199 protein-coding genes, 3 tRNA genes and 1 riboswitch (1 of these 203 cut by a window edge) are annotated in these 225,715 nt (G+C 72.3%); of the genes, 81 read left to right on the forward strand and 121 right to left on the reverse strand.

Annotated features, from left to right (window positions below):
- From ACH34T_RS00005 to ACH34T_RS00025, 5 genes are all read right to left on the reverse strand, one after another.
- The coding region (locus tag ACH34T_RS00005) for a xanthine dehydrogenase family protein molybdopterin-binding subunit (RefSeq protein WP_395989783.1) at nt 1–1,424 on the reverse strand (1,424 nt) is incomplete at its 3' end.
- Nucleotides 1,421–2,407, reverse strand: a complete 987-nt coding sequence (locus ACH34T_RS00010) for an FAD binding domain-containing protein (protein ID WP_395989784.1) — start codon at nt 2,405–2,407, stop codon at nt 1,421–1,423. The genes ACH34T_RS00005 and ACH34T_RS00010, both read right to left, overlap by 4 nt.
- Nucleotides 2,404–2,910, reverse strand: coding sequence for a 2Fe-2S iron-sulfur cluster-binding protein (locus ACH34T_RS00015; protein ID WP_395989785.1), 507 nt, complete (start codon nt 2,908–2,910; stop codon nt 2,404–2,406). The genes ACH34T_RS00010 and ACH34T_RS00015 overlap by 4 nt, the downstream gene beginning before the upstream one ends.
- 20 nt (nt 2,911–2,930) lie before the next feature.
- Complete coding sequence (gene selB, locus ACH34T_RS00020; RefSeq protein ID WP_395989786.1) at nt 2,931–4,694, reverse strand: selenocysteine-specific translation elongation factor; 1,764 nt, start codon at nt 4,692–4,694, stop codon at nt 2,931–2,933.
- 28 nt (nt 4,695–4,722) lie between these two features.
- Nucleotides 4,723–5,517, reverse strand: coding sequence for an IclR family transcriptional regulator C-terminal domain-containing protein (locus ACH34T_RS00025; RefSeq protein ID WP_395990343.1), 795 nt, complete (start codon nt 5,515–5,517; stop codon nt 4,723–4,725).
- A gap of 241 nt (nt 5,518–5,758) precedes the next feature.
- On the opposite strand from ACH34T_RS00025, the gene ACH34T_RS00030 reads away from it, so the two are divergent.
- The 3 genes from ACH34T_RS00030 to ACH34T_RS00040 all read left to right on the forward strand — a co-directional run bounded on the left by ACH34T_RS00030 (nt 5,759) and on the right by ACH34T_RS00040 (nt 8,767).
- Complete coding sequence (locus ACH34T_RS00030; protein WP_395989787.1) at nt 5,759–6,049, forward strand: hypothetical protein; 291 nt, start codon at nt 5,759–5,761, stop codon at nt 6,047–6,049.
- A 99-nt stretch (nt 6,050–6,148) separates the two neighbouring features.
- Complete coding sequence (locus ACH34T_RS00035) at nt 6,149–7,429, forward strand: UGSC family (seleno)protein (protein WP_395989788.1); 1,281 nt, start codon at nt 6,149–6,151, stop codon at nt 7,427–7,429.
- A 51-nt stretch (nt 7,430–7,480) separates the two neighbouring features.
- On the forward strand, nt 7,481–8,767 hold the full coding sequence (locus ACH34T_RS00040; RefSeq protein WP_395989789.1) for an ABC transporter substrate-binding protein: 1,287 nt from the start codon (nt 7,481–7,483) through the stop codon (nt 8,765–8,767).
- Between the two features lie 63 nt (nt 8,768–8,830).
- Here ACH34T_RS00040 and ACH34T_RS00045 read toward each other — a convergent pair whose 3' ends face one another.
- The 10 genes from ACH34T_RS00045 to ACH34T_RS00090 all read right to left on the reverse strand — a co-directional run bounded on the left by ACH34T_RS00045 (nt 8,831) and on the right by ACH34T_RS00090 (nt 17,672).
- The gene (locus ACH34T_RS00045) at nt 8,831–10,117 is read right to left on the reverse strand and encodes a UGSC family (seleno)protein (RefSeq protein ID WP_395989790.1); all 1,287 of its coding nucleotides are present in this window, start codon (nt 10,115–10,117) and stop codon (nt 8,831–8,833) included.
- A 54-nt stretch (nt 10,118–10,171) separates the two neighbouring features.
- Nucleotides 10,172–10,456 carry a hypothetical protein gene (locus ACH34T_RS00050; RefSeq protein ID WP_395989791.1) on the reverse strand — a complete coding sequence of 95 codons (285 nt, stop codon included), beginning with the start codon at nt 10,454–10,456 and terminating at the stop codon, nt 10,172–10,174.
- Entirely contained in the window at nt 10,453–11,421 is a 969-nt protein-coding gene (locus tag ACH34T_RS00055) for an NAD(P)/FAD-dependent oxidoreductase (RefSeq protein ID WP_395989792.1), read from the reverse strand. Before ACH34T_RS00055 ends, ACH34T_RS00050 begins: the two co-directional genes overlap by 4 nt.
- Nucleotides 11,418–12,617 carry an ABC transporter ATP-binding protein gene (locus ACH34T_RS00060; RefSeq protein ID WP_395989793.1) on the reverse strand — a complete coding sequence of 400 codons (1,200 nt, stop codon included), beginning with the start codon at nt 12,615–12,617 and terminating at the stop codon, nt 11,418–11,420. Before ACH34T_RS00060 ends, ACH34T_RS00055 begins: the two co-directional genes overlap by 4 nt.
- Before the next feature lie 2 nt (nt 12,618–12,619).
- Nucleotides 12,620–13,465, reverse strand: coding sequence for a carbohydrate ABC transporter permease (locus ACH34T_RS00065; protein WP_395989794.1), 846 nt, complete (start codon nt 13,463–13,465; stop codon nt 12,620–12,622).
- Nucleotides 13,466–14,482, reverse strand: coding sequence for a carbohydrate ABC transporter permease (locus ACH34T_RS00070; protein WP_395989795.1), 1,017 nt, complete (start codon nt 14,480–14,482; stop codon nt 13,466–13,468).
- Nucleotides 14,479–15,759: an ABC transporter substrate-binding protein gene (locus tag ACH34T_RS00075; RefSeq protein WP_395989796.1), complete on the reverse strand. Its 1,281-nt coding sequence runs from the start codon at nt 15,757–15,759 to the stop codon at nt 14,479–14,481. The genes ACH34T_RS00070 and ACH34T_RS00075 overlap by 4 nt, the downstream gene beginning before the upstream one ends.
- Before the next feature lie 59 nt (nt 15,760–15,818).
- Nucleotides 15,819–17,129: a UGSC family (seleno)protein gene (locus tag ACH34T_RS00080; RefSeq protein WP_395989797.1), complete on the reverse strand. Its 1,311-nt coding sequence runs from the start codon at nt 17,127–17,129 to the stop codon at nt 15,819–15,821.
- A 66-nt stretch (nt 17,130–17,195) separates the two neighbouring features.
- Nucleotides 17,196–17,486, reverse strand: a complete 291-nt coding sequence (locus tag ACH34T_RS00085; RefSeq protein WP_395989798.1) for a hypothetical protein — start codon at nt 17,484–17,486, stop codon at nt 17,196–17,198.
- Nucleotides 17,487–17,576: 90 nt separating this feature from the next.
- Nucleotides 17,577–17,672, reverse strand: a tRNA-Sec gene (locus ACH34T_RS00090).
- 154 nt (nt 17,673–17,826) lie between these two features.
- On the opposite strand from ACH34T_RS00090, the gene ACH34T_RS00095 reads away from it, so the two are divergent.
- The gene (locus tag ACH34T_RS00095) at nt 17,827–19,323 is read left to right on the forward strand and encodes an MDR family MFS transporter (protein WP_395989799.1); all 1,497 of its coding nucleotides are present in this window, start codon (nt 17,827–17,829) and stop codon (nt 19,321–19,323) included.
- A gap of 22 nt (nt 19,324–19,345) precedes the next feature.
- Here ACH34T_RS00095 and ACH34T_RS00100 read toward each other — a convergent pair whose 3' ends face one another.
- The 7 genes from ACH34T_RS00100 to ACH34T_RS00130 form a co-directional block, all read right to left on the reverse strand.
- Complete coding sequence (locus tag ACH34T_RS00100; protein ID WP_395989800.1) at nt 19,346–20,422, reverse strand: permease; 1,077 nt, start codon at nt 20,420–20,422, stop codon at nt 19,346–19,348.
- A gap of 95 nt (nt 20,423–20,517) precedes the next feature.
- Nucleotides 20,518–21,528 carry a selenide, water dikinase SelD gene (gene selD, locus ACH34T_RS00105; RefSeq protein WP_395989801.1) on the reverse strand — a complete coding sequence of 337 codons (1,011 nt, stop codon included), beginning with the start codon at nt 21,526–21,528 and terminating at the stop codon, nt 20,518–20,520.
- Nucleotides 21,529–21,584: 56 nt separating this feature from the next.
- Entirely contained in the window at nt 21,585–22,400 is an 816-nt protein-coding gene (locus tag ACH34T_RS00110) for an SAM-dependent methyltransferase (RefSeq protein WP_395989802.1), read from the reverse strand.
- A gap of 134 nt (nt 22,401–22,534) precedes the next feature.
- Nucleotides 22,535–23,782, reverse strand: a complete 1,248-nt coding sequence (gene fmdA / locus ACH34T_RS00115; RefSeq protein WP_395989803.1) for a formamidase — start codon at nt 23,780–23,782, stop codon at nt 22,535–22,537.
- Between the two features lie 60 nt (nt 23,783–23,842).
- Nucleotides 23,843–24,472: an AmiS/UreI family transporter gene (locus ACH34T_RS00120; RefSeq protein ID WP_395989804.1), complete on the reverse strand. Its 630-nt coding sequence runs from the start codon at nt 24,470–24,472 to the stop codon at nt 23,843–23,845.
- A gap of 9 nt (nt 24,473–24,481) precedes the next feature.
- The gene (locus ACH34T_RS00125; RefSeq protein ID WP_395989805.1) at nt 24,482–24,763 is read right to left on the reverse strand and encodes a zinc ribbon domain-containing protein; all 282 of its coding nucleotides are present in this window, start codon (nt 24,761–24,763) and stop codon (nt 24,482–24,484) included.
- A 402-nt stretch (nt 24,764–25,165) separates the two neighbouring features.
- Nucleotides 25,166–27,016, reverse strand: coding sequence for a CocE/NonD family hydrolase (locus ACH34T_RS00130; RefSeq protein ID WP_395989806.1), 1,851 nt, complete (start codon nt 27,014–27,016; stop codon nt 25,166–25,168).
- A 704-nt stretch (nt 27,017–27,720) separates the two neighbouring features.
- Here ACH34T_RS00130 and ACH34T_RS00135 point away from each other — a divergent pair.
- Nucleotides 27,721–29,352: a carboxylesterase/lipase family protein gene (locus tag ACH34T_RS00135; protein ID WP_395989807.1), complete on the forward strand. Its 1,632-nt coding sequence runs from the start codon at nt 27,721–27,723 to the stop codon at nt 29,350–29,352.
- A gap of 91 nt (nt 29,353–29,443) precedes the next feature.
- Here ACH34T_RS00135 and ACH34T_RS00140 read toward each other — a convergent pair whose 3' ends face one another.
- Nucleotides 29,444–30,925, reverse strand: coding sequence for a benzaldehyde dehydrogenase (locus tag ACH34T_RS00140; RefSeq protein WP_395989808.1), 1,482 nt, complete (start codon nt 30,923–30,925; stop codon nt 29,444–29,446).
- A gap of 29 nt (nt 30,926–30,954) precedes the next feature.
- The gene (locus ACH34T_RS00145; RefSeq protein WP_395989809.1) at nt 30,955–31,713 is read right to left on the reverse strand and encodes an SDR family NAD(P)-dependent oxidoreductase; all 759 of its coding nucleotides are present in this window, start codon (nt 31,711–31,713) and stop codon (nt 30,955–30,957) included.
- 105 nt (nt 31,714–31,818) lie between these two features.
- Here ACH34T_RS00145 and ACH34T_RS00150 point away from each other — a divergent pair, with 105 nt between their 5' ends.
- Both ACH34T_RS00150 and ACH34T_RS00155 read left to right on the forward strand, forming a co-directional pair.
- Entirely contained in the window at nt 31,819–32,586 is a 768-nt protein-coding gene (locus tag ACH34T_RS00150) for an IclR family transcriptional regulator (protein ID WP_395989810.1), read from the forward strand.
- Between the two features lie 96 nt (nt 32,587–32,682).
- Entirely contained in the window at nt 32,683–34,272 is a 1,590-nt protein-coding gene (locus ACH34T_RS00155) for a thiamine pyrophosphate-dependent enzyme (protein ID WP_395989811.1), read from the forward strand.
- A gap of 19 nt (nt 34,273–34,291) precedes the next feature.
- On the opposite strand, the gene ACH34T_RS00160 is transcribed toward ACH34T_RS00155, so the two are convergent.
- Both ACH34T_RS00160 and ACH34T_RS00165 read right to left on the reverse strand, forming a co-directional pair.
- Entirely contained in the window at nt 34,292–35,134 is an 843-nt protein-coding gene (locus ACH34T_RS00160; RefSeq protein ID WP_395989812.1) for an SAM-dependent methyltransferase, read from the reverse strand.
- A gap of 122 nt (nt 35,135–35,256) precedes the next feature.
- Complete coding sequence (locus ACH34T_RS00165; RefSeq protein ID WP_395989813.1) at nt 35,257–36,486, reverse strand: DUF5753 domain-containing protein; 1,230 nt, start codon at nt 36,484–36,486, stop codon at nt 35,257–35,259.
- A gap of 200 nt (nt 36,487–36,686) precedes the next feature.
- Between ACH34T_RS00165 and ACH34T_RS00170 the strand changes: the two genes are divergently transcribed.
- A complete protein-coding gene (locus ACH34T_RS00170) occupies nt 36,687–37,472 on the forward strand; it encodes a hypothetical protein (protein ID WP_395989814.1) in 786 nt (261 codons plus the stop codon).
- A 10-nt stretch (nt 37,473–37,482) separates the two neighbouring features.
- Nucleotides 37,483–38,394, forward strand: coding sequence for an LLM class flavin-dependent oxidoreductase (locus ACH34T_RS00175; protein WP_395989815.1), 912 nt, complete (start codon nt 37,483–37,485; stop codon nt 38,392–38,394).
- Nucleotides 38,395–38,482: 88 nt separating this feature from the next.
- Here the strand turns inward: ACH34T_RS00175 and ACH34T_RS00180 are convergent, their stop codons facing one another.
- From ACH34T_RS00180 to ACH34T_RS00215, 8 genes are all read right to left on the reverse strand, one after another.
- The gene (locus ACH34T_RS00180) at nt 38,483–39,373 is read right to left on the reverse strand and encodes an alpha/beta fold hydrolase (protein WP_395989816.1); all 891 of its coding nucleotides are present in this window, start codon (nt 39,371–39,373) and stop codon (nt 38,483–38,485) included.
- Nucleotides 39,374–39,515: 142 nt separating this feature from the next.
- Nucleotides 39,516–40,556, reverse strand: a complete 1,041-nt coding sequence (locus ACH34T_RS00185) for an NAD(P)H-dependent flavin oxidoreductase (RefSeq protein WP_395989817.1) — start codon at nt 40,554–40,556, stop codon at nt 39,516–39,518.
- On the reverse strand, nt 40,553–42,223 hold the full coding sequence (locus tag ACH34T_RS00190; RefSeq protein WP_395989818.1) for an AMP-binding protein: 1,671 nt from the start codon (nt 42,221–42,223) through the stop codon (nt 40,553–40,555). Before ACH34T_RS00190 ends, ACH34T_RS00185 begins: the two co-directional genes overlap by 4 nt.
- Nucleotides 42,224–42,226: 3 nt before the next feature.
- Nucleotides 42,227–43,018 carry an enoyl-CoA hydratase/isomerase family protein gene (locus tag ACH34T_RS00195; RefSeq protein WP_395989819.1) on the reverse strand — a complete coding sequence of 264 codons (792 nt, stop codon included), beginning with the start codon at nt 43,016–43,018 and terminating at the stop codon, nt 42,227–42,229.
- A gap of 2 nt (nt 43,019–43,020) precedes the next feature.
- Nucleotides 43,021–44,208 carry a CaiB/BaiF CoA transferase family protein gene (locus tag ACH34T_RS00200; RefSeq protein WP_395989820.1) on the reverse strand — a complete coding sequence of 396 codons (1,188 nt, stop codon included), beginning with the start codon at nt 44,206–44,208 and terminating at the stop codon, nt 43,021–43,023.
- The gene (locus ACH34T_RS00205; RefSeq protein ID WP_395989821.1) at nt 44,205–44,945 is read right to left on the reverse strand and encodes an enoyl-CoA hydratase/isomerase family protein; all 741 of its coding nucleotides are present in this window, start codon (nt 44,943–44,945) and stop codon (nt 44,205–44,207) included. Before ACH34T_RS00205 ends, ACH34T_RS00200 begins: the two co-directional genes overlap by 4 nt.
- Nucleotides 44,938–45,957 (reverse strand): hydroxymethylglutaryl-CoA lyase, encoded by a 1,020-nt coding sequence (locus tag ACH34T_RS00210; protein WP_395989822.1) that lies wholly within the window; start codon nt 45,955–45,957, stop codon nt 44,938–44,940. Before ACH34T_RS00210 ends, ACH34T_RS00205 begins: the two co-directional genes overlap by 8 nt.
- A 127-nt stretch (nt 45,958–46,084) precedes the next feature.
- Nucleotides 46,085–46,576 (reverse strand): MarR family winged helix-turn-helix transcriptional regulator, encoded by a 492-nt coding sequence (locus tag ACH34T_RS00215; RefSeq protein WP_395989823.1) that lies wholly within the window; start codon nt 46,574–46,576, stop codon nt 46,085–46,087.
- Nucleotides 46,577–46,711: 135 nt separating this feature from the next.
- Here ACH34T_RS00215 and ACH34T_RS00220 point away from each other — a divergent pair, with 135 nt between their 5' ends.
- The 17 genes from ACH34T_RS00220 to ACH34T_RS00300 all read left to right on the forward strand — a co-directional run bounded on the left by ACH34T_RS00220 (nt 46,712) and on the right by ACH34T_RS00300 (nt 67,825).
- Nucleotides 46,712–48,160 carry an NAD-dependent succinate-semialdehyde dehydrogenase gene (locus ACH34T_RS00220; RefSeq protein WP_395989824.1) on the forward strand — a complete coding sequence of 483 codons (1,449 nt, stop codon included), beginning with the start codon at nt 46,712–46,714 and terminating at the stop codon, nt 48,158–48,160.
- Nucleotides 48,161–48,184: 24 nt separating this feature from the next.
- Entirely contained in the window at nt 48,185–49,516 is a 1,332-nt protein-coding gene (locus ACH34T_RS00225) for an aspartate aminotransferase family protein (RefSeq protein WP_395989825.1), read from the forward strand.
- A gap of 45 nt (nt 49,517–49,561) precedes the next feature.
- Nucleotides 49,562–50,629, forward strand: a complete 1,068-nt coding sequence (locus tag ACH34T_RS00230; RefSeq protein WP_395989826.1) for an ABC transporter substrate-binding protein — start codon at nt 49,562–49,564, stop codon at nt 50,627–50,629.
- A gap of 7 nt (nt 50,630–50,636) precedes the next feature.
- Nucleotides 50,637–51,539: an ABC transporter permease gene (locus ACH34T_RS00235; protein ID WP_395989827.1), complete on the forward strand. Its 903-nt coding sequence runs from the start codon at nt 50,637–50,639 to the stop codon at nt 51,537–51,539.
- Entirely contained in the window at nt 51,532–52,365 is an 834-nt protein-coding gene (locus ACH34T_RS00240) for an ABC transporter permease (RefSeq protein ID WP_395989828.1), read from the forward strand. The genes ACH34T_RS00235 and ACH34T_RS00240 overlap by 8 nt, the downstream gene beginning before the upstream one ends.
- Nucleotides 52,362–53,519 carry an ABC transporter ATP-binding protein gene (locus ACH34T_RS00245; RefSeq protein WP_395989829.1) on the forward strand — a complete coding sequence of 386 codons (1,158 nt, stop codon included), beginning with the start codon at nt 52,362–52,364 and terminating at the stop codon, nt 53,517–53,519. Before ACH34T_RS00240 ends, ACH34T_RS00245 begins: the two co-directional genes overlap by 4 nt.
- A gap of 47 nt (nt 53,520–53,566) precedes the next feature.
- Nucleotides 53,567–56,581 carry an aminotransferase class III-fold pyridoxal phosphate-dependent enzyme gene (locus ACH34T_RS00250; RefSeq protein ID WP_395989830.1) on the forward strand — a complete coding sequence of 1,005 codons (3,015 nt, stop codon included), beginning with the start codon at nt 53,567–53,569 and terminating at the stop codon, nt 56,579–56,581.
- A 1-nt stretch (nt 56,582) separates the two neighbouring features.
- Nucleotides 56,583–58,253 carry an amidohydrolase gene (locus ACH34T_RS00255; RefSeq protein WP_395989831.1) on the forward strand — a complete coding sequence of 557 codons (1,671 nt, stop codon included), beginning with the start codon at nt 56,583–56,585 and terminating at the stop codon, nt 58,251–58,253.
- 93 nt (nt 58,254–58,346) lie between these two features.
- Nucleotides 58,347–58,565: a hypothetical protein gene (locus ACH34T_RS00260; RefSeq protein WP_395989832.1), complete on the forward strand. Its 219-nt coding sequence runs from the start codon at nt 58,347–58,349 to the stop codon at nt 58,563–58,565.
- The gene (locus ACH34T_RS00265; protein WP_395989833.1) at nt 58,562–59,635 is read left to right on the forward strand and encodes an AAA family ATPase; all 1,074 of its coding nucleotides are present in this window, start codon (nt 58,562–58,564) and stop codon (nt 59,633–59,635) included. Before ACH34T_RS00260 ends, ACH34T_RS00265 begins: the two co-directional genes overlap by 4 nt.
- A complete protein-coding gene (locus ACH34T_RS00270) occupies nt 59,632–60,612 on the forward strand; it encodes a DUF58 domain-containing protein (RefSeq protein ID WP_395989834.1) in 981 nt (326 codons plus the stop codon). Before ACH34T_RS00265 ends, ACH34T_RS00270 begins: the two co-directional genes overlap by 4 nt.
- Nucleotides 60,609–61,556, forward strand: a complete 948-nt coding sequence (locus tag ACH34T_RS00275; RefSeq protein ID WP_395989835.1) for a VWA domain-containing protein — start codon at nt 60,609–60,611, stop codon at nt 61,554–61,556. The genes ACH34T_RS00270 and ACH34T_RS00275 overlap by 4 nt, the downstream gene beginning before the upstream one ends.
- 93 nt (nt 61,557–61,649) lie before the next feature.
- A complete protein-coding gene (locus ACH34T_RS00280; RefSeq protein WP_395989836.1) occupies nt 61,650–62,612 on the forward strand; it encodes a S1C family serine protease in 963 nt (320 codons plus the stop codon).
- 59 nt (nt 62,613–62,671) lie between these two features.
- A complete protein-coding gene (locus ACH34T_RS00285; RefSeq protein ID WP_395989837.1) occupies nt 62,672–63,397 on the forward strand; it encodes a response regulator transcription factor in 726 nt (241 codons plus the stop codon).
- Between the two features lie 7 nt (nt 63,398–63,404).
- Nucleotides 63,405–64,688, forward strand: coding sequence for a sensor histidine kinase (locus tag ACH34T_RS00290; RefSeq protein ID WP_395989838.1), 1,284 nt, complete (start codon nt 63,405–63,407; stop codon nt 64,686–64,688).
- A 2-nt stretch (nt 64,689–64,690) separates the two neighbouring features.
- Nucleotides 64,691–66,085 carry a cytochrome P450 gene (locus tag ACH34T_RS00295; RefSeq protein ID WP_395989839.1) on the forward strand — a complete coding sequence of 465 codons (1,395 nt, stop codon included), beginning with the start codon at nt 64,691–64,693 and terminating at the stop codon, nt 66,083–66,085.
- Between the two features lie 117 nt (nt 66,086–66,202).
- A complete protein-coding gene (locus ACH34T_RS00300) occupies nt 66,203–67,825 on the forward strand; it encodes a carboxylesterase/lipase family protein (RefSeq protein ID WP_395989840.1) in 1,623 nt (540 codons plus the stop codon).
- A gap of 69 nt (nt 67,826–67,894) precedes the next feature.
- On the opposite strand, the gene ACH34T_RS00305 is transcribed toward ACH34T_RS00300, so the two are convergent.
- Nucleotides 67,895–69,598, reverse strand: a complete 1,704-nt coding sequence (locus ACH34T_RS00305; protein ID WP_395989841.1) for a TerD family protein — start codon at nt 69,596–69,598, stop codon at nt 67,895–67,897.
- Between the two features lie 6 nt (nt 69,599–69,604).
- Complete coding sequence (locus ACH34T_RS00310; RefSeq protein WP_395989842.1) at nt 69,605–70,174, reverse strand: TerD family protein; 570 nt, start codon at nt 70,172–70,174, stop codon at nt 69,605–69,607.
- A 230-nt stretch (nt 70,175–70,404) separates the two neighbouring features.
- Here ACH34T_RS00310 and ACH34T_RS00315 point away from each other — a divergent pair, with 230 nt between their 5' ends.
- Nucleotides 70,405–71,604, forward strand: coding sequence for an ROK family protein (locus ACH34T_RS00315; RefSeq protein ID WP_395989843.1), 1,200 nt, complete (start codon nt 70,405–70,407; stop codon nt 71,602–71,604).
- 65 nt (nt 71,605–71,669) lie between these two features.
- Here the strand turns inward: ACH34T_RS00315 and ACH34T_RS00320 are convergent, their stop codons facing one another.
- Nucleotides 71,670–72,263, reverse strand: coding sequence for a lytic polysaccharide monooxygenase (locus ACH34T_RS00320; RefSeq protein ID WP_395989844.1), 594 nt, complete (start codon nt 72,261–72,263; stop codon nt 71,670–71,672).
- A 398-nt stretch (nt 72,264–72,661) separates the two neighbouring features.
- On the opposite strand from ACH34T_RS00320, the gene ACH34T_RS00325 reads away from it, so the two are divergent.
- Nucleotides 72,662–73,078 carry a cold-shock protein gene (locus tag ACH34T_RS00325; protein WP_395989845.1) on the forward strand — a complete coding sequence of 139 codons (417 nt, stop codon included), beginning with the start codon at nt 72,662–72,664 and terminating at the stop codon, nt 73,076–73,078.
- Nucleotides 73,079–73,334: 256 nt separating this feature from the next.
- Here ACH34T_RS00325 and ACH34T_RS00330 read toward each other — a convergent pair whose 3' ends face one another.
- Nucleotides 73,335–75,929: a BTAD domain-containing putative transcriptional regulator gene (locus tag ACH34T_RS00330; RefSeq protein WP_395989846.1), complete on the reverse strand. Its 2,595-nt coding sequence runs from the start codon at nt 75,927–75,929 to the stop codon at nt 73,335–73,337.
- 520 nt (nt 75,930–76,449) lie between these two features.
- Between ACH34T_RS00330 and ACH34T_RS00335 the strand changes: the two genes are divergently transcribed.
- The 10 genes from ACH34T_RS00335 (at nt 76,450) to ACH34T_RS00380 (ending at nt 87,385) form a co-directional block, all read left to right on the forward strand.
- Nucleotides 76,450–76,522 (forward strand) — tRNA-Leu (locus ACH34T_RS00335).
- Between the two features lie 609 nt (nt 76,523–77,131).
- Nucleotides 77,132–77,803: a LuxR C-terminal-related transcriptional regulator gene (locus tag ACH34T_RS00340; protein ID WP_395989847.1), complete on the forward strand. Its 672-nt coding sequence runs from the start codon at nt 77,132–77,134 to the stop codon at nt 77,801–77,803.
- Nucleotides 77,804–78,024: 221 nt separating this feature from the next.
- Complete coding sequence (locus ACH34T_RS00345; RefSeq protein ID WP_395989848.1) at nt 78,025–80,043, forward strand: hypothetical protein; 2,019 nt, start codon at nt 78,025–78,027, stop codon at nt 80,041–80,043.
- 2 nt (nt 80,044–80,045) lie between these two features.
- Nucleotides 80,046–81,533 (forward strand): GT4 family glycosyltransferase PelF, encoded by a 1,488-nt coding sequence (gene pelF / locus ACH34T_RS00350; protein ID WP_395989849.1) that lies wholly within the window; start codon nt 80,046–80,048, stop codon nt 81,531–81,533.
- Complete coding sequence (locus ACH34T_RS00355) at nt 81,530–83,080, forward strand: hypothetical protein (RefSeq protein ID WP_395989850.1); 1,551 nt, start codon at nt 81,530–81,532, stop codon at nt 83,078–83,080. The genes pelF and ACH34T_RS00355 overlap by 4 nt, the downstream gene beginning before the upstream one ends.
- 33 nt (nt 83,081–83,113) lie before the next feature.
- The gene (locus ACH34T_RS00360; RefSeq protein WP_395989851.1) at nt 83,114–84,109 is read left to right on the forward strand and encodes a GDP-mannose 4,6-dehydratase; all 996 of its coding nucleotides are present in this window, start codon (nt 83,114–83,116) and stop codon (nt 84,107–84,109) included.
- Nucleotides 84,110–84,160: 51 nt separating this feature from the next.
- Nucleotides 84,161–84,907, forward strand: a complete 747-nt coding sequence (locus ACH34T_RS00365; protein ID WP_395989852.1) for a sugar phosphate nucleotidyltransferase — start codon at nt 84,161–84,163, stop codon at nt 84,905–84,907.
- A complete protein-coding gene (locus ACH34T_RS00370) occupies nt 84,904–85,800 on the forward strand; it encodes an NAD-dependent epimerase/dehydratase family protein (RefSeq protein ID WP_395989853.1) in 897 nt (298 codons plus the stop codon). Before ACH34T_RS00365 ends, ACH34T_RS00370 begins: the two co-directional genes overlap by 4 nt.
- A gap of 45 nt (nt 85,801–85,845) precedes the next feature.
- Complete coding sequence (locus ACH34T_RS00375; RefSeq protein ID WP_395989854.1) at nt 85,846–86,547, forward strand: spherulation-specific family 4 protein; 702 nt, start codon at nt 85,846–85,848, stop codon at nt 86,545–86,547.
- A gap of 4 nt (nt 86,548–86,551) precedes the next feature.
- Entirely contained in the window at nt 86,552–87,385 is an 834-nt protein-coding gene (locus tag ACH34T_RS00380; protein ID WP_395989855.1) for an endo alpha-1,4 polygalactosaminidase, read from the forward strand.
- 67 nt (nt 87,386–87,452) lie between these two features.
- Here the strand turns inward: ACH34T_RS00380 and ACH34T_RS00385 are convergent, their stop codons facing one another.
- Nucleotides 87,453–88,127: a GntR family transcriptional regulator gene (locus tag ACH34T_RS00385; RefSeq protein WP_395989856.1), complete on the reverse strand. Its 675-nt coding sequence runs from the start codon at nt 88,125–88,127 to the stop codon at nt 87,453–87,455.
- A gap of 79 nt (nt 88,128–88,206) precedes the next feature.
- On the opposite strand from ACH34T_RS00385, the gene ACH34T_RS00390 reads away from it, so the two are divergent.
- Nucleotides 88,207–89,001 carry a DUF1932 domain-containing protein gene (locus tag ACH34T_RS00390; RefSeq protein ID WP_395989857.1) on the forward strand — a complete coding sequence of 265 codons (795 nt, stop codon included), beginning with the start codon at nt 88,207–88,209 and terminating at the stop codon, nt 88,999–89,001.
- An 88-nt stretch (nt 89,002–89,089) separates the two neighbouring features.
- Nucleotides 89,090–90,103 (forward strand): RNA polymerase subunit sigma-70, encoded by a 1,014-nt coding sequence (locus tag ACH34T_RS00395; RefSeq protein WP_395989858.1) that lies wholly within the window; start codon nt 89,090–89,092, stop codon nt 90,101–90,103.
- On the opposite strand, the gene ACH34T_RS00400 is transcribed toward ACH34T_RS00395, so the two are convergent.
- The 7 genes from ACH34T_RS00400 to ACH34T_RS00430 form a co-directional block, all read right to left on the reverse strand.
- A complete protein-coding gene (locus tag ACH34T_RS00400; RefSeq protein WP_395989859.1) occupies nt 90,063–90,671 on the reverse strand; it encodes a TIGR03086 family metal-binding protein in 609 nt (202 codons plus the stop codon). The two genes, ACH34T_RS00395 and ACH34T_RS00400, sit on opposite strands and share 41 nt — an antisense overlap.
- 38 nt (nt 90,672–90,709) lie before the next feature.
- Entirely contained in the window at nt 90,710–91,846 is a 1,137-nt protein-coding gene (gene pqqE / locus ACH34T_RS00405; RefSeq protein ID WP_395989860.1) for a pyrroloquinoline quinone biosynthesis protein PqqE, read from the reverse strand.
- Nucleotides 91,843–92,109, reverse strand: a complete 267-nt coding sequence (gene pqqD / locus ACH34T_RS00410) for a pyrroloquinoline quinone biosynthesis peptide chaperone PqqD (protein WP_395989861.1) — start codon at nt 92,107–92,109, stop codon at nt 91,843–91,845. Before pqqD ends, pqqE begins: the two co-directional genes overlap by 4 nt.
- On the reverse strand, nt 92,099–92,854 hold the full coding sequence (gene pqqC, locus ACH34T_RS00415; protein ID WP_395989862.1) for a pyrroloquinoline-quinone synthase PqqC: 756 nt from the start codon (nt 92,852–92,854) through the stop codon (nt 92,099–92,101). The genes pqqD and pqqC overlap by 11 nt, the downstream gene beginning before the upstream one ends.
- Complete coding sequence (gene pqqB / locus ACH34T_RS00420; protein ID WP_395989863.1) at nt 92,851–93,753, reverse strand: pyrroloquinoline quinone biosynthesis protein PqqB; 903 nt, start codon at nt 93,751–93,753, stop codon at nt 92,851–92,853. The genes pqqC and pqqB overlap by 4 nt, the downstream gene beginning before the upstream one ends.
- A 10-nt stretch (nt 93,754–93,763) precedes the next feature.
- Nucleotides 93,764–93,886, reverse strand: a complete 123-nt coding sequence (pqqA, locus tag ACH34T_RS00425) for a pyrroloquinoline quinone precursor peptide PqqA (protein ID WP_395989864.1) — start codon at nt 93,884–93,886, stop codon at nt 93,764–93,766.
- Between the two features lie 363 nt (nt 93,887–94,249).
- Nucleotides 94,250–94,321, reverse strand: a tRNA-Met gene (locus tag ACH34T_RS00430).
- 247 nt (nt 94,322–94,568) lie between these two features.
- Here ACH34T_RS00430 and ACH34T_RS00435 point away from each other — a divergent pair.
- The 3 genes from ACH34T_RS00435 to ACH34T_RS00445 all read left to right on the forward strand — a co-directional run bounded on the left by ACH34T_RS00435 (nt 94,569) and on the right by ACH34T_RS00445 (nt 99,042).
- Complete coding sequence (locus ACH34T_RS00435; protein ID WP_395989865.1) at nt 94,569–95,621, forward strand: glucose 1-dehydrogenase; 1,053 nt, start codon at nt 94,569–94,571, stop codon at nt 95,619–95,621.
- 129 nt (nt 95,622–95,750) lie between these two features.
- Nucleotides 95,751–96,707 (forward strand): DUF5954 family protein, encoded by a 957-nt coding sequence (locus tag ACH34T_RS00440; RefSeq protein WP_395989866.1) that lies wholly within the window; start codon nt 95,751–95,753, stop codon nt 96,705–96,707.
- 367 nt (nt 96,708–97,074) lie between these two features.
- Nucleotides 97,075–99,042: a tetratricopeptide repeat protein gene (locus ACH34T_RS00445; protein WP_395989867.1), complete on the forward strand. Its 1,968-nt coding sequence runs from the start codon at nt 97,075–97,077 to the stop codon at nt 99,040–99,042.
- Here ACH34T_RS00445 and ACH34T_RS00450 read toward each other — a convergent pair.
- The 3 genes from ACH34T_RS00450 to ACH34T_RS00460 are packed head-to-tail and all read right to left on the reverse strand — an operon-like array spanning nt 98,969 to nt 102,050.
- On the reverse strand, nt 98,969–99,640 hold the full coding sequence (locus ACH34T_RS00450; RefSeq protein ID WP_395989868.1) for a hypothetical protein: 672 nt from the start codon (nt 99,638–99,640) through the stop codon (nt 98,969–98,971). The two genes, ACH34T_RS00445 and ACH34T_RS00450, sit on opposite strands and share 74 nt — an antisense overlap.
- On the reverse strand, nt 99,640–100,884 hold the full coding sequence (locus tag ACH34T_RS00455; protein WP_395989869.1) for a hypothetical protein: 1,245 nt from the start codon (nt 100,882–100,884) through the stop codon (nt 99,640–99,642). The genes ACH34T_RS00450 and ACH34T_RS00455 overlap by 1 nt, the downstream gene beginning before the upstream one ends.
- Before the next feature lie 2 nt (nt 100,885–100,886).
- Nucleotides 100,887–102,050 carry a hypothetical protein gene (locus tag ACH34T_RS00460; RefSeq protein WP_395989870.1) on the reverse strand — a complete coding sequence of 388 codons (1,164 nt, stop codon included), beginning with the start codon at nt 102,048–102,050 and terminating at the stop codon, nt 100,887–100,889.
- Nucleotides 102,051–102,370: 320 nt separating this feature from the next.
- Here ACH34T_RS00460 and ACH34T_RS00465 point away from each other — a divergent pair, with 320 nt between their 5' ends.
- Nucleotides 102,371–105,529, forward strand: coding sequence for an AfsR/SARP family transcriptional regulator (locus ACH34T_RS00465; protein WP_395989871.1), 3,159 nt, complete (start codon nt 102,371–102,373; stop codon nt 105,527–105,529).
- A gap of 516 nt (nt 105,530–106,045) precedes the next feature.
- Nucleotides 106,046–107,464 carry a phosphodiester glycosidase family protein gene (locus ACH34T_RS00470; RefSeq protein WP_395989872.1) on the forward strand — a complete coding sequence of 473 codons (1,419 nt, stop codon included), beginning with the start codon at nt 106,046–106,048 and terminating at the stop codon, nt 107,462–107,464.
- 117 nt (nt 107,465–107,581) lie between these two features.
- Here the strand turns inward: ACH34T_RS00470 and ACH34T_RS00475 are convergent, their stop codons facing one another.
- The 3 genes from ACH34T_RS00475 to ACH34T_RS00485 form a co-directional block, all read right to left on the reverse strand.
- Complete coding sequence (locus ACH34T_RS00475; RefSeq protein ID WP_395989873.1) at nt 107,582–109,114, reverse strand: PQQ-binding-like beta-propeller repeat protein; 1,533 nt, start codon at nt 109,112–109,114, stop codon at nt 107,582–107,584.
- 93 nt (nt 109,115–109,207) lie between these two features.
- Entirely contained in the window at nt 109,208–109,672 is a 465-nt protein-coding gene (locus tag ACH34T_RS00480; protein ID WP_395989874.1) for a LytR/AlgR family response regulator transcription factor, read from the reverse strand.
- Between the two features lie 456 nt (nt 109,673–110,128).
- The gene (locus tag ACH34T_RS00485) at nt 110,129–111,754 is read right to left on the reverse strand and encodes a carboxylesterase/lipase family protein (protein ID WP_395989875.1); all 1,626 of its coding nucleotides are present in this window, start codon (nt 111,752–111,754) and stop codon (nt 110,129–110,131) included.
- A gap of 443 nt (nt 111,755–112,197) precedes the next feature.
- Here ACH34T_RS00485 and ACH34T_RS00490 point away from each other — a divergent pair, with 443 nt between their 5' ends.
- Nucleotides 112,198–113,370 carry an acyl-CoA dehydrogenase family protein gene (locus ACH34T_RS00490; protein ID WP_395989876.1) on the forward strand — a complete coding sequence of 391 codons (1,173 nt, stop codon included), beginning with the start codon at nt 112,198–112,200 and terminating at the stop codon, nt 113,368–113,370.
- The gene (locus tag ACH34T_RS00495; RefSeq protein WP_395989877.1) at nt 113,367–114,272 is read left to right on the forward strand and encodes an acyl-CoA dehydrogenase family protein; all 906 of its coding nucleotides are present in this window, start codon (nt 113,367–113,369) and stop codon (nt 114,270–114,272) included. Before ACH34T_RS00490 ends, ACH34T_RS00495 begins: the two co-directional genes overlap by 4 nt.
- A 14-nt stretch (nt 114,273–114,286) precedes the next feature.
- Here ACH34T_RS00495 and ACH34T_RS00500 read toward each other — a convergent pair whose 3' ends face one another.
- Entirely contained in the window at nt 114,287–115,870 is a 1,584-nt protein-coding gene (locus ACH34T_RS00500) for a FadD3 family acyl-CoA ligase (RefSeq protein WP_395989878.1), read from the reverse strand.
- Nucleotides 115,871–115,945: 75 nt separating this feature from the next.
- Nucleotides 115,946–116,425 (reverse strand): MarR family winged helix-turn-helix transcriptional regulator, encoded by a 480-nt coding sequence (locus tag ACH34T_RS00505; RefSeq protein WP_395989879.1) that lies wholly within the window; start codon nt 116,423–116,425, stop codon nt 115,946–115,948.
- 62 nt (nt 116,426–116,487) lie between these two features.
- Here ACH34T_RS00505 and ACH34T_RS00510 point away from each other — a divergent pair, with 62 nt between their 5' ends.
- Nucleotides 116,488–117,699 carry an FAD-dependent oxidoreductase gene (locus ACH34T_RS00510; RefSeq protein ID WP_395989880.1) on the forward strand — a complete coding sequence of 404 codons (1,212 nt, stop codon included), beginning with the start codon at nt 116,488–116,490 and terminating at the stop codon, nt 117,697–117,699.
- A gap of 63 nt (nt 117,700–117,762) precedes the next feature.
- Here the strand turns inward: ACH34T_RS00510 and ACH34T_RS00515 are convergent, their stop codons facing one another.
- From ACH34T_RS00515 to ACH34T_RS00575, 13 genes are all read right to left on the reverse strand, one after another.
- Complete coding sequence (locus ACH34T_RS00515) at nt 117,763–118,080, reverse strand: YciI family protein (RefSeq protein WP_395989881.1); 318 nt, start codon at nt 118,078–118,080, stop codon at nt 117,763–117,765.
- Nucleotides 118,077–118,607: an SRPBCC domain-containing protein gene (locus ACH34T_RS00520; RefSeq protein WP_395989882.1), complete on the reverse strand. Its 531-nt coding sequence runs from the start codon at nt 118,605–118,607 to the stop codon at nt 118,077–118,079. The genes ACH34T_RS00515 and ACH34T_RS00520 overlap by 4 nt, the downstream gene beginning before the upstream one ends.
- The gene (locus ACH34T_RS00525; protein WP_395989883.1) at nt 118,597–118,962 is read right to left on the reverse strand and encodes an ArsR/SmtB family transcription factor; all 366 of its coding nucleotides are present in this window, start codon (nt 118,960–118,962) and stop codon (nt 118,597–118,599) included. The genes ACH34T_RS00520 and ACH34T_RS00525 overlap by 11 nt, the downstream gene beginning before the upstream one ends.
- Nucleotides 118,959–119,315: a VOC family protein gene (locus ACH34T_RS00530; protein ID WP_395989884.1), complete on the reverse strand. Its 357-nt coding sequence runs from the start codon at nt 119,313–119,315 to the stop codon at nt 118,959–118,961. The genes ACH34T_RS00525 and ACH34T_RS00530 overlap by 4 nt, the downstream gene beginning before the upstream one ends.
- A gap of 111 nt (nt 119,316–119,426) precedes the next feature.
- Entirely contained in the window at nt 119,427–120,689 is a 1,263-nt protein-coding gene (locus ACH34T_RS00535; protein WP_395989885.1) for a DUF222 domain-containing protein, read from the reverse strand.
- 367 nt (nt 120,690–121,056) lie between these two features.
- Nucleotides 121,057–121,848 carry a MaoC/PaaZ C-terminal domain-containing protein gene (locus ACH34T_RS00540; protein ID WP_395989886.1) on the reverse strand — a complete coding sequence of 264 codons (792 nt, stop codon included), beginning with the start codon at nt 121,846–121,848 and terminating at the stop codon, nt 121,057–121,059.
- Nucleotides 121,845–123,020, reverse strand: a complete 1,176-nt coding sequence (locus ACH34T_RS00545) for a lipid-transfer protein (RefSeq protein ID WP_395989887.1) — start codon at nt 123,018–123,020, stop codon at nt 121,845–121,847. Before ACH34T_RS00545 ends, ACH34T_RS00540 begins: the two co-directional genes overlap by 4 nt.
- Nucleotides 123,017–123,496, reverse strand: a complete 480-nt coding sequence (locus ACH34T_RS00550) for a MaoC family dehydratase (protein WP_395989888.1) — start codon at nt 123,494–123,496, stop codon at nt 123,017–123,019. Before ACH34T_RS00550 ends, ACH34T_RS00545 begins: the two co-directional genes overlap by 4 nt.
- Nucleotides 123,493–124,680, reverse strand: coding sequence for an acyl-CoA dehydrogenase family protein (locus ACH34T_RS00555; RefSeq protein WP_395989889.1), 1,188 nt, complete (start codon nt 124,678–124,680; stop codon nt 123,493–123,495). The genes ACH34T_RS00550 and ACH34T_RS00555 overlap by 4 nt, the downstream gene beginning before the upstream one ends.
- Nucleotides 124,680–125,705: a bifunctional MaoC family dehydratase N-terminal/OB-fold nucleic acid binding domain-containing protein gene (locus ACH34T_RS00560; protein WP_395989890.1), complete on the reverse strand. Its 1,026-nt coding sequence runs from the start codon at nt 125,703–125,705 to the stop codon at nt 124,680–124,682. The genes ACH34T_RS00555 and ACH34T_RS00560 overlap by 1 nt, the downstream gene beginning before the upstream one ends.
- Nucleotides 125,702–126,865, reverse strand: coding sequence for an acyl-CoA dehydrogenase family protein (locus ACH34T_RS00565; protein ID WP_395989891.1), 1,164 nt, complete (start codon nt 126,863–126,865; stop codon nt 125,702–125,704). The genes ACH34T_RS00560 and ACH34T_RS00565 overlap by 4 nt, the downstream gene beginning before the upstream one ends.
- A gap of 30 nt (nt 126,866–126,895) precedes the next feature.
- On the reverse strand, nt 126,896–128,557 hold the full coding sequence (locus ACH34T_RS00570; protein ID WP_395989892.1) for an AMP-binding protein: 1,662 nt from the start codon (nt 128,555–128,557) through the stop codon (nt 126,896–126,898).
- Nucleotides 128,558–128,573: 16 nt separating this feature from the next.
- On the reverse strand, nt 128,574–129,800 hold the full coding sequence (locus ACH34T_RS00575) for an NADH:flavin oxidoreductase (RefSeq protein ID WP_395989893.1): 1,227 nt from the start codon (nt 129,798–129,800) through the stop codon (nt 128,574–128,576).
- A gap of 134 nt (nt 129,801–129,934) precedes the next feature.
- Between ACH34T_RS00575 and ACH34T_RS00580 the strand changes: the two genes are divergently transcribed.
- Entirely contained in the window at nt 129,935–131,623 is a 1,689-nt protein-coding gene (locus ACH34T_RS00580) for a PLP-dependent aminotransferase family protein (RefSeq protein WP_395989894.1), read from the forward strand.
- Here ACH34T_RS00580 and ACH34T_RS00585 read toward each other — a convergent pair.
- From ACH34T_RS00585 to ACH34T_RS00615, 7 genes are all read right to left on the reverse strand, one after another.
- On the reverse strand, nt 131,578–132,087 hold the full coding sequence (locus ACH34T_RS00585) for a cupin domain-containing protein (RefSeq protein ID WP_395989895.1): 510 nt from the start codon (nt 132,085–132,087) through the stop codon (nt 131,578–131,580). The genes ACH34T_RS00580 and ACH34T_RS00585 overlap by 46 nt on opposite strands.
- Before the next feature lie 199 nt (nt 132,088–132,286).
- Nucleotides 132,287–132,640 carry a hypothetical protein gene (locus ACH34T_RS00590; protein ID WP_395989896.1) on the reverse strand — a complete coding sequence of 118 codons (354 nt, stop codon included), beginning with the start codon at nt 132,638–132,640 and terminating at the stop codon, nt 132,287–132,289.
- Between the two features lie 7 nt (nt 132,641–132,647).
- A complete protein-coding gene (locus ACH34T_RS00595) occupies nt 132,648–133,349 on the reverse strand; it encodes an ABC transporter ATP-binding protein (protein WP_395989897.1) in 702 nt (233 codons plus the stop codon).
- Entirely contained in the window at nt 133,346–134,146 is an 801-nt protein-coding gene (locus ACH34T_RS00600) for an ABC transporter ATP-binding protein (RefSeq protein ID WP_395989898.1), read from the reverse strand. Before ACH34T_RS00600 ends, ACH34T_RS00595 begins: the two co-directional genes overlap by 4 nt.
- Nucleotides 134,133–136,400, reverse strand: a complete 2,268-nt coding sequence (locus ACH34T_RS00605) for an ABC transporter permease (RefSeq protein WP_395989899.1) — start codon at nt 136,398–136,400, stop codon at nt 134,133–134,135. The genes ACH34T_RS00600 and ACH34T_RS00605 overlap by 14 nt, the downstream gene beginning before the upstream one ends.
- Before the next feature lie 28 nt (nt 136,401–136,428).
- Entirely contained in the window at nt 136,429–137,862 is a 1,434-nt protein-coding gene (locus ACH34T_RS00610) for an ABC transporter substrate-binding protein (protein WP_395989900.1), read from the reverse strand.
- 159 nt (nt 137,863–138,021) lie between these two features.
- Complete coding sequence (locus tag ACH34T_RS00615; RefSeq protein WP_395989901.1) at nt 138,022–138,783, reverse strand: SDR family NAD(P)-dependent oxidoreductase; 762 nt, start codon at nt 138,781–138,783, stop codon at nt 138,022–138,024.
- Nucleotides 138,784–139,084: 301 nt separating this feature from the next.
- Here ACH34T_RS00615 and ACH34T_RS00620 point away from each other — a divergent pair, with 301 nt between their 5' ends.
- Nucleotides 139,085–140,752 (forward strand): class I adenylate-forming enzyme family protein, encoded by a 1,668-nt coding sequence (locus ACH34T_RS00620; protein ID WP_395989902.1) that lies wholly within the window; start codon nt 139,085–139,087, stop codon nt 140,750–140,752.
- A gap of 57 nt (nt 140,753–140,809) precedes the next feature.
- Here the strand turns inward: ACH34T_RS00620 and ACH34T_RS00625 are convergent, their stop codons facing one another.
- Nucleotides 140,810–141,631, reverse strand: a complete 822-nt coding sequence (locus ACH34T_RS00625) for a thioesterase family protein (RefSeq protein ID WP_395989903.1) — start codon at nt 141,629–141,631, stop codon at nt 140,810–140,812.
- Between the two features lie 304 nt (nt 141,632–141,935).
- Nucleotides 141,936–142,823: an alpha/beta fold hydrolase gene (locus tag ACH34T_RS00630; RefSeq protein WP_395989904.1), complete on the reverse strand. Its 888-nt coding sequence runs from the start codon at nt 142,821–142,823 to the stop codon at nt 141,936–141,938.
- 96 nt (nt 142,824–142,919) lie between these two features.
- Between ACH34T_RS00630 and ACH34T_RS00635 the strand changes: the two genes are divergently transcribed.
- Together ACH34T_RS00635 and ACH34T_RS00640 are read left to right on the forward strand one after the other, a co-directional pair.
- Nucleotides 142,920–143,711 (forward strand): SAM-dependent methyltransferase, encoded by a 792-nt coding sequence (locus ACH34T_RS00635; protein ID WP_395989905.1) that lies wholly within the window; start codon nt 142,920–142,922, stop codon nt 143,709–143,711.
- A gap of 115 nt (nt 143,712–143,826) precedes the next feature.
- Nucleotides 143,827–144,570: a hypothetical protein gene (locus ACH34T_RS00640; protein ID WP_395989906.1), complete on the forward strand. Its 744-nt coding sequence runs from the start codon at nt 143,827–143,829 to the stop codon at nt 144,568–144,570.
- Nucleotides 144,571–144,651: 81 nt separating this feature from the next.
- Here ACH34T_RS00640 and ACH34T_RS00645 read toward each other — a convergent pair whose 3' ends face one another.
- Nucleotides 144,652–145,818, reverse strand: coding sequence for a serine hydrolase domain-containing protein (locus tag ACH34T_RS00645; protein ID WP_395989907.1), 1,167 nt, complete (start codon nt 145,816–145,818; stop codon nt 144,652–144,654).
- A gap of 85 nt (nt 145,819–145,903) precedes the next feature.
- Between ACH34T_RS00645 and ACH34T_RS00650 the strand changes: the two genes are divergently transcribed.
- From ACH34T_RS00650 to ACH34T_RS00665, 4 genes are all read left to right on the forward strand, one after another.
- Nucleotides 145,904–146,410, forward strand: coding sequence for a GNAT family N-acetyltransferase (locus ACH34T_RS00650; protein WP_395989908.1), 507 nt, complete (start codon nt 145,904–145,906; stop codon nt 146,408–146,410).
- Between the two features lie 119 nt (nt 146,411–146,529).
- Complete coding sequence (locus tag ACH34T_RS00655) at nt 146,530–147,012, forward strand: hypothetical protein (RefSeq protein WP_395989909.1); 483 nt, start codon at nt 146,530–146,532, stop codon at nt 147,010–147,012.
- Nucleotides 147,013–147,245: 233 nt separating this feature from the next.
- Nucleotides 147,246–147,788, forward strand: a complete 543-nt coding sequence (locus tag ACH34T_RS00660; protein ID WP_395989910.1) for a hypothetical protein — start codon at nt 147,246–147,248, stop codon at nt 147,786–147,788.
- 78 nt (nt 147,789–147,866) lie between these two features.
- Nucleotides 147,867–148,388, forward strand: coding sequence for a hypothetical protein (locus ACH34T_RS00665; protein WP_395989911.1), 522 nt, complete (start codon nt 147,867–147,869; stop codon nt 148,386–148,388).
- A gap of 42 nt (nt 148,389–148,430) precedes the next feature.
- On the opposite strand, the gene ACH34T_RS00670 is transcribed toward ACH34T_RS00665, so the two are convergent.
- The 4 genes from ACH34T_RS00670 to ACH34T_RS00685 form a co-directional block, all read right to left on the reverse strand.
- Nucleotides 148,431–151,712 (reverse strand): AfsR/SARP family transcriptional regulator, encoded by a 3,282-nt coding sequence (locus ACH34T_RS00670; protein ID WP_395989912.1) that lies wholly within the window; start codon nt 151,710–151,712, stop codon nt 148,431–148,433.
- A 475-nt stretch (nt 151,713–152,187) separates the two neighbouring features.
- The gene (locus ACH34T_RS00675; protein WP_395989913.1) at nt 152,188–152,799 is read right to left on the reverse strand and encodes a PaaI family thioesterase; all 612 of its coding nucleotides are present in this window, start codon (nt 152,797–152,799) and stop codon (nt 152,188–152,190) included.
- Complete coding sequence (locus ACH34T_RS00680; RefSeq protein WP_395989914.1) at nt 152,796–155,087, reverse strand: acyl-CoA dehydrogenase; 2,292 nt, start codon at nt 155,085–155,087, stop codon at nt 152,796–152,798. Before ACH34T_RS00680 ends, ACH34T_RS00675 begins: the two co-directional genes overlap by 4 nt.
- A gap of 7 nt (nt 155,088–155,094) precedes the next feature.
- A complete protein-coding gene (locus ACH34T_RS00685) occupies nt 155,095–155,499 on the reverse strand; it encodes a hypothetical protein (protein WP_395989915.1) in 405 nt (134 codons plus the stop codon).
- A 277-nt stretch (nt 155,500–155,776) separates the two neighbouring features.
- Here ACH34T_RS00685 and ACH34T_RS00690 point away from each other — a divergent pair, with 277 nt between their 5' ends.
- Nucleotides 155,777–156,697, forward strand: a complete 921-nt coding sequence (locus ACH34T_RS00690) for a 3-oxoacyl-ACP reductase (RefSeq protein WP_395989916.1) — start codon at nt 155,777–155,779, stop codon at nt 156,695–156,697.
- A 50-nt stretch (nt 156,698–156,747) separates the two neighbouring features.
- Here the strand turns inward: ACH34T_RS00690 and ACH34T_RS00695 are convergent, their stop codons facing one another.
- On the reverse strand, nt 156,748–157,578 hold the full coding sequence (locus ACH34T_RS00695; RefSeq protein WP_395989917.1) for an SDR family oxidoreductase: 831 nt from the start codon (nt 157,576–157,578) through the stop codon (nt 156,748–156,750).
- Nucleotides 157,579–157,765: 187 nt separating this feature from the next.
- A complete protein-coding gene (locus tag ACH34T_RS00700) occupies nt 157,766–158,383 on the reverse strand; it encodes a TetR family transcriptional regulator (RefSeq protein WP_395989918.1) in 618 nt (205 codons plus the stop codon).
- Between the two features lie 168 nt (nt 158,384–158,551).
- Between ACH34T_RS00700 and ACH34T_RS00705 the strand changes: the two genes are divergently transcribed.
- Together ACH34T_RS00705 and ACH34T_RS00710 are read left to right on the forward strand one after the other, a co-directional pair.
- Nucleotides 158,552–160,066 carry an FAD-binding protein gene (locus ACH34T_RS00705; protein ID WP_395989919.1) on the forward strand — a complete coding sequence of 505 codons (1,515 nt, stop codon included), beginning with the start codon at nt 158,552–158,554 and terminating at the stop codon, nt 160,064–160,066.
- A complete protein-coding gene (locus ACH34T_RS00710) occupies nt 160,063–161,250 on the forward strand; it encodes an alpha/beta hydrolase family protein (protein ID WP_395989920.1) in 1,188 nt (395 codons plus the stop codon). Before ACH34T_RS00705 ends, ACH34T_RS00710 begins: the two co-directional genes overlap by 4 nt.
- A 63-nt stretch (nt 161,251–161,313) precedes the next feature.
- Here ACH34T_RS00710 and hsaA read toward each other — a convergent pair whose 3' ends face one another.
- Nucleotides 161,314–162,591 (reverse strand): 3-hydroxy-9,10-secoandrosta-1,3,5(10)-triene-9,17-dione monooxygenase oxygenase subunit, encoded by a 1,278-nt coding sequence (gene hsaA, locus ACH34T_RS00715; RefSeq protein WP_395989921.1) that lies wholly within the window; start codon nt 162,589–162,591, stop codon nt 161,314–161,316.
- Nucleotides 162,592–162,742: 151 nt separating this feature from the next.
- Here hsaA and ACH34T_RS00720 point away from each other — a divergent pair, with 151 nt between their 5' ends.
- The 5 genes from ACH34T_RS00720 (at nt 162,743) to ACH34T_RS00740 (ending at nt 166,762) form a co-directional block, all read left to right on the forward strand.
- Complete coding sequence (locus ACH34T_RS00720; RefSeq protein WP_395989922.1) at nt 162,743–163,894, forward strand: Rieske 2Fe-2S domain-containing protein; 1,152 nt, start codon at nt 162,743–162,745, stop codon at nt 163,892–163,894.
- On the forward strand, nt 163,891–164,169 hold the full coding sequence (locus tag ACH34T_RS00725; protein WP_395989923.1) for a ferredoxin: 279 nt from the start codon (nt 163,891–163,893) through the stop codon (nt 164,167–164,169). Before ACH34T_RS00720 ends, ACH34T_RS00725 begins: the two co-directional genes overlap by 4 nt.
- Nucleotides 164,166–164,984, forward strand: coding sequence for an SDR family NAD(P)-dependent oxidoreductase (locus ACH34T_RS00730; RefSeq protein ID WP_395989924.1), 819 nt, complete (start codon nt 164,166–164,168; stop codon nt 164,982–164,984). Before ACH34T_RS00725 ends, ACH34T_RS00730 begins: the two co-directional genes overlap by 4 nt.
- Nucleotides 164,981–165,775 carry an SDR family NAD(P)-dependent oxidoreductase gene (locus ACH34T_RS00735; RefSeq protein ID WP_395989925.1) on the forward strand — a complete coding sequence of 265 codons (795 nt, stop codon included), beginning with the start codon at nt 164,981–164,983 and terminating at the stop codon, nt 165,773–165,775. The genes ACH34T_RS00730 and ACH34T_RS00735 overlap by 4 nt, the downstream gene beginning before the upstream one ends.
- A 75-nt stretch (nt 165,776–165,850) precedes the next feature.
- Nucleotides 165,851–166,762 carry an NADP-dependent oxidoreductase gene (locus ACH34T_RS00740; protein WP_395989926.1) on the forward strand — a complete coding sequence of 304 codons (912 nt, stop codon included), beginning with the start codon at nt 165,851–165,853 and terminating at the stop codon, nt 166,760–166,762.
- Nucleotides 166,763–166,843: 81 nt separating this feature from the next.
- Here ACH34T_RS00740 and ACH34T_RS00745 read toward each other — a convergent pair whose 3' ends face one another.
- Genes ACH34T_RS00745 through ACH34T_RS00770 form a run of 6 tightly spaced genes read right to left on the reverse strand, consistent with a single transcriptional unit; the run spans nt 166,844 to nt 174,063 of the window.
- Entirely contained in the window at nt 166,844–168,325 is a 1,482-nt protein-coding gene (locus ACH34T_RS00745; RefSeq protein ID WP_395989927.1) for an FAD-dependent oxidoreductase, read from the reverse strand.
- A gap of 2 nt (nt 168,326–168,327) precedes the next feature.
- Nucleotides 168,328–169,236, reverse strand: coding sequence for a VOC family protein (locus ACH34T_RS00750; protein ID WP_395989928.1), 909 nt, complete (start codon nt 169,234–169,236; stop codon nt 168,328–168,330).
- Between the two features lie 36 nt (nt 169,237–169,272).
- Complete coding sequence (locus tag ACH34T_RS00755) at nt 169,273–170,457, reverse strand: acyl-CoA dehydrogenase family protein (RefSeq protein WP_395989929.1); 1,185 nt, start codon at nt 170,455–170,457, stop codon at nt 169,273–169,275.
- A 23-nt stretch (nt 170,458–170,480) separates the two neighbouring features.
- A complete protein-coding gene (locus tag ACH34T_RS00760; RefSeq protein ID WP_395989930.1) occupies nt 170,481–171,500 on the reverse strand; it encodes a 2Fe-2S iron-sulfur cluster-binding protein in 1,020 nt (339 codons plus the stop codon).
- Nucleotides 171,497–173,197 carry an FAD-binding protein gene (locus ACH34T_RS00765; RefSeq protein ID WP_395989931.1) on the reverse strand — a complete coding sequence of 567 codons (1,701 nt, stop codon included), beginning with the start codon at nt 173,195–173,197 and terminating at the stop codon, nt 171,497–171,499. The genes ACH34T_RS00760 and ACH34T_RS00765 overlap by 4 nt, the downstream gene beginning before the upstream one ends.
- Nucleotides 173,197–174,063, reverse strand: coding sequence for an alpha/beta fold hydrolase (locus ACH34T_RS00770; protein ID WP_395989932.1), 867 nt, complete (start codon nt 174,061–174,063; stop codon nt 173,197–173,199). The genes ACH34T_RS00765 and ACH34T_RS00770 overlap by 1 nt, the downstream gene beginning before the upstream one ends.
- Nucleotides 174,064–174,302: 239 nt before the next feature.
- Between ACH34T_RS00770 and ACH34T_RS00775 the strand changes: the two genes are divergently transcribed.
- Nucleotides 174,303–174,896: a flavin reductase family protein gene (locus ACH34T_RS00775; RefSeq protein WP_395989933.1), complete on the forward strand. Its 594-nt coding sequence runs from the start codon at nt 174,303–174,305 to the stop codon at nt 174,894–174,896.
- Nucleotides 174,897–174,958: 62 nt separating this feature from the next.
- Here ACH34T_RS00775 and ACH34T_RS00780 read toward each other — a convergent pair whose 3' ends face one another.
- Nucleotides 174,959–175,888 (reverse strand): IclR family transcriptional regulator, encoded by a 930-nt coding sequence (locus ACH34T_RS00780; RefSeq protein WP_395989934.1) that lies wholly within the window; start codon nt 175,886–175,888, stop codon nt 174,959–174,961.
- A 174-nt stretch (nt 175,889–176,062) separates the two neighbouring features.
- On the opposite strand from ACH34T_RS00780, the gene ACH34T_RS00785 reads away from it, so the two are divergent.
- On the forward strand, nt 176,063–176,956 hold the full coding sequence (locus ACH34T_RS00785) for a TIGR03619 family F420-dependent LLM class oxidoreductase (RefSeq protein ID WP_395989935.1): 894 nt from the start codon (nt 176,063–176,065) through the stop codon (nt 176,954–176,956).
- Complete coding sequence (locus ACH34T_RS00790; protein ID WP_395989936.1) at nt 176,953–177,516, forward strand: nuclear transport factor 2 family protein; 564 nt, start codon at nt 176,953–176,955, stop codon at nt 177,514–177,516. Before ACH34T_RS00785 ends, ACH34T_RS00790 begins: the two co-directional genes overlap by 4 nt.
- 13 nt (nt 177,517–177,529) lie before the next feature.
- Here the strand turns inward: ACH34T_RS00790 and ACH34T_RS00795 are convergent, their stop codons facing one another.
- From ACH34T_RS00795 to ACH34T_RS00810, 4 genes are all read right to left on the reverse strand, one after another.
- Nucleotides 177,530–178,327, reverse strand: coding sequence for a maleylpyruvate isomerase family mycothiol-dependent enzyme (locus ACH34T_RS00795; protein WP_395989937.1), 798 nt, complete (start codon nt 178,325–178,327; stop codon nt 177,530–177,532).
- An 18-nt stretch (nt 178,328–178,345) separates the two neighbouring features.
- Nucleotides 178,346–178,531, reverse strand: coding sequence for a hypothetical protein (locus ACH34T_RS00800; RefSeq protein ID WP_395989938.1), 186 nt, complete (start codon nt 178,529–178,531; stop codon nt 178,346–178,348).
- 126 nt (nt 178,532–178,657) lie between these two features.
- Nucleotides 178,658–179,452, reverse strand: a complete 795-nt coding sequence (locus ACH34T_RS00805; RefSeq protein ID WP_395989939.1) for an acetate uptake transporter family protein — start codon at nt 179,450–179,452, stop codon at nt 178,658–178,660.
- Nucleotides 179,453–179,678: 226 nt separating this feature from the next.
- The gene (locus ACH34T_RS00810) at nt 179,679–180,104 is read right to left on the reverse strand and encodes an STAS domain-containing protein (RefSeq protein ID WP_395989940.1); all 426 of its coding nucleotides are present in this window, start codon (nt 180,102–180,104) and stop codon (nt 179,679–179,681) included.
- Nucleotides 180,105–180,226: 122 nt separating this feature from the next.
- Between ACH34T_RS00810 and ACH34T_RS00815 the strand changes: the two genes are divergently transcribed.
- Nucleotides 180,227–180,472, forward strand: a complete 246-nt coding sequence (locus ACH34T_RS00815) for a DUF2630 family protein (protein WP_395989941.1) — start codon at nt 180,227–180,229, stop codon at nt 180,470–180,472.
- A 10-nt stretch (nt 180,473–180,482) separates the two neighbouring features.
- On the opposite strand, the gene ACH34T_RS00820 is transcribed toward ACH34T_RS00815, so the two are convergent.
- From ACH34T_RS00820 to ACH34T_RS00845, 6 genes are all read right to left on the reverse strand, one after another.
- On the reverse strand, nt 180,483–182,195 hold the full coding sequence (locus ACH34T_RS00820; protein ID WP_395989942.1) for an L-lactate permease: 1,713 nt from the start codon (nt 182,193–182,195) through the stop codon (nt 180,483–180,485).
- Nucleotides 182,196–182,305: 110 nt separating this feature from the next.
- On the reverse strand, nt 182,306–184,363 hold the full coding sequence (locus ACH34T_RS00825) for a xanthine dehydrogenase family protein molybdopterin-binding subunit (protein ID WP_395989943.1): 2,058 nt from the start codon (nt 184,361–184,363) through the stop codon (nt 182,306–182,308).
- On the reverse strand, nt 184,360–185,388 hold the full coding sequence (locus ACH34T_RS00830) for an FAD binding domain-containing protein (protein WP_395989944.1): 1,029 nt from the start codon (nt 185,386–185,388) through the stop codon (nt 184,360–184,362). The genes ACH34T_RS00825 and ACH34T_RS00830 overlap by 4 nt, the downstream gene beginning before the upstream one ends.
- Nucleotides 185,385–185,930, reverse strand: a complete 546-nt coding sequence (locus ACH34T_RS00835) for a (2Fe-2S)-binding protein (protein WP_395989945.1) — start codon at nt 185,928–185,930, stop codon at nt 185,385–185,387. The genes ACH34T_RS00830 and ACH34T_RS00835 overlap by 4 nt, the downstream gene beginning before the upstream one ends.
- A 31-nt stretch (nt 185,931–185,961) precedes the next feature.
- Entirely contained in the window at nt 185,962–186,888 is a 927-nt protein-coding gene (locus ACH34T_RS00840; RefSeq protein WP_395989946.1) for a deoxyribose-phosphate aldolase, read from the reverse strand.
- 10 nt (nt 186,889–186,898) lie between these two features.
- Nucleotides 186,899–187,297: a phage holin family protein gene (locus ACH34T_RS00845; protein ID WP_395989947.1), complete on the reverse strand. Its 399-nt coding sequence runs from the start codon at nt 187,295–187,297 to the stop codon at nt 186,899–186,901.
- Between the two features lie 136 nt (nt 187,298–187,433).
- Between ACH34T_RS00845 and ACH34T_RS00850 the strand changes: the two genes are divergently transcribed.
- Nucleotides 187,434–189,581, forward strand: a complete 2,148-nt coding sequence (locus tag ACH34T_RS00850; protein ID WP_395989948.1) for a germacradienol/geosmin synthase — start codon at nt 187,434–187,436, stop codon at nt 189,579–189,581.
- Nucleotides 189,582–189,648: 67 nt separating this feature from the next.
- Here the strand turns inward: ACH34T_RS00850 and ACH34T_RS00855 are convergent, their stop codons facing one another.
- Nucleotides 189,649–193,188, reverse strand: coding sequence for an AAA family ATPase (locus ACH34T_RS00855; protein ID WP_395989949.1), 3,540 nt, complete (start codon nt 193,186–193,188; stop codon nt 189,649–189,651).
- A 161-nt stretch (nt 193,189–193,349) separates the two neighbouring features.
- On the opposite strand from ACH34T_RS00855, the gene ACH34T_RS00860 reads away from it, so the two are divergent.
- Nucleotides 193,350–193,946, forward strand: a complete 597-nt coding sequence (locus ACH34T_RS00860; RefSeq protein WP_395989950.1) for an RNA polymerase sigma factor — start codon at nt 193,350–193,352, stop codon at nt 193,944–193,946.
- Nucleotides 193,943–194,836 carry a hypothetical protein gene (locus tag ACH34T_RS00865; RefSeq protein ID WP_395989951.1) on the forward strand — a complete coding sequence of 298 codons (894 nt, stop codon included), beginning with the start codon at nt 193,943–193,945 and terminating at the stop codon, nt 194,834–194,836. The genes ACH34T_RS00860 and ACH34T_RS00865 overlap by 4 nt, the downstream gene beginning before the upstream one ends.
- Nucleotides 194,837–194,913: 77 nt before the next feature.
- Here the strand turns inward: ACH34T_RS00865 and ACH34T_RS00870 are convergent, their stop codons facing one another.
- The 3 genes from ACH34T_RS00870 to ACH34T_RS00880 all read right to left on the reverse strand — a co-directional run bounded on the left by ACH34T_RS00870 (nt 194,914) and on the right by ACH34T_RS00880 (nt 198,506).
- Nucleotides 194,914–195,264, reverse strand: a complete 351-nt coding sequence (locus tag ACH34T_RS00870) for an NADAR family protein (protein WP_395989952.1) — start codon at nt 195,262–195,264, stop codon at nt 194,914–194,916.
- A 132-nt stretch (nt 195,265–195,396) separates the two neighbouring features.
- Nucleotides 195,397–196,137: a hypothetical protein gene (locus ACH34T_RS00875; protein ID WP_395989953.1), complete on the reverse strand. Its 741-nt coding sequence runs from the start codon at nt 196,135–196,137 to the stop codon at nt 195,397–195,399.
- A 38-nt stretch (nt 196,138–196,175) separates the two neighbouring features.
- Nucleotides 196,176–198,506, reverse strand: a complete 2,331-nt coding sequence (locus ACH34T_RS00880) for a hypothetical protein (protein ID WP_395989954.1) — start codon at nt 198,504–198,506, stop codon at nt 196,176–196,178.
- A gap of 167 nt (nt 198,507–198,673) precedes the next feature.
- A riboswitch (ZMP/ZTP riboswitch) is annotated at nt 198,674–198,765 on the forward strand.
- Between the two features lie 22 nt (nt 198,766–198,787).
- On the opposite strand from ACH34T_RS00880, the gene folP reads away from it, so the two are divergent.
- Nucleotides 198,788–199,639 carry a dihydropteroate synthase gene (gene folP, locus ACH34T_RS00885; protein WP_395989955.1) on the forward strand — a complete coding sequence of 284 codons (852 nt, stop codon included), beginning with the start codon at nt 198,788–198,790 and terminating at the stop codon, nt 199,637–199,639.
- 42 nt (nt 199,640–199,681) lie between these two features.
- Here folP and ACH34T_RS00890 read toward each other — a convergent pair whose 3' ends face one another.
- From ACH34T_RS00890 to ACH34T_RS00900, 3 genes are all read right to left on the reverse strand, one after another.
- Entirely contained in the window at nt 199,682–201,739 is a 2,058-nt protein-coding gene (locus ACH34T_RS00890) for an MMPL family transporter (protein WP_395989956.1), read from the reverse strand.
- A gap of 191 nt (nt 201,740–201,930) precedes the next feature.
- Complete coding sequence (locus tag ACH34T_RS00895) at nt 201,931–202,587, reverse strand: response regulator (RefSeq protein ID WP_395989957.1); 657 nt, start codon at nt 202,585–202,587, stop codon at nt 201,931–201,933.
- Complete coding sequence (locus ACH34T_RS00900; protein ID WP_395989958.1) at nt 202,584–203,771, reverse strand: sensor histidine kinase; 1,188 nt, start codon at nt 203,769–203,771, stop codon at nt 202,584–202,586. The genes ACH34T_RS00895 and ACH34T_RS00900 overlap by 4 nt, the downstream gene beginning before the upstream one ends.
- Nucleotides 203,772–204,067: 296 nt before the next feature.
- On the opposite strand from ACH34T_RS00900, the gene ACH34T_RS00905 reads away from it, so the two are divergent.
- A complete protein-coding gene (locus ACH34T_RS00905; RefSeq protein ID WP_395989959.1) occupies nt 204,068–204,448 on the forward strand; it encodes a VOC family protein in 381 nt (126 codons plus the stop codon).
- Between the two features lie 13 nt (nt 204,449–204,461).
- Here ACH34T_RS00905 and ACH34T_RS00910 read toward each other — a convergent pair whose 3' ends face one another.
- The 3 genes from ACH34T_RS00910 to ACH34T_RS00920 all read right to left on the reverse strand — a co-directional run bounded on the left by ACH34T_RS00910 (nt 204,462) and on the right by ACH34T_RS00920 (nt 207,649).
- Nucleotides 204,462–205,997: an MFS transporter gene (locus ACH34T_RS00910; protein WP_395989960.1), complete on the reverse strand. Its 1,536-nt coding sequence runs from the start codon at nt 205,995–205,997 to the stop codon at nt 204,462–204,464.
- Between the two features lie 171 nt (nt 205,998–206,168).
- The gene (locus tag ACH34T_RS00915) at nt 206,169–206,807 is read right to left on the reverse strand and encodes a response regulator (RefSeq protein WP_395989961.1); all 639 of its coding nucleotides are present in this window, start codon (nt 206,805–206,807) and stop codon (nt 206,169–206,171) included.
- Complete coding sequence (locus tag ACH34T_RS00920) at nt 206,804–207,649, reverse strand: sensor histidine kinase (protein WP_395989962.1); 846 nt, start codon at nt 207,647–207,649, stop codon at nt 206,804–206,806. Before ACH34T_RS00920 ends, ACH34T_RS00915 begins: the two co-directional genes overlap by 4 nt.
- Before the next feature lie 517 nt (nt 207,650–208,166).
- Here ACH34T_RS00920 and ACH34T_RS00925 point away from each other — a divergent pair.
- The 3 genes from ACH34T_RS00925 (at nt 208,167) to ACH34T_RS00935 (ending at nt 208,850) form a co-directional block, all read left to right on the forward strand.
- Nucleotides 208,167–208,496: a hypothetical protein gene (locus tag ACH34T_RS00925; RefSeq protein WP_395989963.1), complete on the forward strand. Its 330-nt coding sequence runs from the start codon at nt 208,167–208,169 to the stop codon at nt 208,494–208,496.
- Entirely contained in the window at nt 208,493–208,648 is a 156-nt protein-coding gene (locus ACH34T_RS00930) for a hypothetical protein (RefSeq protein ID WP_395989964.1), read from the forward strand. Before ACH34T_RS00925 ends, ACH34T_RS00930 begins: the two co-directional genes overlap by 4 nt.
- A 79-nt stretch (nt 208,649–208,727) precedes the next feature.
- A complete protein-coding gene (locus ACH34T_RS00935; protein WP_395989965.1) occupies nt 208,728–208,850 on the forward strand; it encodes a hypothetical protein in 123 nt (40 codons plus the stop codon).
- Nucleotides 208,851–208,906: 56 nt separating this feature from the next.
- On the opposite strand, the gene ACH34T_RS00940 is transcribed toward ACH34T_RS00935, so the two are convergent.
- Nucleotides 208,907–209,971, reverse strand: coding sequence for a LacI family DNA-binding transcriptional regulator (locus tag ACH34T_RS00940; RefSeq protein WP_395989966.1), 1,065 nt, complete (start codon nt 209,969–209,971; stop codon nt 208,907–208,909).
- 134 nt (nt 209,972–210,105) lie between these two features.
- Nucleotides 210,106–211,014 (reverse strand): hypothetical protein, encoded by a 909-nt coding sequence (locus ACH34T_RS00945; RefSeq protein WP_395989967.1) that lies wholly within the window; start codon nt 211,012–211,014, stop codon nt 210,106–210,108.
- Between the two features lie 107 nt (nt 211,015–211,121).
- On the opposite strand from ACH34T_RS00945, the gene ACH34T_RS00950 reads away from it, so the two are divergent.
- Nucleotides 211,122–212,567, forward strand: a complete 1,446-nt coding sequence (locus ACH34T_RS00950; protein ID WP_395989968.1) for a hypothetical protein — start codon at nt 211,122–211,124, stop codon at nt 212,565–212,567.
- 4 nt (nt 212,568–212,571) lie between these two features.
- On the opposite strand, the gene galT is transcribed toward ACH34T_RS00950, so the two are convergent.
- From galT to ACH34T_RS00970, 4 genes are all read right to left on the reverse strand, one after another.
- Nucleotides 212,572–213,627 (reverse strand): galactose-1-phosphate uridylyltransferase, encoded by a 1,056-nt coding sequence (gene galT / locus ACH34T_RS00955; protein WP_395989969.1) that lies wholly within the window; start codon nt 213,625–213,627, stop codon nt 212,572–212,574.
- 65 nt (nt 213,628–213,692) lie between these two features.
- Nucleotides 213,693–214,325: a GTP-binding protein gene (locus ACH34T_RS00960; protein WP_395989970.1), complete on the reverse strand. Its 633-nt coding sequence runs from the start codon at nt 214,323–214,325 to the stop codon at nt 213,693–213,695.
- Nucleotides 214,306–214,683: a DUF742 domain-containing protein gene (locus tag ACH34T_RS00965; protein WP_395989971.1), complete on the reverse strand. Its 378-nt coding sequence runs from the start codon at nt 214,681–214,683 to the stop codon at nt 214,306–214,308. Before ACH34T_RS00965 ends, ACH34T_RS00960 begins: the two co-directional genes overlap by 20 nt.
- A gap of 6 nt (nt 214,684–214,689) precedes the next feature.
- A complete protein-coding gene (locus ACH34T_RS00970; protein ID WP_395989972.1) occupies nt 214,690–217,239 on the reverse strand; it encodes a nitrate- and nitrite sensing domain-containing protein in 2,550 nt (849 codons plus the stop codon).
- A gap of 405 nt (nt 217,240–217,644) precedes the next feature.
- Here ACH34T_RS00970 and ACH34T_RS00975 point away from each other — a divergent pair, with 405 nt between their 5' ends.
- A complete protein-coding gene (locus tag ACH34T_RS00975; RefSeq protein ID WP_395989973.1) occupies nt 217,645–218,832 on the forward strand; it encodes an ABC transporter substrate-binding protein in 1,188 nt (395 codons plus the stop codon).
- A gap of 65 nt (nt 218,833–218,897) precedes the next feature.
- The gene (locus ACH34T_RS00980) at nt 218,898–219,788 is read left to right on the forward strand and encodes an LLM class flavin-dependent oxidoreductase (protein WP_395989974.1); all 891 of its coding nucleotides are present in this window, start codon (nt 218,898–218,900) and stop codon (nt 219,786–219,788) included.
- Nucleotides 219,789–220,046: 258 nt separating this feature from the next.
- On the opposite strand, the gene ACH34T_RS00985 is transcribed toward ACH34T_RS00980, so the two are convergent.
- Nucleotides 220,047–220,298 carry a hypothetical protein gene (locus tag ACH34T_RS00985; RefSeq protein WP_395989975.1) on the reverse strand — a complete coding sequence of 84 codons (252 nt, stop codon included), beginning with the start codon at nt 220,296–220,298 and terminating at the stop codon, nt 220,047–220,049.
- Between the two features lie 136 nt (nt 220,299–220,434).
- Here ACH34T_RS00985 and ACH34T_RS00990 point away from each other — a divergent pair, with 136 nt between their 5' ends.
- Both ACH34T_RS00990 and ACH34T_RS00995 read left to right on the forward strand, forming a co-directional pair.
- The gene (locus ACH34T_RS00990; protein WP_395989976.1) at nt 220,435–221,256 is read left to right on the forward strand and encodes a helix-turn-helix domain-containing protein; all 822 of its coding nucleotides are present in this window, start codon (nt 220,435–220,437) and stop codon (nt 221,254–221,256) included.
- On the forward strand, nt 221,253–221,579 hold the full coding sequence (locus tag ACH34T_RS00995) for a DUF397 domain-containing protein (protein ID WP_395989977.1): 327 nt from the start codon (nt 221,253–221,255) through the stop codon (nt 221,577–221,579). The genes ACH34T_RS00990 and ACH34T_RS00995 overlap by 4 nt, the downstream gene beginning before the upstream one ends.
- Before the next feature lie 207 nt (nt 221,580–221,786).
- On the opposite strand, the gene ACH34T_RS01000 is transcribed toward ACH34T_RS00995, so the two are convergent.
- The 3 genes in view from ACH34T_RS01000 to ACH34T_RS01010 are tightly spaced (at most 33 nt apart) and all read right to left on the reverse strand, a layout consistent with a single transcriptional unit that may run on beyond the window.
- Nucleotides 221,787–222,920, reverse strand: a complete 1,134-nt coding sequence (locus ACH34T_RS01000) for a family 2 encapsulin nanocompartment cargo protein polyprenyl transferase (RefSeq protein ID WP_395989978.1) — start codon at nt 222,918–222,920, stop codon at nt 221,787–221,789.
- A gap of 33 nt (nt 222,921–222,953) precedes the next feature.
- A complete protein-coding gene (locus ACH34T_RS01005) occupies nt 222,954–224,357 on the reverse strand; it encodes a family 2B encapsulin nanocompartment shell protein (RefSeq protein ID WP_395989979.1) in 1,404 nt (467 codons plus the stop codon).
- Nucleotides 224,354–225,715, reverse strand: partial view of a family 2B encapsulin nanocompartment shell protein gene (locus ACH34T_RS01010; RefSeq protein ID WP_395989980.1) — the 3' portion only. 69 nt of this gene lie beyond the right edge of the window; only the last 1,362 of its 1,431 coding nucleotides appear in the window; its start codon lies off the right edge, out of view — the gene reads right to left on this strand; the stop codon is at nt 224,354–224,356. The genes ACH34T_RS01005 and ACH34T_RS01010 overlap by 4 nt, the downstream gene beginning before the upstream one ends.

Below are 225,715 nucleotides of genomic sequence, written 5' to 3' on the forward strand. Positions count from 1 at the left end.
GTCCTGGAGCCGGTGCCGATGTCGGCGGCGGCGATCTCCACCCGGTAGCGGCCCTCGGCGAGAGCCCGGATCGTCGCGTTCGACGGGCCGATCACCGGATAGGCGGGGTAGGTCGCGGCGGCCACGCCGGTGCCGACCAGCCAGCCGTTGTCCAGGCGGGCGCCGGGGGCCGGGGCGCGGTCGGCCCAGCCGAAGCGGCGGGCGCCTTCGCGCAGGCAGGCGACCAGGTTGCGGGTGGAGTACGGCAGGCCGGTCTCGGGGTCGCGGCCGGGCTCGTTGCGGACGCGGAGCTCGACCGGGTCGAGGCCGCAGGCGACGGCCAGCTCGTCCATCGCCGACTCCAGCGCGAACATGCCGGGGGCCTCGCCCGGCGCCCGCATCACCGTGGGGACGGAGACGTCCAGCGCGGCCAGCCGGTGCGTGGTGCGCCGGTTGGGCGCGGCGTACATGGTGCGGGTGGCGAGCGCGGTCTGCTCCGCGAACTCCACGAGCTTCGACGTCTCGCCTACCGCGTCGTGGGCGATGGCGGTCAGGCGTCCGTCCGTGCGGGCGGAAAGCCGGATCCGCTGGACGGTCGACGGACGGAACCCGCCGCCCGCGAACGTCTGCCTGCGGGTCGGCGCGAACTTCACCGCGCGGCCCTCGACCGTCCGGGCGGCGAGCGCGACGAGGACGTGGTGCGCCTTGGGCCGCAGCTTGCTGCCGAACCCGCCTCCGACGTGCGGTGACACGACCTCGACCCGATCGGGTGGAAGGCCGAGGACGGCCGCCATGACCTGCCGGATGCGGACGACGCCCTGCGTCGAGTCGTACAGCGTGAGGTGATCGGCTCCGCCGTCCCGGCGCCAGCGGGCGACGGCGGTGTGCGGCTCCATCGGGACGTGGAACTGGACCGGGGTGGTGTACGTCCGGTCGAGCGTGACCGCCGCGTCCGCCATCGCCGCGTCGACGTCGCCCGCGGCGGTGTCGGTCTCGATCCCGGTGTTGAGCGTGCCGGGCGCGTACAGGTCGTCGCGGTCGGGGCCCGGCTCGACGTCGTGCGGCCGGGCGTCGTACTCCACCCGCACCAATCCGGCGGCGTGCGCGGCGATCTCCGGGCCGGACGCGACGACCGCGCCGATGAGCTGGCCGCGGAACGCCACGTCGGCGGATTGCAGCACCCACAGTTCCCGGTTCTCGCCGGACGCGAGCCGGGGCGCGTTCTCGTGCGTGAGGACGGCGACGACCCCGTCCAGGCGTTCGGCCTCGGACGTGTCGATCGCCGTGATCCGGCCGCGCGCGATCGTCGCGGTCACGGCGGCGAGGTACAGCGGGTCCTCGACCGGCTGGTCGTAGGCGTAGGGCGCCGTGCCGGTGACCTTCGCCCGTCCTTCCAGACGCGGGACGGACGCGCCGACCACGCCGCTGACCGGCGGCGCGGTCACCGGGAGTCCTTCGACGCGAGCTCGCGCAGCACCGCCACGAGGGTGTTTCGGGCCATCGGGACCTTGAACGCGTTGCCGCGCAGCGGGCGGGCGGCGGCCAGCTCGGCGTCGGCGGCCGTCCGGAAGGACGCGTCGGTGGCGGGGGCGCCTCGCAGCGCGGCCTCGGCCAGTGCCGCGCGCCACGGACGATGCGCGAGCCCGCCGAACGCGATGCGCACGTCGCGCACCATGCCGTCGCCGGAGACGTCGAGGGCGGCGGCCACGGAGACCAGCGCGAAGGCGTACGACGCCCGGTCGCGAACCTTGCGGTAGGTTGACCGCCAGGCGACGGGCTCCGGCAGGTCGATCCCGGTGATCAGCTCGCCGTGGGCCAGGACGGTGTCGCGCTCAGGCTCGTCGCCGGTATAGAGGTCGGCGACCGGGACGGCCCGCTCCCCGTCCGGCCCCCGCACCTGGACGACGGCGTCCAGCGCGGCCAGCGCCACCGCCATGTCGGACGGGTGCACGGCCACGCACCGCCGCGACGCCCCGAGGATCGCGTGCTGGCGGTTGTAGCCGTCCAGCGCCGCGCAGCCCGAGCCGGGCTCGCGCTTGTTGCACGCGAGGGTCACGTCCTGGAAGTAGACGCAGCGGGTGCGTTGCAGCAGGTTGCCGCCGACGGTCGCCATGTTCCGCACCTGCCCGGACGCCCCGGCCAGCAGCGCCCGGACGAGCATCGGATACCGCCGCCGGATCCGCGGGTCGGCGGCCGCGTCGGCGTTGCGGACGGTGGCGCCGATCCGCAGCCCGCCGCCGGGGAGCGCCTCGATCCGGTCGAGGGGCAGGGCGGTGACGTCGACCAGGAGCGCGGGGCCCGCGACGCCCAGCTTCATCAGATCGACGAGGTTCGTGCCGCCGCCGAGGAACGCGGCGTCCGCGCGGGCCGCCACGGTGGCCACGGCCGCGTCCGCGTCGGCGGGACGCTCGTAGTCGAACGGCCTCACCCCGAGACCTCGCGGATGGCGGCGACGATGTTGGGATAGGCGCCGCAGCGGCACAGGGTGCCGCTCATCCGCTCGCGGATCTCCTCGTCGTCCAGGATGACGGGGCCTTCCAGGTCGCCGGTGACGTGGCTCGGACGGCCCGCTTCGACCTCGTCGAGCATGCCCGCCGCCGAGCAGATCTGGCCCGGGGTGCAGTACCCGCACTGGAAGCCGTCGTGGTCGATGAATGCCTGCGCCAGCGGATGCAGCTCACCGTCCGGGGACAGCCCGGCCGCGGTGATGACCTCCGCTCCGTCGTGGGCGACCGCGAGGGCCAGGCAGGCGAGGACGCGCCGTCCGTCCAGCAGGACGGTGCACGCGCCGCACTGGCCGTGGTCGCAGCCCTTCTTCGGGGATGTGACGCCGAGGTGGTCGCGGAGGGCGTCCAGCAGTGTGGTCCGCGTGTCGACGACCAGTGACCGGCTCGCGCCGTCGACCGTGAGGGTGATCGAACCGGTGGACATAGGCCACAGACTATAGAGCGTTACTCGTCCCGGTCGAGGGTCTCGTGCTTGTCGTCCTCGGTACGGCGGGTGAGGCCCCGGGCGGCCAGCAGCTCCAGCAGCGGGACGGCCACCCGCCGGGTGGTGCCCATCGCCTGCCGGGCGTCGCTCAGCGTGAACGGCTGCGGCAGTGTGGTCAGCACGTCGAGGGCGCGGCGGTCGACGTCCGGGAGCAGGACGATCCCGGGCGCGACGCGCAGCAGCCGTCCGAAGCGCTCGGCGGCGGCCAGCTCGGCGTTGCCGAGGCCCAGCTCGGCCAGCCGGTCGGCGTTCGGGGCGCCGAACGGGTCGGCGGCCAGGTCGCGTTCCAGCACTTGCACGGCCTTGTCGAGCTCCTCAGGGAGGCCCGGGTCGTGGCCCGGCGGGGTGAGCAGGCCCGATGCGCAGACGAGCCCGGCGTCCTTGGCCAGCTCGGGCACCAGGGCGGGGTCGACGCCGAGGCGGCGGGCGGCGGCGGCCACCGGCATGCCCGGCTCCAGCGGGTGCCCGGCGCGGTGGTGGCGTTCGGCCTCGGCCAGGTCGTCCGCGTACTCGGCCCAGCGGGCGTCGTCCGTCCACCAGTCGCCGTGGCGGGGGTCGCCCAGCGTCGGCAGGCCCATCGCGGCCAGGTCGGCGCCGCGCCGCAGGCCGCGCCGGAGGTGGCCGGACGTGACGTCGCCCGCCGTGCGCATGCCCGTCAGCTCGGCGGCCCGCGCCCTGGCCGCGCCGCGCCTGGTCAGCGGGGGCGGGTCGACGTCGAGGACGACGAGCCCGGCGGCGATCCGGCGGCGTCCGGTGTCGCGGAGGACGGCCCGGTCGCCGTACCGCAGCGGCAGCGGGCGGTCGAAGCGCAGCCGTCCGTGCGCGGGCCCGAGCGGACGCAGCCGGCACGGCACGGCGGCGGTGCCGATGTGCAGGATCAGCCGTTCCGGGAGCGGCGCGGACGACGTCGCCCGCAGCTCCACGTCGACGGAGTCGGCCATCCGCCAGGCGCCCGGGGTGAGCAGCGGCAGCCCGCGCGGGACGTCGGCGCGGTCGACGCCGCGCAGGTTCAGCGCGACCCGGGCGGTGGCGGTCACCCGGTCGCGCGGCTCGCCCAGCGCCTCGATGCCGCGCACCCGCACCGACCTGCCCTCGGTGTTGAGAAGCTCATCACCGACCTCGACCGTGCCCGCGCCGAGCGTGGCGGTCACGACGGTCCCGGCGCCGCGGATGGAGAACGACCGGTCGGCCCACAGCCGGACGGGCGGGGCCGCGTCCGGCGCGGGCAGGCCCGTGACCAGGTCGGCGATGGCCGCGCGGACGTCGTCGAGCCCGTCCCCGGTGACCGCGCTGACCGCGACGGCGGGCAGGTCGCGCAGCGTGCTCTCGGCCATCCACTCGTGCGCCTCCTCGATCGCCGCCGCCGGGTCGGCCAGGTCGGAGCGGGTGACGACGAGGACGCCGTGGGACACGCCGAGCGCGTCCAGGGCCTCCAGGTGCTCGGCGCTCTGCGGCATCCAGCCCTCGTCGGCGGCGACGACGAACAGCACGGCGGGCACCGGCCCCACCCCGGCGAGCATGTTGGCGACGAACCGCTCGTGCCCGGGGACGTCGACGAACGCGACCTCGCCCGCGCCCGGCAGGTCCGTCCAGGCGAACCCGAGGTCGATGGTGAGCCGCCGCCGGCGCTCCTCGGCGAGCCGGTCGGGCTCCATCCCGGTCAGCGCCTTGACCAGCGTGGACTTGCCGTGGTCGACGTGCCCGGCGGTGGCGATCACGTGCATGTCCTCGTCCTTCCCGGGCCGGGCCCGGTCAGCGGCGCGCGGCGCGCAGGTCGGCCTCGATCCTGGCGGTGGCGTCCAGCAGCAGCGGCAGCAGCTCGCGGCGCATCTTGGCGGCGGGGGTGCGGCTGGACGCGGCGGACACGTTCGCGGCGGCGGCCACCTTGCCCGTCGCGTCGCGGATGGGCGCGGCGATCGACCGGAGGCCGTCCTCCAGCTCCTGGTCGACCAGCGACCAGCCCTGCTTGCGGACGCGGACGATCTCGCGGCGCAGCGCGGCCGGGTCGGTGGTCGTCCGGCCGGTGAGCGGGCGCCGCGCGGCCCTGTCGAGGCGCTCGTCCAGCTCGGCGTCGGGCAGGTCGGCGAGCAGCACCCGGCCCATGGACGTGGCGAAGGCGGGGAAGCGGGTGCCCACGCTGATCGCGACCGTCATGATGCGCGAGGTCGGGATGCGCGCCACGTAGACGATGTCGTCGCCGTCCAGGACCGACACCGACGACGACTCGTGCACCAGCGCCACCAGCGCCTCGAGGTGCGGCTCGGCGACCTCGGGCAGCGACAGCGACGACAGGTAGGCGTAGCCGAGGCGCAGCACGCGGGGCGTCAGCGAGAACCGGCGGCCGTCGCTGCGCACGTAGCCGAGGTCGGCGAGGGTGAGCAGGAACCGGCGCGCGGCGGCGCGGGTGAGGCCGGTGGCGTGCGCGACCTCGCTGAGCGTCAGCGCGGGCGTGGACGCGTCGAACGCCCTGATCACGTTGAGGCCGCGCTCCAGGGACTGGACGAAGTGCGGCCCCCGGACCCCGGCTGCTCCCTTGCTGTCGGGCATCACGTCGCTCGCTGTCATCGGCGTCATCGGCGTCATCGGCTCATCGCCACGTGGTCATTCCGTTCGGATGACAAACTTCTGTTCTTGATCCGCACCGTAGTCCGGCCGCAATGTCAGGTCAATGTACCTGTTGACAACCTCAACACCTGAGCGGAGAATCACTATCCGAACAATTGTTCTTGATACGTACATTTGTACGACCCCAGGCACGACGCGATCGCAGCTCAGGAGAGATGTCGTCATGGCCGGTAAGATCACGGTTCTGCACCCCGAGGGCAACGCGCCCACCGTCGGCGGCAAGTCGCTCGCCCCGCGGCCCGACACCCTGGACGGCAAGACCGTGTTCCTCGTGGACGCGGGCTTCGAGAACTCCGGAGAGCTGATCGACCAGCTCGGCGCCTCGCTCCAGGAGCACCGCCCGGACATCACGACCGTGACCGCCCACCTCTCCACGCCGTTCGACCCGGCGCCCGAGCTGTACGCGCGGATCGCGGCGGAGGGCCACGCCGCGATCCTCGGCGTCGGTCTTTGAAGCGGCTGCGCGCCGGCGGTCGCCGGCCACGCCACGCGGCTCGAGTCCGAGTACCGCGTCCCCACCGTCTCCGTCCACGCCGACGCCTTCGCGCGGCTGGTGGCGTCCACCAGCAGGCTGGCGGGCATTCCCACCCTGCGGCACGCGTTCGTGCCCTCCCCCGTGCCCGGCCGCACCACGGACGAGCTGCGCGGATACGTCGAAGGTGACAACCCCGTCTCCGGCAACCCGTTCGCCAGGGACGTCCTCGACGGGCTGACCAGGCCGCTCGACGAGGCCGACATGGCCGGGGCGACGTTCGTGCAGACCAGGTCCCGGCTGCTGGAACCGGCCACCGAGGACGACCTGCACGCCCTCTTCCTGGACAACGGCTGGACCGACAAGCTGCCGATCGTCCTGCCCACCGAGGAGCGCGTCGCCGCGATGCTCGCGGGCACCAGCCACGCGCCCGGCAAGGTGGTCGGCAGGCTCCGCGCCGCCTCCACCCGCGACTACTGGGAGTTCACCGTCGAGCAGGCCGCGGTGAACGCGGTCATGGCCGGGGCCGCGCCCGAGTACTTCCCGGTCATCCTGGCGCTGCTCGGCAGCGGCTACTCGGCACGGCACAGCAGCATCTCGTCGATGTCGGAGGCCGTCGTCGTCAACGGCCCGATCCGCGACGAGATCGGGATGAACTCCGGCATCGGCGCGCTCGGCCCGTACAGCAGGGCCAACGCCACCATCGGACGCGCCTACGGCATCGGCTCGCAGAACCTGCAAGGCGGCTCCGCGCCCGGGATCAGCTACATGGGGTCGATCGGGAACCCGTTCTCGTTCACCAACCTCACGTTCGCGGAGAACGAGGAGCGCAGCCCCTGGGAGCCGTACCACGTCCAGCACGGCTTCGCCCCCGGTGACAGCACCGCCACCGTGTTCCGCGGCGTCCGGACGATGATCACCGCCCCGAGCGGCATCCGCGACGACTGGCAGGACCACGCCCGGTCGATCTTCAACGCCACCCGCGCGTCCGGCGGCGCGGTGCTGCTGCTCGACCCGCTCGCCGCGCAGAACCTCGTCGAGCACCAGGGGTTCGCCCGCAAGGCGGACCTCATCGAGTGGATCTCCGACACCGGGCGGCTGCCCGCCCGCCGGTGGTGGGCGCAGGGCCTCCAGGAGCTGTTCTTCGGCTACCGCGCCGAGGCGGGCGAGGAGCCCTGGGCGACCTACCGCGCCGCCGCTCCGGACGAGGAGGTCCGCATCAACGTGCCCGAGGACGTCCACGTCATCGTCGTCGGCGGCCGCAGCGCCGCCACCTGGAGCGTCCTCGAAGGCATGGCCAACGGCACCAGGCTCGACCGGTCGCTGTCGGGCCGGACCGTGTCCGTCGACGAGTGGCGCTGATCGCGGAGGGTGTGCGCACCCGTGAGAGGCAACCGGCAAATGGGAGGACCAATGGAAGGCAATCGGCGGAGCGGGCGGGGCAGGAGAAGGCTCGCCTGGGTCGCGGGGGCCTCCGCGGTGATGGTGGCCGCCGCCGGCTGCGGCGGCTCGGACGGCGGCTCCGGCAACGCGTCGCTGCGGATGTACGCGTCCCCGGCCGTGAAGGACGGGCTCGACCCCATCGTCAAGGAGTTCAACGACGCCAACGCCCCGCGCATCAAGATGACGGTGCAGTACGTCCCCGCGCCGAAGATCGGGCCGACCACGACCACCGAGCTGCAGGGCGGCAACCCGCCCGACATCCTCAACATCTCCCCCGGCTCGGGCGGCGGCGCGACCGGGCTGCCGCTCCACAAGCTCGCCAAGGCGCACCGGCTTGAGGACGTCACCAAGAAGCCCTGGGCCAAGGACGTACCCGCGCTGCTGACCCCGACCGTCACCTACGAGGGCAAGGTGTACGCCCTGGTCGTCGGGGTGTCCACGCACTTCATGGACTACACCGTCACCGAGCTGGAGGGCTGGAAGCTGAAGCCGCCCGCCACGTTCGCGGAACTGCTGAAGGTGTGCGGGGAGATCCGCAAGCACGACAAGTACGCGCTGGTCCCGGGCGCCGCGGACCAGGCGGGCAACCGGATGCTGCTCCAGTCGTTCGCGGCCGCCAACGTCTACAGCGACGACCCGAAGTGGGACGAGAAGCGCGCCGCCGGGCAGGTCAAGTTCCAGACGACGCCCGGCTGGCGGCAGACCTTCCAGCAGATCGTCGACATGATCAACGCCGACTGCTACTACCCGGGCGGCGCGGGCCGCACCACCGAGGAGGGCAAGAACCTCCAGATCAAGAGCAACAAGGCCACGATGGGCATCGGGCCGTCGACGGCGTCGTCCTACGTCACCCGGCGCAACCCGGCGCGCAAGTGGGCGGCGCTCCCGGTGCCGGGACGCAAGCAGAGCATCCTGCCGCTGGAGGTCAGCGGGCTGTCGGTGGCGGCCAGGGGCAAGAACGTCGACGAGGCGGTCAAGTTCCTTGACTTCGTCGCGCAGAAACGCGAGCTGTACGCCGAGAAGACCGGCGCCTTCTCCCCCGCGCAGATGCAGCGTGGTGAGCTGCCCGCGTTCCTGAAGCCGCTGGAGCCGCTGGCCAAGCAGGGCCGCTACAGCCTCGGGGCCAGCACGATGTGGCCGTCGGACGCCCCGGCGCAGGCCGCGTACAAGACCATGGCCGGGCTCTACAACAAGACCCGGACCGTCGACGACATCCTCAAGGCGATGGACGAGTCCTGGGAAGCAACCTCCGGCTGACCCGGAACAGCAGTGATCGCCGAGCCTCCGGACGGACGGCTCGGCGATCACTGCTGTTCCCTTTCAGCGCCAGGGGTCGACCGGGACGGTCGTCTCGTAGCGGGCGGCGATCAGCTTGGACGCGTTCGCGGTCCCGCCGCCGATGACCGCGATGTTGATGTCGCCCGCGTCGTAGATCTCGACGGGCTCGTCGCCGGACGCCCGGTACTTCGTGGCGTGCGGCTCCTCCCCCGCCAGCGCCAGCGGACGCAGGATGGCCCGCACCACCCCGTTCGACCAGTACTCGTCGGCGGACATCCGGCCGTTGCGGGCCAGCCACGCGCGGACGTCGTCCTTACCGGGGAACCCGGCCTCGACGAAGTCCTTCGCCGCCGTCGGGTCCATCACCACCAGCGGCGCGAACGCCGGGTCGCAGGCCCGCAGCGCGCCGCGCAGCATCTCCTTCCAGTGCTTGCGGCGCGGTGAGGCGCCCGAGATCGTGTACCAGCCGCCGAGGAAGAGGCTGACCGCGCTCTCGTCCGGACGGAACCCGTGCTGGACGTGCAGCGGCTCCCACGGGCTGTCCTCCTCGTTCTCCGGGAACGTGGCGGTGTAGCCGTAGTTGTTGCCGAGCGTGCCCATGTAGGTCTCGCCCGGCACCGACCCGCCCTGGAGGTTCTGCGACAGCAGCCCGTAGGCCCGGCCGATGGTCGCGTTGGCCCTGCTGTACGGGCCCATCGCGCCCATCCCGGTGTTCATCCCCGCCTCCAGCCTGATCGGGCCGTTGACGATCGAGATCGTCGCCATCGACGTCAGGCTGCTCATCCGCGCGGTGACCCCGCTGGACGCCAGCGCCAGGATGATCGGGAAATGCTCGGGCCCGGCCCCGGCCATCACCGCGTTCACGGCGACCTTCTCGACGGTGAACTCCCACCGCTCCCGGAACTTGGCGGGCGCGAGGCGTCCGACGACCTCGTCCGGGCGGCGGGACGTGCCCGCGAGCATCTCCCCGATCCGCTCCTCGGTCGGCAGGACGATCGGCAGGCCGTCCGTCCAGCGGTTCTCCAGGAACAGGGCGTGCGCGGCGGGCTCGTCGGCGGCCTCGACCAGTTGCTGTCTCGGCCGGTCGTACGAGCTTCCCTTCAGGTCCTCCTCGTCCAGTCGCCCGGCCAGTGCGTCGAGCAGCTCGTCCATGAACGGGCGGCCGCTGACGGCGTCCGTTCCCTTGATGTACTCGGTGAGCTCGGTGGCCGACCGCCCGGAGATCGCGCCCGGAAGGTAGGCCTGCCGCATGCGCGGCATGCCCTTCGTCCGGGCGACGTTGGTGGCGATCCGGTGGAACTGCCGCGAGTGCACGCCGACGGTGGGCACCCCGGAGCGTTCAAGCTCCGCCGCTATCCCGACGACCGTCGGGGCGCAGGTGCTTCAAAGGCCGAGGCCGACGACGGCCGCGTCGCCGGCCGCCTCGATCTCCGCCCGCATCGCCGGGGAGTCCTGCCCGAACGCCTCGGTGGCGACGATCCGCGTCTCCACCTGGGGCCGGTTCTCCTTGAACCAGGCGGCGAGCTGCTCCATGAACACGTCGGTGTTGTCGAACGGCGCGATCACCAGATAGAGGACCTTGCCGTCGAGGGTCTCCAGCCGGGGGGCCAGGGAACGTCCCTCCACCTTGGGCGGGTACCCGCGCGGGTCGTACACGCTGATCGTCATGCGGAGGCTCCTCTCGGCTGCGGGACCGGCCAGGCGCGGCCGGGGTCGGCGAGGTAGCGGTGCGCCGCGACCGCGGCGGTCGCGCCGTCGCCGGCGGCCGCGACGGCCTGCGCCGCCGAGTCGGTCCTGATGTCGCCGACGGCGAACAGGCCGGGCAGGAAGGTGCGCATCGCGCCGTCCGTCGGGACCCGGCCCTCGTCGTCGAGCGCGACCAGGTCGCGCAGGACGTCGGTACGGGGCCGCAGGCCCACGTACACGAACACCCCGGTGACCTTCTCCTCCGCGGTCTCGCCCGTGGCGGTGTCCTTCACCCGGACGCCCGAGACGACCGTGTCGCCGAGGACCTCCTCGACGACGGTGGAGTGCCGCACCTCGATCGAGGCGTGCTCCAGCACGCGGCTTGCGTAAGTGTGCTGCCCGTCGAGGCTCTCGCCCCGGTTCAGCAGCAGCACCCTGCCGACGTGGTTGGTCAGCTCAAGGGCCTCCAGCAGCGCGGAGTCGCCGCCGCCGACGACGGCGACGGTGTTGCCGCGATGCAGCGGCCCGTCGCAGGTCGCGCAGTCGGAGACGCCGTGGCCGCGCAGCTGGGCCTCGCCGGGGACGTCCAGCTCGCGCAGCGCCGACCCGGTGGCGACGATGACGGTCCCCGCGCGGGTCTCGCCTTCGCCGGTCGTGGCCGTCCACGCCCCGTCGGATGGGGCCAGGCCCTTCAGGGTGCTCGTCACGAACTCCACGCCGGCGTCCTGCGCCTGCTCCTGGAGCATCGGGCACAGGTCGAAGCCCGGCACCCCCTCGGGAAAGCCGGGAAAGTCCTCGATCCTGCCGACGCTGAGCAGGTGGCCGCCGCCGATGTCGTCGCCGAGCAGCAGGCCCGTCCGGCGGCCCGCGCGGGCGGCGAACAGCCCGGCGGTCAGCCCGGCGATCCCGCCGCCCGCGACCAGGATCTCGAATCCGTCACTCGTCATCTGATCGCCTCACCGGTCTCGGGGTCGAAGAAGTGCAGGTCGGCCGGGTTCACCGGGATGTCGACGGTCTCCAGCGGCTTCACCGTGGACGACGGCGAGAACCGCGCGTAGATGACGGCCGTGCCCGGCGTGGAAGGCCCGCTCTCCTGATCGCCCTCGGGACGGCGGAGGTTCTCCAGCTCGGGGTCGGCGGCCACCGGCTCGCCTGGCACCTCGACCTGGACCAGCCGCTCGTGCCCGAGCATCTCCACGACCGTGACCTCTCCGCGGAGGCGTCCGGCGGCGGAGTCGTCCGTGTGCCGGGCGTGCGCGGGCGCGTCGGTGAGCTTCTCCGGACGGATCCCCACCACGACCTGCGAGCCGACGAAGCGCTCCAGCGCCCCGTGCAGTTCCTTCGGCGCCGGTATCCGCTGCTCGCCCACGACGCAGCGCAGGTCGTCCGGGCCGTCGGCGACCAGCGGGCAGCTCAGCAGGTTCATGCCGGGCGAGCCGATGAACGTCGCGACGAACATGTTGCTCGGCCGGTCGTACACCAGCTCAGGGGTGCCCTCCTGCTGGAGCAGGCCGTTGCGCATGACGGCGATGCGGGTGCCCATCGTCATGGCCTCGACCTGGTCGTGGGTCACGTACACGGTCGTGACGCCGAGCGTCCGCTGGACGGTCGACAGCTCGGCCCGCATCTGCATGCGGAGTTTTGCGTCCAGGTTGGACAGGGGCTCGTCCAGCAGGAACGCCTGCGGCTTGCGGACGATCGCCCGTCCCATCGCGACCCGCTGCCGCTGCCCGCCCGACAGCGCGCGCGGCTTGCGCTTCAGCAGCTCGCCGAGGCCGAGGAGCCGCGCGGCCTCCTCCACCCGCTCCTTGATCTCCTGCTTGCGCTTCCCCTCGCATTGCAGCGGGAACGCGATGTTGTCGTACACGGTCATGTGCGGGTAGAGGGCGTAGTTCTGGAACACCATGGCGATGTCGCGCTTGCGGGGCTCCACCCGGTTCACGACCGTCCCGCCGATGCTGATCTCGCCCTCCTCGATCGTCTCCAGCCCGGCGATCATCCGCAGCGCGGTGGTCTTGCCGCAGCCGGACGGGCCGACGAAGATCATGAACTCGCCGTCGGCGATCTCCAGATTGAGGTCGCGGAGCGCCCGGGTACCGCCCGGGTACACCTTGCCGAGCCCGCGAATGTCGATAGTTCCCATAATCAGCCTCGAATTCCGCCGGCCAGGCCCCGGACGAATTGCCGCTGCGCGACGATGAAGACGCAGAGCATGGGGAGAATGGCGATGGTCGCCCCCGCGAACACAAGGTTCCACTGGGTGTAGTTCTCATTGACGAACGAATTCAGCGCGATCGGCAACGTCCCGATCGAGCTGCCGCTCATGAAGATGAGCGCGAGGAAGAAGTCGTTCCACACGATCAGCCCGGACAGCATCGCCACCGTCGTGGTGATCGGTCTCAGCAGCGGGATGACCACCTTGAAGAACGTGCGGAGCATCCCGGCGCCGTCGACCTGCGCCGCCTCCTCGTACTCGGTGGGCAGTGCCCTGATGAAGCCCACGTACAGGAACACCGCGAACGGCAGGATGCCCGCCGTGTGCAGGATGATGATCCCGTGGTAGGTCGCCAGCAGCCCGGCGCTGCGCATGACCACGTAGATCGGCACCAGGCCGAGCGTCGCCGGCATGATGAACCCGACGACGAACAGCACGTAGAGGCCGTTGCTCATCTTGGACGTCCGCCTGGCGATCACGTACGCCGTCAGCGACGACACCAGGACCAGGCAGACCACGCTCCCCACAGTGATGATCACGGTGTTGAGGAACGCGCGGCCCATGCCGCCCGTCGTGCCGCCGCTGGACCACGCGTCGGCGAAGTTGCCCCAGTTCGGGTCCGCCAGCGGCGGTTTCAGGGGCTCCAGCGTGAGCTGCTGGTCGGTCTTGAGCGAGATGGCGATCAGGAAGTACAGCGGCATCGCGAACAGCATCGCCGCCAGAACCATCACGACCTCGCGGACGAAAGACCGCGACGTGTACCGGAAGGCACCCATTTACAACCGCCTTTCCCGGCTTCGCTGATACATCATGTTGGCGATTCCCAGAACCGAGATCAGCACGGTCATCACCATCGCGATGGAGGCGCCGAACCCGAATCTCCCCTCGACGAACGTCTGCTGGTACACCTGCGTCGCCAGGGTCTCGGTCGAATAGACGGGCCCGCCGTTCGTCAGCGCGAACACCTGGTCGAAGACCCGCAGCCCGGAGATCAGCATCAGCGTGGACACGATCGTGAACGCGGGCGCCAGCAGCGGCAGCGTGATCCGGCGCAGCCGCATCCACAGCCGCGCGCCGTCGATGACGGCCGCCTCCTCCAGCTCGTCCGCGACGCCCTGCAGCCCGGCCAGATAGATGATCATCGCCTGGCCGGCGTGCTGCCAGACCATGACGACCAGCACGCACCAGATCGCCGTCGACGGGTCGCCCAGCCACTCGTGGCGCAGGCCGCCGAGACCGATCCCGCCGAGCATCCGGTTGATCGCGCCGTCGTAGGTGAACATGTACTGCCAGATGTACGACACGGCCAGCGGGCTGAGCACGGCGGGCGCGAAGAACACCATCCGGAGGAAGTTGCGGGACTTCAGCGTCCGGTTCAGTGCGAGGGCCAGCACCAGGCCCACCACGTTGACGAGGACGAGGTAGGACCCGGCCAGCACGAACGTGTGGAGCAGCGCGCCGCGCTGGACCTCCGAGTCCATGATCTCGCGGAAGTTGTCCCAGCCGACGAACTTCGCGGTGTTGAACCCGTCCCAGTCGGTGAACGCGTACACGCCGCCCGACAGCGGCGCGATGAAGTGCATCCCGATCAGGAGGGCGATCCCCAGCATCGCCAGCGTCCAGGGCGGCTTGCGCGCGCCGCCCGCGGGCCGGTCGTCCCGGCGGCGCCGCCACCACGAGGCCGCCCGGCCGGCCGACGAGCCGGGCCCCTTCTCACTGCCCGGACCGTCGGCGACCACCAGGGGCGGCAGCGCCGACGTGTCCGCGTCCTTCTTCGTGGTCCTTTCCGTCATTTGCCGTTGTCCCAAGCCTGGTCCATGGCCTTCAGGATGTCGTCGACGGTGCGGGTGTTGTTGTGCAGGCCGGTCATGTACTTGTAGGCGACCTGGGCGGGGGCCTCACTCGGCCACATGGTGCTCGCGGCGAGGCTGAACCTGTTCTGCTTGGCCAGCGGCTCCAGCGGCTTGAGGAAGTCGGGCAGCTCGCCCTTCGCCATCATCGCCGGGGAGAACGCGCCGCTGTTCTTGGAGTAGACGTCGCGGTGCGCGGCCAGGTAGTCGAGGAACTCGATGGACTCGCCCACGTGCTTGGCGCGCTTGGCCACCGAGATCCCGGCGACCTCCAGCGGCAGGTTCGGGGTGGAGGTGTCCCCGGCGGGCACCGCGGCCGCCGCCCACTTGCGGTCCGGGTTGGCCTTGGACAGGTACGCAGCGGCGATCGACGGGCCGATGCCCATCGTCGTCTTGCCCGAGGCGCCGAGCTTGCGCGCCTCCTCCGTGGTGCGCCCGGCCGACCCCGGGTAGTAGCAGTCGTGCGTCACCAGGTCCTGGACCTGCTGGAACGTCTTCTTCCAGCCGGGGGACGTCTGGAACTTCACCTGCCCTGCGGCCCGCTTCTTGTCCCAGTCGGGCTCCAGGGCGTAGACGTTCGCGGCGCTGAACACCTGCATCCGCATCCGGTTGCCCGCCATGTCGGCGGCGCCGGACGCCATCGCGTACATGCCCTTCGTCTTGATCATGGCGCACATGTCCAGCAGCTCTTTGAACGACTTCGGCGGCTTGACCTTCCACTTGTCGAAGTCGGTGGTCGTGTAGTTCAGGAACTGCGTGGACACGCCGAGGATCAGGCTGTAGCTCTTCCCGTCGTACTGCGCCGTCGGCTTGAGCAGCTCCGGCAGGTCGTTCGCCCACGGCCGGGCGCTCAGGTCGGCCAGCCGGTTCGCCTCGGCCAGCCGGTGCACCGACAGGCCGTTCGAGCCGCCGCCGGAGCCTGGGCTGGCCATGATGAGGTCCGGCGGGTTGCCGGCCTGCATCATCGTGGTGGTGACCTGGCCGACCTTGGCGGACGGGATGTACTCCGCCTTGATCTTGATCTTCGACTGGCTCTTGTGGAAGCCGTCGATGAGCACCGAGAAGGCGGGTTCGGTGGTGGTCGTCGAGTACATCCGCAGGGTCACCGTGCCGCCGGACGAGCCGCCGTCGCCGCCCCCGCAGGCGGTGGCCGCCAGGAGCAGCGCTCCGGCACCGGCGCCGGCCTTCCAGCCGAGTCGTGTTCTTCGGTGGTGTCTCATCTTTCCTTCACCTTCCGTGCGGGGGTGGGCGCCGGTCGTTCAGGGGGTCGGTCGGGTGGTCACCGCCAGGGGTCGATCGCCAGGGTGCGGCCGGAGAGGGCGCTGCCGAAGCGGCGGTTGGCCCACCCCTCGAACACGCTCCACACCGCCACGGTCCGGCCGCCGGCCACGACGACGTGGACGTCGTCGGGCTCGTTGACCGGGATCAGCTCGTCGGGCCCGGCCTTGAGGTACGTCGCCCAGGGCTCGACGCCGTCACGCGCGCGGTTGCCGTAGAAGATGTCCTGGAGCGACTGCCCCCACCAGCGCCGCGCCGGGATCCGCGCGTTGGCCGCGATCCACTCGATGAGCGCCTTCTTCTCCGTGAAGCCCTCGCGCTCGACCAGGTTCTTCGCGGCCAGCGGGTCGGCGAGCAGCACCGCGCCGCCGCCCGCCCGCAGCGAGCTGAACAGCACGGACGCGCGCTCCCTCCAGTCCTCCCTGACCCCGCTCGGCGCGGTGATCATCGACCGGACGGGCGCGAAGATCGTCACCGCGCTCTGGCCTGGCTCGAACCCGTACTGGACGTGGTACGGCTCCCACGGGCTGTTCTCCTCGTCCTCGGCGAACGCGATGCTGGTCAGCGAGAAGGGGCTGCCGATCGTCCCGACGTAGCTGACGCCCGGCACCGAGCCGCCCTGCAGGTTCTGCGACCCCAGGCCGAACGTCCTGCCGATCGTGGAGTTGGCGTGGTTGTACGGGCCGATCGCGCCGATCCCCGAGTTCATCCCGAGCTCGTGCCGGACGGGCCCGTTCACCATGACCATCTGGCCGATCGACGAGATGCTGCTGTGCCGCGCCGTGTAGCCGCTGGCCAGCAGCGCGAGGATGACCGGGAAGTACTCCGGCCGCGCGCCGGCCATGACGGCGTTCACCGCGGCCTGCTCGACGGTGAAGGACCAGAAGTCGCGCGACGTCGCCGCCCGGATCTTCCCGACGACCTCGTCGGGGGCGTGGCTCGTCCCGGCGAGCATGGCCGCCACCCGCTCCTCGGTCGGCAGCACCACGGGGAGCGAGTCGGTCCAGCCGTTCTGCTCGAAGAGGCGCTGCAGATTGTCCTCGGTGTCGGGCTCGATGAGCCGCTCCCGGGTGCGCTCGAAGGCGACGCCGTCCATGTCCTGCTCGCTGAGCGGCCTGGTCAGGCCGTCGATCAGCGCGCCGAGCACCCGCTCGCCCGACAGCGGGTCGGGGCCCTCGATGTAGGCGCGCAGCTCGGCCGAGGTGCGGCCGGGCACGGGCGCGGGCACGAACGTGTGCCGCAGGCCGGGGACGCCCGCCAGCCTGCTGGTCGAGGTGACCAGCCGGGCGAACGACTCGGCGTGGACGCACACGGTGGGAACGCGGTACTCGGATTCGAGGCGCGTGGCGTGGCCGGCGACCGCCGGCGCGCACGTGCTTCAGAGGCCGACGCCGAGGACGGCGGCCGAGCCCTCGTTCCTGATCCGCTCGTACACGTCGGGGACGGGGTCGAACGGCGTCCGCAGGTGCACGATCTCCGTCCTCACCCTGGGCCGGCTCTCGCGTAGCGCCGCCTGGAGCTGGTCCATGAAGTCGCCGGAGTTCTCGAACCCGACGTCGACGAGGAAGACGGTCCCGCCGTCGAGGCCGGTCGGCCTGGGGGCGAGGGACTTCCCGTCCACCTTGGGCGCGCTGCCCTCGGGGTTGAGAACCGTGATCTTGCGGCTCATCTGAGCTCCTCCGTCCGGAGTCTGCTGTCAGTGGCTCTGCCGTGTGCGTGGGGGCTGGTGCGTGGGGGCTGGTGCGGGATTGCGGGGCGGTGGCGGAGGCGGACGGGAATCGAACCCGCCAGGCCCGGTGGTCCGGGCCTCTACGGTTTTGAAGACCGAGCCGGTCACCAGACCGGATTCGCCTCCCAGGCGCTGCTCAACGACTTCGGCTCTCGACGACTTCGTTTCGTGGACCCAGGATCATATACGAAATCGTCCATGTCAATAGAAAATAGAGTATGCCGGACGTTGACTTGGTGACCTGGGTGGACCTATGTTCTTGCTGAGCACATTCGTACGCATGACGAACAATCGGAAGACATATCGCGACGGCCCCCGCCGGCCGTGGATCGTCACCGCCGTGCTGCTCTTCGGCACCTACGCGGTGGCGATGAACCTCACCGTCCTCGGCATCGCGCTGCCGCCGATCGCGAGCGATCTCGGGGCGGGCGCCCGGATCAGCACCGACTGGGTGATCGGCGCCTACTTCGTGGCGATCGTCGTCGTCCAGCCCGCGGTGGGCGGGCTCGGCGACCGGTGGGGACGGCGCCGCGTCTACAACCTGTCGATCGCCGCGTTCGCGGCCGGCTCCGTCCTCTGCACGGCCGCGCCGACCATGACGCTGCTGATCGGCGGACGGATCGTGCAGGGCCTCGGCGGCGGCGCGATCATGCCGCTCGCCACGGCGATGGTGTACGAGATGTTCCCGCCGCGCCGCCGGGGCCTCGCGCTCGGCGTCTGGGGCATCGCGATGATGGCGGCGCCCGCGCTCGGCCCGCCGGTCGGCGGCTGGGTCGTCACCGCCGCGAGCTGGCGCTGGATCTTCCTGCTGCTGACCGCCGTGTCCGTCGTCGGGCTGGTGCTCGGCCTCGCCCTGCTGCACGACACGGGCCGCCGCGGCGCGGGGGCGGGAGCGCGGCGTCCGCTCGACTGGGGCGGCTGGGCCCTCGCCTCGGCCGGCGTGATCACGCTGGTGCTGGTGTCCCGGCACGTGCCCGAGCACGGCCTGACCGGAACCGGCCTGGTGACGGCGGTCGCCGCGGTGGCGGCCCTCGCGGTCCTGGTGCGCCGGTCGCTGCGCCGTCCCGACCCGCTGATCGACTTCCGCATGTTCGCGTACCCGATCTTCACCGCGTCGATGATCGTGATCTTCATCAACGCGCTCGCGCAGTACGCCAGGCTGACCTACCTCCCCGTCGAGTTCCAGGTCATCCGGGACATGACGGCGCGGGACGTCGGCCTGCTGCTGTCCCCCGCCGCGATCGCGGTGGCCGTGACGATGCCGCTCGGCGGCTGGCTCGCCGACCGGATCGGCTCCCGCGTGCCCGTCCTGATCGGCATGGTCGGGATGGCCGTCCCGACCTACGCCCTGGCGCGGCTGAACCCGGACACCTCGGTGAGCTGGATCCTGGCCGTGCTGATCGTCCAGGGCCTCGGGATGGGGATCTCGATGATGCCGACCACGGTCGCGGCGATGAACGTCCTGCCGGGCAGGTTCGTCGCGCAGGCGTCGTCGCTGACGGCCCTCAACCGGCAGATCTCCGGCGCCGTCGGGACCGCGTTCCTCGCCGCGCTGCTGGTCGCCGCGCTCGGCTCGGTCTCCCCCGAGGGCCCGCTCACGGCCGCCGAGATCACCAGGGCGCAGGACGCCTACAACCACATCTTCCTCGCCACGACCTGCGCCCTCGCCGCCGCCGTCGTGCCCGCGCTCTTCCTGCCCGGCCGCCGCCGCATGCGCGGGCTCCAGGACGAGCGGGCGGCCGAGCACGAGGAGAGCCTGGACGCGCCGGCCGGCTGATCGTCCAGCGGCGGCACGGCGGCTAGCTGATCGCCCAGAGCAGCGCGCCGGCGAGCAGCCCGCACCCGGCCACCGAGCCCGCCATCGCGAGCGTGACCCGCCAGGACAGCGCGCGCCCCACCATGACGATCGACACCAGGCTCAGCGCGGGCAGCGCGATCAGCAGCGCGCCGGCGGCGCCCGCGCCGACGCCGAGCAGCGTGAGCCCCTGCACGATCGGGATCTCGCCGGCGGTCGGGATCACCACCAGGGTCCCGACCACGGCGGCGAGGACGACGGCCAGCACGCCCCACCCGGCGGCCGACCCGTCCAGCGGGAACAGCCAGCCGCGGAACGCGCCGAGCGCGAACACCACGACCAGGTACTCGGGCACGAGCGTCACCGACATCCGCAGCAGCGCGCGGCCGAACCGGCGCGGCGCGTCGCGCAGCGCGACGTCGCCCGCCTCCTCGTCCGCGGCGTCCGGGACCGGGACGTCGGCGTCTCGCGGCGCGAGCCTGCTCACCAGCGCGGTCACCACGAACACCAGCAGCGCGCCGACGACCAGGCGGGTGAACGTCCACTGCCACGGCGCGACGAACGCGAGGAAGACGATGACGGCCGGGTTGAGCGTCGGGTTGCCCACCCAGTAGGCCAGCGCCGCCGGGGTGGACGCCCCGCGCCGCCGCAGCGCGGTGACCACCGGCGCGGTGCAGCACGTGCACATCATGCTCGGCAGCGACAGCAGCCCGCCGACGAGCGAGTCGCGGTACGGGCCGCGTCCCCTGCCGAGCAGGCGCAGCAGCCACCGGCGGGTGACCAGCGCCTCCACGGCCGCCGCGACGACCAGGCCGACGACCACCGCCTTCCACACCGACTCGAAGTAGGACGTCGTGAAGTCCCAGCCGCCGGACAGCGAAGGACCCGTGCCCGCGTCCCCGGCCTTGTCGAGGATGGAGCCGCCCGACCACTCGGGCGTGTCGATCAGCCCGCCGACCTTCTCGGTGTACGGCAGCCACTTCGCCCACAGCAGGCCCACCGCGGCGACCGCGCCGAAGAGCGCGAGCGCCGCCCAGGGGTTCCACCGTCCCGGAACCCGTACCGCGTTCTGACCGGCCAACTGGCACCTCCACACAGGGGGAATGTTCGTATGACGCACGCTTGAACGGATGAAGAACCGCGACTAACCGTCGAAGAAGGCGTAGGCGGCGCAGGTCAGCGGACGGTCAGGCTGTGGTCGCGGGCCGCGACCAGCTCCCCCACGATCGGCGCGCCCGGCACCTCCCCGGCCACCAGCAGCCCGCCGGACGTCTGCGCGTCGGCCAGCAGCAGCCGGGTGTGCTCGTCCGCCGAGCCGAAGTCGGTGTGCGGCGCGACCCAGTCGAGGTTGCGCCTGGTGCCCCCGCTGACGTAGCCGGCGCGCACCGCCTCCCGCGCTCCGTCGATGTACGGCACGGCGGCGGCGTCGATCACCGCGGAGACGCCCGACGCGCGTGCCAGCTTGTGCAGGTGCCCGAGCAGGCCGAACCCGGTCACGTCGGTCGCGCAGGTGGCCCGCGCCTTCAGGGCCGCGGTGGCGGCGTCCCGGTTCAGCTCCGTCATGACGGCGATCGCCTGCTCGAACACCTCACCGGTGGCCTTGTGCCGGTTGTTCAGCACCCCGAGCCCGAGCGGCTTGGTGAGCGACAGCGGCGTCCCCGCCCGTCCGCGGTCGTTGCGCAGCAGCCGTCCCGCCTCCGCGATGCCCGTCACGGCCATGCCGTACTTGGGTTCGAGGTCGTCCACGCTGTGGCCGCCGCCGAGATGGCACTCGGCGAGGACGGCGACGTCCCGGCCGCCGCGCAGCACCTCGCGCGCCAGCTCGAACGGCAGCACCTCGCGCGGCCAGGCCAGCAGGTTCACCGCGACGAGCGGGCGGCCGCCCATCGCGTACACGTCCGAGAGCGCGTTGGCGGCGGCGATCCGCCCCCAGTCGTACGGGTCGTCGACGACGGGGGTGAAGAAGTCCGCCGTCGCCACGATCGCCGTGTCGCCCGAGATCCGGACGACGGCGGCGTCGTCCCCGGAGTCGAGCCCGACGAGCAGGTCCCCGTCCCCGTTCCCGTCCTCGTCGGCGCCGCCGGCGGCGCCGAGCCCGGCGACCACCTCTTCGAGTTCTCCCGGGGGGATCTTGCAGGCGCAACCGCCGCCGTGCGCGTACTGGGTGAGCCGCCGTCCGAGCCGCATCGTCCCGCCCCCTACATCGTCTGCAGGAAATATTCGATACAATCCTGTATAGGATACTACGGCTTGCGGGCGGCGGCCGCGTACATGTTGGTGGCCGTGTCCGGGAGGGGCTCGTCGCCGGGCTCGGGGTGCCAGCGGGGCATCGGGACGACGCCCGGGTCGAGGAGCTCCAGACCGCCGAGAAGGCGCTCCACCTCGGCGCGGTCGCGCAGGTACATGGGGATGCCGCTGCGCGTGTACGAGCGGGCGAGGTCCCGCGACTCGGGGGCCAGGTCGCCGGTGGGGACGGTGAGGGCGACGTGGCTGCCGGGGGCGAGCGGGGCGACGAGCGCGTCCATCAGGTGCTGGGCGTCCTCGACGAACTGGAGCATCGCGATCACGGTGAGGGCGACCGGCCGGGACAGGTCGAGGGTCTCGTGGAGCGCGGGATCGCCGAAGAGCGCGTCCGGGGACCGCATGTCGGCCTGCACGTAGGCGGTGCGCCCCTCGGGCGTGCTCGTCAGCAGCGCACGCGCATGGGCGAGGACGACCGGGTCGTTGTCGACATAGACGATCCGCGCCTCGGGCGCCGTCTCCTGGACGACCTCGTGCAGGTTGGGCGAGGCCGGGATGCCGGCGCCGACGTCCAGGAACTGCCGGATCCCGAGGCCGGCGAAGTAGCGGGCCATCCGCCGCATGCAGGCGCGGTTGGCGAGCATCGACGTGCGCAGCCCAGGCCAGCCTTCCAGCGCCTTCGTCGCCGTCTCGCGGTCGGCGGCGAAGTTGGTCGTGCCGCCCACGATGTAGTTGTAGACCCGGGCGGAATGCGGCCGGTCGGTCTCCAGGTCGGTCTCGCCGAGGTGGTCGGGCTGCTCCTGCTGGGCGTCCGGCATGTGCGGGTCCTGCCTTCGCTCGCGGCTGTCCGGTCCAGCGTAGGGCGGGCGGCACCCAGTGCGGCGGCCCGGCGCGAGCGCCGGGCCGCCAGGGTGGTGTCCGTCAGGACGAGCCGATGTCAGGACGAGACGTGTCAGGACGAGACGGCGCACTGGCCGCGGTCGGCGCGGCGCGGTCCGTCGGCCGTCGGGCGGATGTCGAAGTCGAAGATCTCGGTGGGCAGGTAGAGCGAGCAGCAGGCGTTCGGGATGTCGACCACGCCGCTGACGCGTCCCTCGATCGGAGCGGCGCCGAGCAGCAGGTACGCCTGCTCGCCGCTGTAGCCGAACGTCTTGAGGTACTCGATGGCGTTCAGGCAGGCGTTGCGGTACGCGACGGTGGCGTCGTTGTAGTAGTTGGTGTTGGTGGCGTGGTCGACGGAGATGCCGATGAACGACACGAACTCGGAGTAGCGCGGTTCCACGTTTCCGGGCATGAAGATCGGGTTGGTGGTCACGCCGTACTTCGCCATGCCGCCCTTGATGAGGTCGACGTGGAAGTCGATGAAGCCGCCCATCTCGATGGCGCCGCAGAAGGTGATCTCCCCGTCGCCCTGGCTGAAGTGCAGGTCGCCGCCGGACAGCATGGCGCCGGCCACGTGCACCGGGTAGAAGACGCGCGCACCGCGGGTGAAGTTCTTGATGTCGTGGTTGCCGCCGTTCTCGCGCGGCGGGACGGTGCGGGCCCCCTCGGCGCCGACCCTGGCCAGGGCGTCGCCGGTGAGCGTGCCGGCGAGCGTCCCGTCCGGGAGCGGCGGCAGCGCGAGCGGCGGCACCCGGGTCGGGTCGGTGTCGATGAGCGCCTGCTCGCGGGTGTTCCAGCGCGCCAGCAGCTCCGCGGACGGGGCCGTCCCGAACAGCCCGGGGTGGGTGATGCCGGTGAACCGGACGCCCGGGATGTGCCGCGAGGTGGCCTGCTGGCCGTGGAAGTCCCAGATGGCCTTGTAGGCGTCCGGGTAGTGGTCGGTGAGGAAGCCGCCGCCGTTCTGCTTGGCGAAGATGCCGGTGTAGCCCCAGCCCTGCCCGGGCTTCGGCCCGGTCTCCTGCGGGACGGGCCCGATGTCGAGGATGTCGACGACGAGGAGGTCGCCCGGCTCGGCGCCCTCGACGGCGATGGGGCCGCTCAGCATGTGGCAGGGCGCGAGGTTGACGTCGCGCACGTCGTTCGCGGAGTCGTTGTTGCCGATCTGGCCGTCGGTCCACTCCCGGCATTCCACGCGGAACTCCGCCCCTGGACGGACGGTCGCCGCCGCGGGGATGTCCGGGTGCCACCGGTTGTGGCCGGGAACGTTCTGGTCGCCCATCGACCTGGCCTGGTCGACGCTGAAGACGACTTCTGGCATGAGTGCCCTCCCAGAGTTGTTGCGTTGAACTGTTTGCGGTGTGCGGTCGCGACTGGCGGGTCAGGGGCCGGTGGCCGGTTCGGCGGGCGCACCGGTGCCCGTGCCCGTCCGGCGGGTGAGCGGCCACAGCCCGACGACGATGACGACGACGCAGACGGCCCAGATCACGGCGTACTTGCCCGCGGACGAGTAGTTGTCGGTGATCAGCAGGAACGCGGGCAGCGTCGTCGTGCCCAGCGCGTTCGCGAGGGTCACCCATCCGGTGTAGTCGTTCAGCTCCGCCCGCTTGAGCCCGAGGAGGAGGAAGAACAGGAACCACAGGAACGCCCACGAGAGCCAGATGACCCCGAACGGGTAGTCCTCGACGTCGAAGAAGTTCACCGCCGAGAAGACGACCGCGGAGAAGGCGACGAACAGCGAGAACCAGCCGACGCCCGTGCTGTCGAGGTTGGCCAGGGTGCCGATGCCGACGTAGAGGTAGGTGAAGCCGAACAGGTAGATGCCGGCCGCGGCGCTGATCGCCGCCGTGTCGGTGCCCGCCTGGACGAGCAGGATCGTCGGGAACACGACCTGCATCGCGCCCACGAACAGGTTCATGATGGCGGCGGCTCGCGGGTCGACGCGTCCGAGGATCATCACCGCGTTGATGAAGAGGACGGCGCCGACGTAGAGCAGACCTACGCTTGCCATGAGATCCCCCTAGGGCCGCGGTAGCAGTGCGTGGCGCGGATCGGACGGCGGCTTGGGACCGCGGCGCTCCGGCGCCGGCGTCCGCACCACCCGGGGCTCGTGCCGGCTGGCCTCCTGGGCGTCCAGCGCCCGCGTGATCGGGGCGCCCGGACGGGTGAGCGACGGTGCGGTGAACACGCGGCGGGCGGTGCCGTCGCATTCGGTGCAGCGCCGCTCGGGACCTGCCCCGCCCATCGGGAGCGCGAGATCGAACGGGCCGCAGCGCGCGCAGCGGTACTGATACGTCACCATGACGGGCCTCCCGGCTGCCCCTATGTGATGCTTACTTTCTGAAGAAAGTATTTCTTCCGGAAGCATCCGTCAATGAGGTGATGTGGGTCTTCCCGATTCGTGGGCGGCAAACCCCGGTCGGGAGACGAATCGGCACCGCGGCCGCGGCCGGGGTCGCGGAGCGCGGGCCGGAGCCGTGCGGTGACGTCCTGCTAAGGGGCGGCAACGACCGCCGGGGGCGTAGTTCACGCTCGGCCGCCGCGCGCGGGTCGCGCCTCCCTGCAGCCGCTCGGGGCGGCGCGTTCCGATGCCGTGCGACAGGCCCGTTTGGGTGGCTAAGTACTGTCGCTAGAAACATTTTCGAGAAGTGCGGTGCCCCGGGCCGCCAGGTTCGGCGGGCCCGGGGCACCGTTCCGGAACGGGTCAGCCGATCGGGGTCGGCATGATCGGCAAGGTGATCGAGGACGGGTGCTCGGCGTCGTGCAGGACCGTCTGCGAGGCGACCCTCGTCCGCATGTCGGTGCCGAACGTGTGCCCGGTGTTCGGGTTGCGGTCGAACATCGGGAAGTTGCTGCTGGAGACCTCAAGGCGGATGCGGTGGCCCGCCTTGAACACGTTGCTGGTCGGCCAGAGCTTGATCGTGTACTTGTAGACCTTCCCCGGGCGGATCAGCGACGGGCGTTCCAGGGACACCCGGTACCGCGCCCGCTGGATCCCGTCCCGGATCAGCATCGAGCTGCCGTCCGGGTGGACGTCGGTGAGCTTCGCCGTCCAGTCGGTGTCGCGCGCCGAGGACGAGGCGTACAGCGTCACCGAAATCGGGCCGGTGACCTCGGTGTCCTTGGCCAGCGGCGGCGTGCTGTAGACGAGGACGTCCCGCCGCTGCTCGACGACCCGCTGGTCCTGCGGCCCGCCGGGCACCGAGCTCTGGAACCGTCCGCCGAAGCTCGGCACCGGGTTCTCCGGGTCGTACCGGTAGCGGTCCGCCTCCTCCTTGCCGGGCTGGACGGTGCTGAGTGCGCCGCCGCCCGTCAGCGTGTTCGCGTCACCCTTGCTGTGCAGGTAGTACGTGGTGTTCTGGGTGCCGGGGATCGGCCAGGAGCCAGCTGTGCGCCACTTGTTCGCGCCCATCACGAAGATCTTCACGGCCGGGTCCGTGTCGGTGCCGTTGCGCTCGCCCTTGAGCCAGCGGTCGAACCAGCGGAGCTGCACCTCGTTGATCGCGACGACCGCGTCCGGGCCGAAGTCGAGCGCGCCCGTCCGGCGGCCGGAGCCGCCGTGCGACCACGGCCCGATCAGCATCTTCGCGCCCTCGCGGGCCGTCCGCGACCCGCCCTCGGCGCGCATTCCGGCGAAGTTCTCGACCGTCCCGTTGAGGAAGATGTCGTACCAGCCGCCGTAGTTCAGCGCGGGAACGGTGATCTGCGGATACCGCTCGCGGGTGCTCCACCGCTTCCAGTAGGCGTCGTTGCTCGGGTGCTCGACCCAGTCGTAGTAGTACGGCGCGACGCGCTCGTCCTTCGGGTACAGCGGCGGCCACTTCTTCAGCGGCAGCGACCAGTACCACTTCCGGAACAGGTCACGGGACGCCTGGCTCATCTCCGCGCTCAGCCTCTCACCGTCGGGCAGGCGGTCGACCGAGCTGTTGGCCAGGGAGAACAGCGGCCAGTCCTGGGTGAACGACTGGTACATCGCGCCGCCCTCGTACGTCCAGCCGTCGTAGATGTCGGACGACGTGAACGCCGGGATCATCGTGACCAGGTGCGGCGGCTTGAGGGCGGCGGGCAGCCACTGCGTCAGCCCGGGATAGGAGAAGCCGTACATGCCGACCTTGCCGTTCGAGCCCGGCAGCTTCGCGGCCCACTCGATGGTGTCGTAGCCGTCGGTGGCCTCGTGCCGGTACGGGTAGAAGGCGCCGTCCGACTTGTACTGTCCGCGGACGTCCTGCGAGACGACCATGTAGCAGTTCTGGGCGTAGAAGTCGGGGTCGGCGTAGAAGATGTTCTCGGCGCGGTCCTTGTTGTAGGGCAGCCGGATCAGGAGGACGGGGGAGCTCTCCTTGCCCTTCGGGGTGAACACGTTGGAGCGCAGGACTGTGCCGTCGCGCATCGTGGTGGGGACGTCCCGCTGGACGGTGAACTCGCACTTCTCGCCCGCCGCCCCCGCGCGGTCGGCGGCGCTGGCGCCGGGCGCGGCCGCCGCGCCGGCCAGCAGCACGACCGCCGCCCCCAGCGACAGCCTCCGGCCCCGGCCCGCTCCGCCCACCCTGGTCATTCGCCGTCTGGTTCGCATCGACGCATCCCTTCCGGATCGACATTCGACGTCGTCGGGCGGAGCATCACATGATCACAAGTGGTGGTCAGGAGGGGGCGGCGGCCGCTGCGCCGAACAGCCCGCCCCGCGCGTCGAGCACCGGGGGCGGGTGCGCCCAACGGTCCGGAAAACACGATGATCAGTCCGTTTTGCGGAGATTGTCCGTAATCTTGCGAGACCGCCGGGGGCGGGGTGAAAACTTCGGGCCCGAACGACCGCCGGTCGCAGAGATCCGACCGCTCACCGATCCGCCACGCCGGTCGCCGCTCGATCGTGGCCACTGACCGAACACGCCGGGACCAGGCTCTATCCGGCTTCAGAACGCCATCTTAATCTTCGGATCACCCGCGATCATGGTGCGCGCGCACCACATCCGGCACGAGTCAAGGCGCCACCGCCGTCGCCGGCCCCAGAGACAGATCCGCAACCCCTTCGCCTACGCCGCCCGCCTGGACGAGAGCCCCGGCGCCTCGCCGGTTCCACGACGGTGCGGCCGTTTCCCCGCGCCCCATTCCCCGCGCCCCTATTCCCCCTGCGAACCTGTTTCCCCGCGAACCTGTTTTCCGCGATCCCTGTTTTTTCGCGACCCTGTTTTCCCGCGATCATGGCGCCTTCCGTTCTCCGGGGGGCGCCGTCCATTCCCCCGCGCGAGAGAGAAGGTCGGCATGGAGCCGAAGAAACTCCGATGGCCCGCAGTCGTCGCGGCCGCGGCGGCGGCGATGTTGTTCACCGCCCCGGCGTCCGCATCCCCCGCGTCCCCCGGATCCGCGACGCTCGCCGAGGCCGCCGAATGCGCGTCCGGCACCACAGTCAGCACGGACAAGGGAGTCGTGTGCGGGACCGAGACGGACGGCGTCAAGTCCTGGCTCGGCATCCGCTACGCCGCCCCGCCGGTCGGTGAGCTGCGCTGGGCGCCGCCCGAGCCCGCACACGCCTGGACGTCGACGTTCCCCGCCACCGAGCGGGGCAACAACTGCCCGCAGGCCGACGGCCTCGGCTCCGGATCGACCAACGAGGACTGCCTGAACCTGAACGTCAGGGCGCCCGCGAACGCCGGTTCCAAGCGGCTGCCCGTCATGGTCCAGATCCACGGCGGCGGGTTCAGGTTCGGCACTCCCGCCGACGGCAGCCACCTCGTCCGGTCCGGCAACGTCATCTCGGTCGAGGTGCACTACCGGCTGGGCATCTTCGGCTTCATGTCGCACAAGGACCTGGGCCGCAATTCCGGGAACTACGCGTTCCAGGACCAGCAGGCGGCGCTGCGCTGGGTGCAGAAGAACATTTCCCAATTCGGCGGCGACCCACGCAACGTGACCATTTTCGGCGCGTCCGCCGGCGGGTCGAGCGTCTGCGCGAACGCCGTGTCCCCCACCGCGCGGGGGCTGTTCCAGAAGGGAATCGCGCAAAGCGGCGAATACAATTCGCTGCTCGGCACGAACACGTCGTGGCAGCCGCAGGACTGCAAGTCCGAACTGCCCTCCGCGGACGAGGCGCACCGCATCAATGAGCGGTTCGCGGCCGCCGTCGGCTGCGGGGACGCCGCCGACACCGCCGCCTGCCTGCGCCAGGTGCCGGTGAAGACGCTGCTCGACAAGTCCGGCAACGGGATGGGCCCCGACCAGGGCACGATCGCGCCGGTCGTCGACGGCAAGACCCTGACCATGTCGATGGCGAAGGCGTTCGCCACGGGCCGCGTCAACGACGTCACGCTCATGCACGGCGTCGACCGCGACGAGACCCAGCTCGCGTCCGCCAACACGCCCGCGGACTACGAGCGGATGGTGCGGCAGCAGTACGGGCGCTACGCCCCGCAGGTGTTCGCCCGTTACCCGCTGGACCGCTTCCCCGACCCGTCGGCGTTCATCGCCTACCGCACGCTCGTGGCCGACTCCAACTCGGTCTGCCCGTCCCTGCTCAACCACAAGCGGATGTCGCGCAGCATCAAGGTGTACGCGTACCAGTCCGACAACTCCGATGCACCGCCGGCGAGCTTCCTCGACCAGACCAAGCCGAACGGCGCGTTCCACGTCCTGCTGAACCAGTTCCTGTCGCCCCGCCCGGGGGCGCAGCTGACCCCCAACCAGAAGGCGTTCGGCGCGCAGATCACCGCCCAGTGGACGGGCTTCGCCCACACCGGCAGCCCGACCGTTAAGGGCACGCCCCTGTGGCCGCGGTTCACGCGCCACAACCCGGACGTGATGGCCCTCGCCCCGGCCGGCGACAGCGAGCTGACGCGGGAGATCGCCCGCCAGCACCACTGCGACTTCTGGGACAGGCTCACCCCGTACAACCACTGATCCCTGACGACCGCCGACCCTTGGGATCGGCCGACCGATGACGGTCCGGGCCGGGCGCCGGAGTCCCCACCGGCACCCGGCCCGGACCTCGCTAGTACGGGTACTCGGGCAGTTCGCTCTGCGCCGTCACCCAGCGGGTCTCGGTGTACGCCTCCAGGTTGTGCGCGATGCCGCCCATCCGGGATCCGTTGCCGGACAGGCCCGTCCCGCCGAAGGGGATGACGGCCTCGTCCGACACGGTCTGGTCGTTGATGTGGACGGCCCCGGACGGGATCCGCCCGGCCAGCTCCAGCGCCTTCAACCCGTCCCCGGACAGGATGCCGAGGGACAGCCCGTACTCGCTGTCGGCGGCCAGCGCGACGGCCTCGTCCGCGGTGTCGAACGCGACCACCGGGGCGACGGGCCCGAACACCTCCTCCGCGTAGGCGGGGGCTTCGAGGGGCACGTCGGCGAGCACCGTGGGCCGGTAGAACAGGTCCTCGTAGGTGCCGCCCGCCGCCAGCCGCGCGCCGGCGTCCACGCTGGCGGTGACCAGCCGGTGGACGTTGTCGCGCTGCCTCACGTCGATGATCGGCCCGAGTGCCACCTGTCCGCCGGACGGGTCGCCGACCGGGAGCCGGTTGGCGCGCTCGGCCAGCGCGGCGACGTAGTCGTCCGCGATCCGCCGGTCGACGAGGTGGCGGCCGGTGGCCATGCAGATCTGCCCCTGGTGCGTGAACGAGCCGAACGCCCCGGCGGACGCGGCCCGCGCGACGTCCACGTCCGCCATCACGATCAGCGCCGAGTTCCCGCCGAGCTCCAGGTGGACGCGCTTGAGGTGCTCCCCGGCGAGCCGCGCGACGGCGCGTCCGGCCCGGGTGGAGCCGGTGAACGCGATGATCCGCACGGCCGGGTCGGTGATCAGCGCCTCGCCCGCGTCGGCGCCGCCGGGCAGCACGCTGAGCAGCCCGGCGGGCAGCCCGGCCGCCTCGAAGATCCGGGCGATCGCGACGCCGCCGCAGACGGCGGTGCGCGGGTCCGGCTTCAGGACGACCGCGTTGCCGAGCGCCAGCGCGGGCGCCACCGACCGGATCGCGAGGATCAGCGGGAAGTTGAACGGCGCGATGACGCCGACGACGCCGGCGGGCACGCGCTGGGAATAGCTGAGCCGCGGCTGCTCCGAGCGCAGCACCTCGCCGACCGGGTGGGACGCGAGCGCCGCGGCCTCGTAGCACTCCTGCGCCGCGGTCCGCACTTCGAGCGCGGCCTTCGGCGGCACGCTGCCCGCCTCCCGGACGATCCACTCCTCGATCTCGGCCGCGTGCTCCTCCCACAGCGCGCCCGCACGGCGCAGCACGGCGGCGCGCTCCTGGTACCCGGCCGCCGCCCAGGCGCGCTGCGCGTCCACGGCCCGGGCGGTGGCGCGGCCGACGTCGCCGGGCGTGGCCGATCCCAGCCGGGCGAGCTCCTTCCCGGTGGCCGGCTCCACCACGGCGTAGTCGCCGCCGCTGCCCGGCGTCCACTCGCCGAGGAAGACGTGGGACGTCCAAGCCGACCCGTTCAGCAGGGTCGCCGGTTCGTTCAGCACGGTCATGGCGTTCTCTCTCCGGTTCGGTGGGACGGTCAGACGCTCATGCCGCCGTCGGCCACGAGCGTCGTGCCGGTGGTGAAGCTGCTCTCGTCGGACGCGAGGAAGAGCATCGAGGCGGCGATCTCGCGGGCCGCGGCGTGCCGGCCGAGCGGGATCTGCTCGTTGAAGAACGCCGTCGCGTCGGCTCCGATGACCTGGCCGAGGCGCTTCTCCAGCCCCGCCTGGAAGTCGTTGTCGACGGGACCCGGATGGATCGTGTTGACCCGGATGCCGCGCGGCGCCGCCTCCTTCGCGACCGACCGCATCAGCCCGACCTGCGCGTGCTTCGCCGTGATGTAGCCGGACACGCCCGGGTCCCCGCGCAGCGCCGCGACGCTGGACGCGATGATGATGCTCCCGCCCGCGTCCATGTGGCGCAGCGCGTGCTTGCAGACCAGGAACGCGCCGCGCACGTGGACGGCCAGGACGGTGTCGAACTCGTCCGCCGGGTACTCGGTCACCGGCTCGATGGGGCCGGTGACGCCCGCGTTGGCGATGGCGACGTCGAGCCGTCCCCAGCGGTCCAGGACGGCGGCGACGCAGGCGGCCACGTCGTCTTCGACGGTGACGTCCGTCCGGTGGCCGGCGGCGCGGTCGGTGCCGAGCGTGCGCACCGCGGCGTCCAGAGCGCTCTGGTCCCGGTCGGCGAGCAGGACGCGCGCGCCTTCGGCGAGGAACCGCTCGGCCGTGGCCATTCCGATGCTGCCCGCACCGCCGGTGATCAGGCATGTCTTCCCGTCAAGCCGTGACACGGCCTGCCTCCTTCACGGTTGGTTCGTGTGCGAACGCTTCCACCGGGTATCAGTGGACGTCTCCCCGTACTATCACTCAGCGGAAAAGTCGACCGGGAGGTGACCATGGCGGGCAACGCCGTCGAACCCGGCCGGACGGTGCTGAGCCGCGCGCTCGCGATCCTGGACTCCTTCACCGAACGGCGGCCCGAGCAGACGCTCGGGATGATCGTCCGGGACACGGGGCTGGCGCCCGCGACCGTCCACCGGCTCCTGGCCGAGCTGGTCGAGTGGGGCGCGCTGGAGCGGCACGGGCGCGGCCGCTACCGGATCGGCCTGCGGCTGTGGCAGCTCGGCGCGCTCGCGCCGCGCGGGCGGCGGCTGCGCGACGTGGCGCTGCCCTACCTGGAGGACCTGTACGAGGCCACGCACCAGGTCGTGCACCTGGTCGTCCGGGACGAGGACCAGGCCCTGTACGTGGAGAAGCTGTCCGCCCGCCCGCAGGTCGGCGTCGTGTCGCAGGTCGGCGGACGGCTCCCGCTGCACTCGACGGGCCCGGGCAAGGTGCTGCTCGCCTACGCGCCACCGGAGGTGCGGGAACGGCTGCTGAGCGGCCCGCTCGCGCGCGTCACCCCGGCCACGATCACCGACGCCGCGCGGCTGCGCACGGTGCTCGCCGACATCCGCGGGACGGGCTACTGCCTGAGCCGCGACGAGATGACCATGGGCGCCTCGTCCGTCGCCGCGCCCGTCTTCAGCCGTCCCGGGGAGATCGCGGCGGCCATCTCCGTCGTCGTGCCGAGCCGCACCGGCAACCTGGCGCCGCTCGTCCCGGCGGTGCGCGCCGCCGCGCTCGGGATCTCCCGTGCGCTGCGCGACGAGGTTTTCCGCTGAGTGAGAGGACCGGTCCCCGGGGCGCCGCCGGGGTGGGACGCTCGGCGTCGTCCCCCGACGGATCGTCACCTGTCGTCACTTTCGGAAGGAGCGCCCGTGGCCCACGATGTCCGCGGTCTCATGTTCGACGTCCTGCGCGCCCACGGCCTGACGACGCTGTTCGGCAACCCGGGCTCGACCGAGATCTCCCTGCTCACCGATCTGCCGAACGACCTGACCTTCATCCTCGGCCTGCACGAGGGGTCCGTGGTCGGGATGGCCACCGGCTGGGCGATCGCGCACGACCGGCCCGCGGCGGTGATCCTGCACACCACGGCCGGGCTCGGCAACGCGGTCGGCGCGCTCGCCACCGCCCGCGTCAACCGGGCGCCGCTCGTCGTGATCGTCGGCCAGCAGGACCGCCGCCACCTGGCGTTCGAACCGTTCCTCACCGGCCGCCTCGACGGCCTCGCCGGCGAGTACCCCGTCTGGACGGAGCAGCCAGCGCACGCCGGCGACGTCCCCGGCGCCGTCGCCCGCGCCGTGCACGAGGCCCAGACCGGGCACGGTCCCGCGCTGGTCATCGTCCCCATGGACGACTGGACCGTTCCCGTCGAGGACGGCGCGACGCTCCCCGCCCCGGACCTCGTCCGGACGTCCACGCGCCCCGACCCCGCCACCGTCACCGACCTCGCCGACCTGATCAACGGGGCCGCCAACCCGGCGATCGTCGTCGGCGCCGGCGCGGACGACCCCGCCACCTGGGCGGCGCTGACCGCGCTCGCGGACCGGCTGAGCTGCCCCGTCTGGCAGGAGTCCTTCGGCGCCCGCGCGGGCTTCCCGCAGGACCACCCGCGGTTCGCCGGGCATCTCCCGGCCGGGCGGGCGGGGCTGCGCAAGAAGCTCGCGGGGCACGACCTCGTCCTGTCGGTGGGCGCTCCGGTGTTCCGCCAGTACCACTTCGAGGCCGGTCCGCTGCTGCCGCCGGGCTCCCGCGCGGCCGTGATCAGCCAATACGCGGAGGAGGTGCATCGCAGCCCCGCCGAGCTGGCGATCCTCGGCGCTCCCGCCCCGGTGTGCGAGGCGCTGCTCGACGTCGTCGACGACCGGCCCGAACCGGCCGTGCCCGTCCGGCGCACTCCCGTCCCCGTCCCGGACTACAAGGGCGTGCTCATGCCGGAGCACGTCTTCAGCGCATTGGCCGTACGGCTCGCCCCGGACACGGTCCTGGTCGAGGAGAGCCCGTCCAGCCGTCCGCTGCTGCACGACATGGTCCCCGCCCGCGCGCCGCTGGGTTTCGTCAGCGCCGCCATGGGCGGGCTCGGGTTCGCGCTACCCGCGGCCACCGGGCTGCGCATGGCGCTGCCCGACCGTCCGGTGGTCGCGGTGGTCGGGGACGGGTCGTCCATCTACGGCATCCAGGCCCTGTGGAGCGCGGCGCACTACGCCGTCGGCGCGCTGTTCATCGTCATGTCGAACGGCGCCTACGCCATCATGGACCGGCTCGCGTCGGAGAAGGGGCACGGCAAGGCGCCGTGGCCGCAGTTCACCGAGGTGAGCATGTCCGGACTGGCGGAGTCGCTGGGCTGCGACGCCATCCGGGTGACCGACCTCGAAGGGCTCCACGAGCGGCTCGACGCCATCATCCCCACGCTGGCGGAACGCACCGAGCCGCTCCTGCTGGACATCGCCGTCGGGACGCCGTGACCCGTCCCGCCCGGTTCGGCTAGGCGGTCTTCTTGGCCACGCCGCCCCAGCCGTCCACGGCCACCGACGGGCCGAGCGGGCTGTGGTCGGGACGCCACCGATCGAGCCGCACGACGCCGGGCTCGACCTGGACGAAGCCGTCCAGGAACCGGGTGATCTGCTCGGGGCTGCGCAGGACGTAGGGGATGGACCCGCCCTCGTTGTAGAGGCGGGTCGCCTCCACGACCGCGTAGTCGGTGTTCGTGCCGTCGTAGACGGTGAGGTAGCTGCCGACGGGCAGCGCGGCCTTGAGCCGTTCGACGATCGAGCGGGCGAGCTCGTCGCCGTCGGTCATGGGGATGTGCCCGAGGACGCCCATCAACATCAACGCGATGGGCCGGTCGAAGTCGAGCTTGGTCCGGGCGACGTCGATGATGGTCTGCGGGTCGTGCAGATCGGCGTCGATGTAGTCGGTGCCCTCCACGTCGTTGCTGGTCAGCAGGGCGCGCGCGTGGGCGAGGACGAGCGGGTCGTTGTCGACGTAGACGATGCGCGACTCGGGCGCGACGCGTTGCGCGACCTCGTGGGTGTTGTCGTGGCTGGGCAGCCCGGTGCCGATGTCGAGGAATTGGCGGACTCCCTCGTCCCGCGCCAGGAACTGGACGACCCTGGAGATGTAGTAACGGGATACGCGGGCGAGGTCCCTGACGCCAGGATAGATCGCGGCGAACTGCTCGCCGGCCTGCTGGTCGATGGGGTAGTTGTCCTTGCCGCCCATCCAGTAGTTCCAGATGCGGGCGGAGTGCGGCACGGACGTGTCGATCCCCGCCATCAGATCCTTTTCGGCTTCTCGCCAGGAGAATGAGGAATCGCCGGAACTCATCGCAACCTCCATCGACGCGGCCCCGCTGACTCCACCGGGTGAAGCGCAGGGGCGCTTCACGAAATGATCCGTCCTGCGGCCAGGAAATCAAGACGGCGGCGGGGTGACAACCCGTTGCGCGGTCACTTTTCCGTGAACGTGCCCGCGTGCAGGCGGCGGAGCATGTCACGGGTTTCGCCGGGAGTTAGGGCCTCGATGCTGAGCCGGTCGAGTACCTGGCCGAAATGGAGCATATCCGCGGGGTCGGTGGGGTAATCGGCACCGCCGAGCTGTTCGAGATAGATCACATCGGGCAGTGTCGCCTCGGCGAAGCGCAAGGCGGTCACCGGCCCACCGGCCGCAGCATATCCTCCCTTGCTCAGCGGCATCACCTGAATCCCGATGTTGGGGCGGCAGGAGACCGCGAGCAGATGCTCCAGTTGCGCCCGCATCGTGGCGGTACCGCCGAACCCGCGGCGCAGGACGGCCTCGTCGAGGATCGCCCAAAGCCGCGGCGGGTTCGGCCCCCACAGCCTCTTTTGCCGCAGCATTCGCAATTCGACCCGGCGTTCTATCTGCGTCTCGGGAGCCGCCGCGTGTTCGAGCCTGACGACGGCGTCGGCGTACTCGGGCGTCTGGAGCAGACCGGGGACGAATTGGTTCTCATAGGATTGGATGAGCCGTGCCGCCTGCTCCAGCTCCAGATAGAGCTCCACGAATTCGGGGACGACGTCCTGGTAGCGGTGCCACCAGCCCGCCGTTTTGAAGCGCCGGGACAGCGCGTCCAGTGCGGCCCTGCCCGGTTCCTGGTCTCGCCCTTGCCCGCGGCTTCCAGAGGTGCGGCGAACGGAACGCCGAGCGGGCCGGTAAGCGGAACGATAAGCGGATTGGCCGGCGGATCGGCGGGCGCCCGCCGCCACCGGGACGTTCGGCGCGCCGGACGCCGCGTGCCCGATTCCGGGCGCCGCGATTTCCGCGGCGCCGGGCGATTCATCGGCCGGGGTCGGCGCCTCCCCGGGCAGTTCATGGAATCGGCGCCACGATTCCTCGTATCGGGCCTTCCATTCCTCCAGGGTGCCGAGATCGTCGGGGTCGACGCCGTTCCGGGACGCGATCGCCCGCAGGACGGTCACGAAGGACGCCACCCACGGCCATTTGGGCAGGTTCTTTCCCTGGCCGGACAGGATGCGCTGGGTCGTGGAGCGCTTCAGTTCCTCCACGCGCAGCGTGCGCGCCTGCACCGGGGTGGCGAACTTGCGCGACAGCGCCTCCGCCTCGAGGAGGGTGGGCGGCCCCGCCTTGATCCAGATGTCGTTCAGTCCGGAGATGAAACGGGCGAGTACGACCGCCGGGTCATCATTGGACGCCGTCATGGCTTCACCGTACACATTTCCCGCGGCCCGGCCCTGGCCCGCGCCCGTCCTCTCCGCAGCAAATACCGACAAAATGGGCACGAGTGATATACACCAGAATTCTTCGGCCGGTGCTGCGTCCCAACTCATCCCATCCCGCGCGGATTGCCCGACAACACCGCCACAGTGGTTCCGGACCTTTCGGAGAAGGGAGAATCCGCATGCTCGACACCGCACCGGGGATGATGTCGCTTTACACCATCTGGGCCGCCCGCACCGGACGCGTCCTCCGCGACGCCCCGGCCAATGAGCTGACGCCTGACGAGCTGATCGAATTCTGGGCCGACGATCTTCTGGAAGAGCCCTTCGGCGGGACGCGCGTCCCCGCGGAACTGCCGCTGCCGATGCACACGACGCTGCTCGCCGTCGACGTCGTCGGCTTCGGCCGGCGCTGCCCCGACACCGCGGCCCAGCGGACCGTGCGGCGCGAGATGTACGAGCGGCTCGGCCGGGCGTTCGCCGCGACCGGCCTGCCCTGGGACGCCTGCCGCCGCGAGGACCGCGGCGACGGGGCGCTGATCGTCGCGCCCACCGGCGTCGACCCCGTCGCCTGCCTCGACCGGCTCGCGCGCAACCTGGCGGTCATCCTGCACCACCGCAACCGGTTCGCCGACGACGGCGCCCGGCTGCGGCTGCGCGTGGCCGTCCACCACGGCTACGTGGAGCGCGACGCGTACGGCGTCTTCAGCCCCGCCACCTCGCACCTCTTCCGCCTCCTGGACGCCGGCGAGTTCAAGGACGCCCTCCGGACCGCCGGCGCCGACCTCGGCCTGATCACGTCCGACACCCTCTACACCCAGCTCTTCGCGCGGGCCGCGCCGCGCGGCGACGGGGCCGTCGCCCCCGCCGGGTACCGGATGATCCGGGTGAACTGCAAGGAGATCCGCCACGCCAAGGCCTGGCTCTGGCTGCCGTCCGGCCTGGTCACAGGGCTGGAAGATCGTTAAAATAGGCGGAATGCGCTTCTCGATCTCCATTCCGCAGGACCTTCCCGACGGCGGGTTCGACCCGGCCGGTTTCCGCGCCTTCCTGCGGCGGGCCGAAGAGCTCGGCTTCGACGGCGCCTGGACGCAGGAGCAGGTCCTCGGGGCGGCGGCCCGGTCGAGCCCGCTGGAGACCATGACGTACGCGGCCGCGTGCACCGAACGGATCCGGCTGGGCTGCGCCGTGTTCGTGAGCACGCTGCACAACCCCCTCCACCTCGCCAAGAGCCTCAGCACGCTGGACCAGCTGAGCCGGGGACGCGTCGAGGTCGGCGTCGGGGTCGGCAACGCCGGCCCGGCGCTCGCGGCGTTCGCCGTCGATCCGGACAGCCGCGTCGCCCGGTTCACCGAGGGCCTCGACCTGATGAAGGCGTGCTGGACGCAGCCCCGCGTCACCTTGGACGGACGGTTCTGGCAGCTCGACGCCGCCGCCATGGAACCCAAGCCGTTCCAGAAGCCGCACCCTCCGCTCTGGTTCGGCGCCCGCCACCCGAACGCGCTGCGACGCGCCGTCCGGCACGGCGACGGTTTCTTCGGCGCCGGGTCCGCGACGACCGCGCAGTTCGTCGACCAGGTGGGCGGCGTGCGTGAGGCGCTGGCCGAGCAGGGCCGCGATCCCGCGACCTTCTCGATCGCCAAGCGCGTCTACATCGGGGTGGACGACGACACGTCCCGCGCCCGGAAGCGGGCGGCCGACACCCTGCAGCGGTTCTACGCGCGGGACGACCTGCTCTCCGTCGCCGTCTTCGGCCCCGCCGACGAGTGCGTGCGAGGGGTCCGCGAGGTGATCGACGCGGGCGCCGAGATGGTGCTTTTCACCCCGCTCTTCGACGACGCGGAGCAGATGGAGCGGCTCGCCGCCGAGGTCATGCCCGCGCTGGGCTGACCCCCGTCACCACCCGGAAGGCCGGGGAGCCCACGCGGAAAGCCGGGGAGCCCGCAGCAGGATCGGGCTCCCCGGCGCTCAGGCGCTCCTAGCGCGAATGCTTGCGCAGGAACCTGCGCAGGACGGGGTTGTAGATGTCCGACCGCTCCCACTGCGGAGCGTGGCCGGACTCGCTGGCGACGACGGTCTCCACGTTGCGGAAGTGGCTCGCCATCACCCGCTGCACGGACGGCGGGCTGTAGAGGTCGCCGTCCCCCCACAGCAGCAGGGTCGGCACCCTCAGCCGCTCCACGTCCGCCCAGGTGGGCTTGGTGAGGTACGGCTGGCCGACGTCGCTGGTCGAGGCCCGGTCGTGGATCTCGGTCCAGGCCGCCATCCCCTCCGGGTTGAGCGCCCGGTAGGACGGCCCCAGCTCGATGAAGCTGGCCGGCATGTCGTTGAAGCCCGCCGGCCGGAGCCGCCGGAGCATGTCGACGTAGTCCTGGTTCGTGACGCTGGTCAGGCTGCCGCTGATCGAGAGGCTGAGGAGGCGCTCCTCACGGGTCAGCGCGTAGTCGAGCGCCACTCCCCCGCCGTAGGCCACGCCGACGAGGTGGAACTTGCCGATGCCCAGGTACTGGACGAGCGAGTGCAGGTCGTCCGCGCCGGTTCCCGGGTTGGCCGGGTCCGGCGCGCTCGACTTGTACGCGCCGCGCATGGAGAAGCCGATGACGCGGTGCCCGGCTTTGGCGAAGTAGGGCTGCTGGTACGGCCAGACCTCCCCGCTGCCGCTGCCGGGGTGCATCAGGATGATCGGGGTCCCGCGGCCCCCGGTGTCCCAGTACCACAGGCGTCCGCCGGGCACCGGAGCGTATCCCTCGCGGGCCGGGACCTGCTCGGGAATGGGAATGATCTTGAGTGGGGAGCCGGTCCACGGATCGCCGCCCGCGGCGGCGGACCCGCCGCCGACGGCGAACGCCGCGCCACCGGCCGCCAGCATCGTGGCACCTCCCAGGAGTCCTCTTCGGCCGATTCTCGGAGCGGAGGCTACCCGCTCGGCCCTGTCATCGTTGATCGTCATTCAAGACCTCCCAGATCTTGATTCGGCTGACTCTCCCCCGAGTCCTTGGGGTGGCGGGGGGCTACCAGGCTGGGAGCGATGTGGCGGCCGGCTGGGCTGGACACTCGTCGGCGGGCCGCACCTCTGGCAGGCGGCCGAGCGTGGCGGCGTACTCCTCGACGATCCGCTCGACGATACGCGCCGCCGGCAGGATCGCGTCGACCAGGCCGGCCGACTGGCCCAGCTCGACCTTGCCGCCGGCGACGTCGCCGTCGACGGCCGCGTGCCGCAGCGTGGACGCGGTGAACTCGGCCCGGCGGCGTTCCAGTTCCGCGCCGGCGTGCTCCAGCTCCGCCATCCGGGCGGCGAAGTCGTTGGCGAGCACCCGGATCACGCCGAGGCCGCGTCCCACGGTCCGGGTGTCGCCGGTCCCGGCGGCGAGGACGGCCTCCTTGTAGGCGGTGTGGACGTTCGACTCGGCGCTGGCGATGAACCGGGTGCCGAACTGCGCGGCGCCCGCGCCCAGGGACAGCGCCGCGGCCAGGCCCGCCCCGTCGGCGAACCCGCCCGACGCGACGATCGGCGTCCGCGGGAACCGCCGGGCCACCGCCCTGACGGTGACCAGCGTGGACACGAGCCCGGGCGGCGGATGGCCGCCGGCCTCGGCGCCGACGACGACGAGGCCGTCGACGCCGGCGTCCATCGCCTTGGCCGCGTGCTCCTCGGTGGACACGACGTGCAGGCAGATCGTCCCGGTGTCGCGGAAGCGGTCCAGGTAGCGGCTCGGCCCGCCCTGCGAGGCGATCAGCACCGGGGGGCGCCTGGCGACGAGCAGGTCGATGACCTCGTCCACGCCCTTGCGGTACAGCGGCAGGTTCACCGCGTAGGGACGGCCCGCCGCCTCGGTGCCCGCCGCGACCTCGGCGATGGCGCGGTCGAGGTCCGGCAGCCGCATCGGCCCCGCGGCGATCACGCCGAGCCCGCCCGCGTTCGACACCGCGAGCGGCAGCGCGGCGTTCGACGACGCCCACGACATGCCCGCCTGGACGATCGGCAGGTCGCAGCCCAGCAGGCGCGTGACCGGCGTGTCGATCCGCGCCGTCCGGCCCGGTCCGCCCGTCATCTGGTCTCCACCGAGTCGAGCAGCCGCCGCGCGTGCTCGGCGAGGTGCCGCTTCTGCACCTTGGAGCTGGCCGTCATCCCGAACTCCTCGAAGCCCGCGACGATCCGGACGTGGTGCGGGACCTTGAAGCGGGCGAGCCGCTCCCGCGCCCAGGCGATGATCTCCTCCGGCTCCGCCGCGCAGCCCTCGGCGAGGACGACGAACGCGAACGGCACCTCCATGAGGCGCTCGTCGGGGACGCCGACCACCGCCGCCTGCTTGATCTTGGGGTGGCCGTGCAGGACGTCCTCGACCTCGGTCGGCGCGACGTTCTCGCCGCCGACCCGGATGAGCTCCTTGGCCCGCCCGACGAATTCGAGGCGGCCGTCGTCGCCGAGCCTGCCGAGGTCGCCGGTGCGCAGCCAGCCGTCAGGCGACAGCGTCTCCGCGGTCTCGTCCGGCATGGCGTAGTAGCCGCGCATCACGTTCCAGCCCCGGACCAGGATCTCGCCGACGTCCCCGGCGGGGAGGTCGCGTCCGGACTCGGGGTCGTGGATGCGGACCTCGACGCCCGGCTCGGGCAGCATCCGGCCGCCGGCGCGGACGTCCTCGGGCTCCCACCACGCCGACTGCGCGACGTTCGGCGACGCCTCCGACAGCCCGTAGCCGACGACGCACTCGGACGCGCCGAGCTCGTCGACGATCCGGCGGACGACCGCGGGCGACGCCGCCGCCCACGCGCCCCGCAGCCTGAGCCGCCGCCGTGGACGGTCCGGGTGGTTCAGCAGCATCAGCGCGATCGTGTCGTTGCCGGAGAAGTGGGTGCAGCGCTCCTCCTCGATCAGCCGGAGCGCCTCGCCGGCCTCGAACCGGTCCATGGTCACGACCGTGGCGGCGTGCTGGACGCAGGCCAGCACCGTCAGGGTGCTCCCGGCGGCGTGGAAGAACGGCCGCGCGCTGTGGAACCGGTCGCCGGCGCGCAGCCCCAGCCGCTCGCCGGAGAAGAACGCGTCGGCGCACATGTTGAGCTGCGTCAGCAGCACGCCCTTCGGATGGGACGTCGTCCCGGACGTGTACTGGATCAGCACCACGTCGTCGGGCGTCCCGGACGGCTCGACCGGGCCCGCGGCGCCCGCCCTGAAGTCGTGCCACGACCGCGCGGCGGCGGGGACGTCGGCGGTGCCGTTCCGTCCGAGCACGACCACCGACCGCAGGTCGGGCAGGTCGGCGCCCGGCAGCTCCGCGTCGACGGCCGGGCAGATCTCCCGCAGCACGGCGATGAAGTCGATGTTCAGGAACCGGTCGGCGACGAACAGCGTCGAGGACCGCGACTGCCGCAGCGCGTACGCGATCTCCGGCGCGCGCCACCGGGTGTTGATCGGCACGGTCACCGCGCCCAGCGACCCGATGGCCAGGAAGAGCGTCACCCATTCCGGCCCGTTGCCGAGGCAGACGGCCACATGGTCGCCGCGCCGGACGCCCGCCGCCGCCAGCGCCGCGCGGACGGCCGCGACCTCGGCCTCCAGCGCCGCGTAGGTGATGCGGCCGTGCGAGGCGACGACCGCCTCGACGTCCGGCCCGATGGCCGCGGCCCGGCGCAGCGCCTCGTGGACGGTCAGCGGGCACACCCCGTCCAGCACGCCGTACGAACCCGATCCCGAACCCGAACCCGATCCCGTCGGTCCCATCGGTCAGCTCCCCTCCTGCGCCGCCGCCCGGCTCCGGCTCTCGCGCATCGCGGAGGCGAAGTCCTCGACGCCGCCGCGCCAGCCGCCGTCGGCGAGGCAGCGCTCGATCGCCGCCATCTCGATCCGGATCCCCTTGGGCAGGTCGGTCTCCGAGCCGAGGTCGATCGCCTGCTTGGTCAGCGACATCGCGAGGCGGGGCGCGCTCGCGATCGTCGTGGCGACCCGCTCGCCCTCCGCCGCCAGCTCGGCGGCGGGGACCGTCCGCGCGACCAGGCCCACCGCCGCGGCCTCGTCGACCGGCATGGTCCGGGCGGTGAACAGCAGCTCCTTCGCGCGGCGCTTGCCGATGACGCGCTGCAGCCGCTGCGTCGCGCCTACCGTGCCCCAATGCGGTTCGGGGAAACGGAAGGTGGCGTCGTCGGCGGCGACGATGAAGTCGCACGACATGGCGATCTCGCCGCCCGACCCGACGACCGCGCCGTGCACCAGCGCCACCACGGGCTTCGAGCAGCGTTCGATGGCCTCGTACGCGGCGAACGAGGCGAGGCGGCGGCGCCGGACCCAGCTCTCGTCGCGCCCTTCGCGCTCCTTGAGGTCGGCCCCGGCGCAGAACGCGGGACCGTTCGCCCGCAGCAGGACGGCCCCGACGCCGTCGTCGGCGTCCAGGCGCGCGAACGCCTCGCTCAGCCCGTGGCACATGGGGAGGTTCAGCGCGTTGCGCGCCTCCGGCCTGTTGAGCACGACGTGCGCGACACCGTCGGCCTCGTGCACCAGCACCGGATCTTCGTCGCTCACCGCTAGATGGTCCCTTCTTCGCGTAGCCGGGCAACGTCCGCCCGGTCCAGTCCCAGCAGCTCGGTCAGCACGGCCTCGGTGTCGGCTCCGAGCAGCGGCGGGACGCCCGGCTCGGGGTATTCGGTCTCGTCCAGGCGCAGGGGGGTCCGCAGGGCGGAGAACCTGCCCTCGGTGGGGTGGTCGAAGTGGCCGACCATGCGCCGCGCTCCGATGTGCGGGTCGGTGAGCGCCTCGCGCGCGGACTTCACCTCGCCCGCCGGGACGTCCACGGCCCGCAGCGCCTCGGCCAGCTCGTCCCGGGGCCAGCGGCCGACGGCCGCGCTGAGCTCGGCCTTCACGCGGTCGCGCTGCGCGAGCCGGCCCTCGTTGGCCGCCAGCTCGGGGTCGGCGGCCAGCTCGTGCAGGCCGAGGACACCGCACAGCGGGGCCCAGTGCTGGTCGCTGCCGCTGATGTGCAGCCAGCCGCCGTCCGCGCACTGGAACGCCTCCGACGGGACGCGCCCTGGGTGCGCGGTGCCGGTGCGTCCCGGGTCCTCGTCGAGGGCGAAGATCCGGGCGGCGGCGAGGGCCAGCAGGCTCGCCTGGACGTCCATCATCGCCAGGTCGACGTGCCCGCCCCGGCCGCTGATGCCCCGCTCCATGAGCCCGGTCAGCGCGGAGATGACGATCCACAGCCCCGAGGTCATGTCGGAGACCGGGATGCCGACCTTGGCGGGCGGGGTGTCGGGGTGGCCGGTGAGCGACATGATCCCGGAAAGCGCCTGGAAGACGGTGTCGTACCCCTTCCGGTCGGCGTACGGCCCGGACTGCCCGAAACCCGTGCTGGACACGTAGATCAGGCCCGGGTTCAGCGCCGCGAGCGCCTCGTAGCCGAGCCCGTGCTTGTCCATCGTGCCGGGCATGAAGTTCTCCACCAGCACGTCCGCGCGGGCGGCGAGGCCGCGGGCGATCTCCTGGCCGCGCGGGGTCCGCAGGTTGAGCGTGACCGACCGCTTGCCCCGGTTGAACGCGAAGAAGTAGGCGCTCTCCCCGGCGGGCAGCTTCGGCTCGAAGGCGCGGGACTCGTCGCCGCCGCCCGGCCGCTCGATCTTGATCACCTCGGCGCCGAGATCGGCGAGGATCTGAGTGGCCAGCGGCCCGGCGAGGACGCGGCTGAAGTCCACCACGGTGACGCCGTCCAGGGGTCTCATGCGCCCGCCCCCCGGAACCCGCGCATGATGGTGTTGACGTCGCCGCCGGTGCGCATGGCCTCCGCGAACGGCAGGTCGGCGACCCGGTAGAACAGGTTCTTCGCGGCGGCCATGGCGAGCGGGTTCACCTCGGCCCAGCCGGACGCGATCTCCAGGGCGGCCTTCTCGGCGTCCTGCGGCTCGGCGACCCGGTTGGCGAGGCCGAGCGCGGCCAGTTCGGCGGCGTCCAGGATGCGGCCCGTGCTGATCAGCTCGAAGGCGAGCTTGCGGCCGAGGTTGCGCTGGAGCCCGGTCATCACGATCGCGGGGACGATCGAGTGCCGCACCTCCGGGTAGCCGAACTTCGCGTCGGCCGCCGCGACCATCATGTCGCAGCCGATCGCGAGCCCCGCCCCGCCGCCCATGGCGGGGCCGTGCACCACCGAGACGATCGGCTTGGTGAGCTGCTGCAACATCATCTGGGTGCGGGTCGTCAGCTCGGCGCGCCTGATGACGGCGTGCTGGTCGGCGGGCGTCAGCCCGGCGAACTCCGACAGGTCGGCGCCGGAGCAGAAGCCCCGTCCCGCGCCCGTGAGGACCACGGCGCGGACCGCGTCGTCCGCGTCGGCGTCGCGCAACGCGTCGTACAGGGCCTGGGTGAGCTCCGTGTTGAGCGCGTTGAGCTTGGCCGGACGGTTCATCCGCAGCACGCGGACCGCGCCCTGATCCTCGACGATCAGCACCTCGGACTCAGGCATTCTGTTCCACCTCTCCACCGGCCGCCGCTCTACCGGCGACCGCTCCACCGGCGGCCTTTCCGCCGCCAAGCTCCCCGCCGATCAGGCCGAATCCCGCGCGGGCCACCATGCTGTGCAGCGGACGGCCCAGCGCCCGCTCGCACCGCTCCGACGCCGCCAGGACCTTGCCGAGGTCGAGCCCGGTGGCGACGCCCTCGGACTCCAGCAGGTTCACCAGGTCCTCGGTGCAGACGTTCCCGGTCATGCCGCCGCCGTACTCGATCTGCGCCGGGTGGCCGCCGACGCCGCCGAACGAGCTGTCGAAGTCGCGGCAGCCTGCCTCCAGCGCCGCCACGCAGTTCGCCAGCCCGCTGCCGCGGGTGTTGTGGAAGTGCGCGACGACCGGCGGGGCCCCGGGCGCGTTCGCCGGGATCCGGCGGAACATGTTCTTGACGGCCGTCGGCGTCGCCATGCCGGTGGTGTCGCCCAAGGTCACCATGTCGACGCCGAGGTCGGCGAACCGGGCCGCGTCGGCGGCGACGACGCCGGGGTCGACCGCCCCCTCGAAGGGGCAGCCGAACGCCACCGAGATAACGCCGACCAGCCGGAACCGTCCGGCCGCGAGCCGCACCATCTCGGTCACCCGCTGCCACTGTTGCTCGCGGGTGGCGCGCATGTTCCGCTGAGTGTGCGACTCGGTGGCCGACACCAGCAGGCTGAGCTCCGTGGCGCCGTGCCCGGCGTCGAGATCGGCTATGGCGCGTTCCACAGCGCGCGGATTCGGACAGGTCGCCTTGTAGGCGACGCCGGCGGGCCCTGCCTTTCGCGACGCCAGCCCGGCGAGCACCGCACTGGCGTCGCGAAAGGCCGGAACGCGCTCGGGGTGGCTGTAGCTGGTCGCTTCGATCCGCGCGAAGCCCGCGTCCGCGAAGGCGCCGATCAGGTCGAGCTTCACATCGGTCGGGACGTAGGTGTTCTCGTGCTGGAGCCCGTCGCGGGCGAAGCACTCGCAGATCGTGGCGCGGTCGGCCATGCGCGTCCGCCTCCTAGGGGAGCGTCGATGTCGTCAGGGCGAACAGGTCGTCACAGCAGGAATATAACCTACTGTTGACAACATCAACACCCAGCCTCGGCGGCGGACCCCCGCGGCGGGGACCGGATCAGCGCTCCGAGCGCTCCAGCGCCTTGGCCAACGTGGCGAGCTTGCGCAGCGCCGAGTCGAGAACTTCCTGTTCAAGAGGGGTCAGGCAGACGAGGAAGGCGTTGTTGCGCTCGTTCGCGGTGGCGATGAGGCCCCGGTAGAGCGACTGTCCGCTGCGGGTCAGGGTGAGCTGGGTCGTGCGGCCGGGGCCCGGCTCCCGTTCGACGAGCCCGGCGGCCGCGAGCTTGGTCGCGACCCGGCTCATCTGGGCCTTGTCCAGGCCGGCCAGCCTGGCCAGCCGGTTGACGGTCAGCGGCTCGTCCGCCCCGAGCAGCGCGATGGTCCGCCACTCCTGCAGGCTGACGTCGAATTCCCGCCGGTAGCGGAGCGCGGCGCTGCGGGAGAGCGCGTTGGCGACCCGGTGCAGCCGGTACGACAGCAGTTCCCTGATGGGGATGAGTTCGGTGTCCTCGGCGGCGGGGTCCGCTGAGCGGGACGGTAGGGCGTTCATGCCCCCCACTGTAAGACCGCTCGGAACCGGGTAGGTTCCCGAAGGGCAGCTGTTGACAAACACAACACCCAAGGACGAGACTGCTGCGAAATCGATTACGGTCGGCGTAACCGAAGGCACAGGGAGGTCCGCAACATGCCCGCAGACCCGTCAGCCACACTGCTCATCGACGGCGTGTGGCAATCGGGAGCCGCGACCTTCGACGTGACGGACCCCGCGACGCTCAACGTCATCGCGCAGGCCGCCGACGCCGGGCCGCAGGAGGCGCTCGCCGCCCTCGACGCCGCCGACGCGGCCGCCGAGGCATGGCGCCGCACCACCGCCGAGGAGCGCTCGGCCGCGCTGCGCGCCGGAGCGGGCCGGATCCGCACCCAGGCCGACTCCCTCGCGGCCCTGATGACCAGCGAGAACGGCAAGCCGCTCGGCGAGGCCAAGGGCGAGGTCCTGGGCTCGGCCCGGATGCTCGAATGGGCCGCCGAGGAGGCCAGGCGCGCCAACGGCCGGGTCGCGCCGGACGCCGCCGCAGGCCCCGGCCTGGTCCTGCGGACCCCGGTCGGCCCCGCCCTGGCGATCACGCCCTGGAACTTCCCCGCGAGCATGCTGGTCCGCAAGGTCGGGCTGGCCCTGGCCGCCGGGTGCCCGGTGATCGTCAAGCCGGCGGAGCAGACCCCGCTGATCGGCACCGAACTCGTCCGGCTGATCGCCGAGGCCGGGGCGCTGCCCGCCGGGGTGCTCCAGTCGCTCACGACGACCCGTCCGGCGGAGGTGGCGGGCGCGCTGCTCGCCGACCGCCGGCTCCGCAAGGTCAGCTTCACCGGCTCCACCGAGGTCGGCCTCAGCCTGCTCGCCTCGACCCGCGACCACCTGCGCAGGACGTCCCTGGAGATGGGCGGCCACTCCCCCGCCATCGTGTTCGACGACGCCGACCTGCCCGCCGCGGCTGCGGCGGCGGCAGCGGCCAAGTTCGCCAACGCCGGGCAGAGCTGCATCGCGATCAACAGGCTGTTCGTGCACCGCTCGGTGCACGACGAGTTCCTCGCCCTCCTCCTGGAGAAGGTGGCCGCGCTGCGGCTCGGGCACGGCTCCGCCGAGGGCACCACCACCGGCCCGCTGATCGACTTCGCGGGCCTGGACAAGGTCGAACGGCACGTCGTCGACGCCGTCAAGCGCGGCGCCGAGGTCGCGGCCGGCGGACGCCGCTGGGTACCCGACAACGACGAGCTCACCGGCGCGTTCTACGAGCCGACCGTCCTGACCGGCGCGGACGACACCATGCTGATCAGCTCGGAGGAGACGTTCGGCCCCGTGCTGCCCGTCTACACCTTCGACACCGACGACGAGGCCATCGAGCGGGCCAACACCACCGACTACGGCCTCGCCGCCTACGTCTTCGGCGCCGGGCTGGCCAAGGTGTGGCGGGCCGTCGACCGGCTGAACTTCGGCGTGGTCGCGGTGAACGAGGCGTTCCCCGTCCGGCCCGAGCTGCCGTTCGGCGGGATGAAGAACAGCGGTCTCGAACGCGAGGGCGGCAGCGAGGGCATCGAGGCCTACCTCGAGACCAAGTCCGTGGCCGTCCGGCTTTGACAAGGGAACTCTGAGGCGACACCAATGGCGATCGAACAGCAGGCAACCAAGACGGCGAACGGACCGTCCGGGCACGACCGTGCCCGGCGGCTCGCCGACCTGGACGCCCGGACGGTCATCCACCCGCACAGCGTCATCGGGGCCCCGGCGGAGCCGCTGATCCTCGACCGCGGTGAGGGCGCCGTGGTCTGGGACGTCGAAGGCAAGCCCTACATCGACGGCACCTGCGGCCTGTGGCAGTGCCCGGTCGGCCACGGCCGCCCGGAGCTCGCCGCGGCCGCCGCCGAGCAGATGGCGAAGCTGGAGTTCTACTCGTCCTTCGGCGACTACTCCAACGAGCCGTCGATCCGGCTGGCCGAACGCCTGCTGGAGCTGGCGCCGCCCAACATGCGCCGGGTCTTCTTCACCAACGGCGGGTCGGAGGGCAACGAGACGGCGTTCAAGCTGGCCCGGCTCGCCCACCACCACGCCGGCCGGCCCGAGCGCTTCGTGATCCTCGCGCGCACCGGCGGTTACCACGGAATGGGCGGCGGCTCGCTCGCCGCCACCGGAATCGACCGGTTGCGGGCGGGCTACGGACCGCTGATGCCCGGGATCGAGTTCCTCGGCAAGCCGCACGGCGTGCGCGGCGAGGACGTCACCGACGTGCTGATCGCCGAGCTGGAGGAGCGGATCGAGCGGGTCGGCCCGGACAAGATCGCCGCGTTCGTCGGCGAGCCGGTGCTCGGCGTCGGCGGCATGGTGCCGCCCCCGGCCGACTACTGGCCGCGGGTGCAGGAGGTGCTGCGCCGCCACGACATCCTGCTGATCCTGGACGAGATCGTCACCGCGTTCGCCCGGATCGGCCACTGGTTCGGCGCCGAGCACTACGGCGTCGAACCGGACATCATCGTGACTGCTAAGGGCCTGTCCAGCGGGTATATCCCCATGGGCGCTGTCCTCGCGGGCGAACGCGTGCTGGATCTCGCCGACGGCGCCGCGTTCCTGCACGGGTTCACCTACAACGGCCACCCGGTCGGCGCCGCGGTGGCCCTGGCCAATATCGACATCATCGAGCGCGAGGGGCTGCTGGAACGTGCCGAACAGCTCGGCCGGCGGCTGCTCGACGCGCTGAAGCCGCTCGAACGCCTGGACCACGTCCTGGAGGTGCGCGGCGTCGGGATGATGCTCGGCGTCGAGCTGACCGGCGACGACGCCGTCGCCATGGCCGCCGGGGTCCAGGCCGGAGCCCGCGCGGACGGCGTGATCGTCCGGGCCTCCGGCACCACAATCGTCCTCTCACCGCCACTGGTGATCGACGAACAACAGCTGGACACGCTCGCCCGTGTCCTGACCAAGCACGTCGCGGCGGCCTGACGGGGCAGGACACGCGAGGCCCGTACCAGACCCGTGGAGGAAATCGTGCGGCTCAACATAAGTAAGACAGGGAAGGCGGCCAGATTCGCGACCGCCGGGCTGGCCGTGACCCTGGTGGCCTCGGCCTGCAGCATCGGCGGTTCGAGCGACGACGGCGACGGCGAGTCGCTGACGTTCGTCTCGACCGGCGCGCCGTTCCAGGACTACCAGGCCGAGGCCTGGCAGAAGCCCTTCACCGCCGAGACCGGGGTGAAGTTCCGCAACGACGGCCCGGTCGACGAGGCCAAGATGAAGACGATGGTCGAGGCCAAGAAGGTCACCTGGGACGTCGTCGACACCAGCGCCGCCGCGACCGCGCAGTACTGCGGCAAGTACCTGGAGAAGCTCGACTTCTCGATCATCGACAAGACCAAGTTCCCGGCGGGGACGGTCAACGACTGCGGCGTGCCCGCGTTCTTCTACAGCACGATCTTCATGTACAGCACGGAGAAGTTCGGCTCGAACCCGCCGAAGAGCATCGCCGACTTCTTCGACGTGAAGAAGTACCCGGGCAAGCGGGTCGTCCCGCCGGAGGTCTCGGTCGGCATCCTGGAGGCCGCGCTGCTCGGCGACGGCGTCCCCCAGGACAAGCTCTACCCGCTGGACCTGGACCGGGCCTTCAAGAAGCTCGACCAGATCAAGTCGGTCACCACGTTCGCGAAGACCTACGGGCAGATGCAGCAGATGATGGTCGACAAGCAGATCGACATGGGTCTGATGCTCAACGCCCGCGCCTACCAGGCCCTGAAGGCGGGCGCCCCGTTCAAGCCCGTCTGGGACAAGACGATCGTGAACTGGGACGACCTGGTGATCCCGAAGGGCGCGCCGAACAAGGAGAACGCGATGAAGTTCATCGCGGCCGCGTCCGGGGACGAGCAGTCCGCCAAGATGGCGGAGCTGGCGTCGGTCCTGCCGATCAAGGAGACGATCCAGCCGAAGTTCGACCAGTACCAGCAGCAGCTCAACGCGTACGCGCCGGAGCGCAAGAACAGCATCGTGCGGTCCGACTCGGTCTGGTGGGGCCAGAACTTCGACATGGTCACCAAGCGCTACACCGCGTGGCTCTCCGGGTGACACGCCGATGAGCGCCCCGACCACCTCGGCGCCGCCTCCGGCGGCGGTCACCAACGGGGCCGGCCTCGCCGGCCGGCCCCGGCGGCGGGCGGCGGGCTGGTTCATCCTGCCCGCCACCGCGCTGCTGCTGGTGTTCTTCTGCTACCCGCTCGGCAACATCATCTGGCGGAGCTTCACCGACCCGGACACCGGGCTGGGCAACTACACCGCCCTGCTGGACGACGGCGTCTCCGTCACCGTGCTGACGCGGACGCTCGTCACGGCGCTGATCGTCGCCACCTGCACCCTCCTCATCGCCTACCCGTACGCGTACGCGATGACGAGGGTCACCCCGCGGACCAGGAACCTGATGACGGTGGTGGTCCTGCTGCCGTTCTGGACGTCGATGATGGCCCGCAACTTCGCCTGGTACATGCTGGAGCAGCGCGGCGGCCTGATCGACGACGCGTTCTCCATGATCGGCATCAACGGCGTGGTGCTGCTCGGCACGGTCGCCGGGGTGGCGGTCGCGATGGTGCAGGTCATGCTGCCGTTCGCGGTGCTGCCGCTGTACTCCGGGATGGAGGGCATCGACAAGCGGCTGCTGGACGCGGCGACCAGCCTCGGCGCGCCGCGCTGGCGGGCGTTCGCCCGGGTGTACCTGCCGCTGTCGCTGCCGGCCGTGCTGTCGGGGTTCACGCTCGTGTTCATCCTGACGCTCGGGTTCTACGTCACCCCGGCGCTGCTGGGCTCGGAGCAGCAGTCGCTCGTCCCGCAGCTGATCGCGACGCGGATGACCGACCTGCTCGACTTCGGCGGCGCGGGCGCGCTCGGCACGGTGCTGCTGGCGATCACGCTGCTGGCGCTGTTCGTCGTGTCGAGGTTCGCCAACCTCTCGTCCACCACCGAGAAGGCGGTGACCAATGAGTGAGAACGCACCGGCCGCGCTGAAGCCCGGCGTACGCGCCGGGCGGGAGGGCGGCCTCGGCTGGGGCCTGAAGCTCGTCGTCGGCCTGACCGGGCTGCTGCTGATCGCGCCGACCGCGGTCGTCATCCCGATGAGCTTCTCCTCAGGGACCACGTTCCAGTTCCCGCCCCAGGACTGGTCGCTGCGCTGGTACGAGTCGTTCTTCACCTCCGAGAGGTGGATGCGCTCGCTGCTGACGTCGGTGCAGATCGGGCTGCTCGTGGCGGTGACGGCGACCGTCCTCGGCGTCGCGGTGGCCTACGGGCTGAACCGGGCGGGCTTCCGCGGACGGGGCGTGATCCGCTCGCTGATGATGGCGCCGCTGATCGTGCCGAGCATCGTGGTCGCGGTGGCGATCTACGGCGTGTTCCTGAAGTGGCAGCTCAACGGCACCGCCCTCGGGTACGTCGTCGCGCACACCGTGATGGCGCTGCCGTTCGTGGTGACGGTCATGTCGACCAGCTTCGCCAACTACGACCGGACGCTCGACACTGCCGCCGCGACGCTCGGCGCCACCGCCTGGAAGACGTTCTTCCGGATCACCGTGCCGCTCGTCGCGCCGGGCGTGCTGTCGGGGTTCGTGTTCGCGTTCGTCATGTCGCTGGACGAGGTGGTCATCGCGCTGTTCCTGCAGACGCCCGACATCACGACGCTGCCCGTCCAGATGTACAACTCGATCACGCTGGAGATCGACCCCACCATCGCCGCGGCGTCGAGCCTGATGGTGGTGGCGACCAGCATCGTCCTGCTGATGCCGCAGTTCGTTCGCCGCAAGCGGAGCACATCATGAGCCAAGCCGACAACGCCAGCAGCCACGGGATCCGGATCTCGGGCGTCTCGAAGGTCTACTCGGGCACGTCCCGGGCGGCCGTGGACGACGTCTCCCTGGACATCGCGCCCGGCGAGTTCATCACCCTGCTGGGCCCGTCGGGGTCGGGCAAGACGACGATGCTGTCGATGCTCGCCGGGTTCGTCTCGGTGTCCGCCGGGAGGATCGAGATCGACGGCCGGGACGTGTCCCGGCAGAAGCCGCACAAGCGGAACCTCGGCGTGGTGTTCCAGCAGTACGCGCTGTTCCCGCACATGACCGTCGCGAAGAACGTGGCGTTCCCGCTCCAGCAGCGGAAGATGACGAAGGCGCAGATCGCCGCGAAGGTGGCGGAGGCGCTGAAGCTCGTCCATCTGGAGGAGTACGCGGACCGGCTGCCGAGCCAGCTGTCCGGCGGGCAGCAGCAGCGCGTCGCGCTCGCCCGCGCCGTGGTGTACCACCCGCGGGCGCTGCTGATGGACGAGCCGCTCGGCGCCCTCGACCGCAAGCTGCGCGACGAGCTCCAGCGCGAGATCGCCCGGATGCACCGGGAGCTGGGCATGACGTTCATCTTCGTCACCCACGACCAGCATGAGGCGCTCACGCTGTCCGACCGGATCGCGGTGTTCAACGAGGGCAGGGTCGAGCAGGTCGGGACGCCCGAGGAGCTGTACGAGCGGCCGCAGACGCTGTTCGTCGCGCAGTTCCTCGGCGAGTCGACGTGCTTCCGCGGCACGGTCGACGTGTCCGCGGGCGTGCTGCGGTGCGGCGGGTTCACGCCGCGGGCGCCGCGGCTGGACGCCCGCCTCGACGGCAGCGACGGCGTCGCCGTCATCCGGCCCGAGCGGCTGGAGCTGCACACCGACGTCACCGAGGTGCCCGCCGGGCACAACCAGGTGCGGGCGACCGTCACCGAGATCGTCTACGTCGGCAATCACCACCAGGTGGGGCTCCAGTTCGGGGACGGCACGAGCGGCTCGGTGATGCGCGTGGCCGGACGGTCGCTCCCGGCGGTGCCGGGCGAGGAGGTCACGGTGAGCTGGGACCCGGAGCACCAGTCGATCGTGGCCGACCCCGCCGACGAGCCGGTCTCCGACCGCGCCGCCGAGCGCCTGGACGCCGCCGCCAGCACCTGATCCCCTTCGCCTCGCCCACCCGCCGACCACCAGGAGTTTCTTTGCCGATGGCAGCCCAGACCGGACCCGACGAGCGCTTCGAGCGGATCACCGCGGGCGTCCCGGAACTCGCCGACGAGCGGCTACGGGAGGTCCTGCGCGACCGCTACGGGATCGACGCCGCGTCCCTGCGGCGGCTCGCCGGGGAGACGGACCGGAACACCCACGTCGTGGACGCCGGCGGGGCCGAGTACGTCCTGAAGGTCAGCGACCCCGCCGACCGCCGGGCGATCGAGTTCCAGACCGCGCTGCTCGCTCATCTCGCGGAGCGGGAACCGGGCGTTGTCGTGCCGCGGGCCGTGCCGGACGTGTCGGGCGAGCCGGTCACGTACGTGTCCGACGGCGGGCGTGAGCTGCCGGTCCGCCTCCTCACCTGGGTTCCGGGCGCGCCGCTGGCGGAGGCGGCCCGCCGGTCGCCCGAGCTGCTGGCGGACGTCGGCGCGGTGGCCGGTCGGCTGACCGCCGCCACGGCGGAGTTCGTCCATCACGATCCCCCGGCGCCGCACTACTGGGAGTTCCCGCACGCGGGCGCGGTGCTGGCGGCGTCGATCGGGCATGTCGGCGACGCGGAGCTACGGGCCGCCGCCGAAGCGCTCCGCGACCGGTACCTGCCGCTGGTGGACGAGCGGCTATCCGAGCTGCCGGTGGCGGTCGTCCATCACGATCTCAACGCCTTCAACATCCTGGTCCGCCGGGACGGCGGGCGGCGCCGCGTCTCCGGCGTGATCGACTTCGGTGACGCGCTGCCGACCGCGCGGATCGCGGACCTGGCGGTGCTCGCGTCCAGCGTGATGCGCGGCGCGCCGAGCCCCCTCGCCGTCGCCGCGACGCTGGCCGCCGCCTACCACGACGCCTGCCCGCTGACCGAGGCGGAGCTTGACCTGCTGTTCCCGCTGATCGCGGTGCGGTCGGCGACGGTCGCGGTGACCGCGGCCCGGCTGGACGCGGAGCGGCGGCACGGCGACCCGCGGCACCGGTCGGCCGCCGCCGCGGACCTGGTGCGCACGCTGGCGCGGATCCCGGCCGACGTGGGCCGCGCGGCCGTCAGGCACGCGTGCGGTCTGCCCGCGCATCCCGCCGGACCGGCCGTCACGGCCTGGCTGGCGGACAACGCGGCGTCCGCCGTGGCCCCGGTCGAGGGTGCGCTGAGCCCGGTCGACCTCAGCGCGTCGTCGGACGTCTACGACGACGTCGATCCCCGCGACCACGCCGCGTTGCGCGCCGCCGCCGGGGCGGAGATCCTCCGGCGGCGTCCTGGTGTGCCGGTGGGACGGTACGGCGAGCCCCGGTTCCTGGCCCCGCGCCGCCGCCGCAGCACCGGGCCGGACGAGCCCGACAACGTCCACCTCGGCGTCGACCTGTTCGCCGGGGCGGGCACGCCCGTCCGCGCGCCGCTGCCCGGACGGGTCGAGGCGGCGGGCGTCGCCGGAACCGACCTGGTGCTGCTGCACGAGCCGTCCGAGGGCGTCCGGTTCTGGACGCTCTACGCGGGCCTGACCGACGTCCCGGCAGTGGGCGACCAGATCGCGGCGGGTGATCAGATCGGGCGGATCGGGCCGGGCGAGGGGCTGCCGCCGCACGTCCGCGTCCAGGTGAGCGCCGTTCCGCTCGGCGACGGCTGGACGGGCCCCGTGCCCGCCGCCGTCACCGACTCGGAGTCGGCGAGGTGGCAGGCCCTGTTCCCCGACCCGACGCCGCTGCTCGGCGCCCAGAACGCGGTCACGCCGTGGACGTCCGTGATCGACAGGGCGCTCCAGGGCCGCCGCGCGCACCTGCCCGACAGCCACCCGATGTACTTCCAGCGCCCGATCGCGATGGCCAGGGCCCGGGACTGCCGGTTCTACGACGAGGAAGGCCGCTCCTACCTGGACGCCCTCAACAACGTGACCCTCGTCGGCCACAGCCATCCGCGCCTTGTGGAGACGGCGTCACGCCAGCTCGGCCGCCTGAACACCAACACGCGCTTCGTGTACGACACGCTCACCGAGTACGCCGAGCGGCTCACCGCGACGCTCCCGGACGGCCTCGACGTCGTCTACTTCGTCAACTCCGGCAGCGAGGCGAACGACCTGGCGCTGCGCATGTCCCGGTACCTGACGAAGCGGGACGACGTCGTCATCATCGACGACGCGTACCACGGCTACACCTCGGTCGTCTCCGACGTGAGCCCGTCCCGCTACAAGCACTACGGCAAGCCGGACACCACGCACCCGACCCCGAACCCCGACCGGTACCGGGGCGCGTACGGCTACGACGACCCGGACGCCGGGGCCAAGTACGCCCGGCACGTGATCGACGAGTTCGACCGGCTCGCCGCCGCGGGCCGCGCCCCCGCCGCGTACCTGTTCGAGGCGCTGCTGGCGGGCGGCGGCCAGGTGGTGCTGCCGCCCGGCTACCTCGCGCCGATCTTCGCGGCGGCGCGGGAGCGCGGCGTGCTGACGATCGCCGACGAGGTGCAGGTCGGCTTCGGACGGCTCGGCGAGGCGTTCTGGGGCTTCCAGACGCAGGGCCCGGACGTCGTCCCCGACTTCGTCACGATGGGCAAGGCCATGGGCAACGGCTTCCCCGTCGCGGCCATGGTCACCACCCGGGAGATCTCGCGGGGCTTCGACCCGACCGGACGGTTCTTCTCGACGTACGGCGGCAACCCGGTCGCCTGCGCGGTCGGCCTTGAGCTGCTGAGCATCGTCGAGGACGAGGGCCTCCAGCACAACGCGCTGGTCGTCGGCCAGTACCTGCGGGACCGCCTCGCCGGGCTCGCCGACCGGCACCCGCTGGTCGGGGACGTGCGCGGCCAGGGCTTCTACAGCGGGGTCGAGTTCGTCCTCGACCGCGAGACGAAGGAGCCAGCCTCCGCCGAGACGCTGATCATCTGCGAGCGGCTCAAGGACGAGGGCGTCCTCGTGTATCCGACGGGCCCGGCCTGGAACATCCTCAAGCTCAAACCGCCGCTGACGTTCACCCGGGCCGACGCCGACGAGTTCACCGACACGCTGGACGACATCCTCGAAAAGGGCTGGTGACATGGCTGACCAAGCGGGCAGGGCTGAACACGCGGACAAAGTACTGCTCGGCGGCAAGGTCGTCACCGTCGACGCCGGGTTCACGGTCGCATCCGCCGTCGCGGTGGCCGGGGACCGGATCGTGGCGGTCGGCGACGACGAGCACGTCCGGGAGCTCGCGGGACCCTCGACCGAGGTGATCGACCTCGCCGGGCAGACGGTGCTGCCCGGGATCAACGACGCGCACCTGCATCTCGCGCTCTTCGGCCTGTCCGGGCCGCCGTTCTCCGTCGACCTGAACGGCATCGACTCGCTCGGCGCGCTGAACGAGGCGCTCGCGGGCGGGCCGCCGGGGCCGGGCGGCAGCCGGTGGCTGATCGGCGAGGGCTGGCGGGAGGCGAACATCCCCGAGTTCGACGCCGACGTCCCCGGCCCGCACCGCTCCCTGATCGACGAGGTGACCGGGGAACGGCCGACCGTCCTGCACCACGCGTCCCGGCACTCGGTGCTCGTGAACACGGCCGCGCTGCGGATCGTCGGCATCACCCGCGACACCCCGGACCCGGCGGGCGGGCAGATCGTCCGCGGACCGGACGGCGAGCCGACCGGCCTGCTGCTCGAAGGCGCCAAGGGCCTGATCACCGAGCACGTCCCGGCCCACTCCGAGAAGGAGCGGCTGGACGCGATCGAGACCGCGATGCGGACGCTCAACTCGCTCGGCATCACCAGCGTCACCGACCCGATCGTCTGGCCCGAGCTGCTGCGCGACTACACCACCCTGCGCAGGGACGGCCGGATGACCGTCCGCGTGAACACGCTGATGCACTGGGACTGGCCGTCTCCGGCGAGCGCGTCCGACCGGCTGGAGAAGGCGCTCGGCTACGCGGGGCTGTCCACCGGGCTGGGCGACGACTGGCTCCGGATCGGCGGCTGCAAGCTGTTCGCCGACGGGGTGCCCACCCAGGGCACCGCCTGGCTGCACGACCCCTACCCGTCGGGCTGCCACGGCCACCTCATCACCTCCGGCGACGACGACGAGGCCCGCTACGAGGAACTCCTCCGCATGATCGAGCTGGCGCACCGGAACCGGCTCCAGGTGCAGGTGCACGTCACCGGCGACCGGGCCGCGGACGCCGCGACGGACGGCATCATCCGCGCGCTCAAGGCCGACCCGTGGCCGCGGGCCCGGCACGCGCTGCTCCACGGCACGCTGCTCTCGGAGGACTCCTACGCCCGCCTCGCCGAACACGACATCAGCGTCATCACCAGCTCGCTGATGAAGTCGTACAGCGGGGCGTCCATGACGCGGGTCATCGGCGAGGAACGGTGGTCGCGGGCGTTCCCGGCCGGTGCGCTGCTCGCCGCGGGGGTGCACGTCGCCGACAGCTCCGACGCGCCCGTCTGCTTCCCCGACTGGCGCCGCGGCATCGCCACGTTCGCCGGAGCCGAGCCGGGCCCGTTCTCGGACGTCCCGCCCGACCTGCGCCTCACCCGTGAGCAGGCGATCCGGCTGTGGACGACCGCCGGCGCCTACATCGAGAACGCCGAGGACCGGAAGGGGACGATCACCCCGGGCAAGCTCGCGGACCTCGTCGTCCTGGACGGCGACGTCCTCACCGCCGACGACGACGCGTTGCAGCAGCTCAAGCCCACGCTGACGCTGGCGGGCGGGCGGGTCGTCCACTCCGCCTGAGCCGTTCCTTAAGTCCGCTTTCGCTCCCTCTTGTTGTGATCGTCGCGTGCCGTCCCGACGGCGGGCGGCCGGACGCGACAAGGGGGAGAGGGCATGGCTCTCAGCCGACGCACGAGGATCGTCGTCCTGGCGGCGGGGCTGGCCGGCGCGGGCACGCTGATCACCGGCGGCGCGGCGCTCGCCGACTCAGGACCGGGGCCGGGCCGCACGCACTTGCAGATCGTCGAGTACCAGCACGCCACGGCGGACACGCCGGGACGGGACTGCCCGGGCCATGAGGGCGGCCGGGCGCCGGCAGAAGGCGTGCAGTGAGCGGCGGTCTCGACGCCGCCCGCGCCCTGCCGCCGTCCAGCGCCCTGGCGGAGCGGGCGCTGTTCGAGGTCAAGCGGATCATCGTCGGCCAGGACCTGATGATCGAGCGGATGCTCGTCGCGGTCCTGGCCGGCGGCCACTGCCTGCTGGAGGGCGTGCCGGGCGTGGCGAAGACGCTGGCCGCGCAGACGCTCGCCACGGTCGTCGGCGGGTCGTTCGCCCGGCTCCAGTTCACGCCGGACCTCGTGCCCGCCGACATCGTCGGCACCCGCATCTACCGGCCGTCCACGGAGAGCTTCGACGTCGAGCCCGGCCCGATGATGGCGAACGTCGTGCTCGTGGACGAGATCAACCGCTCCCCCGCCAAGGTGCAGTCGGCGCTGCTGGAGGTGATGGCCGAGCACCAGGTCAGCATCGCCGGGCGGACGTTCCCCGTGCCGTCGCCGTTCCTGGTGATGGCGACGCAGAACCCGATCGAGTCGGAGGGCGTGTACCAGCTGCCGGAGGCGCAGCGCGACCGGTTCCTGCTGAAGATCGACGTCGGGTACCCGTCGGAGGCGCAGGAGCTGGCGATCGTCTACCGGATGGGGGTGCGGCCGCCGGAGGCGAGTCCGATCCTGGACCCCGGCGAGGTGACCGCGCTGCGGGACGCCGCCACGGACGTGTTCGTCCACGACGCCGTCGCCCGGTACGCGGTCCGGCTCGTGGCCGCCACCCGCGACCCGGCCGGTCATGGCGTCCCGCAGGTCGCGGGGATGCTCGCGTACGGGGCCGGGCCGCGCGCGTCGCTCGGGCTGATCGCCGCCGGGCGGGCGCTCGCGCTGCTCCGCGGCCGCGAGTACGTGCTTCCGGGCGACGTGCGCGACGTAGCCGGGGACGTGATCGCGCACCGCCTGGTCCCGTCGTTCGACGCCCTCGCCGACGGCGTGGACGCCCGCTCGATGGTCGCCCACATCGTCGCCGCCGTGCCGATGCCGCAGGTCGCACCGCTGGAAGCGGACAGAGAAGCAGGCGGAGAAGCAGGCCGGGAAGCAGGCAGAGACGCGGACGGCGACGGCAGGGCGGCATGAACCGGCCCCTTCCGCCTGAGCCCGGGCTGCGCGACCTGGCGCCGGAGCACGCGCTGCGCCGCCTGGAGCTGACGGTCACGCGCCGCCTGGACGGCCTGTTGCAAGGCGACCACCTGGGCCTGCTTCCGGGGCCCGGGTCGGAGCCCGCCGAGGGCCGCGAGTACGTCGCGGGCGACGACGTCCGCGCCATGGACTGGAACCTCACCGCCCGGATGACCGCCCCGCACGTGCGCGACCGCGTCGCCGACCGCGAGCTGGAGACGTGGGTGCTTGTGGACGCCACCGCCAGCATGGACTTCGGCACCGGACGGCTCGAAAAGCGCGACCTCGCCGTGTTCGCCGTGGCGGCGGTCGGGTTCCTGACCGAACGGACCGGCAACCGGCTCGGCGCGCAGATCGTCCGCGACGACGGGACGCGGCGCGTCCCGGCGCGCACCGGACGGCCGCACCTGCTCGGCCTGCTGGGGACGCTGCTGTCGGCTCCCCGCACACCGCCCGGACGCGGCGGCCCGGACGGACGCGACGGCGGAGCGTCCCTCGGCAAGGCGGCCACGCTGATGCATCGCACCGGAGGGAGGCGCCGCGGCCTGGCCGTCGTGGTCTCCGACTTCCTGGAGCCGGTGGAGAGCTGGGAGCGTCCGCTGCGGCTGCTCGGCGCGCGCCACCAGCTCCTCGCCGTCGAGGTCGTCGACCCGCGGGAGCTGACGCTTCCGGACGTCGGCATGCTCACGCTCGTCGACCCGGAGACGGGCCGCAGGCGCGAGGTCCCGACGGCCGGGCGGAGGCTGCGCGAACGGTACGCGGAGGCCGCCGCGCGGCAGCGCGAGGAGATCGCGGCGGGGCTGCGCCGGGCCGGGGCGGCGCGGCTGCGGCTCCGCACCGACGGCGACTGGGTGCGCGACCTCGTCCAGCACGTGCTGGCGCGGCGCCGCCTCGCCGCCGCGCCCGTCCCGCCGCCTTCGGGAGGTGCGGCGTGAGCTTCCTCGATCCCGTCCGCCTGTTGCTGCTGCTGGGGCTGCCCGTCCTGATCGCCGCGTACGTGGTGATGCAGGTGCGGCGCGGCAGGTACGCGGTGCGCTTCACCAACCTGGCACTGCTCGACAAGGTCGCGCCCGCCAAGCCGGGCTGGCGCCGCCACCTCCCCGCGGCGGCGTTCCTGCTGATGGTGGGCCTGTTCGTGACCGGCTTCGCCCGCCCGGCCGCGGACGTGCGGGTGCCGCGCGAACAGGCGACGATCATGCTGGCGGTCGACGTGTCCGCGTCGATGGAGGCCACGGACGTCCGGCCGAACCGGCTGGAGGCCGCCAAGGACGCCGCCCGCACGTTCCTCGGACGCGTCCCCGGCCGCTTCAACATCGGCCTCGTGTCGTTCTCGGGGACCGCGTCGGTCGTCGTCCCGCCGACCACGGACCGCCGGGCCATGCGCACCGCCATCGACGGGCTGAGGCTCGGCCCGCGCACCGCGATCGGCGAGGGCATCATCGCCTCGCTGGACGCGATCGCCGGGTTCGGGGCGCAGTTCGGCGGGGACGCGCCGCCGGGACGCGTCGTCCTGCTGTCCGACGGCACGAACACCGCGGGGCGGAGCCCCGGGGAGGGCGCCAGGCGCGCCGTGCAGGCCCGCGTCCCGGTGTCGACGATCGCGTACGGCACGCCCGAAGGCGTCATGGTCCAAGGCGGACGGGAGATCCCGGTGCCCGTCGACGGGCCCGCGCTGGAACGCCTCGCGCAGGACTCCGGCGGCCGCTTCTACGAGGCCGCCTCCGGCGACGAGCTGCGCGACGTGTACGAGGACATCGGCAGCAGCATCGGCTACCGCACCGAGCAGCGGGAGATCTGGGGCTGGTTCGTGGCCGCCGGGCTTCTCCTGTCCTGCGCGGTGGCGGCGGGTTCGCTGCTGTGGTTCTCACGCCTGCCGTGACCGACCTGCCGTGAACGACCCGCCGTGAACGACCTGAACGAAACATATGGGGAGCGGAGTACTGACCAATGAGACCTGAGCGTGAGGAGCCCCATGACCTACCCGCGGCAAACCGACACCTGGTACGGCGACGCTCACTACGACCAGTACGACGACACCCGGTACGGGCTGGGCGAACCGCGCGGCCCCGACTTCCTCTCGCCCCCGCCTTCCCGTACGTGGCCGCAGGACGATCCGTTCAGGCGTCCGGCGCCGCCTCCCCCCTGGGCGGCGCCGGGCTTCGACGAACCGGCCCGTGAGCGTGGTCGCGGCGCGGGCAAGGCGGTCGTCGCCGCCGTGCTCGCGGCCCTGCTGGCCGGTGGCCTGGCCGGGGCCGTCGCCGGGCGGGTGACCGCGGGCGACCAGGCGTCCACGGCGCTGTCGCAGTCCGGCGCCGGGCCCGTGAAAGGCGGGGCCGGGGACCTGAGCGAGGTGGCGGCGCGGGTGCAGGCGAGCGTGGTGTCGATCGAGGTGCGGTCGGGGAGCGCGCGCGGCACCGGGTCCGGGTTCGTGATCGACCGGCAGGGGCACGTGCTGACCAACGCGCACGTCGTCGACGACGGCGGCTCGGTCACCGTGGTCCTGGCCGACCGGCGCCGCGTCCGGGCCCAGGTCGCGGGCTCCGACCGCGCCCTCGACCTGGCCGTGCTGTCCATCCCCGCCGGGGAGAGCCCGGCGCCGCTGACGTTCGGCCGCTTCTCCGACGTCCGGGTCGGGGACCAGGTCCTCGCGCTCGGCTCCCCGCTCGGCCTGCAGGGGACGGTCACGAGCGGCATCGTCAGCGCGCTGAACCGCCAGGTGCGGATCGGGCAGGGCGGCGTCGGCAACGCGCTGCAGACCGACGCGTCCATCAACCCGGGCAACTCCGGCGGGCCGCTGGTCAACGCGCGCGGCGAGGTCGTCGGCGTGAACACGGCGATCGCGACGCTGATGCGGGACGGCGGCGGGTCGATCGGCATCGGCTTCGCGATCCCCGCCGACCGGGCACGGGACGGCGCCCGCCGCCTCGCCCGCTGACCCGTCCGCGTCCGCGTACCGTCGTTGGCAGTGGCCTGGTGAGAGAGGTGGGGTCCGGGATGCGGGTGCTGGTGGTCGAGGACGAGGAGGACCTGGTCGAGGCGCTCCGGTACGGGCTCGTCCGCGCCGACTACGCCGTGGACGTCGCCTACGACCTGGAGGAGGCCACGCAGAAGCTGTACGCGTCCGCCTACGACCTGATGGTCCTGGACCTCAGCCTCCCCGACGGCGACGGCTTCGACCTGTGCCGCGCGGTCCGCAGCGGCCGGCTGGACGGCGAGAGCGGCCCCGACCTGCGCATCCTCATGCTGACCGCGCGGGACCGGCTGGCCGACCGGGTCCGCGGCCTGGACGAGGGCGCCGACGACTACCTGGTCAAGCCGTTCGCGTTCCCGGAGCTGCTGGCGCGCGTCCGGGCCCTGCTGCGCCGGGAGAGCGGCGGCGGCTCCGCGGTGTGGACGGTCGGCGACCTGCGGCTCGACACCGGCCGCCGGGAGGCGTCCCGCGGCGGGCGGCCGCTCCGCCTCACGCCGAAGGAGTTCGCCGTCCTGCGCTACCTGATGAGCCGTCCCGGCCAGGTCGTGTCGGCCGAGGAGCTGCTGGAACACGTCTGGGACGAGAACGCGGACCCGTTCACCAACACCGTCCGGGTCACCGTCGGCACCCTGCGCCGCAAGCTCGCCGCGCCGGACGAGGAGCAGGTCATCGAGACCGTCGTGCGGCACGGCTACCGCCTGCGCGAGACGGGGACGGCCGGGCCGGCGGCCGTCCCCGCCGAGAAGTGAGGCCGTCGTGGTGCACTCGATCAGGTTCCGGCTCACGGTCATGTACTCGACGCTGCTGTTCGTCCTCACCGCGGTGATGCTGGGCGGCGTCTACCTGGCGGTCGACCGCAGCGCCGACGCGCGGCCGATCACCAGGACGTTCAACGCGGAGAAGATCGTCCAGATGCCGGACGGCACCCAGCAGCGGCTCGGGCAGGTCGAGGTCGTCAAGGTGCAGCAGGTGGAGGAGGCCGTCAACTACGAGACCCGGCAGACGCTCCGCCGCCACTCGCTGATCACGCTGGGCGGGCTGTTCGTCGCGAGCCTCGGCATCGGCTGGGTGCTGTCGGGGCGGGCGCTCAAGCCGGTCGGCAAGATCGCCCGCGCCGCCGAGGAGATCCAGGCGACGGACCTGTCCCGGCGCATCCGCCTGTCCGGACCTCGGGACGAGCTGCGCCACCTCGCCGACACCATCGACTCCATGCTCGACCGGCTCGACGACGCGTTCCGCGCGCAGCGCCGCCTGATCGACGACGCGTCGCACGAGCTGCGCAGCCCGCTGGCGATCATCCGCGCGAACGTCGACACCGTGCTCAGCGAGCCGGACGCCGGGATCGAGGACCGCCGCCGCGCCGTCGACGTCGTCGACCGCGCCACCACCCGGATGACGCGGCTGGTGGAGGACCTGCTGGCCACCGCGCGCCGCTCCGCGCCCGCCCTCGGCGACGCCGACGTCGACCTCGGCCTCGCGGCGCGCGAGGCGGCGGAGGAGTTCGACACGCTCGCCGCCGCGCGCGGGCTGGTGATCGAGCGGCGGCTGCGCGACGGCCTGACCGTGATCGGCGACCATGACGCGCTGCGCCGCGCCGTCGGCAACCTGCTGTCCAACGCGGTGCGGCTGGCGCCCGTCGGCACCGCCATCACCGTCGCCGCCGACCAGACCGGCGGCTGGCAGTGGATCGCCGTCAAGGACGCGGGCCCCGGCATCCACGCCGAAGACCAGGACCGCGTGTTCGACCGGTTCTGGCGCGGCTCGGAAACCCGCCGCTCCCGTTCCCGAGATCGAGATCGAGATCGAGATCGGGACCGGGACCGGGACCGCCGCACCGGCCTCGGGCTCGCGATCGTGCGGAGCATCGTGGAGGCGCACAACGGCCAGGTGCGGCTGTTCTCCGCGCCGGACGTCGGCAGCACGTTCGTCCTGTGGTTCCCCGTCCACTCCCCCGGCGGCCCGTCGGCGCCCGCCCCGCCGCCCGACGCCGACCCGCTCGCCATTCTTCCCATTCCTCGCGAAACCGGCGACATCATGTAGGCATGGCGAATGCACAGATCCCTGGGCCGCCCGCCGGGCACGACGGCGCCGACGCGATCGTGGCGGCGGGCGGGCTGCACAACTACCAGCTGAGACTGCATGCCGAATACGGCCCGGTGGTCCGGTTCCCGCTGCCGGGCGCGGACGTGGCGGTGTCGGTCGCGGACCCGGTGCTGCTGGAGGCCACCGCGAAGATCGACAAGCGGCCTGAGCGGCTGTTCGAGTTCCTGGCGCCGCTCCAGGAGTCGGGGAACCTCCAGACGCTCCCGGCCATCGAGCACGGCCCGTGGCGCCGGGTGATGCTGTCGGTGCTGGCCGGACGCCCCTCGCACGAGGCGCACTTCGCCCGGTTCACCGCGCTGACGTCCGCGCTCGCCGACCGCTGGGCCGGACGTCCCGCCGGAGACGCCGTGGCGTTGCAGAAAGATCTGAGCGAGCTTTCGCTGCGCATGATCTGCGAGTACGCGCTCGGCAGCGGCCTCGCGTCGGAGGAGTCGGCCGGACGGGTCGTGTCCGCGTTCGAGGACGTCCTCACCGAGCACCTGGCCCGGCTCTACCAGGCGGACGTGCCGGGCGACGCCGAGGAGCGCCGCGTCCGCGCCGACGAAGCCCTCGCCTACCTGCGCGCGACCGTCGACCAGGTCCTCGCCGCGCACGGCGCCGCAGGGAAGACCGGGAAGGCCGCTGGCGAGCCCGGCGCGAAGACCGCCGACCGGAGCGACATGATCGCGGCGCTGGTCGAGGCGGGCGAGTCGCCCGCGCGGATCCGCGACTCGGTGCTGATGACCATGCTGGCCGCCCACCACACCACCGGCGTCGCCATCTCCTGGACGCTCTACCTGCTCGCCAAGCACCCGGACGCGGCCGAACGCGCCGCCGCCGAACTCGACCGGGTCCTGGACGGACGCGCCGTCCCGGACTACGGCGACCTCAAGGAGCTCACCTACCTGGACAGGGTGCTCAAGGAGGCGATGCGGCTCTACCCGCCGGGCCCCTACGGCGCGCGGGAGGCCACCGAAGACGTCGTGCTCGGCGAGTACACCGTCCCCGCGGGCACGACGATCTTCTATCCGTTCTGGGCCGTCCACATGAACCCCGACTACTGGCCGGACCCGGACGCGTTCGACCCCGACCGGTTCACCCCGGAGGCGTCGGCCGGGCGGCCCCGGTTCGCCTACATCCCGTTCGGGCTCGGCCCGCGCAGCTGCGAGGGGGCGGCGCTCGCCATGGTCGAGGCGGAACTCGTGCTGGCCATTCTGCTGAAGCGATTCCAATTCCACCTGGCACCCGAACAGACGGTGACGCCAATCGAACGCTTCGTATTGTGGGCCGCCGAGGACATCCACATGACCCTCACGCCGCGCGACCCCGCGCACCCCGCGCAGCACCGGACCTGAGGTCTGACGCACAAAACCCGATATACGACATGGCCAAGTCAGATATGACGTCGTATCGAACGACGGTGCAATGATCAGGGCTGCCAGGTTTCCCACGGTCTCGACCGGAGGACCCCCATGAGACCCAGCACAGCCCTGAAGATGGCCGTGTCCATCATCGTCGCCGCCACCGGACTGACGGCGGCGAGCACCGCGACGGCGGCACCGGCCGCCGCACCGCCGCCCTGCTCGGACGGCACCCTCATCCAGACCGACAGCGGACCGGTCTGCGGCCTGGACGGCGACGGCGTGAAGAACTGGCTTGGCGTCCCCTACGCCGCCCCGCCCGTCGGCGCGCTCCGCTGGGAGGCGCCCGCGCCGCACCCCGGCTGGACGACGCCGGTACAGGCGACCGAACCGGGCAGCGCGTGCCCGCAGCCTTCCGACTTCCGCCCCGGCTCGACCGATGAGAACTGCCTGAAGCTGGACGTCCGCGTGCCGGAGAACGCCGGGAGCGGGCCGCTGCCCGTCATGGTGCAGCTGCACGGCGGCGGGTTCCGGCTCGGCACCCCGTCCAACGGGACCCGGCTCGCCACGGCCGGGAAGGTCATCCAGGTGGAGGTGCGGTACCGGCTCGGCATCATCGGATTCCTGTCCCACCAGGCGCTCGGCGCGAACGCCGGGAACTACGGGATCGAGGACCAGCAGGCCGCGCTCGGCTGGGTCAAGCGCAACATCTCCAAGTTCGGCGGCGACCCGGGCAACGTCACCATCTTCGGGCCGTCCGCCGGAGGGTCGAGCGTGTGCGCCAACATGGCGTCGCCCACCGGCAGCGGGCTGTTCCACAAGGGCATCATCGAGAGCGGCGAGTACAACTCGCTGCGCGGCGTCCACGCCACCTGGCAGGCGCAGGACTGCGCGGCCAAGCTGCCGACGCAGGCCGAGGCGCAGGCCGCCGGGGCCCGCTTCGCGTCCGCCGTCGGCTGCGGGAGCGCCGCCGACGTCGCCGCCTGCCTCCGCCAGGTGCCGGTCCAGACCCTCCTGGACGCGGCGGGCGACGGGCTCGGGCCCAACAGCGGCACGATGGCGCCCATCGTCGACGGGAAGACCCTGACCGCGTCACCGGGGCAGGCGTTCGACACCGGACAGTTCAACAAGGTCCCCGTCATCCACGGCGTGGCCAGGGACGAGTCGCAGATCCGTCCCGCCGACACGCCCCAGGCGTTCGAGGCCCAGGTCCGCAGCCAGTACGGCGAGTTCGCGCCCAAGGTGCTGAAGCGCTACCCGCTGTCGCAGTACCCGGAGCCCGCGGCGTTCATCGCGGCGCGGACCGTCCTGGCCGACTCCACGTCCGTCTGCCCGGCGCTGCTCAACGACCGGCGGCTCGCCGAGCACGTCCCGGTGTACGCGTACCGGTTCGACGACACCAACCCGCCGCCGCTGCCGTTCATCGACGCGACGAAGCCGGCCGGCGCGTTCCACGTCGGCGAGTTCAGCTACCTGTACCACGGCACCTTCCCGAACCAGGCCCCGCTGGACCCGAACCAGAAGGCGCTGCAGGCCCAGCTCACGTCCCAGTGGACGGGCTTCGCCCGCACCGGCGATCCCAACGTGGACGGCACCCCGCGCTGGACGCCGTTCACCGCCGAGAAGCAGCACCAGATGTCGCTGCTGCCCGCCGGGACGAGCCGCATGACCCGCGAGGTCTCGTGGCCGCACCACTGCACCTTCTGGAACAAGCTCGCGCCGTTCACCGGCTGAGCCTGGTCCCGCCGGACGCTCCCGCCCCGCGCGGGGGCGTCCGGCCCCCTCATCCCTGACGGCTACGGGCTAGTCGTAGGACGCGAGGGTGCGCGCGTGGACGCCGAGCACGTGGGTGAGCAGCGCGGGGGCGCGCGTGCCGTCACCGGCGTCGGGGAGCACCTCGGGAGTGAGCGTCCAGTCGGTGCCGACCCACGAGTCGGCGATGGTGCCCTCGCTGGACGGCAGGTTGTTGCAGGTCTGCCGGACCCGGATGGCGCGCACCGACTCGGCCGCCGGGGTGTCGGTCTCCACCATCAGCACCGGGACGCCGACCGGCGGGCCGTCCTCCACCAGGCGCAGCAGGTGGTGCGCGTCCTCGCCGTCGAGCGCGGCGCCCGCGTCGAGGATCACCGCGAGCCGCACCGGCGGGCCCTCCGCCAGCCCGGCGGGCAGCTCGTCCTGCCCGCCGACCTGCCGCAGGTCGACCAGGTCGAGCAGGCGGCGGAGCCGCTCGCCCGCCGCGGGCCCGGTCGCCACGCCGCCGCCGAGCAGCCGGGCGCTGACCATCGGGTCGAACCCGTGCAGCCAGCCGGCGCCCGACAGGCCCGCCGCGTCGATCACCTCAAGGCCGACGAGCCCGGGCGGGACGGCGGCCAGGAACCGCGTCACCAGCGACCAGGCGTAGGCGGCGGAGTCGCCGGGCATCGTGCCCTGCGAGATCCACACGCCGCGCCGCCACGGCAGCCGCAGCACGAGCGGCACCCGCAGGTCGGGCAGCTCGGCGGTGGACAGCCGTCCCGCCAGCATCCCCTCGGCCAGGTCGGCGCTCGGCTGCCAGGTCAGCCAGGACGGCGCGTCGAACGGCGCGACCTCCGCGGTGACCTGCGGCTCCACCCGGGCCAGCTCGTCGCGGAGCTGGCCCGCGTCGGCCCGCAGCCGCTGGTCGGCCGCCGCCATGAGCTGCTCGAAGCGCCCGCGCGGCGCCCGCCCGGCGATCTCCTCGTTGCGGAGGGTGAGCGCGTGCTCGGTGGACGCGCGGAAGGAGGCGAGCGAGCGGCTGGCGTCCTCCCAGACCAGCCAGCACCGTTCGAGATATCCGACCTCGTTCCCGGACGACGGCGACGGCTGCGGCGACGGTGATGACTGCGGCGTCGGCATTCCCTGCGGTGTCGGCGGCGGCGGCGCTTGCGGGGGCGGTGGTCCCTGCGGGCGCGGCGCTCCGACGGCGGGGCCCGGCGGCGGGGAGGCCATCGCGGCCTCCGGCGCGGCCGTGTCGTTCGCGGCGTCCGCGTCGCCCGGATCGTCCACCTCGACGCCGTGCGCCTCGACCAGCTCGGCCAGCCCGCCCGGGTAGCCCTGCCCGACGGCGCGGACCTTCCACCGGTCGTCCCGCCGGTAGACCTCAAGCCCGATGATCGCCTTCTCCGGGCCGAGGCCCTGGACGGCGAACACGGCCAGCGGGCCGCCGTCGTCCCCGGTGAGCCGCACCTGCGGCGGCGGCATCGACCCGAACGACGACGTCCCGGTCAGGCTGACCGCGATCAGCACCGCGTGGGCGTCGGCGGGGACGGAGTCGAGGTCGAGGTCGACGCGCTGGCGGCCCCCGCCGTCCGCCCACCGCACGCCCGGCGCCTCGGGAGCGTTGAAGAACACCAGGTCGGAGTCGGTGCGCACGCGCAGGTCCCGGCCCACGAGCAGGGCGCTGACGTCCACGGGCACGGCGCAGGACACGGTGGCGGTCACCCGGCGGGCGGGCAGCGGCGCGTTGGCGCCGCGGGAGAGGTCGGCCATCGGCGGTCAGGCGTGGTTGGCGATCACCGGCAGCATGTCCTCGAACGTGCGGCCGTGGCACGGCTCGCCGATCGCGTTCATCTTCCAGCCGTCGCCGTGCCGGTAGATCCGGGACATCACCATCGCGGTGTGCGCGCCGCCGCCGGTCAGCGTGTACCGGGCCAGCTCGCTGCTGTCCACCTCGTTCACCAGCCGGCAGAACGCGTTCTCGACCTCGTTGAACGTCTGCCCGTTGAACGAGCTGACGGTGAACACCAGCGACGTGACGTGCACCGGCAGCCGGCCCAGGTCGACGATGACGGACTCGTCGTCGCCGTCGCCCGCCCCGGTCAGGTTGTCGCCGGTGTGCCGGACGGACCCGTCGTCGCTGGTCAGCTTGCCGAAGAAGACCACGTCGGCCAGGGCGGTGTCGGCGAACAGCACGCAGGACGCGTCGAGGTCGATGTCCCGCTCCCGCGAACCGAAGAAGCCCTTCTTCTTCACCGCGTCCCAGCCCAGGCCCATCCGCACCATGCTCAGCGCGCCGCCGGGCTTCTCCAGCGAGATCCGCTGGCCCTTCACCATCGAGACGGTCACAGCCGTCGCCTCCTTGACGTCCCCATCACCGCGCCCCGACGCTCCGCGAAGCGCTCCGACCTGTGGACACTCCGGCCACCCTCGCAGGGTGGCCGGAGTACGCACAAAGCGTCGCAGCCTATCAGCCCGGTTGTCACCCGTTCCCGGACGAATCAGCGCTGCCAGGTCAGGTCACCGGCCTGCACCTCCACCGCAGGTTTGTTAAGTTCCCTGCAAAAGTGGACAGGAGCATGGACGCGAGCATGGACGACGACCGCGCGGTCGGCACCCCGGTGCTGCGCCGCCTCAACACCGCCGCCGTGCTGCGCGCGGTTCGCGCGCAGGCGCCCGAGCCGGTGCGGCTCGCCGAGCTCGTCAGGCTGACCGGGCTGACCCGTCCGACCGTGGGCCAGGCCGTGGACGACCTGGTCGACGCGGGCTGGCTCCAGCAGCACGACCCGGACGCCGAGCCCCGGCAGGTCGGCCGTCCCGCCGTGCGGGTCTCGCTCCGCGACCGGGCCGCGCCCGTGCTGGGCCTGGACGTCGGCCCGCACACGGTCAGCGCGGGAATCGACGACCTGGCCGCGCGCCGTCTGGCCACCGTCCACCGGTCGGTCGACCGGGGCGACGCCGACCGGCTCCTCGCCGTCGTCGACGACGCGATCACGCGCGTCCTGCGGGAGGCCGGCCTGGACGCGGACGAGATCGCGGGAGTCGTCGTCGCCACGCCCGGCATCGTCGACCCGGGCTCGGGCCGGATCCTCCTGGCGCCGAGCGTGCCGGGCTGGACGTCGGTGAACCTCTCCGACCATCTCCGCGGGCGGTTCGGCTGCCCCGTCCAGGTCGAGAACGACGCCAACCTCGCCGCCCTGGCCGTCGCCGGAGAGCGCACCGGGGCCGGCACGCTGCTGGCCGTCCAGTGGGGCGAGCGGCTCGGCGCGGGCGTGGTGATCGGCGGCGTGCTTCACCGGGGCACGGGGGCCGCGGGCGAGATCGGCTTCATCCGCCCGCCGGGCCGCGTCCCGGACACCGGCGACGGCCGCGGCCCGCTGGAGCGGACGATCGGCGCCGAGGCCATCGCCGAGCAGGCCCGCCTGGCCGCCCGCGAGCACCCGGGGTCGCCGCTGCACGACGGCCCGCCCGACGCCGCGGCCGTCTTCGCCGCGGCCGCCGCGGGCGACGCCACCGCGCGGCGGGTCGTGGACGAGGTCGCCGCGACCTTCGCCCAGGCCATCGCCCCGGCCGTGCTGGTGCTCGACCCGGACGCGGTCGTCATCGGGGGCGGGGTCGCGCACGCCGGGCCCGTGCTGCTCACGGCCATCACCCGGCGCCTGGCCGAGCTGACCCTCAGCCCGCCCGCCGTGGAGTTCTCCGGGCTCGCCGAGGACACCGTCCTCACCGGCGCGCTGCGCCTGGCCCTGGACGAGGTGTGGCGCCGGCTCACCGTCTGAGCCCTCGCGAAGCCCCGCTCAGAGGGTGTGCCGGCGCCTGACCTGCGGCCTGGACTACGGGGACGTCAGCCGAAGTCGACGTCGATGCACTGGTAGAAGGCGTTGCCCGTGTCCGCGATGTCCCAGACGGAGAGCAGGATGTGCCTGCCCTGACGCTGCGGGAGGGTCCCGCTGTGGACGTCCCGGTCGGACGGCTGCCGGCCGCCGTAGCTCTTGTTGATGACCGGCGTGAGGTCCAGGCTGTTCCGGGTGAGCGGCTTGGTGCTGTCCCAGCCGTCCTTGGTGAGGAAGTAGCGGAACGACGTGGTGGAGTGCGGGGCGGTGAAGTGCCAGGAGACGTTGAAGCTCTGGCCGCTCGTCACCTTGGTCGCGGGCCAGCCGGTGCCGCCGCGCTGGTCGTCGAGCTCTCCCCAGCGGCCGTCCGCGCCGGCGCAGATGGTGCCGTCGCGCGGCCCGCTGGACGGGAACCCCTTCGGGCCTTCGACGCCGTCCGGGTCCCACTGGACCTGGCCGCAGTTCTGGACCTTGTGCTGGCCGCACAGGTAGCTGCGGCTCGGGGGCGAGGTGGTGTAGCCGTGCGACCACGCCGGCACGGCGAGCGCGAGCGGCAGCCCGGCGGTCACGGCCGCGGCCACGGCGATGCTGGTCTTCCTTGGCATCCTGCTTCTCCTTGGCGGGAGGTACGGCGCCCGGCGACGTACCTGGAGGCGGAGGCGAGCCGGCCCGGCGGCCGGCCCAAAAGGAAACTTTCCTTTCAGTAAGGTGAACCCTCGGCGGCCCCCCGTCAACCCCGCGGTCACGGGCGCCGGGCTTTCTGGCACGCAATGCACAGTGCGGGCGCGGCCGTTCGGCTATGCCCTCCCGGGCGTCTCCGCGGCCCGGCTCCGGCGCCCGGGGCGCTCGCGCCACTCCCGCAACGCACGGAGTGGCAAAGGTGACATTCCCGTCATTTGCCGATCACATAAGCGTGACCGGGTGCGAATTCGTGTGCTAACCTGTCCGCTGCTAAGTGTTGGAAAAAGCGTATGGCTTTTTGGTTGGCGTGTGGAGGCTGGCGGTGCGTTCAGGCAGGATTCTCAGGTTCGACGAAGTCCGTGGTTACGGATTCATCGTTCCCGACGGCGGCGGCGAGGACGTCTTCGTCCACGCCAACGAGCTCCTCGACGACAAGGCGGCGTTCTCGCCCGGCACGGCGGTCGAGTTCGAGGTGACCGAGGGCGAGCGCGGCCTCAAGGCCTTCGCCGTGCGCGCGGTGGGCTCGCCGTCCAACGGCTCCGCGTCCGTGGTGGACCGCCCGCCCGCCGCCGACGCGCCCGACGACATGATGTGCGACGTCCTGTCGCGCAAGGAGCTCAGCCGGGAGATCGTCGACGTGCTGCTGACCGGCGCGCCCGACCTCACCGGCGCCCAGATCGTCAAGGTCCGCGCAAGCATCGTGGAGATCGCCCACAAGCACGGCTGGATCGACGACTGATCGTCCCCCGTCGGCCGCCCACGGCCGCCACGGGACGTTCACCGAAAGCCGCGACACCCGAAAACGGCATTCCCGTGCGACGAAGCGGATTTCCCTTTAACCGCGCGGGCGGGAGTTCGATGCTCCGCGATCCGCAGGCCCTTGCGATCCGTTAGCGCGGTGAACCGCGCGCCCCGTGAACCGTGCGTCCCGCCATTCCCGGGAATGGACGCGCCGCACACCACAAGCCGCGGACGCGGTATTCGGAGCCGGGTGATCAGGCCTCGCCGTGCGCGGCGCGCACGGTCGCGGGCGTCATGACCGTGTCCGGGCAGGTGACCGCCTCGCACATGCGGATGTGGCCGCCGTCCGCGTCGGCGGCGGCCCCCAGCTCGGGGGTCATGGCGGCGGCGCCGTGCGGGTCGCCGACCCGCCGGAAGATGCGCACCGACTCCTCGAAGCACTCGATCGCGCGGGACGGCCGCCGCGCGCCGAGGTAGGCGACGGCGAGCCTGTTCAGGCTCCACGCCTGGCCGACCAGGTCGCCGAGCCGCCGCTGGACGACCAGCGCCTCCCGGTGGTGGACGATCGCCTCGCCGCACCGGTCGGCGTCGCTGCACGCCATGCCGAGGCCGTTCAGCATGAACGCGACGCCGCGCCACTCGCCGAGCCGCCGGGCCGCCTCGAGCCCGATCTCGTACGCGGCGATCCAGTCGTCCCGGCTTTCGCCGAGATGGAAGAACGTCAGCAGCACCGCGGGCAGCCGCCAGGCGACCGAGTGGCGGCCCTGGTCGGACGCGGCCCTGATCACGGCGGTGAGGTTCTCCGACTCGGCGTCGAGCCAGGCCAGCGCCCGCGTGCGCGTGCCGAAGACGGGCACCGGGCCCGCGCCGTCGCCGGGATCGCCGGGGAACTCGATCGGGACGCGCCGGCCGTGCGTGTTCAGCACCAGGTCGGCCGAGTGGGCGGCGCGGAGGTACCAGGCGAACACGCGCTCGGCCGCCGCGTCGCGCCGGCCGGGCGTCTCGTGCTCGTGCGCCTTCCGCCTGGCGTGGCCGCGCAGCAGGCGGTGCATCCGGTAGCGGCCAGGGGACGCCTGCTGGAGCAGGTTCTCGTCCAGCAGGGCTTCGAGCAGCGACTCCGCCCGCTCCTCGGGGAGATCGGTGAGCACGGCGGCGGACGGCGGCGTGAAGTCCGCGCCGGGGTGCAGGCCGAGCAGCCGGAACATGCGCTTCTGGTCGTCGGCCAGCGCCCGGTAGGACAGGTCGAAGGACGCGCTGATGGAGCGGTTGCGGAACTCCAGCTCGTCCGGCAGCCGGCCCTCGCCCTCCAGGCGCGCGTCGAACTCGGCCAGCGTCCAGGCGGGACGGGTCTGCAGGCGGCGGGCCGCCATCGTGACGGCCATCGGGAGCTGCCCGCACCGCTCGGCGATCCGCGCCGCGGCGGCCGGCTCGGCCGTGACCCGGTCCGGGCCCGCGATGCGGCCCAGCAGATCGGTGGACTCCGGCGGCGCGAAGACGGCCAGCCTGAGCCGGTGGACGCCGTCCAGCCCGGCGAGGCTGCGCCGGCTGGTGACGAGCACCAGGCTGGTCGGGTCGCCCGGGAGCAGCGGCTCCACCTGCGCCTCGTCGGTGGCGTTGTCGAGGATCACCAGGGCGCGCGCGCCGTGCAACCGGTCGCGGTACAGCGCGGCCCGCGACGCCAGGTCGGGCGGGATCCGCGGGGCGGGCACGCCGAGCTGACGCAGGAACGTCCCCAGCACCTCGGCCGGGTCGGCGGCGGGAAGCTCGGGATCCATGGCGCGCAGGTCGGCCCACAGCTGCACCGCGCCGAACCGTCCGCGGGTGCTGATCTGGTGGGCGGCGCGGACGGCGAGGCGGGTCTTGCCGACCCCCGCCATGCCCTCGATGGCGATCACCGTCAGCGCGGTGTCGCCGTCGCCGCCGGCGCCGTCGGCGAACCGGTTCAGGGCGCGCAACTCCGCCTCCCGGCCGGTGAACTCGACGATGTCCATGGGGAACTGCCGCAGCGTGCCCGTCCGGCCTGGCGTGCCGTCCGCGGGCCCGGCCGCCGCTTCGGCGTCGTCGCCCGCCTGGACGCTCCCGGACCGCGGCGACGCCGGGTCGAGCCCGGGATCGCCGCTGAGGATCCGCTGCTCCAGGGACCGCAGCCGCGGCCCGGGGTCGATGCCCAGGTCGTCGGCGAGATGCCGGCGGACCTGCGCGTACGCGTCGAGCGCGTCGGCGGAGCGGCCCATCCGGTACAGGACGAGCATGAGCCGCTCCCACAGCCGCTCCCGGAGCGGATGGCGGGACACGAGGCGCCGCAGGTCGGGGACGAGCGCGTCCGAGCGGCCGAGCAGCAGGCACGCGTCGGTGTACTGCTCCGTGAGGAGGAGCCGGCGCTCTTCCAGCCGTTCCACGTCGGCCTGCAGCGGGGCGCCCAGCGGCATCGCGTCGAGCGGCCGTCCCCGGTAGTGGTGCAGCGCGTCGGCGAAGTCCTGCGCGGCCTGCTCGGCCCGTCCGCCGGCCAGCGCCCGCTCGCCCCTGGTGAACGCCTCCTCGAACCGGAACAGGTCGAGCTCGCCCGGCTCGACGCGGAGCAGGTAGCCGGGCGCCCGGGTGATCAGCCGGTCCGGGGGCTCGCCGGCGTCGCGGAGCATCCGGCGCAGCGCGGCGATGTAGCCGCGGACGTTCGCCCTGGCGGACGGGGGCGAGGTCCACCACACCGCGTCGACGAGCCGGTCGATGGGGACGACCTGGTTGGCCGCCAGCAGCAACGCGGCGAGCACGGTCTGCTGCTGCGGACCGCCCACGCCGACCGGGCGGCCGTTCGCGACGATTTCGAGCGGTCCAAGGATGCGGAATTCCATCTGATCCCCTAACCGGCCCTGTCAGGAGCGATCACCTGGCACCGCTCTTCGTGGTCCGGTCCCACCGTCGAGGAAGACATCGGTCCTATGCGCCAAATATACGGCACCCATGCGCGTTCCAGGGCAGCCTGGTTGTCGCGGATGATCAGTCGGGGTCGACAAAGGTCACATTGCGAACACAAGACGTTATGACGGGGACTTCGGTATGGCGGGGTACCACGGGGAACGTGTCGGGGGCCGGCGAGGGAGCGAGCCGGTTACGGGCCGCGCGCGGCCGGATCCGGCCGGAAAGCGCGCAGGCCCGCGTTCGCGTGCGGCCGATGCGCGCACGCGGCCGGGCGAGGCCCGGGCGGTGACCGCAAAGGCCCAACCTGCGCATATGCGCCGACCTGCGCATATGCATCTCTCTGGGCGTCGGAGACCGAGCGCTCTCCGCCTGCGCGCCGTGGCTCGGTGACCGTTCGGCTTTAGGCTGCGCGCCCCTCCTCAGAGGGTCACGGGAGTGAGGGACCCGCGCTGCGCCTCCGTAGCCCAATGGCAGAGGCATACTCCTTAAAAGAGTAGAAGTGTCGGTTCGAATCCGACCGGGGGCACAGAATTTCCACCGTGAGGTGCGCAATAGCGGAGATCTTCCGGTGGTGGCGGGTTAGTGGTGGGTGCGCGGCGGGCGACGGGTGCGGCGGGGGCCGACGGCCGGGCCGTCCGGGGCGCGCCCGGTTTCGCTCCCGTCCGGGCGGGATCGATGGGACGAGTACCGCGCCGACTTCGTTCGCCTGCCATTAACCGACCGACCCGCCGAATTCATCAAAATGATCAGCGCGGGGTCTGGACGCGGCGACAGAACCGACAAAAGATGAAGATCATTCGTGTCAGGCCGGGCGGTCGTGCCCGCATCCCCTTCTCCGGGCCCGGGGCCGGCACCGCGAAGCGCCGTGGCGCGAGACGTCGAAGATCTTAACGCGGGCGCGGGGCGCGGGCGCGTGATCGTGACGGCGGCGCGGCCGGGCCCGGGAATGCCGGCGGGTTTCGCAATGGCCTGATAACGGCGGGCGGCCGCCGCCGGGCTGCGGCGGACAGAGCGTCCCTTATTCTTGACGCATGTTCTGGTGTCGGTTCGCATCGGAGACGTCGCTCGTCACATGTCCGGTGGACCGGCCACGGCCTCAGCATTGCGAGCCGGTGGAATGAACAGTGATTTTTCGATGACTCCCGATACCGCGGCCGAACCCGAATCGAAGGCGATTCGGGTGGTGGTCGTCAGCGACAATCCGGTGTCGCGGATCGGGTTCCGGGCGTTGCTGAGTACGGCTCCGGGAGTGGACGTCGTCGGCGCCGGAACGGTCGAGCGTTCGGCCGCGGCGGTCCGCGCGCACCAGCCCGACGTGGTCCTGCTGGACGCCTCGCCGCCGCCGCCGGACGGCATCGGCCGGCTGGCTCGGTCCGGTGTGCGGGTGGTCGCCGTGACGGCCGAGCAGGACCCGTTCGCCCTCGTCCAGGCGGTGGCGGCGGGCGCGCACGGGTGCCTCGTGTACGGCCATTTCGAGCCCCAGGAGCTCGCGGACGTGCTGGTCGCGGCGGGTCTCGGCGAGTCGTCCCTGTCGCGGCCCGTCGTGACGGCGCTGGTGCGCTGGGTGCACGACGGCGGCGGGCCCCGGCCCGATCCCGGGCTGACCGCGCGGGAGGCCGAGATCCTGGAGCTGATCGCCGCCGGGCTCACCAACCGGGAGATCGCGCGGCGGCTGGTCATCACGGAGAAGACCGTGAAGAACCATGCCCACCAGATCTACAAACGGCTCGGCGCGGACGGCCGGGAACACGCCGCCGCGCGCTGGTTGGAATTGAATTCGGTGAGCAGTGGAACGGACCTTCCCTAATACCGTCCCGCGACTGAAGATAACCCGCTCCCGCACGCCCGGAGAGTCCTAGGACCGGACCCAGGCCAAGATGGGCCCCCCGTAGTCTTTACATGCACTCTCAGTTACCGCATGATCTGGTGGGCCGCGTTCCAAAGGTCATTAAGTCCATTTCTGGTGTGGCTGTTTACGGCTGTTGAATTTCAGTTGCCGTCGTCGTCCATGCGTCCTGGGGAGTCTTGGTGAAAGTGATACGCCGTCCCGCGCTCAGCGTCCTTTTCGGGATCCTGGTCGCGGCCGCTCTGATCGTCGGACCGCCGCGGCCCGCCTCGGCCGCGGGTCCCCGCATCGATCTTCAGGTCCTCGTCGTCTCCGACGGCGGCGCCTCGGTGTCCGCCGTCGCCGAACGGCTGAAGGCCGAGGGCGTTCCCTACAAGACCGTCGATCTGAACGCCCCGGGCAGACCGAAGATAAACGCGGGCTTCCTGTCCGACACGGTGGGCGGGACACCGCGGGCCAAGTACCAGGCCGTCGTCCTGCCCAACGCCTCGCCGTTCGAGGACGCCGCCGAGATGAAGGCCGTCGCCGACTACGAGGCCAAGTTCGGGATCAGGCAGCTCGACGCCTACGTCTACCCGAACGCCCAGGTCGGCATGAACGCGCCGGGCTATTCCGGGCAGCTGGACGGCATCGTCGCCGAGGTCACCGCGGCCGGGCGCGGCGACGCGCTCCGGTACCTGCGCGGGCCGGTCAGGTTCAACGACCTCGCCCCCGACATCAACGAGAGCTACGGCTTCCTCGCGACCCCGCTGCCGGACGACAAGGCCGCCGGCCGGACCTTCAAGCCGTTCATGACCGCGGAGGTCCAGGGGGTCACCGGCACGCTCGCCGGCGTCTACACCCACGACGGGCGCAGCGAGATGGTGCTGACCTACAGCGCCAACCACGAGCAGTGGCAGTCCAGGACGCTCGGGCACGGCCTCATCACCTGGCTGACCAAGGGCGTCCACCTCGGCTACAACCGCAACTACCTGAGCGTCCACGTCGACGACGTGTTCATGCCCGACGCGCGGTGGAGCACCAAGGACAACTGCACGCCCGGCGAGGACTGCCCGGACGGCGTCACCACCCCCGACATCCGGATGACCGTCGACGACGCGGCGTACGCCGCCGCGTGGCAGGCCGACCAGAAGATCAAGCTCGACATGGCGTACAACGGCGCCGGCAGCGACGAGTGGACGAAGGAGCACGGCTTCGACCTGCTGACCACGGGGCTCCTCGCGCTCAAGGGCCAGTTCCGGTGGCTGAACCACACCTACGCGCACGAGTTCCTCGGCTGCAAGCAGGACCTGAAGGTCCGGCCGTGGCGGTGCGTCCGGGACCCGGACAGCGACGAGATCGAGTACGTCGACGAGGACGTCATCGAGCAGCAGATCAACAAGAACCTCGAATGGGCGGACGAGCACGACCTCCCGGTGCCGCCGGACGACGTCGTCACCGGCGAGCACTCGGGCCTGCGCGTCCTGCCGCAGCAGCCCGAGGACAACCCGAACCTCGAACCAGCGCTGGAGGAGACCGACATCACCTGGCTCGCGGGCGACGCGTCCCGGGAGCCCGCGTCCCGCCTGATCGGCCAGGCGCGGACCCTCCCCCGGCACCCGATGAGCGTCTACTTCAACGTCGCGAAAGAGGCGGAGGAGGTCGACGAGTACAACTGGATCCACACGCGCCGGTCGGACGGCGGCAGCGGCCTCTGCGAGGACCATCCCGACACGATGACCTGCATCAAGCCGCTCGACACCGAGACCGGGTACAAGTCGTACATCGTGCCGTCCGACACGCGGATCGCGCTGGCGCACGTCACCGGCAACGACCCGCGGCCGCACTACGCGCACCAGTCGAACATCACCGAGGACCGCATCCTGTACCCGCTGCTCAACAACGTCCTCGGCGAGTACCGGATGGCGTTCGCCGACAACACGCCCGTCGTGAACAGCTCCATGGCGACGCTCGGCCCCGAGCTGCTGCGCCAGGATCTCTGGCGGGCCGCGCTGAAGGACGGCGCAATGAACGGCGACGTCACCGCCTACGTCCAGGACGGGAAGGTCACGGTCAACGGGCCGGACGACCTGGAGATCCCGATCACCGCGCCCGAGGGGACGCGGGACGGTTCGGGCGGCGGGACGTTCGGGCAGGCGTACGCCGGCGACCGCTCCGCCTACCGGAGCGGGGAAGTGACGCTCACGGTCCCCGGAGCCTGACCTTGGAGATCACCCTGGTGACGGAGGGGACCTATCCGCACAGCTTCGGCGGGGTGAGCGTCTGGTGCGACCAGCTCGTCCGGGGCATGCCGGAACACGGGTTCACCGTCCTCGCGCTCACCGCCACCGGGGCTGAGCCCGTCGTCTGGGACCTGCCAGGACACGTGACGGTCGAGCCCGTCACGATGTGGGGGCCGCCGTCCGGGCGGCCCCCGTCCCGGGGGGAGGCCAGGGAGTTCGAGCGCCTGTTCCGCTCGTTCCTCTACACCCTGCTCTCCCCGTCCCCGCGGATGGCGGACGTGTTCCCGCACATCCTGCGCGAGCTGTTCGAGTTCGGCCGGACGTCCGACCTGGGCGCGGCGCTGCGCACCGAGGGGCCCGTCCGCTGGCTGATGGACGCCTGGTCCGCCCGGGCGGCCGAGTTCGAGCGGATCGGCGTTCGGCCCACCGTCCACCACGCGCTCACCGCCATCGACCTGCTGGAGCACATGCTCCGCCCGCTGCACGGCCCGCCCCCGCGCGGCGACGTCGTGCACGCGGTGTCGAACGGCATCCCCGTGCTGCCCTGCCTCGCCGCCAAGTGGACGTACGGGACGCCGTTCTGCCTCACCGAGCACGGCATCTACCTGCGCGAACGCTACATCGGGATGCGGCGGGCGCAGTACCCGTACCCGGTCAAGGCGGTCCTGCTCGGCTTCATGCGGCTGCTGTGCGTCGCCGGGTACAAGGCCGCCGACCTGCTGACGCCCTGCAACCTCTACAACCAGCGGTGGGAGGTGCGCTGCGGCGCGGACCCGGAGAACATGGAGACCGTCTACAACGGCGTCGACCCGGCCCGCTTCCCCGCCGCGGGCGCCGAGCCGTCCGCCCCCACGGTCAGCTGGGCGGGACGCGTCGACCCGATCAAGGACCTGGAGACGCTGATCCGCGCGTTCGCGCTGGTCAGGGACCAGGTACCGAATGCGAAGCTGCGCCTGTTCGGCGGGACGCCGACCGGCGGGGAGCGGTACCTGACGCGCTGCGAGGCCCTCGCCGCCGACCTCGGGGTCGCGGAGCACACCGCCTTCGAGGGCCGGATCGACGACATCCGGGAGGCGTACGCGGCGGGGACCGTGGTCGCGCTGTCCAGCATCTCCGAGGGCTTCCCCTACACCCTGATCGAGGCGATGACCTGCGGCCGGGTGACCGTCTCGACCGACGTCGGCGGGGTGCGGGAGGCGGTCGCCGACACCGGGCTCGTCGTCCCGCCGCGGTCGCCGCGGAAGATGGCGGACGCCCTGCTTGGCCTGCTCGGCGACGAGGTGTCCCGGCGGCGGCTCGGCCGCGCCGCGCGGGAGCGGGCGCTGGAGCTGTTCACCGTGGACCGTGCCGTGGACGCGTTCCGCGCGATCTACGACGGCCTGACCACGCCGGGCGCGACGCGCACGGCGGACGCCGTCGGCACGACGGGCGCGGCGGAACGCGCGGTGTCCGAGGCGTGGTCGGCATGACCGCGTCCGCCCCGAGCTCCATCCCCGAGCCGGCGCCGAACGACGGACACCCCAGCACAGGCACGGGCACGAGCACCGGCACGGGCACGGTCACGACCGGGCCGAACGCGGTGCCGGGCGACGTCGAGGCGCTGCGGGAGCGCATGGCGGACCTGTGCGCGGGCGCCGTCGACCCGCTGGAGGTCACCGCCGGGCTGGAGGCGGAGGGCATCAACGACGAGGCCGCCCGCGGCTACGGCCACCCGGACGTGTTCGCGCTCGCCGAGGACCTGTACGCCCGGACGCCCCGCCGCCCGCCCGCGCCCGAGACGTCCGAGGCCCCGTGGCGCGCGGTGCCCTGGCGGCATCTGCTGCGCGGCGTCCTGTTCGGGCTCCCCGGGCTGTGCTACATCATGGGCGCCCCGATGCTGAAGGGCAGCGGCGCGAGCGCGCTCCTCGTGTTCTCGCTCCTGCTGTCGTGGATGATGAGCCAGGGCACCGCCTACCTCGGGTACGTCCGGCTGGGGTTCGGGAACCGGGAGGCCGCGTCCCGCGTGCTGCGGTACGGGCTCGCCGCCGGGCTGCTGGTCGTGCTGCCGGTGACGGTCGCCGCCGGCGCCCTCGTCGGGGCGGGCGCGATGGCGGCGGCGCTGTCCGCCGGGCTGTGCGGGTACCTGCTCGCTGCGACGGTGGTGCAGGTGAACGGCGGCGAGGTCCGGCTGTTCCTCGCGCTGCTGCCGGGCGTCGGCGCGGTGCTGGTCTACCTGTCGGGCAACGGCTGGACGCTGCCGTCCGGCCACCTCGACGGGACGCCGGGAGCCCCGCCCGCGAAGGTCCCCGACGCCGTGTGGATCGCCTGGGCGGTGTCGCTCGCGGCCACGCTGGTGCTCGCCGTCGTGAGCACGTCGGGGGCGGGCGGCGGCCGGACGGGGAGCGAGGGCCGCAGGGGCGCCGCGTCCGGGCCGGTCGTGACCCGCCGCGACCTGGCGGCGGCGCTGCCGTTCGCCCTGTTCGGGCTGCTGACCGGCGGGCTGCTGACGTTCACGCTGCTGTGCGCCCTGGCCGGACGGCCGGTGCCGCCGGGCACGACGACGGTGGCGGTGATGTCGCTCTCGCTGTCGATGGGCGGCGCCGAATGGATCCTGTACGCCTACCGCCGCCGCGTCCACGACCTGCTGGTCACGCACACCGGCATGCCCGGGTTCGGACGGGCCGCCCGCGCCGCGCTCGGCGTCGCGCTCGCCCGGTACGTGGCGTCGCTCCTCGCGCTGGTCGCCGTCACCGGGCTGGTCGCCGGGCTGCCCGCCACGGCCGAGACCGTCCGGACGTTCGGCGGCTTCCTCGCCCTCGGCTGCGCGTTCTTCCTCGCGCTCGTCCTGCAGGCGTGCGGGCGCATCGAGGCCGTCCTGGCCGTGTTCGGCTGCGCGCTGACCGCCGAGGCCGCCGCCGCGCTGACCGCGCCGCACATCGCGCCCGGCAACGTCCAACTCGTGGCGGCCGGTGCGCTGCTCGTCTTCCTCACGACCTACGCGGGCCGCGTCCTGGCCCGCGCGACATCCCATCGGTGAAACCAATGAGCGGTTGAAAGGCCTGGTGCCCTCATGAACAGCACGGTCGCCGTGACGGGAGCCGACGGATTCATCGGCTCCCACCTCGTCGAAGCGCTCGTGGACCGCGGACATCACGTGCGGGCCATGGTCCAGTACAACTCGTTCGGATCGTGGGGCTGGCTCGACGAGGTCGCGCCCGACGTGCTGGACCAGGTGGACGTGGTGCCGGGCGACGTCCGGGACCCGGCGTCGGTGCGGGCCCTGCTCCACGACGCCGAGGTCGCCTACCACCTGGCCGCGCTGATCGCCATCCCGTACTCCTACCGGGCGCCGCGGTCCTACGCGGAGACGAACGTCCTCGGGACGCTGAACGTCCTGGAGGCCGTCCGCGACCTGCGCACGCCGCGGCTCGTGCACACCTCGACCAGCGAGACGTACGGGACGGCGCGGCGGGTCCCGATCGACGAGGCGCACCCGCTGCAGGCGCAGTCCCCGTACGCGGCGACGAAGATCTCCGCGGACAAGCTGGTGGAGAGCTACCACGCGTCGTTCGGCGTGCCCGCGGTGACGCTGCGGCCGTTCAACACGTTCGGGCCCCGGCAGTCGGCCCGCGCATTCATCCCGACCGTCATCAGCCAGATCGCCGCCGACACCGGCGCCGTCCGGGTCGGGGCGCTGGACCCCACCCGGGACTTCAGCTTCGTCGCCGACACCGCGGAGGCGTTCGTCGCCGTCGGGTCCGCCGCCGCGGACGACGTCGTCGGCCACGTCTACAACTCCGGCACCGGCCAGGAGATCTCGATGGGACGGCTCGCCCGCACGATCGCCGAGCTGATGGGCGCCGACCCCGAGTTCCGCAGCGACGCCGCCCGCGAGCGGCCCACGGGGTCGGAGGTCATGCGCCTGGTCTGCGACAGCGGCAAGCTGCGCCGCGACACCGGCTGGCGGCCCCGGCACACCCTCGAAGAGGGGCTCAAGGACACCGTCGAATGGTTCCTCGACCCCGCCAACCTGGCGCGCTACCGGCCGTCCACCTACAACATCTAGCCACCCACCGATCAGCACCGCATCGAGATGTATCGAGGCACGGAGAGGCACATGCACGCCGTAATCCTCGCGGGCGGCAAGGGAGTGCGGCTGCGCCCGTACACGACGACCCTGCCCAAGCCGCTCGTCCCCATCGGCGACGAGTACGCGATCCTGGAGATCCTGCTGCACCAGCTCTCCCGGCAGGGGTTCCGCACCGTGACACTGGCCATCGGGCACCTCGGGCACCTGATCCGGTCGTACGTCGGCGACGGGAGCCGCTGGGGGCTGCGCGTGGACTACGCCGTCGAGGAGTCGCCGCTCGGCACCATCGGCCCGCTGCTGACGATGCGCGACCGCCTCCCGCCCGAATTCCTGGTCGCCAACGGCGACATCCTCACCGACCTCGACTTCGCCGGGCTGCTCGCCGAGCACGCCGCCGCCGGGCCGCCGCTGACCGTCGCGACGTACGCGCGGCAGGTCGACATCGACTTCGGCGTCCTCACGACCCGGGACGGGCGGATCGTCGCGTTCACCGAGAAGCCGACCCTCGACTACCAGGTCAGCATGGGCGTCTACGGCGTCTCGAACGAGGCGCTCGCCAAGTTCGAGCCGGGGATCGCGCTCGGCTTCGACGAGCTCGTCCTGGACCTGCTCGCGGCCGGACGGCATCCGCGCGAGTACCGGTTCGACGGCTACTGGCTCGACATCGGCCGCCCGGACGACTACGACCGCGCCAACGCCGAGTTCCCGGCGCTGCGCCCGCAGCTCATGGACGGCCGGATCCGCATCCCGGCCGGGGGGCCGGGCGCGTCATGAGCCGGATACTGCTGATCGGCGCGACGGGGTTCGTGGGACGGCACGTCCAGGAGCGGGCGGCGGCGGCCGGGACGGACGTCGTCGCCGCGTCCAGGACGCCGGAGCCCGGCGGCCTGCGGCTCGACCTCGCCGCGGGCCCGGCGGCCGTGGTGGCGACGCTCCGCGACGTCAGGCCGGACGCGGTCGTCAACTGCGCCGGGATCACCCGCGGCGACCCGCTGGACCTCGTCAGGGGCAACGTCGTCGCCGTCGCGAACCTCGTCGACGCGCTGGCCGCCACGGCGTCGAGGACGCGGCTTGTCCATCTCGGGTCGGCGGCCGAGTACGGCGACGTCGAGCACGGCACGCCCGTGTCGGAGGGGACGCCGCCGCGGCCGCTCAGCCCGTACGGGGTGACGAAGCTGGCCGGGACGGAGCTCGTCCGCGCCGCGGCCGGGTCGGCGCTCGACGCCGTCGTCCTCCGCGTGTTCAACCCCGTGGGGCCCGGGTCGCCCGAGTCGACGCTGGCGGGACGGCTCGCCGCCGAGCTCCGCCGCGCCGACGGGACCCGCGACGAGGTCCGGGTCGGGTCGCTCGCCGCGAGCCGGGACCTCGTCGACGTCCGGGACGTCGCCGACGCGGTGCTCGCCGCCGTCCGCGCCCCGGGCCCGCTGCCCGCCGTGCTGAACGTGGGCAGCGGCCGGGCGACGTCGCTGCGGGACCTGGTGGCGGGCCTGCTGCACGTCACCGGCTCGGGCCGCCGGGTGCTGGAGGCCGCGGCCGCGCCCGAGCGGTCGGCGGGCGTCGCCTGGCAGCAGGCCGACATCCGCGCGATCGTCCGCACGCTCGGCTGGCGGCCCGCCACCGACCTCACCACCTCGCTACGAGACCTATGGGCGGAGACCTCATGTTGAAGGAGGCGTCATGCTGAGAGAGGGCGTCATGCCGAAGGAGACGTCATGCTGACGAAGACCAGCGCACTGAGGGGACGGGTCAAGACGCTGGCCGTCCCCGCGTACTTCCCCGCGGCCGCGGTGGACTGGGCGGCCCTCGCCGACCCCCGCCTCGGCACGGTCGTGCTCAACGTCGACAACGGCGTCGGGGGCGTCCGGGACCGCGGCTTCGCCGTCCTCGCGCACCGCTTGGCGGCGGCGGGCGTGCCGCTCGCCGGGTACGTCGACACCGCCTACGGCGACCGCTCTGCCCGCGACGTGGAGGAGGAGATGACGCGCTACCGCAGGTGGTACGGCATCCGGAGGGCGTTCCTCGACCAGGTGTCCGCGCTCCCCGGGCACGTGCTGCAGTACCGGCGCGTCGTCGTGGGCCTGCGGAGCCGCGGCACGTCGTACGTCGTGCTCAACCACGGCGTCTATCCCGACCCCGCGTACGCGCGGCTCGCCGATCTGCTGGTCACCTTCGAGGGGCCGTGGTCGGCGTACCAGCACGTCCGGGCGCCCGCGTGGGCGATGCGGATGCCCGCCGAACGGTTCTGCCATCTCGTCTACGCGGCGCCTCAGGCCGTCCTCGCGCGGGCGCTGGCGCGGGCCGGGCGGCGCAACGCCGGCGTCGTCTACGTGACGGACCGGGCGGGCGCGAACCCGTGGAACGGGCTGCCCGAGTACTACTCCCGCGAACTGTCGCTCGTCTATCCGGAGCGCTGACGCCGTGCGGATACCGGGATGGGCCGCCGGGGCCGCGGCCGTCCTGGTCTCCGGCGCCGTCCTGGGGACGGTGCTGGGCTCGGCGCTCGCCCCGGACGGCGAACCGGGCGGCGGACCGTACGCCGGGAGCCGGGTCGCCGGGTTCTGGGCTCCGGCGCCGGGTGTGCGCTGGCAGTGGCAGCTCACCACGCCGGTGGACGTCGGCGTGGACGCGCCCATCCACGACATCGACGGGTTCGGCAACGGCGCGGACGTCGTCCGGGAGCTGCACCGGCGGGGCCGCCGGGTCATCTGCTACATCAACGTCGGCGCGGCCGAGCGGTTCCGGCCCGACCACGCGGCGTTCCCACCCGCCGTCCTCGGCAAGGGCAACGGGTGGGAGGACGAGCGCTGGCTCGACATCCGCCGGACGGACGCGCTCGGCCCCATCATGGCCCGGCGGTTCGACATGTGCCGGGACAAGGGGTTCGACGCGGTCGAGCCCGACCTCCTGGACGGGTTCGCCGCCGACACCGGGTTCCCGCTGACGGCCGCCGACCAGCTCCGCTACAACCGGATGATCGCGCGGCTGGCGCACGAGCGCGGCATGTCGGTCGGGCTCAAGAACGACCTCTCGCAGATCCCGGCGCTGGTCGGCACGTTCGACTTCGCGATCAACGAGCAGTGCGCGGAGTTCGGCGAGTGCGGGCGGCTGCTGCCGTTCGTCCGCGCGGGCAAGGCGGTCCTGCACGTCGAGTACAACATGTCCACGGCGAGTTTCTGCCACCAGACCCGCGCGCTCGGTTTCGCGTCCATGCGCAAGCGCCTCGGCCTCGACGCCTGGCGCCAACCCTGCTGACGCGCACGGGCCGAAGGACGCACGCCGATGCGCGCCGGCCGATGCGCGCCGGCCAACGCGCGGGGGTTCAGGCGCCCGCGCGGTGCGGCTGCGGCCTGGCCCGGTCGATCTCGGGGAGCGTCCGCAGGACGCTGCGCAGGTGCGCCCGCGCGGCCTCCTCGGCGGCCGCGGCGTCGTGGGCGCGGATCGCGTCGATGATCGCCAGATGCTCCGGCAGCGACTCCCGCGGACGGCCCGGATGCATGGCGAGCCTGAACTGGTGCCGGACGTTCTGCGCCCGCAGCCGTTCGAGGGCCTGCGCCGCCGTCCGCTGGCCGCTGATCTCCTGGACGCGGCGGTGGAACCGCTCGTTCAGGTCCGAGTAGCCGAGGACGTCGCCGGTCTCGACGGCGCGGCGCATGGCGTCGCCGATGGCGGCCAGCTCGGCGGCGTCGCCGGCGGTGCTCCGCTCCGCGGCCTTCGCGGCGCACAGCCCCTCGATCACCATCCTGAGCTCGCAGATCTCGATCGCCTCGGCCAGCGACACGGCCCGGACGCGGGCGCCGCGGTTCTGGACGCGCTCGATCAGCCCCTCGTTGGTGAGCGCGAACAGCGCGGCCCGGACGCTGGACCTGCTCGCGGAGAACTGCTCGGACAGGTCCGCCTCCACCAGCCGCTGGTTCGGGACGAACTCGCCGTTGAGGATCGCGTCCCGGATCCCGGCGACGACCGGCTCCTCGGGTTTGCCTGTCGGCACGGTCACTCCCGCAGGATTGTCAACAATTTTGTTACAGTTCGAGAGTGTAGCGCCGTTCGCGGACCCCCAGGAAAGGCAGGGCACGATGCCGGAAGAGCCCGCCCGGAGGCCGACCGTCGCCGTCCTCGGCCTGGGCGAGGCCGGGAGCGCGATCGCCGCCGATCTCGTGGCCGCCGGAGCCGTGGTGCGCGGCTACGACCCCGTGGTCCCGGCGCCGCCGCATGTCGTCGGTGCGGGCGGCGAGGCCGCGGCGGCGGACGGCGCCGACCTGGTGCTCAGCCTCAACAGCGCGCACGACGCGGCCGGCGCCCTGCGCGCCGGGGTCGCGGGAGTCGGCGCGGACGCCGTGTGGGCGGACCTGAACACCGCGTCCCCCGACCTGAAGCGGCGCCTGGACGGCATCGCCCGCGAGCACGGCGTCCGGTTCGCGGACGTCGCGATCATGGCGCCGGTGCCGGGCCGCGGCCTGCGCACGCCGATGCTGGCCGGTGGGGACGGCGCCGCCGACGTCGCGAGGATCCTCGGCCCGCTCGGCGCGTCCGTCGAGGTGCTGCCGGACGGCCCGGGCGCCGCCGCCGCCAGGAAGCTCCTCCGCAGCGTGTTCTTCAAGGGCCTCGCGGCGGCGGTGGTCGAGTCCCTGGAGGCCGCGCGCTCGGCGGGCTGCGAGGACTGGCTCCGCGACGACATCACCGCCGAGCTGACGCGGGCGAGCGCCGACACCGTCGACCGGCTGGTGTCCGGGACGCACCGGCACTCCGTCCGCCGCGCCGCCGAGATGAGCGCCGCCGCCGCGATGCTGACCGAGCTCGGCGTCCCGCCGCTCGTCGCGACCGCGAGCCGGGACCTCCTGGACCGCCTGTCCGCCGACCGGCCCGCCTGAACCCGCTAAAACCCGCTGGAATTCACCTCAATCCTCCGAACCCGGTTGAACCTGACCATGAGCGGGCGTCGCCGGTTAGCGTGACGGTATGGATGGCACGGTCGCGGCCGGTCCGGTCGAAGGCGAGTTGCTGGCCGCCGCGCGCGGCGGGGAGGGACGGGCGTTCGGCCTGCTGGTGGAGCCGCACCTGCGGGCGCTCCACCTGCACTGCTACCGCATGCTCGGCTCGTTCGACGACGCCGACGAGGCGCTCCAGGAGGCGCTGCTCCGCGCGTGGCGGGCGCTCGGCACGTTCCAGGAACGCGCTCCGCTGCGCCACTGGCTGATCCGGATCGCCACCAACGCCTGCCTGAAGGCCATCGAGCGGAAGGGACGGCAGCCCGCCACGACCGGCGAGATCGACTACCTCCAGCCCTACCCGGACGACCTGCTCACCGAAGCCGTCGCGGACCCCGCCGCGGTCGTCGAGGGACGCGAGAGCGTCGCGCTGGCGTTCATCGTCGCGCTGCAACGCCTGCCCGCCACCCAGCGCGCCGCCCTGATCCTCAAGGACGTGCTGGGCTGGCGCAGCGCCGAGGTCGCCGACCTGCTCGGCAGCAGCGCCCCCGCCGTCGACAGCCTGCTGCAACGGGCGCGCGGCACGCTCGGCGCCGCCGCGGGCCCGCGCCGCCCGCTCGACGGGCAGGACGAGGCCGTGCTCGGCAGGTTCGTCGACGCCTGGCGGCGCTGCGACTTCGCCGCGATCGCCGCCGTCCTGCACGAGGACGCCGTGCTGCGGATGCCGCCCGACCTCGTCGTCGTCCACGGGCGGGGGGAGGTCACGCGGTTCCTGGCCACCGTCCCCGCAGGCGGCAGGCTCGACCTGTTCACGCTGACCGAGACGCGCGCCAACGGACATCGGGCGTTCGCTGCGTACCTCCCCGAAGGGGACACGGGCACGGCCCACGGCTGCGGGCTCACGGTGTGCACGGTCGCCGGTGACCGCATCGCCACGGTCACCGGCTTCCGCGTCCCGTCGCTGTTCGCTCGCTTCGGCCTGCCCTATGTCAGGAGTGCCGCTGTCAGGAGTTGCGCCGTCCCAGGAAGGCCAGCAGGCGGTTGAACGCGGAGTCGTCCGGGCCCGCGGCCAGTTCGGGGCCGAACATCCCGGCGGCACGGCGCTCCTCGATGGGCCCCTCGTGCGCGAACGCCGCCACGGCGCCGACGACCTCGGCGTCGACGCGGTAGGGCGTCCCGGACCCGTGCGCGATGTCCCAGCCGTGCACGAGCGACTCCAGCAGGCAGACCCGGGTCAGCAGGAACCCCGGCGTCCGGCCGATCACGAACGGGACCTCGCGGTCGAGCGGGCCGAACGCGGCGAACGTCGCCGCGCACCGCTCGGCGGCCGAGCGGAACGCCTTGGCGGGGTCGTCGCCGAGCAGTCCGAGGTCGGCGGCGCGGGTGCCGTCGGCTTCCGCGGCGTCGATCGGCTCCTCGCGGGCGTACCGCTCGACCAGCGACAGGCCGCCGACGAGGTGCGCGGCCACGTGCCGGACCGTCCAGCCGGCGCACGGGCTGTCCGCGTCCCACCCCTCGGCGGGGACGGCGGCCAGCCGCGCCGCCGTGTCGCCGAACGCGCGCTCCAGCAGCCGGACGACGTCCGCCGTGCCGGGTATCTGTTCGGGATTCATGGATCCTCCGATGTTCGGGCCGCGACGCGGCCGTTCATCTAGACAGATCCCGGAACCCTCGACGATCCATCGGTCGGCTTGGATCCATCGGTCGGCTTCAGCGCGCCCGGCCGCCGGTAGACGAGGGCGGCATCGGCCTCCTCATCGACCGTGGTCGTGGCGTCGCGGACGAGGCGGTGGTCCGGCGAGAGCGCGCAGGCCGGGTCGGTGCGGGCGGCGTCCCCGGTCAGCGCGTGCGCCTGGCAGCGGCAGCCGCCGAAGTCGATCTCGCGGCGGGGGCAGTCGCGGCAGGGGCCGGTCATCCAGTCCGTCCCGCGGTAGGCGTTGAAGGCGGGGGACTCCGTCCAGATCCACGCGAGCGGCCGCTCCCGGACGTTCGGCGGCGCGAGGTCCGGGATCCCGTACGCGGCCGGGCACGGCAGCGCGGTGCCGTCCGGCCCGACCGTGATCGAGCGCGCGCCCCACCCGCCCATGCACGGCTTAGGGACGCCCTCGTAGTAGTCCGGCATGACCCAGACGAGCTCGGGACGTTCGTGCTCGTCGCGCCACGCGGCGACCGTGGCCTTCGCGCGGTCGAGCTGGCCCCGGGCGGGGAGCAGCGCGGCGCGGTTGTGCAGCGCCCAGCCGTAGAACTGGGTGTTGGCGAGCTCGATCCGGTCGGCCCCCCAGCGGGCGCCGACCTCGATGATCTCCTGGAGGTTGTCGAGGTTGCGGCGGTGCAGGACGACGTTCAGCCCGAACGGCACGTCCGCGTCCCTGATCACCTCGGCGGCGCGTTCCTTGTCGTCGTAGGACACCCGCCCGGCGATCAGGTCGGAGCCGGGGCGCCGCGCGTCCTGGAGGGACAGCTGGACGCTGTTCAGCCCGGCCTTCAGCAGCTCGCCGAGCCGGTCCGCGGCGAGGCCGACGCCGCTGGTGACGAGCTGCGTGTAGACGCCGGCGCCGTGCGCGGCCGCGACGATCTCCGCGAGGTCGGGGCGCAGCAGCGGCTCGCCGCCGGACACGTGCGCCTGGACGATCCCGAGGTCGGCGGCCTCGCCGAACACCCGCGCCCAGTCGGCCGTGCTCAGCTCCGCGCTCGTGCGGACGAGCTCCAGCGGGTTCGAGCAGTACGGGCAGTGCAGCGGGCAGGCATGCGTGACCTCCGCGAGCAGCGCCCACGGTGCGGGGATCATCGCAGCCAGCCCTCCTCCCGGACGCGTTCCAGGAATGCGGGCACCTCGTCGGCGAGCGGCGCGTCCGGGAAGGCCTGGCTCAGCTCGGCGACGATGTCGTCGACGGTGCGGCTGCCGTCGCAGAGCCGCAGGATGCGGCCGCCGGATCCGCTGAGCCGCACCGCGCGCTCGGGCATGAGCAGCAGGTCGGCGTCGCGGACGCGGTCGTGCCGCAGCATGACGGACTTGTCCAGCGCGGGCCGCCACGGCGCGTCAGCCGCCATCGGTGCCGTCCCCTCGCGCGTGCTCGACGGCGTCCAGGAGCGCCCAGAGCAGGTCACACTTGAAGGTGAACGCGTCCAGCACCCGCTGCTGGTCGTCCGGCGTCTCCGCCCACGCGTGGACGAGCCGCAGCGCCTCCTCGGAGTCGCGGCGGCCCTGGCCGACGCGCACCTGGAAATAGCGCAGCCCCTCGCGCTCCACCCACGGGTAGTGCCGTTCCCACGCCGCGATCCGCGTCGCCATCAGGTCGGGCGCGAACAGCTCGGTCAGCGACGACGCGACCGCCTCCAGCGTGGACGCGTTCCGGCAGAAGTTGACGTAGCCGTCCACGGCCAGCCGGACGCCGGGCAGCACGCCCACGCCGGACAGCAGCAGCTCCCGGTCCAGGCCGACCGCCTCGCCGAGCCGCAGCCACCGCTCGATGCCGCCGTCGGTCCCGTCGCCGTCCGGGGAGCCGTCGTGGTCGTGGACGCGGCGGATCCAGGACCGCCGCAGCTCCCGCGTGCCGAGCTTGGCCAGGATCAGCGCGTCCTTCACCGGGATGTGCCGCTGGTAGTGGAACCGGTTGAGCACCCAGCGCCGCAGCTCCTCCTTGGTGAGGGCGCCCTCGTGCATCCGCAGGTTGAAGGGGTGCCGGTGGTGGTAGCGCTCCTCGCCCAGCGTCCGGAGCCGCCCTTCGAGCTCGGCCTCCGTCGCCATGCGCCCGTCCGCCGCCGTGCTGGTAGTACCCGTCGTGGTGGTGCTCACAGTTCGATCAGCGCTCCGTCCTGGGCGACCTCCAGCCCCGCCTCGGCGAGCCGCCGGTGCCCCGCGTCGTCCGCGTGGACGAGGCGGTTCGTGTTGTTCAGGTGCGTGTAGAGGCGCCGTGCGGCGGGCAGCGCGGCCAGCCGTCCGGCGGTGCCGTTCGGGCCCGTGATCGGCAGGTGGCCCATCTGCGTGGACGTCCGCGCGGTGAACCCGGAGCGGACCGGTTCCTCATCGTCCCAGAACGTGCCGTCCACGAAGACGCAGTCCGCGGTGCGGAGGACGCGGTCGAGGTCGTCCGGCCAGTCGGCGAGCGCGGGGGCGTACACGACGACCTTGCCGTCCCGCCGGTCCCGGACGCGCAGCGCCACCACCCAGGCGTCGCCCGCGGGCTCCGCCAGGTCGGCCGCGTACCGGGGGCGTTTGCCCGACACCCGGATCCCCTGGACTTCCAGCGGCCCGCCGTCGAGCTCCTCAAGGTCCTTCTCCGGGAGCGTCGTCCAGGTCAGGCCGGCGTAGGGGGCGAGCACCCGGTCAAGGCGCAGGCCGCCGGAGAGCGCCGCGCGCACCGCGCCGGTCGAGACGATCCGCAGCCCGGACGCCTCGCGCAGGCGCGGGATGCCGAGCGTGTGGTCGAGTTCGGCGTCGGTGAGGATCACCCCGGCGACCGGGGTGGCACGCCGGGCGGGGCCGGGATGCAGGACGGCGCACGCCTCGATCTGCTCCCCGATGTCGGGCGTCGCGTTGACCACGTACCAGCGGCCCTCCCCCGCCTCGACGGCGATGGAGGCATGTCGCCTCCGGAGGGAGGGCTCGGTACGGGCGGCGGCGCACCCGGCGCAGGCACAGTTCCATTGAGGCACGCCGCCACCCGCCGCGGTGCCGAGTATCAGCAGCCGCATCGCGGACGGGTCAGCCCTCGGCTGTGAAGTAGGCCGTGACCTCCAGGGAGGTCTCCACGATGTGATAATCGGGCGTGACCCAGCGGTCCGCGCGTTCGTCGGTCCGGTCCGCGTCTGTGCTGTGGACGGCCATACAGGTCTCCTTCCTCTCGATCGGACCTGGAGAAGCGCCCTCCTACTACTGAAAGCGCTTTCCGAGTCCCTTCATCCTGATCGTATGCCGGTTTGGAACGCGCCTCCAGGGCGCTCCGTGCCAAAAAGCCATGAAGTCCGTGCCAAACCTCCGCGGAACGGCCACCGTTGATCACAGCCGGTGGCGGAAGAGTTTCTCACCGCACCCGCGAAGTGAGCGTCACCGCTCGAAGTGAGCGTCACCGCCGCGATCACTATCCGGAACCGCCGGTAACGCGGCGCGCCCCCGCGCCGTCCGCAATCGCGACGGGAACGCGCTCTTTCCCACGTGGGCGCGCCATTTCCCGTGGTCGCGCCATTTCAGTGGCGGGGGCGGGACTCGAACCCGCATCGCCAGGCTTATGAAACCTGCATGCTCCCGTTGCACCACCCCGCATCGGTAAGAGAAATGCTAAGCACCCCCGCGGCCGAGCGCGAATGGTTTTATGGCCCGCCGTCCGGCCGCCCGCGGCAAACCGACGGCGCCGGGCCCGCCGAGTGGCAATGTGTTGACCGGAACATGGCGCGGGCGGGACATGGATCGACCATCACGGGTAGGCCGGAGATGGCGGGACCGCGAGGGCCGGGGGACGCGGTGGCGCCGCCTGACCACGGGCCGCCCGACCACGATGGGGGGAGACGTGATGCGTGCCTTGACCGTCCTGCCGGAGAAGCGCGGCTCGCTCGCCGTCACGGACGTCCCGGACCCGGAGCCCGGCGCGGGCGACCTGCTCGTGGACGGCGTCGCCGTCGGGGTGTGCGGTACCGACAGGGAGATCGCCGCCGGCGACTACGGCTGGGCGCCGCCCGGCCGCGACCGCCTGGTCATCGGGCACGAGTCGCTGGGACGGGTGCGGGAGGCCCCGTCCGGGAGCGGCTTCTCCCCCGGCGACCTCGTCGTCGGCGTCGTCCGGCGCCCCGACCCGGAGCCGTGCGGGGCCTGCGCCCACGGCGAGTTCGACATGTGCCGCAACGGCCGCTACACCGAGCGCGGCATCAAGGAGATCGACGGGTTCGCGAGCCGATCGTGGACGGTGGAGGCGGACTACGCCGTCGCGCTCGACCCGCGCCTCTCGGAGGTCGGCGTGCTGATGGAGCCGACCACGATCGTCGCGAAGGCGTGGGACCAGATCGAGAAGGTCGGCGCGCGGGGCTGGTTCGAGCCGCGCAAGGCGCTGATCACGGGCGCGGGGCCGATCGGGCTGCTGGCCGCGCTGCTCGGCGTGCAGCGTGGCCTGGACGTGCACGTCCTCGACCAGGTCGCGGACGGCCCGAAGCCGCGGCTGGTCGCCGACCTCGGCGCCGCCTACCACCATCGGGGCCTGGACGAGGCGGTCGCGGGCGCCAGGCCCGACATCGTCATCGAGGCGACCGGCGTGTCGCAGCTCGTCTTCGGCGCGATCGCGAACAACGCGTCCTACGGCGTCGTCTGCCTGACCGGCGTCTCGTCGGCGGGCCGCCACCTGGAGGTGGACGCGGGCGCGCTCAACCGCGACATCGTCCTGGAGAACGACGCGATCATCGGGTCGGTCAACGCGAACCTCGGCCACTACGCCGACGCCGCGCGGGCCCTCGCCGACGCCGACCCGGACTGGCTCGGACGGCTGATCTCCCGCCGCGTCCCCCTGGAACGTTACGAGGACGCCTTCACGCCGCGCCCCGACGACGTCAAGGTCGTCATCACCCTGGACGAATAGCCCGCCTCGCGATCAGACTCCCCGTACGAAAAGTCGTTTTCCGCATTTCCGATTAATGCGGGGCAATACGGGCTCGCGGATGTGCGCGAAATCATGCGGGAGCGCGCGCCCTGCGGCCAGGATGCGGGCATGACCTTCCCGTTGATGCACGGGTACGACTACATCAATGTGGTCGCCCAGCTCGACCCCGTCGCGGCGGTGCGCGACAGGGAACTCGGCGAGCGAATTCTGCAATACCCCAAACTGCTGCCCGGCGGCTCCCCGGACTTCGGGCATGCGGTGCAAAAGGGAAAAGAGTGGCGGATCGCTTCGCTCGGCTGCGACGACCCGTCCTCCGCCCGCTACAGCCTCGCCATCGACCTGCGGACGGCCGCGCAGGACGAGCCCGACCCCGGCACCGCCCGCACCATGCTCGCCGCGGCAGACCGGCTCGACCCCGAGGAGGGCGAGCAGCTCGCCAAGGACGAATGGGAGATCGGCGACCACCGCTACCGGATCATCCGCGTGGAGAAGTTCGTCCTGATCGGCGACGGCGTCATGGAGCCGCCCCGGTCCACCGACGCCGACCTCCGCGGCGACGACGTCCTCCGCGACCACCTGATCGACCCGCCCGCGCCGTGCGGGCAGTGGGAGGCGCAGCTGCGCCTGAACCTGGTCGGCCACATGCCGGTGGCGGGCACCGTCCCCGACCAGGTGCGCACCGAGGCCCGCCACGCGATCCAGAGCCACCCCGGCGTCGTGCTGCTCCCGCCGACCTTCGTCGTGGTCGAGGTCGACGGCGGCTGCTGGTCGCCGATCACCGGCGGGGACGACCCCGACGAGGCCCGCGACCGGCTCGCCAGGCACTTCACCGACCTGCTGCCCCGGCTCCGCGAGTTCCAGGGCGACCCGGCCGGCCCCGAGGAGCTCGCCGAATGGACGGCGCTCGGCGAGGAGATCAACGCCGCGCCCGGGCACCGGATCGTCGTCCGCGGCCGCGAGTTCCGCACCGTCCGCGTCTCCCGGATGCTCCGCCTCGGCCGCGACGGCCCCGAGGCCCCCCGCCCCAACGACGAGGAACGCTACGGCCTCACCGACGCCACCTAGACCTGGCCCTTGCCCCACCCCGTCGACACATCTGTCACCGAGATAACAATTCTGACCACTTTTCGCCATTATTACTGACCATAATATTCAATTCATGGCGACTATTATTTCGGCTCCGGAGAGCGCGGGTAGGTTGGACCGACCGGGGTGGTCCGCCATCCCGCCGCGCTGATGGGATGGATGGGTCGTGCAGTCTCCCAATGAACGGGGCAGATGGGTCAACGAGCTGAGCGGGACAGTGGGCGGTTCCAGCGTCCAGGCCGGCTCGATCACGGGAGGCGTCCACATCTCCACGCCCCAGCGGACCCCTCTTCCCACCCCGGCGCAACTTCCGTCACCTGGATTGTTCGCCGATCGCCACCGGGAATTGAGAGAATTGGAAGACCTCGCGAGCGCCTCGGGGCTCGTGGTGGTCAGCGGCCCGGGAGGCGTCGGCAAGACGACGCTCGCGTTGCGCTGGCTGCACCAGTTGACGGACCGCTATGAAGGCCAGCTCTTCGTCGACCTGCACGGGTTCTCGGGAACGGAACCGCTCCCGCCGGACGAGCCACTCGGCCGCTTTCTGCGGGCGCTCGGCACCGGCGCGGAGAGCATCCCTTCCGGCATCGACGAGCAGGCGGCGCTGTTCCGGTCCCTGACCAGCGGGCGGCGCCTGATCGTCATGCTGGACAACGCGGTGTCGGCCGCCCAGGTCCGGCCGCTGCTGCCCGGGGCGGGGTCGTCGCTGGTCGTGGTGACCTCGCGCCACCGGCTGTCCGGGCTGGTGGTGGACGGCGCGCGGTTCCTGGACGTCCACCCGCTCGGCGTGCACGGCGCGCTGGAACTGCTGAAGCACCTCATCGGCGCGGACCGGATCGCGGCGGAGCACGAGAACGCCCGGTCGCTGGTGTCGCTGTGCGGCACGCTGCCGCTCGCGGTCTGCGCGTCGGGCGCCCGTCTCGCCGCCCGGCGGCACTGGCCGATCGCCCGCGCGGTGGCCGAACTCGACGACGAGGCGCGCCGGCTGGCCGCATTGCGTGCCGGGGAGGGCGACATCTCCGTGGACGCCGTGTTCAATGCCTCCTACCAGGCGCTCGACGCCCAGCAGGCGCGGGCGTACCGACTGCTCAGCCTCCACCCCGGACGCGACTTCGGTCTTGCGGCCGCGGCGTCCCTCGTCGACGCCGACGAGGACGACGCCCGGGAACTGCTCCAGGGCCTCGTGGACGCCAGCCTCCTGCTGGAGGACGCGGACGAGCGATACCGGTTCCACGACCTGGTCCGGCTGCACGCGCGCGACAAGGCGCTGGAATCGGACACCGCGTCTGACCGCGGGACGGCGCTCGCCCGGCTCATCGACCGGTATCTGACGGTGGCGGTCGCCGCCGATCTCGTCCTGCTGCCGGGACGGTGGCACCTCGGCGACCGTTACGCGGCGGAGAACAGACCGGAGGTCTTCCACGACCGGCACGCCGCCCTGGGCTGGCTCGAACAGGAGCACGCGAACCTGGCCGCTGTGGCCCGGGAGGCGCACGACAGCGGTCTGCACGCCGTCGCCTGGCAGATCTGCGAGGCGATGTGGCCGCTGTTCCTGCAGCACAAGCGCCAGCCGTCCTGGATACGGCTGCACGAGCTCGGCCGGGCGGCCGCCGAGGCGTGCGGTGACAGGCGCGCACAGGCGCGGATGCTCGAAGCGCTCGGCATGTCCTATCTCAGCGTCCAGGAGTTCGGCGCCGCACGGCAGCGCTACGAAGACGCCCTGAGCCTGGAAAGGGACACCGGCCACCGGCTCGGCGAAGCCGCGGCCCTCGAAGGGCTCGGCATCGCCGAACGCGCCACCGGCGACACTTTCCACGCCATAGAGCTGTTCACCGAGGCCCGCGACGCGCATGCGGACCTGGGCCGTCCGCGCGGCATCGCGCTGATGCAGCGGCACATCGGCGAGACGCTCAGCTCGGCGGGGCGCCACCACGACGCCATCGAAACGCTGACCGGCGTGCTCGACGCCTTCTCCCAGCTGGACGAGCCCTACCACCGGGCCAGGACGCTGACCTGCCTTGGGAGGGCGCGGCTCCGGGCGGGGCAGCTGGACGAGGCCGCCAGTGCCCTGCGCGGCGCGCGAGAAGTCGCCCGCGAATCCAGCGCGCCGCAGGTGGAGGCCGACGCGCTGGTCGAGTCGGCCCTCGTGGCGGCGCGCCAGGACGACCCGGCGACCGAACGCGATTGCCTGGAACGGGCCCTGGCCATCTACTGCAGGCTGGGCTCTCCTCAGGCGGCGGCCGTCAGCGTGCAGCTCGCCGAACTGCCTCCCGCTCCGGCACCGGACGACCGTCCCCCGCCTCCTGAGACTCCCTGACCGTGACCAGCACGCCGGGCCGTACGGTCGCACGCCCGCGGACGGCGGTGAGCCTCGCCATGGAGAGCGCGTCGAGCGGACGTCCCGAGACGATCCACAGGTGAAGCGCGGACGCGTAGGACAAGGCTTGCTCGTCCGTGCACGCCCCGCCCCCCATCGGAGTCAGCCGGGCTCGCCGTCCGCGCACGGCCACAAGGAATCCTCTTCCTTGCGTGTTCCCCACCACGACCAGGCAGCCGGGAAGCCTCGCCAGATACGAGCCCAGGGGGTCGTCCGGCGTCGGTTCGTCGATGCGGCGGACGATCACGTCCGCGCACGACAGCCATGGCCAGGAGTTCTCGCCGGGACCCGCCACGAGATGCTCGTCGACCGTCGGCGGGACATCGCGTCCGGTGCGGTTGACCGCCGATGCGCCGGGGACGTGATGCCGGTCCCCGCGCGGCGGATCCCCGGCGGCGGAGCGCCGGAGGCTCACGAATGTCGGCGTGACCCGCCCGCCGCCGATCAGCACGCCTTCCATTTCCCGGTCCCGCCAGGCGAGCCCGTCGTACCCGCCGGGATCCTCCCAGGCGCGTACGAGCGACGCATCCGCGGCCATCACGCCGCCCGCAGCGTGCCGGCCTGAATCGGGCGCGGCATCGGCACGGGGGTCACATCGGGCGGACGGTCCCTGTCCGGCAGCCGCATGAGCCGGTACATCTCCCCGCGGATGAGCCGGGCCGCCTGACCCGGCCGGGAGCTGATGTCGTCTCGGATGGCCTCGTGCACGTCCGGCCGGTAGGCGTGCGCGGCGTCCTCCAGCTGCGGGCGCAGCGGCCGGTCCCAGTCCACGCGGGGCGCGACGGCGCCAAGCCGGGCGACGTGGGAGCCGGGCGCCACGCTGTCCTCCGGGAACGCGCCCAGCAGCACCGGCACGCCGAGCGCGGCGGCGTAGCAGGTCGCGGAGCCGTGATCTCCCACGACCCGGTCGGCGGCGACCAGCGCGGCGCGCCAGCCCTCCTCCGGCGGCAGCAACCGGACGCCGAGCCGCAGGCAGTCGGCGTACCAGGAGGTCACCTGCCGGCGGCCGTACCAGGCCCAAATGTGCGGGTGCAGCGCGGCGACGATCTGGTACTCGTCGCGCGGCAGCTCGGCCGCCAGCCGGAACAGCAGGTCCGGGTCCTGGCCGAGGAGCGAGTCCGGGCACCAGGTGGAGCTGACGAAGACCAGGCGCCGTCCGAGCCGCACACCCAACGCCCGGCGGTACGCGTCCCGGTGAGGCAGGCTCGCCGTCAGCCGGTCGAGGCACGGGTCGCCGCCGACGAACGCCACCGGCAACGCCTCGGGGCACTCGCGTTCGAGTGAGCGCCGGTGCCGTTCGTGCGGCAGGACGAACGACGACGGCACCACCCGTCCCGCGACGACGAGCCGCTCCCGGATCAGGCCGGTCACCGGACGCTCGGCCGGCGGCCCGAAACCGCGGAGCCGCCCGAGGAGCTTGCCGGGGCCCGCGCCGTGCGGCACCGTCAGGATCGGTGCGTGCAGGCATTCCAGCATGCCGTGGCTTGCCGCGACGACGAGGTCGAACCTGGACCGGACGGCCTCCTGCCACGGGAGCACCAGCCCGCCGAGGTCGCGCAGGAACTCGTCCAGGCCACCGGTGAACACCGATGCCGGCGCCGCGGTGTAGGCGACGGCCACCCGCCGGTCGCTTTCGAGAAGCGGCATGATGTCCGCCAGCCGCGTCGCCGCCGTCATGTGGTGCGCAACGGCGAGGACCGTTCGCTGCGCGGGCAGGGTCGAGCCCCTCGACGCCTCCAGGCCGAACGGACCGGACGTCCACGCGTCCCCCGAGCTGTGCATTCTCACCCTCCTTGGCAAACGTTCATCGGATGCCCTTCCGGGCAGCAGAGTCCCCGGCCGCCTGGGCGGTCGATGCGGAACGGCGGCGAGACCGGATCCGCGACGGGGATCGTGGCGGGCTGCGGCAGCCGCAGCAGCCCGTACATCAGGCGGCGCATGTTGCGGTTGAACCGGCCGGGCTCCGACGTGATCCGCCGGATCACGGGCTGGGCACGGTCGGGCCGCCATCGCGCCGCCGCTTCGGTCAGCTGCGCCGGCGCCGGACGGTTCCCCACGAGCCGCCCGGCGCGGTCATGGAGCGCAGACCGCTGATCGTGGAGTGCCGAGCGTCGGCCCGGCGGCGTGCGAACGTCTCCGGGCGGCCCGGCCCCGGTGAGGAGGACGGGGGCACCGGTGACAGTCCCGTACCAGGTCACCGGGCCCGCGTCGCCGACGACCCAGTCGGCCGCGACGAGGGCCGCGCGCCAGTCCGCCTCCGGCGGCATGAGCCCGAGGCCGTTGCACAGGTGAACGGCGAGCCCGCGCCCGCCGGCGCAAGCGCCCGGCCCAGGCTCGGGGACGCCGAGAACGTGGTAGTCACCGGACGGCAACTCGGTGAGCAGGCGGTGCACGACGTCCAGGGACCGGCAGCGGGCGCCGGTGCACGCCGCGGTCCCGTGGGCGGCCGGAAGGGCCGTCACGACCAGCTTGCGATGCTCGCCGACGCCCAGCGCGCGCCGGTAGAAGTCCCGCATCGGCAGGCTCGCCACCAGCCGATCATGGGTCGAGTCGCCGACCACGACCGTCCCTGGTTGCATGCGGACGACGTCCTGCGGCGGACGATCTCTTTCGTGCGCGTACGCATAGACGACCGGCGCCCGGCCCGACGCGGGCGGCGGGCTGCCTGGGACGCATTCTGGCGGCGTTCCCGGCAGAACGATCGACGGCGCTCCCGCGGCCGGTCCCGGCCGGGAGGCGGCGACGACGAGGCCGAAGTCGGCGCCCGCAGCCTCGTGCCAGGGCAGCGGAACGGTGCCCGCGTCTCTCAGCAGCACCTCCACGTCGGTCGCGAACGGCCCGGGAGCGGCCGTGAACACCACGCGCAGACGCGGATCGGCGGCCGCGAGCCGCGCCACGTCCAGGACGGCCTGGCCGGGCACCGGAGAGCCCACCACGATCAACACCACCCGCCGGTCCCCCAGGTTCCGCCACCAGCCGGGATCGGACCCGTTTAAGGCCCGACGCCATTCGAAGCCAGACATAGTCGCGAATGAACCCCCTTTGACCTTGGATGCGGCCGCCATCCGCTCCTCCGTCGCAGATCACAATGACCTGCCCTCCGGATTCGAGTGTCGATCGGCGAACTTGACGAAAACTTGCAATCATCCTGACTTGTCAAGTAGTGGCGTCCCATGGTGGCCAAGTGGACAGGTGACTCAAGACTGGTCACCCAGTACCGGAGATGCAAAAATCGCTTCAGGTGGAGCCTTTCACAAAGGGGCACCCGGTGGAGTTCCGCATCCTTGGCCCCGTTGAGCTGCTAATCGACGGCCGGCGGTACGATCTCGGATCGACCAAGGAACGATGCGTTCTCGCGGTGCTGCTGCTGAACCCGCGGCAGCCGGTGCCCGCCGAGACCCTCATACGGCGGGTGTGGGACGACAGTCCCCCGGCCAAGGCCCGGCAGGGCCTGTACACCTACATCACCCGGTTGCGGCACCGGCTGGCGGACGTGGACGGCGTCGAGCTGCTGTCCCGGCAGGGCGCCTACACGATCGACGTCCAGGACGAGTCCGTCGACCTGCAGCGGTTCCGGCTGCTGCGGGACCAGGCCCGCGCGATCGCCGAGAGCGGCGACGACGAGTACGCCCTCGACCACCACCGGCGGGCGGCCCGGCTCTGGCGGGCGGCGCCGCTCGCCGACCTCACCGGCGACTGGGCCGAGCGGACGCGGCGGAGTCTGGAGCACGAGTTCCTCGCCGCCACGATCGAGCGCATCGACATGGAGCTGCATCGCGGCCACCACCCTGACCTGGTACGGGAACTGTCGGACCTCACCGAGCGCCACCCGCTGGACGAGCGGCCGGTCGAACGGCTCATGGTGGCGCTGTACCGCTGCGGGCGCCCGGCCGAGGCCCTGGACCTCTACCGCCGCACCCACGACCGTTTCGTCAAGGAGTTCGGCACCGACCTCGGGCCCGCGTTGCAGGAACTGCAGCAACGCATTCTGCGCACCGACCCGGCGCTGCTGCGGGTTCCCGGCACGCAGCTGAACGTCGATCAGCGGCCGCACAACCTCCCCCACGACGTGCGCGCGTTCGTCGGCCGGGAAGAGGAGCTGCGGCAGCTTCTGGACGCGGTGCCGCTCCCCCGCGAGCCGGGCGCCGCCGATCCCCGGGCGGGTCCGGCGACGACCGTCATCGCCATCGACGGCATGCCCGGGGTCGGGAAGACGGCGCTCGCCGTCCGTCTCGCGCACCGCCTGTCCGCGCACTTCCCAGACGGGCACATCTTCCTCGAGCTTCACGCGCACGACCCCCGGCAGGAGCCGGTCGAGACCTCGGCGGCCCTGGACACGCTGCTCCGCATGATCGGGTTGCCGACGACCCGCGTCCCACGGGCGCTGGACGAACGGTCGGCGTTGTGGCGGTCGCAGCTGGCCGGCAGCCGCGCGATCATCGTGCTCGACGACGCCACGGGCCACGAGCAGGTCAGGCCGCTGCTGCCGGGATCCGCCGGATGCCTGGTGATCGTGACCAGTCGGCGGCGGCTGACCGGGCTGCACGACTCCTTCCCGCTGTCGCTGGACGTCCTGCCCGTCCGGGACGCGATCACGCTGTTCACGAACGTCGCCGGGGCCGGGCGGAGCGGCGCCGACGCCGACCTCGTCGCGGTCGTCGGGCACTGCGGGCGGCTGCCGCTGGCGGTGAGCATGGCGGCGAGCCGGCTGCGGCACCGCCGCGCGTGGGGCGTCGAGGACCTGCTCGCCCGTCTCGCCCCCGGCGACCGGCGGCTGGACGAGCTGCGCGTCGAGGGCCACGAGATCACGATGGTGTTCGAGGTGTCCTACCGGGGGCTCCCACCGCCGCTACGGGCGGCGTTCCGCGCCTTCGCGCTGCATCCGGGGCCCGACCTGACGGCCCAGGCCGCCGCCGCGACGCTCGCCCGTCCCGTCCGGGAGGCCGAGCGCGTCCTTGAGGAACTGCTCGACCGGCATCTGATCACCGAACCCGTCGGGGGACGGTACCGGTTCCACGACCTCGTGCACGATTACGCCCGGCGCCTCGCTCACCAGGTGGACACCGAGGACGAGCGGCTCCGTACCGTCCACCGGATCCTGGACTTCTACCTGGCGGCGGCGGACCAGGCGGACCGGCTGCTGTCCCCGCACCGGCCCGCGGGGCGAGTCGAGCTCCGGCACGTCCCGCCCGAACTGCCGCCGCTGCGGGACGAGGCGCACGCGGCCGAGTGGTTCGCCGCCGAGCACGACTGCCTGCTGAACTCCGCCGCCGAGGCCGACCGGGGCGGTTGGCCCGGCCATGCCGCCGGGCTCGCGCGGGCCCTCGCCGGGCACCTGGAGTCGCGCGGGCACTGGGACGCGGCGTCGCGGCTCCACATCCGCGCGATCGCGGCCCTGCGGAGTTTGGACGACCACGCGGGCACCGCACGCGCGCTGGCGGACCTGAGCCTCATCCGTTTCCGCGGCGGCGATTACGACGCCGCGCTTGAAGACGCGGAAAAGGCACTGAAGATCTACCGGTCAATCGGTGATCGGCGGGGCGAGGCCGACATTCTCGCGCACCTCAGCCTCATTCATTGGCATCGGTCCCGGTTCCCCGCGGCGCTGGCCCGCTGTCAAGACGCGCTGGACATTCACCGGTCCTTGGGCGACCGGCGGGGCGAGGCCCGGAACCTCGACTACTCGGCAATCTTCCTGGAGTACACCGGCCATTACCGCGAGGCCGTGAGGCGTCGCCTCACGGCGCTCGCCATTTTCGCCGAGATCGACGATCCGCGCGGCCGGACGATGGCGCTCAACAACATGGGAGACCTCGTCCTCCGCATGGGCGACGTCGACCGCGCGGTGGAGTACTACGAGCGGACGGCCGCGGCGGCCGCGGAGCTCGGCCGCCAGCACCAGGCGATCTCGCTCATCAACATGGCCTGCGTGCACCGGCACACGGGCGCCCACGAAATGGCGTTGGCGGATTACCGAAAAGCGCTCTCCATAGCTATGGAGATAGGCGATCGACGCAGCACGATCGAGACGCTGATCGGCATCGGCGCCACTTTCCACAACACCGGCCGCTACGCCGAGGCCCTCGTCCACCACGAGCGCGCCCTGGCCATTTCACGCACGATAAACGAGCGCTACGAGGAGACGCTCGCACTCCGGCATCTCGGCGAGACGCTGGCGGCGTCCGGCCGGTACCCGGTGGCCGTCGACCATCTCCGCCAGGCGTGCGAGCTCGCCGACCAGATCGGCGTCCCCTACGAGGCCGGCAAGGCGCTGGAGAGTCTCGGGACTGCGTTGATGCACGTCCAGGGCATGGACCAGGCCCATGAGCACTGGCAGCGGGCCTTGCGCGTGTTCGAGTCCATCGGCCTCCCCGCGGAGGACCTCCGCGCACGCCTCCACGACTCCGGCGAGAGCACCGGCACCTAACAAAAGAGACATCACCCGCCAAATGGGGTTATTTCTCCAATTTCGCCGAGTAACCGGAATGACTGTCACGACCGGGTCGAGAGCATGTACGGTGTTCCGGAAACGCCCAAGATCGTGTCAGTTCACGCTCTGAGTGAGGTAGTTCACAATTGAAACGCCTATGGCTCGCGGCCGCTATGGCCGCCACTTGCTGGATGCTGACGACGGCTCAAGCGAGTGCGGCGGCACCAGTGCACATGACGGCGACCGTATCCCAGGCGCAGGGAAACTCCGTGCACATGACCTGAACGCATCAACGTAACGTGAGAGCGAATCACATTCGAGCCCCGGGTGGGCGAGTGGACTCGTCCCACCCGGCTCGCCAGCCGAGCGTACCGCGAAGCGATCATCCCGAGTGACGCCGGAGGAACGTGGATCATCTGATCTTCGTTGAGTCTTGAGCGTTTGAACGCCCGATCTTCACCACGTGCCCGGCATGATCAGCGAGCTTGTTCTTCGCTGAGAGGAGCGCTGCGGATGGCACGGAAACTCATGGTCGTGTTGGCCGTCGCCGGGCTGGTGGGCGGCGTCGCGGGCGTCCCGGCACAGGCGGACGCGCCGCGACCGCCGGATCCTCCGCGACCGCCGGGTGTGGACGGTGCTGGTTCGGGTGAGCGCCCGGACGCGCGGGCGGCCGCGCTGGCGCCGTCCGGCGCTGTCGGGGAGCTGCGGTTCACGTCGACGACCCGGCTCGCGCCCGGGGTGCTGTTCAGGACGTTCGAGACGACCGGCGTCGGCGGCCCGGTGCTCGGCGACCTCCTTGACGTGGATCTGCGCGGCCCGGGCGTCCGCATGGGTCTGCTGCACCCGCCGAACGTCGCGGCGAGGCGGACGGTCTCGGCGATGGCGGACGCTCAGCGCGCGCTCGCCGGCGTCAACGGCGACTTCTTCAACATCAGCGAGACGCGTCCCGGCGTGGTGCCGACCGGGTCGTCGTCCGGCCCGGAGGTGGCGGACGGCCTGCCGCTCAAGGGCGCCGTGCCGGACGGGCAACGATTCGGCCCGGCGCTGCCGAAAGGCACGTCCGCCGAGGACGTCATCGGCATCGGCGCCGACCGTCGCGGACACCTCGGCCGCCTGCACCTGACCGGCACCGTCGTAGCGCACACGGCCCGCCCCGTCTCAGCCCGCCCCGCCCGCACCGCTTCGGGGCGCACCGCCCGCCCCGTTTCGGCGCGCACCGTCGGCTCCGGTGGTGGCGTGCGCGTCGCGCTGCGCGGGCTCAACCAGTACGCGCTGCCGGTCGGGAGCGCGGGCGCGTTCACCGACGCGTGGGGCAGCGTGTCACGCCGTCGCGCGGTGTGCGGCACGGACACCGTCCGGAACGGCCCGTGCAGCACGAACACCGCCGAGGTGACCGTCCAGCGGGGCGTGGTCACGAAGGTGACGGACGAGGTCGGCGAGGGCGCCATCCCGCCGGACACGACCGTGCTGGTCGGGCGGGACAAGGGCGCGGACGAGCTGCGCGCGCTGCGTCCCGGCGACCGCGTGCGGATCGGCTACCGCTTCACGAGCCCCAGAAAGTTCCGCTTCGCCATCGGCGGCTTCCCGATCCTGCGGGACGGAGCGCCGCTCGACGGCCTGGACCCCAAGGGCCCGGCCCCGCGCACGGCCGCCGGTGTGAGCCGCGACGGCCGCCACATGTACCTCGTCGTGGCGGACGGCCGGTCGCAGCGGAGCGCCGGCCTGACCGTCGCCGAACTGGCCTCGCTCCTGGACAAGGCGGGCGTGGACGACGGCGTCAACCTGGACGGCGGCGGCTCGTCCACCTTCGTCACCAGGAGCGGCGGGAAGTCGGTCGTCCGCAACAGCCCCTCGGACGGACGGGAGCGCGCCGTCGCCAACGGCATCGGCGTCTTCCTCAACCACCCCGCCCCTGAGATCCCCGTCCCCTGACCCTGAAGTCTCTGCCCTGACCACGCATGACGAGCAAGCGCGCGCGGGGACGACGCTGAGGTCGCGTCGTCCCCGCCCGCGCGTCCGACCGCCCGAGGCAGCGGCCGAAGCGGGTGGTTACCGGCCGAAGGCCAGCATGACCAGGCCCTTGTCGGTCGGATACCGGGTGAACGTGTCGCCGGTCAGGATGTAGACCATCCCGTTGGCGACGACGGCGCCGCCGCCTCCGGCCACGGCGCTGCCTCGCCCGGGGCCACCGTTGACGGTCGGGAAGTCGGCGATGGTGTCGAAGCTCCACAGGACCTCGCCGGTGGCCGACGAGTACGCGCGGAACTTGCCGTCCGTGCTGCCCTCCCAGACGAGGCCGGGCGACGTCGTCACGGCCGGCGGGTGGCCGAGGCGGCAGACGTTCGGGTACTGGGCCGCGCCGCCGGTCGTGCATCCGTCCGCCGGGTTCGCCGTCTTCCAGATGATGTGGCCGTCGGCGGGGTTGATCGCGTACAGCGTGCCCGGGTTCGCCATGTGGGTCGCGATGTAGAGGCGCTCGCCGTCATAGCTCGACCCCCACTGGATACCGGTCAGCCCGCCGCCCGGCTGGGGCGTGGACAGCTGGCGCTGCCAGACGATCTCTCCGGTGGCGGCGTCGAGGACGTGGTAGACGCCGACCTTCTGGCCGATGCCGACGAGGCGCCGGCCGCCCGCGGTGAAGATGTTCGCGGTGGCGCCGAGGTCGAAGTCGAGCGCGGTGCCGTCGGGGAGGTTCGGGCAGTACTTCTGGTCCTCGGGGTTCTGGCTGCTGCACTCCCGGCGCCACGTGTCGACGTCGGTCATCTTGCGCTTCCAGCGCGTCTCGCCGGTTTCGGTGTTCAGCGCGAGGATGGAGTCGAAGTCGCCGCCGCTCCCGCTGTAGTTCTGCCCGGTGCCCACGTAGAGCGTCTTGGTCGACGGGTCGACGGTCGGAGAGCTCCACACACCGGCGCCGGACGGGCCGTAGCGCGGCTGGCCGTTCGGCCACGTGCCTTCCTGCTTCGGCTCGGGGACGGTGTAGTAGCGCCAGTCGAGCTTGCCGGTCTTGATGTCGCGGGCGTCGAGGTGGCCGCGGAACCGGCAGCAGGGGTAGTCCTTGCCGTTGAGGTTCTCGCCGCTCGAGACGCCGACGTAGACGCGGCCCTGGAAGACGATCGGCGAACTGGTCAGGGTGGCGCCGGGGAAGTCGTCGATCCGCTCGGCCCAGGCGAGCTTGCCGGTGGCCTGGTCGAGGGAGTACAGGTAGCCGCGGGTGTCGCCGAAGAACACCATGCCCTCGGCGACGGACGCGCCGTCCCGCACCTGGGTGAAACCGGTGCCGACGGTGGACAGGTCGAACTGCCACTTCACCTTGCCGGTCTTCGCCTCGGCGGCACGGAAGATGCCGTCCGGCCCGCCGAAGTAGATCGTGTCGCCGACCACGGCCGGCTGGCTGCGCGGCCCGCCCGCCTGCCTCGGGAACCCGAACGCCCACTTGAGTTTGAGTTCGCCGAGGTTCTTCGGTGTGATCTGGTCCTCCGCCGCGGCGTGGCGGCTGCCGACGAGGTCCTTCGTCCAGGTCGGCCAGTCCGTGGCGGGGGGTTCGCCGGACGCGGCCGGGCCGGAGGCGACGGCTCCGCTCACGACAAGGCAAGCGGCGGCGACCAAAGCGGCCGCCCGTCTCTTGGCACGCATGATGGGGTCTTCCCTTCGGGAATTGGGAGCTTCGGGGGGGCTTCAGGAACCTCGGGAGTTCCGGGAGCCCCGGGGATTCCGGGCGCCGCGGTTGGCGCGGGCGCCGCGGGTGGTCCGGGAGCCGCGAGAGCCTCGGGACGGGCCCGGCAGGACGCCCCTGAGCAGCCGTTCGCGCAGGGCGCCGGTGTTGCGCCGGCTGACCGTCAACCGCGTGCCGCCGACCCTGAGCGTGCACCGTCCCGACTCCACGACCATCTCGTCGATGTGCGCGAGCGAGACCAGGTGCGATCGGTGGATGCGGACGAATCCGGCGTCCCGCCACGCCTCCTCCAAGGCGGTCAGGGAAACGCGGACGAGGTGGCTGCCCACTCCGGTGTAGAGGCGGGCGTAGTCGCCGTGGGCCTCGGCGTACCGGACGTCCGACCGCCGGACGAAATGGGTGGCGCGCCCCAGCCCGACCGGGATGAGCTCGTCGGCGCCGGCGTCCTTGACGACGACCACGACCACCAGACGCTCTTCATCCTCGGCCGGACGGGACGGCGACCGCCCCTGCGGCTGCGCGCGACCCGGAGACTGTGCCCGGCCCTGCGAAGGCTCTGCCTGCCGGGCCTGGACCTGCGGAGGCTGGACCTGCCGGGGCTGGGCCTGTCGAGGCTGGACCTGCGGAGGCTGGGCCTGCGGCGGCCGGGCCAGTCCCTGAGGCTGCGGCCCCTGAGTAGGTGTACGGCTCTGAGACTGTGTTCGACCCTGAGACGCGGTACGACTCTGCGGGGGTGTACGGCCCTGGAATGGGACCGGACGAGAATGAACCGCTGTGGCTCGCATGCGCTCATGGAATCCGCGCGGCCGAGGGCGTTCAAGAGGCCGTCGCGATATCTGGCACGTAGCGCACAACCTGCGGCATTCCACGTCAATCCACCTGGTCGATGAAGTGCTCAGTCAACCGATTACCGGATATCTCGATTACTTACCGAACGGCATGTACTTCTTCCAGAAGTCGCAGTGATGCTGCCTTCCGATCTCCCTGGTCATCTCGCTGTCGCCCGCGGGCACCAGCGACATGACGCCTTGGTCGGACTCGGTGAACGGCGTCCAGAGCGGGGTGCCGTCCACGGTCGGGTTCCCGGTGCGGGCGAAACCCGTCCACTGGGCGGTGAGCTGCTTGCCGAACGACACCTGGTTGGGCGTCAGCGTGGCGTTGCCGAACGGGCTGAGGAAGAAGCTCTCGCTGATGTGGTACGACCCGTTCGGCTTCGTCGCGTCCAGGAAGAACATCGGCGGGGCGTCGGCGTTGTCGGTCTGGTAGGCGAACAGCTTGATGTGCTTCGCCAGCCGCTGGTCGTTGATCAGCGCCGGGCAGACGGAGTTGGAGTCGGCCACGATCGTCCGGTACGCGATGAACGGCGAGGGGTCCGGGAACCGTTCGAGCGGGTACAGCTTCATGACCTCGTCCGCGGCGTCTCCGTACTGCTGCCGGATGTTCGCCTGGTACTCCGCGGGCGTGTTGGCGGACGGGAGCTGGGTCTCGTCGCGGTCGACGCCGTGCATCAGCGTGACGTCGTTGACCTTGCCTTCGGCGAACGCCTGTGCGGGCGACATGGGCAGCACCTCGCCGTCGACGACGGGACCTTGCGTCCCCACGTCCGCCCCGACGCCTCGACCGGTCTGATCCAGGAGCCGCTGGACGGGCACGGCGCGCAGGCAGGCGGCCCTGTCGGCCACGTTCCCGCAGCCCACGGCCGTCGCGAAGCGATCGGCGGCCTGCTGCGCCTCGTCCCGGGTCGGCAGGTCGGCCGCGCAGTCCTGCGGCTGCCACTGGACGTCGTTGCCGCGCCGCGAGTTGTACTCGCCGCTCTGCGGGATGCCCTTGTGGAACAGCCCCTTCGCCGTCGGCGAGGCGGTGTGGGCGCACACGCTCGACCCGCCCGCGGACGCGCCGTAGATGGTCACGTTGTTCGGGTCGCCGCCGAACTTCGCGACGTTGGCCTGCACCCAGCGCAGCGCGGCCTGCTGGTCGCGGAACGCGTAGTTGCCGGAGTTCTCGCCGAACGCCTTGTCCGACATGAACCCGAAGATGTTGAGCCGGTACCGGACGCCGATGTGCAGGACGCCGCCGTTCTTCACCAGGTGCTTGCCGTCGGACGGCGAGAGGAACCGGAACCCGCCGCCGTGCAGTTCGACCATCACCGGCAGCGGCTTGCCGTCGGTCCGCTCGGGGGCGGTGACGTTCAGCCGGAGGCAGTCCTCGTTCGTCGAGGGCTGTCCGATCCCCGGCGGCTGCGGACAGTTCGGGCCCGCCGCGTTGGCCTCAAGCGTGGTCGTCCACGGCGCGGCCGGCTGCGGCGGGGCCCAGCGCAATTTCCCCACGGGCGGGGTCGCGTACGGGATCCCGAGCCAAGTCTTGACGCCGTCGCCTATCTGGCCGCAGACCGGGCCCTTGTCCGTCTGGACGGTCGTGCCGCTCGCGCACACCAGCGCTTTACCGGAGCCGTTGTTCCCGGCGTCCGCGGCCTGGGCCGCGGGGAGCACGGGAGCGAAGGCGACCGCCGCCGCGCCGATCGCCGGGACAATCCATTTCCTGATTTTCACGCCCGACGTGGTCCTGCCGGATCTTTTCGCGTCCGAGGGCCTCGCACCGGCCCTCATTCTCGGCATTCTCATGCTCGCGTCCTTTACCGTCGACTACAGTTCGACGGGCTCCCGGCAGGCGGTAATTCGGCGCCGGCCGTCCCGTCCCCCCAGCGGCTGGACGATAAGTCCGGCATAAGTCGATATAACAGGCGAATTCGCGCCGTGGGCGACGAGCGGTATCGTCCACTCGCCAAGCGGTACCGCCCCACCGCCGGACGGCCCCAAATCCCGCGCCCCAGGCACCCGCACAGACGAGCAGACAGACGGGCAGACGCGGGCCGGTCGATCCCGGCGGCAGGTCCCGGTCGATGGGAGGGCGGCTCGCGCCGTCGCCTGCCGGGGCGCATACTCTACCAAACAATTGTTAGAACGAACGTGCGCGATCATGAGGGCGGCGGCACATGGATCTTGAGTTCGGGGCGGCGGACGAGGAGTTCCGCGCGGAGGTACGGGCGTGGCTGCGCGAGCACGTCCCGTCCGAGCCGCTGCCGTCGCTGGAGACCGCGGACGGCTTCGCGGCCCACCGGGAATGGGAGCGGACGCTCGGAGCCGCGCGGCTCGGCGTCGTCTCGTGGCCCGAGGAGTACGGAGGACGCGGCGCGTCCGTCCTGCGATGGCTGATCTTCGAGGAGGAGTACTACGCGGCGGCCGCGCCGGGACGCGTCAGCCAGAACGGCATCAACCTCCTCGCTCCCACGCTGCTGAAGCACGGCACGCCTGAGCAGCTCGCCCGCGTCCTCCCGCCGATGGCCGCGGGCGAGGTGATCTGGGCGCAGGCCTGGTCGGAGCCGGGCGCGGGCAGCGACCTCGCCGCGCTCCGCGCGACCGCCACGCGCACGGACGGCGGCTGGCTGCTCGACGGCCAGAAGACCTGGAGTTCGCGGGCGGCGTTCGCCGACCGGGGCTTCGGCCTGTTCCGCTCCGACCCGGACTCGACGCGCCACCGCGGCCTCACCTACCTGATGTTCCCGCTACACGCGGGCGCGGGCGCGGACGGCGACGGCGGCAGCGACGACGATGCGAACGGCGTGACGATCCGTCCGATCGGGCGGCTGGACGGCAAGCCCGCGTTCGCCGAGTTGTTCCTCGACAAGGTGTTCGTCCCGGACGAGGACGTCATCGGGACGCCCGGCGACGGATGGCGTGTCGCGATGGCCACCGCAGGGAACGAACGCGGCCTCACGCTCCGCAGCCCCGGACGCTTCACCGCGGCGGCCGAACGGCTCGTCCGGCTGTGGCGAGAACGCGCCGACCCGTCCGACACGGCGATGCGCGACCGGGTCGCCGACGCCTGGATCAGATCCCGGGCCTACCGGCTCAAAGGGTTCGAGACGATCTCGCGCAGCGACGACATCGGCGCCGAGTCGAGCCTGAACAAGATCTTCTGGTCGGAACTGGACGTCGCGCTGCACGAGACGGCCCTGGACCTGCTCGGCCCGGACGGCGAACTCGAATCGGACTGGCTGGAGAACTACGTGTTCTCGCTCGCCGGACCGATCTACGCGGGCACCAACGAGATCCAGCGCAACGTGATCGCCGAGCGGCTGCTCGGCCTGCCGAGGGGGTCGCGGTGAAGTTCGTCCTGTCCGCCGAGCAGCGCATGTTCGGCGAAACGCTGCGCGAGATCCTCGCCGAGTCGCAGACCCCGAAGGCGATCCGCGCCTGGGCGGCCGGAGACACGTCCCCCGGCCGGGCGCTGTGGTCCGCCGTCGCCGAGGCGGGCCTGTTCGCGGTCGCCGTGCCGGAGGACTCCGGCGGCGCCGGGCCGCTGCCGGTCGAGCTGTGCGTGGCCGCCGAGGAACTGGGCCGCTCCGCCGCCCCCGGCCCGTACGTGGAAACCCTCGCCGCCACCGAGCTCCTGGACGGATCGCGCTGGCTGTCGCGGATCGCGGAAGGCGAGGCGATCGTGTCGCTCGCCGTCCCGCACGCGCTGGACGCCGACGTCGCCGACCTCGTCCTCACGGCCGACGGCGTCGAACACCGGCCCGGCGAGCCCGTCACGTCCCTGGACCCGGCACGGCGCCTGTTCCGCGTCCCGGCCGCCACCGCCCCTGGCTTCACCGATCTCGGCGCGCTGCTGTGCGCGGCACAGCAGATCGGCGTCGGCCGGTCACTCCTGGACGCGTCCGTCGGCTACGCCAAGACGCGGCAGCAGTTCGGACGCCCCATCGGCGAGTACCAGGCGATCAAGCACCATCTGGCGACCGCGATGGTGGAACTCGAATTCGCGCGCCCGCTCGTGTACGGGGCGGCGCTCTCCTACCGGACACCCGACTTCGCACGGGACGTGTCCGCCGCCAAGGTCGCCGCGTCGGAGGCGTCCTACGGAATGGCCAAGACCGCCCTCCAGGTGCACGGCGCGATCGGCTACACCGACGAATACGACCCGTCCCTGTGGATCCGCAAGGCACGCGCCCTGTACTCGGCCTGGGGCACCCCGTCCGAGCACAGGACAAGGATCATGACCGCCCTCTGACCACCCCGCCGCAATCAGACCCCACGCCGCTTGAACTCCACCCGGGCCTTGAGTTCGACTCGGCGGACCTTGCCGGACGCGGTCTTCGGGAGGTCGTCCACGAAGACGACCTCCCGCGGGACCTTGAAGTTCGCGAGCCGCTCCCGGCAGTGCCCGATCAGCTCGCCGTCCGTGGCGGCCCGGCCGGGACGGAGCCGGACGTAGGCGCGCCCCACCTCGCCCAGGCGCGCATCGGGAACGCCGACGACACCGGACTCGGCGACGGCGTCATGGCGCGCGAGGACGTCCTCGACCTCGGCCGGGTACACGTTGAAGCCGCCGACGACGAACATCTCCTTCGTCCGTCCGGTGATGACGAGGTTGCCGCGCTCGTCGAGGTGCCCCCGGTCGCCGGTGTCCAGCCAGCCGCCGCGGATCGTCTTCGCGGTCGCCTCCGGATCGCCCAGGTAGCCCTTCATCACGTTGTAGCCGCGGACGAGCACCTCGCCGTCCGTCCCCGCCTGGACCTGCTCGCCCTTCCCGTCGACGATGGCGACCTCGACGTCGTCGATGGGCCTCCCGCAGGTGGTGGCGACGGTCTCGGCGTCATCGTCCACCGAGCAGGCCGACACCGTGCCCGACGACTCCGTCAGCCCGTACGCGGTGACGACCTGCGGGAACAGCTCGGCACGGATGCGCCGCACCAGCGCCACGGGGACGTCGGCCGCGCCCGTCACCGCCAGCCGGAGCGACGAGAGGTCACGCTCGTCCCTCCCCGGGGCGTCGAGCAGCGACGTGTAGATCGTCGGCGGCCCCGGCAGGACGGTGATCCTCTCCTGTTCGATCAGGCGCAGCGTCTCCGGGACGTCGAACGTCCGCTGGAGCACCATCGTGGCGCCCTTCAACAGGCAGGCCAGCACGCCCGCCTTGTAGCCGAACGAATGGAACATCGGGTTGACGATCAGATACCGGTCGCCGGCGCGGACGCCCGTCCGTCTGGTCCACGCCCGATAGGTGCGGACGTTCTGCTCATGCGTGCACATGACGCCTTTGGGCTTGCCCGTCGTCCCGGACGTGAACAGAACATCCGCGATGTCCCCCGCCCGGACGCCCTCAGCACGCGCATCGCTATCACCCGGTGAGACAGCCTTGCCCACAAACTCGTCCCACCCACTCACTCCCGGCCGAGCGGCCCCATTGAACGTGACAACGGCCTCCAACGACGGCAGCCCCGGAATGACCCCCGATTCATCCAGGCCGAGCATTCCGGGATAGTCGATGCCGAGAAATCCGTCCTCGACGAAAAGGGCCCTTACCTCGGCCTTGGAAAGCGGCCACCGTGCCTCGTCCCCCTTGAACCGCGTGTTCAGCGGAACGAGCGTCGCGCCCGCGCCCATCGCGCCGAGCACGGTGACGATCCAGCCCAGCCCGTTCGGCGCCCAGATCGCGACGCGGTCACCCGGCTCGATCCCGGCCCCGATGAACGCGCCCGCCGCCTCCCGGGCGCGCTCGCGCAGCTCCGCGAAGGTCACCCGGACGTCCCCGTCCACGACCGCCTCCGCGTCCGGGAACTCGTCGGCCGCCCGCGCCAGCACCCCCGGAATCGTCAGCTCGTCCATGACCCTTCATCATGGGCGCGGCCCTCCCGATCAGCGAGAGACCATCCCGCTCACCGGTACGCCGCAGGGGCGACGTCATCCGCGCAGTTCCCTGGCCGCCGTCCGGTAGGCCCCGGCGATCCGGACGAGCATGTCGAGCAGCAGCGGCGCCTGCTCCGGCCCGTAATGCGTGCCGACTTCGTCCAGCCGCCGCCTGGACGCCTCGCACGCGGCCTCGTAGTCGGCCATGCCGCCCGCGACCGGCTCGACGGTGACCGTCCGCCGATCATGCGCGCCGCGCACCCGCCGCACATAGCCCGCCTTCTCCAGCCGGTCGACCAGCCGGGTCGTCGAAGCGGACGGCAGCCCGAGCTCCTCGGAGATCGTCCCCACCGCGAGCGGCCCGCGCATCTCCAGCAGGATCGCCGCCGCGACGTCGACCGGCTGCAGCCCGAGCCGGTCGGCGACCGCCTCGTTGTGCAGCAGAACCGCGATCACGAACTCGCGGAACACGTCCTCGCCCGACTGCTCGTCCCGCACCTGTTCCCCCGTCGACTTCCCTGCGACCGACCCCACCGTCGGAGGATACTCCGCCCCGATGTATCTTCATATCGAAGATACTTCATTCCGGAGGAGACATGGAGATTCTCGTCATCGGCGCCGGCGTCGGAGGCCTGGCCGTCGCACGCGAACTGCTGGCCGCCGGTCACCGGGTCCGCGTCTACGAACAGGCGCCGGCCCGCCGGACGGGCGGCAAGGCGGTCCTCATCTGGAGCAACGGCACCGCCGTCCTGCACGACCTCGGCATCACCCTGGACGGCGCCGGCAACCGCATCGACAGGATCGACGCCCTGACCTCGGACGGCCGCCTGCGCACCGGCCAGAACATCGCCCACACCGCCGACCGCTTCGGCTTCGAGACCAAGGCGATCGCCCGCCGCGACCTCCTGGAACGCCTCGCCGACGGCCTGCCGGACGACCTCGTCCACTACGGCAAGACCTGCGAGCGCATGACCCAGGACGGCGACCGCGTCACCGCGACCTTCGACGACGGATCGACCGCCACCGGAGACCTCCTCATCGGGGCCGACGGCCACCACTCGATCGTCCGCCGCCACCTGTGGGGCGAGGGCACCGTCCACCCGGCCACCTTCGGCACCTGGCAGGGCCTCAGCCCGATCGACATCGACCTCACCGGCACCCACCGCCACCTCATGATCACCGGACGGGAGGGCGCCTGCGGACTCATGCCCGCCGGGGACGGCCTCCTGCAATGGTGGTTCGACGTCCGCTGGTCCCCTGCCGACCCGCACCCCGCGACCCCGCTGACCGACCTGCGAAACCGCTTCGGCCACTGGGCGTCCCCCGTCCCCGAGGTACTGGCCGCCGCAACCGACGACGACCTCGAATTCTTCGGCCACCACTGGAACAAGGTCCGCCGCGTATGGGGCGAAGGCCGCATCACTCTGCTCGGCGACGCCGCCCACACCATGCCGCCCACCCTCGGCCAGGGCGCCAACCAGACCCTCGAAGACGCATGGGTCCTCGCACGCGAACTAGTCAAGGACGACACCGACCCCTCGTCCCGCCTACGCGCCTACGAAAAGACCCGCTACCCGCAGATCTCCAGAGTCTCCCGAATGGCCAAGCGCAACCCCGCCAACTGGCGCATCCCTCCACTGATCGGCCGCCTCTTCCCCGAAACGTCCCAGACCACCCTCCTAGCCCGCTTCAGCAACCGCCTCACCACCCCCACTCCCCGCCCGGCCGACGACCAGCCTCCTCCCCCACACGCACAACCCACCACTGAAGGTCCATCTGCTGGTCGAACGTCGCGGCGACAAGGGTGACGACTTCGCCACCCTGCGGACCTGGCGGGCCGGCCCGCTCGGCAGTGGAACGGGATGGCCGCGTCACAAGGTGTGGCCGGTCTTGGACGAGCCGATGATCGCGTCCGCCATGGGGTAGATGCTGACGCGACCGATGTCATCGCGGATGACCGGGTCGGCGGCCCGGACGGCGCGGACCTGCTCTTCGTCGTCGGTCTCGACGATGGCGAGGCCCCAATAGCCGGCCGGGTCGGCGACCGGGCCGAACACGACGGCGGTGCCCTTGTCGGCCAGGGCCTGCCAATAGGCGACGTGCTCGCCCATGGTGCTCGCCTCGGCATCGGTCATGTCAGCGGGGAAGTCGGGCCGGTGAGGAACGAGCTTGTAGACGAAATAGCTCATGGTCGCCTCTCGGGTCGTGGGTGCGGCGTTTCGGCGGCGTTGGCGAGGCGGCCGAGGATGACCGTCCACCCGGTGCGGTAGGCGCCACCGGTGTAGCCGCCGGGCACGGCGCAGTCCTCGGACAGCTGGGCGTCGCTGAGCGCTTCCCAGCCCCGGTGTTCGACGGCGACGCGGGTCAGGAGGGGACCGAGGGCGGTGAAGGTCAGTTCGACCTCGGTCGGTGCGGCGGTGCTGGTCCAGGTCATGGCGAACCGCTCGGGCGGCTGCCAGATCAGCAGTTCGCCCCACACCACGACGGTGCCGTCCTCCCAGGTCTCGTAGACGCCGCCGCCGACCCGCCGTTCGAGGGTGATGTCGCGGACCCGATCCTTACCGGCGGAGAAGGGCTGCACCGGCCACCACACGCCGAGGGTGCGCACGCACACGTCGAAGGTGTGGTCGATGTCGCTGCGGACCAGGGTGGATTCGCGTATCGGTGGCCGGCGCAACGGGGTGGCCCGGCGCGGTGGCGGACGGTCAGCCGGCACGGCCTTCCTCCTGCTCGTCGGCGTCGGACAGGCCGCGCTCGGCCTCGACGAGACGGCGGGCGGTGTCCAGGGAACCGGCCCACATCTCGTCCAGGAAGGCGCGCAGCCCGGCCAGCCCCTCCGGGCGGGCCCGGTAGAAGCGGCGGGTTCCCTCGCGGCGTTCGGACAGCAGCCCCGCGCTCTTGAGCACCGTCAGGTGCTGGCTGATCGCGGTCCGGCTCACCTCGAACTGTTCGGCGATGCGCGCCGCGGGCAGCTCGTCGCGGGCGACAAGCCGCAGGATGGCGCGCCGACGCGGCTCGGCCAGCGCTTGCAGCGCCAGTCCGGTCGCGTCGGTCGCGTCCCGGCGGGTCATGCCCACAGACCGACCTGGTTGCCGTCCGGGTCGGCGAAGATCGCGAACCGGCCGAAGTCACCGGGCAGGTCCGTCGGGGGCACCAGCCGCGTGCCGCCGAGGGCCTCGGCACGGTCCAGGTAGGCATCCAGGTCGTCGACCCGCACATAGACCTTCACACCCGCGTCGCCCGCCTGCGTCGAGGGCCCGATGCCGCCGCCGACGGCGTGCTCACCGCCCCCGGTGTCCACCAGGCCGTAGCCGCCCATCGCCGGGTCGGCGGCGACCTGCCAGTCGAACAGCCGCCCGTAGAACTTCTGTGCCCGCTCGTGATCCGGGCTGATCACCTCAAAGAACGCGATCGGCCGTCCCATAGTGGCGTCCCCCAATTCAAGTTCGTCAGTGGACGCTAACGTTAGTGCTACCTGACATAAAGGTCAAGCACGGTGACACCCGAAGCCGCAGCCGAAAAGTGGCGGGTCGGGTTATGCGGCTTGGGGCCAGGGTGGCGGTCGGCCGGTCGCGGTTGTGGTGGTTGCTGTGGTTGGAGGGTCGCCGGGTGGGGTGAGGCGGTAGGTGTAGCGGCCGGTGAGGTTGTCGTGGGTGATGTGGAGCCGGTCGGGGTGGGTGTGCTTGTAACGGTTGTGCCAGCCGCAGCACAGGGTGAGCTGGTCGATGTCGGTGGGGCTGTGGCCGAGCGCCCAGCCGTGGACGTGGTCGACCTCGCACAGGCTGCCGGGGACCTGGCAGTCCTGGACCGCGCAGGTGGGATAGAGCGTGTGCAGGACGCGGCGTTGGGCCGCGGTGGCGATCCGGACGGTGTGCCCGAGGTAGAGCGGGTGGTTCCCGCGACCCAGCAGCAGCGCCGAGACACCCGCGTTGAGCGCGATGCGACGAGCCTGCTCAGCGGGGATCGGCGTGCCGTCGGAGAGACGACCCGGGGCGGTGCCGCCCGTGAGGGTGTCCAGATCGCAGATGACGGTGACCCGGGTGGCGCGATGCCCGCCGGACAGCACACCGGTCAGCGCGGCCGCGGTGCGTTCGGACAGGTCGCGGCGGTCGTCGGTACCGGCCGGGGCGGCGAGCGGGCCCAGGGTGCCGTCCCAGATGGCGGCGTCCTCGGCGTTCAGCCAGCCCTTGATGTAGCGGCCGCCGTCCAGGGAACGGGTGGAGTCGACCCAGGACCGCTCGTAGCCGCGCCGCGAATCAGCGTCGGACCGCTCGGTGCCGTCGCGTTCGGCGATCACGTCACGGATGCGGCGACCGAACGAGGCGACCTTCCCAGCCGAGAAGCCCTGGTCGACCATGTCCAGCAGGATGTCTCCGGCGGCTTGGCAATCGTGGTCGTCGAGGCGGGCGACGGCGGTGGCGATGGTGGCGGCGTACCCGAACGACAGGGCCCCGGTGGCCCACCGGGTGGCGAGCCGAGCGAGGCGGTCACGTTGCCTGGCCAGAGTGAGACGTTCTTTGGCGCGGGAGTCACGCATGCCCAGGCGGGAGCGCAGCCAGGCCTGGGTGGACGGATATCCCCAGCGTTGTGATTCGCCATTGCGGTCGACGACGCCGATGAGCGCGGCCAGGGTGCTTTCTGTCTGATCGGTGGCGGCGGCGAGAGTTTCGGTGAGTTCCAGGCAAGCGGCCGGTGATTCGGGCGGCTCCCGGTGGGCGAGTTCGGCGCTGATCGCGGTAAGGGCGGCCACCAGATCGGCGGTGGACGCCCCATCCAAATCAACTATCACCGAACGCATGTTCCAATATTACCCAATGTGGCCGACAACTGACGGCCCGCGAGAGAATTCACAAGGTTGGAATATTGTCACCTCCCGGTTAGACACCGGGACACCAAGGCCAGGAAAGGGAAGCTGAGTAATTTAGTGCGCCTGGGGCTCGATCCCCTTGTTGATTCTTGGCTGGGGTGGGGGCGGCGCGTCGGGCGGGGGCAGGCGGAGCCTGCCCGATGAAAGCTGCACCAGGGGCCGCAGAGGCTCCAAAGTCAAGGGTGGGACGAAGTCCCATCGCGAAGCGACGCGAAGCGCCCTTGACTTTGGAGGGGCGGCCCCGTACGCAGCGCCGCCCCCACCACGAACATTAGAAAATAGATGACAGATAGGATGGTTAGACGAAGCTGGCTTGGGCTGCTGAGATTACTGGCTTTTCGTTCACTGTCGCTTCGAAGAGGGTGGACTTGGCGTCCCTCCAGGTGGCTACTCGGAGGGTTTCGCCTGGGAAGACCGGGGAGGCGAAACGGCCTTCCAGTTCTACCAAGTCGGCAGGGTGCGCATTAAGGGACCTGGCGAGTGGCAGGGTTGTGGCGGCCAGTGTGCACAGACCGTGCATGATAGGGCGCGGCATTCCCGCCGCCTTGGCTGCTGCCGGGTCTATGTGCAGGTGGTGGCGGTCGCCTAGCAGCCGGTAGAGCGCGGCCTGATCAGGGGCGGTTCTGACCGTCAGCGACGGGACGTCCGGGTCGGTTTCTGGACGGCGGCGGGACGAGGGACCTCGTTCGCCGCCGAAGCCGCCGCTGCCCGGGGCGAACAATGACCAGGTCGCCTCGAAGTACGGGCTTTTAACGGCGACGTCGAAGACGGCGGCGGACCCCTTATCCCAGACGGCCGAAACGTGGGCGGTCATTTCCACGGTTCCCGCGCGCGGCAGCGGCTTCAGGACGCGAAGTCGCTGCGCCCCATGAACGGCGGTTCGCGCATCGAACGCACCCGCCGAGCCTAGAGCGTCTGGGGCCCATTGGGCGAGGGTCAGGGCGAAAGTCGGCAGGACGCGAAGGCGTTCCTCGAAGACCAGGTCAAGGTCGGAAGCGCCTGCCCCGACTGCGAGAGCATAAAGGATGGGCTGCGTTTCGTCATACGAAACTGTCTTGGAGCCGAGTGCGCGGCCGTGCCATTCGCTCACGCGTCCGCTCCCAGGATCAGGCCGCTTGTCGGGACGCCGGTTCCGGCGGTTACCAGAACATTGTGGACGTCACCAGGCTGGTTGACCGACGTCCCCCGGACGAGGCGAACCGCCTCCGCGATTCCATTCATGCCGTGGATGTAAGCCTCACCGAGTTGCCCGCCGTGCGTGTTGAACGGAAGACGGCCGTCCAGTTCCAGGTTGCCGTCCGCGACGAAGTCCTTGCCTTCGCCCTTCGGGCAGAAGCCCAATTCCTCCAGCTGCGGCAGAACCATGGGCGTAAAGTGGTCGTAGAGAATGGCCGCCTGGACGTCGGCGGGTGTCAGTCGTGACTGCCCGTAGAGTTGGCGTCCCACCAGGCCCATCTCCGGGATTCCGGTGATTTCGGAGCGGTAGTAGCTGGTCATCATCTGCTGGTCGTTGCCGGATCCCTGCGCGGCGCCCCACACGAAAGCGGGCCGATGCGGCAGGTCGCGGGCCCGTTCGGCGGACACGACGACGAGCGCCTGGCCGCCGTCGCTCTCCTGGCAGCAGTCGAGCAGCCGGAGGGGCTCGGCGATCCAGCGGGACACCTGGTGATCTTCGAGGGTGATGGGGCGGCCGTAGAACCAGGCGGACGGGTTGTTCGCGGCGTGCCTGCGGTCGACGACGGCGATCCGGCCGAAGTCCTCGCTGGTCGCGCCGTACTCGTGCATGTAGCGGCGGGCGAACATGGCGACCCACTGCGCGGGCGTCGCGAGTCCGAACGGCGTCATCCACGAGTAGGCGGCGCGGTCGGCGCCGACGTCCACGGGACGGTCGGCCTGGCCGAGGCCGTAGCGGGTGCCGGAGCGTTCGTTGAAGGCGCGGTAGCAGACGACGACGTCGGCGACGCCGGTGGCGACGGCCATGGCGGCCTGCTGGACGGTGGCGCAGGCCGCGCCGCCGCCGTGCCCGATGCGGGAGAAGAACGTCAGCTCGCCGATGCCGAGGTTGCGGGCGATGTGGATCTCGGAGCTGGTGTCGGCGGTGAACGTCACCATGCCGTCCACGTCGGACGGTTCGAGCCCGGCGTCGGTGACGGCGGCGAGCACGGCCTCGCACGCGAGCCGCAGTTCGCTGCGTCCGGACTGCTTGGAGAACTCGGTCGCGCCGATTCCGGCGATCGCGGCGGCGCCCGGCAGCACGCTCATGAGCCGCTCCCCCGCCGCCGGACGGCGGGCGACTCGACGGGCGGTTCGACGACGACGGGCAGTTCGACGACGACGGTGCCGGTCACGTGCGGGCCGATGGCGTTGACGCCGCGCACCGCGATCTCGACGCGCCGGGCGTCGGGGTGCTTCGCCGCGACCGCGCCGGTCAGGACCATGGTGTCGCCTGGGTAGTTCGGCGCGCCCAGCCTGATCCTGATGGCCTTCACGACGGCGGCGGGCCCGGCCCAGCCGGTGACGTACCGGTCGACGAGGCCGTTCGTGGTGAGGATGTTCATGAAGACGTCCTTGGAACCTCGTTCGACCGCCAGGGACGGGTCGTGGTGGACGTCCTGGTAGTCGCGGCTGGCGAGCGCGGCCGCGACGATCATCGTGCGGGTCAGCGGGATGCTCAGCTCGGGAAGTTCCTCCCCCACCGACACGTCCTCGTACCGGCGGTTCACGACACGGCGGTTCACGACACGGCCTCCCGCAGCACGGCTCCCAGCAGGTCGAGGTCGAAGGAGGCGCCGCCGAGCGTGCCGGAGATCTGCTTGCCCCACAGGAAATGGCGGTGCACCGGGTAGTCGACGTCCACGCCGATCCCGCCGTGCAGGTGCTGGACGCGATGGACGACGTTCAGACCGCCCTCGTCCGACCACCATTTGGCCACCAGGACGGCCGATTCGGCGTCCTCGACGGACTCGGCGGACTCGCCGGACTCGGCTGCTGTGATCAGGGAGATCGCGTGCCATAGGCAGACTCGGAGTGCGTCGATCTCTATGTAGCAGTCAGCGAGTTGATGCTGCACCGCCTGGAAAGTGGCGAGCGGACGGCCGAACTGCTCGCGTCCGGTGAGGTAGTCGGCGGCGTGGCGGAGCGCGCCCTCCGCCACGCCGACCTGGGTGGCGGCGAGCGAGACACGGGCGAGGCGCAGCGCCGTGGCGAGCGCGTCGACGCCACCGGTTCGAGCGCCCGCGCCACCGGTTCGAGCTTCGGCGAGGGCGTCGGCGAGGGTGGCGGTGCCGAGGGGCTCTGCCTGGGCCGCGTCCAGGGTGAGGTGACCGGCGGTGTCGTGTGTCGTGGTCTGGGTGCGTTCCCAGAGGACTCCGGACGCGGAGGCGTCGAGCAGGTAGAGGCCGGGGCCGCCGTCCGCCGAACGGGCGGCGACGAGGACGCGGTCCGCGCCGAAGGGGGTGGGGACGACCGCCTTGGTGCCGGTCAGGAACCATCCGTCCCCGTCGCGGACGGCGGTGCAGCGCGGCTCGGCGGGGTCGGGCGAGGCGAATTCCTCCAGGGCGATGGTGAGCCGTTCGGTCCCGTCCGCGAGGGCGGGGAGGATCTCCCGCTGCGCGGGGGTGCCGTGCTCGGCGATGGTGAGCGCGGCGACGACCGTCGGCCAGATCGGAGCGGGTGCGACGGCCCGGCCCTGCTCCTCCAGCAGGACGGCGAGTCCGCCGACGCCCAGGCCCGCGCCGCCCGCGTCCTCGGGGAGTGCGACGCCGAGCAGGCCCGCGTCCGCCAATGCCGTCCACAGGGTCTCGTCGAAGCCGGTGGCAGACTGCTCGGCCGCCTTGATGCGGGTTTGTGTGGCGTGGTCGGTGAAGATCCGCCGAGCCAGGTCCTGGACGGCCTCCAGCTCTTCGCCAAGGGTGAAGTCCATCAGCGCTCCTCAGCGTCGGCGGGGCGGAACACCGGCAGGGACAGGTCGGGGTCCGGGTCTGTCCAGTCGAGGACGACCGGCATGCCTATCTCGACGTCCTCCGGGGCGACGGCCGTCAGGTTGGCGATCAGGCGGGTGCCCTCGGCCAGCTCGATCACGGCGACGATCAGGGGATGCTCGAAGGCCGGATGGCGTGGATGGTGGTTGACCGCGTAGGTGTAGACGTGGCCGTTGCCGGACGACTCGACGGTGTCCCAGCCGAACGAGCCGCACTGCGGGCAGCACGGGCCCGGCGGATGTCGCAGCGACTTGCAGTCGGCGCAGCGCTGGACGACGAGCCGGTGCTCGCGGGCGGCCTCGAACCAGAAGGCGTTGTCCGCGTTGATCGCGGGTCTCGGGCGTAGTGCACTCGGCTCAGGCGTGTCGGTGGGTTGCTCGGCTGGCGGGGTGGCTGGGCGGTAGCGGAGGGTTCGCCAGCGCTGGGTGGCCACGATCTCGCCCGTCGCGTCGCGGTACGTCTTGAGGGTGCTGATGAAGCGGCCTGTGCCCAGTGCCGTCTGCTTCTCAGCGGAGATCGACACGACGGTCTCCTCGACGCTGACATGGTCGCCCGGTGTCAGTTCGCGGTGGAACTCGAACTCCGAGTCGGTCGCGACGACAGACGTGTAACCGCCCTCGGCGAGCAGCTCGTTCAGCTCCTCGGCGGCGGAAGGTCCGGCGGAGGGTCCGACGGTAGGTCCGGCGGAGCGTCCGACGGTAGGTCCGGCGGAGGGTTCGGCGGAGTCCGGCCGGACGGACGCCGCGTACCCGCGCATCGTCCATGCCTGCATCATCGACGCGGGCGCGACGACGCCGTCGCGTCCTGCGGCGCGGGCGGCCGCTTCGTCGAGGTAGACGGGGTTCTCATCCGCCATCGCCTCGACCCAGTGCCGGATCATCGGGACGTTGACCGGGTCCTGCCCGGGGCGGCGGGCCACCAGTTCGCGCCCGGCCCAGGCCTGGAGCCTGTCCTCGTACTCGCTCACGACCGCCTCGACCTGGGCAGTCCGAGCCCCTGGACGGCGACCATGTCGCGGAGGACCTCGTTGACGCCGCCGCCGAACGTGTTCACGATGCCCTGCCGCGACAGCTGCTCGATCTGGCCGTGGAGCACCGCGCCCGGCGATTCGGGACGGATCCGTCCGGCCGCGCCGAGGATCCCGGTGAGGGTGCGCTGGACGTCGATGTGCGTCTCCGTCCCGTACGACTTGGCGGCTCCGGCCTGAGCGCCGGTCAGCGTCCCGGCCTCCACGGCCATGGTCATCTTCCAGTTCATCAGCCGCATCGCCTCCAGCCTGGCGTGCGTGCGGGCGAGGTCGGCGCGCACCCAGGGCAGGTCGATGGCGCCGTTGTCGCGGGCCCAGTCGCGGACGTCCTCCCACAGGCGGATCATCCGGCCGCCGAGTGCGGCGAGCCCGATCCGCTCGTGGTTGAGCTGGGTGGTGATCAGGGTCCAGCCGCCGTCGACGTCCCCGACGACCGACGACGCGGGCACCCGGACGCCGTTGTAGTACGTCGCCGTGACGATCATTCCGCCGACGGTCTGGATCGGGCTCCAGGAGAACCCGTCGGCGTCGGTCGGCACGGTCAGGATGGAGATGCCTTTGTGCTTGGGCGCTTCGGGGTTCGTCCGGACGGCGAGCCAGATGTGGTCGGCGGTGTTGGCGCCGCTGGTGAAGACCTTGCCGCCGTCGACAACGAAGTGGTCGCCGTCGCGGACGGCCTTCGTGCGGAGCGACGCGAGGTCGGTGCCCGCGTCGGGCTCGGTGTATCCGATGGCGAAGACGATGTCGCCGGACAGGATGCCGGGCAGGAAGCGCCGCTTCTGCTCGTCCGTCCCGTACCGGATCAGCGTGGGACCGACCGTGTTGACGGTGATGAACGGGAACGGCAGCCCGGCCCGCTGCACCTCGTCGAAGAACACGTACTGCTCGGCGATCGACCTGCCCTGCCCGCCGTACTCCTCCGGCCAGCCGTAGCCGAGCCAGCCGTCGTTGCCGAGCATCTTGACGATCTCGCGGAACCGGTCGCCGCCGACGCCCTGCTCCCCGGCGCGGCGCCGCACGTCCGCGGGCAGCAGGCCCGCGAAGTACGCCCGCAGTTCCAGGCGCAGCGCGCGATGCGCCGCGGACTCACGCAGATCCATGAATGCCCTTTCGTGCCATGGCGGAGATCCTCAGGGGAGGAAGCGCCGGCGGCCGGCGGCGGTGAACTCCGCGCGGAGCGCCGCCTTGTCGGCGTCGGTCATCAGGGTGTACTCGGGCGTCCCGCGACCGGCCCACCGGTGGACGGGGTCGGCGGTGCGCCAGCCCTCCAGTTGCATCTCCTTCTTCTTGAGCTTGCCGGAGCCGGTCGTCGGCAACGCGTGCGAGACGCGCACGAATCGCGGCGCGCCCTTGGTGCCGAGGTCATCCTGGGCGGCGAGGAACGCCGGGAGGTCGAGATCGTCGAATTCGACGCCGTCCGGGATCTCGATCGCCGCCATCACCTGGTCGCCGGACCGCGGGTCGGGGACGCCGAACGCGACCGCGTCCACGATCTTCGGGTGGCGGCGGACGACGTTCTGGGTGAGAAGCGCGGAGATGTTCTCGGAGTCGACGCGGATCCAGTCGCCGGACCGGCCGCCGAAGTACAGGAAGCCGTCGCCGTCGACGTAGCCGAGGTCGCCCGTCCAGTACCAGCCGTGCCGGACGCGCTCCGCGTCGGCGTCGGGGTTGTTGTAATAGCCCTCGAACCGGCCGGCGCCGTCGACGTCGACGATCTCGCCGATGGCGGCCTCGGCGTTGGTGACGCGTCCGTGCTCGTCCAGGACGGCGGGCGCGCACGTCTCGCGTGTCTCCGGGTCGACGATCCGGACGCCGTCGCGGGCGGGCTTGCCGAACGCGGTCGGCGGGGTGCCGGGCACCCGCTTGATCATCCCGGCGCTCTCGCTGGAGCCGTAGCCCTCGACGAGCTTCGCGCCGAAGCGGCGCAGGAATTCGCGCTTGTCCTCCGGGGACGCCTCCGTGCCGAAACCGTGCGTGAGGGTGTTGTCGGCGTCGTCCGGCCGTTCCGGTGTGGCGAGGACGTAGCCGATGGCCTTGCCGACGTAGGTGAAGAACGTCGCGCCGTAGAACCGCACGTCCGGCATGAACCCGGACGCGGAGAACCTCCCCAGGACGACGGTCGCGCCGACGGCGAGCGACGGGGCCCACAGCGCCATCAGCGCGTTGCCGTGGAACAGGGGCATCGGGCAGTAGCTGATGTCGTCCCGCTTGACGTCGTACTTGGCGCTGTTGTCGCGGCCCAGCTCGGCGAGCCTGCCCTGGGAGCAGCGCGCCGCCTTGGACGCGCCGGTCGTCCCGGACGTGAACAGCAGCAGCATCTGCGTCCGGGGAGTGATCGAGTCGTCCGGCCGGGGCTCGCAGGCGTGTGCCTCGACCGTCGTCGCGTAGGCGTCGTCGTCGATGAGGAGGAAGCGGTCGCGCGGGACGCCGATGTCGAGGCCGCCGAGCAGTTCCAGCCCCGCCCGGTCGGTGACGACGAGCTGGAGGTCGGTGTGGCGGACCTCCCGCTCCAGGGCGGAGCCGGTGCGCGTGGTGTTGATGCCGACGAGCGTCGCGCCGCTCAGCGCCGCCGCGCCCAGCCACAGGACGTACTCGGGGACGTTCTCCAGCAGCACGCCGATGTGGAACGGTCGTCCTTCGCGGCGCAGCCCGCGGGCGAGGGACGCGCGGGCGGCGCTCTCCCTGACGACCTCGTCCCACGTCCATGTCCGCTCGCGGCTGCGCAGGCCGGGACGGTCGTCACCCAGCCTGGCCAGCAGCATCCCGGCGATCGTCTCGTCTCGCACTCGCATACCCCTCCCGGCGGTCTCACACGGGCTGGACGAGGACGCAGCGCGTCCCGCCGTAGATCGCCGTCATGCACTTGTTGCAGTGGATGCACAGCGACTTCGTGTCCGGCGCGTCCTTGATGCGGTTGATCAGGTCGGGTTCGCGGAGCAGCGCCCGCGCCATCGCGACGAACTGGAAGCCCTCCGCCATGGCGGTGTCCATGCCCGCCTTGTCGGTGACGCCGCCGAGCAGGATCAGCGGCAGCTTCACGGCGGCGCGGATCTGCCGGGCGTCCCTCAGCAGGTAGAGGTCCTCGTACGGGTACTCGCGCAGGAACCGGCGCCCGACCAGCTTCACGCCGAGCTTGAGCGGCTGCGGCATGACGGCGGCGAACTCGCGCAGCGGCGCGTCGCCCTTGAACAGGTACATCGGGTTGAGGAGCGAGCTGCCCGCGGTGAGTTCGAGGGCGTCGAGCGAGCCGTCCGCCTCCAGCCAGCGCGCGACCTGGATGGCCTCGTCCAGCCAGAACCCGCCGGGGACGCCGTCGTCCATGTTGAGCTTGGCGGTGATCGCGATGCGGTCGCCGACCGCGTCGCGGACGGCGCGGGCGATGTCCCGCGACAGCCGGGCCCGGTTCGCCAGCGACCCGCCGTACCCGTCCTTCCGGTGGTTGATCTTCGGGCTGAGGAACGAGCTGGCGAGGTAGTTGTGGCCGAGGTGGATCTCGACGGCGTCGAACCCGGCCTCGATCGCCATCCGTCCCGCGTGCGCGTGCCCCTGAACGACCCGGTCGAGGTCGGCGCGGGTCGCAGCCTTGGTGAAGCTGGTGGTCGTCGCGTGGAAATGGCGTCCGGGCGCGAGCGCGGGCGCCCCGTTTCCCTTGGGGTTCGCGACCGGGCCCGCGTGCCCGATCTGCGCGGCGACGGCGGCGCCCTCGGCGTGGACGGCGTCGGTGAGTTTCCGCATGCCGGGGAGGGCGTCGTCCGTCCAGAGGAGCTGCTTGCGGTCGGTGCGGCCGTCCGGCGCGACCGCGCAGTACGCGACGGTCGTCATCCCTACGCCACCGGCGGCGTGCCGCACATGAAACTCGATCAGCTCGTCGGTGACGAGACTCTTCCTGCTGAGCCCTTCGTACGTCGCCGCCTTGACGATGCGGTTCCGCAGCGTGACGGGCCCCAGTTTCGCCGGGGCCAGCACGTCGGGGACCCGGGCGGTTTCCGGGGGGTGCGAGGGTTCGTCCCCCCACGGGCGAGTCGGGTGGTTCATCCACATCCTCCATCCGGCCCCGACGTTAATCAGCGGGACGCCCGCCCACGCCGGACATCCCGCTGACCGGGAGCGGACGGGCTTCGCCACGGGCTACCCTGGCGCCCGAGAGACCGATCGATGGGGGCGGCCAGATGCCGGAATCCGAGGTCAATTCCGCCCGTGAGGCGGGCTCTGACCTGCATCTTGAGCTGTCCCCCACGGGGCCTCGACGTGCTGCGGTGGCGGCGGGCCTGCGCGAGGCCGTGCGCAGCGGACGGCTCGCGCCGGGAACCCGGCTGCCGCCGTACCGCTCGCTCGCCGCCGACCTGGGGGTCGCCCGCAACACGGTCGCGGACGCGTACGCCGAGCTGGTCGCCGAAGGCTGGCTGACCGCCCGGCAGGGCTCCGGCACCCGCGTCGCCGACCGCGTCACACCCAGACCCAAGCGCGCCACGACCGACCCCAAGCACGTCGCAACCGACCCCAAGCAGGCCACGACCGATCCCAAGCACATCGCGACCGATCCCAAGCACGCCACGACCGGGCCGAAGGGCGTCACGACCGACTCCAAACTCCTCGCGGCCGGGTCGAACGGCGTCACGACCGACTCCGGACTCGGCGCGGCCGGGTCGAACGGCGTCGGGGCCGGGGCGGAGCGCGGCGCCGGGGGGATCCGCGAGCGGGCGGCGGCCGTCGTCCACAATCTTCGGCAGGGGCAGCCCGACGCGACGTCCTTTCCCCGCACCGCCTGGGCCACGGCCGTCCGCCGCGCGATGAGCGCCGCGCCGCACGACGCCTTCGCGCCCGCGGACCCCCGGGGACGTCCCGAACTCCGCCACGCGCTCGCCGGATACCTCGCCCGGGTGCGCGGCGTGTCGGCCACACCAGACCAGATCGTCGTCTGCGCCGGGTTCGCCCACGGGCTGCGGCTCCTCTTCGGCGGCGGCGTGCTGTCCGGGCCGCTGGCCGTCGAGCCGTACGGTCTGCCGTTCCACCGCGGCATCCTGGCCGACGCCGGAGTGCGCACGATCCCGCTGGGCCTGGACGACAGGGGCGCGCGCACCGACCGGCTGTCGTCGCACCCAGGAATCTCGTCGCGGCGCGGTGCGCGCGCCGTCCTGCTCACTCCGGCGCACCAGTTCCCGACCGGCGGCCCGCTGCTTCCCGCGCGCCGTGCCGAGGCCGTCGACTGGGCGCGGGGCCGGGGCGGCGTGGTGCTGGAGGACGACTACGACGGCGAGTTCCGCTACGACCGCGAACCCGTGGGCGCCGTCCAGGGGCTCGATCCCGACCACGTCGTCTACCTCGGCTCGGTCAGCAAGAGCCTGTCCCCGGCGATCCGGCTCGGCTGGATGGTCCTGCCTCCGCACCTGGTCGAGGCCGTGCTCGCGGCCAAGGGACTGCGTGAGGCGTGGACGGGCGTGACCGACCAGCTCGCGCTCGCGGAGTTCATCGAGTCCGGGCGGTACGACAAGCACGTCCGCCGCATGCGGCAGAGCTATCGCGCCCGCCGCAACCTGCTCGTCGCGACGCTGGCCGAGCGCGCCCCGCACGTCGCGGTGACCGGTATCGCGGCCGGGCTCCACGCCGTCCTGCGCCTGCCGCCCGGCACCGAGGCGGCGACCGTCGAGGCGGCCGCGCGGGCGGGCGTGGCGCTCGACGGACTGGCCGCGTTCCGCCATCCCGACAGCCCGGAACCCCATCGGGACGGTCTGGTCGTCGGGTATTCCACACCCGCCGAACACCGCTACCGTCCGGCGCTCGACGCGCTGTGCCGAGCCCTGCCGCCTCCCCTTCAGCGCTCGGCGAGGGCCTTCGACCACACGGGGCTCTCGAAATAGTGGTTGTCGTACTGCTGCGAGCTGTCACGGATGTCCTGCACCGTGGCCTCGCCCCGGTGGACGCGCTCCAGCAGCCGGTAGTAGTCGAAGCGGTGCAGGCCGGGCGTGAAGACCACCAGCAGTTCGGCCGCACTGCCGGGGGCGGGCGCGAAGGCGTGCGGCACGGTCGGCGGGACGGTCAGGAAATCGCCCCTGCCCAGGGTCAGGATCTCCTCGTCCACGAGGATGCGCATCGTGCCGTCGAGGACGAGGAACAGCTCGGTGGCCTTGGTGTGGAAGTGAGCGGGGGCGCCTGGCGAGCCCTCGCGGAACGTGGCCTTGTTGGCGGTGAGCGCGCCGCCCGTCGCGTCCGCGTCGGCGAGCAGCGTGATCAGGCTCAGCGCGCCGTCCTGGAGGGACTCGGCGTTCTCCGCGCGCACCAGGACGGGGGCGTGGACGGTTGACTCGTTTGATGTGGTGCCCATGGATTCTCCCGGAGGTCGGCCCGGCTTCTCACCAGGCGCTTCGCGCTGACACCGATAAATCTACGGCGCACAAAGACCCACCAGATGGTTCATTCAGGGCTGAGATTCATGGGTCAATTTCTCCGTTGCCGAGCCGGGCGCCCGGATGGACCGGACGCCCGGATGGACCGGGCGCCCGGCTCGCGCGGGGAGGGACCGTCTAGGCCCGGCGGTCGAGGGCCTCGGCTATCTGGTCCGTGTGGGCCTGGGACTCGGCCAGCTGGCGCAGCAGCCAGAGCCGCAGGACGCGGGTGACGGCCGCCGCCAGGTACAGCGCGGCGCCCAGGACGGTCACCGCCAGGAAGCCCACGGCGAGCGTCTGGAGCGAGCCGACGTCGCGCAGGTCGTCCTTGGTGAGCGAGACGTTGTAGGCGACGAACACGCCGACGACGCCGACCACCATGGCCAGGGCCCCGGCGATGCGGAGGACGCCGTCGTAGCGTGCCCGGTCCGTCTTGAGCTTCTGCCGCGCCACGTCGTCCTTGAACTGCCGGCGCCTTTCCTCCGTGAGCATGATGGGGTCAACCTCCCAGGTAGTCGCTGGACAACCGGTCTTCGATCTCGTCGGGCGTCCCGGCCGCGGCGACGCGGCCGTTCAGCATCAGCGCGGCGGTGTCGGCGATCGGCAGCACGGCGCGGGCGAACTGCTCCGCGACCAGCACCGACAGCCCGCCCTCGACCAGCTCGGCGACCGTCTCGTACATCCGGGTGACGATCATCGGCGCGAGGCCCATGGACAGCTCGTCGAGCAGCAGCACCGCCGGATCGGTGCCGAGCGCGCGCGACAGCGCGAGCATCTGCTGCTCGCCGCCGGACAGCGATCCGGCGAGCTGGCGGCGGCGTCGCCCGAGGATCGGGAAGCGGGCGTAGGCCTTCTCCTCCAGGTCGTCCAGGCGGGCGCCGGTGCCGGTGGCGGCCCACAGGTTCTCCCGGACGGTCAGGTTCGGGAAGATCCCGCGGCCTTCCGGGATGGAGCAGACGCCGAGGCGGGCAGCGTCCTGCGCCGAGACGCCGTTCACCTTGCGTCCGGCGAACCGCAGTTCGCCGGCGGACGGGACGTGCAGCCCGGCGCACACGCGCATGGTGGTGGACTTGCCGCCGCCGTTGGGGCCGAGCAGCGCCAGCAGCGAGCCGGGGCGGAGCGCCAGGTCCACGCCGTGCAGGACCTCGATCGCGCCGTAGGCGGCCCGGACGCCCACCAGTTCGAGCAGAGAGTCGGTCATCGCACCCCCTCCCCGGTGGTGGACGCGGTGCCGATGTAGGCGGCGATGACCTCCGGCGACTCCCTGATCTCCGCCGGGGTGCCGGACGCGATCAGCGCGCCGTAGTCGAGGACGTGGATGGCGCCGCACAGCCGCATGACGAGCGGCAGGTCGTGCTCGACGAGGCAGATCGCGAGGCCGTCCCCGGCGAGGCCGGTGAGCAGCTCGGCGAACGCGTCCGTCTCGCGTTCGGTCTGGCCGGACGCGGGCTCGTCCAGCAGGAGGACGCGCGGCGAGGTCATCAGCGCGCGGGCCACCTCGACGACGCGGGCCCGCCCGATCGGGATGTCGGACACGTCGCGGCCGGCCATGTCGGTGAGGCCGGTGCGTTCGAGGATCCCGTCGGTCTCCTCGTCCAGATCGGTCCGCTTGCGGGCGGAGCCGCGCAGGATGTCGCCCGCCACGCGGACGTTGTCGCGGACCGACAGCGACAGGAACAGCTCCAGCCGCTGGAACGTCCGCGCCATGCCGCGCCTGGCGCGCCGGGCCGGGGACAGTCTCGTGATGTCCTCGCCGTCGAGCAGGACGGTCCCGGACGCGGGCTTCTGCAGGCCGGTGACGGTGTTGAACAGGGTGGTCTTGCCCGCGCCGTTCGGGCCGATCAGGCCGGTGATCCGCCCTTCGTCCACGGTGAGGCCGACGTCGTCCACGGCGGTGTTGCCGCCGAACCTGACCGTGATGCCGCGGGTCTCCAGCAGCGCCGCTTTCCCAGGCGGCGCCCCGTTTCCAGGCGGTGTTGCTTTCTCAGGCGGTGGCATGGGCCTCTCCCTTCTCCGTCCGTGCGGGCGCGGGACGTGCGGGCCGGGCGGGCAGGCCCAGGTCGCGGTCCAGGGCGGCGCGGAGTTCGTCGGTGTAGGGCTCGTCCACGCCGACGAGTTCGAGCGGGGTCGCGCGGGCGCGTCCCTCCTCCACGTACACGCGGCCGACGGCGGGCAGCAGCATGACCACGCAGAGGGCGATGAGCGCGAACGTCCACGCCCCGATCACGTCGGTGAGCGCGAGGACGTAGAGCGCCGCGCCGAGCGCGCCCGCCCCGTAGAGGACGGGCTTCGCCCCGCCCTGCCCCGAATGCGCGAGCGTCCGGTAGCCCTCGACGACGTCGTGGACGAAGCCGCTCGGGTTCCGTCCGACGCCCATCCCGACGAGCGCCGTCGCGACCAGGACGAGGTGCCCGAGCGCGCGGTAGACGTCCGACATGCCCTCGTTCTCCAGCGCGAGGTCGCCGAACGTCGACACCAGGACGGCGGACCCGGCGCCCGCCATCAGGCCGCCGAACAGCGCGCCGCTGATGTAGCCGATCCCGGCGACCACGACGAGCATGAGCAGCGCCAGGCTGCCGACGAAGGAGAAGTTCTCCTGCGCGACGGTCCCGGTCGCGGACGCCATCAGCACCCCGCCGAGCCCGGCGACCGCCGCGGAGATCATGAAGACGCTCAGCTTCAGCCGGACGAGATTCTGCCCGAGCATCGCGGCCGCCGCCGGGCTGTCCTTCATCGCGGCGAGCCGCCGCCCGTATCCGCTGCTCCGGAGCGCGGCGAGCCCGACGGCGATGAGCGCGAACAGGACGGTGGCGGTCATGAGGGAGGTCGTCCCGTCCCGCAGGTCGAGCGGCCCGGCCTTCAGCGGCGGGACGATGAGCGAGCCGTCCGGGAACAGCGTGAACTTCACGCCGAACCATTCGTGCTGGGTCGTGTCGCGCAGCACCATGTTCGACAGGAACTCGCCGAACGCCATCGTCGCGAGCGCCAGGTAGAGGCCGCGGAGGCGCAGCGCGGGCAGCGCGACGAGCCCGCCGACCAGCGCCGCCGCCGCGACCGCGAGCAGCAGGCCCTGGACGTCGAGCCGGGCGTCGAGCCCGCTGCCCCGCACGCCGAAATGGAACGCGACGACCGTCGCGACCGCGCCGAACGCCAGCGGCGCGAGGTTCAGCTCGCCCGCGTAGCCGGTCAGCACCGTCAGCGAGAGCGCGATGATCGCGAAGCTCATGCCGAGCGCGAACGTGGTGACGCCCGCGTCCGACAGCAGCAGGCTGTACAGGTACACGATCGCGACGAGCGCGGCGCCCCACACCGCCGCCGCGCGGACGGTCGGCGGCCGGTACCGCTCGCGGGTCCGGATCGCGGCGCCGCGGAGGCGGTCCTGGGGCAGCAGCACCAGCACCGCGAACAGGATGATCATCGGCAGTGAGACGCGCAGGTTGCCGGTGAACGTGCCCGCGGACGGCAGGTAGGCGAGTACGTAGTTGGCGGCGAGGCCGAGCACCATCGCGCCGGCGAACGTGCGGGGGATGCTCCGGAGCCGTCCGAACATCGCGGCGGCGAACGCGTCGATGACCAGCAGGGTCAGGGCGTTCGCGTCCAGCCCGCCGCCGCTGATCGGCACGATCAGCACCCCGGCGAGGACGGCGAGCGTCGAGCCGAGCGCCCACGACAGCATCGCCGCCCGCTCCGGGTCGTGGCCGTTCAGCCGCAGCAGGTCGGGGTCGTCGACGGAGCCGCGCATGACGACGCCCGTCCGGCTGCGGGTGAACAGCACCCGCAGGCCGATCGCGATGGCGACGGCGGCGACCAGGCAGACGATCTCGTGGTACCGGACGACCACCCCGCCGACGGTGATCTTCGAGCCGGTGCCGAAGAACATGTCGACGGTGTGGGCCTCGTCCGGATTCCAGATCCACTGCGCCAGGTAGACGGTGCCGAGCAGCACCGCCACCGTCACGATGATCTTCGTGACGTCGGCGGTGCCGCGCAGCCCCTTCATGATCACGGCGTGCAGCGCGGCGCCCATCGCGGGGCCGGCCACCCCGATCACGACGATCAGCGCGAGCCAGACCGGCCAGCCCCACCGCTCGGTGAAGTGCCAGTACAGGAACGTGCCGAACATCGCCTGGGCGCCGTGCGCGAAATTGAAGATCCCCGAGGTGTTGTACGTCAGCACCAGCCCGGAGGCCGCGATGGAGTACACCGACCCCAGGACGAGCCCCAGGATCGTGTAGGTCAGGAACGTCGTCACGTGTTCACCGCCTCCGGCAGGTCGCGGATCAGGACGTCTGGGGCTTGATGACGTCGCCGGTCAGGAACTTGGTGGACTTGCGGTCCCCGTCGAGCGTCGTCCCCCAGGTCTTGGGGTCGGTCTTGGCGACGAACTCGGCGCCGCACTCGAACTCGCCGACGTTCTTCGGGAAGACCTGCTCGTACTTCGTCCCGTTGAGCTTGACCATCAGCGAGCACGACGCGGGCTTGTTGTTGCCGGGGTCGGTCGGCGCGTGCAGGCCGCCGCCCGTCCACTCGTGCACCTTGGACAGCTCGTTGATCACGCACTGCCGGGTCAGGTCCGAGCCGCACTTCTGCGCGGACTGCGCCCACAGCAGGAACGACGACGCGGCCTGCATGCCGAGCAGCGCGACCTTGCCCTTCCTGCCGTTGACGAGGTCCATGTACCGCTGGACCGCCGGGACCTTCCCGGCGTTCTCGAACGGCTGGAAGATCATGCCGACGTGCAGGTTGTCCCCGGCGCCCGAGGTGTTCCACTTGGAGACGAACGCGCTGTACCAGGTCGCCTCGAACACGTAGGCGGGCTTGGCCCCGGTGCGGTCGATCGACTCCAGGAAGCTGAACTGGCCGGGGTCGGGCGTCTCGGACGTGAACAGGTACTTGACGCCGCAGTCCTTGACCTTCTCGGCGAACGGCATGTAGCTGCTCTCGCCCTTGTCGTTCAGCCGGACGCCGCACGCCATCGGCGTGATGCCGGCCGTCTTCAGCGCACCGGCGACCTTGGTGGTGGCGGTGGTCCCGGCCGGCGACGTGGACAGCAGGATGTCCATCTTGTCCTTGAAGTCGGGGAACATCTTCCCGGCGATGCGGAACGCGCCGATGTTCAGCTGGTCCACCGGGTACGGGACGGCCTCGTACTTCATCGGGCCCATCGCGGCGTTCGGCCCGACGGTGAACCCGGCGACGGTCGGCAGCTTGCACGCCACCCGGTACTGCTCGGCGGCGTCGTCCAGCGCGAAGCCCTGTCCGACGAGCATGAAGTCCTGCTTGCACGACTCCTGCATGACCTTCGCCGACTGCGTCATCGCGGCGTCGTACTGGTTGCCCTTGAGCTTGCGGCCGTTGATGCCGCCCTGCTCGTTGCACCAGTCGATCATCGCGCCGACCGCGTCGCCCATCTCCTTGGACAGGCCGGGCGCGGACGCGAAGCCGCGGTCGTCGCCGAAGCCGATGGCGATCTGGTCGTCGGTGACGCCCTGGTCCGTCTTTCCCTTCGCCTTGGAACCCGCGTCGCCGGGGCCGCAGGGGGACGGCAGCGTCCCGAACGTCTTGCTGGTCGTGGTCTTGCCGTCGCCGTCCGAGCCGTTCCCGTTCCCGCCGGACGTGCCGTCGGTGCCCGAGCGGTCGCTGGCACAGGACGCGGTCACCAGCGCGACCGCGAGGGCGCCTGCGGCGAGGCGTCCGACCTTGTCGACCTTCATCCGGTCGTCTCCTTTCACCGGCCGCGGGGGCGGCGAGTGGTGGGTGGGGTGGGACGGCGGGGGGCGCCTGTGGGGAATGGGCGGCGCCCGCCTGAGCGCCGACGTGAGGCCAGGTGGAAGGGGATCGCGCGGAGGCCCCGGCCCGCACGGACGGCCGCGTCAGCCGAAGTTGGCCTGGCCGCCGTCGAGGGGCACCGTCGCCCCGGTGAGGTAGCGCATCGCGGGCTGGACGATCGCGACGACGGCCCGGCCGATGTCCTCCTCGCAGTCGCCGACGTAGCCGAGCGGGATCGTCCGGCGGAACTCCTCGGCCGCCTCGGGATTCCGTTCCGCCCACCCCTTCAGCCCTGGTGAGAGCGCGTGCGGGGCGATGTTGTTGGCGCGGATCCCGTCCGGTCCCCATTCGGCGGCGGCCGTCCGGGTCAGCGACCGCAGCGCCTGCTTCGCGGCCGCGTAGGCGCCGTAGGTCGCCGGATCCCAGCGGACCATCGCGGACGTGACGAGGTTGACGATGCTGCCGCCGCCGCGCGCCTTCAGGTGCGGGTGGCACGCCTTCATGAACGCGAACGCGGCGAACGGGCCGGTGACGAAGCCCTGCTGGAATTCGGCGTCGCTCATCGGCAGCAGCGGGCCGTAGGCGCCCGAGTAGGCGTTGTTGACGAGGATGTCGACGCCGCCGAACGATCGGGCGACCTCGTCGACGACGCCGGGGATGGCGCCGGTGTCGGCGACGTCGCAGGCGAGCGCGTCCGCCTTCGCGCCCCGCTCGCGGATCCGTTCGCAGGTCGCGTCGAGCTTGGCCCTCGTCCGGCCGAGCGCCGCGACGGCCGCGCCCTCCGACGCCAGCGCGAGCGCGATGCCCTGCCCGACGCCCTGACCGGCCCCGGTCACGATCGCGACCTTGCCGCTGAGGCTTCCCATTCCGCTTCTCCTACTCAGTCCTGCTTGCGCGCCCAGCCCGGTCCGACGGTTCGGCGGTCCGATGTCGGCGATCCGACGGTTCGACGGCTCGACGGCTCGACGGCTCGCGTCCGGTCGGTCCGGGCTGCTCAGTCCTGGTGGGGTCATCGTGATGTGACCCGCCCCACGTCATCGGCCCAGTCCCGCTCACCGGGAACGGCTTCGGAAAAGGGCGGCCGCGGCCGTCCCGCTGAGCGGAACGCCCTGGTGGAGCCCGGACGCGGGGGCCGACAATGAGCCGTCGGCGACGAGGAGGTCACGGGTGTCCAGTCCGATGGAGATCGTCCGGGAGCTGACCGGGCCCGGCGGCGAGTTCGAACTGCGGGACGAGGACGTCCTCGGCGCGCGCCTGCCGGTCTTCGCGAACCGGGCCCGCGACCTCGGCGCGGTGCTGGCCCGCTCGTCCTCATACGGCGACCGCGACTACGTCGTCACCGCGTCCCGGCGGCTGACCTTCGCGGACCACGCGGCGGCCGTCGCGTCGACGGCGAAGGCGCTGCGGGAGGACCTCGGCGTCCGGCCCGGCGACCGCGTCGCGATCAACGCGGCCAACAGCCCCGAGTGGATCATCGCGTTCTGGGCGACGATCGCCGCCGGCGGCGTCGCGGTCGGCTACAACGCCTGGTGGGCGCCGCGGGAGGTGGAGTACGCCCTCGGCCACACCGAACCGAAGCTGGTCATCGCCGACGCGAAGCGCGCCGCGCTGACGTCCGGGACCGGTGTCCCCGTCGAGAACGTCCTGACGGTCGAGACGGACGTGCCGTCCCTGACCTCCCGCTATCCGGGCGCCGCCCTGGACGTCCCGGACGTCGCCGCGGACGACCCGGCGGTCATCCTGTACACGAGCGGCACGTCGGGCCGGCCGAAGGGGGCCGTCCACTCGCACCGCAACCTGACCTCGGTGATCGAGTACCACCGGTTCAACGACGCGCTGGCGCGGGCGTCCGGCGACCCGGCCGGCCCGTCGTCCCGCCGGTACCTGCTGGCGCTGCCGCTGTTCCACATCGCGTGCCTGCACAACCTGGCCGTGCCGCGGCTCGCCACCGGCACCGCCGTCATCATGCACGAGGGCGGCTTCGACGTCGACGAGGTCCTGCGGTTGATCGAGAAGGAGGGGGTGACGAACTGGGGCGCCGTCCCGACGATGGCGCACCGCATGGTGGAGCACGGCGACCTGTCGAGGTACGACGTCTCGTCGCTCACGGCGTTCTCGCTGGCCACGGCGCCGTCCTCGCCCGCGTTCAAGGAGCGGCTGCGCGCGGTGTTCCCGCCCGCCAAGGACGCGCTGGTCGACAGCTACGGGCTCACCGAGTCGTGCACCGGCGTCTCCGTCGCGACGCCCGCCGACCTCGCCGAGTCGCCCGGGACGCTGGGCCGCCCGACGCTCGGCGTCCAGCTGGAGATCCGCGACCCGGACGACAGGCCGGTCCCGGCGGGCGTCGAGGGCGAGGTGTGCACGCGCAGCGCCTACAACATGGTCGGGTACTGGCGCGACCCGGACGCCACCGCGCGGGCCGTCGGCACGGACCGCTGGCTGCACACCGGCGACATCGGGATGCTCGACGAGCGGGGCCGGCTCCGGCTCACCACCCGCCGCTCCGACCTGATCATCCGCGGCGGCGAGAACGTGTACCCGGCCGAGGTCGAGAACGTCCTGGCCGAGCATCCGGGGGTGCGGGAGTGCATCGTCCTCGGCGTCGCGCACCCGGACCTCGGGCAGGAGGTCGCGGCGGTGGTCGGGGTCGCCGCCGCCCCGCCCTCACCGGGGTCGTCGTCGCCACCGCCGTCGCCGGAGGAGCTGACGGACTACGCCCGCGAGCGGCTCGCCTACTTCAAGGTCCCGACCCGCTGGCACATCACGACCGACCCGCTGCCGCGGAACGCGACGGGGAAGGTCCTCCGCCGGCAGATCGAGTCCAGCCTCCCCTGAGCCCTGAGCGGACGGCCCGCGCCTAACCGATCGGGACGCCGAGCGGGCGCTCGCGGGTCAGCGCGGATTCGTCCGATCCGGACGGCAGAGCAGCTGACCGGACGCCGAGGCCAGCAATTTCCCCTTGGTCGACCAGAGCCGGTTGTGGAAGCCGATGAGACCGTCCTCCGCGATTTCCGCCGTGCCCTCCCCGAACAGCCATTCCTCCCCCATCGCGGAACGGTGGAACTGGACGTTCAGATCGAGGTTCGGGGCGATGAAACCGCTGTCCAGCGGATGCGCGCTCCATGCCGCCCCCCAGGCCAGCGTGTCCAAAATGACGAGCTGGCGCGCGACGGCGTCGGTGGTGTGCCCGGGAAAGCGGTACCACGCCCTGTAGTACGGCTCCCCGATCGGACGGTTCTCCAGATCCTCGTACCAGACGAGGGGCCTGCCTTCGATGTTGTTCCACATCGGCAGAGGCGGAGGGTCCGGATCGGGGATCAGTTCGGCGAACGAGGGGAGTTCTTCCGGGCCCGGCACGTCCGGCATTATCGCCGCGTCATGGTGGAGCCCGTCCAGGTCGTCGGCGGTCAGCCAGATGAGGGCCTCCGCGACGGCCGTCCCTTCCTGCCGCATCGAGCACCGCACCGACTCCGCCCGTTTCGAGCGGCGCAGCGTCGTCACTTCCAGTTCGACGGGTGCGAACCGCCCGACCGACAGGAAATGGCACGACAACGACGCCACCCTTGGCTGCGAACCGTGGGCCAATGCCGCGCGAGCGAGAATGGCGGCCACGTAACCGCCGTTCGGCCCCCACGCCGACCATTCGGGCAGCAGCTCGGCCGCGTACCGACCGTTCTTTCCCATCACTGCCGTGTCGACCGCGAGATCCCTCACCCCGCCACTCTAAATCGAGCGTCCCTCCGGCCTCGACCGAATCCGAGGGCGCCCATACCGCCGGTGACCGGGATCGGTGGCTCCATGACCTCTCCAATCTCGCCGGGGACCGCTCCCCCGGACCGCGTGAACCACCCCAAGGACGGGCTGCCGGTGAAGAATGTGACATCGCCAGGACGCGCCGCGACGCCGCGACCAATTCGCCACCCCGGGTGCACCGATGACCCGCAGTGGCCGGCGGCACCGCGGGCGCGGGCCCGGGGCGCGGGCCCGGCCACGGCCACGGGCGCCGACGCGGGCGCCGCTATTCGACGGCGTGGGCGCGGAGCCAGTCCAGTGCGGCGGCGGCGGAATTGAGAACGGAGATGTGCCCGTCGTCCTCGGAAAGGCGCAGGTGCGCCGTGGGGCAGTGCCGGGCGAGCCATCGGCCGTGGGACGCGGGCACGACCCGGTCCCGCCCGCCATGCAGGACGAGGAGCGGCGCGCTGATGCCGGCCGGGTCGAATCCCCACGGGGCGACGTACGCGAGGTCGTCGTCGACCAGCCCGCCGACGCCGTTCTCGACGGCCGGGCCGACCACGTCCTCGAACCATGACCATTCGCCCGCGAGCGCGGCGTGATCGGCGGGGGTGAACATTTCCGGGTCGAACTCGGCCGTGGCCTCGTACTCCTCTTTCGCCGCACGTCCCGCCGCGGCCGCGCGCAGCGACGCCCGGCCGGCCGCGCCCATACCGGCGAACCAGTCGAGCCCCTCGGTGTCGAACGGAGCCAATGCGGCGGCCCCGATCACCCCGAGGACGCGGTCCGGCAGCAGCGCGCCGCAGGCCAGGGCGTGCGGCCCGCCTCCCGAGTGCCCCATGACCGCGAACCGGCCGATGCCGAGCGCGTCGGCGACGGCGGAGGCTTCGGCCGCCGCGGACGCCACGTCCCGTCCGGGCAGCGGGCTGGAACCGCCGTATCCGGGCCGGTCATAGGACACCCAGCGGATCGCCCGCCGCGCGGCGGCCGGGAAGAGCGGACGGGGAGGCGCACCGATGTTCGGCGTCCCGTGATGCCAGATGACCGTGAGCGGATCGGCGCCGCCGCCCGCCCCGGCACCGCCGCCTGTCCCGGCGTCATTGCCCGTCCCGGTGTCATAGGCGTGCAGGACGCGACCGCCGTCCGTCTTCACGTCGAACTCGACGACCCCCATGCCCGAAACCGTACCGATAGGCCGCGGGCCTCGTTCCGTGACACTCTCCCTGAAAACATCGAGAACGACCGCATGCCGGGATCAGGGAGAACAGCCGTGAGCACACATCCCGAGATCGACACGACCATTCCGCATTCGGCGCGGGTGTGGAACTACCTGCTCGGAGGCAAGGACAACTATCCCGTCGACCAGGTGGCCGCCGACAGGGTCTGCGAGATCTTCCCGGGCATGGTCGACCTCACGCGCCATTCCCGGTACATGCTGGTGCGGGTGGTGCGGTACCTGGCCGCCGACGCGGGCATCCGGCAGTTCCTCGACATCGGCACCGGCCTGCCGACCGTGGACAACACCCACGAGGTCGCGCAGCGGATCGCGCCCGAATCGCGCATCGTCTACGTCGACAACGATCCGCTGGTACTGGTGCACGCCCAGGCACTGCTCAGGAGCACGCGCGAAGGGGCCACGGACTACATCCAGGCGGACGTCCACGACCCCGAGACCATTCTGGCGGAGGCGTCCAAGACCCTCGATCTCAGCCGTCCGGTCGGGGTGATGCTGATGGGCATCCTCGGCTTGGTCGACGACTTCGACGAAGCACGGTCGATCGTCCGCCGGCTGATGGCGGCGCTGCCTTCGGGCAGCCATCTCGCCGTCTACGACGGCACCGACACCGACCCCGCCTACCTGGACGCCATCGGCCGGTACAACGCGAGCAGCGGCGCGGTCCCCTACACGCCGCGGAGCGTCGACCAGATCGCCCGCTACCTCGACGGGCTGGAGGTGCTGGAGCCCGGCGTCGTCGCGGTGTCGCGGTGGCGTCCCGAGCCCAGCCCCTGGGACGAGCCGCCGGCGGTGCCCGGCGCGGGCGGAGTGGCCCGCAAGCCCTGACCCACCGCTGCGCAGCGGCTTGCCCGGCGAAGGCTCGGCGGACGCCAGAACCCGTGCCGGATCCCGGACGCCCCAATCGTAGAATGTGGTTCGGTTCGACGAAGGGACGGCTGGGATGCGGGAGATCGCCGCGGCGGTGGCGGAACCGATCGGGCGGCTGGGCGGAGCGTTCATGCGCTCGCGGGAGGCGAAGGCCTACGCGGCGGAGACGGGCCTGACCGGCTGGGCCCCGTATTTCCGGGGCCGCTGCGGGGTCCTCGGGGACGTCGACGCGGACGTCGTCGCGTCCGCGGCCGGTTTCTTCCCGGTCGGCACCGTGCGGAAGGCGTGGGAAGCGGGCGCCGATCTCCCCGCGGCGACCGCCGCCGCCCGGTACGCGGGCGTCGCCCAGGACTTCGGCCGCCGCAAGCTCGCCGGCTTCGAGGAGCCGGCGCGGCTGGCGGAGCTGCTCCAGCGGATCGTGGACGGCGGATCCGTGGTCGCCGCCCCGCTCTTCGCCGGGTGGCGGGCGATGCCGCTGCCCGAGGACGATCGGGCCCGGGTCGTCCAGCTCGCGCACGTCGTCCGCGAGCTGCGCGGCGGCATGCACATCGCCGCGGTGCTGGCGAGCGGGCTGGGCCCGCTGGAGGCGGTGCTGAGCGGCCATTCGGCGATCCTCGTCGACGGCGAGCCGAACGCCGAGTACTTCGGCTGGCCGCGGCCGTATCCCGAGGTGACCGACGAGATACGGCGCCGCCACGACGACGCCGAACGGCTCACCGACGAACTGATGGCCCCCGCCTTCGCCCCTCTCGGCAAGGCGGAGGCCGACGAACTGGCCGCCCTTCTCCAGAGGGCGGAACGAGCCGTCTTCGGCTGACCGGCACCCGCCACGCCCGGTCCTCCGTCCTCCGGCTTCCGGCTTCCGGCTTCCGGCTTCTGGGTCGGCGAGCCCGACCGGTCAGTCGCGGGCGCGCTTCTCGATTCCGGCGGTCAGTTCCGCGTTCTGTTCCTCAAGGTTCCATTTCCCCTCGCGGTAGGCGTGGTTGGTGATCCAGAACACCATCACGCGATGGTCGGCGAAGCGAGCGAATTCGCCGAACGACCAGTCGTTCCCGCCGTCGTGCTCGACCACGCGACGGCCGTCACCGGTGCGGATGACGCCCCAGCCGTATCCGTAGTAGTACTTGTTGCCGTTCTGTTCTCCGATGAAGACGTGCGACTTGAACATCTGGCGTTTGGCGCGTCCGGAAAGGACCCGGTCGCCCTCCAGCGCGCGATGCCAGCGGAACATGTCGCGCGGCGTGGACAGCAGCCCGCCGTTTCCGCGCAGGTACCAGTACGGCCCGTCGGCCGCCCACGGGTGCTCGTACGGACGCCCCTGCGGTTTGCCGTGCTCGTCGTACTCCACCGCGACCTGCTCACGTTTCCACCGCGGCAGGACGTACCCCGTCCGCGCCATTCCCGACGGCGCGAACAGGCGCTCGGCGAGGAAGCGTTCGTACCCGACGCCCGAGACCTTCTCGACGATCGCCGCCAGGACGCTGTATCCGACATTGGAGTACTGGAACTCGGCGCCCGGAGCCGACCGCAACTTCGAGGTGAGCGCGACGCGCAGCATGCCGTCGCGCGATATCGGGTCGTAGTCGCCGCCGCCTATCTCCTCGTCGTCCAGCCCGGCGGTGTGCGTCAGCAGGTGATGGACTGTGATCTTGCGTTTGTCCGCGGGCACCGGGCCGAGGAATTCTCCGATGCGGTCGGTCACTCGCAGCTTGCCCGCCATTTCCAGTTTCATGACGGCGGCGGCCGTGAACTGCTTGGTGATGGACATGACGTCGTAGACGGTGTCGCAGCGCGCCGGGATCTTCTTCTCCCGGTCGGAGTAGCCGAAGCCGCCGCAGTGCACGAGCCGTCCGTTGTGGGCCGCGACGACAGTGCCGCCCGGCCCCTTCGGCAGGGTCCCGTCCAGGAAACTCCGAATGGACGGATCAGTGCGCTCGCGCACATTCCGATCTGCCCGGAGGCCGATATCGGCGGTCCCTCCGCCGCCGCACGCGCCGAGGGCGCCCATGGCGGCGAGCGCGATCGCGAACGTCCCGGCGCCGGGGGAACAGCGGTTCATTCTCATGCCCCAGCACGCTACAGAGATCAACACGCGACGTCTCTCCGACCGGGACTACCCGTCGCGGCCCGACGGGCCGCACACTGTGATCATGACGGTGCTGGAGACGGAGCGGCTCGTCCTGCGGCCGCTGACGGGCGATGACTTCGACGACTACGCGGCGATGCTGGCCGACCCGGACGTGGCCTCGGGGCTCGCGGAGACCGTGGGCACCGGCCGGGCGGACGCCTGGCGCAGCCTGGCCACGTTCATCGGGCACCGGGAGATCCGCGGCTATTCGCACTGGGCGCTGGTCGAGAAGGCGACGGGAAGCTTCGCCGGACGCGCCGGACCATGGCGGCCGCACGGATTCCCGGGCCTCGGCGTGGGCTGGTGCCTGACCCGCCGCCACTGGGGCAAGGGCTACGCGGCCGAGGCCGGACGCGCCGCCCTCGCCTACTGCTTCAGCGAACTGGCGGCAGACGAGGTCATCTCCCTGATCCTGCCCGGCAACGACCGCTCCATCGCCGTCGCCGAGCGCATCGGGCACCGCTACCTGCGCGACACCGAGTACCGAGGACAGACCGTCCACGTCTACGGGCAGCAACGCCCCGAATAGCCGAACGCACGACATCACCCCGCCGGAAGGGCGGCACGACCGCAGGAGGGCATGTGTCCGGGCGTGGCGATCGCTACGACTGCGGTGCCGTATCCACGGGCTCGTCCGGTGCGGGATGCGTGACCGTCGGCCTGGTGATAAGCGCCCTCCTCATCTATTGGCACGTCAGCTCGGACCCGACCGAAGGTCTGGACTACGCATCCGGCGACGCGCCCAAGGAAATGAAGAATTCGGCCTGCTTCACCGACTCCGGGCCCTGCCCGCCGACCGGCTTCGAATGGAGCATTCCGGCGTCAGGCGTTGTCCAGACGCGGTTCGAACGGGAAGACGTCGACGACCGCACAGAATTGCGGGGCTGGTTCCGCCTGAAGGCGTCGATGTACGTCCAGGAAGAGGTTCGGGACTGCCCGGCCGTTGTGGACTGGTCGCTGCTGGCCGACGGCAAGCCCCTCGCGCGGGGCTCGATCAAGGCGGGGAGCGGCGGCGGGGAGGTCACCGGCGCTCCGCCGGACGAGGCCCGGTTCATCCTGCTCACCGCGCGGCGCACCGACTCCTCGGCCTGTCGCTCCACCTTCCAGTGGATCTACGCGGGCCTGGACTGACGGCTCAGCCTGCCGGAACGACTCGGGAGCGGGGACGTGAAAGCGCGGCGGAGCAGAACTATTTCCTGCTGAAACAGCGCACCTGGTAGTCGGGGGCGACGTGAATGTGGGCGCGGTGTGGCGCATTTATTGGGCGAATATGGCGGCCGTCGAGACGATCCCATCAACGGAATGACCGATGCGTGGTCACAGCGGCCGCGCTCCTTCATCGGTCCCGACGAGGGGAAGTGTTCATGAGACGCGTCCTGCAAAGCCTGATCGTGGCGGGAGCCGTGGTGAGCTCAGGACTGGTGGTCGCCACGCCGGCCGGCGCCGCGGCCGATCGGACGACCACCACGACCGCGGTCACCACCACCGCGGCCGAGACCGCGACGCCGGCGGTGGCGGCCGCGAGATGGAGCAGGAAGGAGACGGTTTCCACCGGATACCACCCGCAATGCAGGGGCTGGACTCGCTACATCGCGCCCTACAAGACCGGGCGGTACATCAAGACCTACCGGCAGCTGCACTGCAACAGGGGCGGCTGGGGCCGGAAGATGTCGATCAAGACGACCCTCCAGCAGTACCGGGGCCTCGGCTACTGGCGCACCAAGGCGTCGAAGTCGGCGAAGGACAACAGCAACACCCCCGCGTGGACCATCAAGCAGGGCCCGAAGTGGAAGTGCTCCGGCGGCAGCCAGCTCTACCGGGGCCAGACGAAGCTCCACGTGTGGTCGGTGCTCCGCGGCAGCCAGACCAGCACCATGAACAGCAGCAAGAAGCGCATCCGCTGCTGATCCGTCCCCTTAGGTAGCGGTACGGTCCCCGGCGCCGGAACCCGGTCGCCGGGGGCCGTCCCAGAACGGAGCGACCCGATGTCTTCTCGTACCACGCGAATCGTCGTGGCCGTGGTGATCGTCGTGAGTCTCGCGGGCGCCGGTCTCGGAGTCCGGCTGGCGGCACGGGACCAGGCCCGGGCGGACGGCGGCGGCGACGCCGCGTACCGGGACGCCAGGCAACGCTATGTCGCGGCCGTCGACGCGGTGTGCCGGGACGCGGGCGAGCACGCGCCGCCGGAGGAGGCCACGTCCACCCGGGCCATGGTGACGGAGCTGACGACCGCCGCCCGGATCATGGGCCGCACCGTCGCCGCCATCGAGGCCGCGAAACCGCCACCCGCGGACGCCGCGCGGATCCGCCGCCAGTACATCGGCCCGCTGAAGTCGCTGACCGCGCACCTCGGCGACCTCGCCGGACGGGCGGAGGCCGCGATGTCCAAGGGCGACGAGGCGACCGCCAGGAGTCTCGTCGAGAAGTCCTACGAGCCGAACGAGGACGAGGCGAGCTCGACCGCCTTCGCGACCGCCTATGGCATGACCGCCTGCGCCGGGCAATAGCGTCACCGCCGGGCAGCAGCGTCATCGCCGGGCGGGACGCGTTCATCGCAGCGGCGCCGTCCTGCCCAGGATGTGCTGGACCCTCGCGGTGCCGGGAGCGTGACCGATCTCCTGGTACACGCGGAGCGCCGCGCGCGCCCAGCCCGCGGCCTCGCGATCGGCGTGGACCTTCACCAGCGCCTCGGCCGCCCGGCCCTCCAGCAGGCGGAAGCCGTGCTCGCGCGCGATCGTGAGAGCCCGGCGGCCGAGGGCGTCGAGCCCCCCGTCATCTGGACAGTGGCCGGCCATGCCGATCAGGACATGGGCGATGTCCCAGGGAAGCCCGACACGCTCGGCGGCCCAGAGCGCCTTCTCGGCGTACTCGCGTCCGGCGTCGGGACGGCGGAGCGCGAAGCACGCGCGCGCCATCGCGTCGAGCGCGCTGCTCTCCGCCCTGCGGTCCCGCGACTGGTACGCCACGGTCACCGCGCGCTGCGCGTTCCGCAACGCGTCGGCGGGGTCGCCGTCGCAGCTCTGGACGCGGCTGAGCCCCGCGAGCGCCCGGACGAGCCGCGCCGGCGCACCGAGCCGTTCGCAGATCGCGACCGCGGCGAGGTAGTTGCGCACCGCGCAGGCGTGATCGCCCTTGTCGTGGAGGGTCGTCGCCAGCTCCGTCAGGCAGATCGCCTGCCCGTACTCGTTCCCCGCCCGCTCATGGAGCGAAAGGGCGCGCTTCTGGTGCCGCAGCGCCTGCGGCAGGTCGCCGAACAGCCATTGCGAGTATCCGAGGACGGCGTGGGCCATGGCCTCCCCGCTCAGGTGCCCGCGCTGACGGTAGAGCCTGATGGCCCTCCTCCCCAGCATGATGGCCTCGGAGACGTCGCCGGTTCGGAGCCGGATCGCGCCGAGCTGGGTGACGGCGTCCGCCTCCCCTTCCAGCCACCCGCTGTCGGTGCTGGCCTCCAGCGCCCGTTCGAGGTGCAGTTCGCTGACGCGGAGCCGTCCGAGCGCGAGGCAGGCCACGCCCAGGCTGATGTGCATGGCGGCCTGCGCCTGGCGGTCGCCGGCCTCCTCGGCGGCCTCAAGTCCGCGGCGGCCGCAGTCGAGCCATTCCTCGCGGTAGATGCCCACGGTCAGGAACGGCCGGAGGGCGTCCATGATCCGCCAGGCGAACGTCGGCGGGCCGTGGGTCGTGCAGTGGGTGACCACCGCGACGAGGTTCTCCAGCTCGCATTGCAGCCAGGTGAGCGCGGCGCCCGCCTCGGACGGCGGCCCGGCGGACGGCGGCCCGGCGGACGGCGGGGGTCGGTCTGTGGCGTCGTCCGGCAGGCGGAACGTGCTCGGGCTGATGGTGAGGCCGGCCGCGTCGGCGCCGTTCAGGTAGTAGCTGAAGTATCCGTTCAGGGCCTGCCGCCGCCCGTCCGGTGTCTCCTGCTCCTCGGCGCGGTCGGCGGCGTACTGCCGGAGCAGATCGTGGATGCGGTAGACGCGTTCCCCGTGGTGCTCGATCAGGTTGCTCGCCGCGAGCGCCTTGAGTCCTTTGGCCGCGTCGTCGTCCGAGCAGCCGGCCAGGGCGGCGACGGCGGACGGCCTGAACATGGGCCCCGGGACGAGGCCGAGCAGCCTGAAGATCCTCCGGTGCTCGGGACGCAGGGACTGGTAGGAAAGCTGGAACGCCGAGCCGACCGTGCCCTCCCAGGCGCCGTCCACGGACAGCTCGGACAGGAGCGCGCCCTTCCCGAGCTGGTCGACGATGCTCGCGATCGGCTCCTCCGGGCTCGTGGAGAGCATCGCCGCGGCGATGCTCAACGCCAGCGGCAGATGGCCGCACAGGCGGGCGAGCTCGTCCGTTGCGTTCCGCTCCCGGACGAGGCGGTCGTGGCCGAGCGCCTGGGCGAGCAGCTCACGCGTGTCCTCCGGGGTCAGCACCGCGAGCGGGAGGGGCTCGGCGCCGTCGTGGACGACCAGGTCGCCCAGCTGGAACCTGCTGGTCACCAGCACCATCGCCTTGCTGTGGCCGGGCAGGAGCGGCCGGACCTGCTCCGCGGAACGCGCGTCGTCCAGCAGCAGGAGGACCTGCCTGTCCGCGATCACCGAGCGGTAGAGCTTCTCGCGCTCGTCCACCCCGGCGGGGACCTCCGCCGCCGGGATCGCCAGGCTCCGGAGCAGCTGCGAGAGCGCCATCGCGGGGTCCAGGGGTTCGCGCAGCGGGTTGAATCCCTGGAGGTTCACGTAGAGCTGGCCGTCCGGGAAGGCGTCCTTGACCTTGTGCGCCCAATGGACGACCAGCGCGGTCTTGCCGACGCCCGCGATGCCGCTGACGATCCAGAAGGTCGGTCCCGCGGGCGTCCCGGCCGCCGGAGCGGCGGGCAGGACGGCGTCGAGCCTGGCCTGTTCCGTGCCGCGTCCCGCGAATCGCGCGATGGCGCGCGGCAGTTCCGATGGCCGGATCCGGCCAGCCATGTCCTCTTTCCCGTCCGGAGGACGGGACCGCGGTGTTTCTTCCGCCTCCTGGGCCTTGGCCTGATACCGCGCGAGCGACGTTTCGCCGGGCCGCGCCGCCCGGCACAGCGCGGGATCGTCGTTGAGAATCGCCGTGTGCAGCCGTTGCAGATCCGGACCGGGTTCGATTCCCAATTCCTCGACCAGCAGCGACCTCGCCCGCTGGTAGGCGTCCAGCGCGTCGCCCCTCCTGCGGGCCCGATAAAGGACCAGCATGAGCTGCTGCCAGATGTACTCGCGTAATGGGTGCGCGTTCGCGGCCGAATGCAGTTCGCCGATCAGCTCCTCGGCGGCGCCCAGCGCGATGCGCACGTCGGTCCAGAGCGTCCAGGTCCGCATTCGCCGTTCGGCGAGCTCTGTCAGCGACGGGATCATCTTGTCGCTGAAAGTGACGTCCTGGAACGGTTCCCCGCGCCACAGCGAGACGGCGTAGTCGAGTTCCCGCTCGGCGCCGGTCAGATCGCCTTGCTCGGCCCGGACGCGTCCGTTCTCGGCCGCGTCGTCGAAGGCGAGTAGGTCCAGTTCGGTCCGCTCCACCCGGAGCAGGTATCCGTTCTCCTGAGTGTCGAGCAGGCTGGTGAGACCCGTCTGAGCCGCCTGACCAGCCTGAGCCGCCTGAGCCGTCTGGCCCGTCTGACCGGGCGTTCCACCCATGAGGGCGCGGCGTAATCCCGACATGTGGCTGTGCACGTTGGCGATCGCGGAACGCGGCGGGTCGTCCCATAAGGCGTCCACGATCCGGTCGCGATGGACGACGGCGTTGGCGTTGAGCAGGAGGACGCCGAGGACCGCCCGTTGCCGTCCGGTGAGCCCGACGGCATCACCCGCGGGCCGCACCTCCATGGGACCGAGCACACCGAATGCGAAATTCCCCTGGCCATCCTTGGTGCCAACCATTCAAGTTCAGCATCCTCTCAACTGGCAGGTTGTTGCGTTGTGGTATGTCCTCATCGATCGTGGGCCGGGTTTCCAGAGGCGAAGGCATGGGCCTGCTCGGCCAAGTCACGGCCTGTTCGGCCAAAACGACGGCAGGGGCCGCCCATTCGTGCCGGCCGGGGCCGGGGCGGCTCTCTCCTCCGTGTGTCAATGAAGATATCATCCACAATCGGGCACATACCGAAATGCTGGACGGGGGCGAGTTCGGGGAGTCAAGGCGAGAGTACGCAGCGCGTCCGGCCCGATTGAGCTCTCCGGCAGCGTCCGGACCTTGCCATTCTCGCTTTCCGGATTCGGCTGAATACCGGCGCGGAGGCGGGCGGCGGCCTCCACCGCCCCGGGGCGCGCACGGGCCCGGCGGCGGTGTCTCGGCCGACGGCGATCAGCGGGGGCGGGGCGGGTAGGCGGCGATGAAGAGGCCCTCGGCGGTGACGCAGTCCTCGCCGTCCGCCCGGATGGCGCCGACCGTGCGGATCTTGCGGCCGTCCACGGAGAGCTGCCGGGCGGTGATCGTCAGCGGCCGGAAGAGCGGCGTCAGGCGGTGGTAGCGCAGCGTCAGTCCGGCCGTCACCCCCGACGTGCCCGCCCAGCCGTTGGCGACGCCCAGCGTGTGGTCGAGGAGCAGCGCCGACACGCCGCCGTGGACGCTGGACGGCGGCCCCTGGTACGGCAGGCCCAGGGTCACGGTCGCCTCGATCGTGCGGGAGTCGACGGCCGTGTATTCGAGGGGCGGCGCGATCGGGTTCTCGGGGCCGGTGACCGGGTCGTGGCGGGTGTTGCCGTCGCCGCGCCACATGTCGACGAGACGGTCGCGCCGCGGCGGGGCCGTCGCCTCCAGGTCGTCGGCGACGGCGTTCAGGCGGTCGGCGATGCCGGACATGTCGGCGTCCGAGAGGTCGCCCGACCGGACCAGGGCGTCGATGACGCGCCGGGCCGCCGCGACGGCGCCGTCGACGCCGCAGGCGCGGCCCTCGGCATGCAGGTCGAGCGTCATGGCGCCACCGGGTCGCGGGGCAGGCCGAGGAGCCGCTCGCCGATGATGTTCAGCTGGACGTCGGTGGTGCCGCCCGCGATCGACAGGTTCCGGGAGTTCAGGAACATCCAGGTCGGGTCCTTCATGGCGCGCCGCCCCTCGCCGGTGAGGGCGTCCGGGCCGATCCACTCCACGGCCGTCTCCCAGACCTGCTGCATGTGCTCGACGCCGATCAGCTTGCCGATGCTGGACTCGGCGCCCGGCTGCCCTCCGGCGAGCGAACGCAGGGTCGTGCGCAGGCCGAACAGGCTGCTGGACTGGGCGTCGCACAGGATGCCGCCGAGCGTCGCGAGGCGCTCGCCGTCCGCGCCGTCCTCGACGATGCGGAGCAGGGCCTCGCCGCCGCTGCCGAGGGACGAGTCGTTGGACAGCGAGACCCGCTCGTTCGCGAGCGTCGTGCGGGCCAGCCTCCAGCCGTCGCCGGGGGCGGCGACCAGGAGGTCGTCCGGGACGAAGACGCCGTCGAGGAACACCTCGTTGAAGAGGGCGTCGCCGGTCAGCTCGCGCAGCGGCCGGATGTCGACGCCGGGCGACCCCATGTCGAGCAGGAAGTACGACAGGCCCTTGTGCTTCGGGACGGACGGGTCGGTGCGGGCCAGCAGGATGCCCCAGTCGGCCTCGCGCGCCATGGACGTCCAGACCTTCTGGCCGGTGATCCGCCAGCCGCCGTCCGCCCGCTCGGCCCGGGTGGTGAGCGCGGCGAGGTCGGAGCCGGCGCCGGGCTCGGAGAACAGCTGGCACCAGCGGATGTCGCCGCGCAGCGACGCGGGCAGGAACCGCTCGTGCTGCGCGGGCGAGCCGTGCGCGATCAGCGTCGGGACGACCCAGTTGCCGATGATCATGTCGTGCGGGCGGAGGCCGGCGGCGCGCAGCTCCTCGGCGATGACGAGCTGGGTGACGGTGTCGGCGCCCTTGCCCCAGGGGGCGGGCAGGTGCGGGGACGTGTAGCCGCGGTCGGCCAGGTAGGCGGTGCGCTCCTCGCCGTCCAGCGCCCTGGCGGGGGTCAGCTCGGCGCGGATCCCGGCGCGGACGCGGTCGGCCTCGGGCGGCAGGTCGACGCGGAGCTCGCGGCGGACGCCGTCGAGGGTGAGGCGCGCGACGCGGCGGCGCCAGGCGCCGGTGGGGCCGAGCAGGACGCGGAGCGACTGCGCGCGGCGCAAGTACAGGCCGGCGTCGTGCTCCCAGGTGAAGCCGATGCCGCCGAGCGTCTGGATGCAGTCCTTCGCGGTCTGGAACGCCGCCTGGACGCTGGTCGCCCCCGCGACGGCGGCGGCCAGCGACACCTCCCGCGGATCGACGACCCCGGCCTCCCCCGGGTGGACGGTGTCGACGGCGCGAGCGGCGTCGACGGCGCGGGCGGCGGGAGCGGCGGAGGCGGCGGGAGCGGCGTCCCAGGCGCGGGCGGCGTCCCAGGCGCAGGCGCGGGACTGTTCGGCGTGGGCGAGCATGCGGGCGCAGCGGTGCTTGACGCCCTGGAACTGTCCGATCGGACGGCCGAACTGCTCGCGGACCTTCGCGTACTCGGCGGCGGTGGACGTCGCCCAGTCGGCCAGTCCTGACGCCTCGGCGGCGAACAGGACCGCCGCGAGATCGTGCACGGTCTGTGAGTCGAGTTTCAGGACCGACTCGGGAGGGACCGTTGTGTTCTCCAACTCGATCCTGGCCAGGCGGCGTGTCAGGTCGTGGCTGGGGAGTTCTTCGACGATCACGTCCGTCCGGGACAGGACCAGCCAGGCGGCCGGCGACCCGTCGCCGGACTTCGCGGGGAGGACGAGGACGTCCGCGAGCGGAGCGCCCAGCACCGGCGCCGACGTGCCGGTCACCGTGATCTCTCCGCCGCCGGAGCGGGCGAGGGTGAGGCTGCCCGCGTCCAGGCCGACCGCGCCGGTCTTCGTCCCGTCGGCGAGCGCGGGCAGGTGCCCGGCGTGCCCGGCGTGCCCGGCGTGCGCGGCGCGATGCAGCACGGCGCTCGCCAGGACGGTCGGCAGGAACGGGCCCGGCGTGAGGGCGCGTCCCAGCTCCTCCAGCACGACCGCCAGCTCGACCAGACCGTAGCCCGCACCGCCCACGCGCTCCGGAAGGTGCAGGCCGAGCAGTCCCTGCGCGGCGAGATCGTCCCAGAACGGCGGCACCTCGTCCCGCCCGGCGTCCACGGCGGCGCGGACGACCGCCCGCGTCACCCGCCGGGACGTGAAAGCACGCACCGCGTCGCGCAGGTCGCGGTGCTCCTCGGTCAGCCCGATGGTCATGTGCGTCTCAGATCCGTTCGAGGATGGTGGCCGTGGAGAGCGCGCCGCCCGCGCACATCGTGACGAGCGCGGTGGAGGCGTCCGACCGCTCCAGCTCGTGGACGGCCTGCGTGATCAGGCGGGCGCCCGTGGAGCCGACCGCGTGCCCGAGGGCGATCGCGCCGCCGTTGACGTTGACCTTGTCCAGGTCGGCGTGGAGCCACGCGTTGCGGGTGACGTTGTTCGACTGCTCCCCTGCCTGCGTCACGCACCCGCCGACGACCTGCCCGACCGTGCCCGGCTCGACCCCGGCCCGCGCCAGCAGCCCGCGCTGCGCCAGCCCGAGCAGCTGGGCCGGATGCAGCCCTGACAGCGCCCCGTGGCGCTTGCCGACCGGCGTCCGGACGGCGTCGACGATCATGGCCTCAGGCATGCGTCCGCTCCTCGTCCACGGGCTCGTCGTCTCCAAGCGCCTCGTCTTCACGATGATCCGCGATCATGGGCGCGAGACTAGAATTCGTTCTCACTTGCAGGCAACGGCTGTCTCACTGAGCGGTTCCCGATGGCGGGGGCGCGCGGTCGGCGGAGGGTGTCGGCGGGTGGGGGCGGGCGACCGCTCAGCGGGACGGCCCCGGGCGAAACTAGAATAGGTACTAGTCTCCGTCGGGCCGTCACGGCGGCGCGTCCCGAACACCGACCCGGAGGCTCCGATGAACGCTGATCTGTCCCTGGCGGGCCGCACCGCCGTCGTCACCGGCGCGGGCGCCGGGCTGGGACGGGCCGAGGCGCTCGCGCTGGCCGCGCGGGGCGCGAGCGTCGTGGTCAACGACATGGGGCCGGCCGCGGACGACGTCGCCGCCGAGATCACGAAGGCCGGCGGCCGGGCCGTGGCGGTGACCGGGGACGTCGGCGACTGGGCGATGGGCGACGCCCTGGTGTCGGCCGCCGTCGACACCTTCGGGTCGCTGGACGTCGTCGTCAACAACGCGGGAGTGCTGCACGACAGGATGCTGTTCAACCTGTCGGAGTCTGATTGGGACGACGTCGTCCGCGTCCATCTGAAGGGGCACGCGGCCGTGTCGCGGGCCGCGGCGGCGCACTGGCGCGCCGCGAGCAAGGCGGCCGGCGGCCCGGTGTACGGACGGGTGATCAACACGGCGTCGGAGGCGTTCCTGTTCGGGGCGGCCGGGCAGCCGAACTACTCGGCGGCGAAGGCGGGGATCGTGGCGCTGACGCTGTCGACGTCCGCCGGGCTGGCCAGGTACGGGGTCCGCGCCAACGCGATCTGCCCGCGCGCCCGGACCGCGATGACCGAGGCGTCGTTCGCCGCGGGCACCTCGCCCGGCGGGCTGGACGCGATGGCGCCCGAACGGGTCGGGACGTTCGTGAGCTATCTGGCGTCGCCCGCGTCCGAGCGGATCAGCGGGCAGGTGTTCGTCGTCTACGGCGACATGGTCGCGCTGCTGGCCGCGCCGACGGTGGAGCGGAAGTTCACGGCGGCGGACGGCGTCTTCACGGTCGCGGAGCTCGGCGGGCAGCTCACCCCGTACTTCGAGGGACGGGACCCGCGCCGGACGTACGCCGCCTACAGCGTCGCCGCGCTCGACGACACGGGCACCACCCAGATCTGAGCCGCATATCCGAAAGCCCTCCGAGGTGAAGGGCGGCCATTAGGCCCTGTTCAGAAGGCTCCGGGGCCTCGGAGGGTCGGTTCGGCGCCGCCGTCGATGTAGATGATCTGGCCCGTCATGTGGGAGTTCGCCGGGGAGATCAGCCAGCGGAGCGCCTCGGCGATCACCTCGGCGTCGGCGTAGCCGTTCAGCGGCATCGGGACGGCGTCGTTCATGGCCTTGAACATGCGCTCGTCCTCGAACAGCGGCGCGCTCATCGGCGTCCGGACGACGCCGGGCGCGATCGCGTTCAGCGGGATGCCCGCGCCCGCCCAGTCCGGGGTGACACACGCGCGGCGCAGCCATTGGGCGAGCGCCGACTTCGACGACGGGTACAGCTTGTTCCCGGCCCCGGCTTCGACGACCCTGGCGGCCGCTTCGAGCGCGGCGGGTTCGTCGCCGTCCAGGCAGGCGCGCAGGACGGCGTCGTCCACCGGCTGCGTCGCGGAGATCGAGCCGACGACGGCGGCGCGCGGCCGTCCGGCGCGGGCCAGCGCCGGGCGGAGGCCGTCCAGCAGGGCGACCGCGCCGAAGAAGTTGACCTTGACGGTGAGGTCAGTGAAGGTTGGCCGAGCGGAGCTCGTCGATTGGACGGCGGTGGGTGGGGGCTGGAGGACGGTGGAGACGCCCGCGCAGGCGACGACACCGTCGAGCGTCCCGCCGCAACGGTCGAGGACCTCCGCGACCGCCCGCGCCCGCCCTTCGGGACCGGCCAGGTCGGCGCACACTTCGGCGTCCTTCAGGTCGACCCCGATGACGGTGTCGCCTTGGTCGCGCAGCAGCCCGGCGAGCGACTCGCCGATGCCGGACGCGGACCCGCTGACGGCGATGGTGCGTGCCATCGTTCCCCCTCCTGGGTGTGCTTTCTAGGTGTGCGCGCCGCCGTCGACGCGAAGGTCGGCGCCGGTGAAGTAGCGATGCATGGCGGCACGCTAGCCGCGGGCCCGCGCGGGCCGCCCGCGCCGTCCCGATCACCGGGAGGCCGCCGGGCGCCCGGAAGGCCGAGCGCCCGGAAGGCGGAAGACGGTGTCAGGGCTTCGGGGCGTTGGAGCGGGGCGCGAGGAGGAGGCGGCAGGCCAGGCGGATGTCGCTCTCGACGTCCGCCATGGACGCGCGGCCGTTCAGGCTCGACTGGAGCACCCCGTACCAGCACTGCATCAGCAGCCGGACGAGCGTGACGTCCCGCGCGGTCGGGTCCTCGATGCCGACGGTCCGCAGCAGGATCTCGCGGAAGGTGGTGTCGATGTGGACGGTGTCGGCGACCGTCGCGACATGGGCGGTGTTGGACGCGTGCAGCATCGACGTCGACAGCACGGGCTGCGCCATCAGGTAGCGGCTGGCCTGCACCAGCAGGTCGGCGACGGCGTCCTCGGGGCTGGTGCCGGGCGCGGGCTCGTGGACCTGCTCGCGGAGCCGGTCGACCTGCGCCGCCATCACCGCGGTGAACAGGTGGACCTTCGACGGGAAGTACCGGTACAGGGTCCCGATCGCGACCCCGGCCTCCTTCGCCACCTCGTGCATCTGGACGCGTTCGAGCGACTTCTCCGCGCCGATGCGCGCCGCCGCGCGGAGGATACGCCGCCGGCGGTCGTGCTGCTCGGGTGAGCTCGGCTCGGCGGACAGCCTCGCCGACGCGATCCTCGCCACGGTCTTCCCCCACGGTCCATTTCCGGTGTCGACAAGGAACGATATCCGGAGTCCCGGCGCGCCAGGCGAAGGGCGATACCGGTCAGTGGGACGGGCCGCCCCGCCGCGCCGCGCGCCGCGTTTACGTTGTCCGCGCGCGAAGACCCGAGGGCCTGGAGGCGAAGTCACGTGGCGTGGGACGACGAATACGACGTGGTGGTCGCCGGGTCGGGCGCCGGGGCGCTGGCGGGCGCGCTCGCGGCGGCTTCGGGCGGGCTCCGGACGGCCGTCCTGGAGAAGACGGCGCTGGTCGGCGGGACGTCCGCGTACTCGGGGTCGGCGATCTGGCTGCCCGGGACGCGCGTGCAGGAACGGGCGGGAATCGGCGATTCGACGGAGTCGGCGCGCGCCTATCTGCGGGCGCTGCTCGGCGACGACGGCAATGCCGCGCATCGGGAGGCGTTTCTGGAAACGGCGCCCGAACTGGTGGAATTTCTGGAGCGGGATCCGGCGATCGAGTTCGAATGGCGCGCTTTCCCCGACTATTTCGACGCGCCGGGCCGCGTGGACATGGGGCGTTCGTTCGTCCCGCTCGATCTGCCGGTGGAAAGGCTCGGGGAACTGGCGGGTCTCGTCCGTCCGCCGGTCGATCGTGATCGGGCCGGGCGGGGGCACGCGGCGGGACGGCCGCTGGCGCAGGGCCGGGCGCTGATCGGACGGCTGCTGCTCGCGATCACCGCGACGGGTGCCAGCGACGTCCGCACCGGCACCGCGCTGACGGAGCTGATCGTCGAGGACGGGCAGGTCACGGGCGTTGTGGCGATGACCGCAGGCGGTCCCGTCCGGCTGCGCGCGGCACGGGGCGTGCTGCTGGCGGCGGGCGGCTTCGAGTCGTCCGCCGAGCTGCGGGAGGCGCGCGGCGTGCCCGGCAGTGCGGGCCGGACGATGGCCCCGGACGGCGCGAACACGGGCGACGCGATCACCGCCGCCATGAAGATCGGCGCGTCCACTGGGCTGCTCGACCAGGCGTGGTTCTGCCCCGGCCTGGCGATGCCCGGCGGGCGGGCCGCGTTCACGCTCGGCTTCCGCGGCGGGCTCATCGTCGACGGGACGGGACGCCGTTTCGCCAACGAGTCGCTGCCCTACGACCGGATGGGCCGCTGCCTTGCCGCCGCCGACGCCCCCTTCTACCTGGTCTTCGATGCGCGCTCGGACGGGCTGCCCGCCATCTCGATCCCGTCCGCGGCGCCGGAGGAGCAGTTCGCCGCCGGGCTCTGGCACCGGGCGGACACCCTCGCCGGCCTGGCCGCGAAGACCGGCCTGCCCGCGGCCGCGCTCGCCTCGACCGTCGAGCGGTTCAACGGCTTCGCCGCCGAGGGCGCCGACGAGGACTTCCACCGCGGCGAGGACCCCTACGACCGGTACTTCACCGGCGGCGGGCCGTGCCTCGTCCCCGTCGACCGGCAGCCGTACGTCGCGGCGGAGATCGTCCTGAGCGACCTCGGGACGAAGGGCGGGCTCCGCACCGACCCGGACGGCCGCGTCCTGTCCGGCGCGGACGAGCCGATCCCCGGGCTCTACGCCGCCGGCAACACCAGCGCCTCGTTCACCGGACACGTCTATCCGGGGCCCGGCATCCCGATCGGGACGGCGATGGCGTTCGCCTATCGAGCCGTCCAGCACATGAGGAGGAACCACGCATGAGAGCTGTCAGGAGACGCGCGGCGGGAATCGCCGCGGCGGCCATCGCCTGCGCCGGAACGGCCGGGATCGCCGCCGTCCCCGCCCAGGCCCAAGCCCCGGAGCAGGCCGCGGGCCCGCAGCATCGCGGCAGGCTGATCGCCGTCGGCCCGCTGACGAACGCGGCCGCGCTGCCCGCCGCGTCCGCCAACCGGAAGATCACCTACACGTCGGAGGGCGTCGGCGGGAGGCGGATCGTCGTGACGGGCACCGTCGCCGTCCCGAAGGGCACGCCGCCGCGCGGCGGCTGGCCCGTGCTGAGCTGGGCGCACGGCACCACGGGCACCGCGGACGTGTGCGCCCCGTCCGCCGACACAGCCACCGGCCCGGCGCACGACTACCTATCGATCACGGAGTCGTACCTGAACAGGTGGGTGTCGAACGGCTTCGCGGTCGTGCAGACCGACTACGAGGGTCTCGGCACGCCGGGCGGGCACCCGTACATGCACGGCGTCAGCGAGGCGAACACCGTCCTCGACATCGTGCGCGCCGCCCGCCGGACCGACCGCCGCATCGGGCGCGACTGGTTCGTCGCCGGGCACAGCCAGGGCGGCCAGGCGGCCCTGTACACGGCGGCTACGCGGCAACGGGACGTCCGCCTGAAGGGCGCCGTGTCGATCGCGCCCGGCTCGAACATGAGCCAGACGGCCGTCTACGTCAAGGCGCAGTACCCGGGCGCGGAGGCCGCGCTGCCGTTCCTGTTCGTCCTGCTCAACGGCGCCCACGCCGCGGACCCGTCCTTCGTCCCCGAAGACCTCCTGACAACCGACGCCGCCCCTCTCGCCAAGGCCGGACGGACGAACGCCTGCCTGGCCCAGCTCAGGGAACTCGGCGCGAACCTCCCCCTGAGCAAGGTGTTCCGCCCGGACACCGACCTCACCCGCTTCGAGGCCTACTACAACTCGCAGGAGGCGCTCGGCCTGAACCTGAAGGTCCCGACGCTCGTCGCCCAGGGCACCGCCGACACCTCGGTCACGCCCGCCGCGACGAAGAACATCGTCAATGACCTGTGCAAGCGCTACCCGAACATCACCTACCGGACGTTCGACGGCGCCGACCACCGGGCCAGCGTCACCGCCTCGTTCGAGACGTCGCTGGCGTTCGCCCAGTCGGTCCGCGTCGGCCGGACCCCCGAACCCACCTGCTGACCGGCGCGCGTGGTCTCGTCGCCACCGCGGCGGGGACGAGACCACGCGGCCGCCTCAGCGGTGCTAGACGAGGTTGTCCTCGACCTTGAGGCCGAAGACGCCGCGGCCGTACATGGAGAGGGCGTGCTCGACGTCGTTCGCGACGTGGACGCTGCCCGCGTGGGCGTCGCGCCAGGCGCGTTCGATGACGTTGCCGCGGTGCAGCGAGTTGCCGCCGGCCGTCTTGAACAGGATGTCGATCGCCTGGATCGCGCGTTCGGTGCCGCGGACCTGGTCGCGGCGGGCGCGCAGCCGCAGCTCCATCGGGATCTTCTCGTCGCGGACCGCGTACTCGTGGATCTCGCGGACGTTCCGGTCGGTCTGCAGGACGGCGGCGTCGATCTCGGACGCGGCGCGCGCGACGGCCACCTGCGCGAACTCGTCCTCGACGAAGCGGCCGCCGCCGAGGCTCAGCCGGATCCGGTCCTGCATCCGCGCGACGTACAGGTCGTGGCAGCCGGCGGCCATGCCGATCACGCTGGCGGCGACCGTGCTGGTGAAGACGGTGCCGAACGGCATCCGGTAGAGCGGGCCGGTGTTGACCTTGCGGCCCGGGTTGCGGAGCTGGGCCTGCTCGAAGTTGCGCATGGCGCGGTGGGACGGGACGAACGCCCGCTCGACGACGATGTCGTCGCTGGCGGTGCCGCGCAGGCCCATCGAGTCCCAGACCTCGCGGATCTCGTAGTCCCGCCGCGGGACCAGCACGGTCATGAAGTCGACGGGACGGCCCTCGGCGCCGACGACGAGGGCGCCGAGGAGGGCCCAGTCCGCGAACTCGCACCCGGACGAGAACGACCAGCGCCCGGTCGCCTCGAAGCCGCCGTCGACGGGGGTGAGCCGTCCGATCGGCGCGTAGGACGAGGCGATCAGCGTGTCCGGGCCCGCCCCCCGCGGGACCCCCGGCTCCCCCGGCTCCTCCGGCTCCCCCGGGGACGGGCCGGTGCCCCAGACCTCGCGCTGGGCCTCGTCCGCGAACAGGCCGAGATGCCAGGAGTGGACGCCGAGGACCGCCGCGACCCAGCCGGTGGAGCCGCAGGCGCCGGAGATCGCCCGGATGACCTCGTAGAACGCGACGGGATCGTGCTCGGCGCCGCCGTACCGGGTGGGCTGCAGCATCCGGAACACGCCGGCGGCGGTCAGGTCGCGGATCGTCTCGGCGGGGATGCTGCCCTTCTCGTCCACGGACCGGGCCCGCTCGGCGATGCCGGGCAGCAGCCCCCGCACGGACTCCAGCACCTCGCCGCTCGTCCTCGCTCCCTGTGGGGGGCGGCCCCCCGCACCCCCCGGTTCGCTACCGCTCATCCACGGCTCCTCGTCTTCCCGCTACGGCGATCTGAAGGACACCATGTCAACGCGGCGGCACGGGTGGGAACGTCCCGGCCACTGGGACTGGCCGGAGCCGGACGGTGACCCGCGACCTAACGTTCGAATCACCCCGTCCATCGCCGAAGGGATGATCCACGTGACCGCAACCGAGTCGGACGCCGTCCGCGCCATCGAGGCGGAGGCCGTCTCCTCCCGTTTCGCCCGGGGATGGCACTGCCTCGGCCTGGCGGAGTCGTTCCGGGACGGCAAGCCCCACACGGTCAACGCCTTCGGTCAGAAGCTCGTGGTCTTCACCGGCGCGAACGGGAAGACCAGCGTGCTGGACGGCTACTGCCGGCACATGGGCGGCGACCTGTCGCAGGGCACGGTCAAGGGCGACGAGATCGCCTGCCCGTTCCACGACTGGCGGTGGGGCGGCGACGGCCGCTGCAAGCGGATCCCGTACTCGCGGCGCGTGCCGCTGCGGGCGCGGACGGCGGCGTGGCCGACGATGGTGCAGGACAAGCTGCTGTTCGTGTGGAACGACCCGGAGGGGAGCAGGCCCCCGGCGGACGTGACGATCCCCGCCATCGAGGGCGCGAGCCGCGACGACTGGACCGACTGGCGGTGGACGGAGACGGTCGTCCACACCAACTGCCGCGAGGTCATCGACAACGTCGTCGACATGGCGCACTTCTTCTACATCCACAATTCGTTCCCGACGTATTTCAAGAACGTCTTCGAGGGGCATGTCGCGACGCAGATCATGAAGGGGAAGAGCCGTCCGGACGCGCGGCGCGAGGGCGGCGGCGAGGGGCCGCGGATGCTCGGGAACAGCTCCGTGGCGTCCTATCACGGCCCGTCCTTCATGATCGACGAGCTGACGTACCACTACGAGGGCTTCGACCTGCGGTCCGTACTGATCAACTGCCATTACCCGATCGACGAGAACTCGTTCTCGCTGCATTCGGGGATCATCGTGCAGCACAGCGACAAGCTGCCGCCGGAGGCCGCGGAGGCGACCGCGGAGAAACTGTCGTCCTTCATCCTGACCGGGTTCGAGCAGGACATCGCGATCTGGCGGAACAAGACCCGCATCGACAACCCGCTGCTGTGCGAGGAGGACGGACCCGTCTACCAGCTGCGCCGCTGGTACGAGCAGTTCTACGTGGACGTAGCCGACGTCCGGCCGGAGATGACGGACCGGTTCGAGTTCGAGATCGACACGACCCGTCCCGTCGAGTCGTGGCAGAAGGAGGTCGAGGAGAACCTCGCGCGCCGCGAGGGGGCCTCCGCGTGACCGACCGTCAGGCCGCGACAGAGCAACAGGGCGTGGCGGCGCGGCAGGACGAGCGGCTGGTGGACGGTCCGCTGCTGCCCGTCCGGTGCCGGCGCTGCGCGGCCGAGGTGCTGGTGCGCAAGGCGAGCTGGGAGCAGACCAGCATCCAATGGAACGCCGGCGCGCGGGCCGCGTGCGCGGGCCTGCCGGACGACGACCCGTTCGGCATCTGCCCGGCGCTGCGCTCGGCGATCCAGGAGGCGGCGCTGACCGGCGCGATCAAGGTGGTCGAATGACCGAGCCCGCCGGGCGGCCGGAGCGGACGGCCGGGCGGCTGACCGGCCGGGTCGCGGTGGTGACGGGCGCGGGCGACGGCATCGGCCGCGGCGTCGCCCGCCGCTTCGCCGCCGAGGGCGCGAACGTGCTGGTCGCGGAGCTGAACGCGGAGACCGGCGCCCGGGTGGCCGCGGAGCTCGGGCCGAGCGCCCGGTTCGTCCGCACCGACGTGACCGACAAGGCGCAGGTGCACGCGATGATCGCGGCGGCCGTGGAGACGTGGGGCCGCGTGGACGTCCTGGTCAACAACGCCTGGGGCGCCGGGACGGTCAGCCGCGTGGAGACCAAGACCGACGAGCAGCTCGCGAGCGGTTTCGCGATGGGCTACTACGGCCCGCTGTGGGCGATGCAGGCCGCGTTCCCGCACATGAGGGCGCGGCGGTACGGACGCGTCATCAACATGTGCTCGCTCAACGGCGTCAACGCGCACATGGGCACGCTGGAGTACAACTCGGCGAAGGAGGCGCTGCGGACGCTGACCCGCACCGCCGCCCGCGAGTGGGCGGCGACCGGCGTCGTCGTCAACGCGATCTGCCCCGGCGCGAAGAGCGCGTCGTTCCGGCGGATCGCGTCCGCGCATCCGGAGATCGAGGCCGCCGCCGACCGCGCCAACCCGATGGGCCGCCTCGGCGACCCGGAGGCCGACATCGCGCCCGTGGCGGTGTTCCTCGCGTCCGAGGACGCCCGCTACCTGACCGGCAACACCCTGTTCGCGGACGGCGGCTCGCACATCAACGGCGTCGCCTGGACCCCGGACCTGGACGGAGGACAATGATCGACCAGTACGGCCCGTGGGCCGTGATCGCCGGCGGTTCCGAGGGTGTCGGGGCCGCGTTCGCCCACCGGCTCGCGGACGCGGGCCTGAACCTGGTGATGATCGCGCGCAAGCCGGGGCCGCTGGCGGAGACCGCCGGGGCCGTCCGGGCGAAGGGCGTGGAGGTCCGCACGCTGGAGCTCGACCTGATCGCGCCCGATCCGCTGAAGGCGATCCGGGAGGTCACCGACGACTTGGACGTCGGTCTGCTCGTCTTCAACGCGGGCGCGAACAGCTACGGGCACGAGTTCGTCACCGGCGACCTGGACCGCTTCCAGGGCGTCATCGACCTGAACATCACGGCGCAGCTCGCCGTCACGCACCATTTCGGCGGGCTGATGAAGGCTCGCGGGCGGGGCGGCATCCTGCTGGTCGGGTCCCTCGCCGGGTACATGGGGCAGGCGCAGATCAGCATCTACTCCGCGGTGAAGGCGTTCGGGCGGATCTTCGCGGAGGGGCTCTGGCTTGAGCTTCGCGAGCACGGCGTGGACGTCCTGGAACTCGTCCTCGGCGTGACGCGCACGCCCGCGATGGAGCGCGCCGGCCTCAACATGGACATCCCAGGCCTGGTCATCGCCGAGCCCGACGACGTCGCCCGCGAGGGCCTGGCGCACCTCAAGGACGGCCCGGTCTGGGTCGCGGGCGGCAACTACGAGACGGCGAAGAAGCGCAACGGGTATCCGCGCGACCGTCTCGTGGCCGGAGCACACGAGGCCATGCGGCGCATGCTCCCGAAGCCGTCCACGGACTGACGGGTTGACCTCAGCTTTGGTTGAGGTCATAGCGTCCTTCCCGATTGGGCGATCTGGCGACGAGGGAGGACGATCATGCGGGTTGCGGGGTTCACCGAGCCGGGCGGGCCGGACGTGCTGACGGTCCTGGACGTGCCCATGCCGGAGGCCGGGCCGGGCGAGGCGCGGGTCCGGGTGCGGACGGCCGGGGTGCAGCCGTTCGACCTGGCCGTCCGGGAGGGGTGGTCGCCGCCGGGGACGCCGGAGGGTTTCCCGCGCGTGCCGGGCAACGAGTTCGCGGGCGTCGTCGGCCAGGTCGGCGACGGGGTCACCGCCGTCACGCCGGGCGACGAGGTGATCGGCAACTGCCGGCTCAACGCCTATGCCGAGTACGTCGTCGTCCCGGCCGCCGCGCTCGCCGCCAAGCCCGCGAGCATGCCGTGGGACGTGGCGGGCGGCTTCCCCGCCGCGGTGATGACCCCGCACATCGCGCTTGAGGAGATGGCCGTCGGGCAGGGCGACACGATGCTGGTGCACGCCGCGGCAGGCGCGGTCGGGTCGGTCGCCGTCCAGCTGGGCCGCATCGCCGGGGCCACCGTGATCGGCACGGCCAGCGAGCGCAACCACGAGTATCTGCGATCGCTCGGCGCGATCCCGGTCGCCTACGGGGACGGGCTGGAGGAGCGGGTCAGGACCGCCGCACCGGACGGGGTCGACGCCGCGCTCGACGGGGCCGGCGGCGAGGCCCTGGACGTCTCGCTCACCCTGGTCAAGGACAAGGACCGCATCATCACGCTGGTCGAGCACGGGCGGGCGGCCGAACTCGGCGTCCGGATCACGCCCGACAAGCGGTCGGCGTCCCGGATCGCCGAGGCGGCGCGCTTCTACGACGAGGGACGGCTGAAGATCCACGTCCGCGGCGTCTTCCCGCTGGAGCGGGCGGCGGACGCGCACCGCGAGGTCGCCACCGGCCACGGCCGCGGCAAAGTCGTCCTGACGGTCAGCTGATCTCGTCGGGGAGCAGGACGGCGTACTTCGTGCGGTTCCTTTCGGCGGATCAGTGCGGGGCGGCGGATCCGCGGCAACGGATCAGTGCGGGGCGGCGGCGCGGCCGGCGCGGCGGCCGAAGAACGTGCCGTCGCCCAGGGACGTCCCGCTGACGTAGCCCTCGCCGTGCATGCCGGACGCGGCGCGGCCCGCCGCGTACAGGCCGGGCACCGGGACGCCCGAGTTGTTGAGGACTTCGCCGTCCACGGTGGTGTGCAGCCCGCCGAGCGTGAATCCGGCCGCACCCGTTCCGGCGCCCGCGCTCCCACTCGCGCCGCCGCCGAAGAAGCCGGCGCGCGGGTCGATCGCCGCGAACGGCGACTTCAGGGGGCGCAGCCATTTCGGGTCCTTGTGGAAGTACGGGTCGTCGCCCTTCGCGGCGTGCCGGTTGTACGTCTCGACCGTCGTCTCCAGGGAACCGGCGGGCATGCCGAGGGATTCCTCAAGTTCGGCGACCGTCTCGGTGACGTACTTGGGACGCAGGCCCCAGCGGTCGGGCTCGGGGACGTCCTCGAACCCCTCCTCGTCGATGATCGTCCAGTAGGGGGCGGGCTGGTGCCTGACGGCGTGGACGCTCCAGTGGCCCGGATAGACGTCCTCGTTGAGGAAGCGGCGGCCTAGGCCGTCCACGAGCATCCCGCGGCACACCATCGCGGGCAGGGCGGTGAGCGCGATCTCGACGACCGACATCCGGCGGGTGGCGGCACCGACCGCGGTCGCCATCCGGATGCCGGAGCCGTCGTCGAGCCCGTCGCTGACCTTGCCGTGCCCGAGCAGCAGCGGCGCGTGGTCGGCGAGCATCTCCTCGTTGTCCACGAAACCGCCGGTCGTGAGGATCACGGCGTCGCGGGCGCGGTAGGCGACCGTCCTGCCGTACTTGCGGGCGACGACCCCGGCGACGCGTCCGTCGTCGTCCAGGACGAGGTTCGTCGCCACGGTGTCGGTGTGCGCGACGGCGCCCGCCCCGGTCGCGGCGGCCGACAGCCTCTCCATGAGGACGCCGCCGCCGAACCCGCCCGCCGCCGGACGGTGCCCGCGCGGCACGGGCTTGGCGATCGCGTTGTACGGCCAGGAGTTCTCCCCCAGCCACATCAGCCCGTCCTCGGACATCGGCATCCACGTCGGCGCGTCGTAGAACGTCGCGTTGAACGGCACGCCGCGCTCCCGGAACCACTCGAAATGCTCGACGCTCCCGTCGCAGTACAGCCGGAGCTTCGCGGTGTCGGCGTTGGGGCCGAGCGCCGCCTCCAGGTAGGCGTACATGGCGTCGGGGTCGTCGTCGAAGCCGCACGCCTTCTGGATCTCGGTGCCGCCGCCCAGGTACAGCTCGCCGCCGGACTGCGCGGACGAGCCGCCGTGCCCGCTCGCCCGCTCCAGGACGACGACGTCCGCGCCCGCCCGCGCCGCCTCGAACGCCGCCGCGGCGCCCGCGCATCCGAACCCGACGACCAGGACGCCGCACTCGTGGTCGAAGCCGTTGATGTCGCGCGCCGCGAACGGCTCCACCGAGGGCCGCGAAGCCACGGTCACGTCCCGGGCGGGACGAACGCGGCCAGCGGCTCCGACCCCGACCAGTCGTGGCCCCAGTAGCTGTCCTTGGTGATCTCTTCGGCGGTGTAGTGCGTCTCGTCGACGAGCATGCCCTCGCAGCCGTACTCGACGTCCCAGCCGCCGGGCGCCCGGACGTAGAACGAGACCATCTTGTCGTTGGTGTGGCGGCCCAGCGTCGAGGAGATCGAGAAGCCCTTCGCCGTGACGGCGTCGAGCGCGACGCCGACCGCGTCCAGCGTGTCGACCTCCACCATCAGGTGGACGAGGCCCGGGTCGCCGTCGTGCGGGGCCGGGCAGATCGCGAGGCTGTGGTGCCGCTGGTTGACGCCCATGAACCTGATCCGGACCTTGCCGCCGCCGACCTTCATCGCCCCGCGCGGCAGGAAGCCGAGAACCTCGTTGTAGAACGTCACGGTCTCGGCGAAGTTCGGGGTGGGGAGCACGACGTGGCCCATGCCCATGGCGCCGGTGACGAACCGCTGCGCGAAGCCGGTGCGCAGCGGGCTGTGGTCGAGCACCGGCCCGAAGAACACCTCGACGGGGGTGCCGCCCGGGTCGGCGAACGCGATGACCTGCTCGGCGTCGCGCTCCGCCGCCTCGTCCGGCGGCAGCGCCGTCACCGCCGTCCCGGACTTCTCGACGGCCTCGCGGACGGCGGCGAGCGCGTACTGGTCGCGGACCTCCCAGCCCACGGCCAGCACCTTGTCGCTTTCGCCTGGCAGCACCGCTAGGCGGGCCCGGCGCTCGTCCATGCGCAGGTACAGGCCGTCCGGGTCGGGGCCGCCGCCTTCGGCGAACCCGAGCCCGTCGAGGGCGAACTCGCGCCAGCGCCCGATGTGGCGGGTCTGGACCTTCAGATACCCCAGCCCTCGGATCTGTGTCATGGTCCTCGGTCCCTTCTTCGTCGTCGCGTCGTCGGGTCAGATCATCGAGCGCATGGGGCCCGGCGGCGGCTCGATGTCCAGGTCGGTGAGGGCGGTGACGTGGTAGACGGCCCCGGGGACGTGGATCGCGTGGGCGAGGCCGACGTGCGCGTCCCGCCAGAAACGCTGGATCGGGTTGTCGCTGCGCATCGCGTTCCCGCCCGACCGGACGACGATCTCGTTCATCGCCCGCACCGCCCGCCACGCCGCCCGGACCTGCGTGCGACGTCCCGCGGCGCGCTCGGCGAACGTCGGCACGCGGCCCGCGGCGACCTGGTCGTAGACGCGCGAGCAGTTGTCCAGCAGCGCGGTGCGGGACGCCTTGATCTCCTCCGCCGCCTCGCTGATCGCGTACAGCACGTACGGGTCGTCCTTGATCTTCGTGCCGGTGATCTGGACGCGGTCGCGCTGGTAGGCCAGGTGGTGGTGCAGCGCGCCCTCCGCGATCCCGATGACGGCGGACGTGATGCCGAGCGGGAACACGCACGAGAACGGCATCAGGTAGGACGGGTTCGTCAGCCCCGCCTCGCGGGCCGCGGAACCGTCCACGACCTTGCTGTATTCGAGCGTCCTGTAGGCGGGGACGAACGCGTCCCTGACGATGACGTCCTTGCTGCCGGTGCCCTTCAGCCCGGCGACGTCCCACGAGTCCTCGACGATCTCGTAGTCGGAGCGCGGGAGGATCAGGTGCAGCGAGCGGGGCGGCCGCGCGACCTCGCCGTCCGCGTCGCCGAGCATCCCGCCGAGGAAGATCCAGTCGCAGTGGTCGGTGCCGGACGAGAACTGCCAGCGCCCGTTGAACACGTAGCCGCCGTCCACCGGGCGGGCCACGCCCATCGGCGCGTACGGCGACGCGATCCACACGTCCGGGTCGCCCGCCCAGACCTCCGCGCGGACCTTCGGGTCGGCGTACGCCATCTCCCACGGGTGGACGCCGACGATCCCGGCGACCCAGCCGGTGGATCCGTCCAGCGCGGAGACGCCCATCACGGTCTCGGCGAACTCGCGCGGGTGCACCTCAAGGCCGCCGTGCGCCTCCGGTTGCAGCAGCCGGATCACGCCGGCCTCGCGCAGCGCCGCCGCGGCCTTGTCGTCGAGCCTGCCGAGCGCCTCGTTGACGGGGCCGAGCTCGCGGATCTGCTCCGCGCGTTCCATGATCGTGTCCAGGACCCGTGATGTCATCGCCTGTCTCCCGTGATGTGTCGTCAGCCGTCGTAGGTGATCTTCAGCCGGTCGGTGACCGGCCTCGCCTGACAGGCGAGGATGAGTCCGTCGGCGAGGTCCTGCTCGTCGAGGACCGCGTTGGCGTCCAGGGCGACCTCGCCCTCCAGCGCCACGCAGGCGCAGGCCGAGCAGTTGCCCTCCCGGCAGGAGAACGGGGCGTCGACCCCGGCGCGGAGCAGCGCGTCGAGGAGCCGTTCCGACTTGGGCCAGGGCACCGTCCGCGTCTCGCCGTCCATCTCGACCTCGATCTCGCCGGTCTCCCCGCCGGGCGCGGGCTCGCCGGGGGGCTCGGGCTCCTCGAACGGGTCGTTGTCCAGCGAGAAGAAGCGTTCGACGTGGACGCGCATGCCGAGGTCGGTGAACGTGCCGGTGACCAGGTCCATGAAGACCTCCGGGCCGCACACGAACGCCTGCCGTCCCGTGTACGGGCGGGCCAGGGACCGGACGGCGGCGGCGGTCGGCAGCCCCTGCACCGACTCCAGCAGGTGGACGACCGTCAGCCGATCGGGATGCTCCTCCGTGAGGGACCGGAGTTCTCCGGCGAAGATGACGGATCGTTCGTTCCGGTTGGCGTAGAGGAGCGCGACCTTTCCCGTTCCGCCCGCCAGGCACGACTTCAGGATCGACATGACCGGGGTGATGCCGCTACCGCCCGCGACGAGGAGCAGGTCGTCGTCCAGGGACGAAGGCGTGAACGTGCCCGCGGGGCGCAGCACCTCAAGCACGTCGCCCGCCGTGACGTTGTCGCAGATCCAGTTGGACCCGAGACCGCCGTCCACCCGCTTCACCGTCACCTTGAGCCGGTCGTCGGTGAGCGGCGAGCTGCACAGCGAATAGCAGCGCGCGGCCCAGCCGCCCTCGGCCGGGACCCGGACGGTGAGGAACTGCCCGGGCCGGTAGGTGAACCGGTCCCGGTCGCCCTCGGCGGGTTCGAGGACGAGCGAGTGCGCGTCCGCCGTCTCGTGGACGACGTCGACGACCCGCGCCTTCAACGTCGTCATGGCCGCCCCGCTGCCGCCGCCGCGACGGAGGCGGCGTGCTTGGCGGCGATGTAGCCGAACACGATGGACGGCCCGATCGTCGCGCCCGGGCCCGCGTACTCGTTGCCCATCACCGACGCCGACGCATTGCCCGTCGCGTACAGGCCCTCGATGACCGTCCCGTCCTCGCGCAGGACGCGGGCGTGCTCGTCCGACACGAGCCCGCCCTTGGTGCCGAGGTCGCCGACCTCCAGCCGGAACGCGTAGTACGGCGCCGTGTCGATGACGTCGAGGTTCGGGTTCTCCAGGTTCGGGTCGCCGTAGTAGCGGTCGTAGGCGGAGTCGCCGCGGCCGAACTCGGGGTCCCTGCCCGCGCGGGCGTATCCGTTGAACGTCCGGACGGTCTCGTCCAGCGCGTCCGCCGGGACGCCGATCCTCCCCGCCAGTTCCGCGAGCGTGCCCGCCTTCACCGCGATGCCCGCCTCGTAGAACGCCTTCGGGATCGGGGCGCCGGGCAGGATCTGCGCGAACGGGTAGCGGGCGCGGGCCTTGGCGTCCATCACGAACCAGGCCGGGACGTGCCCGCCCGCGAGCTGGTCGTGGACGAAGTTGACGTACGGGGCCGCCTCGTTGGTGAAGCGCGTCCCGTCCCGCGACACGATGACCTGCCGGGGAATGGCGCGCTCGGACACCAGCGGGATCGTCGCCCCGGCCGGGTGCCGGACGGCGGGCATCCACCAGGCGTCGTCCATGAGGTCCAGCGCGGCGCCCAGGCGCTCGCCCGCGCGGATACCGTCGCCGGTGTTCTCGCGGGCGCCCATCGCGAAGTCCTCCCGGCCGCCCTCGGGGAGGTACTTGTCGCGCATCTCCTGGTTGTGGTCGAAACCGCCCGTCGCGAGAAGCACGCCCTTCCGGCCCCGGATGCGCACCGCCGTCCCTTCGCGTGTCGCGGCGACGACGCCGGTGACGCGGCCCGCATCGTCGGCGACGAGTTCGGTCATGCCGGTCTTCAGCCAGAGCGGGATCCCGGCGTCCTTGAGCGCCATCCGCAGCCGGGCGACGAGCGCCCGACCGCCGGTCGCCATGTGCCGGCGCCGGACCAGGTTGGACGACACCCGCCACGCCGCCACCAGCGACGCGCGCCGCCCCGCCCACGTGCGCTTGGCCATCGCGAGGTCGTGGTAGTCCTTGCCGGTGATCCAGAGGCCGAGCGGGCCCTGCATGCTGTTCGGCCGCTGGTACTTCTCGTCGTCGCCGAGCTTGCGGGTGTCGAACGGCTTGGCCTCGATGGACCGGCCCAGCGGGCGGCCGCCGTCCAGCTCCGGGTGGTAGTCGGCGTAGCCCTTCGTCCAGAAGAACCGCATCCATCTGCTCTTGCAGAGGAGTTCCATCGCTGCGGGGCCGTTGTCGACGTAGGCGTCGAGGCGGGCGGCGGGGACGCGGCCCTCGGTGAGAAGGTCCAGGTAGCGGCGGATCGACTCGCGGCTGTCGTCGTGTCCGCGCGCCCGCAGCGTCGGGTTGTTCGGGATCCAGATGCCGCCGCCCGAGATGCCGGTGGAGCCGCCGAACTTCGAGCCCTTCTCGACGACCAGCACGCTCAGGCCCGCGTCGTGGGCGGTCAGCGCGGCCGCCATCCCGCCGCCGCCGCTGCCCACGACGACCAGGTCGTACTCGTGATCCCACGCGACCTTCGGGGGCACTGGGGGCGTCGCGACCATCAGCCGTCCTTCATGGTCAAGAACGCCAGGACGGCGCTCTCCCAGGCGGACTTCTGCTCGATCATCACCCAGTGCCCGCAGTTCGGGAAGATGCTGACCTGGACGTCGGGGATCGTCCGCATCGGCACGAGCGCCATGTCGACGGGGCTGACGCGGTCGTCCCGGCCCCACGTGATCAGCGTCTTGGCCTTCAGCCGGTGCAGCATCGCCCAGTACGGCGGCTCGTCCGACCGGGCCATCGCCTTCGCGCGCGCCGCCATCGCCTTCGACCCGTACATGCGGCGGGCGCTGGCGAGCGTGTCCGGGTCGGTGGCCTGCCGCCACCGCTCCTCGATCAGCTCCTCGGTGACGAGCGCCGGATCGTAGACCATCGAGTGAAGCCACCGGATCAGGCGCTCGCGCGTCGGATCGTCGGTGAACTCCATCAGCAGCCTGATGCCCTCGCCGGGCCCCGGGCTGAAAACGTTCCGGCCGATGCCGCCGATCGTGACGAGGCGGCGGACCCGGTCCGGATGCCGCAGCGCGACCTGCGTGCCGACGATCCCGCCCATCGAGTTGCCGATCACGTCGACCTGGCCCAGACCGAGACCGTCCAGGAACCGGACGGCCGCGCCGCCCGCGGCCATCATCGGGTGCTCGTCCGTCGGGTCGCTGACCCCGAAGCCGGGGAACTCCAGGACCAGGCACCGGAAATGCTCCGCGAACCGCGCGAGGTTGCCGCGGAAGTTCCGCCACCCGGTGACGCCAGGGCCCGACCCGTGCAGCATCAGCAGCGGCGGCCCCTCGCCCGCCTCGTGGTAGCGCAGGACGCCCTGGTCGGTGGCGAGCTCGCGCAGTGTCGACGCGTAGGTCAGCTCCGTGGGCATGGTCTCTCAGTCCTCCGAGGGTGGCTTGCCCGGAACGTAATCGGCGCGGCGGCGCGGACGTCCCGCCGATCCCGATCAGCGGGACGCGCGTCCGGCGGCGGCCCGCCCGGCCCCGGCCCGCTGGCCGGGACCGGCCCGCTTCCACTCACCGGGATGGCCGGGGACCCCTTGACGGGGGCCGCCTCAGCATCACTTGTTAGAAAAGGACAGCGTCCCGCTATGAGCCCCGAGGTGAACAGATGCCAGCCGAGCCAGCGCTCACCGAAGAGTCCGGAGCCGCGTCCGGGTCCGCCCCGGACCCGGCGGAGTTCCGGACGGCCATGGCCGAGTTCGCCACCGGCGTCACCGTGGTCACCGCCCTCGACGGCATCGAGCCCGTCGGCTTCGCGTGCCAGTCGTTCGCGTCGGTGTCCCTTGATCCTCCGCTGATCCTGTTCTGCGCGGACCGCCGCGGCCGCTCGTGGCCGCGGATCAGGTCGCGGGGACGGTTCTGCGTGAACGTGCTGGCCGAGGAGCAGCGGGACCTGTGCGAGCGCTTCGGGTCGAGGCGGGGCGCGAAGTTCGACGGACTCGACTGGCACGTGTCGCGCTGGGGCACCCCGACGCTGCCGGACGTCCTGCTTGGCGTGCACGCCGTCGTCCACGACGTGCACCGGGCCGGCGACCACGACGTGGTGATCGGACGCGTCCTCGCGGTGGAGCGGCACGAGGTGCTGCACGGCGTCTGGCGGCGTCCCATGGTGTTCTTCCGCAGCCGGTTCGGCGTCGGCGAGCCCGACGCGCCGATCGCCCCCGACCCGTGGGGCGTGGGCGACCGCTGGGGCTGGGGCTGACCCGCCCCCCGGCCCCGGCGACACGCCGTCCGGCCCCGGCCGCCCGGCCCCCGGGCCCGGCTTCACATCCAGTCGCCGCGGCCGTCCACGGCTAGGAGCCGGTTCATCGTCTCCGGCGACCAGGTCGGCTCCTGGGCCGTTCCGGCCGGGGCGGCCGTCCCGTTCCGGCGGGCGCGGGCGGGGCCGCGACCGGCGCCGCGGGCTCCCGGGGCCGAGCCGGGGAACAGGGTCTGCGACGCCTCGCGGGCCGCGGTGACGACCAGCGGCGCGACGTTCTCCAGCGGCGCGCGGATGTCGCCGACCAGGGAGATCCCGGCGACGGGCCCCTCGGCGCCGCGGATCGCGGCCGCCACGCACGCGATGCCCGGGAACGCCTCGCCGCGCTCGAACGCCAGCCCGCGCCGCTGCCGGACGCGGTGCAGCTCCTGGTGGAGGGTGCCGAGCTCGCCGATGGTGCGGTCGGTGAACCGGGTGATCTCGTGGCCGAGCAGCGCGTCCACCTGCTCGGGTTCCAGCCACGCGAGCATCGCCTTGCCGAGCGCGGTGCAGTGCGCCGGGGCGCGCCCGCCGACCCGGGACGGCACGGACGCGGCGAGCCGTCCGCCGAGCTTGTCCAGGTAGTAGATCTCGGGGCCGTCCAGGACGGCGAGGTGCGCGACGAGCCCGGTGGTGACCTGCAGCTCGTGCAGCAGCGGCGCCGCGGCCTCGCGGATCTTGCCGTGCCCGCCGTCCCGGCCGCCGAGGCCGAGGGCGCGGCGGCCGAGGCCGTAGCCGAACGAGTGGTGCGCGAGCCAGCGCTGCCGGACGAGCTGGTCCAGGATCCGGTGCGCGGTGGACCGCGGCAGCCCGGTGCGGCGCGCCACGTCCTCCAGGGTCAGCCGGGCGGACGGGCCGTTGAAGGCGTCCAGGATCAGCGTCATCCGCTCGATCATGGACGGCGGCGACTCCCGTCGCGCCCGCGTCGCCGAGTCCACCGTCATGACCTCGGTCATCGCACCTCCCAGCAGACTGAAATGAATTCTTGTTAGCTGGAATCTAGCAACCGCTTGGTCCCTTGGGAAGAGGGCGTGTAAGCCCAGGTCGGCAGACCCTGTGGCGCGATGTCCGGCTCCTGATGGCCCGCTCAGCCCGTGATAGAACGTTTTTCTACGACGAGGGGAGCAACGATGCGTGTCGGCATCGTCACGCCGGTGGTGGCGCAGCCGCCGCCCGGCCCTGCCGAGTGGGAGCGCGACGCGGGCGCCGAGGACGTCGGCCGGATCGCCGAGACCGCCGACCGGCTCGGCTACCACCACCTCACCTGCAGCGAGCACGTCGCCGTCCCCGCCGCGGCCGCCGAGCAGCGCGGCGGCGTGTACTGGGACCCGCTCGCCACGTTCGGCTACATCGCCGCCCGGACGTCCCGCATCCGGCTCGCGACCCAGGTCCTGGTGCTCGGCTACCACCATCCGCTCGCGATCGCCAAGAGGTACGGGACGCTCGACCGCGTCAGCGGCGGACGCCTCACCCTCGGCCTCGGCGTCGGCAGCCTGGAGGAGGAGTTCGACCTGCTCGGCGCCCCGTTCGCCGACCGCGGCGCCCGCGCCGACGACGCCCTCGCGGCGCTCCGCGCGGCCCTGTCGCGGCGGATGCCCGAGTACCACGGCGCGCACTACGACTTCTCCGGCCTGGTGGTGGAGCCGCACGCCGTCCAGGAACGGGTCCCGCTGTGGATCGGCGGCCGGACGGGACGCTCGCTGCGCCGCGCGCTGACCGCCGACGGCTGGGTCCCGTTCGGCCTGCCGCTCGGCACGCTCGCCGGGATGCTGGCCTCGTGCGATCTTCCGGCCGGGTTCGACGTGGTGCTGGGGCCGTCGCGTCCGCTGGACCCGATCGGCGACCCGGACGCCGCCGGCACCGCACTGGCCCGGCTGCGCGAGGCGGGGGCGACGATCGCGGGCGTCCGGTTCGCGTCCTCGTCGCCCGGTCACTACCGGGAGCAGCTCGCCGCGCTGCGCGAGCTCGCCGACCCGTACGGGCTGACCTTCGAGGACGCCCAGGACGCCGAGGAGGAACGGTGACCGATCTCGAAACCCGCCTGACCGCGCTGGAGGAGCGGCTGCGCCTCCTGGAGGACGAGCGCGCGATCACTCGGCTGATCCTGTCCTACGGCCCGCTGGTCGACAGCGGCTGCGCCGGCGACGTCGCCGCCCTCTGGGACGAGGACGGCGTCTACGACGTCGACGAGATACTGATGACCGGGCGGGCGGAGATCGACGCGATGGTCCGCTCCGCCGGCCACCAGGGCTGGATCGGCGGCGGCTGCGCGCACTTCGTCGGCCCGCCGCACGTCACCGTCTCCGCGTCCGGGGACGAGGCCGCCGCGGTCGGCTACACCCTCATGATCGTCAACCGGCCCGAGGAGGGGTTCACGCTGCGCCGCGCCACCGCCAACCACTGGCGGCTGCGCCGCACCGCGTCCGGCTGGAGCGTCACGAACCGGACGAGCCGCGTCCTGGACGGCCGCGAGGAGTCCCCCGACCTCCTGGCCTCCCATTTCCCGGGCGCCGTGCGACACCGTCCGCCGACCGACGGCCGAGCGCCCGAGCGACCGGCACGACTGAGCGACCAGCACGGCTGAGCGACCGGCGCGGTTAGGGCGTGATCGCCATGTTGGCGAGGACCCTGGCGGCCAGCTCGGCGTCGCCGTCGACCTGGACGGTGACGTCGCCGGCGGTGCGGCGGCCCGCGGTGAGGCGGGCGTAGGTCTCCCAGTCCATGGCGAGCTCGGCGGTCGGGGCCTCCGGTTCGACCCACCGGCCGCGCCGGTCGTCGTCCACGCGGACGGCGACGTGGAAGTCGGGCGGCCCGGAGATCCTGAACGCCACGGACTGGCCCGGCTCCGCCTTCCCCGGCCGCGCGACGATGCGGGGCAGGGCGGCGCTCAGCAGCTCCCAGAAGCACAGCGCGGCCGGTGCGTCGAGGTTGCCCGGACGGCCGACCGCGCGGCGGATGTCCTGCTCGTGCGTCCAGCAGTCCATGGCGCGGAACTTCACCAGGCGACTGTAGGGGCCGTCGCGTCCGTCCGGGCACATGACGATCCGGTCGGGATCGAGGCCGGGCAGCTGGACGAGACGGCGCTCCAGCGCGTCCGCGAGCTGGGCGGCGACGACCGGGCCCGGCAGCGGCCGCCGCACCTGGACCGCGGCCTCGAGGAACCGGCCGAAGTCGTTCCGGACGTGGTCGAACTCGGGGACCTCGACGTCGGGCGCGGGCTCGCCCAGCAGCGTCAGCTCGACCCCGGCGAGGTGGGCGACCTGGTCCTTGACCGTCCAGCCCGGGCATTCGGTCGGCAGGTCCCAGTCGGGCTCGGCGAGCGTCGCGGCGAGCGCGAGCGTGGACCGGATCGTCTGCTCGTAGGCGGCGGTGTTGGTGCGCATCGGCTCGTCCATGTCGGCCCTCCGCACGCGTCAGGAGTGCTCGGTGCGGAGGTGGTGGTGGAGGGCCGAGAGTTCGAGGTGGGGCTGGTGGCAGCGCACGCAGGCCCACACCCCGCTGGGCACGCTGTAGCCGTGCGCGGCGGCGTCGTCCCGTGCGCAGAGCAGGTGGTAGTTCTGGACGAGGCGCCGCCACGTCCGCCGGACGGCCGATGACATTCCCGCTCCCTCCGAGCCGGATCCCACTGGATCGGCCCAGGATAGGGCAACGGGAATGTCAAGGCGAAACGCCGAAGATCAGCGGATTCACCGGCCGATCCTCAGCGGCCGATCACCGGCCGATCCTCACTGGCCGATCTTCACTCCCGGTTCGCCGTGCCGGTACTCCAGCGGCCTGGTCCTGCCGCGCCCCGCGGCCTTGCCCGCGGCGTGGACCTTGAAGGTGGGCAGGATCGTCCGGCCGTAGGTGTTCTCGAACATCATCGCGGCCGCCAGGTACAGGGCGAGGACCGCGGACGCGACGAGCAGCCAGCCGCCGGCGTCCAGCGCCCAGTCGGACGGCGTCCAGAAGCCCGCCGCGGTGAAGCCGGCGCCCGCGGCGAGGACCATCAGCAGCAGCGCCAGGACGAGGTTCGCGCCGAGCGCGGCCATCGCGCACAGGCCGGTGATCACCGCCAGGGCGATCCACCAGAACGCGAAGCCCTCGCTGACGGAGCCCAGGACCGGGGCCGCCTCCAGCGGGAACGCGCCCATGCCGATCAGCATGAACATCAGTCCGTAGGCGATCCAGAACGCGCCCCACATGCCGTGTACCGCGGTGGCCAGGCCGTCGCGCGCCCGGTAGGCCCACATGCCCGCCAGGAACTGGGCGAGGCCGCCGAACGTCAGCACGAACGGCCACAGGACCAGCGGCGTGCCGGGCTCGCCGTACCAGCCGGCCTGCCACGCCCCGACCATCATGGTCGCGCCCGCGAACCCGAACAGCCCGAGGATGGACGGCGCCGCGACGGGCTGGAGGGCGATGCGCGTCCGGTCCTCCCAAAGCGCGTGCTCGCCGGGCATGTCGGCGCCCCGGCCGCCCGGGGCCGCCGCCGCGGCGCCCTGGGCCGGCGTCGCCGCTTCGGTGCGCTCGCTGGCCATAGGCGTTTCCTCATGCTTTCTACGCCTTGCCATGAGATCCCCCTCTGGAATCGGAGAGCTGTAAAGGGCTCCTAACCGGGGTTTTGAGGGTCAAACTGCATCAGAACGGATACTCAATGACATCTCAGACATTGGCCGAGTCATTTGCCGCGTGCGGGGACGGACGTGGTGTTCCCATTAACGACCGCGAATTCAGCACCCGATCCGCCGCATCGGGCGGCCGGGCTCAGCCGCGGTGGCGGCAGTGGATCTCCAGGCCCGGGGTCGTGCTCCAGCCGATCGTCGCGAACAGCTTGTCGATGTGCGGCGAGACCGAGTGCAGGACGAGCAGCCGGTCGCCCTCGCGGAGGTCCCGCGCGGCGAGGGTGAAGGCGCGGAGCCCCGCGACGTCGACGAAGTCGACCTCGGTCAGGTCGACGTGCACGTCCCCCGCCACGCGCCGCTGTGCGGTGTCGAGCGCGCGGGTCACGTCCCCGGCGTTCGACACGTCGATCTCGCCGCTCATCGCGAGGCGCGGTGCGGCCGTCGCGGCGACGATGCGCAGCAGCGCCGTGTCGAGCTCGACGAGGTCGTAGCCGGGCCCGTGGGCGGGGGACGCCCGCCCGCCGGACTCGACGCCGTCCTCACCACCGGTGATACGCCAGACCGTCATCCGCTCCTCGCCTCGGACCGGGGGCGCCGCTACCGTGCGCGGTCCCGTATATGCCAGGCTCTCATCTGTCGGCGCCTTCTGACCCCCACCGGGCGGGAAAACCACGATCGGGAGCGATTTCATTGGACGAGAAGGAGATCCTGGGCCGGATCACCGAATTCATCGAGGAGGAGCACGCGCTGCGGGAGGCGCACGAACGCGGCGAGACGTCGAACGCCGACGCGCAGCAGCGGCTCCGGTCGCTCGAAGTCGCGCTCGACCAGTGCTGGGACCTGCTCCGGCAGCGGCGCGCCCGCGTCGCGGCGGGACAGAACCCGGACGAGGCGCAGGTCCGTCCCGCCGGCGAGGTCGAGAACTACCGGCAGTAGCGGTCGCCCGTCACGGCACCGTCCAGCCGAGGACGCCGGTCGACTGGAGCCCGGACAGCAGGCACATCCCGGCGAGGAACAGCAGGCTCCACAGGACGACGCGGCGGAAGATGTCCCCTTCGCGTCCGTCCAGGCCGACGGCGGCCGCCGCGATGGCGAGGTTCTGCGGCGACACCATCTTGCCGAGGACGCCCCCGGAGCTGTTCGTCGCCGCCATCAGCACCGGGGAGAGGTCGGCCTTGCCGGCCGCGGTGACCTGCAGGGCGCCGAACAGGGAGTTCGACGAGGTGTCCGAGCCGGTGACGGCGGTGCCGAGCCAGCCGAGGATCGGGGACAGCAGCGCGAACGCGCCGCCCGCGCCGGCCATCCAGGTGCCGAGCGTGACCGTCTGCCCGGACGCGTTCATCACGAACGCCAGGCCGAGCACCGCCATCACCGTGATGATCGCCCACCGGAGCTGGACGAGGGTCGTCCGGTACGCGCGCAGGGCCGGGCCGGGGCCGACGCGGAGGGCGGCCATGGTGATCAGCCCGGCGGCCAGCATCTGCGTTCCCGGCGTGGTGAGGTAGTTGAGGGTGAAGGCGGGGAGCGTCAGGGCCTCGCCGGTCGGGCCGGTGAGGTCGAGACCCGGCCAGGAGAACGTCGCCGTGGCCCGGTCGAGGACGTCCTTGACCTGCTCGATCTGGCAGACGACGAAGACCGCGATGATGATCGCGTAGGGGGCGTAGGCGCGGACGATCTCGGCGCGCGAGTCCTCCTTGACCGGGGCGACCCGCCGATCACCCCTGACACGGGCACCGTCCCCGACGCGGGCACCGTCCTCGACGCGGCCGCCGCCCCCGACGCGGGCGGCGAACTCGGGGGTGGGCTCGTCGGCGGCGCCGCCCGCGACCGGGGCGGGGACCGGCCGCGCGTCCGGGCGCAGCCGGACGGCGAGGACGACCGCCGCGGCCGACACCAGCGACGCGACGACGTCCGCGAGCGGCACCGAGACGAAGTTCGCGGTCACGTACTGCGCGGCGCCGAACGCGGCGCCGCAGAGCAGCGCGGTCGGCCACGTCTCGCGGAGGCCGCGCCGCCCGTCCACGATCACGACGAGGACGAGCGGGACGAACACCGCGAGGATCGGGGTCTGCCGCCCGACCATGGCGCCGAGCGTGTCGCTGGACTCGCCGGTGACCTTGCCGAGCGTGAGGATCGGCGTCGCCATCGCGCCGAACGCGACCGGCGCGGTGTTGGCGGTGAGCGCGAGAACGGCGGCCTTCAGCGGCTCGAAGCCGAGCGCGATCAGCATCACGGACGTCACCGCGACCGGCGTGCCGAACCCGGCGAGCGCCTCCAGCAGCGCGCCGAACGAGAACGCGATCAGCACGGCCTGCAACCTGCGGTCGTCGCTGACCTGCGCGAACGTGCGGCGCAGCACGTCGAAGTGGCCGGTCGCGACGGTGATGTTGTAGACCCACAGGGCGTTGATGACGATCCACAGGATCGGGTAGAAGCCGAACGCGGCGCCTTCCGTCCCGGCCAGGAACGCCTGGCCGGCGGGCATCCCGTACGTCCAGATCGCGACGGCCAGGGAGACGGCCAGCGCGATCAGGGACGCCAGCCAGGCGCGCATGCGGACGCCGCCGAGCAGGACGAACAGCACGGCCAGCGGCAGCGCGGCGACGAGTGAGCTCCAGCCGAGCGAGTCGGCGACGGGATCGAGGACCTGCTGGTACACGGCGATCACCTCGCGGGTTGGGAGCGGCCCCCGAGCAGGTCGTCGATACCCGTCTCCGGACGGGCCTCACCTCGCCGGTGAACCTTTCCACCGGTCAGGAACCGTCCTGCTCAGAGATCGTGGACGAGTGCGGCCGGGGTGATCGGCAGGCGCCGGACGCGGATGCCGGTCGCGTGGTGGACGGCGTTGCCGACGGCCGCCGCCGCGCCGACGATGCCGATCTCGCCGATGCCCTTGGAGCCCATCGGGTTCAGGTGCGGGTCGGACTCCTCCACCCACGCCGCGTCGATGTCGCGGACGTCGGCGCACGCCGGGACGTGGTACTGCGCGAGGTCCCGGTTGAGGAAGTCGCCGAACTCCTCGTCCATGACGCTCTGCTCCATCAGCGCCATGCCGACGCCCATCGTCATGCCGCCGATGAACTGGGAGCGGGCCGTCGTCGGGTTGATGATCCGCCCGGCGGCGAAGACGCCGAGCATCCGGCGGACGCGGACCTCGCCCGTGTCGGCGTCCACCTCCACCTCGGCGAACTGCGCGCCGAACGCGTGCCGCGCGTACTCGTCCCGCCCCTTGACCTCCTCGGTCGTGTCAGCCGACACTTCGAGCCCCTCCGGCGGGACGGCGCCGTTCAACTTGCCGCGCAGGCCCTCGCAGGCGCGGACGACGGCCGTCCCCCAGCCGGCCGTCCCGGAGGAGCCGCCCGCGACGGACGCCCTGGGAAACGCGCTGTCGCCGAGCTCGACCGTCACGTCGCCGAGGTCCGCCTTCAGCGTCTCGGCGGCGATCAGGGCGAGGGCGGTGCGGGCGCCGGTGCCGATGTCGGCGGCGGCGATCCGGACGGTGAACGTCCCGTCCGGCTCGGCGCGGGCGGTCGCCCGGTTGGGGCTCATGTAGGCGGGATAGGTGGACGAGGCGACGCCCGTGCCGATGAGCTTGCGGCCCTCCCAGCGGACGCCGGGCGCGGGGTCGCGCCCGGCCCAGCCGAAGCGGTCGGCGCCCTCCTTCAGGCACGCGACGAGGTTGCGGGAGCTGAACGGCAGGCCGCTCTCCGGATCCCGGTCGGTGTCGTTGCGGATGCGCAGCTCGACCGGGTCGATGCCGGTGGCGACGGCGAGTTCGTCCATGACGGATTCGAGCGCGTACATTCCGGGTGTCTCGCCTGGGGCGCGCATCCACGACGGGGTGGGGACGTCCAGGCGGACGAGGCGGTGGGACGTCCGCCGGTGGGGCGCCTGGTACATGACGCGGGTCGGTGTGGCGGTCTGCTCGGCGAACTCCTTGACGGTCGACGATTGCTCCACCACGTCGTGGAGGATCGCGTTGAGACGTCCGTCGGCGTCCGCGCCGACCCTGAATCGCTGGATCGTCGGCGTCCGGTAGCCGGTCGTCGCGTACATCTGCTGGCGCGGGACGGCGAACTTGACGGGACGTCCTACGGCCCCTGCCGCCATCGCCGCCAGGACGACGTTCGGCTTGGGGATTCCCTTGGAGCCGAACCCGCCGCCGACGTGCGGGGCTATGACGCGCACCTTCGTCGCGTCGAGGCCGAAGGTCTGGGCGATCATCTTTTGGACGGTCGACGCGCCCTGGGTCGAGTCGTAGAGCGTGAGGGTTCCGTGTTCGTCCCAGAGGGCGAGAGTGGCGTGCGGCTCCATCGGATTGTTGTGCTCGGCGGGCGTCGTGTAGGTGACGTCCACGCGCACGGCCGAATCGCGGAACGCGTCCTCGGGCTCGCCCAGCTCGGTGTCCGTGGGAAAGACCGGATTCACCTGGTCGGGCTTGTAGAGGCCGGAATGGTCGGTGCGCAGCCGCACGTCCGGCGGCTCCGACACGTACTCGACATGGACGAGACGGGCCGCTTCCCGTGCGGTTTCGAGCGTCTCGCCGACCACGACCGCGACGAACTGGCCACGGTAGGAAACCGTCCGGGACTGGAACAGCGCCAGTTCTCCGTCTGGCGGATCGCTGAGCCTCGGCGCGTTCTCACAGGACAGGACGGCGAGCACACCAGGAAGCGCCAGCGCCGCCTCGGCGTCGACGGCCGTGACCTCACCGCGTCCAACGCTCGCCTGCACGGCCGCCGCATACGCGACGTTCTCGACGGGGTACTCGAACGCGTAACGCGCCGCTCCCGTGACCTTCTCGCGGCTTTCCAGACGTTCGGTCATGACGCCGTCCCCTCCCCCGGCTCTGCCGTATCGGTCGGCTCGGCCGTTTCGGCCAGTTCCGTCAGCGTCCGGACGATGAGGTTGCGCGCGAGCGGCACCTTGTACGCGTTGTCGCGCAGCGGCTCAGCGGCTTCCAGTTCGGCCTCGGCGGCGCGCAGGAACGACTCCCGCGTCGCGGGCCTCCCGCGCAACGCCTCTTCGGCCCGCCAGGCCCGCCACGGCTTGTGCGCGACGCCGCCCAGCGCCAGCCGGACGTCCCGGACCTCGCCGCCATCCACGTCTCTATCCACATCCAGGGCCGCCGCTATCGAGACCAGCGCGAACGCGAACGACGCACGTTCCCTGACCTTGCGGTAGCGGGACGGCATGCCCAGCGGCGGAACCTCGACCGTCGTGACCAGGTCGCCCGGTTCCAGGACGGTGTCACGCTCGGGCTCGTTGTCGGGCAACCGGTGGAACTCGTCCATCGGAATGGTTCTCGCACCGGCGCGTCCTAGGACGTGCACAGACGCGCCCAACGCCGACAGCGCAACCGCCATGTCGGACGGATGCGTCGCCACGCACGCCTCCGAATGCCCCAGGATCGCCAGGTTGTGGTGCTCGCCTTCCCGCGCCGGACATCCGCTGCCGGGGTCCCGCTTGTTGCACGGCTTGGCGGTGTCCTGGAAGTAGGAGCAGCGTGTGCGTTGCAGGAGATTGCCGCCGACGGTCGCCAGATTCCGTATCTGCCCGGACGCCCCCGCCAGGACGGCCTGCGCAAGCATGGGGTGCCCTGCACGGACCGTCCGATCCGCGGCGAGAGCGCTGTTGCTCATGGCCGCGCCGATGAGGAGCGTGCCGTCCGGGCTCAGCTGGACGTCGTCGTACGGAAGGTGGGCGACGTCCACGAGCCTGGCGGGCGTTTCCACGCCGAGTCGCATCAGGTCCACGAGGTTGGTTCCGCCGCCGAGGTAGTAGGTCTCGCCGTCGTGCCGCGTCAGGGCGTCTTCGGCGCTGGTGGCGCGCTCGTAGGTGAACGGCCTCATGCCTCCGCCGCCTCCTTCTGCCGCGCCGCTTCCCTCAGTGCCGCGACAATGCCGAGGTACGCGCCGCATCGGCACAGGTTGCCGCTCATCCGTTCGCGTATCTCGTCGTCGTCCAGGACGGGGTCGGAATCGACGTCGCCGGTCACCGCACTGGGCCAGCCTTGTTCGACCTCGTCCAGCATCCCCGTCGCGGAACAGAGCTGACCGGGCGTGCAATACCCGCACTGGAAGGCGTCGTGCTCGATGAACGCCTCCTGGACGGGACTCAGCTGCCCATCCCGCGCGAGCCCTTCGACCGTGACGATGTCCGCTCCGTCATGGGCGACGGCCAGCGCGAGGCACGCGTTCGCACGGCGTCCGCCGATGAGGATGGTGCAGGCGCCGCACTGCCCGTGGTCGCAGCCCTTCTTGGAACCGGTCAACCCGAGGTCCTCGCGCAGCACGTCCAGGAGGGACGCGCGGGTGTCGACGCTGAGCCGGTGCTCCCGCCCGTTTACGACAAGGGTTATTCCGGCCTGTACCGGGGTGGATTCGCTGTCCATGATTCCGCCCCTACCCGGGATCCACGGCCGATCACAGGAGCTCGGCGGCGGCGTCCACGGCGGCCCTTACATCGCCGTCCGGCGGATACAGCAGGGCGCGCCCGGCGACGAGGCCCTTGACGCCCGGGATCCGCAGCGCGCGCCGCCAGCCGTCCCGCACCTCGCCGGGGCCGCCGGCGGCGCCGCCCAGCAGCAGCGCGGGCAGCGTCGTGGCCGCCATCACCCGCTCCATCTCCGGGACGACCGGCACTTTCAGCCACGTGTACGCCGAGGTGACGCCGAGCCCGGACGCGACCGACACCGCCCGGATCATCGCCTCCGCCGTCAGCAGGTTCCGGACGCGACCGTCCACGCGGTGCGCGACGAACGGCTCCACCATCGCCATCAGCCGGTGCCGCGCGAGCGCCGACACCGCGCCCGCGCAGGCCTCCAGCGTGCGGACCGTCGCCGCGTCGCCGTCGTCGACGCGGAGCAGCATCTTGCCGCCGTCCAGCCGGGACGCGGCGATCGCGTCGGCGTCGTAGGCGGTGAACCGGTCGTCGATCTCGAACGCCGTCCCGGCGAGGCCGCCCCGGTTCATCGACCCGATCGCGAGCCGGCCGTCCAGGACGCCGAGCAGCAGGAGGTCCTCGATGACGTCGGGGGTGCCGAGCACTCCGTCCACGCCGGGCCGGTCGAGCGCGACGCAGAGCCGGTCGAGCAGCTCGCGCCGGTCGGCCATCGCCGTCAGGTCGCCGCCGGCGCCGAGCGCGCCGCGCGCCGGATGGTCCGCCGCGATGATCAGCAGCCGGCCGGACGCGCCGGGCGGCCCGGACCTGCGCCTCCTGGCCGCCGCGGCCTCGGCGATCGCCTCGGGGCGCGCGGCCCGCACGTCCGCGAGCTCCCCCGCCCGCACGCCCCCGCCCGCGCCTTCACGATCACCGTCGCGCACGTCGTCGTGCCCGCTGACGTCCGCCATCGGTCGTCGATCAGGCCGGGGACGGGCCGGAGTCGGAGCCGGAGTCGCAGAGGATCTCCACGACCTGGCGGGCCGTCTCGGTGGGCAGCGGGGGCGGCAGGCCCTTCCACCTGCGGGACGCCGCCATCGCCGCGGCCCCCGCCCCGCCCCCGTACACGGCGGCCGCGACGAACGACGCCAGCTCAGGCGGCAGCTTCCGCTCCAGCAGCAGCACGTTCATCCGGTAGGTCGCGGCCGTCGCCAGCACCCCGAACGCCCCGGCGACGGCGCCGAGCCGCAGCGCCGGGACGCGCCGCCTGGCCTTGTCCAGCATCTCCGCCTGCGCGGCGTCGATCACCCGCCGGACGAGCAAGAGGTTCTGCTCCAGCGAGTCGTCGTCGACCTCCGCGGGCTCATACGACTCCGTCATGACCTCGCTTTACCCGTAGGCGTGCATGGGAACCAGGAGAGAAATATGTCACCGTCGGTTACTTTGCGGGTGCTGTAGGTTGCGGGGCGGGTCCCCGCGGCCCGACCGTCCCCGACCCCGTGAGAGAGGCCGGTCGATGCAACCGTTCGAGCTGCCCGACTTCTACGTCCCGTACCCGGCTCGGCTGAACCCGCATCTGGAGCGCGCGCGGACGCACACCAAGGCGTGGGCGCGCGAGATGAGGATGCTGGACGACCACCGCGACCCCGGCACCCCCGACATCTGGGACGAGGCCAAGCTCGAAGGCGCCGACTACCCGCTCCTGTGCGCCTACACCCATCCCGACTGCGACGGCCCGGAACTCGACCTCATCACCGACTGGTACGTCTGGGTGTTCTACTTCGACGACCATTTCCTGGAGGTCTTCAAGAAGACCCAGGACCAGCCCGGCGCGAAGGCCTACCTCGACCGGCTCCCGCTGTTCATGTCGCTCGACCCGCCGGAGCCGACGAACGCCGTCGAGCGCGGGCTGGCCGACCTGTGGGCGCGGACCGTCCCGTCGAAGTCGGGCGGCTGGCGGCGCCGCTTCGCCCGGAGCACGCTGAACCTGCTCCGCGAATCGCTGTGGGAGCTGTCCAACATCAGCACCGGACGCGTCCCGAACCCGGTCGAGTACGTCGAGATGCGCCGCAAGGTCGGCGGCGCGCCCTGGTCGGCCGATCTGGCGGAGCACGCGGCGGGCATCGAGGTCCCCTGGCGCGTGGTGGGGACGCGGCCGCTGCGCGTCCTCAAGGACACGTTCGCGGACGCCGTCCACCTGCGCAACGACATCTTCTCCTACCAGCGCGAGACCGAGTCCGAAGGGGAGATCAACAACTCCGTCCTGGTGATGGAGCGGTTCCTGGACGTGGCCCCGCAGGCCGCCGCCGACACCGTCAACGACCTGCTGACGTCCCGGCTCCGGCAGTTCGAGAACACGACCCTCACCGAACTGCCGCAACTCTTCGAGGACTACGCCCTCGACCCCGTCGAACGCGCGCACGCCTCGGTCTACGTGAAAGCGCTCCAGGATTGGCAGTCCGGCTGCCACGAATGGCACACCCGCTCCGGCCGCTACATGAACAAGAAGTCGCTCGGCATGTCCGCGGCCCGGATTCCCGCCCTGCTCCGGTCGGCGCGGATCAGCATTCCGCACGTCCCGTACCAGAAGGTGGGGCCGACGCCGCTTCCGGAGTTCGACATCCCTTATCAGGCCCGCGTCAACCCGCACCGCACCCGCGCCGGGAACAACACCGTCGCCTGGTGCCGCGACATGGGCATGTACGACCCGCAGCCGCGCCATCCCGACCCGATCTGGAACGAGGAGAAGCTCACCGGATTCGCGTTCGAGATCTGCGCCGCGTCCATCGCCCCGGACGCGTCCCCGGAGGCCCTCGACCTCGCGACCCAGTGGCTGGCCTGCGGCACCTACGGCGACGACTATTTCCCCGCCGTCTTCAACCGCGACCGCGACATGGCCGGAGCGAAACGCTTCAACGCCCGCGTCCCCGCGTTCATGCCGCTCGACTGCGGCGCCACACCCGACCCGGAGAACCCCTTCGAAGCCGGGCTGGCCGACCTGTGGCGGCGCACCGCCACCCCCATGGACGAGAACGGCCGCCGCGAATTCCGCGCCACCGTCGAGCACATGGTCGAAAGCTGGCTCTGGGAACTGCACAACCATCTCCAGTCGCGCGTCCCCGACCCCGTCGACTATCTCGAAATGCGCCACCACACCTTCGGCTCGGAGATGACGATGAGCCTCTCCCGGATCGGCCACGCGCACGAGATCCCCGCCCACGTCTTCGAGACCCGCACGCTCCGCGAGATCGACGCCTCCGTGATGGACGTCGCCTGCCTCATGAACGACTGCTTCTCCTACCAGAAGGAGATCGAGTACGAGGGCGAGGTCAACAACGGCGTCCTCGCCGTGCAGAACTTCTTCGGCTGCGGCCGCGACGAGGCCCTGCCCATCGTCAACGACCTCATCACGTCCCGCCGCCGCCAGTTCGAGCACCTCGCCGCCCACGAACTCCCGGCGCTGGCCGACGAACTGGAACTCGACGACACCGCCCGCACCGCGCTCGACGCCTATCTCGGCGAACTCCGCGACTGGATGGCCGGCATCCTCAAATGGCACCGGGAGACCGACCGCTACGACGAACGCGAATCTCCGGCGCGCGTCCCCGAACCCGCGGGCCTCGGCACCTCCGCGTTCCGCCCCTTCACCCGCTCAGGCCGCTGACCAGGCCCGGCCCGGAAGACCGCCCACCGGCGCGATCAGGTCGGTGAGCGCACGCCGTCCGGCGCGGTCAGGTCGGTGAGCGCTCGCCCTCCGGGGCCGGGCGCGGGGCGGGGATCATCAAGGTGTGGCGCTCGTCCTGTGTGAGCCGCCGGAACACGCGGCCGCGGGCCCGTTCGACGAGCGCGTCGCCGTCCGTCACGGCCTCCCACACCCGGACCGTCCGGTCGGCGGACGCGGTCGCGACCCGCGTGCCGTCCGGTGACCAGGCGACGTCCAGGACCTCGTCGTCGTGCACGGCGGCGACGGACAGCTCCCGCCCGGTCTCCGGGTCCCACAGCCGGACGGTCCGGTCCGCGGAGGCCGTCGCGAGGATCCGGCCGTCCGGCGACCACGCCATCGACCACACCCAGCCGTCATGCCCGGCCAGCACGCACACCTCCGCGCCGGTCGCGGCGTCCCAGACCTGCACCTCGGAGTCGCTGGACAGGGCCGCGACGCGGCCGCCCGCGGGCGACCAGGCCATCGCCCGCACGGGGCTGCGCGGCAGGTTCAGCACCATCACCTGCAAACCGGTCTGGGACTCCCACACCCGCACCGTGCCGTCGGCGGACGCGGTGGCGATCCGCTCGCCGTCGGGCGCCCAGGAGACGGCGCGGACGGTGTCGCCGTGCCCGCGCAGCACGAGCGGCTCCCCGCCGTCCCGCCACCGCCGTACCAGGACCGTGCGGTCGTCGGACGCCGACGCGAGCCGCGTCCCGTCCGCGGACCACGCGACGGCCCGGACCGAGTCGCCGTGCCCGTGCAGGACGGTCTCCTCGGCGCCGTCGGCCGTCCAGATGCGGACGGTCCGGTCCCGGGACGCGGTGGCGAGCCGGGCGCCGTCCGGCGACCAGGCCGCGTTCCACACCTCGTCGGCGTGCCCGCGCAGAACGCGGGCGCCGTCGTCGGCCCAGATCCGCGCCGTCCCGTCGTAGGACGCCGAGGCGAGCACCCCGGCGGTGGACCAGTCGACCGCCGTGACCCTGTGGTCATGGCCGCGCATCACCACGATCTCCGCCGCCCGCTCCGCATCCCAGAACCGGACGGTCCGGTCGTTGGAACCGCTGGCCAGGCGGGCGCCGTCGGGCGACCAGGCCACCGAGCGCAGCGGCTCGCCGTGGCCGCGGAACGCCGCCAGCTCGGTGCCCTCCACGGCCGACCAGAGCCGGATCGTGCGGTCGTGGGACGCGGTGGCGAGCCGGGCGCCGTCCGGCGACCAGGCCACCTCCCACACCAGGTCGGCGTGCCCGCGCAGCACCGGCCGGGACTCGCCCGTCGCCGCGTCCCACACCCGGGCCGTCCGGTCGTAGGAGCAGCTCGCCAGGCGGGCGCCGTCGGGCGACCAGGCGGCCATGCGGACGGTGTCCTCGTGGCCCTCCAGGACGGCCGTCGTCCTCCCGTCGGCCGCGTTCCAGATCCGGATCGTGCGGTCGTCGGAGCTGCTGGCGAGCCGGGCGCCGTCGGGCGACCAGGCCACATGCCGGACCCAGCCGTCGTGGCCGCGCAGCGAGGCCGTCGCCGTGCCGTCCGCCGGGTCCCAGATCTTCACGTCCCCGTCGCGGGACGCGGAGGCGACGCGCGTACCGTCCGGTGACCAGCACACGGCCCACACTTGGTCGCGGTGGCCGCGCAGAAGCGCGATCCGGGCGTGGGCGGCGGCGTCCCAGACGCGCACCGTGGAGTCGTCGGACGCGGACGCCAGCCGCAGCCCGTCCGGCGACCACGCCACCGACACGACCGGCGCCTCGTGCCCGCGCAGCACCGCGACCTCGGCGCCGCTCCCGGCGTCCCAGACGCGGACCGTCCGGTCCGAGGACGCCGTCGCGACCAGCGACCCGTCCGGCGACCAGGCCACCGACCAGATCCGGTCGTCGTGGCCGCGCAGCACGCCCCGCACCCGCGACACGGCGAGGGCGGCCGACAGGGCCCGCCGGGCGAGCGGGGTGGGCGCGCACTCCTCGTGCGCCGCCAGGGCCAGCAGCAGGCTGTGCTCCGGGTCGGTCTGGAAGCCGGTGAGCGCCTGCCGGGCGATCGAGTCGGCGAGCCGCCGCATCGCGACGCCGTCCGAGCGGTGCGAGATCTCGACGAACTCGGCGGCGAGCGGCTCGATCGCGGCGAGGCCGTCCGCCTCGGCGATCCACTTGCGGGCCCCGGCCAGCCGGTCGCCGCGCAGCAGGTACGCCTCCTGGCGGCCGTAGCGGTCCCACTCCGCGGCCCACTGCTCCAGGTCGGCGATGCGGCGCAGGACCTCGGCGTGCAGCGCGATCGTCTGCCGCAGCGGAGCCCAGACGGAGAACAGCGCCTCGTGCGACACCTCGAACACGGCGTCGTCGCCGTCCCGGCCGCTGGTGCACAGCCGCTCCCGGACGAACGCGTCCACGACCAGGCGGCCCGCCTCGTCCAGCTCGCCGGACGGCACGCGCCGCCGCGTCGGCCGCCCGTCGGTGAACTTGACGAACTTCAGCAGCGTCTGCAGGACGGGCGGCGCGGGCTCCGCCGCCTCAAGCTCCGCCATCAGCCGGTCGGCGCGGCGCGTCAGGGCCCCGTCGACGCCGCCGGTCCTGCGGTAGTCCTCCACCGTGATCGTGCTGTTCCGCCCGGCGTGCAGGTACAGCTCGTGCAGCAGGTAGGCCAGGAGGGGCAGGGCCGTCCCGTCGCCGGTGTCGTCGGCCATCTGCGCGACCAGCTCCGGCGGCTCGAACGTGATCCCGACCCGCTCCGCGGGCTCCCGGATAACCGTCCGCAGCGCGGCCCGGTCGAGCGCCGTGACCGTGAACGGATGCCGGAACAGCTCGGCGTGCTCGCCGCTCAGGAACGCGGTCAGGAACTCCGCACGGAACACGAACACGACCCACAGCTTCGGGTCGCCGTCCAGCGTGTTCCTGAGCAGGCCCAGGAACGCGTCCCGGTCGTCGTCGCCGCTCAGCGTCAGGAACTCCTCGGCCTGGTCGACGACGATCAGCGCCGCGCGGTTCCGGCGGCCCTTGCGCAGCGCGTCGAGGCTTCGGGCCAGCGCGTCCTGGCCGTCCCGCCGCAATTCTGCCGCTATGTTCTCGGCGTCTCCGGCGGTCACGCCCTGGGCGTCGGCGAGGCTGTAGGAGAGCGATCGGAACGGGTCGTCCTCGGGCGTCATCGGCGGGACGACGACCCACCGCCGCTGCTGCGCTATCCGCGGCAGCAGCCCGGCGTGCAGCAACGACGACTTCCCCACCCCGGACGGCCCGGTGACCGCGATCGACCGCCGCTCGCCTCGCAGCCGCTCCACCAGTTCCTGGATCTCGCCGTCCCGTCCGAAGAAGACGGCGTCGTCGTCCTCGGTGAACGCGTCCAGCCCGGGATAGGGCGGCCGGTCGCCCTTCCACACCGGCCGCGCCAGGTTCCGCCGCTCCTGCCCCTTCTCCCATGCCAGGACGAGCGGGATCAGCAGCATGCAGAGCACAATGACCGGGAGCGCCCACTTCTGTACCACGTTCGTTGTTTGTGGCGAGACCTGCAATGCCAGCCCCAGCAACGCCACCAGCAGGATCATCAGGTACCCGGGAAAGACGGGACCCTGCCGACGCCGCATGCAAATCCTCCGGAAGCAGAACGCAAACCCTGCCCATGCTACGTCCGCGGGCCCCCAGCGGTTGATCAGCCCCGCACGCGAAATGCTGGACGGCGTCCGGACATGTGGCCTGTGTCCGGTCAATTCAGTACGCCCCGGGGCGTGCGCCGAGAGGAGGGGCATTGCCATCCCCTTTGGACGACTCCCATCCGCCCTGCCAGCCGGAGCCAGACAGGCGGCGACGCTTCGAGGAGATCTACACGGCGAACCGCGCCCGCATCCTCGGCTACGCGCTGCGCCGCACCGCCGACCCGCAGGACGCGGCCGACGTCCTGGCGGAGACGTTCCTGACGGCCTGGCGGCGGCTGGACGACGTCCCGCCCGGCGCGCAGGCGCGGCTGTGGCTGTACGGCGTGGCCCGCCGGACCCTGGCGAACCACCACCGCGGTGAGCGCCGCCGGTCCGCGCTGGCCGCCGACCTCGGCTCCCGGCTCCGCGCCGAGCTCGCCGACCTGCCCGACCCGGCCGGCCCGGCGAGCGACCTGGCGGACGTCGCCGCCGCGTTCCGGAGCCTGCCCGAACCCGACCGGGAGCTGCTGTCCCTCGTCGGCTGGGAGGGGCTGGACCACGGCGAGATCGCCGCCGTCCTCGGCTGCTCCCGCAACGCGGTCCGGATCCGCCTGCACCGCGCCCGCCGCCGGTTCGCCCGCGCGCTGGAGCGCACGGAGGCGGTCGCCCGTCCCCTGCCCGCCACCGTCCCGAACGGAGAACGCACATGAACCGCGACCTCGACACACTGATCGGCAGGCTCGCCCCCGTCACCGACGACCGGGCCGAGCAGCTGCTGTCCGACGAGGCGGCCGCGGGCCTGGCCGACCGCATCACGGCCGCCGCCTCCGACCCCGCTCCCTTCGGCGGCGCCGGCGCCAGCGCCCGGCCGCGCGGGCGGCGCCGGGTGCTCGTGACCGTCGGCCTTCCGCTTGCGACCGCGGCGGCGGCGGGCACGGCCGTCGCGGTCCTGGTCGCGCGGGACGAGCCGTCGCAGCCGAGCCCCCGGGTGGCCCCCCGGGTCACGCTGGCCGCGGCCCTGGCCTTCTCGGCGCAGGGCGACCACATCGACGTCCGCGTCCGCGACCCCCTGGCCGACCCGAAGCGGTACCGCGCCGAGTTCAAGGCCCGCGGCCTGGACGTCACCCTGTCGCTGGTGCCCGCCTCGCCGTCCATCGTCGGCACCGTGGTGATGGAGAGCACGAGCGAGGGCACCGGCGAGAACGACGTCAAGGCCATCACCGCCAAGGGCGAGTGCGAGACCGGCGGCGGGGGCGACGAGTGCCCGGTCGGCGTCCGGATCCGCACCGACTACACGGGCTCCGCCGAGATCGTCTTCGGACGCGCGGCGCGTCCGGGCGAGAAGTACAACAGCAGCGCGCCGGTGACCGCGCCGGGCGAGGAGATGCACGGGATGACCTTCCGGAACCACCGCGTCGGCGACGTGCTGGCCGCCCTGAAGGAGCGGAACGTCACCGTGCCCGAGTACCGCGCCACGGACGGGAAGGAGAACAACGTGCTGACCCCCGACCAGGTGCCGTCCGCCTGGTACGTCCACGACGCCGTCGCATGGGCCAAGGGCCAGGTCCTCCTGTTCGTGGGCCCCACCCCCTCCAACTGACCCCACCCGCCCCGGCCCCGCCCCCGGGGGCCGGGGCGATCAGGAGGCCGGGACGTCGAAGCCGCCTCGCTCAGCGGCTACCTCGAAGTGAGGGCGGTGCGGGCGGCCATGAGGGCGAAGCCGAGGAGGTTTTGGCCCTTCCAGGCGGACGGCTGTTCGGCGTAAGGGTCGTCGGCGGTCATGCCTATGCCCCAGACGCGGTCCAGGGGGCTTGCTTCCACGAGGACGCGGTCGCGGGTGCCGAGGAGGTAGTCGAGGAGTTCCTCGTTCTGGGCGAACTTGGCCTCATTGCCTTTGGTGACAATGGCGACGCGGTTGTCCACCCAGGTCTGCTCGTCGAAGTCGCGGACACGGCGGCCGAGGTCTTTCGCGCGGCGGGGATGGGACGCGGCGACGATGGCGTCCGCTACTTTCTCGTCCCCGAACAAGCGCGCCTTCCGGCCATCATGTAGTGCTCGGCGGTGGCGTAGGTGATGCCGTCCACGGTGAAGGGCGACGGCCCCCACTGGCTGAGATAGCCGGGGCCGGGGGTCCGGTGACCCCAGAAGAACAGGCCCCCTTCATAATCCGCAGTCCGCACCGACGGCGGTGCGTATCCAGGCGGGTGCTCGGGTTTCCTTGACCGCAGCCTCTGCGCGGCGGTAGGCGTCCGGTCTGCTTGCGGGGTCGTGTTGGATGACGTCGTCGAAGAACCGGTCCGACGCGGCGACGGCGAGGACGCCCGGCGAGGCGCTCAGGGCGTCCTTCAGGACCGGAGCGTCCAGGAGGCGGAAGGCGTGGTTGAGCGCCGGGCCGGTCACGCCGTGTGCGTCGTGGCGGACCTCGCCCGCGTGCAGGGCCAGGCGCAACCGGATGCGCGACTCCTCAGCGTGGACGACATTGTGCTCCTCCAGCGCCACCGCGAGCGCGGGTGGCAGACCGCCGGACAGGCGGGCCTTGGGCACGTCCGCCGGGACCAGCACCAGGACGCCGTCGCCCCGGTCCTCGTGGTGGCAGTCTCGCCAGGAGATTCCGCATCGCTCGAAGGCGGCCATGAGCGCGCGGTAGAGACCGTCCCGGACGGCCGTCTGGTGTGGGAGTGTCCGCCGTGGGTCGCCGAACCCCGCGACGTCCACGCAGACGATCGTGTTGTGGACGGCCGCATCGGCCACCGGCCGACCGGATTCGCCGCGCTCGTCATTTCGGGCGCGCACGCCGCTTCGTTCCGGGGCGGTCACCACTACGTTGTGGTCGCCGACGACGAGTTGCCCGTCGAAGTCCCCGCCGACCTTGATACGCGGACCGGGGTACCGGCTGGTCATGCGGTCCTCCCTTCCTCTCCCGCCCGGCGCGGGCACGGTCACTTGAAGGCGACGGTCATCGATGCGTCGCCGCCGACGACGAACTCGCACGGCTGGTCGCCCGGCGTGCCCGCGGGGCACGGCGATGGCCAGGTCGGCTGCCCGGTCCCGGGGTCGGAGACGGTTCCGGAGGGCGTGAGCCTGATCCGGTCGCCGCGCCGCACCGCCAGGTTCGTGGTCGTGCCGCCCACGCTGTCACCCAACTTGGCACCGTTGCGGTTCAGCCCGATCACGCCCTGGCCCGTGATCGTAAGGTTGAAGGTCGCTGGATCTCCGGCGCGGGTGGAGCCGAGAAGCGTGATCTCCTGCGGCGCCGCCGGACCGCCCGACAGCGCCAGCCCCGGGATGACCACGGACGCCCTGTACTGCCGGTTGGGCATCGGGCCCGGGTCGAAGGTCAGCCCGAGGAGGCAGCGGTTTCCGGGCTCGACGATCGCGGAGCCGCAGGTATCGTCCACCGCCTTGTGGAAACGCCCTTCACCGCCCTTGATCGTCCAGTTCGGACCGTCGAGCCGCCGGTCGCACACCGGGAACGTCCACGCGGTGCGCCAAGCGGGGTTGTGCGGGTCATCGCGCGGCGCGAAGGAACCGAAGTCGAAGGCCTTGGGCTGCTCGGCGACGCAGGTGGAGCCGCCTCGGTTGCCTCCGCCTCCGTCTCCGCCGTTGCCGTTGCCGTCGTCCGGCTTCTCGCCGTTGAGATTGCGGCCCTGCCCGCCCGAGCCGTTCCCCGTGCCGCCCCCGTTCCCGCCGCCCGACGGGACAGCGGACAGCGACGCTTGAGGGCGGTCGCCGCTGGAAGAGGCGGGCGTCCACCCCAGGCCCGCCGCGGCGATCGCGCCGCCCACCACCACTGCGGCGAACGGCCCCAGCACGGCCGGCTTCGCCAGCAGTCCCTTGGCCCCCTTGGCGCCCGCGGCGCCCCCTTTGGCGGCCGTCCCTCCCGCGAGGTGCTTGCCCGCGAGCAGCGCAGTGCCGACCGCCGCGCCGGCGAGGACGCCCTTGGCGAGGGCCTTGCGGCGCATCCGGTCCTGCTGGTCGAAGTACGTCTCGTCGCCGGCGGCGCGCAGTGACCGCGACGCCCGGCGGCCGAGCGCGAGGACGCGGCGCCACGCCCCCCAGCGCAAGGTCAGGCACAGGGCCGGCGCGACCGCCCTGGCCAGGTCCCGGGCCGCGGCGTGATGGCCTCCCTCGACCGCGGTCTCCAGGACGGCCGCCACGAGAGGCCCGGCGGCCGAGATCTCGTCCGCGCTCGCCGAGCGGGCCCAGGCCGCCAGCACCGCGGCGCGGCGGCCCGGTTCCGTCGGGGGATCCTCGCGCGTGACCTTGTGGGCGAGCGGCCCGCACAGGCTGTATCCGGCTCCTTCCCGGGCGGCGAGCCCGGCGGTCTCCAGCCGTTCCAGCGCCTTCCCGGCGGCGTCCGCACCGACACTCCCGGTCAGTTCGGCGACGAGACCGGGCGGGACGGCGACGCCCTCGGCGGCGCGCAGGGTGGCCAGAACGTCCCGCGCCGTGTCGCCGAGTCCCGTGGCGAGCGCCCCGGCCAGCGCGTCCAGGTCGGCGGGGACGTCCTCGACCGCGGCCGACCGCAGGGCCGTCCCGGCCTGGACGAGCGCCGCGGGATGCCCGTCCACGGACCCGGCGAACCGCTCCGCGAGCCGCCGCTCCTCCGCCGAGCACTCCCTCCCGGTCTCCCGGACGAGCAGTTCCACCGCGCTGTCGAGACCCAACCCGGCGAGCTCGAACGTCTCGCCGTCCCAGGGCAGCCGCCGCGGCGTCGCGACGGCGACGCCGCAGCCGGGGAGCGCGTCCAGAAGCGTGGCCAGGTCGTCGGCGTCGCCGCCGAAGTCGTCCACGAGGACGAGCGCGTTGATCGTCCCCATCAGCCGCCGGAGCTGAGGCCGCGCGGGCCGGTAGTGCCGGGTGTCGTAGCAGGTCTGGAAGAGCTCCTGGAGAACGTCCTCGACGTCCATACCGGCTGCGGCGAGATGGACCACGTCCGTCCCGGCGGCCTGGCGCCGCACCCCCGCCGCGCGCAGCAGCGCGGACTTGCCGATGCCCGGCGGCCCGGTGACCTGGACCGGCGTCCGCTCGCCGAGTAACCGGACGACGCGGTCGACGTCGGGGGCGCGGCCGAGGAGGTCTGGCTCGTCGAAGGGCAGGGGCGTTCCGGCGGGCCGGCTCCGCGGCCGGGGCGCGGGCATCGGCTCATGCCTCACCACCACCTCGGCGGCGCCACCCGAGTGAACGACGACGTTGTTGTCCCCCACGACGAGCTGGCCCTTGAACGCGCCCTCGACGCTGACCTGGGCGCCGTCTCCGTCAGCGACCACACCGGCCTCCCGTAAGCCCCCTGGGGTGTGTTAGCCAAGAACCTACGAGCCGAGACCCCGCCAGGACGGTTCTTGACCCTAAGTGGCCAATGCGTCGCTCTGTGCTGGCCGACACAGTGGGTCAGGCGGGAGCTCCTGCCCCGGAGAATTCAGCTCTTGGTAAAGTGCGATCGAGCCGTGACTGGCGTCTTGGGATGGATGTAACCATCGGGAAGCGGCTCCGTTTCAAGATGTTGTGCCGTGCGCCTGGGCTTCTGGTCGAAACTAGGAGAAGCGGCGCTATGCGGCATCCGGATCCCTCCCTCCTTCTTCCCTCGGCTCGGCCTCGGCTGATCGGCGTCGTCAACATCACCGCCGACTCGTTTTCGGACGGCGGCAGGTTCCTGGACGCCGAAGACGCGGTGGCGCACGCCCGGCGATTGCGCGCGGAGGGCGCCGACGTCATTGAGCTCGGCCCTGCGGCGAGTCATCCGGATTCGCAGCCGGTGTCCGCCGATGAGGAGATACGGCGGCTGGCCGGCGTCATCGACGAACTGGTCGCTGATGGCATACCGGTGTCGGTGGACTCCTTTCGTCCCGAGACCCAGCGTTTTGCCGTCGCACGCGGGGCCGATTACCTCAACGACATCCAGGGCTTTCCCGATCCTGGCCGGTACCGGGAGTTGGCCGGCATGAGCTGCCGGCTCGTCGTCATGCACTCCGTCCAGCGGACAGGGCCCGCCACCAAGGTGCTGACCGATGCAGAAACCGTGTGGACGGGCATCGAGCGGTTCTTCTGCAAGCGCCTGACCGCACTTCAGGCGGCGGGCGTCAACCCGGAACGGCTGGTCATCGACCCTGGACTCGGCTACTTTCTCGGGCGCACTCCAGAGCCGTCGGTAATGGCCCTGTCGCGGCTGCGGACGCTGAAGTCCCGCTTCGGCCTGCCGGTCCTGGTATCGCCTTCGCGCAAGTCGTTCCTCCGGGCGCTCACCGGGCGCGACCTGGAGCGTATCGGTCCCGCCACGTTGGCGGCGGAACTGTATGCCGCACGTCAGGGTGTGGACTTCATCCGCACTCACGACGTCGCCGCCATCAGTGACGCGCTGACCGTCTTCAAAGGTCTGGACGAACACAACGCGGGCCCCCGATGACCAGGCACAGCAATGACAAACCCGGCGGTGGGCTTGTCGCTGTCAGGGGGATTCGGTCAGGCCGTGGCGTGCGTGCCAGCGGGTCATGGCGGGCGGTGCCCACCAGGCCCGCCGGCCCAGGACGGTCATCGTGGCGGGCACGATGAGCATCCGCACCACGGTGGCGTCCAGCGCGATGGCCAGCGTGAGGCCCAGGCCGATCTGTTTGATCGGGGAGAAGCCGCCAAGGGTGAAGCAGGCGAAGACCACCATCAGCAGCAGGGCCGCGCAGGTGACGACCCGGCCGCTGCGCTGCAGGCCCAGCGCCACCGCGGAGTCCGGGGTGGCGCCCTCGCGCCGCCACTCCTCGCGGATCCTGGCCAGCAGGAACACCTCGTAGTCCGTCGACAGCCCGAACGCGATCGCGGCGATCAGGATCGGGGCGGTGGAGTCGAGGGCGCCGAGCCCGCTGACGCCCAGGTGACCGTCCTGGAAGATCCAGACGACCAGGCCGAGGGCCGCGCCCAGGCTCAGCGCGTTCGACAGCACGGCCTTGACGGGGAGCAGGACCGAGCCGGTGAAGGCGAACAGCAGGGCCAGGGTCATGATGACGCTCACCAGCAGCGCCCACGGCAGCCGGGCGCCCACCATCGCCTGGTAGTCCACGATCTTGGCGGCGGCGCCGGTCACCGTGACGGGGAAGGGGGCGGGCAGGTCGCGTACGTCACGCACCACCTGGCGGGCGACCGAGCCGTCCTCGGCGGGCTGGCCGGCCGGGACCCTCGGGATCACGGACAGGACGGTGACGCCCGGCCGCGGCGAGCGCCCGGTCACCGAGACGACGCCCGGCAGCGTGCGCACCCGGTCCTGGAACTGGCGGGCCTGCGACGAGCTGGGGTCGGCCTGGGCGACGACGGTCACGGGGGTGGCGACGGCCGCGGTGCCGAAGTGCCGGACGGCCTCGTCGAACAGCTGGCGGGAGGGGGCGCCGGCGGGCAGGGACCGCGCGTCGCCGTTGGACAGGTGCAGCTCGGCGGCCGGGCTGGCGATCACCAGCAGGCCCGCGGCGAGGACGAGCATGACCGCCAGCGGCCGGCGTTGGACCATGCGGGCCATCGTGCCGAAGGTCCGGCCCTGGTGCCTGCGCTCGCGCGCCGGGCGGATCCGCTTGCCGAAGCGGACCAGCAGCGCGGGCAGCAGGGTGAGGGCCGCGAGCATGTCGACCCCGACCACCGCCGCGCCGGTGAACCCGACGCTGCGCAGGAACGGGTCGGAGAAGACCAGCAGGCCGGCCAGTCCCGCGGCGACCGTCAGGCCGGAGAACAGCACGGTGCGCCCGGCGGTGGCCATGGTCTTGTCCACGGCGGCGCGGACGTCCGGCTCGGTGGCCCTGGCCTCGCGGAACCGGGTGACCATCAGCAGGGCGTAGTCCACCGCGAGCCCGAGCCCCAGCATCGTGGTGATCTGGATGGCGTAGACCGAGACCTCGGTGATCTCGCTGATGCCGTACAGGATGAGGAAGGTGGAGCCGATCCCGGCGATCGCCACGATCAGCGGCAGCCCCGCGGCCAGCAGACCGCCGAAGACCACCAGCAGCAGCACCAGCACGATCGGCAGCGACAGCGTCTCGGCCTTCTGGAGATCCTTCTGGGCCTGCGCCTTGGTCTCGTCGCCGAGCAGCGGACCGCCGCCCACCCGCACGGTCGGCGCGTCGATGGTCCGCAGCTGAGCGGCCACCCGCTTGGCCACCGCCACTGACACGTCGTCGTCGCCGCGTACGATCCGGACGCTGATCGCCAGCGCCCGGCGGTCCGGCGCGGGCGTCTGGCTCGTCCCGAGGACGCCGTCCAGCTGCCGGACGCGCTGTGTCGCCCGCTCGACCGAGTCCCGCAGCGGTGCGTCGTCGACGGAACGGCCGGCGACGACGGCGGTCACGGTGTGCGAGGCGGCCTCGAACCTCTGCAGTTGCTCGGCCGTCCGCGACGACTCGCTGCCGGGCGCGGTACCGGTCAGATCGGTCATCCGCTCGAAGACGCCGGTGCCCACGACGAATCCCGCGGCGATGACGGCGATCCATACGGCGATGACGGTGAGGGGCCGGCGAGCGATCAGTGTCTTCATGACAAGCTCCTGTGATGGGGGCTTCTCATGCTTCGCGAATCCGCAGGTCAGAACATCGCCGACAAGAGCGGACTCATCGTTCACCCGATCGGCTGATCCGTCCCCGCCGCCGTCCCTCGCGCGGCTGAACGGCCGCCCACGGCGTGGCTAGCGGTCGGCGACGGCGTGGCTGGCGGTCGGCGACGGCGTGGCTAGCGGTCGGCGACCACCAGGCCGGTTTCGTACGCGCAGATGACGGCATGCACGCGGTCGCGGAGGTCGAGCTTGGTCAGGATGCTGCTGACGTGGCTCTTGGCGGTGTGCTCGCTGACCCCGAGTTCGGCGGCGATCTCGGCGTTGGACATGCCGCGGGCGATGAGCTCCATGGTCTGCCGCTCGCGGGCCGACAGCGTGTCCAGCCGGTCGTCGGCGGGCGGCCTTGGGCGGTGGGACCGTACGACGTCGGCGATCAGTCGCCGGGTGACGGTGGGAGCGAGCAGCGACTCGCCCGAGGCGACGACCCGCACCCCGTGCACCAGGTCCTCCATGCGGACGTCCTTGAGCAGGAAGCCGCTGGCCCCCGCCTGGAGGGCGGCGAACACGTAGTCGTCCTGGTCGAAGGTGGTGAGGATGAGGACCTGGCTCTCGGTCTCCGCGCAGACCCGCCGGGTGGCCTCGATCCCGCCGAGCCGGGGCATGCGGATGTCCATCAGCACCACGTCGGGCCGGTGCTCGCCGGCCGCGGCGACCGCCTCTTCCCCGTCGCCGGCCTGGGCGACCACGCTGATGTCCGGCTGGGCCTCAAGGATCATGGCGAAGCCGCCGCGTACCAGTTCCTGGTCGTCGGCGACCACCACCCGGATGCTCATGCGGACATGGTGCCCGAAATCGGTCTCCCGGTCTCCCCGGCGGGGAGCTCCGCGGTCACCACGAATCCCACCCCGTCCGGACCGGGCCCGGCCTGAGCGGTCCCGCCGCAGGCCTGGGCCCGTTCCCGGATGCCGACCAGGCCCTGGCCGCCGCTCCGGTATGGGCGACCGCCGCGGCCCCGGTCCGCGACCTCGATCCGCAGCCGCCGGGGCGTCCAGCTCAGCCGGACCTCGGCGGTGGTCCGCCCCGCGTGCTTGACGGTGTTGGTCAGCGCCTCCTGGACGATCCGGTACGCGGCGACGTCGGCGTCCGGCGCCATGGGCCGCGGCGTTCCCGCCACCTTGAGCCGCACCTCCAGCCCGGCCGCGCGTACCTGCTCGACCAGGTCCTCCAGCGAACCCGAGGCCGGCCGCCGGTCGTTGCCGGCGTCGGCCTTCAGCAGTCCGAGCAGGCGGCGCAGCTGGGCCATCGCGTCTCGCCCGGCGTCACCGATCGCGGCCAGGACGGTCTCCACCCGGTCCGGATCGGTCCGTACGACCGCGCGTCCGGCCTCGGCCTGGATCACCATGAGGCTGACGGCATGGCCGAGGATGTCGTGCATGTCGGCGGCGATCCGGGCCCGTTCGCGCGCGGCGGCCCGCTCGGCCTCGGCCGCCCGCTCGCGTTCCAGCGCGCGGGCCCGTTCCTCCAGCGTGACCGCGTAGATCCGGCGGGTGCGGGCGGCCGCGCCCAGCGCGTAGGCGGCGATGACCGTCAGCACCGGGAAGTGCTCCCCCAGCACCGTCTCCTGGAGCGAACCGGCCGCGAACAGCGCCCCGAGCGGTGCCGTCACCAGCGTGAACGTCCGTTCCCACGGCTTACCGCGATCGGCGACGGTGTAGACGGCCAACAGCACCCCGTAGTGGATGGGCTGGCTTGGCAACGACTCGCTGTTCTCGTACACGATCGCGGCGACGCCGACCGCGGCCAGCACGAGGAACGGCGCCCGCCGCCGCCCCAGCAGCGGGACGGCGGTGGCGGCCGACAGCAGGTATCCCCACCAGGGCCGCTCGTAGGCCCTCCCTTCGTCGGAGAGGTTCAGGACGGTGAGCTGGGTGGCCATCACCAGCACGGCGAGGCTCAGGTCCACCAGCCGCGGATCGACACGTCGCAGCCTCGCGGCCAGCGCATCCAGCGGGCGCATCGGGTCTCCCCTCACGGATCTGGCCCGAGTATGGTCCGCGTCCCGGCCGCCGCGCTTCCCTCGTCCGGCGGATCGGCGAACCAGCCGTACGACTGACCCCTGGCCTTCGTCCCCAAGGCCAAGATCACGCCCGGTCGCCGTACGGCCGCGGAGGTCGCCGTACGGCCGCGGAGGTCGCCGTACGGCCGCGGAGGTCGCCGTACGGCCGCGGAGGTCGCCGTACGGCCGCGGAGGTCGCCGTACGGCCGCGGAGGTCGCCGTACGGCCGCGGAGGCAGGAGTGTTTACGGTGGAGTGATGAGCGTCCGACTCAACCACACCATCGTGCACGCGCGGGACAAACGGAAATCAGCGGTGTTCCTCGCCGACATCCTTGGCCTTCAGCCGCCGACCGCCTACGGGCCGTTCATGGTCGTCCAGATCGACAACGACGTGTCACTCGACTACGTCGACGACGCGGGCCCGATCCAGGTGCAGCACTACGCGTTCCTGGTCGGCGAGACCGAATGGGACGAGATCTTCGCCCGCATCTGCGAGCGGGGCCTGCCGTACTGGGCCGACCCGTTCAAGACCAGGCCCGGAGAGTTCAACACCAACGACGGCGGCAGGGGCGTCTACTGGGAGGACCCCGACCGCCACATGCTGGAGATCATCACGGTGCCGTACGGCGGCGGATGACCCGCTGCGAGATTCAGGTGAGGGCATCAGACGTCTCCGGCGTGCTCTCGGTCTCCTCGCGGACGGGGGCCTGTTCGTGGCGGGTCAGCAGACCGATCACGATCGCTCCGGCGGCGACGATGGCGGCGCTGATCAGAGTCGTCACCTGTAGTCCGGTGGTGAAGGCGTCCCGTGCGGCATCCAGCATCTCGGGGCCGGCCGGTCCGGGAAGCCGTTCCGAGGTCTCGACGGCGCCGGCGAGACTCTCCCGGGCCGCGCTCTCGGCGGCGGGCGGGACCCCGGCGGGCAGGGAGTCGCTCAGGCCGCTCCGGTAGATCGCCGTTCCCAGGCTGCCGAGCAACGCCAGCCCGGCGGCGAGCCCGAACTCCTGGCCGGTCTCCGAGATCGCCGAGGCCGCGCCGGCCCGCTCCGGTGGCGCCGTGGAGATGATCCGGTCCATTGCCAGGAGGATCCATGGGCCGAAGCCCAGGCCCATCACGACCAGCCCGGTGATGACCCAGGCCAGGCTGCCGATGCTGATCAGCAGCACGCCGGCCGCGACGACGCCCATGGATCCCGCCAGCACCACCGCCGGGCGGAACCTGCCGACGACCCTCGGCGCGAACTGGGTGCTCAGCAGCACCGAAGCGGCCTGCGGCAGCATCCACAGACCCGCTTCAAGGGGCGACAGGCCCCGGACCAGCTGCAGGTACTGGTTGACGAAGAGCATCACGCCGCCCATCGCGATGAGCCCCACCATCATCGAGGCGAGCGAGACGCTGAAGTTGCGGTAGCGGAACAGCCGTAGATCGATCATCGGGTCGGCCAGGTGCCGCTGCCGACGCACGAAGACGACGCCAAGGGCAAGGCCGAGCACGATGGTCACCGCCACTGTCGCGTCCGTGCCATGGGTGGCGATGCGCTTGACGCCGTAGATGAGCGAGAGCACGGTGCCCAGGGAAAGGACGGCGCTCAGAAGGTCGAGCCGTCCGGCCTCCGGGTCGCGGTACTCGGGCAACAGGAACGGCCCGGCGAGCAGCAGGATCGCCATCACCGGAACGCCCAGCAGGAAGACCGAACCCCACCAGAAGAACTCCAGAAGCAGCCCGCCGACCAGCGGACCGATCGCGGACCCCACCATGAACCCGCCCATCCAGACGGCCAGGGCCTTGGTGCGTTCCGCGTCATCGGTGAACATGTTGCGGATCAGCGACATGGTCGACGGCATCAACGTCGCCCCCGCCACGCCGAGCAATGCGCGGGACACGATGAGCATCTCGGCGGTCGTGGAGTACGCGGCCAGCAGGGACGCCACACCGAAGGCGGCCGCGCCGGCCAGCAAGACCCTGCGCCGCCCGATCCGGTCCCCCAGCACCCCCATGCTCACCAGGAATCCCGCGATCATGAAGCCGTAGATGTCCAGGATCCACAGCAGCTGGTTCGCGGTCGGGCCCAGGTCGGCGCTCAAGTGCGGGACCGCCAGATGCAGCACGGTCATGTCGATCGAGATGAGCAGCGTGGGCAGAGTGAGCACAATCAGCCCGATCCACCGCCTGCGAACGGCCACCATATCCGGTCCTTCCTTGCTCGGGGTTCAGCCGTCCGGCCGCGCGGGCGGCCAGTCGCCTACGAGTAAGAAGCCGTCAATTGAGCACTCCATTCCGTGATGTGCCTGACTCGGCCGAAGGTCTCACACCGACTCGGTCACACGACCTAGGCGGGGTCGGGGCCGTGGCGCGGGTCAGGATCGGCCGAGGCCGGCGTCGCGGGCGCGGACGATGGCTTCGGCGCGGTCGGCGACCTGCATCTTGGTGAAGATGCTGGAGATGTGATTGGCGACGGTCTTCGGGGCGATGGCGAGGCGGTGCGCGATCTCGCCGTTCGGACGGCCCGCGGCGATGAGGTCGAGGACGTCGCGCTCCCGGGCGGTGAGGCCGGGGAAGGGGTGGCGCGCCGCGGGCGGGGTCGCGAAGAAGCCGAGCACCCGGCGGGCCACGCCGGGGCCGAAGACGGCCTGGCCGGAGGCGACGGCGCGGATGGCCTGCGCGATGTCGTTCTGCTGGGCGCCCTTGAGCAGGTAGCCGCGGGCGCCCGCGCGCATCGCGGAGAAGACCGAGTCGTCGTCCTCGTACATGGTGAGCATGAGCACCGCGGTCTCGGGCGCCGTCCGGACGATCTGGCGGGTCGCCTCGATGCCGTCCAGGCCGGGCATCTGGATGTCCATGACCAGGACGTCCGGCCGGTGCTCGACCGCCAGCCGGACGGCGGCGCGGCCGTCGGCGGCCTCGGCGACCACGGTGAGGCCGCTGATGGAGTCGAGCAGCGCCCGCAGCCCGCTGCGCACCACGGGATGGTCGTCGGCCAGCACGATCGTGATCATGATCCTCCCAGCGGCAGCGCGGCGGTCACCCGGCCGCCGCCCGGGCCGGGACCCGCGGTGCAGGTGCCGCCCAGCTCGGCGGCGCGTTCGCGCATCGACCGTATGCCGACGCCGGGCCGCCATTCGCGGCCCGGCCCGGTCCCATCGTCGGCCACCTCCACGCACAGGCGCCCGTCGGCGCGGATGCGCACGTCCACCCGGGCCGCGCCGGAGTGCCGGACGGCGTTGGTGAGGGCCTCCACCGCGATCCGATACGCCGCCGCCTCGACCGCGGCGGGCAGCGCGGGCAGGCCGTCGGCCTCGACCCGGACGGCCAGGTCCGGGCGTTCGAGCTGGGCGGCGCGCTGCCGGATCGCGCCGGCCAGGCCGAAGTCGTCCAGGGCGGGCGGCCGCAGGTCGTGGACCAGCCGCCGGATGTCGTCGATGGCCTCGGCGCGCAGCTCGGCGATGAGCGCGCGGGCGGAGGCGGGGTCGGAGTCCAGCAGGTTGCCCGCAGCGTCGGCCTTGAACGCGACGCCGGTCAGCACCGGGCCCAGGCCGTCGTGCAGATCGCGGCGCAGCCGCCGCCGTTCCTCCTCGCGGGCCGTCACCAGGGCCTGGCGGGAACGCTGTACCTGCTCCGAAAGCACGACCGAGTGCACCGCGACCGCGAGCGGCGCCGCCAGCAGCTCCAGGACCGCGCGATCGCGGCCGCCGAGCCGCCGTTCCCCGGCGCGCAGCCCGATGACCAGCTCACCCACCCGGTCGCCGCCGTAGGTGAGCGGGACCGTGTGCAGCGACTCCGGTGCGGTGCCGGAAGCTGCGAACTCGGTGTTGTGGCCGCGCAGCGCGGCGAACGGCACATGGCCTCATGATGAGGCGCGCCGCCCCGGTTTGTCCTGGGTGCGTACTCCCAGGAAGGCCGGGAGATCCTCCCGGCCCGCCAGCGGCCTCGGCCCATGCACACCGGAACGGCGCGACCGGACACTTCGGGCATCAGGAAACGACCCACCCACTCCGGAGGCTCTCCATGACCGCCACCACGGCGGCGCCGACGCGGGCGACCGTCCCGCTGAACCGCGTCGCGCTCGCGCTGCTCGTACCCGTCGGTCCGCTGGCCGTCGGGGTCCTGCGCGCCATCCTGCCCTACTCCACGACGGACGGCTCCGCCGAGCTCGCCGCCAAGACGTCCGCCCACCAGGGCGCGCAGGGCGCAGTGCTCTGGCTCATCCTCATCGCCCTCCTCACCCTGGTGCCGGGGACGATCGCCATCGGGCTGCCGGCCGTCCGGCGCTCTCCACGGCTGGGAACGGCCGGGCTGGTGCTGGCGGTCGCCGGGTCTCCTCCCTGTACGCCATCGGGATCAGCGACCACGTCGCGTTGTCGGCGACGCGCACCGGGCTCGCATCCGCCGAGACGGCACGCCTGCTCGACGACCTGCAGGCCCTGCCCACCGTCGCGGCGGGCAGCGGCCTGTTCGTCGCCGGGCACATCCTCGGCGTGGTGCTCCTCGGGATCGCGCTGTGGCGCGGCCGGATCATCCCGGCCTGGGCGGGGATCGCCCTGATCGCCTCCCAGCCCCTCCATGCGATCTTCGCCGCCGCCCTGCCCAACGCCACCCTGGACGGGCTGGCCTGGGGCCTCACCGCGGTCGGCTTCGCGGCCGCCGCCCCGGCCGTCGCCCGCGGCGCGGACAGGAGCGCGCGATGAGATCCGGCACCATCACCATCGGGCTCGTGCTCGCGGCCAACATCCTGTCCTCTACCTGGAGCGACCTCGCGACGAGCGGGTTTCGGACGGGAATGGGCGATCGGGCGGCGGCGTTGGGACACGTGTCGCGAGCCAGCGGGCCTGCGGTCTAGACCATTTTGCGGAACCGGGCCGGTCATCGGGAACATTTCCCTTGTTTCGGCCGACCCGAACAGGAGGACAGCGGTAACGATGAGCAATCCCTTGGCGAACCCTCGTCGCACCAAGGTCGTGGAGTGGCCCGAGCAGCCGCCGGCGGACGCGGACTCCACGCCTCCCGCGGAGGCCGAGGCGAAAGAGGACGCCACGCGTTGACGGCCGCACGGCCGATAGATCAGGACCCGTCCGGAGTCTCCGGGCGGGTCCTCTGCTCACCGGGGGCGGCTCCCGGACGGCGGAGCGGTGCTGGCGCGGAGCACGACCTCGCCGGAGACGCGTTCGATGCGGCTGCGGCGGGACGCGGGCTCGCGGAGCGCCAGGCCCATGACGCGCTCGCCCATCGCGTCCAGCGGGAGCGCGACGGTGGTGAGGGCCGGGGTCAGGTCGCGGACGATCGGGATGTCGTCGAAACCGGCGAGCGAGATGTCCCCCGGCACGGACAGGCCGTGGTCGCGGAACGCGGCGAGCGCGCCGATCGCCATCACGTCGCTGACGGCGAACACGCAGGTCGGACGGTCCTCGCGGCGGACCAGCCCGGCCGCGGCCGCGTAGCCGCCGTCGCGGGTGAAGCCCGTCTCGACGATGTGCTCGGGCAGGACGCGGGCGCCCGCGGCGGCGAGCGCGCCGGTGAAGCCGTCCAGCCGGTCGGTGACGGTGGTGAGCGTGCGCGGCCCGGTCAGCACGCCGAAGCGGCGGTGGCCGAGGTCGAGCAGGGCGCGGGCCAGGGCGGCGGCGCCCTCCCGGTTCTGCGGCAGGACGGCGTCGGCCCTGAGCCCGCGGTGCCGGCTGAGGACGGCGACGCGCCCGCCCGTCCGCTGGTACGGGTCCAGCTCGGCGGCCATCGACCGCTCCCAGCCGCGGTCCTCGAAGCCGGACCCGATGAGCAGGATCGCGCGCGCCCGCTGGGCCCGCAGCATCGCGACGTACTCGACCTCGCGGACCGGGTCGTGGAACGTGCCGGCGAGCATCACGAGCATGCCGTGCTCGGCGGCGGCGCGCATCACGCCCTGGGCGATGGCGGCGAAGTACGGGTCGCTGACGTCGTGGCACACCACCCCGACGGACGTGCTGGACGAGCTCGCGAGCGCCTGCGCGTGCGCGTTCGGGGTGTAGCTGAGGTCGGCGGCGGCCGCGACGACGCGCTCCCGCAGATCGGCGCGGACCTGCGAGGTCCCGTTGAGGACGCGCGACGCGGTGGCGAGCGAGACGCCCGCCCGCCGCGCCACGTCCTGCAGGGTCACGTATGCGCGTCCGCTGGGCCGGTGCTCCTCCGTCATGAGCGCCCCCATCGTCGCGGGGCGGCGCGGCGGACCCTGGCGAAGGCCCTCGCTGACCACGCCGTGCGACCTTTCTCACCGTACCCTCGAAAGCGCTTTCCAACGGCGGCTGACATCGGGGGCCTGCCCGGCGGTTAGGGGCAGAGGCGGGTCGTGTAGAGGCCCTCGTCGGTGGCGGTCAGGAGCGTGCCGTCCGGGGTGAGGGCGAGGTCGTTGACGGGGGCCGGGACCTTGACGCGGTGGGACGGCGCGGCGGTCGCGGCGTCCCAGGCCAGGACCGTGCAGGGGTCGCCCTCAAGGCCCGCGGCGACCAGGAGGCGGCCGGCGGCGCCGGTCGCGGCCACGCGGTCGCAGGGGCCGGGGGCCGTGAGGACGGTGAGCCGGTCGCCGTCCAGGCCGCGGACGTGCAGCGCGTTCTCCACCGGCCGGACGAGGACCAGGCCGGACGCCGACGGCGCCAGCACCGCGCGGGCGGACGGAACGGCCACGACGTCCTCGCCGCGCTCCACGTCCAGGACGACGACGTCCGCGCCGCCGGCCAGGGCGACGAGCGGGCCGCTCGCGGGGGCGGCGTGCAGGGCCGAGCGGTCGATGGCCGTGCGGTGGCCGAGCCAGAGGGCGAACTCGGCCAGGCGGTGACCGGTCAGGGCGTCCCAGACGACGACCTCGGCGTCGGTCGCCGGGCCGAAGACCGCGACGACGGCGCCGCGGCCGCCGTGGACGGCGAGGGCGAGCAGGTCGGGCTGGCCGTCCAGGACCAGTTCGCGTCCGGTGCGGACGTCCTGGACGTGGACGCGGTCGCGGTGCGTCCAGGCCACGGCCGGCGATCCGGCGGGGACGCCGAACGTCCATGCGGCGCGGTCGGCGGGGAAGCCGGGGACCGGCGGGCCGAGGGCGGCGCCGGTCGTCAGGTCCCAGGCCTGGCCGGTGTTCGCGTCGTGGGCCGTCCGGGACGTGAACGCCAGCGGTGGCCCCGCGGCGGTGGCGGCGACGCCGTCGAACGACCCGTCCGCCAGCGGGGCCGCCTGCACGCTTTCCGGCATGCGACGGAGGGTAGGGCACCGGCCTCAGATCGTTCCACGAAGTGGCGAAACCTTGCCTATCCGGTATGCCGCCGCGATACGTCCGGGTTGGGCTAGGTTCGTGCGGCGTGGAACCGGTTGATCTCACCCCTGTCGAGCGGCGCGTCTGGCGGGCCTTCCCCACCGGAACGCCGGTCGACCTCCGGGACGGCGCCGACGACGACCCGGAGAACGGTGCCGCCTGGGGCCCCGGGCGCACCGTGCGGGCCGAGGTGCTGCGCAAGCTGCTGCTGAGACCGCCGGTGGACGGCGACGTCGCGGCGCTGCGGCTGACGGGCGCGCGCATCGTCGGCGTGCTCAGCGCGTACTACGCGACGGTCGAGCATCCCGTGCGGCTGACCGCGTGCCATTTCGAGGAGGCGCCCATGCTCTTCGGGGCGCACCTCAGGCGACTGAATCTGTCCGAGTCATACCTACCGGGACTGGACGCGGGCGGCGTGCGGGTGGACACGACGCTGCGCCTCACCGACTGCCGGGTCCCCGGGGAGGTCCGGCTCATCGGCGCGCGGTTGTCCGACGCCCTCTTCATCGAGCGGGCGCGCCTCGGCCGGGCGGACGGGCCGCGCCGGGAGGTCCTGCAGCTCAGCCACTCCACCATCGAACGCGACGTCGTGGGCGACGAGCTGGTGGTGCACGGGGAGGTCCGGCTGGACGGGGCGCGGGTGTCCGGCAGGGTGAAGCTGGACGACGCCGTGATCGCCAACCCGGGCGGGTTGTCGCTGTGCGCCGACAACCTCACCGTCGGGACGGACGTCATCGCCACGCGCGCCCGGTTCGACGGGGAGGTGAACCTGCGCGGCGCGACGATCCCCGGGCTCCTCGTCTTCACGCAGGCGCGGCTGTCGTCGCTGCGCGCGACCAGCGCCACGATCGGGGAGGTGTGGCTGCGCGAGGGCAGGGTCGACGGCGAGGCCAACCTGCTCCGCGGGGCGTTCGGGCTGCTCCACGTCCCGCCGGGCGCGCTGGGCGGCACGGTCTGGCTGGACGGCCTGACCTACGGCGCGCTCGCCCCGCGCCTCCCCGCGAAGGTGCGCATCGCGATGCTGGAACGGGACGCGGAGGGGTACGTCCCGCACGCCTACGAGCAGCTCGCCGCCGCGTACCGGCAGGCAGGGGACGACCGGGCGGCGCGGAACGTGCTACTCGCCAAGCAGCGGCGGCTCCGCCGGACGCGTCCCGGGTACGCGCGGCTCTGGGGCTACCTGCAGGACGTGACGGTCGGGTACGGGTTCCGTCCGGTGTGGGCTGCGGCCTGGCTGGCCGGGCTGCTGGCGGCGGGCGCCGCGGCGTTCGGGTCGCGTCCGCCCGAGCCGCTGAAGGCCGACGAGCATCCGCCGTTCAACGCGCTGTTCTACACGCTGGACCTGCTGCTGCCCATCATCGACTTCGGCCAGGAGAAGGCGTTCAAGCCGTCCGGCGGGTACCAGTGGCTGGCGTACGGGCTGGTCATCGGCGGCTGGGTGCTCGCGACGACGATCGCGGCCGGTGTCAGCCGGACGATCAGCCGCCAATAGACGTTCAGCCGGCGGGGACGGCGCGGAGCCGGGCGGCGGCGTCCTCGGGCGGGACGTCGTTGATCCAGGCCGCCATGCCCGACTCCGACCCGGCCAAGTATTTGATCTTGCCGGGGGCGCGGCGGACGGAGAACAGCTCCAGGTGCAGGCGGACGAGGTCGCGCCCCTCGCCCACCGGCGCCTGATGCCAGCCCGCCACATACGGGAGCGGCGCGCCGTAGAGGGCGTCGCAGCGGCGGAGGAGATCGCGGTAGAGGACGGCCAGCTCGTCGCGTTCGGCGGAGCCGAGGGCCGCCAGGTCGGGGACGTGGCGGTGCGGCATCAGGTGCACCTCGACCGGCCAGCGGGCGGCGGCGGGGACGTACGCCGTCCAGTGCTCCCCGGACAGGACGACGCGGGAACCCGCCCGCTCGGCCATCAGCACGTCGCCGAACAGGCCGGGACGGGCGGCTGCCTGCGCGAGCGTCCGTCCGGTGCGGGGCGTGACGAACGGGTAGGCGTAGATCTGCCCGTGCGGATGGTGCAGGGTCACGCCGATCTCGACGCCGCGGTTCTCGAAGACGAAAACCTGCTCGACGTCCGGCATCGCGGACAGCTCGGCGGTGCGGTCGGCCCAGGCGTCGACGACCGTCCGGACGCGGGACACCGGCAGCCGCGACATCGACGTGGCGTGCTCGTCGGTGAAGCACACGACCTCGCAGCGTCCCGCGCCCCGGGAGCGTTCCACGCCGTCGACCAGGGGCGGGACGGGCGGCGGCGTGCGGACGTCGAAGGACGGGAACCGGTTCTCGAACACCGCGACGTCATAGGACGGGTCGGGGACCTCCGACGCCGGGCCGCCCGGGCACAGCGGGCACTGGTCGGCGGGCGGCAGGAACGTGCGGGCGTTGCGGTGCGCGGTGATCGTGACGTGGTCGCCGGTCAGCGGGTCGCGGCGGACCTCGCACACCGGCTCGACCGGCGGGAGGCCCCGCGGGTCGGCGGCGGGCGCGCGGCCCGGCGCCTCGTCGTAGTAGACGATCTCGCGGCCGTCCGACAGCCGCGCGCGTGTCCGATGCATCTCACCGGCACCCTACCGGCGCGTCACCGGCCGGGCCGCGCGGCCTACCGAGCGGGCGAGCCCGCTTACAGGGCAGGCGTGCTCGACGTGCGCTGCGCCCGGTGGATGGCCAGGATGTGCTTCATCAGCGTGGTCAGGACGTCCTTCCCGGACGAGCGGTCGCGGGCGTCGCAGAGCACGACCGGCGTCTTCTCGCCGAGGTCGAGCGCGTCCCTGATCTCCTCGGGCGTGTAGTCGTAGCCGTCGTCGAAGCGGTTCACGCCGACGATGAACGGCAGCCCGCGGTTCTCGAAGTAGTCGACGGCGGGGAAGCAGTCGGTGAGGCGGCGCGTGTCGGCGAGGACGACGGCGCCGAGCGCGCCGTACGACAGCTCGTCCCACATGAACCAGAAGCGGTCCTGGCCGGGCGTGCCGAACAGGTACAGGACGAGCCCGTCGCGGATCGTGATCCGGCCGAAGTCCATCGCGACCGTCGTGGTGGTCTTCCGCTCGACGCCGCCGGTGTCGTCGACGCCGGCGCTCCGGTCGGTGAGCAGCTCCTCGGTCTGCAGCGGCCGGATCTCGCTGACCGCGCCGACCAGCGTCGTCTTACCGACGCCGAATCCCCCGGCGATGAGGATCTTGACCGCGACCGGCGCCGGGGCCTGGGCCGCGGCCGGGACGATCGATTCCGCGCCGTCAGAGCGCTTGGAGGCCATCGAGCACCTCCTTCAGCAGGCGTTCCTTGGAGAGCGCGCTCTCCGGCGGGGGGCGGGTGGCGGTGATGAGCCGATGGTGCAACAGGTCGCCGAGGAGGACCCGGACGACGACGAGCGGCAGCCTCATCCGGGCGGCGATCTCGGCGACCGGCTGCGGCTGGAGGCACATCTCCAGGATGTCCAGATGCTCGGGCCCGATGCCCGGCGAGCCCGACCGGGGCCGGGCCGCCGTCGAGATGATCGTGATCATGTCGAAGGGCTCGCCGGTGGCGGGCCTGGCCCGGCCGCGCGTCAGGGCGTAGGACCTGACGATCGGCCCGGCCTCCTCATCGAGCCATTCGGCCCCGGGACCGGTCATGGCCCGTCACGTGTCCCCGTCGTCGTCCAGGATCTCGGCGCGGCCGCGCCTGGTGCCCTGCTGGATGGACGACATCATCGACCTCAGCTCCTCGGGCGTCCGGCGGGGACGCGACCGCTCGGACTCGGACTCGGCGGCGAACCCGGGCCCGGACCCGGCGTCGGGAACGGGTGCGGAGAGGGGAACGGACGCGGAGAGGGGGGCCTCGCGCAGCTGGGCGGCCATGTTCTCCTGCCGGACGCGTCGCGGCAGCGGCGGCCGTCCGGCGGTGCCCGCCCCGGCGGGACGGCGCCGGACCTCGCGCGGCGACCGCGGGATGCCGGGCCGCCGCTCCGGCTCGGGCTCCGGCTCCGCCCCTGGCCCGGCGGCGGACGGCGGTTCGCCCCAGGCCGACGGCGACGACGTCCGCCGGGCCGGCAGCGGGCCCTGCACCGGCTCCTCGAACACCGGAAGCGGACCCGTGCTCGCGTCCTGGCTCCCGGTCGTGCCGGACGAGGAAGAAGACGCGGGCACGCCGAGCGGGTCGAGCGGGTCGGCGGCGTCCGGTGGAGCCTGGTGCCGTCCCGGCGGAAGCTGCAGGACGGATCCGCCCTGGTCGAACGCGGGCTGACCGCCGAGGACCGTTCCCGCGGGCGCGAGCGCGTCTCCGGCGCGGCCGGTCGTGAGCGCCGCCTTGCCCGGCTCGGTGTCGCCTCCGGCGTCGACGCCGTCCGGGACGACGAGGTCCTCCGGCAGCAGGACGATCGCGGTCATCCCGCCGTACGGGGACGTCCGCAGCGTGACCCTGATGCGGTGCCGGCGCGCGAGCCGCCCGACGACGAACAGCCCGAGCTGCGCGCTGTCGGACAGGTCGAACTCGGCGGCCGTGGCGAGCCGCTCGTTCGCGGCGGCGAGGCTGGCCGCGTCCATGCTGAGGCCGCGGTCCTCGACCTCCAGCGTGAAGCCGTGCGAGACGCGCTGCCCCTGCACCTGGACGGTCGTGTGCGGCGGCGAGAACACGGTCGCGTTCTCGATCAGCTCGGCGAGCAGGTGGATCACGTCGGCGACGGCCGGGCCGACGATCGCGGCGCGGCTCATCGGCGCGACGTTGACCCGGGTGTAGTCCTCGACCTCGGACGCGGCGGCGCGGGCGACGTCCACGATCGCGACGGGGCTGCGCCAGCCGCGGCCGGGCACCTGCCCGGACAGGATGATCAGGCCCTCGGCATGCCGCCGCATCCGGGTCGCGAGATGGTCGACGCGGAACAGGTCCTCCAGGTCGTCGGGCGTCTCGATGCGGCGCTCCATCGCGTCCAGCAGTTTGAGCTGCCGGTGCAGCAGCGTCTGGCTGCGGCGGGCGAGGTTGACGAACACGTCGCTGACGTTGCGGCGGAGCGTGGCCTCCTCGACCGCGCTCTGGATCGCCGTCCGCCTGGCCGCGTTGAACGCCTCCCCGACCTCGTCGATCTCGCGGGTGCCGAACCCGAGCGGCGGGGCCTCGGCGGCGACGTCGACCTCGTCGCCGCGCCGCAGCCTGCGGATCACGCCGGGCAGCCGGACGTCGGCCAGGTCGATCGCCTCGCGGCGCAGCCGGGCCAGCTCGCGGACGATGGACCGCGCGAGCCAGACCGCGAGGACGAGCGAGGCCGCGACGGCGACGAGCCCGAGCGCGCCCGCGAGGACGACCCGGGTGATGATCCCGCCCGCGATCGGCTCGGCGCGCTTCTCCGCGGCCGCCGACACCGCCAGTTCGAGGCCGCGCAGCCGGGTCAGGTTCGAGTCGGCCGTGGTCTTCCACAGCACGCCGGTGCCGCCGGCGGCGCTGATCAGCCGCGGGGACGCGACGAAGCGGTCCTCCAGCGCGCGGAGCCGGCCGTACTCGGGCATCGAGACGACGCGCTCGTAGTAGTCCTGGTCGGCGGTGCGCAGCTCGGACGCCGCGAACCCGTAGAGGGCGCGCTGCGTCCCGACGAGCTTGACGAACTGCGCGTGCTCCGCGGGCGTGACCCGTCCGGCGGCGAGCGCGCCGGCGAGGAGCGCGTCCTCCTGCGCGAGGGTCTCGCGAGCGCGGGACAACGCCGCCTCGTTGCGGGCGTCCCTGGCGAGCTCGGAGTTGTCCAGGGTGACGAGCGAGCCCTGGAGCGAGCCGACGTCGGCGAGGAGGGTCGTGTAGTCGTCGAAGGCGTGCGTCCGGTCGGTCTTGCCGGCGTCGATGGCGCGGCGGCGCGCGTCGAGGCCGTCCAGCTCGCGGAGGATCGTGCCGGCGAGGCGGCGGGTGTCGGCGGGCGCGGCGTCGCGGGCGCCCGCGTCGCTCGCGAGCCGGCGGAACAGGGCGGCCTGCCGGTCGGTGACCAGCCGGCCCGACTCCATCGACGCCCGGTCGCCCACCGCCCGTCCGCCGAGGTAGACCATCGACAGCCGCCGCTCGGCCTGCAGCGCGCTGCCGAGCGCGCCGGACGGGTAGCCGTAGTGGTCCTGGACGGTCTCGACGTGCCGCAGGTTGAGGCCCTCGCCGAGCGCGATGCTCGCGGCGAACGCCCACAGCCCGCCGAGCGAGACCACCGACACGGTCACCATGAGGACGACCTTGAACCGGATGGAACGGAATCGCGCGGCCCTGGGGACGGGCCGGCGGCCGGCGGCTGAGTCCACGGTGCGGCCTCGATTTGGCACTTCGGCTGAACCTTCACTCGGACGGACGACGGTGACGGAGCGCTCGCGCGAACGGGCGGAGGGCGAGCTATGGGACGCAGGAGAGCCTAGAACCGTGCACCGCCGTGTGTCGACAGTTTCCAGATCATCACGTTTTGTACTCACGAACAGGCCGAAAACCCCCTACGATGCCTCAGCGTGACTGCTCGTACTCCGCACGCGACGAGAACTCCGCGCATGCCGCGAACTCGGCACACGAGGCGAACCGCACACCTGATGCGAGGCCCGCACCCGATGCGAGCCCCGCACCTGAGGCGAGGCCCGCGCCTGTTGCGGACTCCGCGCGCGACGAGAACCCTGCTCGCCGCGGGCGTGCTCGCCGCCGCCGTGACCGTCACCGGCGCGTGCGGCGGCGGCTCCGAGGGCCCCGCCCCGCCGCCCGACGTCCCGATGGCGCAGCAGCTCGGCACCCCGGAGGGGCGGCTCGACATGGTCGTCTGGACGGGCTACGCCGAGAACGGCTCCAACGACCCGAAGGTCGACTGGGTCACGCCGTTCACGAAGGCCACCGGCTGCAAGGTCACCACGAAGGTGGCCGACACGTCGGACGCGATGGTCGCGCTGATGGAGACCGGACGCTACGACGGCGTGTCCGCGTCCGGCGACGCGAGCCTGCGGCTCGTCTACGGCGGGCTGGTCGCGCCCGTGAACACCGGCCTGATCGGCAACTACGCCGACATCGCCGGGTACCTGAAGAACCAGCCGTACAACTCCGTCGACGGCCAGATGTACGGGGTCCCGCACGGGTACGGCGCGAACGTCCTGATGTACCGCACGGACAAGTTCCAGCAGCGCCCGACATCCTGGAACGTCATCTGGGACGACGACTCCCCGGCCGCGGGCCACGTCGTCGCCTACGACTCGCCCATCTACATCGCCGACGCCGCGCTCTACCTCAAGGCGCACCGCCCCGACCTGAAGATCACCGACGTCTACGCGCTGGACGAGGAGCAGTTCGCCGCCGCGGTCGACCTGCTCAAGCGGCAGCGGCCGAACGTCAACCAGTACTTCGTGTCCTACCTGGACGAGCTCCAGTCGTTCAAGAGCGGGTACAACTACGCGGGCATCGGCTGGCAGGTCACCGCGAACCTGGCGCTGGCGGAGAAGGCGCCGGTGGCGACGACGATCCCGGTGGAGGGCGCGACCGGCTGGTCCGACACCTGGATGATCTCCTCGAAGGCCCAGCATCCGACCTGCATGTACAAGTGGATGAACTGGATCGCGGCGCCGAAGGTGCAGGCCCAAGTTGCGCAGTGGTTCGGCGAGGCGCCCGCGAACCCGAAGGCGTGCCGGTACACCGCGAAGGGCTTCTGCTCGACGTTCCGCGTCGGCGACCCCGGGTTCTACAAGCGCCTGGCGTTCTGGCGGACGCCGACGAAGGACTGCGGCGACGACCGCGGCGACGCGTGCGTCGACTACTCCCGCTGGGGCCAGGCCTGGACCCAGATCAAGGGCTGAGGCCTCCGGGCACCAACTGGGAACCGTCCGGGAACAAGGCGTCGCGGCCCGGGGTTCTCGGCGGCATGAGCGACTACGGCAGGCCACTGGAATTCGGCTACTTCCTCGTCCCGAACGCCGGCGACCCCCTCCTGGACACGGCGCGCGCCGCCGACCGCGCGGGGCTCGACCTGATCGGCGTGCAGGACCATCCGTACCAGCGCCGATACGTCGACACGTGGACGCTCCTCAGCACGATCGCGGCCGTCACCGAACGGGTCCGCGTCTTCCCGGACGTGGCGAGCCTGCCGCTGCGTCCCCCGGCGGTGCTGGCCAAGGCCGCCGCGAGCCTGGACGTGCTGAGCGGCGGCCGCGCCGAGCTCGGCCTCGGCGCGGGCGGCTTCTGGGACGCGGTCGAGGCGTTCGGCGGTCCCCGCCGGACGCCGAAGGAGGCCGCCGACGCCCTGGAGGAGGCGGTCACCGTCATCCGCAAGGTGTGGAGCGGCGAGCGCAACCTGCGCTTCGACGGCGACCACTACCGCTTGAAGGGCGCGAAGGCCGGGCCCGTCCCGGCGCACCGGATGGAGCTGTGGCTCGGGGTCGGCGGCCCGCGCGGCCTGGCGCTGACGGGACGCTCCGCCGACGGCTGGCTCCCGTCGTCCCCCTGGGCCACCCCGGACCGGCTGCCCGAGCTGCACGCCCGCATCGACGAGGCGGCCGCGTCCGCGGGGCGGGACCCGGCGGCCGTCCGCAGGCTCTACAACGTCAGCGGGACGATCACCGGCGGCGCGTCCGAGGGCTTCCTGCGCGGCCCCGCGTCCCAGTGGACGGACGAGCTCACCGACCTCGCCGTCGGCTCCGGGATGGACACCTTCATCCTCTGGGCGGAGGGCGACCAGGAGGCCCAGATCAGGCGTTTCGCGGAGGACGTCGTCCCGGCCGTCCGCGCGCAGGTCGCTCAGGAGCGGGGCGTCTAACGCGCCGGGCGTAGGCCGTCCCGGCGGGCCTGCGCCGAAAGGCGGAGGCGCGTCACCCCCCATGGGCCGATGCGCGGGACGCGCGGGCGCGCAAGGGTGAGGTCAGGAGGAGGGAGACACCATGAAGGGCCAAGTCCGCGTCAGAATCCGCAAGCGCCCAGCCGTCCGCCGCCCCGGCGGCTCGGACCTTGACCTGCGCACCCCGTCCGGCCGCGTCCTGCCCTACTGACCGCGCAATGCGTATTGACCGGTGCGACGTCACGGCCAGCGGTAGGCGGCGTCCTTGGCGGGGACGTGGTGCGGCAGGTAGCACTTGGTCGTGACGTGCTCGTCCTTGCAGTCGAGGCACAGGTACGTGCGGTGGCCGCGCAGCCCGCGGCCGTGCGCGTCGCACGGCGGGCAGATGCACGGCGACCAGCCCACGATGACCCGTCCCGGTTCGAGCCGGTGCCCAGCCGGGCACAGGAACGGCACATGATCGCGGATTCCCGCCGGGTTCGCCTGCTGCACGACACGGAACTCTACTCGAACACGTGATCGACCAAAAAGCCGCCCTCTGATTCGTCACTTTCAGCAACGCATCGTTTCCCAGTGTGATATTCCCGAGGTGACAGCGCCATCCGGCTCTACTCCCCGGGGGTCACCCATGGCAGCACAGAAGGAACCGCACGACGCACCCGCCATCCACGCGTTCGCGGACGAACTGACCGCCTGGCGCGAGCTCGCCGGTCTGACGAAGACCAAGCTGGCCGAGGTACTCGGCTACACGCCGCAGTGGATCAGCCAGATCGAGAGCGCCAAGGCCGTCCCGTCCCAGGAGTTCGCGGAGAACCTCGACACCTACTTCAACACCAACGGCGTCTTCGTGCGCCACTGGAAGCGCATCCAGGAGAACCGCCGCTACGCCGCCCTGCCGCCGGGCTTCCCCGAATACGTCCGGCACGAGGCCATCGCCTCCACGATGTACTTCTTCGACCCGATGGTGATCAACGGACTGTTCCAGGTCCCGGAATACGCCCGCGAACTGCTGAAGTCCGGCCGGGACGAGGAGGAGACCGAGACCCTGCTGGCCGAGCGGATACAGCGGCAGGAGATCCTCACGCGGCTGCACCCGCCGCGCATCATCGCGATCTTCGACGAATGGGCGATCCGCCGCGTCATCGGCAACGCGGAGGTCATGCGCAGCCAGTACGAACGCCTGATCGAACTGGCGCAGCGCTACAACATCTCGATCCAGATCGTTCCCAGCACCGCCGGTGCGTACGCGGGACTCATGGGCGCGTTCACCATCCTTGAATTTCACAGCAGACCCGCGATCGTCTACACCGAGGGGCACATCGGCGGACATCTCACCGACTACACGTCGGCCGTCCAGGAGTACCGTCTACGCTACGACTTGATCAGGAGTGCGGCGATGTCGGCCGATGGCTCCCTGAAACTCCTGAACGACGCTTCGGAGGGCACGTGATCAGTCTGGACCTGTCGTCCGCAAGGTGGCGCAAGAGCAGCCGCAGCACCGACACCGGCGGCGACTGCATCGAAGTCGCGGACGTGACCTGGATCAAGAGCAGCCACAGCGGCGACACCGGCGGGCAATGCGTCGAAGTCGCGGACGTGACCTGGGTGAAGAGCAGCCGCAGCGGCGAGACCGGCGGCGAATGCGTCGAGGTCGCGGCGCTCGACCCGGCCGTCGCCATCCGCGACTCCAAGGACCCTGACGGGCCGAAACTCGTCATCGGCGGCGCGGCCTGGCGTGCCTTCATCACCGGCATCAAAGATCGGGACGCCTGACCGATCAGGAAGCCGGCGTCATCGCGTAGCAGTAGTTCGATTTGCCCTTGAACCCACTCCCAGCCGAGCTTCTCCGCGACGCGGGTGCCGTCTCCGGCGTGGCCGAGGTACACGACGCCCTGGCCGCCCTGTCCGAGCCGGGCGGAGAGCCGGTACAGGCGGCACGCCTTGCAGTGTTGGGCGAACGTCAGCGGGCGCGGGCGAAGCTCAGCGGTCGCGGTGCGCGATGAGACGGGCGAGCGTCTGGAGCTCTGCGGCGGCGACGGGGGTGGGGTCGGCGGCGTCCAGCTCGCGGAGCGCGGCGGCGAGGAGGGCGTCGGCGCGCGCGATGGTCCAGGCGCGGCCGCCGGCGGCGTCGATGAGCTCGGCGGCCCGGGCGGCGTCGTCGCCGGTGAGGGGCTCGGCGCGGCGGTAGAGGGCGGCCAGCTCGGCGCCGGCGGGGGTGTCGGAGGTGAGCGCGGCCACGACGGGCAGCGACTTCTTGCGGGCGCGGAGGTCGGAGTGGACGGGCTTGCCGGTGACGGCCGGGTCGCCCCAGATGCCGAGCAGGTCGTCCGCCAGCTGGAAGGCCAGGCCGAGCCGTTCGCCGAAGGCGCGGAGCCGGGCGGCCTGGTCGGCGGTGCCGCCGCCGTGGTCGGCGCCGAGCGCGCACGCGGCGCCGAGGAGCGCGCCGGTCTTGCGGCCCGCCATGACGACGCATTCGTCGAGGGTCACGTCGCCGCGTTCCTCGAAGGCGAGGTCGGCGCTCTGGCCCTCGACCAGGTCGACGACGGCGCGGCCGAGGGTGCGGACGGCGCGCGGGACGACCGGGGCCGCCCCGCGGGCGAGCGCCTCGAACGCGGCGGCGAGCAGCGCGTCCCCGGCCAGGACCGCGACGCCGGTCCCGAAGACGGTCCAGGCGGTCGGGCGGTGCCTGCGGGTGAGGTCGCCGTCCATCACGTCGTCGTGCAGGAGCGAGAAGTTGTGCGCCAGCTCGACGGCGACGGCGGCGGGAAGCGCGGCCTCCGCCGTGCCGCCCACCGCCCGCGCCGTCAGCAGCGTCAGCGCGGGACGGATCGCCTTGCCGGCCGCGCCGGCGGCGCGGCCGGCCAGGCGGTGCCCCCGTTCGTCCCGCCAGCCGAGGTGGTACGCGGCGACGCCGCGCATCGTGTCCGGCATGGTCTCGACCGCGTTCCGCAGGGCCGGGTCGAGGAGGCGGCGGCTCCAGCTGAGGATCTCCGCCGCCGGCCGGGCGCCCTCCGGACACGGATCGCCCGGCTCGGGGACGGCCTGTTCGGGGACGGACGGCGGTGAGCGGTGATCACAGCGGATGATCGCCGGGTCGTCTCCCCAGACGGGCATGTCGTCCCCTCTCCTCCTCGGGCTTCCGGGTCGCTAGCGGGCGATCTCCACGTTCTCCAGGACGCCGAGCGCGTCGGGCACCAGCACGGCCGCCGAGTAGTAGGCGCTGACCAGGTAGGACATGATCGCCCTGTCGTCGATGCCGGTGAACCGGACGGACAGCCCGGGACGGACCTCGTTCGGTATCCCGGTGCGCTGCAGCCCGATGACGCCCTGGTCGTCCTCCCCGGTGCGCAGCGCGAGCACCGAGCTCGTCCCGGACGGGCTGATCGGGATCTTGTCGCACGGGTAGATCGGGACGCCGCGCCAGGCGTGCGCGCGGTGCCCGTCCACCTGGACGCTCGCCGGGTACACGCCGAGGCGGGTGCATTCGCGGCCGAACGCGGCGATCGTCTTCGGATGGGCGAGGAAGAACCGCGTCTTGCGGCGCCGGGCCAGGAGCTCGTCCATGTCGGCGGGCGTCGGCGGCCCGCCGCTGGTCTGGATGCGGTGCCGCAGGTCGGCGTTGTGCAGGAGCCCGAAGTCGCGGTTGTTGATCAGCTCGTGCTCCTGCCGCTCCCTGATCTCCTCGATGGTGAGCCTGAGCTGCTGCTCGACCTGGTTCATCGGATCGTTGTAGAGGTCGGCGACGCGGGTGTGGACGCGCAGCAGCGTCTGCGTGACGTTCAGCTCGTACTCGCGCGGCGAGCCCTCGTAGTCGACGAACGTGCCCGGCAGCGCCGGCTCGCCGGCGTGCCCGGACGCCAGGTCGATCGCCGCCTCGCCGTGCCTGGTCTGCGGCGGGACGGGCGCGTTGCGGTACTCCTCCAGGTGGTCGCGCAGGGCGTCGTACCGTTCGGTCAGCTCGTCGATCGCCTCCCGGGAGAGCCTGAGGACGGTCGTGGGCGTGAGCGCGCGGTAGGTGTGCGGCCAGGCGTCGTCCACCGCGAGGAGGGCGCGGTCGCCGAAGAACCGGCCGCCGTCGAGGATGTCGACGCGGGCGTCGGCGTCGTACTCCCCCGGCCCGATCTCCTCGACCTTGCCGTGCGCGATGAGGTGAACGGCGTCCGTCGGGCGGCCCGCCTCCGCGATCGTGTCGCCGGGCGCGTACTCGTGCTGGACGAACCGTCCGGCGAGCCCCTCCAGCAGCGCGGCGTCGGCGAAGCCGCGCAGCGGGGGCAGTTCGGCCAGCTCCGGCGGGATCACCCTGATCGCGGCGCCGTCGTTGACGAACGTGACCAGCCCGTCGCCGAGCTGGTAGGTGAGCCTGCGGTTCACCCGGTAGCTGCCGGCGTCCGCCCGCACCCACGGGAGCTGCCGGAGCAGCCACCGCGGGGTGATGCCCACCATCTGCGGGACGGACTTGGTCGTCGTCGCGAGGTTGCGTGCGGCCCTCGTGCCGAGCGCCGACTGCTGTTCGGTGGCGGACTGCGCTGTCTCGGGGGGCGTCTCGGTCACGACGCGGCACCGCCGTGCGCGATCTCGACGGACTCCAGCATGCCGAGCGCGTCGGGCACCAGGACGGCGGCCGAGTAGTAGGCGCTGACCAGGTAGGAGATGAGCGCCTTCTCGTCGATGCCCATGTACCGGACGGAGAGGCCGGGCTGGTACTCGTCCGGCAGCCCGATCTGGTGCAGGCCGATGACGCCCTGCGTCTCCTCGCCGGTGCGCAGCAGCAGGATGGAGCTGGTCCGCGTCCGGCTGACCGGGATCTTGTTGCAGGGGAAGATCGGAACGCCGCGCCACGCGGGGACCTTGTGGCCGCCGACGTCGACGCTGTCGGGATAGACGCCGCGCGCGCTGCACTCGCGGCCGAACGCGGCGATCGCCTTCGGGTGGGCGATGAAGAACGCCGGGTCCTTCCAGACGAGGGTGAGCAGGTCGTCCATGTCGTCGGGGGTGGGCGGGCCGGTGCGGGTGTGGATGCGCTGCGACAGGTCGGCGTTGTGCAGGAGCCCGAAGTCGCGGTTGTTGACGAGCTCGTTCTCCTGGCGCTCGCGCAGCGCCTCGACGGTCAGCCTGAGCTGCTGCTCGACCTGGTCCATCGGCTCGTTGTAGAGGTCGGCGACGCGGGTGTGGACGCGCAGGACGGTCTGCGCGACGCTCAGCTCGTACTCGCGCGGCGAGCCCTCGTAGTCGACGAACGTGCTGGGCAGCGAGGGCTCTCCGGCGTGCCCGGACGCCAGGTCGATCGCGGCCTCGCCGTGCTCGTTGTGGGAGCGGCTCGGGCTGGCCCGGTACTCGTCGAGGTGCGCCTGCAGGGACGCGGACTGCCCGAGCGTCTCCTGGAAGTCGGACTCGCTCATGCTGAGGATCGTGCAGGCCGTGACGGCCTTGACCGTGTAGTCCCACTGGGCGGGCTCTTCGCCCTCGGGCGTCCCGAGGAGGGCCTGCTCGCCGAAGAAGTCGCCGTTGGCGAGCGTCCGGTGGACGGCGTCGGCGTCGAACTCGCCCGCGCCGATCTGGCTGAGCTTGCCGTGCGCGACGAGGATGACCCGGTCGATGGGACGGCCGCGCTCGACGATGACGTCGCCGGGCTCGTGCTCCTGCTGGGTGAAGCGGCCCGCGATGGCGTCCAGCGTGAGGTCGTCGTCGAAGCCGCGCAGCGGCGCGAGCTCGCCCAGCTCGCGCGGGATGACGCGGACGTCGGCGCCCGTGGTCACGAACGTGACCCGCCCGTCGCCGAGCGTGTAGGTGAGGCGCCGGTTGACGCGGTACGTGCCGCCGCCCGCGTTGACCCACGGCAGCAGCTTCAGCAGCCACCGCGAGGTGATGCCCTGCATCTGGGGGACGGACTTGGTCGTGGTCGCCAGGTT

It is taken from the genome of Actinomadura sp. 9N215, assembly GCF_044326345.1.
Lineage (GTDB): Bacteria > Actinomycetota > Actinomycetes > Streptosporangiales > Streptosporangiaceae > Spirillospora.

What these genes read in the sequence shown, in the direction of transcription:
- ACH34T_RS00015 (WP_395989785.1), bottom strand. Translation starts at nt 2,910, where the DNA reads ATGTCCACCGGTTCGATCACCCTCACGGTCGACGGCGCGAGCCGGTCA.
- selB (WP_395989786.1), bottom strand. Translation starts at nt 4,694, where the DNA reads ATGCACGTGATCGCCACCGCCGGGCACGTCGACCACGGCAAGTCCACG.
- ACH34T_RS00025 (WP_395990343.1), bottom strand. Translation starts at nt 5,517, where the DNA reads ATGCCCGACAGCAAGGGAGCAGCCGGGGTCCGGGGGCCGCACTTCGTC.
- ACH34T_RS00030 (WP_395989787.1), top strand. Translation starts at nt 5,759, where the DNA reads ATGGCCGGTAAGATCACGGTTCTGCACCCCGAGGGCAACGCGCCCACC.
- ACH34T_RS00040 (WP_395989789.1), top strand. Translation starts at nt 7,481, where the DNA reads ATGGAAGGCAATCGGCGGAGCGGGCGGGGCAGGAGAAGGCTCGCCTGG.
- ACH34T_RS00050 (WP_395989791.1), bottom strand. Translation starts at nt 10,456, where the DNA reads ATGACGATCAGCGTGTACGACCCGCGCGGGTACCCGCCCAAGGTGGAG.
- ACH34T_RS00055 (WP_395989792.1), bottom strand. Translation starts at nt 11,421, where the DNA reads ATGACGAGTGACGGATTCGAGATCCTGGTCGCGGGCGGCGGGATCGCC.
- ACH34T_RS00060 (WP_395989793.1), bottom strand. Translation starts at nt 12,617, where the DNA reads ATGGGAACTATCGACATTCGCGGGCTCGGCAAGGTGTACCCGGGCGGT.
- ACH34T_RS00065 (WP_395989794.1), bottom strand. Translation starts at nt 13,465, where the DNA reads ATGGGTGCCTTCCGGTACACGTCGCGGTCTTTCGTCCGCGAGGTCGTG.
- ACH34T_RS00070 (WP_395989795.1), bottom strand. Translation starts at nt 14,482, where the DNA reads ATGACGGAAAGGACCACGAAGAAGGACGCGGACACGTCGGCGCTGCCG.
- ACH34T_RS00075 (WP_395989796.1), bottom strand. Translation starts at nt 15,759, where the DNA reads ATGAGACACCACCGAAGAACACGACTCGGCTGGAAGGCCGGCGCCGGT.
- ACH34T_RS00085 (WP_395989798.1), bottom strand. Translation starts at nt 17,486, where the DNA reads ATGAGCCGCAAGATCACGGTTCTCAACCCCGAGGGCAGCGCGCCCAAG.
- ACH34T_RS00095 (WP_395989799.1), top strand. Translation starts at nt 17,827, where the DNA reads ATGACGAACAATCGGAAGACATATCGCGACGGCCCCCGCCGGCCGTGG.
- selD (WP_395989801.1), bottom strand. Translation starts at nt 21,528, where the DNA reads ATGCGGCTCGGACGGCGGCTCACCCAGTACGCGCACGGCGGCGGTTGC.
- ACH34T_RS00110 (WP_395989802.1), bottom strand. Translation starts at nt 22,400, where the DNA reads ATGCCGGACGCCCAGCAGGAGCAGCCCGACCACCTCGGCGAGACCGAC.
- fmdA (WP_395989803.1), bottom strand. Translation starts at nt 23,782, where the DNA reads ATGCCAGAAGTCGTCTTCAGCGTCGACCAGGCCAGGTCGATGGGCGAC.
- ACH34T_RS00120 (WP_395989804.1), bottom strand. Translation starts at nt 24,472, where the DNA reads ATGGCAAGCGTAGGTCTGCTCTACGTCGGCGCCGTCCTCTTCATCAAC.
- ACH34T_RS00125 (WP_395989805.1), bottom strand. Translation starts at nt 24,763, where the DNA reads ATGGTGACGTATCAGTACCGCTGCGCGCGCTGCGGCCCGTTCGATCTC.
- ACH34T_RS00130 (WP_395989806.1), bottom strand. Translation starts at nt 27,016, where the DNA reads ATGACCAGGGTGGGCGGAGCGGGCCGGGGCCGGAGGCTGTCGCTGGGG.
- ACH34T_RS00135 (WP_395989807.1), top strand. Translation starts at nt 27,721, where the DNA reads ATGGAGCCGAAGAAACTCCGATGGCCCGCAGTCGTCGCGGCCGCGGCG.
- ACH34T_RS00140 (WP_395989808.1), bottom strand. Translation starts at nt 30,925, where the DNA reads ATGACCGTGCTGAACGAACCGGCGACCCTGCTGAACGGGTCGGCTTGG.
- ACH34T_RS00150 (WP_395989810.1), top strand. Translation starts at nt 31,819, where the DNA reads ATGGCGGGCAACGCCGTCGAACCCGGCCGGACGGTGCTGAGCCGCGCG.
- ACH34T_RS00160 (WP_395989812.1), bottom strand. Translation starts at nt 35,134, where the DNA reads ATGAGTTCCGGCGATTCCTCATTCTCCTGGCGAGAAGCCGAAAAGGAT.
- ACH34T_RS00165 (WP_395989813.1), bottom strand. Translation starts at nt 36,486, where the DNA reads ATGACGGCGTCCAATGATGACCCGGCGGTCGTACTCGCCCGTTTCATC.
- ACH34T_RS00170 (WP_395989814.1), top strand. Translation starts at nt 36,687, where the DNA reads ATGCTCGACACCGCACCGGGGATGATGTCGCTTTACACCATCTGGGCC.
- ACH34T_RS00175 (WP_395989815.1), top strand. Translation starts at nt 37,483, where the DNA reads ATGCGCTTCTCGATCTCCATTCCGCAGGACCTTCCCGACGGCGGGTTC.
- ACH34T_RS00180 (WP_395989816.1), bottom strand. Translation starts at nt 39,373, where the DNA reads ATGCTGGCGGCCGGTGGCGCGGCGTTCGCCGTCGGCGGCGGGTCCGCC.
- ACH34T_RS00185 (WP_395989817.1), bottom strand. Translation starts at nt 40,556, where the DNA reads ATGACGGGCGGACCGGGCCGGACGGCGCGGATCGACACGCCGGTCACG.
- ACH34T_RS00190 (WP_395989818.1), bottom strand. Translation starts at nt 42,223, where the DNA reads ATGGGACCGACGGGATCGGGTTCGGGTTCGGGATCGGGTTCGTACGGC.
- ACH34T_RS00200 (WP_395989820.1), bottom strand. Translation starts at nt 44,208, where the DNA reads ATGAGACCCCTGGACGGCGTCACCGTGGTGGACTTCAGCCGCGTCCTC.
- ACH34T_RS00205 (WP_395989821.1), bottom strand. Translation starts at nt 44,945, where the DNA reads ATGCCTGAGTCCGAGGTGCTGATCGTCGAGGATCAGGGCGCGGTCCGC.
- ACH34T_RS00210 (WP_395989822.1), bottom strand. Translation starts at nt 45,957, where the DNA reads ATGGCCGACCGCGCCACGATCTGCGAGTGCTTCGCCCGCGACGGGCTC.
- ACH34T_RS00215 (WP_395989823.1), bottom strand. Translation starts at nt 46,576, where the DNA reads ATGAACGCCCTACCGTCCCGCTCAGCGGACCCCGCCGCCGAGGACACC.
- ACH34T_RS00220 (WP_395989824.1), top strand. Translation starts at nt 46,712, where the DNA reads ATGCCCGCAGACCCGTCAGCCACACTGCTCATCGACGGCGTGTGGCAA.
- ACH34T_RS00225 (WP_395989825.1), top strand. Translation starts at nt 48,185, where the DNA reads ATGGCGATCGAACAGCAGGCAACCAAGACGGCGAACGGACCGTCCGGG.
- ACH34T_RS00235 (WP_395989827.1), top strand. Translation starts at nt 50,637, where the DNA reads ATGAGCGCCCCGACCACCTCGGCGCCGCCTCCGGCGGCGGTCACCAAC.
- ACH34T_RS00240 (WP_395989828.1), top strand. Translation starts at nt 51,532, where the DNA reads ATGAGTGAGAACGCACCGGCCGCGCTGAAGCCCGGCGTACGCGCCGGG.
- ACH34T_RS00245 (WP_395989829.1), top strand. Translation starts at nt 52,362, where the DNA reads ATGAGCCAAGCCGACAACGCCAGCAGCCACGGGATCCGGATCTCGGGC.
- ACH34T_RS00250 (WP_395989830.1), top strand. Translation starts at nt 53,567, where the DNA reads ATGGCAGCCCAGACCGGACCCGACGAGCGCTTCGAGCGGATCACCGCG.
- ACH34T_RS00255 (WP_395989831.1), top strand. Translation starts at nt 56,583, where the DNA reads ATGGCTGACCAAGCGGGCAGGGCTGAACACGCGGACAAAGTACTGCTC.
- ACH34T_RS00260 (WP_395989832.1), top strand. Translation starts at nt 58,347, where the DNA reads ATGGCTCTCAGCCGACGCACGAGGATCGTCGTCCTGGCGGCGGGGCTG.
- ACH34T_RS00270 (WP_395989834.1), top strand. Translation starts at nt 59,632, where the DNA reads ATGAACCGGCCCCTTCCGCCTGAGCCCGGGCTGCGCGACCTGGCGCCG.
- ACH34T_RS00280 (WP_395989836.1), top strand. Translation starts at nt 61,650, where the DNA reads ATGACCTACCCGCGGCAAACCGACACCTGGTACGGCGACGCTCACTAC.
- ACH34T_RS00285 (WP_395989837.1), top strand. Translation starts at nt 62,672, where the DNA reads ATGCGGGTGCTGGTGGTCGAGGACGAGGAGGACCTGGTCGAGGCGCTC.
- ACH34T_RS00295 (WP_395989839.1), top strand. Translation starts at nt 64,691, where the DNA reads ATGGCGAATGCACAGATCCCTGGGCCGCCCGCCGGGCACGACGGCGCC.
- ACH34T_RS00300 (WP_395989840.1), top strand. Translation starts at nt 66,203, where the DNA reads ATGAGACCCAGCACAGCCCTGAAGATGGCCGTGTCCATCATCGTCGCC.
- ACH34T_RS00305 (WP_395989841.1), bottom strand. Translation starts at nt 69,598, where the DNA reads ATGGCCGACCTCTCCCGCGGCGCCAACGCGCCGCTGCCCGCCCGCCGG.
- ACH34T_RS00315 (WP_395989843.1), top strand. Translation starts at nt 70,405, where the DNA reads ATGGACGCGAGCATGGACGACGACCGCGCGGTCGGCACCCCGGTGCTG.
- ACH34T_RS00320 (WP_395989844.1), bottom strand. Translation starts at nt 72,263, where the DNA reads ATGCCAAGGAAGACCAGCATCGCCGTGGCCGCGGCCGTGACCGCCGGG.
- ACH34T_RS00330 (WP_395989846.1), bottom strand. Translation starts at nt 75,929, where the DNA reads ATGGAATTCCGCATCCTTGGACCGCTCGAAATCGTCGCGAACGGCCGC.
- ACH34T_RS00340 (WP_395989847.1), top strand. Translation starts at nt 77,132, where the DNA reads ATGACTCCCGATACCGCGGCCGAACCCGAATCGAAGGCGATTCGGGTG.
- ACH34T_RS00355 (WP_395989850.1), top strand. Translation starts at nt 81,530, where the DNA reads ATGACCGCGTCCGCCCCGAGCTCCATCCCCGAGCCGGCGCCGAACGAC.
- ACH34T_RS00360 (WP_395989851.1), top strand. Translation starts at nt 83,114, where the DNA reads ATGAACAGCACGGTCGCCGTGACGGGAGCCGACGGATTCATCGGCTCC.
- ACH34T_RS00365 (WP_395989852.1), top strand. Translation starts at nt 84,161, where the DNA reads ATGCACGCCGTAATCCTCGCGGGCGGCAAGGGAGTGCGGCTGCGCCCG.
- ACH34T_RS00370 (WP_395989853.1), top strand. Translation starts at nt 84,904, where the DNA reads ATGAGCCGGATACTGCTGATCGGCGCGACGGGGTTCGTGGGACGGCAC.
- ACH34T_RS00375 (WP_395989854.1), top strand. Translation starts at nt 85,846, where the DNA reads ATGCTGACGAAGACCAGCGCACTGAGGGGACGGGTCAAGACGCTGGCC.
- ACH34T_RS00390 (WP_395989857.1), top strand. Translation starts at nt 88,207, where the DNA reads ATGCCGGAAGAGCCCGCCCGGAGGCCGACCGTCGCCGTCCTCGGCCTG.
- ACH34T_RS00395 (WP_395989858.1), top strand. Translation starts at nt 89,090, where the DNA reads ATGGATGGCACGGTCGCGGCCGGTCCGGTCGAAGGCGAGTTGCTGGCC.
- ACH34T_RS00400 (WP_395989859.1), bottom strand. Translation starts at nt 90,671, where the DNA reads ATGAATCCCGAACAGATACCCGGCACGGCGGACGTCGTCCGGCTGCTG.
- pqqE (WP_395989860.1), bottom strand. Translation starts at nt 91,846, where the DNA reads ATGATCCCCGCACCGTGGGCGCTGCTCGCGGAGGTCACGCATGCCTGC.
- pqqD (WP_395989861.1), bottom strand. Translation starts at nt 92,109, where the DNA reads ATGGCGGCTGACGCGCCGTGGCGGCCCGCGCTGGACAAGTCCGTCATG.
- pqqB (WP_395989863.1), bottom strand. Translation starts at nt 93,753, where the DNA reads ATGCGGCTGCTGATACTCGGCACCGCGGCGGGTGGCGGCGTGCCTCAA.
- pqqA (WP_395989864.1), bottom strand. Translation starts at nt 93,886, where the DNA reads ATGGCCGTCCACAGCACAGACGCGGACCGGACCGACGAACGCGCGGAC.
- ACH34T_RS00435 (WP_395989865.1), top strand. Translation starts at nt 94,569, where the DNA reads ATGCGTGCCTTGACCGTCCTGCCGGAGAAGCGCGGCTCGCTCGCCGTC.
- ACH34T_RS00440 (WP_395989866.1), top strand. Translation starts at nt 95,751, where the DNA reads ATGACCTTCCCGTTGATGCACGGGTACGACTACATCAATGTGGTCGCC.
- ACH34T_RS00450 (WP_395989868.1), bottom strand. Translation starts at nt 99,640, where the DNA reads ATGGCCGCGGATGCGTCGCTCGTACGCGCCTGGGAGGATCCCGGCGGG.
- ACH34T_RS00455 (WP_395989869.1), bottom strand. Translation starts at nt 100,884, where the DNA reads ATGCACAGCTCGGGGGACGCGTGGACGTCCGGTCCGTTCGGCCTGGAG.
- ACH34T_RS00470 (WP_395989872.1), top strand. Translation starts at nt 106,046, where the DNA reads ATGGCACGGAAACTCATGGTCGTGTTGGCCGTCGCCGGGCTGGTGGGC.
- ACH34T_RS00490 (WP_395989876.1), top strand. Translation starts at nt 112,198, where the DNA reads ATGGATCTTGAGTTCGGGGCGGCGGACGAGGAGTTCCGCGCGGAGGTA.
- ACH34T_RS00500 (WP_395989878.1), bottom strand. Translation starts at nt 115,870, where the DNA reads ATGGACGAGCTGACGATTCCGGGGGTGCTGGCGCGGGCGGCCGACGAG.
- ACH34T_RS00510 (WP_395989880.1), top strand. Translation starts at nt 116,488, where the DNA reads ATGGAGATTCTCGTCATCGGCGCCGGCGTCGGAGGCCTGGCCGTCGCA.
- ACH34T_RS00515 (WP_395989881.1), bottom strand. Translation starts at nt 118,080, where the DNA reads ATGAGCTATTTCGTCTACAAGCTCGTTCCTCACCGGCCCGACTTCCCC.
- ACH34T_RS00525 (WP_395989883.1), bottom strand. Translation starts at nt 118,962, where the DNA reads ATGACCCGCCGGGACGCGACCGACGCGACCGGACTGGCGCTGCAAGCG.
- ACH34T_RS00530 (WP_395989884.1), bottom strand. Translation starts at nt 119,315, where the DNA reads ATGGGACGGCCGATCGCGTTCTTTGAGGTGATCAGCCCGGATCACGAG.
- ACH34T_RS00535 (WP_395989885.1), bottom strand. Translation starts at nt 120,689, where the DNA reads ATGCGTTCGGTGATAGTTGATTTGGATGGGGCGTCCACCGCCGATCTG.
- ACH34T_RS00545 (WP_395989887.1), bottom strand. Translation starts at nt 123,020, where the DNA reads ATGAGCGTGCTGCCGGGCGCCGCCGCGATCGCCGGAATCGGCGCGACC.
- ACH34T_RS00555 (WP_395989889.1), bottom strand. Translation starts at nt 124,680, where the DNA reads ATGGACTTCACCCTTGGCGAAGAGCTGGAGGCCGTCCAGGACCTGGCT.
- ACH34T_RS00565 (WP_395989891.1), bottom strand. Translation starts at nt 126,865, where the DNA reads ATGGATCTGCGTGAGTCCGCGGCGCATCGCGCGCTGCGCCTGGAACTG.
- ACH34T_RS00570 (WP_395989892.1), bottom strand. Translation starts at nt 128,557, where the DNA reads ATGCGAGTGCGAGACGAGACGATCGCCGGGATGCTGCTGGCCAGGCTG.
- ACH34T_RS00575 (WP_395989893.1), bottom strand. Translation starts at nt 129,800, where the DNA reads ATGAACCACCCGACTCGCCCGTGGGGGGACGAACCCTCGCACCCCCCG.
- ACH34T_RS00580 (WP_395989894.1), top strand. Translation starts at nt 129,935, where the DNA reads ATGCCGGAATCCGAGGTCAATTCCGCCCGTGAGGCGGGCTCTGACCTG.
- ACH34T_RS00585 (WP_395989895.1), bottom strand. Translation starts at nt 132,087, where the DNA reads ATGGGCACCACATCAAACGAGTCAACCGTCCACGCCCCCGTCCTGGTG.
- ACH34T_RS00590 (WP_395989896.1), bottom strand. Translation starts at nt 132,640, where the DNA reads ATGCTCACGGAGGAAAGGCGCCGGCAGTTCAAGGACGACGTGGCGCGG.
- ACH34T_RS00595 (WP_395989897.1), bottom strand. Translation starts at nt 133,349, where the DNA reads ATGACCGACTCTCTGCTCGAACTGGTGGGCGTCCGGGCCGCCTACGGC.
- ACH34T_RS00600 (WP_395989898.1), bottom strand. Translation starts at nt 134,146, where the DNA reads ATGCCACCGCCTGAGAAAGCAACACCGCCTGGAAACGGGGCGCCGCCT.
- ACH34T_RS00610 (WP_395989900.1), bottom strand. Translation starts at nt 137,862, where the DNA reads ATGAAGGTCGACAAGGTCGGACGCCTCGCCGCAGGCGCCCTCGCGGTC.
- ACH34T_RS00615 (WP_395989901.1), bottom strand. Translation starts at nt 138,783, where the DNA reads ATGGGAAGCCTCAGCGGCAAGGTCGCGATCGTGACCGGGGCCGGTCAG.
- ACH34T_RS00630 (WP_395989904.1), bottom strand. Translation starts at nt 142,823, where the DNA reads ATGGGGGTCGTCGAGTTCGACGTGAAGACGGACGGCGGTCGCGTCCTG.
- ACH34T_RS00640 (WP_395989906.1), top strand. Translation starts at nt 143,827, where the DNA reads ATGCGGGAGATCGCCGCGGCGGTGGCGGAACCGATCGGGCGGCTGGGC.
- ACH34T_RS00645 (WP_395989907.1), bottom strand. Translation starts at nt 145,818, where the DNA reads ATGAGAATGAACCGCTGTTCCCCCGGCGCCGGGACGTTCGCGATCGCG.
- ACH34T_RS00650 (WP_395989908.1), top strand. Translation starts at nt 145,904, where the DNA reads ATGACGGTGCTGGAGACGGAGCGGCTCGTCCTGCGGCCGCTGACGGGC.
- ACH34T_RS00660 (WP_395989910.1), top strand. Translation starts at nt 147,246, where the DNA reads ATGAGACGCGTCCTGCAAAGCCTGATCGTGGCGGGAGCCGTGGTGAGC.
- ACH34T_RS00665 (WP_395989911.1), top strand. Translation starts at nt 147,867, where the DNA reads ATGTCTTCTCGTACCACGCGAATCGTCGTGGCCGTGGTGATCGTCGTG.
- ACH34T_RS00670 (WP_395989912.1), bottom strand. Translation starts at nt 151,712, where the DNA reads ATGGAGGTGCGGCCCGCGGGTGATGCCGTCGGGCTCACCGGACGGCAA.
- ACH34T_RS00675 (WP_395989913.1), bottom strand. Translation starts at nt 152,799, where the DNA reads ATGACGCTCGACCTGCATGCCGAGGGCCGCGCCTGCGGCGTCGACGGC.
- ACH34T_RS00680 (WP_395989914.1), bottom strand. Translation starts at nt 155,087, where the DNA reads ATGACCATCGGGCTGACCGAGGAGCACCGCGACCTGCGCGACGCGGTG.
- ACH34T_RS00685 (WP_395989915.1), bottom strand. Translation starts at nt 155,499, where the DNA reads ATGCCTGAGGCCATGATCGTCGACGCCGTCCGGACGCCGGTCGGCAAG.
- ACH34T_RS00690 (WP_395989916.1), top strand. Translation starts at nt 155,777, where the DNA reads ATGAACGCTGATCTGTCCCTGGCGGGCCGCACCGCCGTCGTCACCGGC.
- ACH34T_RS00695 (WP_395989917.1), bottom strand. Translation starts at nt 157,578, where the DNA reads ATGGCACGCACCATCGCCGTCAGCGGGTCCGCGTCCGGCATCGGCGAG.
- ACH34T_RS00710 (WP_395989920.1), top strand. Translation starts at nt 160,063, where the DNA reads ATGAGAGCTGTCAGGAGACGCGCGGCGGGAATCGCCGCGGCGGCCATC.
- hsaA (WP_395989921.1), bottom strand. Translation starts at nt 162,591, where the DNA reads ATGAGCGGTAGCGAACCGGGGGGTGCGGGGGGCCGCCCCCCACAGGGA.
- ACH34T_RS00720 (WP_395989922.1), top strand. Translation starts at nt 162,743, where the DNA reads ATGATCCACGTGACCGCAACCGAGTCGGACGCCGTCCGCGCCATCGAG.
- ACH34T_RS00730 (WP_395989924.1), top strand. Translation starts at nt 164,166, where the DNA reads ATGACCGAGCCCGCCGGGCGGCCGGAGCGGACGGCCGGGCGGCTGACC.
- ACH34T_RS00735 (WP_395989925.1), top strand. Translation starts at nt 164,981, where the DNA reads ATGATCGACCAGTACGGCCCGTGGGCCGTGATCGCCGGCGGTTCCGAG.
- ACH34T_RS00740 (WP_395989926.1), top strand. Translation starts at nt 165,851, where the DNA reads ATGCGGGTTGCGGGGTTCACCGAGCCGGGCGGGCCGGACGTGCTGACG.
- ACH34T_RS00750 (WP_395989928.1), bottom strand. Translation starts at nt 169,236, where the DNA reads ATGACACAGATCCGAGGGCTGGGGTATCTGAAGGTCCAGACCCGCCAC.
- ACH34T_RS00755 (WP_395989929.1), bottom strand. Translation starts at nt 170,457, where the DNA reads ATGACATCACGGGTCCTGGACACGATCATGGAACGCGCGGAGCAGATC.
- ACH34T_RS00760 (WP_395989930.1), bottom strand. Translation starts at nt 171,500, where the DNA reads ATGACGACGTTGAAGGCGCGGGTCGTCGACGTCGTCCACGAGACGGCG.
- ACH34T_RS00765 (WP_395989931.1), bottom strand. Translation starts at nt 173,197, where the DNA reads ATGGTCGCGACGCCCCCAGTGCCCCCGAAGGTCGCGTGGGATCACGAG.
- ACH34T_RS00770 (WP_395989932.1), bottom strand. Translation starts at nt 174,063, where the DNA reads ATGCCCACGGAGCTGACCTACGCGTCGACACTGCGCGAGCTCGCCACC.
- ACH34T_RS00775 (WP_395989933.1), top strand. Translation starts at nt 174,303, where the DNA reads ATGCCAGCCGAGCCAGCGCTCACCGAAGAGTCCGGAGCCGCGTCCGGG.
- ACH34T_RS00780 (WP_395989934.1), bottom strand. Translation starts at nt 175,888, where the DNA reads ATGACCGAGGTCATGACGGTGGACTCGGCGACGCGGGCGCGACGGGAG.
- ACH34T_RS00785 (WP_395989935.1), top strand. Translation starts at nt 176,063, where the DNA reads ATGCGTGTCGGCATCGTCACGCCGGTGGTGGCGCAGCCGCCGCCCGGC.
- ACH34T_RS00795 (WP_395989937.1), bottom strand. Translation starts at nt 178,327, where the DNA reads ATGGACGAGCCGATGCGCACCAACACCGCCGCCTACGAGCAGACGATC.
- ACH34T_RS00800 (WP_395989938.1), bottom strand. Translation starts at nt 178,531, where the DNA reads ATGTCATCGGCCGTCCGGCGGACGTGGCGGCGCCTCGTCCAGAACTAC.
- ACH34T_RS00805 (WP_395989939.1), bottom strand. Translation starts at nt 179,452, where the DNA reads ATGGCCAGCGAGCGCACCGAAGCGGCGACGCCGGCCCAGGGCGCCGCG.
- ACH34T_RS00810 (WP_395989940.1), bottom strand. Translation starts at nt 180,104, where the DNA reads ATGACGGTCTGGCGTATCACCGGTGGTGAGGACGGCGTCGAGTCCGGC.
- ACH34T_RS00825 (WP_395989943.1), bottom strand. Translation starts at nt 184,363, where the DNA reads ATGACCGAACGTCTGGAAAGCCGCGAGAAGGTCACGGGAGCGGCGCGT.
- ACH34T_RS00830 (WP_395989944.1), bottom strand. Translation starts at nt 185,388, where the DNA reads ATGAGGCCGTTCACCTACGAGCGCGCCACCAGCGCCGAAGACGCCCTG.
- ACH34T_RS00835 (WP_395989945.1), bottom strand. Translation starts at nt 185,930, where the DNA reads ATGGACAGCGAATCCACCCCGGTACAGGCCGGAATAACCCTTGTCGTA.
- ACH34T_RS00840 (WP_395989946.1), bottom strand. Translation starts at nt 186,888, where the DNA reads ATGGCGGACGTCAGCGGGCACGACGACGTGCGCGACGGTGATCGTGAA.
- ACH34T_RS00845 (WP_395989947.1), bottom strand. Translation starts at nt 187,297, where the DNA reads ATGACGGAGTCGTATGAGCCCGCGGAGGTCGACGACGACTCGCTGGAG.
- ACH34T_RS00850 (WP_395989948.1), top strand. Translation starts at nt 187,434, where the DNA reads ATGCAACCGTTCGAGCTGCCCGACTTCTACGTCCCGTACCCGGCTCGG.
- ACH34T_RS00855 (WP_395989949.1), bottom strand. Translation starts at nt 193,188, where the DNA reads ATGCGGCGTCGGCAGGGTCCCGTCTTTCCCGGGTACCTGATGATCCTG.
- ACH34T_RS00865 (WP_395989951.1), top strand. Translation starts at nt 193,943, where the DNA reads ATGAACCGCGACCTCGACACACTGATCGGCAGGCTCGCCCCCGTCACC.
- ACH34T_RS00875 (WP_395989953.1), bottom strand. Translation starts at nt 196,137, where the DNA reads ATGACCAGCCGGTACCCCGGTCCGCGTATCAAGGTCGGCGGGGACTTC.
- folP (WP_395989955.1), top strand. Translation starts at nt 198,788, where the DNA reads ATGCGGCATCCGGATCCCTCCCTCCTTCTTCCCTCGGCTCGGCCTCGG.
- ACH34T_RS00890 (WP_395989956.1), bottom strand. Translation starts at nt 201,739, where the DNA reads ATGAAGACACTGATCGCTCGCCGGCCCCTCACCGTCATCGCCGTATGG.
- ACH34T_RS00895 (WP_395989957.1), bottom strand. Translation starts at nt 202,587, where the DNA reads ATGAGCATCCGGGTGGTGGTCGCCGACGACCAGGAACTGGTACGCGGC.
- ACH34T_RS00900 (WP_395989958.1), bottom strand. Translation starts at nt 203,771, where the DNA reads ATGCGCCCGCTGGATGCGCTGGCCGCGAGGCTGCGACGTGTCGATCCG.
- ACH34T_RS00905 (WP_395989959.1), top strand. Translation starts at nt 204,068, where the DNA reads ATGAGCGTCCGACTCAACCACACCATCGTGCACGCGCGGGACAAACGG.
- ACH34T_RS00910 (WP_395989960.1), bottom strand. Translation starts at nt 205,997, where the DNA reads ATGGTGGCCGTTCGCAGGCGGTGGATCGGGCTGATTGTGCTCACTCTG.
- ACH34T_RS00915 (WP_395989961.1), bottom strand. Translation starts at nt 206,807, where the DNA reads ATGATCACGATCGTGCTGGCCGACGACCATCCCGTGGTGCGCAGCGGG.
- ACH34T_RS00930 (WP_395989964.1), top strand. Translation starts at nt 208,493, where the DNA reads ATGAGATCCGGCACCATCACCATCGGGCTCGTGCTCGCGGCCAACATC.
- ACH34T_RS00935 (WP_395989965.1), top strand. Translation starts at nt 208,728, where the DNA reads ATGAGCAATCCCTTGGCGAACCCTCGTCGCACCAAGGTCGTGGAGTGG.
- ACH34T_RS00940 (WP_395989966.1), bottom strand. Translation starts at nt 209,971, where the DNA reads ATGACGGAGGAGCACCGGCCCAGCGGACGCGCATACGTGACCCTGCAG.
- ACH34T_RS00945 (WP_395989967.1), bottom strand. Translation starts at nt 211,014, where the DNA reads ATGCCGGAAAGCGTGCAGGCGGCCCCGCTGGCGGACGGGTCGTTCGAC.
- galT (WP_395989969.1), bottom strand. Translation starts at nt 213,627, where the DNA reads ATGCATCGGACACGCGCGCGGCTGTCGGACGGCCGCGAGATCGTCTAC.
- ACH34T_RS00960 (WP_395989970.1), bottom strand. Translation starts at nt 214,325, where the DNA reads ATGGCCTCCAAGCGCTCTGACGGCGCGGAATCGATCGTCCCGGCCGCG.
- ACH34T_RS00965 (WP_395989971.1), bottom strand. Translation starts at nt 214,683, where the DNA reads ATGACCGGTCCCGGGGCCGAATGGCTCGATGAGGAGGCCGGGCCGATC.
- ACH34T_RS00970 (WP_395989972.1), bottom strand. Translation starts at nt 217,239, where the DNA reads ATGGTGACCGTGTCGGTGGTCTCGCTCGGCGGGCTGTGGGCGTTCGCC.
- ACH34T_RS00980 (WP_395989974.1), top strand. Translation starts at nt 218,898, where the DNA reads ATGAGCGACTACGGCAGGCCACTGGAATTCGGCTACTTCCTCGTCCCG.
- ACH34T_RS00990 (WP_395989976.1), top strand. Translation starts at nt 220,435, where the DNA reads ATGGCAGCACAGAAGGAACCGCACGACGCACCCGCCATCCACGCGTTC.
- ACH34T_RS01000 (WP_395989978.1), bottom strand. Translation starts at nt 222,920, where the DNA reads ATGCCCGTCTGGGGAGACGACCCGGCGATCATCCGCTGTGATCACCGC.